Here is a 189,657-nt window from a genome sequence, read left to right as displayed (position 1 = left end):
TTGACTACGGATCTTATCACTCGCAGTCTGACTCCCAGGCTAAAGTATAGCCATTCGCAGTTTGACAAGGTTCAGTAACCAATATGGCCCCTAGCCCTATCAGAGCTCTACCGTCTATACTCATTACCTGAGGCTAGCCCTAAAGCTATTTCGGGGAGAACCAGCTATCTCCGCGTTCGATTGGCATTTCACCCCTATCCACATCTCATCCCAAAGCTTTTCAACGCTCACGGGTTCGGTCCTCCACGCATTTTTACCTGCGCTTCAACCTGGACATGGATAGATCACTGCGGTTTCGGGTCTACAATAACTAACTCTCGCCCTATTTAGACTCGCTTTCGCTTCGGCTCCGTGTTTTCCACTTAACCTCGCTAGTTACTGTAACTCGCCGGTTCATTCTTCAATAGGCACGCCGTCGACCACATAAGGGTCTTCGACTGCTTGTAGACATACGGTTTCAGGTTCTCTTTCACTCCCCTCCCGGGGTGCTTTTCACCTTTCCCTCACGGTACTATGCGCTATCGGTCGCCAAGGAGTATTTTGCCTTGGAGGGTGGTCCCCCCTGCTTCCCACAGGGTTCCTCGTGTCCCGTGGTACTCTGGATTCTGACCATTAGGCTCTGTCTTTCGCTTACAGGGCTTTTACCTTCTGCGGCCTACCTTTCCAGGTAGTTCGACTAGACCTGACCTAACTTCTGTCAGTCCTCAACCCCAAAGAGCAAAGCTCTCTGGTTTGGGCTCTTCCCCGTTCGCTCGCCGCTACTTAGGGAATCTCGTTTGATTACTTTTCCTCCGGGTACTTAGATGTTTCAGTTCCCCGGGTGCCCTCCTCATGCGTAATTGCATGGGTGACGGTGCATTACCACCGCCGGGTTCCCCCATTCGGACATTCATGGATCAATGCCTGCTTGCGGCTTCCCATGACTTTTCGCAGCTTACCGCGTCCTTCTTCGGCTCTTGGCGCCTAGGCATCCGCCGTATGCCCTTACTAACTTGACCTATGCTGCAACTGTCTATTGCGCATCATCTGCGTCGTTGGTACTCAGACGTTTTGCTTGCGTACGCGAGTACGCGGCGCTACAACGTCTTCCGTTCCGCCTAGCATCTGATACACACTAGCCAGTTTCGCGTCGCCATGTTCATAGCTTACGTTTTGCCTCTAAAAATCCTAATTGCGCTTCGTTAAGTTACTTCTACATATTTGCATATGAGAGGTATTACTTTACTTTTGCTTTCTTCTGTGCAGTTTTCAAAGAACATTATAAATTGATGAACACGTATGTGTTCATCAAAACCAGCAACTTCCTAATCTCCCAGGCCGTTTCCAACCAAGTACCTTCGGCGTTTATGGGCTTAACTACTGTGTTCGGTATGGGAACAGGTGGAACCCCACAGCTATCGTCACTGGATATATGGTGGAGATAAGCGGGATCGAACCGCTGACCTCTTGAATGCCATTCAAGCGCTCTCCCAGCTGAGCTATACCCCCACGTTTCAGGAATTATTATGTTATCACATTTACTTATGTATTTCAACAAGTAATTTATGGTAACTTTGCATTCCCTCAAAACTAAACAATGTAAGGTTTGTGCATCTGCCTGATGTACCGACCTGGAAGTAGTTCAAGCGTTAGCTTGAACAGTTCTCCCTAGAAAGGAGGTGATCCAGCCGCACCTTCCGATACGGCTACCTTGTTACGACTTCACCCCAATCATCGGCCCCACCTTAGACGGCTGGCTCCTTGCGGTTACCCCACCGGCTTCGGGTGTTTCCAACTTTCGTGGTGTGACGGGCGGTGTGTACAAGGCCCGGGAACGTATTCACCGCAGTATGCTGACCTGCGATTACTAGCGATTCCGACTTCACGGAGGCGAGTTGCAGCCTCCGATCCGAACTGAGAGCTTGTTTATGCGTTTGGCTTACCTTCGCAGGCTTGCTTCGCTTTGTTTAAGCCCATTGTAGTACGTGTGTAGCCCAGGACATAAGGGGCATGATGACTTGACGTCATCCCCGCCTTCCTCCGCATTGTCTGCGGCAGTCTCCTTTGAGTTCCCACCATTACGTGCTGGCAACAAAGGATAAGGGTTGCGCTCGTTGCGGGACTTAACCCAACATCTCACGACACGAGCTGACGACAGCCATGCACCACCTGTTTTCGTGTCCCCGAAGGGAGGAACTTATCTCTAAGTTTTTCACTCAATGTCAAGCCCTGGTAAGGTTCTTCGCGTTGCGTCGAATTAAACCACATACTCCACCGCTTGTGCGGGCCCCCGTCAATTCCTTTGAGTTTCAACCTTGCGGCCGTACTCCCCAGGCGGGGTACTTATTGCGTTAACTCCGGCACAGGAGGGGTCGATACCTCCTACACCTAGTACCCATCGTTTACGGCTAGGACTACCGGGGTATCTAATCCCGTTCGCTCCCCTAGCTTTCGCGCCTCAGTGTCAGACACAGTCCAGAAAGTCGCCTTCGCCACTGGTGTTCCTCCCAATATCTACGCATTTCACCGCTACACTGGGAATTCCACTTTCCTCTCCTGCACTCAAGATCCCCAGTTTCCTGCGCCCATACGGGGTTGAGCCCCGCACTTAGACACACGACTTAAGAATCCACCTACACGCCCTTTACGCCCAATAATTCCGGACAACGCTTGCCACCTACGTATTACCGCGGCTGCTGGCACGTAGTTAGCCGTGGCTTCCTCCTTTGGTACCGTCATTACTTTAGATTATTTACCCAAAGCACGTTCGTCCCAAACGACAGAGTTTTACGATCCGAAAACCTTCTTCACTCACGCGGCGTTGCTCCGTCAGACTTTCGTCCATTGCGGAAGATTCCCCACTGCTGCCTCCCGTAGGAGTCTGGGCCGTGTCTCAGTCCCAGTGTGGCCGTTCATCCTCTCAGACCGGCTACTGATCGTCGCCTTGGTGAGCCGTTACCTCACCAACTAGCTAATCAGACGCAGACCCATCTCTAAACGATAGCTTACAAGTAGAGGCCATCTTTCTTATCTTTATCATGCGATAAAGATACCACATTCGGTATTAGCACCACTTTCGCGGTGTTGTCCCCATTTTAGAGGCAGGTTATCTACGCGTTACTCACCCGTTCGCCACTAAGTATCCATAAATGAATACTCCGTTCGACTTGCATGTGTTAGGCACGCCGCCAGCGTTCGTCCTGAGCCAGGATCAAACTCTCCATAAAAGTATATTTATGGAGCCTTGATGGCTCATAAAATTCAAAAAAAGAAATTGTTTTTGTGTGCTCAATGAGCACCGCACATCTGGCTTTCCGTACATTGTATTGAGGCGCCATAACACGACGGCTATACAGCCATGTATATTATGAAGCTCATACGATAGTACGCTATGATGCATTACTTACATTGTTCAGTTTTCAGGGAACACTGTGTCGTTTACTGACGACTTATATATATTAACACATTGTTTTTCATTGTGTCAATATATCTTTTATTGGTAATTTTTGTCGTTTATGTCATGCTAACTTTTTTACTGTTGTTTGCCCACAAGCGACTTTTATATATTATCCTAAAGACGAAATACTGTCAAGCTATATTTTGCCCCAGATATCTATCTTATTCTTAAATTGAAGCTAAGTCACCTATAAAAACAGAAGCATGGAACATATTCACCTTATAGATGCCTATGCTCCATGCTTAGTTTTACACTAAAAACTTATCAACTGATTCCTTTAATTGATTGGCCATCGCACTGGTTTCTTCCGCACCGGCTGCTACTGTCTGCATGACCGATGACTGTTCTTCTGCCGATGCAGTGACTTCTTCGCTATGCGCCGCCACTGTTTCGATAACGGTAGAAAGACTGTCAATTAAGTGGACGATTTGGTCTGAGTTGGCAACCTGTTCAGAGGTTAGTTTTCCGATTTCCCGGGTCTCATCTGTCGTCATAGTTACGGCCTGCAGTATTTTATCAAGCGCAAGACCTGCTTCATTGACGGTGGCTACCCCGGCATCTACCTCAGATACATTTTGCGCCATAGCAGCTACAGCCAGTTGCGTCTTCTCGGTAACCTTCTGCACCAAAGTGGTTATTTCTTGTGCTCCGTGGTCTGACTGCTCTGCCAATTTGCGAACCTCTTCCGCTACTACCGCAAATCCTCGCCCGTGTTCACCAGCCCTTGCCGCTTCAATGGCCGCATTGAGAGCCAACAGATTGGTTTGTTTCGCAATGTTGGTAATGGTGTCGATAATGAGCGATATTTGCTGCGAGTAATCACTCAATTCACCGATAATCTGACTGGAACGCTGAGTTTGTTCTGTAATATTGCCCATCTTCGCCACTGATTCGGTAACCTTAGAACGACCGCTTTCGGCAGCTGCCAAGGTCTCCTGTGAATTATCACAGGTATGATCGGCTTTGTTCTTGGCAATTTGAATAAGGCTTGACAATTCTACCAGAGCCTGTGACGCTTCCAGCATGGATTTATTGCCGTTATCTGCTTCGCCGGCTAAGTGCTGCATATTTTCAGAAATCCCTTCACTGGCGGAGGTAACTTCTTCAGTCGATGCCGCCATTTGTTCGGAAGCATCGGCTAACTGCTCAGAAGCTGACCGGATATTGGCAATCATTCTTACAAAGTTGTTGTGCATAATTTTAAGCGATTGGCCCAAATCCCCGATTTCATCTGCGGATTTGATTTCAACAATATTACGCAAGTCGCCTTCGGCATATTGCTTAGCAACTTCGGTGAGGGCAACTATGGGTTTTCTAATCATATTGGTCAAGATAGTTGCCGTTGCTATTCCTAGAACTAATATTACTAAGCTTACTATTATAGAACCCTTAATTACCGAATCGGCCCGGCCTTTGCTTTCGGCAATTAAAGCATCCGCTAAACTATTATTATCTTTCGCAATACCGTCTGCTTTTTCGGAAATTGCCTGTGCAAGCGGTGCAACTTGCCGGGCAGTTTCTTTTAGTTTAGTATCATATTCTTTTGCTAGAACAAGGTTACCTGTATCTAACGCAGCATAATATCCTTTAGCCCGTGGAATGTACTCCTTCAAAATAGTGTCTCTATATTTTGAAGTATCGTTAATCATCTCTTGCACTGATTGTTTTTTATCACCCCGTGCAACGGTTAGCAGATTATTCTCCAGTTTTAATAGTGTGTCAAAACCATTTTCAATTTGGCCGAGATAAACTGCATCACCATAGGCAGTATACCCCCTAATGGCCAGTATTGTATTTTTATATTCCATAGCAATTTGATCAGCTAACGCCATCCTTACATTAGCCTCTTCAATTTTTTCTAACTCGGCTTTAGCATTTTTTAAATTTACAAAAGAACTAACCGTCATAACAATCATCAGCAGTAGAATTACGCCAAAGCTAACAGCAAATTTGAACCCTAATCTTATTCTATTTTTCAAGAAAATCCTCTCCCAAACCTGGTCATTTGGTTATCCTCACGCTAGCGAACGAGTATACCAACACCAGTAGCATCGTCCCCGGCCGCTTTGCTAAGCGGCGATTTTTTACAGAGGTCATACAAACTCCAAAAAGTATGTGTATCTTCAATAGGCTGTGTTATCAATTCAAACAAACCATCTGTCAAAAAGAAAAAACTATCCCCGGATTGGAAAGGCAGCACGCATTGCTCATAGGTCTCATCTTCATTTATACCTAAAAACAAGCCTGGTACCTTTACTACTTTGGCTCCGGCAGTGTCTAGGTGCAAAAAGTGATTAATCCCGGCCGAAGAATATGTTAATGTTTTGCACTTAAAATCAAACTCGAACATTAGCGCCGCTGCAAAATCGCCATCGCTGAAAAACGGGATTACTTCGTTATTAAGCCAGGTTAGCTTGTCATTTATTGCAATAGTCTTTTCGACAACTTGTCGAAAGAGGTAACGTAAAACTCCGCTTTGTCCGGTTGCGGCAACACCGTGCCCCATTACATCGATAATAATCCCAAACAGTATTTGACTGTCTTCGTCAAATTTTACGTCATAAAAATCACCGCTAATAACGTTTAGCGGCTGATAAACTGTACGCATACGAAACAGTGCGGTTTCTATATTTCTTGGCAATAACCGCCGCTGAATCTTGCCGGCCATTTCAAATTCACGCCGTATCTTGCCGTCAACAGTCAAATCCCTTGTTAAAGCAACAATAATCGGTCTACCGTGCATTAACAGATAACGGGCGCTGATTTCAACCTTAAAGATATCGCCGTTCTTCTTGATATGGTTTTCTGTAAAGATATGGCCTTTGCTGCCGCGTTTCATTATTAACTCTCTATTACCACGCCTGGTTTCCAGAGCGTCATGCCCTAATGTTAAGACAGTCAGTCCAGATACTTCATCCTCGTCATAGCCATACATAGCTAATGCTTTTTGGTTCATAAACAGAACCTCATCGCTATCGGCATCGAGCAAAAGAATGGCATCATTGATCATATCCAGCATCTCAAATCGTTGACAGTAATCACACATTCCCTGACGAAAAAGAACTTTCTCCGCAGCCCCCATAACTACACCTTCCTCTTTGACGATTATTCCATAGTAAATACCTTGTCCAAGCGAGTCAGTTCAAATAGTTCTTTTACAAAACCGGTTATTCCGCTAATAACCAAACTGCCATTAGCTTGCCGTGTTCGCTTATGTATCGAAACAAGCACACCAAGACCAGAGCTGTCAATATAATCGACATTAGCCATCTTTATTAGAAAATGCTGTTGGCCTTCTTCCATACACTTTATCAGTTTTTCCCGTAAAAGTTCCGCCCCTTCTACATACATGCTGCCGGCTAGTTCAACAATAACTCGATTATTAACAACATTGGTATTGATATGCATCTGCTACGCGCTCCTTTTTTAAACATAAATTTTCTTCGACTCCTAGTGGTAAAGTCGTTACTTTTTTAATCAATATTATTTCGCTTGGCTGCACATTGAAATAGTAGCAGTCGACGCAAAAACCAATAATCTCCAGACCACGGCCACTTTCCTGCAGAGTTTCGCAAGTACTGCTATTTTGGGCAGAATCCAAACCCCGGCCTTCATCGCGGATTATAGCTTTAATCTCTCCCTGCGAGCTCGTTATTGTAAGATATACTTTTTTGGTACTATCCCCGCTATTTCCATGGAAAATTGCATTATTAACCGCCTCATTAATGGCCACAAACATTGATTCAGCTTCTGATGCCAATAGCAGCTTTAACGCCTGCCGCACTGACTCACGTAACTTAGAGAACTGTTCCAGCGTGGAAAAACAATACATACTTTCACCCCCACTTACGCAGTTAAACGAAATAATAATAGCATGAAGACGCAAAAGAAATTCTTTTGCAGCTTCATGCCACTATTTACGAAAATGATGCTTACTCTGAACATAGTCCAATCTCAAACCTCAATACTAATAGTATAACTTTGCCAGCAAAAAGCGTCAACCGAAATTCCGTTTTTTATAAAATTCTACAATACGGGCTCTCACCTTCGTGCTGTTCTCTCCTAGCATAATCCTCCTCAAAACAGCGGTCTGATGCTGACGGTTAGCTGTTTTTGCCCAATAGAAACTCCTGGCCATTGGCCAGGAGTAATTCAATAATTTTCTTTTACACTAAAAACTTATCAACCGATTCCTTTAATTGATTAGCCATAGCACTGGTTTCTTCCGCACCGGCTGCTACTGTCTGCATGACCGATGACTGTTCTTCTGCCGATGCAGTGACTTCTTCGCTATGCGCCGCCACTGTTTCGATAACGGTAGAAAGACTGTCAATTAAGTGGACGATTTGGTCTGAGTTGGCAACCTGTTCAGAGGTTAGTTTCCCGATTTCCCGGGTCTCATCTGTCGTCATAGTTACGGCCTGCAGTATTTTATCAAGCGCGAGACCTGCTTCATTGACGGTGGCTACCCCGGCATCTACCTCAGATACATTTTGCGCCATAGCGGCTACGGCCAGTTGCGTCTTCTCGGTAACCTTCTGCACCAGAGTGGTTATTTCTTGTGCTCCATGGTCTGACTGCTCTGCCAATTTACGTACCTCTTCCGCTACTACCGCAAAGCCTCGTCCGTGTTCACCAGCCCTTGCCGCTTCAATGGCCGCATTGAGAGCCAACAGATTGGTTTGTTTCGCAATGCTGGTAATGGTGTCGATAATGAGCGATATTTGCTGCGAATAATCACTCAATTCACCGATAATCTGACTGGAACGCTGAGTTTGTTCTGTAATATTTCCCATCTTCGCCACTGATTCGGTAACCTTAGAACGACCGCTTTCGGCAGCTGCCAAGGTCTCCTGTGAATTATTGCAGGTATGATCGGCTTTGCTCTTAGCAATTTGAATAAGGCTTGATAATTCCACCAGGGACTGTGACGCCTCCAGCATGGATTTATTGCCGTTATCTGCTTCGCCGGCTAAGTGCTGCATATTTTCAGAAATCCCTTCACTGGCGGAGGTAACTTCTTCAGTCGATGCCGCCATTTGCTCGGAAGCGTCGGCTAACTGCCCAGAGGCTGACCGGATATCGGTAATCATCCTCACAAAGTTATTGCGCATTATCTTCAGCGATTCGCCCAAATCCCCGATTTCATCTGCGGATTTGATTTCAACTATATTCCGTAAATCACCATCAGCATATTGCTTAGCAGCCTCGGTAAGAGCTACTATAGGTTTTCTAATCATATTGGTTAGGATAGTTGCCGTGGCTACTCCCAGGACTAATATAACTAAACTAACTATTATGGAAACCTTGTTTACCTGATCGGCCCGATCTTTACTTTCATTTATTAAAGTTTCAGCCAGAGTCTTATTATCTTTGGCAAGACCATCCGCTTTTTCCGAAATAGCTTGCGCCAGCGGTGCAACCTGTTTAACCAGATTATTCATGTTTTTTTCAGACTCTTTAGCTAACACAGAATTACCGCTTTTTGTAGCTGCCCAATAATTTTTAGCCTGCGGGAGGTATTCCTTCAAGACAGTCTCTTTATACTTTGAAGTGTTATTAGTCATTTCCTGAAGCGACTGCTTTTTTTCGCCCCGCGCAACGGCCAGCATATTGTTTTCCATTTTCAATAGATTATCAAAACCGCTTTCAATCTGTCCTAAATAAGCGGAATCACCATAAGCAGCATACCCGCGAATCGCTAAGATTGTGTTCTTATACTCCATAGCAAACTGATCGGCCATTGCCATCCTGGCAGTAGCTTTTTCGATTTTTTCTAACTCGCCCTTTGCGTTTTGCAAATTGATAAAAGAATTAACGGTCATGATAATCATCAGCAATATAATCACACCAAAGCTGACAGCGAATTTAATCCTTAAATTCATTCTTTTGTTCAAGCATACCCACTCCCAAACTTTTATTTAATTGTCCTGTGAGAGCTTGCATCTTGGTGATGACGTAGTTCTTGCGAACAAGTATGCCAACACAGGAAGCATCGTTACCGGATTGGAAAGGTAGCACGCCTCGCTCATAGGTTTCGTTTTCAATAATACCTAAAAACAGGCCTGGTGCCTTTACAGTTTTTATCCCTATACTGTCTTGGTTTAAAAGCACTTCTCCTGCACTATAGCCGTACATGACCACTGCCTGCGGTAAAGTACTGTTATTCCATAGTAAATACTTTATCCAGGCGGGTTAGTGTGAATAGTTCTTTAACAAAACCAGTTGCTCCACTAATAACCAAACTGCCATTAGTTTGCCGTGTTCGCTTATGTATCGAAACAAGCACGCCAAGACCTGAGCTATCGATATAATCAACATTCGCCATCTTAATTACAAAATGTTTTTGGCCTTCTTCCATGTACTTTATCAGTTTTTCCCGCAGAAGTTCTGCCCCTTCGACATACATACCACCGGCTAAATCGACGAATACCCGATTGTCGACAAGATTGGATTTGATTTGCATCTATTAAGCACCCCTTTTTAAAAATTATTTTTTTCGGCATCCGCTGGTAAAATAGCAGTCTTTTTAATTAAAACGATTTCACTTGGCTGCTCATTGAAATAATAATCGTCGACGCAGAATCCTATAATTTCCAGGCCACGCCCATGTTCCCTTAGATTGTCCACTGTACTACTTCGGGGAACCAGTTTAAAACCCTGACCGTCATCTCTAATAGTAACTTTGATTTTTCCAGGTAAACTTGTTATTGCCAAACACACCTTTTTGCTGCTATCACTCCCATTTCCGTGAAAAATGGCATTATTAACGGCTTCATTGATTGCTACAAACATTGGTTCGGCTTCCGTATCTAACAACTGCTTCAGTTCCCGCCGCATTGATTCACGCAATTTAGCAAACTGTTCCATTGTGGAAAAGCAATACAAATTCTCACCTCACCGCATTCAATTTGTTAAAATAAACAAAAAGTGAACATGCAAAGAAAGAAGTCTCGGGCAGCTATGCCATAATTCTACATTTGACTTCTTATTTTTTCGTCAAATGTATTCACACTTTGACAATATAAGTATAACTTTGCCAGTAAAAAACTGTCAATCCAAAGATTTGCTATTTGTGAATTATCACATTCCTGTTACTCATTTTTATTCCTAGGTTTATATGGCTATTCTGGTGAGAAGCAGTGCCTGCTGCTGCCTCCGCAGTTTTTGCTCCCAGTCAGACATCGACTCATAGATAAACTCATGTACAAGAAAATCCGGCTGAACGTAATCCACGATTGTTCTTACGGCAGACGTAGTAAACGGCTTATGCTCGTCAATTTTCAGCACATGCTCCATAAGCTCTTGCATGCTGTATTCTGTGTTGCACTGAGTAGAAGCTTGGCTGGAACGCAGATATTTTCCTGACAGGGATTTATGTAAATGAATTCCCCGGACATATTGCCGGAAACTGCCCAAATTCTCCACGGTTTTTATAATATAGTCGGCGGCCTCGCATTCTGTAGTTAAATCCGGATTGGTGTTCATCAAATGCCCGGTATCAAGCATAATCCCCACATTCTGATGAGTAACATTAGCCAGAAGCATAGCAGTAAGGTCTTTGTCGGTTAGTGTTAACCCCGGCCACCATAGATTTTCAAATAGCAACGCCATGTCCTCCGGAATGTCCGGAGCTAACGCGTTAACTACTTCAATCACAGCTTCAATTACCTCTTGGCTGGTGGCACTGAACTGCCAGTTGAACAACTCTGCCGGTCGGGCATGGCTGACATGGAATACAAGATATTTTACCCCCGCGGCTTTGGCTGTCTTAATATTGTCGCGATATATCGCCAACCAAGCTTCCCGGGTTAAGCCTCCATAGCAACCAGCAATTTCTTCCTTGCTGCCAAACTGTTTTATTAACGCCGGTTGATCGCCACGCCAAAAATCCAGCCACCATGGCCAAAAGCGCAAATGGCAGCCATGCAGCCATTCCGGTCTGTGCAGCTTACTATCCCAAGGTGAACAAAACATCATTTCCAAACCATCCAGATTATGCTGCAGTAAAAAAGCCTGCAGACGCTGCGGACTGTAGGCTATTAGTTCATTGTCGGTACTATAGTTAGACAAATTTACGAGTTGTAACATACTTAGCACCTCACTTAGTTACTTGTATATCTTTAATGCTATCAGCATATACATGCCATACCTGCCCTTTACATACTCCTATCTTGTAGCGAAAAGGAGAAGTTCCTATTGATACGAATGGCCCTTTCCTACTGGTTATCAGGTGCGGCGCCAATAGCGTGGCTATTATCGTTCTTTCTAATTGCTTGCACCGTAGTGCTTGTAGTATTAAACATGCAGCTCAACAACTGGCAAGTAGATTTCTATAACCATTTACAGCAACACAGCCGTTCCGGTTTTTATCATTCTTTACTGCAATTTGTTATGATTTGTTCCGTACTTGTCGCTTCCACCGGCTGGCAGACTCATTTTAAGATGTTGCTGCAGATCCGTTGGCGTCAGTGGTTAACCGATAGATATATCTCCTTGTGGCTCCATAATCAGAATTATTATCACATGAATTTTATTACCAACGTTGTAGATAATCCCGACCAACGGATTGAAGAAGACATTCAACTATTCGTTACGCATTCTCTTGAATTGGCGGTTGGCCTTTTACGTCATTTAGCAACCCTTGTTGTGTTTTCAGTTGTTCTCTGGCGCTTGTCGGGAGAGCTAACCGTCTCTCTCATAGGCACTACGATTATAATCCCAGGATATTTAGTGTGGTCTGCCCTTATTTATTCCACTATGGGAACTTTGACAACAATAAAAATAGGCCGTCCGCTTATGCTGCAAAACAATATTCAGCAAAGTAATGAAGCCAATTTTCGGTATAGTTTAGCCAGACTAAGAGAATATGCCGAATGTATTGCGCTATACAAAGGAGAACTTTTGGAAAAAAGCAGTCTGCTTAAGCGGTTTTCAAACATTGTTGCTACCTACCTTGCCATGAGTAAAACAACAAGAGATATAACCTGGGTATCCGCAGCCTATGCGCAGTTGTCTACTGTCTTTGCTTTTTTGATTGCGTCACCCAGATTTTTCAATGACGAATTACAACTTGGCCAATTATTTGAAATATCCGGCGCTTATTGGTACGTTAATTCTGCGCTGTCCTATATTATTGAGAGCTTTGGAAAAATTGCCCAGTGGCAGGCTGTAACAGACAGGTTGCAGCAATTTTACACACAACTGCTGAAATCACAGCAGCAAAAGCTTAAAACTACAGCTCCGTCCTTAGGTAAACCCAATGTGCTAATGACGAAAGACCTCTCGGTTTATTCACCGTCCGGTCATGCTCTGATAGATAAGTTAACCATAGAAATCGCAGCCGGTGATCGTTTACTCATTACCGGTCCTTCCGGCTGCGGAAAAAGTACTTTATTACAAACACTTGCCGGAATTTGGCCCTACTTTGACGGGCGACTGTCCCTTCCGTCCGACGATGACGTGCTATTTCTTCCGCAAAAGCCCTACCTGCCAATAGACTCCTTGCGAAATGCTGTTCTTTACCCGCACAAGCATGGCAAAATAACTGACACAACGCTAAAAGAGGCGCTAACTATATGTAAATTAAATATACTACTTCAACAATTAGACAGGGAAGCCGACTGGTCAAAAATCCTCTCGCTCGGTGAGCTTCAGCGGCTTTCACTGGCCAGAGCCATCATCCATCAGCCAAAGTGGCTGTTTCTGGATGAAACAACCTCCTGTATTGACACTAGTATGGAAGCAGAAGTATACCAAGTGCTTCACGAAAAATTACCAACCTCATCCATAATCAGTATTGGTCATAGAGATACGCTAAAAGCACATCATCGCATAATACTAGAGTTAAATGGCTCCGGCGGCTGGCACTGCATCGAGCCGACACACCAACGAGCTATACCATCTCGACTCCAGCGGGCAAAGTAGCCGCAGCAACAGATTTCTTAAAACTCTATGCCTTTTTGGGCTTTTATTCCTTGTTTAAGAGGATGTTTTATTTCTTTCATTTCTGTTACCAAATCCGCTCTGTCAATAATTTCCTGACGCGCCTCACGCCCGGTAAGTACCAAATGCAAAGACTGCGGTTTAGTTTCCAATAGTTCGACCACTTTGTCCGTAGCAAGCAAACCAAATTTTATCGCATAATTAATTTCATCAAGGATGATCATATCCCAATTACCGGACATCATTTCCTGTTTCGCATCAGCAAGTGCCGACTCGGCCGCATCCTGGTGCTCGGCTATGGCATCCTCTTTGACATTTCTCACAAACCCTTCGCCCAGCTGGCGTATTACAAAATTCTCTCCCATTCTCGCGGCAGACTGTAATTCGCCATACTTCCAATTTCCCTTAATGAATTGCAAAACCAGCACCCTGAGTCCCTGTCCCCAGGCTCTTAAACCTAAACCTAAAGCGGCGGTCGTTTTTCCTTTGCCATTTCCGGTATTTACAATAATAAGACCCTTGCTTTCCGACATATAAACCATCCTTTCCGCAGCAGTTCCACTCATATCCAGCATTTTTTTTGCTAAATGCACCAGCTGCCGTGCTTTAAAACACCCTCCAGAAACTATGAAGCTGTTACCTTAAAAACAACCTTAGCCGATCGAAATCGATTATTAGGTTTCTCTGTTTGTTGGGAATGATTAAAGCCATCCACCGGCCAATTTTTAGGAACATATTGACGTTTGTTGTTTTGGCACATATTGCTTACCCTCCTGCTGATATTGTACAAACTTCGCCTAAAATCCTTCTCTAGCTATCTGTTCTGCAAATTGAACCGAATTCAGCACAACTACCTGCGGCTGTTTTAGTAAGCCACGGTATAATGCAGTTGCTCTACCGCCGGTAAAATCACGTTCTTCAATCGCTGTATCTTCAATAACAATAAGTTTTTTGGCAGCAAAGGCCGCTTCCAGATTATCTAAATTTTGCTGTCCGTAATACAGATTGCTCAATACCGTAACATCGGCAGCAAGAATTTTTTCCCTGTTTTCGCTTCCTTTTGTTTTATCAATAATACAAAATGGCCGGCCAACTATTGCCTGTACACCGAAGGCCAACGCGACATCCGCGTCGGTATCGCCTTGTTGAAATACGCCGCCGCTCAAATTATAGGACTTTTCATGCAGCAACCGCAGAATATATCCGGCGGAACCGCCGCCGCCAATAACATGGACAAGCAGCTTCCCGGTAACCGTACCGGCAGCCTCATAGGTGTGAATATCCAGATTTCCTGTTACCTTATTAATAAAAACGTCAGAATGCAAGCCATAAGCCTTTTGCAGGTGCTGTGCGGTAATAACCTCTGACGGACTGCCATCGGCAAGTATCGTCCCGCCAGCCAGCAGAATAAGCCGTGAACAAAACTTGGCTGCCAATTTGATATCATGTGCAATAATCAGCACCGTCTTTCCCTTTTGGCACATGATCTGACAATACCGGAATATTTCTTCCTGATACACCAAATCTAAACTGGCAGTCGGTTCATCCAGAAAGATAAGCGGTGTTTCCTGCGCTAATACTTTTGCCAGCAAAATACGCTGGCGCTCTCCGCCTGACACTTGCTGCACTGATTTCTCAGCCAAAGCATCGACGCCGGTAAAAGCCATATATTGTTTGGCAATCTCATAGTCTTTATCCTGCTCGTTCTGCCACCATTTCAGATAAGGATAGCGCCCCGATAACACAACTTCCAGCGCGGTAAAGCCAAAACCGACATTAACTTCCTGCTGCATATAAGCAATTATCCGCGCCAGTTCTTTGTCGCCAATGGCACGTACAGATTGCCCAAAGACCTTAATATCGCCGGAAGTAATGGCTCCCATACCGCGCAATCCCCGGAGGAGCGTACTTTTTCCCGCGCCATTGGGCCCGATAATGCCGATAAACTCCCCTGGATTAGCGGTAAAAGAAACATCCCGCAAAATGACTTTGTCACCAATAGTAACACCCACATTAGCGACAGTTAAAGCTGGCTGATTGGCTGTATTCACGAAAGGCCGCCTCCCTTCTGCGTTTTATGGAGCAAATGCAAAAAGTAAGGCGCACCCAGTAAAGCGGTCATAATACCAACCCGAATTTCGGACGGCGGAATTATAAGACGTCCCAATGTATCACAGGCTACCAAAAATAACCCGCCAGCCAAAGCGCAGGCCGGTAACAAAGTACGGTGCTCAGGCCCCAGCAAGAGGCGCATAATATGGGGAACAATGAGACCTACAAAGCCAATTGTGCCGCTGACACATACGGCAGTCGCCGTCGTTACGGTGGAGACAAACAATAATAACAGCCGTAAAACCGCGACCGGAACTCCTACCGAACGCGCTTCCTGCTCGCCAAGAGAGAGGATATTGAGATGTCTGGCCAATAAAATTAAAACAATAATACCGGTTAGCACCGGGCCGACAGCCAGATAAACATGCTCCCAACGGCGGTAATCCAACCCGCCTACCATCCAAAACAAAAATTCCCGCAACCGGTATTCATTCATAAACGTCAATATCCCTGAGGTTAGCGCCCCCATCAGCATGCTAATGGCAATACCGGCTAACAGCAGGATCGTCACCGGAATTTTCCCACCCCTCATCGCTAAGGCAACTGTCAACCCAACCGACAATAACGCACCGGCCAAAGCAAAAACAGGCATGTAAAAAATTCCGTTGGCTGTTACTCCTAACGCGATGGCAATAACCGCACCAAAAGCCGCGCCGCTTGACACACCGATAATTCCCGGTTCTGCCAGCGGATTGCCAAACACCCCTTGCATAACGGCTCCAGATACGGCCAGCGCCGCTCCTACCAAAACACCCACCAGCGTCCTGGGCATGCGGATATGCCAAATAACTGAAGTCTGCTCCGGAGTAATACCAGCCCCGTCTATACCGGGCAAGTGCAATTGCTTGCCAATAACAGCCAGCGCAGTAGGGGCAGGTACACTGATCTGCCCCCAAATAAGAGATAACAGAACAACTAGACATAATAACGCACTCATACCGAAAAAAAACCAAGCTTTATGTTTGATCCTGCCTGTCATAACCTTTTCCGCCCTTTTCATCTTCTGTTAACATCTGCAGGAAGTAAAATTCCTGTGCCGCTGACACCGCGCAACATATTGGTTCCAGAGGCGTTCTACCATATGACAGGAACCGCGCAAACCCATAAACGGCAGATCACTAAGAATGACTTCATCATATACCGGCAACGCGATATTCTGACAAACTACATCCGGCACCGAGCACTGGTGAAGTATGGCTTTCTCATTACTGCTGCCCAATAATAATCCGCCCTCCAAAGCCGCCAACTCTTTTTCCAACAGTTGGCTGTCACCATCCGCCGCCAACAACGTATCAATACTGCTTGCTGCAGGATAAGACGGCAGCCGGTCATAAGCTACTACCGTCAGCAAACCTGTATCCAGCCACTCAGTACGGACAGCCTCAGCCATCGATAATGCAACAGAGGCAGGCGCGGCAATAAGAGTTTTTTCAAACCACAGATCACCCCAAGTACGCTGCATATCCAGTGTTAACGACTGCAGTTTCTGTTCCAGGGCGTTAACCTCCTTGCGGACAACAGTCATTTGGCTGCCGGCCACGGGCATATGCTGATGTATAGTTTCCAGCCAGGCAAGTGAACCCTGCACACCATAAGGCGGCGGCAGCGATACATACGGCATACCATGCTGTTCATAGAGTATTTTAGCCATTTCTTGTCCCAATTCATCATGTACAACAATATTAAGCGCGGCATTGGTCATATTGGCTATTTCGTCGATACGGCTGCCCGCTCCCGGACAAGCCAGCACTTGATAACCTGCCATATGCAGCATACGTTTTAATTCCACTACATCATTCGCGCCATTGTAATAACCGATTGTGCAGCCCAGCAGATTGACAGCACCCGGCTGAACGGCACTTTTCCTATTGAACGGCACCTGCTTCAAATAGCCTTTGGCAGCAGCGCGGTAGCCGGCGCCAAAACTGCCGCTAAGGCCACCGCCATCCACAAAAACCACCGGGCAGTTCAAATCAGCCTGTTTAGCCATCCCCGCAATATCATCGCCAATCAAACTGACTGAACAGCTATTCTCAATCAGAACAACAGACGGACGGGTCTGCCGACGTATTGTATGTAACGTTTCCAGTAAAAATTCTTCGGTTCCATAAACAACGGCATGATTATCAACCTGCGTACAATAATATTGCGAACTGATTGCCGGCCACTGTTTTTCCAGCTGGCGCAGCGCATAAAAATAACACCACAGCGGCCCATTAGCCACTAATACCGCATCAGGAATACCGGCGAAGAAAGCTGCCGCACCGGTAAGAGCACAGGCCTCTACCTGGGTACGCATATCTTTCCATTTAGTGTTACACATACATAATCCCTCCCCGCCGGTTATGCCGTTTAACTAAATGTACCAGCTTGGTCATCAGCGTTATAATGCCGCCAACTCCAGCCAGCGGTAACAGGGGAAGATAAAGCTGCTTTTTCCGGATATCAGCTAATTCATGGGTGGTAATTACAATGTCTGCTGCCTCTAACACTGCCTGACCCTCTGCTTCAGAAAAAACAGCAATCTCTTTTTGTTTATCTAATTCCTGCCGTACAGTTTGCTCTTGCTCCGTCGTGAACATTTCATTCAACACAACAATGCCTGTGACATTTATTCTATATAATTGAAGCAACTCTAACACCCAGGCAGGATCAAAATACAGCAGCGGCCGGCCAACACACAGGACAATTTTTTTATCTTTTAAAACAGTGCTGCATTCGGCAACATGACTGTCTAAGCGCTGTTTTTCCATTTTAATAGCCAATTCGGCTGTATCCTCTTGTTGTATAAACCGGCCAAGATCCTTCAGCCAGCGGGTTGTCGACTGCCAGCCTGACGGATAATCACCATCAAAGAAGGGCACCCCTAGTGTATCATCCAGTTCCAGTCCCAGCTTGCGAATCCAGGGATAGGACAACTTTGTACCACTGAGCGGCACAGACAAAGCCGTAAAGGGTACTCGTCTAATATCCTCCAATGACGCAAAAGCCGGGAAATGACAATATACCTTTAAACCAAAATAGGCAAGCAACCGTTTAATTTCCTGGGCATCAACCCCATTAGGCCCCCCACGGTCACCTAACAAAGTTACTGTGTTGATAAGCTTGGGCTGCGAAACCATAAACCGCTCTGCCAGTAACTTACCCGCCTGGTAAAAACCAGTGTAATAATCGCCGTCCAGATAACCGTAACAAGGCACTGCCATAATGGGTATCCCCAAAGCCTCTTCCGCTTCGCTGGCCACAGCCGCCGTATCGTCACCAATCACGCCGGCGACACAGGAATTGGCAATCATGATATACTCGGGCTGGTATTTTTGGACAACTTTGTCAATACAGTCTCTAAGCAGTCCGGCTCCGCCGAAAATAGAATGCTCTTCCTGCAAACCGCTGATGACCAGCGGTGCAGAATACTGTTCCGGATTAAATTGATGTAAGGCCAGCGAGCGAAAATGCATCCCCAGATCCATTTCCCTGCTAATATGTCCGCATGCTTCCGGACTATGATAAATAACCACAGCCCCCTCATTGTGCGAAACCGCGCGCCAAACTCCCGGCATAGTACAGCTGTAACTTCGTTGGCGGACTTTTGTCGCCCGTTTATTCATCACCATAAGTAAGCACCATTTCCTCTAATTCGGCAAATGTCATGGGGGTCGGCACCGTAAGCGCCGCATTTTCACAAATAAAATTGGCCAACTTACGATAAATAGCCGCCTGCCCGGAATCTGCCGCAAATTCTATTACTGTTTTACGATGTATCTCGGCCTTATTAACAATACGGTCCCGCGGTATGTATGCTACCAGGCTGGTATTTAACCTTTTGGCAAAGGCCTGAAGTAAGTCGTGTTCATTGGCAATGCCCCGGCTGTTGCCAATAATACCGCCAAGCCGTACCGGTCCCCTGGCAGCATACCTTGCTATCCCCTTGGCAATATTATTGGCGGCATACAGAGACATAAGTTCTCCGGATGAGACAATATAGATATCCGTCGCATAGCCTTCCCGGATAGGCACGGCAAACCCGCCGCATACCACATCTCCCAGTACGTCATAAAGAATAACAGCCTCTTCAGGCAAAGCCTGCAGAGCTGTCAACTTCTCCAGCGCCACGATAATGCCGCGTCCGGCACAGCCCACCCCGGGCTCAGGGCCGCCGGCCTCAACACAGTGCACACCGCCAAAGCCAGTATGCACAATTTGTTCGGCCTGTAGCGCATCTCCATATTGCTTAACCATGTCCAGGACAGTCTGGGAACAAACTCTGCCTAGCAGCAGGCGGGTTGAATCATTTTTGGGATCACAGCCAATTTGGCAAACCTGATGCCCAAATTCCGTTAAAGCCGCCGACACATTGGCGGCAGTTGTAGATTTTCCTATACCACCTTTACCGTAAAAGGCAATTTTTTTTTGCATTAAATTAATCCCTCTCCCTTACATTATCAAAAAATGCCGCATAACCGGCCACTGCCGTCAGGACTCCACGCCCAGCGCTTTAAGCATCTTTTTTGCCGCATCAATGGCTTCTTGAGTTTGTTTGTTCGCCGGTACATTAGCCAGTAACCCTTGATAGGCTTTAATCGCTTCTTCTTTGCGGTCCAGCTTCTGGTAACATACCCCCTTGACCAAATAGGCGCCCGCATGCTGCGGCTGCAATACCGTAACCTGCTCTAAATCGCCGATACCAAGCTCATACTGGTCTGTATAGTAATAACATACACCCCGCCGAAAATGCGCTTCCATATCCTGGGGAACCAGTTCGATAGTACTGCTATAATCAGTCAGCGCTTCACCATACCGCTTGGTATCATAATAAATCTGCGCCCGAGCTGAATAGGCTCCTGCATTCTTGGGTTCAAGTTTGATCGCCCATGTATAATCGGCCAGCGCTAATTCAAGCTGATTGATGTTTTGATAAGCTTTTCCTCTGTCTACATAAGCTCCGGCATTATTAGGATTTGCCGTAATCGCTTTGGTGCAGGCGGCTATTACTTTACGGTTTGCCTCAACATCTGTCTTCTTGTCTGCGGCTAGCCCTATGGACATACTTGTCATAATAAAAGCAAAAAGAACCAATATAATTGTTTTTTTCAACACAAACACCTCTTCACTAACTTAGTCATTAGATAAAATTGGCCTTGCTTCCGGCGGGGGTTTATGAGAGTCGCAATCAGAAGGAGGTTTAAAAAATGAGAACTAATAAAGAAAACACGGCTTGCGCCGAGCCTTTGGCGAAAGTGGAAACCGATGTTGCCCTTATCCAGGCGGAAAGTTATACTTTCCTACAGGATAAAAAAGCTCCCGGCCGCAATGGCAATCGGGAGTTTTTCTTCAGTGTAACCAAATAAAAACTCCTGGTCAATGACCAGGAGTAAATTCAGCAAAATAGCACAACTTATCTGAAAAACTCACAATAAGCGATGCAGCTGTAATCTCCTCCCCATCACTCGTGGGTAAAACGGCGATTTTTAAACAGGCAGTTCTCCTGGCTCTGGATCATAGCTTCCCCAAACCTTCCCAAGACGCTCGTCTCAGTGGCATATTCTTGGTTCACTCCCCATTACAGTGGCGGGACCGCGCCGGTGTTACACCGGTCTTCCCTATTAAGCCCATACGGGCACCTGTCCTACTTCTATGAAGTTATGACTTATCTATCTTTAAAGCTATCATTATTTACCTTTTTTGTCAATATGTTCACTCCAAGCAGCTTGTCCTATAACGCGCTCTCCTTGCAGAATATCAAGATATGCCAATAACCGCCTGTTGATTGTCCGGCGGTTATTGAGAAAATCTGTTTAAATTAGTTTTGAAGCATGGCTTGCTGATTGCCTGCTATTGCTATCCTTGCGATTCCGTATGTATCCTGTCCGCTAGAATCTTCACTACCAGGGAAGACCAGGTCTGAACAGCAGGCATCACTTCGGCGGAAGCTATTGCCGGTGGGGAAACATGATATTTACCTGCCGTCAACACAAGCAGTTCATTGCCGGCCTGGGTCAATTCGTCGCCTGTAAGCAATTCCCATTGAAATTGATCCAGTAAGTGAACATACAGGGACGAACCGGTTACCAATGCCGGCTCCTTGTCGAGCTGCCGCAGGGATTTTGAAAACCGCTGTTTGTCAATCATGCCATATTCCTGCAAATATTGCTGGTACAGCGTTTCCTCGGTAACACCGTAACGATTCATGCGCCGCAGCACACTGTGCTGCTTTTGCGGAGATAAACCGGTCTGGCGCAGCAGAGCCTCCTTGACCGCTTGTTTGACAGTGCGGCCGATCAGCTCTCCTAATTTCGAATGTTTGCCTGCGTCTTCCAAGTACAGCGATGAACCCGGATTAGTAATGATCATCGTCTGATCTGTTCCTGAACCGGTTGCCAGCCCACTTGAAAACCGGCTGCCGGCCATCAGTTCCTGCAAGGCGGCGGTTTTGGCTTCCGTGCAGGTCACCAGCGCCCGGGCCATTATCGCCGGGGGAATATCGGCATCAAGCATCAACATGATGTTAATGGTCCCCGGCTTATATAAGGTTCTCTTTTTTCCGGGCAGAAAATATTCCGTCGGATCACCGGCCCGGCCGCCGTTGCCTTCCACGCCGCCAGTAACAATGGCTGTCACTGTGAGCGTCTGGTAGCTTTCCGACTTGATAGCAACATTGTCCATAGATGCCGCCGTACCCATACCGGTTACCCGTTTAGGATTAAGTCCCAAATTTTTCGCAACATTTCCGAGGTAATCCGGGTAGTTTTCGGCCGTTACGCCGGTAGCCTTCTTCATATCATGGTTAAATACTGCTTGCAGATCGTCCCGGTAGCCGCCATTAAACACAGATGTACTTAGCACAGCCCTAGGTTTTTTAAAGGCGACCACTACACTGGTATCTTGCCGGTAAACAGTATCACCGGTTGATAATGTGTATAGATCCACTCGCTCGTTAGCCATACACTGAGCTAAGCTGTAATAGAAAATAGCGGCTAGTAACAGTCCTAGTCGCAAATATGATTTTTTCATAGTTCTCCTCTCCCTATCAGTGGCCAGCATGTCCATGCGGCGGGTGAGTAATCGCCGACCGAAGATGAGCTACGTAGATATCCTGGATTGCCTTGTTTTCACCCAGGCCGCGAAGATATACATCAACCTCAAAGCCGGCCGCTAATAGCTGCGACTTAGCGGAGTCTTCCTCCTCGCCCGCCATGTCGTTGACAGCATGATCACCGGCTACCAGCATAAACGGCATCAAGGTAACTCTTTTCACTTGTTTTTGCTGTAGTTTATCAATTATCCGGTGTAAAGACGGATAGCCTTCTACGGTGTAAATAAAGACATTATCCAGTCCGGCATCTTCCAGCTTAAGTTGGAGTACGCCGTAGGCAGCATTGGACGGATGCATGCCGCCGTGCCCCATGAGTATAACGGCACTTGCCGGATCAGTTTCCGGCAACTGGGTTACCAAGGCTTTTATGGCAATTTCATAGTCATCAGGATGGTTGTCCTGCCCCATTGCATAGAGTAGCGGACGACCTAAGCGGATTTTGGCAAACGGCTTGTCCTGGGCATGGGCATAATGGTTGACAATTCCCTTGATCTTGTCATACTCGGCTCCGGCCACGATGTGCAACGGTTGAACGAATACTTCCTGATAGCCTTCCGCCCGCAGACGTTCTAAGGCTTGGCGTTCATTTTCAATCTGAAGGCCGTCACGTTCCGCTAAGCGTTTGATAACCATGCGGGAAGTAAATGCCCGGCGCACCTCATACTCAGGAAACGCTTTACGGATTAGATTCTCGTTACTTTCAATATTCAGCTTTAAGGTTTCCGGATAGGTAGTACCAAAGCTAACGACTAAGATGGCTTTCTTTGTTGCCTGATCTCGCTCTTGTATCAATGTATTTCCTCCTTTATAAACAACAAATCCTATAAGGTTAGAAACTGTAATTTATACCGGCAACCACATTGCGGCCCGGCATTGCCCACCATTCACCGGCTGCGCCCCAGGCAACATTGGATTGTTCCGCATAAAACTTGTCAAATATATTATTGACTTTCAGAAATGCCTTGGCATTTTTGTCAACCTGGTAATTGATACCTATATCCCATACCCAGTAGGTGGACGAAGGAAATACCGCTGAATATCCGGTATTGCCAACCTTGTCAATAATTCCTCTTCCCATAAGTCCTATATCAAGCCGTCCCTGGGTATAATCAACCCCCACATTCCAGGCTTGTTTGGGAATATAGCCGTTCACATTTTCGGATGTAGAACCCACGGCGTCAACATGGGTATGCGTGTACCCTAACGAACCACGGAACTTATCGGAGAATTTTTTATTAAACTGAACATCCCAGCCTGTTGATTCTTCATTGGCGTCCAGATTATAGTAATGTTTTGTTATGTTATTATAGCTAATTTTCTGATCGACGGTACGTTTGAAAATATGGGCCGATACCGTCGCGGTGTCACTGATTTGGTGCGTGACCCCGAATTCCGCGTTATCCCCGGATTCAGGTTTCAAAGAAGAGTTTCCGTGTTTACCATCCCACAATTGATAGGTGGTAGGGGTATTGAAAAACTCCCCGTATGAAACATAATAATTGGTCTTGTCATTTTGCTTGAACCCTAATGTAACATGTGGTGTAATTTCACTTTTGTATCCTGAGTTGTCATCATAGCGGATGCCGGTGGTCAAGTTCCACTGCCGGTCCATTTTCCACTCGTCCTGGATATATACTGCCTTGTTGGTGATACTCATTCCGTCGGGAGTTTGCGTATTCCAACTGCTGTTGTATCCCTTGACCAGTTTATCCTTCGAATAATCGATCCCCGCAGTCAGCGTATGCTGTTCGTTCAGTTGTTTGGTAAATTGGTCCTGAATAACCAACGTTTTTACTTTTTTAGGACCGTAAGAACCATCTACCGAGTCATACACGCTATGCATCACCGAAAACTGATTCCGGGTTTTATCGTTGATTTGAGTATTGTAGATCAATTTCGTCTTATTGGTTTCTAACGAACCAAACGCCAGATAATCAGGGGTTCTGGCCGGTGGCCAGCCACTCCAGTCATAATTATATTGGGACAAATACATATAATCAGACATTTCCCGGTCATAGCTAAAGGTTATATCCGAATTAGCCTTTAACTTCTGCGTAATTTGAAAGCCGATGGTTTTGTTGTCCAGCGATTGCGGCATCTTCCTGCCGTTGCCATCCTCCATTGTTCCCAATAAATCCTTGGCGGCATACAGGCGATAGCTCATATCGCCTTCGACACCCTCCTGCGTGATGGAATAGCGTTCTTTGCCAAAACTGCCGCCGCTGACTGAGACCGCGGTCCTGTCCTTGTCCACTTTGCGGGTAATGATATTAATGACCCCGCCCTGGGCATCCGCGCCGTACAAAGCGGACGCCGAGCCTTTAAGCACCTCAATGCGTTCAACATTATCCAGATTGTTATACATAGATGCGGGAAATTTAAGATCCGCCTGATTGGCCCGGATACCATCAATCAGCACTACAATTTTGTCTGAGCCGTTGATGCGCAGCCCGTTAGTTTGATCATACCCCGGAGAACCAAAATTGTACACCGTAACTCCCGGTACATCCCGCAGCGCCTGCGACAGATCCGTGTAATGCTGCTGCTCAATTTTCTCCTTGGTGATTACCGTGATGTTAGCATTGACTTCCGATTTTTTCACCGGCGTTTTTGTCGCCGTAACTACCACTTGATCGAGCGTAAATTCCTCCGCCTGAGCCATCCCCGCCATCGTCAGCAGCAACGAACTGCTGAACAGTGCACATACTAAAGTCCGATTTTTCCTGCTTGCTTTTTTCATTTATTAAAATCCTCCCGCTGTTGGTACTTGCATGTTTCCTTCACAAAAAATTAACCCTCCCGGTATACCGGGAGGGTTATAAATTACACGAGTTAGTTTGTCTTCTCCAACTATTAGCAGAAAAAGCCAGCTCTTGCAAAATCCCCTCCTCATCGCTCGTAAGTAAAAACGGTGATTGACAGACAGGCAGTTCTCCTGGCTCTGGATCGTAGCTCACCCAAACCTTCCCAAGACACAGTAGTCTCAGTGGCATACCTTGGGTTAACTCCCCATTACAGTGGCGGGACCGCGCCGGATTTCAACCGGACTTCCCTATTAAGCCCCGTAGGGCACCTGGCTCAAGCAGTATGAAGTTTTTACAAGAAGTTATATTATCATTAATATATAGCTTCTTGGCAGGTTTTGTCAATATTATTTGGTGCCCTCACTTTCCTGCCTGCTTACCAATTAACAAATAGCCGCTCTTCCTGTGGTAATATTCGAGCGTTTCCAAAAATCTTTTTCTATCTTCTTCGTCTTCAAATATATTCTGCTTATTTATTCCCCTTACCATTAGATGATATATTCCACTTCCACTTTTCTCTCTAGCTTGTCTTGGCATTTTATCACCTCAAGACTAGTATAACACTCTTTTACTTCCCGGGACAACGAACCTGTCCGAAACCACTGAAAAATCCCTGTTTTTTCAACCAACACACCTGACCTGCTTCATGCTAATCCTTAATACAAAGTTCGTTTTAAATAATATCCGCTTAAAATATGTACGATAAAAGGATACCAGCGCGGCTATCCTTTTTAAGTTAACTGCCAAAGCTGTTAGCTTGGCTTGCATACTAATGCTTTTTAGACCATACCCTCGGGCACGGTCTAATCCATGAAAGCGCTTCAACTCGCCGTTTTTCCATTCATGGCTTGCACGCTTTTTATATTTTTCTTTAAACTCTTGCGTATTTGCTCGCTGACTATGCTCATAATAGTCAGCCGTATTAATGCCAATATCTAAGCGCTTTACAGATGATGTCTTTCCAGCGCATTCTACTTTATTGGGGCACTCTTTGCATAGGGTCTTATCAAATGTATACTTTAGAATTTGTTGCCCCCAACTGCTTTTTCCTTGTTTTTTATGTACTGTATGATTTCCCATTCTGCAAAACCACTGATCGCTATCTTTGTTATAACTGAATCTACTTTCATCAATTTTGTATACGGAGGCACTTACTGGTATAATAGCCTCCACTTTGTCCAGCTTTAAAGTGTCAAGTATTGGCTTACGGAAATAGGCCTTGTCGCCATAGACTTCTTTTATGTTATTTCCACATTCTTTACTGCGGTTATACAATTCGTCAAACTTACTCCCATCTACGTAAGCACCATCGCACGTTTCTATAGCTGTAATAATACGTTCTTCTGGTATCATTGTAAATTCTATTTTGTAACCATAAAAACTATCAGTTTTTGATTTATACCCTACACGAGCGTCTTTATCTACAAGTGATCGTATGCCCTTTTGTATGATGAATTTTTTGTCACTTAATATTTCTTTAGCTTCAGCTATCGCTTTTTCCGTTTCTGGCATAATTGAGATATCAACTTTATTTTCGACTTCTTTCATCATGCTTTCTAAGTAATTTTTCATGACATGCTTAGCCTCTTTAGAGTCTTCAATTACCTTATAATCAGGTATGTCTGTATTTATTCCGGACGGCATCTCTCCGGATTCCTTCTCCACATTTTTTAATATTCTTTTTGCTAAACGTTTCATGATTCGCTCGGGAACTAATTTTGCTGTATTGGCTTCTGTATGAGTAGCGTCAATACTAAGTCCGGTTCCCTTAATAATGTTTTTTTCCACACATTGGCGAACTACTTCCTTAATGATATCGTCGACACTACTATCCTTAAGTCGTTGTGTTCTGAATTTGGCAAGCAAGCTTGCATCCGGTAAATCCTCATCTGGGTTTATGCCAACAAACCACATGTAAGCGAGATTTAACGAGGTTTCCTCTATTACTTTTGTATCAGATAGATTATATAGGTATTGCAATATCAGAAGCTTTGCCATCATTTCAGGTTCCTTAGCTGGACGGCCAAAATGCTCACTGTATGAGCCCTCTAACAACTTGTTTATAAAACTAAAATCTACCGCTTTATCTATGTTTTTAAGTATATGATCATCGGGTATTTTATCATATAAGATGGAATATAAACTTAATTGTTTTGATTTAGGTTTAAGCATGCCTAATCACCACTTTTTTGATATATTCTATATCTCCATTATACCAAAATCGGGTAATTCTTGATATTTATTGACTTTTTCAGTGGTTTCAACCTGTCCCCTTGTCCCTACTACAGATTGTGGTAGTACGTATTGTGATAACTGCTCTGGTAATGGCTATGGTGGTAATTGTCCGTTTTGTGGCAGTAATGAGTCTAAGTCCTTCTGATTCACCAGATTTGATTTTAAAGAATTATTAATAGGTTATATTATCCAGTTGTTGTTTGATCACCAGACGACACCTGAGAAAAAAAGAGAGGTCAGCGGATTTTCACGTCCACTGACCTTATTTTTCTGTTCAGTTTCTCCTCCGCAAAACGTCAGTAGGGACAGTTGCGTCATTGATACTACCGACGGTATTGCCGCTATGCTGGGAGCCTTCTGGGTGACTGACTGCAGAATTATGATTATGCAGTTAATATTTTGCTACAATTCATGTCTCTTATTAATGATTTTATTTGAAGTATCATTTTTTAGCGTCTCATACTTTATTTTGCAGTTAGCTTAGACAGTATTTTGTAGCTAGATTACATTTTCTTAGAATCAATTTCATTAACATATTTACTTGGAATAAAATCAGCTAGCCATACCTTATCGTTTCCCTGATAGAACTTTATTCCTTCACCCCAAGCTTTTCTTGCATTAATTTCAAAAATAGTTGGTTCGTTATCACGACGTTTCCCCACTTGAGATGCTGTATCAACATCAATTGATAGATGAACATATTGCCTTCCTTTTGGTAATAATCCATCCACTTTTATTGATGCTAAAAACCTTCTCGCTGTTCCATGGTATAGAATTTTAGGTGGTTCCTTTTCCTCTTTTACTATCCTTTGCGGTAAAGAATGACCATATAATGCCCTTATTTTTCCATCAGATATCTCATGGCGTTTCTTATCAGACTTTTCTATCATCAAATGTAAATCCTGCTCACTTAAATCATACCATTCTCTACATTCATTCATAGAGTAAAGCAATTGGTCAATTTCAACCCAGCCTTCCTCACCTAATTCCAATTCATATTCCCAAGGAGCATGTCTCAAAGCATAGGATACTTCCTTACTTAGTTTCATGAAGTCTATCTTACTATTCCTCATTAAGAGCACCCTCTTTAGTTTCAGTCAGACTATATCCAGAAGCTATGAATTCATATAAACCATAACTATCTAGGTATATTGCATAATGCTTAATTTTCCAAAATTCAGCCCACTCTGAACTAATGCTTGAAAGTTCCTTAACCCACTCAGAATCTTCGATTTCTATCAGCTTATCATATGCCTGACTGATAAACTTAGTAAATTTTTCTGAAGAATGCCGATGTGCTACCGCCGCATCAAAAACAATACCACTGTTAAAAATCTTGTCATCATTTTCTTCATCAAAATAATCAAATTTTAGTATTGCTTTTCCTCCAGGAAAGTATAACGATACCCTTTTATTAATACATGTTGAAGGTACAGGAAAAACCCAAAGTTCCTTAATATTCATTACTACTCACATCCATTAGTTTATTATTTTCCACTTTGCACAACATTCGGAACGCCTTCAGATGTTAACTTATTCCTAGCCAATTGGTTTGTTAAATTTGTTTCATATAAATCCTGACCAGTCCTATTTACAGCGTTCCACTGACTTCTTGGTATTCCCAATTCAGTTAACACCTGGGATGACCTCGTATTTAATATCAATGTGTTTCCATCTCTAACAATATAATCAATGGGTACTTGTGATACTTTAACTTCTCCACTTTTTATTAAAGATTTTAACTCCTCCATTGTTTCAACACGTCTTCCTAAAGTCTTTTCCCAGTACTCTATACCACCATCACTAAATTTACCAGCTGCATTAAACTTCTTTTGTGCAAAATTCGCATTGTCAAGTACTCCGCCATTATTAAAAGCTTTACCCGCCCCCCCAATCCTTACAGAACCATTCTCATTATTTAATGCAGCTTTAGCTTCATCAATTATTCCAAACTCATTAAATGATTTAGCTGCTTTGCCTACAGACCGTACCGCCGCAAAAGTAGTTCCGATATCAACCAATAATTCAGCAGTTTTTTTACCTCGTTCCTCTGGGTTGGATATAGTTTGTATTGCATTGTATTGCTTCTTCCAATCTTCTATGGTAATCTTGTACACTTTTCCAGCGACTTTGACGGTGGTGTTTTCTAGACCATCGTTCCATGCGGATTGAAGTTGACCAGGGATACTTTCAATTAAGTCATCAATTTGCTTAGGATCACTCTTCAGCATAAATTCAGGTATTTCATCAACTTTATATTTTAAGCCTTTTCCGAATCCTAATGCAAAGTCTATTCCCTGACCGTATGAATATTTATCCTTGAGATTCACTACTTCTGTTGATAATTTAGGGAATGAAGAGTAGTTGGTTCCATCCATATTAACTCCTAGATTATCCCCCATCTCATTCCATTTATCAATTTGTTCATCGGACACTTTATGCCATTTTGCCTTTATAGCGGCAGTTTCTTCATCACTTTTGCTATTGCTTAACTCGATAACCATTTGCTGGTATTGTTGTTTTTCAAGCGCTATCCGTCCAGATTCATCCTCTATTAATACTGCGTCAATATGGTGCTCTGCTAGCCACTGTTTAGTTTGCTCCTTATCTTTAGCCGCCCAATTGGTCACTACCTTGTTTACAGCTTCATTATACTCTTCTGGGCTAATACTCCCATCTTCTAGTTTTTCTTTCAATTCTTTCAGTTGTTTCTGATATTTAGCATATTGTTCATGAGATAAGAAATTATTCTTCGTCTCACTAGCAGCTACACTAGCTCCTGTTTGAGCATTACCGCCAACTAATTTTGCAGCAGCAGCCCCTACAATCGCACTAGCCCATTGCATAACAGCAGGGTCTTTGATATTTTTCAACTCGTTCATTAGCAGTTGATTAAATCCTGCACCGGCAGCACCTGAAGCAAAGTTTCCTCCGCCCAGTTTGGCCATTAGTCCACCGGCAAAAGCATCTAAAGCAGCTTTTTCTGGGCTACCTTCTTTTAGGTTAAGATCACCAATGGCTTTAAATGCTTCTTCACCAAACACCCTGGCCAGTTCTTGCTGTTCTTGTACTTTAGCTTTATCAAATATTTTACCTAAAGCATTTACTGCACCTGCGGTATCGCGGCTTAGGTTGGAAAGGTCTTGATTTGGATTACTACGCACTTCAATTGTTCCTGGTGAAATGGCAGACTTAGTGGTACTATCTGCGTCGCCTTGGGCTGTTACGCCAAGATTGGGCATTAATCCTTGATCTTTTTTAGCTACATCCTTACCATTAGCATCTTTTCCGGCATTGTAGCCAACTCCAACGCTGCTGGAACTATACTCGGCGTGGTTTTGAATATCCGAGTAAGTCAGGGTGTCTGTAGAAATCTTATTCTTATCCGGTGTAGCATCGCTGGCAATAACCGCACCTTTTAGGTCGGTGTTTTTGCCAACTTTGATAGCAAAGCCATCTTTGCCGGCAAATATACCTGCCTGCTCAGTGACGCTGTCGTAATTGGATTTTGTTTTGCCTGCACCAATTGAACCGTGGGTACCGCTAATATTTCCAGTGCCAAAACCGATTCCCGCACTCTGATTTTTCGCTGTATAGGTGTCGCTGTCCTGCTGGCTGACTAGGTTAAGGTTGTCACCAACATTGACTTCTACTTTGTTACCTTTGACTTGGGAGCCGATGATGTTGGTGTCGTTGCCTGATTTAAGAGTCGCTGTGCCGCTTGCGTTGACTACGCTTTCGGTGTTGGTAGTAGATGACTCGTTTTCTTTGCCTTTACTGGAATTAAAGCTGCCTGTGAATCCATTGAATGCTCCTGTACCCAAACCGAAGGATGCGCCGATGGATGCGGAGGATGAGCTCGTTTTGGTGCTGGACTCCATTTTGTTTTGGGCGGACTCGATGTTGAGATCTTTTACGGCGTCGATTGTGATATTGGCAGCATTGATGTTTGTAGCCTTAAGGTTGACATCACCATCAATTGCTTTAATGGTAACGTTTGCGCCTGCAGTTATGTTTGTCGGATTTATTGTTTTTACGTGGGTGTTCTGCTCCGTAGTCATCTTAGTTGAACCAAGACTGATGTTGACAGATAAGCCGTCTTTCGGATTGCCTTTAAGTTCTCTGCCGAGAGTTTTTAAGTCTTTTGCAGCCTTGTATCCATAGAGGGCTTGGAGGCGTTCATCTTTTACCTGACCCATTCGCTCTGAATCATTGGCCAGACTAAGTCCGGCATCGACAGCGGCACCACCCAAGGATACAGTAAGTCCGCTTTTTTTGTATTCGAATTTGTACTGGCTGTCATAGGTGTTGATTGTGTTGTCAATGGTTACTTCTTTACCGGTGATGTTGGTGTCTTTGCCGCTGACAAAGGTTGTACCTTCGCTCTTTACTTTGTTGCCGGCGGTGACAGTGACATTGCCACTAACAGAACCTACGGTGCTGCCGATTTCGGCTTTTACTTGCTCATTTAAGGTTGTTGTTGTGCTTTCTTTACCAATGCTGAAACCTAAGCCGCCACCACTCAACAAACCGGATTTTTTGACGCGTTTGTAGTGTTCTTCATTACCGGTTTCTTGGGCCGAGGTAAGGGTTACATCGTTGCCGGCTTGAAGAGTAACATCGTTTGTGGCGACAATTGTACCGGCTTTTACTGTTAGGTTGTTGCCTGAATTAATGTCTACTTTGTCACCGGAAATGTTGCTGCCTTTAACTTGGTTAGTGAGGGAATAGTCGAGGGTGTCTGTGGTTTTTGAAGATAAGGTCCCTCTTTTTTTCCTATGGGTCTGCAATTGTGATTCGTGTTTTTCTTTTACCTCTTGAATTGTTACATCTTTATCGGCGTTGATGGCAATTTTACCGTTTTCGCTATAAATGGTGCTACCGCTAATGGTGACGTTGCCACCATTAGCATTATTAGTGCTATTATCTGGTTTAGCAGTAATAGTGACGCTTCCGCCGGCCTGCAGGTTGCTGCCGATCACAGTTTCATCATCGTTATAGATACGTTTCCAATTTTTTGGTGTTCCTACTTCTATATCATGTATCTCTTCGTTCTTAACTACACCAATATTAATGTTGCCAGAAGAGGATTTAAGAATGAAATCATTGCTTGCTTCCATCTGAGCACCATTTAAATTAATATTCTGTTGGCTTATCATGCTTATATTACCGCCGGCTTTTATGCCGCTGGTTAGGTTGGTCGTTGTTTCATTTCGAGCAGTAGTTTTATCCTTTGTAGTTATTGCACCTATTTCTAAGTTACGACCAGCATCAATGGTTAGATTTTTTCCTGCCAATAACTTTCCACCTATGAGTTGTACATCCTGTCCTGCATTAAGGTTTAAATTACCGGTCGCACTAATTTCTGCGGTTTGCCCAGCTATTGTCCTTATATTATATAAGTGATTTTCGGTCTCGGCTACATAAGTGGTAGTTTCGCTTTTAATGTCCCGGCCAGCTATCAAGCTTATATTCTCACCAATTATTTTGCTGTTCTGGTTGAGTATCTCCTGATCAGCCGTAATCTGAACATCTTTGGCAGCAATAATGGACCCTTTAGAATTCAGACTACTAGTATGTCTGGGAGCAAGGTATACTACCGGTACGAGTACTTTCATGCCCTGCACCTCTTGCTCTACCATCCACACTATGTCTGAAGTGAGTTGTGACATTTGCTCAGGGGTTAGGGAAATACCCACCTGCAGGTTGAACTGTTTCGCAAAAGTTGTTCCGTTATCCATGAGCTCTTTATATTCCTCATTGTTGGAAGAATAGTTTCCAAGGAATTGCTTGCCGGTTAACTGGCCAACCTGGTCACGAATCAGTTTTTGTTGGTAGAAAGCATCGCCGACCAGCTTCATGGTTTTCGCCGGGTCTAAGCCAAGGTTTTGCAACATATAGTCACTGGAAATAAAGGTTTGGTAGTTGGCAAACCTTGGGTCTGTTTCTACTAAGTAACGGCTGCCCGGTTCGGTGTGAATGTTATAAAGGCCATTTGAGGGCAGGGTTATGTTCATGCTGTTTTTGTTGACTATATTAGATATACTGCCAGTTGTTCCTGGCTGTCCTATCGGTGTTGTATTGGTGTTTCCTAGAACAGTTTGGATTTCGGATACATTGGATTGTTGTATTGATTTAAAGGCAGAAAAGGTTACCCCGTTAATGCTTGCGGGATTCTTGGTGATGTTAGTTATAGTGGGAGCTTGTATTGTTACTGATTGTCCACCTCCAAAAATGGCTGTGGTGCTTGGAAGTTCCTCATAAATTGTTTCATTCCACCAGCAAGGAAGCGACAAATCACTCTGAGACACTAATCTCTGGGTAGTGACTCTCATCTGAGTTTGTGAAACGTTATTAATTACACCTGTCGCATCAAGTGTATTTCTTGCCATGATTCTACTGTTATCATTATTTATGACATTTGCACGTAAAAACATGTTCCCATTGGCTGCAATTTTTCCCTCTGAGGAAGTTTCAAGTACACCAACTTCTGTCACAGTTTGTCTCACTAGATATATATCAATATCTTCACCTTCGTCAGTTCTATCTGAGCGTACCAAAATTGCCTTAGGATAATCAGTTGAAACTACCCTTTGCCCCGTAACAAACACTCTTCTTTTATTCGTAATGTCCTTAGCATAAATAGCAATATTACCATCAGCCTCAATCTTAGCCGACTGATTAAGCACCGAACCACTTCTATCTATCGGTTGCCCTTGTTCATCCCGTTTGTCACTGCCAGCTATGGTAATATTGCCAATGCTATAGATAGTAGCGCCGTCTTTGTTTTCCAGGGTTGTTTTGGCATTAAGGTTCATTTCGGTAGTCGTGGCCAACATGGCCGCGTCGCCGGTGTTTTTGATGGTATTGGCATTCATGGTTAGGTTCTTGGCCATAATGGTTCCGGTATTGTTGATGTTTTGTGCTTTTACATCTACCAAGTCGCTGTCAAGTTTGCCACCGTTGTTGACATCGTTTGTTGCCGACATTTTTAACTGCTTATTGGCAGATATAACAGCACCTGTGTTGCTATTCACTGTTGTTGCATTCAGCTTAACAGTTTCTACGGCATTAATACTGCCTTTGTTTGTCGCTATACCAGTTACTTGAATATTAACATCACGATTAGCCTGTACCTGACCGGTTTCCTGGGTATAGTCGCCAGTTACAGTGAGGTTGACGTCACGCCCTGCCGTGGTTGTTCCATTTATCAGATTTTGAGCGGTAAGGTTAACATCGTTGGTGGCGATCAGGGTACCACCTGTGCTGTTCATTGTATTTGCCTGTACGTTCAGGTCGCCACCGGCGGTAATTGTACCGCTGGTGTTATTTACTATCGTGTTGTTTTGGTTAAGATTAATATTTTTCTGGGATACCATTTTCCCCTTGGTATTATCCAGTCCCTGACTTGTGGTGACAGCAAGGTCGCCTTGTGCCAGGATTTGTCCCTGTTGGCTGGTTAGGTTGGCGGCGGTTATGGTTACATCCCCATTGCCACCGATTACACCATTTGAGTTTTGGATGGTTTGGCCAACGGCGATGATAGCGCCACTGTTGTCAAGGCTTAGCAGACTGCCTGTCTGGTTATCCAGGTTTTGGGCTTTTACTGTTAGGCCTTTTTGCGCCTGGATTAAGCCTTGTTGGTTGTTGGTGATTGTTTGGGAAGTAATGTGTATAGAATCACCAGCAAGGGTTCCCTGACTATTTACAAGGGAAGGCGCTTTTACTATAAGTTGCTTTTTGGCTACAATGGTACCTTTGGTGTTATTTAGCGCCTGAGTTTGAATAGTTTGCTGGCCGTTGGTAGCAATGCTGCCACTGGTGTTAGTCATGGTATTGGCCGCTTGTATTGTCAGCTCGCCTGCTCCCGCGTGTTGGATTTTTCCGTTGGTATTGGTTAGGATGCCGGTTTCCACGGTGAGGAACTCGGCATTGCTGGCGATGGTGCCATCGGTATTATCGATGGCAGTTGTCGCTGTTATGTTTGTACTCTCTGTGCCTGATTGTTTTATGATACCGCCCTTGTTGCTGATGCTATTAGCTACGGCGGTTACTTTGCCGGCAGTTATCTGGGCGGATTTGCCTTGGCTGTCTTTATCGTTGTTTATGTTGCCAGCCGCGGCTATGGTTAGCGCGCCGTGTGTTTGGATTTCGCCGCCGGTATTGTTGATATCACCGCTGGTGGCGGTTAAGCTGACAGTCCCACCGGCAGAGGTTTTACCGCCGGTGTGGTCGATGGCGGTACCGGTGATGGCGAGGTCGCCGCCGGCTAGTGTTTGTCCGGTGGTGGCAACGGTGGTATTGGCTTTGATGGTAAGGGTACCGGTATTGCCTATGCTGCCGTCGCTGGCAAGGCCGGAACCGATGACACCGCTGGAAGAAATGGTGTTGGCGGATAGGGTGGTGTCTTTGGCAGCGGCAAGCAAGCCGGTGTTGGTTAAGGCACCAGCACTTTCCAGCTTGGTATTGCCCTGGGCGTAGATTGTTCCTTGGTTGGTTAGGGTGCCGCTTGTTACTAGGCTCAAATTGTTGCCGGTGATGATAGTTCCACCGGTTTCGTTGGTCATGTCTTTGGCATTTATGTCAGCATCTTTAACGGCGGTAATGGTTCCTGCGTTCGTAACGGTACCGCCGATGTTCATGGTTAGATTTTGGTTGGCTTTTAACTGGCCATTCTGGTTGTTGGCTAAGTTACCGTTTAGGGATATTTTCAGGTCTTTTCCGGCGTTAATAGTGCCTTGGGTATTGTGAAGATTTTGAGCGTTGAGTGTGGCTTGTCCATTAGTAGCAATCGTGCCGGTAGTGTTTTGTATTCCATCGGTTGTTTGTATTCCCAGTGTTCCTGTTCCCGCGTGCTGGAGTTTTCCCTGGCTGTTGTTGATTGTATTGGATTTTACGGTAAGGTTTGTGCCATTGGTGGCGATGGTTCCACCGGTGTTATCGATGGTACCGGTGGCAGTCAGGGTTGTATCGCCAGAACCCGTTTGTTGGATGGTTCCATCCTGGTTTTGTATGTCTTTCGCTGTAATGGCGATTTGTCCAGCGGTGATTTGTCCCGTTTGGTTGTTTGTATTATTCAGGTTTTTGACTGCACCTGTCGCGTTCAAGGTTAGTTGGCCGTTGACTTGGGTTGTTGCCCCATTGTGGTCAATGTCACCATTGGTTGCAGTGATGTTGGCTGAATTGCCGGCATAGGTGGTAGCACCACTTACGTCGATAGTTGTTCCGGTCAGGTTAAGGTTGCTTCCGGCAATGTTTTTACCTGTGGATGTTATGGTTCCCGTGGCGTTGACGGTTAGGTTGCCTGCGGTACCGACGGTACCGTCGGTTTTTATGCCGGCAGCAATGGTTCCGGCAGAGGCTACGGTTTTGGCCGTAAGGTCTGTATTGTTACCTGCGGCAATGGTACCGGTGTTGGTTAATGTACCATTACTGTTGATGTTGGTGTTTTGCTTGGCAAAGATTGTGCCTTGGGCATTTATGTCATCGGTAGCGCTTATATTGATACTACCGCTGGCGCTGGTTTTGCCGGCGAGGGTGATTTGGCCGTTGTTGGTCAGGATGAGGTTGCCGCTATCGGCGGATAGGGTGCCTTGGCTGTTGACACCGACGCCTTGTTCGGTGCCGACTAGTTTTATTTTGTTGGCATACATGCCGCCTAAGGCACTGACGTCAATCGCCACTTGGGGCTGGGGTTCGACGCTGTCGCCGGCTACGGTTTGGGTGGTTAGGGTGTTGTAGTCTACGGCATTCGGGCCGGTTACTACGTTTAGTTCTTTGGCCCAGATGCCGGCGTTGACGGTGACGGCTCGGCTGATGAGGTCGACGCGGTCGGCGCCGGTGGCGTTGATACCGTCGCCCTGGACGGCGATTTGACCGCCGGTGACGCGGAAGGCTTCGAGGCTGCCGTTGCCGCCAAAGACAGGGGTACCGGTGGTGAGTACGCCCCTATTGGTGTTGATGAAACCAAAGCCGTTGCCGATGATGCCATTGCGGTTGGCAATGATGACGTCGGCTCGTTGGCCGGCGACTTCGAGGTAGCCACGGAGATGGCTGATGTTGTTGCTGGTAACTTCGTTTAAAATGACCCGGGCGGAACCGCCGGCGAGGTTAGGGTTGCCTTGTATGTATCCGGCGAGTTGGGTTTTGGAAAAGCCGAATGAATTATTTAATATAAGTCCTTTGGGGTCGATATTGAATTGTTGGTAGAGGTTGTGAGATACGCCACCAGCGGTGGGCGCTGCGATTTGTACGACCGGGGTGCCGTTTTGGGCACTTTCGACGGTCGGTCGGTTTTGTTTGGCTGCGTTGGGATCGGCTACAGTTTGGGCGGCAACAAAGATTGGCTGCAAGCTAAATAGTACTAGGGTGATCCACGCAGTTAGTTTTTGGGCTTTCTTTTTTAGAGAAAATCCGGACATGTTTTCCCCTCCTTGGGCTGTGATTTCCTATCTATTCTAAAGCTATTGCTAGCTAGCTATATTTGGTAAACCAGCTGGAAGCCATATACGTGGGACGGGACTTGGATTCCGGCCGGGCGTTTCAGGGGTGTGCCGATAAATAGGTCATACTGGGCACCACTGACGCTGCCGCGAAGTCCCAGGGTGGAACCGGCCAGGCTTTTGCCGGTGTCGGGGTTCGCGGATGGTCCGCTGATTCTGCCTAGGTCTAAGCCTATGTATACTTCGGGGCCTGATTGGCTAAGTGGTATGCTTAGTTCGTTTCTAAGGTAGAAGCCGTTTTCGGCGGACAGGGTTTGTTCGCCGTCGAAGCCGCGCACGGTGTAGCGGTTGCCGATGCTGAGGAATTCGTAGGCATAGAGCATGTCTTTGGTGTATTGGCCGTGCAGGGTTAGGTTGTATTGGGCTTTGGTTTTACCGAGGGTAACGGGGGTGGTGATGCTGGTGTCGAAGGTCCAGAGGTTGTATTTGGTCGTCGGCTGACCTGGTTGGTTATCGCCGGGGTTTTGTGTGGCGCCGAGCCAGGGTACGCCGCGTTTGTAGGCTAGGTTGTAGTCAACGACGGTTTGGCCGTTGTATTGTTTGTGGCTGAGGGAGAGTTTGGCGGCGGTAGTGTTGCGCCGCTGCATTTCTAGTTCAGCGTCTTCGATAAAGGATTTGCTTTTGGACTTTATGACGCTAAGGGCCAGATGGGTTTTCTGGGTTTGGTCACGATGAATGAGTTTTTCGGCTTTTAATTCAATGTTTCTGGTGCGGCCGGAGAAAGCTAAGTTGTTTCCGAGGTTTGGGATTGTCTGGTGGTATTTGTAGACTGAACTTGAGAGGGAGTAGGTCCAGTAGCCGTTAGGAACGGAGTAGCTGAAGCTGTTGCCTTTGGTACCGTATTGGTTGTCGTTTTTTTCGGCGTCTTTGTTGAAGGAGATGTTAAATAGGTCGTTGACGCCAAAGAGGTTGTCGAGAGCGAAGGTTTCTGACGCCTGGAGTTTGCCGGTGGCTTTGCTGCCGGAGTCGTCGAGGGAGGTTACGAGTTTCCAGGGTTTGGTCTGTTTGACAGTGATTTCGACGATGGATTCGCCAGGCTTGTCTCCTGGCAGGAGCTGCATGCTGGCGTCCTGGGAGGGAACTCGTTTCATTTGTTCTAAACCTTGTTCGAGATCGCGCAGGTTGAGGATGTGTCTGGGTCGGGTGGGAAAGGCGCTTTTCCAATCGGCCCGGATGGTGGGATCAGCGATCCGGATGTCCTGAATGGTACCGGGCACGAGTTGAAGGGTGAGGATTCCGGTGGAGATGTCTTGTTGAGGGATGAGGACTCTGGTAGTGACATAGCCCCGGTCAATGCAGACGTTGGTGAGGTTCTTAACAATGGCATTTATGCCTTGCCAGCCAATGTTTTGGCCTTGGTAGAGGCTGGCCCGTTCTTGCAGCCAGGGGAAGTTTCCCTGATCATCGCCGGCAATTTTGATGGTGGTGATCAGGAAGCTGGGGGTCTCTTCTGGCAGTTTGAGGTCGTCGGTGCTTTGTTTGCCTTTTTGCAAAAAGACGTCCGGGGTTTGTTCGCGCTGTTGACGGGCTTCTTGTTCTTGCCGGGCTTTGCGGTTTTGGTCTTCGATTTCGGTCCTGGTCGGTGGTGGAGACGCCCAGGTTAGGTTGGTGCTGGTAAGCAGGATGGTTAGGGTGAGTGCACAGGTTTTTCTGAGCTGCGAAAGTAAGTGTTGGTTCATGTGGTTTGGTCTCCTTATGGTTAGAGTTAGAGAGTTACTCTTGTTCACCAGCCGCATTCCGTTCAGCATAGCAATAATGCAACTCCGGTATCGGCTTGCGTCGAACCATTGGCGACTGAAGAAGTCGGTCTTCCCTATTAAATTCTGCCGATTCTGTCTGCCACTGAAAAGTAAACGCTGGCGACAGGAATTAACAAGCACTATTTGTCCTGTAACAGGCAAATAGTGCTTGTTAATTGTTAAACCCCAATTCCCCTCTGTGAGGAGTGTCTGAAGGGCGGGGTGATTCTTATCGCCGAAAAATTCTATTTCCTATTTATTAAAGGTAAGGACTCTCTGTCCATTTACCGTTTTTAGGCCACTCTTGCGTTCTTCGGCAATTTTGCGGGCTTGTTGGGCAAGAACAGAGTGCGAGGCAAAGGACTTGGCCATGCCTGAGCTGAGTTGGGCGCTGAAGGTTGAAGTCTTATCAGGGGCAAGAATAATCGCCGAGTTCAGGTTGCCGCCGGTGTAGCCCAGTTGGGTCGGAGTGAAAGTTTTGGTAGCTTTATCAGAGGTGCTGGCAGGCAGACCGGAATAGATGTCAATCTGATTGCCCTTGACAAACCAGAACCGGTTGCTGTCGGCATAGATGCCCCAAAGATAACCGGCCGAATTCACATCGCTAACCTTAGTCCAAAGCGACGGGGAAGTAAGGTTGGCTACGCTAGTGCGGTACACGCCGCCGACCATATTGGCAAAATTTGTATCATAGTTGCCCAGGAATACATAGGCAGTGTTGGCGTCAACGATGGTAATGTCGCGGAAATCGCCGCCCATGGAAGCCGTCTTGGTAACGGTAGCCTTGGTGAAGTTAGATAGGTCAATGATATTCAGGAGGGTATCGGCATTGGAGCTGCCGGCGTTCTGCATGCCGCCCAGGGCGCAGATGTACAGCTTGTTGTTATAATGGTCGAGGGTAAAAGCGTTCTTGCCGACGGTCATATAGTTTACATAAGACAGAGTTCCATTGGCTAGTATATTGAATTTTACGACAACGCTGTCAGAGTACACTGAATAGCCTCCACTTGGATTAACGGTAAACAGCGCATACAAATTGTTGCCGACTACCGTTAAACCTTCACCATGGACCGAAGCACCAGCAGGTACGACTGATGTGGGAATGCTCGGCCAGGCGGTCGGAAACTGATAGCTGGTTGTTTGCGTATAGCCACTGCTCATATTCACCACTGAAATTTTTCCCAAATCATAGCCGGTGGCATACAGGAAATTGCCTTTGGTGGCTACCGCGTGCAAGTTGCGTACTCCGTCCCATTTCTGTTCAGCAAGAGAAGGTGTCCAGGAAGAAGCAAACGGATCAATGATTTTATTAAATTTTAAATCTGCAGGACTGCTCACATTATACTGGCGCAGCACCAGTCGGCTTTCATTGCCCTGGAAGAAGTTGAACAGCGCTGGGTCGCTATTTAAAGGGGTTACCTTGGTGCTGGATGTAAAGTCGGTCGGGTTACCTGTCCGTTCACCGCTAATAGCGCCAGCCAGACCTTCTGAATAAGCGGAATTAACAACGGTATAGCCGAATAAATTCTCCGGGGCCGCCATTACAACGGTACTGCCAAGCACGGACAATGTCAGAGTTGTTGCGATGACCCGTTTGAGAAAACCGAATTTCATCTTCATGACTCATAACCTCGCTTTTTTAAATTTTTTTCCGGCCTGAAAAATCCGGGGATATTAACTGCCTATTGCCTGCCATCACTTCCTTTCCGCCATACTGGCCTCTTTCCGTGTGGGCATCACCTCCTTTACCGCCGCAGGTTGCTTTTAATACTTGTACTGCAGTGTTACATAATAGGTACGGCCTTGCAGGGGATATTCGAGCAGCATGTTTTGGGCCTGCCAACTTCCGGAGTAATTATTACCACTGTTAAAAGTCATCTCCGGCCCTTTGTCAAAGAGGTCGTTGACGCCAGCGATGATTTGGCAATCTTTGTCGATTTTATACTTGGCCCCCAGGCCGACGGTTGTCAGGGAGGTTTGCCCATAGGGCTTATCATATGCACCTATACCGGTAACCATCTCATCAATATATTTTACTTCGCCGAAAACAGCCAGCCGGTTGTCCGGGCGGTAGGTCAGCCGGGCCGAGCCTTCCCATTCCGGCGTATACAACTGCGGATAGCTGAAATAAATCTCGCCGGTTGAGGAGCTAGGCGCATTATACTTGGTCTGCTGCTTGGTATGCAGATAGGTGCCTGCCAGGCTCATATCCCATTTGTCCCAGTTGAAATCAGCCTGTAATTCCACACCGTTGGCCTGCCCCTTGCGCGCATTGGTGTAAGACCAAAAATTATAGCCGAATCGGTAGAGGTGGAGCATATTCTTGGAATCGCGGCCAAAGTAGGTCAATTGGACCTTGGAGGAATTGGCGCCCAGCAGTCTGCCGTCCCAGATGGCTGCCAAGTCCCATTGGGTCCCTTCCTCGGGTACCGGGAATATGCTTTGACCGGCATACTTGGGATCGTTATAAGCATTAGGCCGGGGCAGAATGCCGGCGCCGTCGCCGGCAATCTCGTACAGGTTGAGCAGCCGGTAGTAGGTGCCGTAGGTAGAGCGCAGGGTCAGATGCTCGTCCACCTGCTTTTTCAGTGCCACTTGCCAGGTGACCTTGTCATTGACCTGGGAATCCTCCTGATCGACCCATTTATTTAAGTCGGATTTTCCCAGCGCCCTGCCCATGACCTTGGAATAATTGTAGCGAATACTGGGAGTCAGCCAGAGATCAGCCGCCTGGTTGAGGGTAATGGTATCCTGCAATTGGAGATTGAACAGCGTATGTTCATAATATGTCCGAAACCGCTCGCGATTGGTAAGACTGGGTTCAAAGTCATATTTGTCCATCCGGCTGCCGTTAACATCCATTTTCTCTTTCGACCAGTTTGCCAGGAACTCAAGCAGATGGTTGTCACCGGCCTTATAGGTGCCATCAATGGCTCCGCCCAGCCGCCGGGAGTCGAAAGCGCTCCATTCTTCAAATACTGCAGGAATTTTGCCAAACTTCTGATAGTCCGGATTGCGGTAGCGCTTATCCTGGTCAAGATAGTTAAGCTGCCAGCCCCATTCCAGATTGCCGCTCATATCCCGCCGGCCTACCATCAGTTCCTTGGTAGTCAGTTCCTGCCGCTTCCGCTCGAATTTGTCTGGCAGATCCACTATTGTGCTTAATGTTGGATCCCCATCTACTCTTCGGGGCATTCCCCGGTCAATTTTCTTCCAGCTGCCCTTGACCAGCCAGTGGTCGTCCTGCCATTTGATAATGGCGTCAGTGTTTTTGTAGTCGTTATTCTTCCGCCAGCGGGTGTTGTCGTTAGAAAGCTCGGACATTAGTTTTCGAGTTCCTGCGCTCTGATTGTGTAAACTAGTTCTTACATCATCCAGTTGGGCTTTGGCCTCCTGGTTATATAGCTGTTCCGCTTCAGCCAGTGTCGAAGCCCGGTTATTTAAGATATAATCGTCAAGCATCTCCTGCTTGCTAGAATGCCAATTAAGCCAATACCAGTTGCCCCGTATAGCGGACAAATACTGATTGTAGACAGCCGGGTTATTGAATGCCGCATCAACTTCCTCCAACGTAGAATAACCGGGATTAATTCCCGTATAAAGATCCAAATTATCATTGACGGTACGAATAAAAAAATTCATATTCGCCTGCAACCCCGGCATATCTCTTGCATAGACTTCTTTAGAGTAAGGATTCTCATATCGAAAATCCCCATCACTCTCATCGCGGTTAATGCCGATCATCAGGCTGCCGCTCCCTAAAGGCTGGGTGATCTCCAGGCCGGCGATGGTGCCGCCCCAGGAGCTTTTGCCGACCTGGGCCGAGATGTTGGCTTTGTCCGGCTTCTTGGTAACGATGTTTATAACCCCACCCATATAGGTGCCGCCAAAGCGGGCCGGAATATAACCTCGGTAGACTTCGATCCGTTCGACATTGTGGATGGGGATTGTCGAGATATCGACAGCCGCATCGCCACCCAGGTTGGAGAGCACGCCATCCACGAATACGCCCACCTGGGCCGCCGTACTGCCCCGGACGCTGACGGTGGTATACTGGCCCTTGCCGGATACATAACGGACATGGACGCCAGGCACATCTTTCAGGAGTTCCGGCAGCGTTTTCTGCTCACCTTTGTAATCATCAGGCCGGATAATGGTTACGGTGCCTGGTGACAGCTTGGATTCCCAGTCCGGGCGCTTGGCTTCGACGGTTACGGACTCCAGAGTATATTCCTGCGCCGGTTTGCTGTCTGCTTTCACAGTTTCCGTTGTTTCCTGTGACTGCTTGCTGTCAGGCTCGGCGGCATAGGCAACGCCGCCGAAATCAGGCGTCAGGCTGAATGCCAAAGAACAGGCGATACTCATTGCCAAGGCATTCTTTGTTAGTTTACGTTGTTTCAATGCTTGCTCTCTCCCCTTTGCTTCTTAGAAACTCCGAATTACTGAAATAGGCTGACTGTTTCAGTCAGAGTGTTCTATTGCCCTCCTCTCATAAGTAAATTCCGAATCTTCTCCCTGTCGCTCGCAGGTTAAGCGAAGATTGTCCGTACAGGCAGTTCTCCTGACTCCAGTTCATCATCAGCCCAGCCTTCCCAGATAAGTTGACACTACTTATCCAGTGACATCTCAGGACTGACTCCGTGTTACAGTGGCGGGACCGTGCCGGTTTTTCACCGGACTTCCCTATTAAGCCCTCTACAGGGCACCTGTACCGAAACAAAAAATGGATTTCCCATATATTCAACCATCCTCGTTGCCAGGTGTTGACTATATGAGAAATCCATTTATCATAGCTATAAAAGCTGATCGAACAGACTGCTCAAATAATCCCCTACCCATCACTCGCAGGTCAATGGTGATTGTTATACAGGCAGTTCTCCTGGCTCTGAATCATTGCTTCTCCAAACCTTCCCAAGACTTTCCATCCCAGTGGCATCACCTGGAGTTGCTCCTCATTACAGTGGCGGGACCGCGCCGGTCTTTCACCGGACTTCCCTATTAAGCCCCGTAGGGCACCTGTACCGCTATATTTTTTTCAGTCTACTTTATGTAAGGATTGATAAGATAGTTGCATTCTCGTATGGGGGTTCCGGATAAATACTGAAATAATTCGCCCGGATTAGTCAGCCAGTTGATGTGATGATAATCCCAAAGCCATGGCGCAGTCACTTTGACGGCATTATAGCTGTCAAAATACCCCCAGCCGGCAAAGACCCGTCCTTGACCGATTTCACGGCGCTGCTCCCATAACTGGGTTAAGGGAATCAGACTATAGCCGATATGGGCTTCCCCCGGCAAAAACCGTTTGCGTTTGCCCACAACCGCAATCTCATGCGTTCCGGCGCTGATTTTGAGTACTGGCCGCCCGCCTTCCAAGCGAACCTTAGCACCATTTTGCTTCTGCCAGTTGTGATTACTGTAGGTTAACAGCATCTCCAGCCGCCCGGCGCCGTCTGGCGTTTTGCCTACAGCAAGCAACACTCCGGTCAGATCATGTTCATGTTGGCTCCTCCCCATATGTCTGGGATAATATTGATAGTAGCCAAGAAAATAATGGGTGTCACTTTCCACCACCGAATAATACACGGCTGGTTTCGGCGGATAAAACATCAAATTGTACCAGTTATTATTCAGCCGCCAGTCGTGATCATAATCGACTGCTGTAAACATATTGGTCTGGGCGGTCAGGCTATCTTTATTATCCATTTTGCGGATAACCGGCGCCCACTGCTCAGCAACCAGCAAATCATCTGCCGCCGAAATTGGCTGTACGCACAATAGCCCTATAAGTAGGAAAGTTATAAGACATATGCTTTTTTTCATGCTATCACCCCGGATAAATAACGAAATCACCTATGTTATTCATCACTATCTACTTTTTGTTATATACTGTTACTTCGTCAATAGAGTAGACCTCCATATTCCACGTACCACCCCGGGGAGGTGACTGAATAATTACTCCCTGTCCGACAAAGGAAATAAGATTTCCTGTTGCCAACCCAGTTTCCAACAGGCTTTGCAGTCTTTGTTCCGACGTTCGGACCACAATCGATTTTCCGGGGGTGTCACGGAGTTCAATTACCGCATAGCAGCTATTGGAATTCGCATAACAATTGATTAATGCGACGTGACCATATAACTGAACCAGCGGCGGCATTAATATAACGCCGGAAACAGGTGGAATCGTCGTTGCAGCAAAACCGATCTGCAGTAAAGGGGTGTTTAAAAATAATACTAACATGGCCAGACCGATTACCCGTAATGTTCTACTCATGATATTTATTCCTCCTAAATAGTATCTAATCTATTATCTTTGGAGTCAGCATAATAACCAGCTCGGTCTCAGTTACTTGCTTAAGGGTTGAGTGAAACATGCCTCCCACTAGCGGCAGGTTTCCAAGCAAGGGAACTTTGAAGGTATCTTTGGTTTCCTGACGCTGAATCAAGCCGCCTAAAACAATGGTCGAGCCACTCTTAACCCGCAGGGTGGCATCAGCCTGGCGGGTCCGGATATTCGGATTGCCATTTTTCGTAGTATTGGTTTGATTACTAACTTCCGGCTGAATGTGGGTGGTTATATAGCCATCTTTGTTTACCGTAGGGGTTACCTCTAGTTTAATGCCAACATCGACATATATTACGGAGATGATGGGTACACTGCCGGTGGTAGGCTGGGAAGTTTCCACAGCCAGCTTGTCCCCGATTAGAATTTTTGCCGTTACCCCGTCTAAGGTCGCGATCCGCGGACTTGCCAGCAAACGGCCTTTCTTGTTTTCAACTAAGCGGTTAATAACGCCTTGAAGATTTACGCCATAATTATTCCCGATACCGATCCTAAACTGCAGTTCGTCGTTAGGAATGGCTTGCGGCAGCTTGGTCGATGCGCCCCAGTCAATGCCAAGATTTGACAAATCATCACGGTTAAGTTCGACGACCTGCACTTCGAACATCACCTGTTGCGGCGGGGTATCAATCTGGGCCAGTAAATACTTAACCTGTTCATAGACATCAGGGCTGCTCATGATCACCAGGATATTCCGCACCGGATCTGCTTTGAGCTTGTCCTCAGGCACCAAAGCACTAAGCAACGGCTTCGCCTGCTCGACCTTTAAATAGTTCAGCCTGATAACCAGGGGACCTGCGTCTAAGAATTCGGGCTGACTGTCTGACACCGGCACCTGAGGGGACGCGCTAGTTGCAGCAGGCGGTGGATTTTCCGGACTTGTCCCGGAAGGTTCGACGCCGGCCGGTGCAGCTAAAGCCAGCCAGGGCAATGAAAACAGCAGTAAAACCAATGCTAGAAAGAAAGCACAATGCCAGCGGCAACAGGTCACTATATTCACCGGCTTTCGCAAGTTATATGTTTTGATAATAATAAAAAGAAGCCTCCTGCGATGTGATTGGATGACACATGCAGAGAGGCTTCTTGATTTATCCCGATAAAATTCTAAGAATAAATAATCAAGATTGTCTTACTAATCCCCTCCCTATCGCTCGCAGGTCAACGGTGATTGTTATACAGGCAGTTCTCCTGGCTCTGAATCATCGCTTCTCCAAACCTTCCCAAGACTTTCTTCTCAGTGGCATAACATGGAGTTGCTCCTCATTACAGTGGCGGGACCGCGCCGGCTTTCAACCGGTCTTCCCTATTAAGCCCTGTAGGGCACCTGTACCAATATTATTAAATTTTTGCTATATTTTACTTTATATTTAAATATTACTACATATGGTTAATTTTGTCGAAGGTTTTTGTCATGAAAATTTCGACAAAATTTGCAGAACATCCAGGATAAAAAAACCTAACAGCTCGGATTACATTAGCTGTTAGGTCTTCTCTCTATGCGTGTTGTTTTTCTTCAAAGGTGATTGCTCAATCCAATCACCTTTGCTACTTCAGTAATTACTGCTTCGGTCAGGTCTTTTTGCTTCGGTTCAAACTTGTCATGATCGGACGTTACATAACCCGCCCTACGCTTTCTATCAGAAACTCCAGCGCATACCCGCGTCAACTCGCCAGTCAGTTTCTATGTCGCCGCCTACGCTCTTTTCCAGATTGGCATAGGCATAGGAGTTTTGGCCGACCTTGGTGCTGCCGCCGAGTTGGAAGACGCCCCAGCTGCCGCCAAGGCTAATCTGGCTGCTTTTGGCTTCCTCGGCTATAAACCGGCTGCTGAAGTCGCCGCGGAATTCATGAGCCAAGAAGGCTTTTGCATAGATGCTGCTCTTGTCCGTTATCCGGCCTACGCCCACACCGATGCGGCCTACCAGGCTGGTAAAGCCATCCTGGCTGATGTTCATGGTCCGGTAGTTGCCGGCGGCATCTTTGACATCGCTGGTGGCCGTATAGTCTTTGCCCTGCAGCCGGCCCCAGCTCAGCTCTATCTGCGGCTCTACGTACAGCCCGTTCCTGTATTCAATCCGCCGGCCATATTCCGCGCTCACCGACAGGCCGTTGGTTTTGTAGTCACCTGCTACTTTATGGCCCATTTCGTTGTAGACGGTGAAATCATTTTTTATCTGCCCGCCTTTTAGGACGATGTCGGTGTAATGCCCTTTGTCTCCCTGCCAGCTGCCGTACAGAGACAAACTGGTGGCCGTATTGTCGCCGCTGCCGCCAAGGATGTAGTCGCTGTCGCCGTCGTTATGGCTTACGGCCACACCAAGGCGCCTGCCGCTATTTACTTCTTTGTCATAACCGATCTGGACGGCTTTATAGCTGGTACTGTAACGGGTGTTGTCCTGATCGTATTTGGATTTTCCACCGTAAATGTTCGCCCAGATCCCGGCCGACAACGGCGACAGCCGCAGTTCTCCCAGCCGTTTTTGCATATCGTTATTTTCTGCCCGCCACAGCATGGCGGAGGACACCATGGCCGATTTGGTGCCGCTCATGATCATGGTTTCGTATTGGCCAAGCTCTATGGGCGGTTTCGGAGTTTCCGGCGTTACCACAGAACCTTCCTGCAAATTGCCTGTTCCTCCATTTTCAGCAAATTTGATTGTGCCGACTCTCCACAATATGCCGGGAGCGGTCAGTCCTTCGCCAATGGCTACTTTACCTGTCAGATTACGTTCGGCTCCATTGGCTGCTGCATAATTGCTGTAGGTCAGTTTGCCGGCCAGGGCGTTCAGTACTTTGTTGACGGTTTCTTTTGCTTCGATATTGATGCCGCTGCTGTCGGTCATCAATGTTATGGCCGAGCCGGCCGCCGCCTTTTTGATACTGATGCCGCCTCCCATGATTTCCGCCGGGTTTTGGCTGTTATGGCCATAGATGACCATGGTTTTGCCGCTGTAGTTGTCTATGGCGATGCCGGTATTGCTCTTTTGCTGGATAATGCCCCGGCCGGCGTCGCTGTCGCCGCCATGGAAGCTGCTTACATGGCTGACACCGTCAAAGGCGCCCGGCAACACTCCTGTATTGGTCTGATTATACGTTTGTCCCTGGGAATCATGAATCCACAGCGCGCCGTTCTTTAGATACAGGTTGAAGGTGCCCAGCTTGTCGGCGCCGGCATTGTCGGCAACGCCCTTCCAGTAGGACTCGCCGGTGGTCAGGGCCAGGTTGATGGTGCCGTCGAACAACTTCGGGAACAACACATGAGGCGCATCCGGATTAAAAATCCAATCTTTTGTGGTAAAGATATTCCCCTCTATCTCTGTTTTCGCCGTACCGGATGTTAAGATGCTGTTTTCGCCCTGTTCCATGCCTACATTAATGGTACCTCTATAAGCAGTAAGCGCATGGTTATTCATTGTCGGATTACTTTGTGCTACGATGCGGCCGCCTTTTACTGTAACTGCCGGTGAATCAGTGTATTGATTGCATCTGACAGCTATGCCCGTGCCGGCCGTTTCAATATCTACCAGGCCATTAATATGAATGCTGCTACCGTCTCCCTCGTCACTTAGAATGGCGGCATTACTTACGTCTAAAGGATTATCCAATACTGTCCCGCTTGTTGTTGTCATCCTGATTTTCACATCACCGTTTATGGTCAAAGATGCTTTCTTTTCCTTGTCCCTATAAAGTGTTTCTCCCTGATAAATGCCGGTGCCGTCTGCTACATTAATTTCCATATCACCGTTTATGGTAAGGGTTGATCCATATCCGTTAAAAATGCCAATTCCGCCTTCCGAGCCGTCCAATTTAAGCCCGCGGTCCGCATTAATGACAACATTCTTAACATCGGTGCTACCATGAGGAAGCGCAGCGATAATTGCAGCTTTTTGCACGGAATAATCATTGGAAATCCATGTTGAGGTTTTTATGGCAGTAGTCTTATCAAAGACATAATTACCTTTCTGAAGAACACCGGCTTTCTTGTATTCGAAATCAGTATTTGCATCCCCTGTCAACACCTGATTAAACAGGGTTGCTGTCTGACCCAAGGGGGCTTTCGTTACGCGACCGGCACCGCTGTTTTCATCAAACAGGATATCTGCCTGCTTTTGAAAGGCGGAAGCGGTCAGTCCTTCCGCGATTTCTGCCGTACCGCTCAGGTTGCGTTCTCCATCAACATATCCGTAATAGAACAGCTTGCCTGCTAAGGTATTTAGAACCGAAGAAACAGTCGCTTCATTTTTCAAATCCAGGCCGCTGCTGTCGGTGCGCATAGTGATATGTGCATTTTTATCTCCGGTTTTAGCGGCATGTTTAATAATGATATCTCCGCCGGAGATTTCTGTAGCATTCTCTTTGTCTCTTGCGAAATAAGCTAAAGTATAACCCGTATAATTATCTAGAATAATATCGCCGGTCTGTTTTTGAACAATAATGCCGCGGCTGGCTTCGCTGCCGCCGCCGTAGAAATGGGTGACACGGCTTACAGCGTCATCGCGGAAGCTGGAATCGGAGCCATAGCGGAAGCCACCGTCACGGTTGGTCCAGATGGCTCCGTTTTGCAGGAACAGGTTGATCGTGCCGCCGGCCGGGTTGTCCGCCAGGCCCGCCAGATAGGATTTGCTATTGACCAGAGCCACATTGATATGGCCGCCGCTGCCGGCACCTGCCCACTGGCCGGTTGCTTTCAGGTTACCTTCAATCATGACATCGTTGCTGCCGGCTGTCAGTGCGTCGCCGCTGCCGCTGGCATTTACATTGACAGTACCGTTGTCGTAGGCATCGAGCGAAGGATAATCCTGGGACACGATCCGGCCGCCGCCGATGTTGATATAACCGTCGCTGCCAATAGCGCTCGCGCACCAGGCACCGTAGGATTCGATATCCACCAGTCCTTTAATGTCGATATGGCCATGATTGAATACTTTCATCCCCGTCCAGTTGATATTAAAAATGCTGCCGGACCCTACGCCGCCCATGCCCATAACACCTCTGATTTTCACGGCATGGTCCCAGCTGTTGTCATTGTTGATCGTCACTTCGCAGGACAGAGTATCCTTGGTGTACCGGTCACCGGCGGCAATCCCGCCGGCGTAGTAGGCGCTGGAAAATGTACTCAGATCAATGGCTCCCGGATTGTTGACAGTTACTGAGGTATCGCTGTTTAGAGCATAAATGACGGCCGATGTCGACTGAGCCATTTCGCCCAGGCCGATATTGTTGCGAATAACAAGGTCATGGCCGTTCATATTCAAAACGATATCCTTTTTGGCATCCGGATAAATGGCAACGGCATATTGCATATTGGTGGGATCAGGCGTGGCGCCTTCAATATTGATAGAATTATTGATAATGGTATCCTGCGTAAAGCTGTAGGTGGAGGTATTGCCGGCCTCGGTTAAAACACCGCGGTCGGCAAAGGCTTTATCCTTGGTACTGTCGCCGGTAATAACGGCATTAAACGGTGTAATTCCGGCATCCGTTACACTGCCGGCGCCGGTGGTTTTGCTGAAGGTAATATTACTGACTTTGTAGGAAAGAGCGCCGGCCGTCAGGCCTTCAGCGATTTCCGCATAACCGGTCAGATTATTTTCGCCGGTTACATACGCGCTGTAGGTCAGCTTTTGCGCCAGGCTGTTCATGACGCTTTTTACGACCGCGTCATTGGCAAGATCAATCCCGGAGCTGTCTGTCCGCAAGGTAATGGCGGCCTCTTTATCCGCTGACTTGATGGTTATCTTGCCGCCCTGGATGCTGGCGGGATTGGCAGCGTCATGGGTATAATACACGGCGGCCATGCCACTGTACTTTTCGATAGCAAGATCGGCAGCGCTGGTAATGCTGCCTTTTAGGCCGTCGACGTTCGGACCGGTAAAGGTTTTGACCGTTGTTGCTTTATCAGCGCTATTAACCCAGTTGGAACGACCCAGTAACGTAAGGTTTCCTGCCTTTTCCATCGTCCCGGTCCAATTGGCGGTGGACTGCAACACAATATTTACCCCTTCTCTTAGAACATTGCCTTCCCAACCGCCTTTACTGATCGATAAAGTGCCATCGCTGTCAAACCGTCCTTGCCAGACTTTCGCCAGTTTGGCCAAATTTACATTCACATGGCCGACAGCGTTGCCGGTCCAGGTCCCGCCAAACACTCCGTCACCCAGCGTAAGGTCAATGCTGCTGCCTTCTCCTTCCGCCACGGCATCCCCATTAATTTCTTTAGCGCCGGCAAACGTGATTTTTCCGCCGTTTTTAGCATACAGTGCCACTTTCCCATTCGTATTGATGATGCCTTTCACATCCGTCTCTGTCCGGTTGCCAATATTGACAATCCCACCGTTTTCCGCAACCACACCATAGCCGCCGTCGGTAACGATATTGATCCCGACGGTGCTGTTGATTATCCCGTTCTTGACTGCTTTGATGCCCGCAAACTCTTTGCCTGTGCCGGTGATATTCAGGTAATTATCATAATTCACATTATCAATCTGCACAGTGCTGGTTCCTTCTCCGTTGGCGTTGCCGGCAAAGATGCCACCCACATAGGTACCGTCCGCAGGACCGAGTTACTCATACCGCCAGGTGCACTTACCCTAACGCCGGCAGCCTGATCATTGTAAATCCCGTAAACTTTGCCGCCATTGTTCTTGATACCCGTCAGATCCAAGGTACATGTTATAGTATCAATATAAAAAGCTTTACCGGCTGCCGGCATAATAGCGGCCAAATTTTTTCCTGCCGCCGTGCTGGTCACATCCGGGTTGATGATAGTGCTGTCTCGTAAGCTATAGATAGTCTTTTTCAAAGGTTCGGCATTAGCAGGATCATTCTGAATGTAATCTTTGTATTCTGTATCTGTTGCCTGGTCACCGGTAAGAACAGTAGTAAACCGGTTAGAAGAATTAAAAGAGCCTGTTTTTCCCTGACCGGTTGCAGCGACAAAAGAAATAGTTCCCTTCCTCATTGTAAAAGACCCCTGTGTCAGTCCTTCGGCAATTTCTGCATAACCGGTCAGATTGCGTTCATTGCCGTTTGCCTTCACATAGTTTTTATACGTCAGTTTTTGCGCCAGTGCATTCAAAACGCCTAGGACAACATCGCTGTCGGTCACGGCAATCCCACTGCTGTCGGTGCGCAGCGTAACAGCAGCCTTCTGGCCGGCTGCATCTTTGCCCGCCGAAACAATGGTTAGATTACCGCCATAAATCGTGGTTGGATTGGCGGTGTCATGCGTGTAAACATACACACCAGAGTCGCCGGTATATTTATCAATAGTGATATCCGTCGAATTTTTATCCATGACAACAAATCCGGGGCTGATACTGCGTTCTGCCGCGACGGTCGCCAAATGGTTTTTGTTCTGGAAATACGGCAGCATAGCGCCGGCCTGTTCTTTGTCGCCATTGACGGAAATTGTAAACTGTTCAGCCGTCTCCACCTGCTCGGCCGCCAGGGCCGGGCCCCAGGGCGCAACACTGCACCCCAGCGTGACGGCCACCAGTAAGGCCAGATTACGTGTTTTGCGGGTACTCTTCTTTCTTTTCACCTGTTTACCACCTTTCCATAGTGCCCTAAGGCATCTCTGACTCTTCCCTGCTGAATAAAGCAGGGGAATGTAACTTTTAAAATTTATCTTACGCCAAACAAAAGAAGTCTCTCTGTGATGATCCCCAGAGAGACTTCTGCGTTCCTATGGCAAAACTGCCTGTGTAAACTACACATCCCCTCCCTGTCTGTCGCAGGTTGAATAACGGTGATTGTATTTTTTACTCTTTATTTTGCTACTTCAGTAATTACTGCTTCAGTCAGGTCTTTGCCGCCAAATATTATCGTGCTGCTGTCTAAAACGGTTCCAACACCTTGTGCTTTGGCAACTTTAACAATTGCTTCGCTGATTTTTTTCTGAATGGGTCCCAGCATTTCTTTTTCCTTGTTGTTAACCTGTTCTGCCAGCTTTTTGTTCAAATCGGCTTTGCCGTTGTCGTCCAGAGATGTACTCTGCTCATTAAATTGTTTTTGTGCATTTTGTCGTTCCAAATCAATTGCCGAAATAGCCGACTTTACATCAGGATAATTATTAAATACTTTTTGCACATTAACATAACCGATCTGTTCGGCAGCCAGAACTTCGTTGGGCGCGGCCATACCACACACGCCAAATAATATTAGTACGAAGAATAGGGAAGTAAATAATTTTCTTATCATAAAGTTTCTCTCCTTATTAAATGACATATTTTAAAGCCACTACGGACCAGGCGAGCGACTAAGACCAGACGTTACTCCACCCAAATCTTACGCATAAAATTAGGATATTCCTGATTCAAATGCTGCAATATCTGATCCAAAATTCCGATAACCAGCTTAGGCTCAAACTTGTCATGATCGGACGCCACACAACAGCTTACATCTAGATTTCCTTCCGCTGTCACCAAATATTTCAGCATCCGGTAAGTCTGATTCAGTTCATTGGCATATACGGCCAGTTCCTGCATAGATTTTTGGCTGCCTGCATCGCCTATTACCTGTACCTGAATCATGGTATAAACACTGTCGTCGATGATGACGGCTACCGGCAGATTTTGCCCCTTCACAGCCAGATTGCTGTGGAAGACTACGCTGTTTAATTGATCGTTTACCACCCTGGTAGTAAATCCTTCGACTTTGTTATCAACAAGATACTGCTCAAAAGCGGCCACTTTTACATTTTCTTTTACGGTTTCCAGGTTTTCGGTCATACATTTTCATCCTCTTCTTTATCATATTTGTGGTGTTATTGCATAAATCTGCAGGTTATAATACCTTGCGGAATCCTCCCTGTACATTCATCAGAAACTCCAGCGCATACCCGCGTCAACTCGCCAGTCGGTATCCACATCCCCGCCTACACTTTTTTCCAGGTTGGCATACGCATAGGAATTTTTGCCGACCTTAGTACTGCCGCCGAGCTGGAAGATACCCCAACTGCCGCCAAGGCTAATCTGGCTGCTTTTGGCTTCTTCGGCGATGAACCGGCTGCTGAAGTCGCCGCGGAATTCATGGGCCAAGAAGGCTTTTGCATAGATGCTGCTCTTATCCGTCATCCGGCCTACGCCCACACCGATGCGGCCTACCAGGCTGGTAAAGCCATCCTGGCTGATATTCATCGTCCGGTAATTGCCGGCTGCGTCTTTGACATCACTGGTGGCCGTATAGTCTTTGCCCTGCAGCCGGCCCCAGCTCAGCTGCACTTGCGGTTCTACGTACAGTCCGTTCCGGTATTCGATCCGCCGGCCGTATTCCGCGCTCACCGACAGGCCGTTGGTTTTGTAGTCGCCTGCTACTTTATGGCCCATTTCGTTGTAAACGGTGAAATCATTTTTTATCTGCCCGCCTTTTAGGACGATATCGGTGTAATGCCCTTTATCTCCCTGCCAGCTGCCATATAGGGACAAACTGGTGGCCGTATTGTCGCCGCTGCCGCCCAGGATGTAGTCGCTGTCACCGTCGTTATGGCTTACGGCCACACCAAGGTGCCAGCCGCTATTTACTTCTTTGTCATAACCAATCTGGACGGCTTTATAGCTGGTGCTGTAACGGGTGTTATCCTGATCGTATTTGGATTTTCCACCGTAGATGTTCGCCCAGATCCCGGCCGACGGCGGCGACAGACGCAGTTCTCCCAGCCGTTTTTGCATATCGTTGTTTTCCGCCCGCCACAGCATGGCTGAGGATACCATCGCGGATTTAGTCCCACTCATGATCATGGTTTCGTATTGGCCATATTCAATGGGGTTATCCGGTGTTATCACCGAGCCTTCCGCCAGACTGCCGGTGCCGTTGTTGTTAAACTTGATATCGCCGACTTTCCATAGGATACCGGGCGCGGTCAGTCCTTCGCCAATGGCTACTTTGCCTGTCAGATTACGTTCCCCACCGTTTGCTGTCGCATAATTGTTGTAGGTCAGTTTGCCGGCCAGGGCGTTCAGTACTTCGTTGACGGTTTCTTTTGCTTCGACATTGATGCCGCTGCTGTCGGTCATCAAGGTTATGGCCGAGCCTGCTGCCGCCTTTTTGATACTGATGTCACCGCCAGTAATTTCTGCCGGTTTTTGGCTGTTATGGCCGTAGATGACCATGGTGTTGCCGCTATAGTTGTCTATGGCAATGCCGGTATTGCTCTTTTGCTGAATGATCCCGCGTTTGGCATCGCTGTCGCCGCCGTGGAAGCTGGTTACATGGCTGACACCGTCAAATTTACCTTTAAGTTCTTCCGTAACCCACTGATTTGCAGAAGTATCATATGTTTTCCCCTGCGAATCATGGATCCATAAAGCACCGCTTTGTACATACAGATTGAAGGTGCCCAGTTTATCGGCTCCGGCATTGTCGGCAACACCTTTCCAGTAGGATTGACCTGTAGTCAAAGCCATATTAATCGTGCCGTCGAGCAGATTGTTGCCGGCAGCCGATGTAGCGGTATTTTTCATAGTCAGAATATTGCCCTCGACTTCAACTTTGGTGCTGCCGGGAGCCAGAGTTGCCGCTGCCATAGTCTTAGCGGCCGTAGTCGGCGCCGGAATCATATTCAAGCTGATGGTCCCGCTGTAGGCTGTCAGCGCATGATTATTGACATCTTGATTTTCATTCGTAGTAATCCGCCCGCCTTTTAAGTTGATCACACCGGCAGCATCGGTGGGGCTGTCGGCCACCACGCCGTTACCATTGATCTTGAGATCCAGCAGGCCATTGATATTGATGACGCTGCCGTTGGACTCTTTATTCAAGATGCCCACAACAGATTCGCTCCGCGGGCTGAATGTCTGAGCCACACTAGTGTCATCAGTAGGTTGGTGCTTGATATCCATAGTAACATCGCCATTAATGGTAAGGCTTGCTTTCGCACCGGCTTGCCCGTTTTGAAAATCCTGAATGATACCAACGGTTGTCCCGTAACTAGGTTTACTAATCAGCTCCATGTCAACATTCCCGTCAATGGTAAGTTCGCTGCCGTTGCCGCTGTAGATGCCGGCATTACTCTTATTGGCATTCATACCATCAATCTTTAGGCCGTTTTTAGCCACAATCGTCATTTTCTTATAAGAACTTGGTTCCTGACCGTACGCAGGCCAGGGCGTATAGGCTTGAATACCGGTAGCATTATAATTATTACCACCGATGACCGAGCTTTCGCCTAAGGCAATGACTGTGGCTTTGGCAAGCACATATTTGCCGTCAATGATGGTGCCGGCTTTGCGGTATTGCTCATCTGCCGCAACGTCACCGGTGATGGAGGTTGTAAATTTCGTGGTAGTCTGTCCCAGGGGATCTGCCGATATCCGGCCAGCGCCGCTGTTTTCGTCAAAAATGATTTTTTCCTGCCGGACTATTTTCGACGAAGTCAGACCTTCGGCGATTTCCGCATAACCGGTCAGATTACGTTCTCCTGTCAAGTAATTGGTGTAGCTGAGTTTCGTTGCCAAATTATCTAAGACTTTGGTTACCAGGTCTTTGTCATTTACATTGACGCCACTATTATCGGTACGCAGGGTAATGACCGCATTGTCATTGCCGTTTTTCACAGCTGACGTAATTTCCAGATCACCGCCAAGAATTTTCGTCGGATCGGCGGCATCATGTTCATAATAGGCTAATGCATGTCCCTGGTAGTTAGCCAATGTGATTTTACCGGTTTGTTTCTGGATGATGATACCACGATTGGCTTCGCTGTCACCGCCGTAGAAATGGGTGACCAGACTCTTGGCATTATCATCGAAAACAGAATTGTTGCCATAGCGGAAGCCGCCGTCCTTGTTGGTCCAGGTGGCCCCGTTTTTAAGGAACAGATTGATCGTGCCGCCGGCCGGATTGTCCGCCAAACCTTTTAGATAGGAATCTTTATTAACAAGTGCCACATTGATATTGCCGCCGCTGCCGGCGCCCACCCACTGGCCGGTTGCTCTCAGGTTGCCTTCGATCATGACATCATGGTCGCCGGCTTGTAAACTATTGCCGCTGCCGCTGACATTGACATTAACGGTACCGTTATTATAAGCGTCAAGAGAAGAATAATCCTTGGACACAATCCGTCCGCCGCCAACATGAATATTGCCGTCGCTGCCAATCGCACTCAGGCCCCAGGCGCCGTAGGATTCGATATCCACCAGTCCTTTAATGTCGATATGACCATGATCAAATACTTTCATCCCCGTCCAGTTGACATTAAAAATACTGTCGGAGCCGACTCCGCCCATGCCCATGACGCCTCTGATTTTTACGGCATGCGCCCAGTTGTTGTCATTGTTGATAATTACTTTGCAGACTTTCGCATCTGTGGCAAATCTGCTGCCGGCGCAAACCCCGCCGGCGTAAAAGGCTTGTGAAAATGTGCTCAGATCAATGGCTCCCGGGTCGTTGATCGTTATCGAAGTACCGCTGTTAAGCGCATAGATAATGGCCGAGGTCGATTGCGCCATTTGGCCCTGGCCGATATTGTTTTTAACAATCAGATCATGACCATTCATATTCAGAACAATATCTTTATTGGCATCGGGATTGATTGCAACGGCATATTTCATATTGTCCGGGTTGGGAGTGGCCCCTTCCACATTGATGGTATTATTAATAATAGTATCCTGTGTAAAGCGGTAGGTGGAGGTATTGCCGTCCACGGTAAGAACGCCGCGATCGGCGAAGGCTTTATCTTTTGTACTGTCACCGGTAATGACGGCATTAAACGGTGTAAGCCCGGCACCCGCCACGCTGCCTGCACCGGTGGTTTTGTCAAAGCGAATGGTGCTGATTTTCTGAGCCAGGGACCCTGCCGTCAGCCCTTCGGCGATTTCCGCATAACCGGCCAGATTGTTTTCACCGGTTACATACGCGCTGTAGGTAAGCTTCTGCGCCATACTGTTCAGCACGTTTTTCACGGCCGTATCATTGGCAAGATCGATGCCGGAATTATCTGTCCTCAAGGTAATGGCAGCTTCTTTATCGGCCGATTTGATAGTTACTTTACCGCCCTGAATGGTAGTGGGATTGGCGGCATCATGGGTAAAATATACGGCCGCCTGACCGCTGTATTTATCGATGGTAAGATCGGCGGCGCTGGTAATGCTGCCTTTTAAGCCGTCGATGTTCGCGCCGGTAAAGGTTTGGAGGGCTGTTGCCTTATTACCGGTATTAACCCAGTTGGAACGGCCCAGTAAGGTAAGATTGCCGGCCTTTTCCATCACCCCTGTCCAATTTGCTTTGTCCAACAATAATACCTTCGCTCCGTCTCTGGCAGCATTTCCTTCCCACTTGGCAGCCGTAATGGACAGGGTGCCATCGCTGTCAAAATTGCCTTTCCAGCCTTCCGACATATTATTGAGATTGACATTAACATGACCGACAGCGTTACCGATCCAGCTGCCACTGCCTACAGCAAGGTCAATGCTGCTGCCTGCCCCTTCCGCCACAGCATCCCCATTGATTGTTTTAGCGCCAAGGAAATTGATTTTACCGCCGTCTTTCGCATACAAAGCAACTTTCCCGTTAGCATTTATGACACTTTGTAGATCCGTTTTGTTAAAATTGACAACTCCACCGTTTTCGGCAACAACGCCATAGCCGCCGTCGGTGGTGATATTTACCCAGGCTCTGCTGTTAATTACTCCGTTCTTAACCGCTTTAATGCCGGCAAAATCCTGGCCTGTGCCTGTTATTTTCAGCGAATTATCGCCATATACTTCATCAATTTCAACAGTGCTGGTACCCGTACCATGGGCATTCCCCGCAAAAACTCCGCCCGCATAGGTACCGTCCGTAGTACCAATGATAGTTAAACCACCATTGCCCTGTACCTTTACGGCGGCAGCCTGATCATTGTAGATGCCGTAAACTTTGCCGCCGTTGGTTTTAATACCGGTCAAATCTAAGGTGAGCGATTGATTGGAAGCACCGCCGCTGGTAACAAAAAACTCTTTGCCGGCAGCCGGCATAATGGCAGCAAAATTACCACCGGAAACCGTACTGTTCACAACAGGAGCGATGGTCGTACTGCCTTTGAAATTATATACAACCTTCTTGAAAGGCTCGGAATTAGACGGATCTTTCTGAATATAATCTTTGTAATCCGTATCTTTTTCTTCGTCACCGGTAAGGACACTGCCAACTTTATTAAAAGAATTAAAATTGTAGACTGTTCCTTGCCCGGTATCATAATCAAAAAAGATATCCCCCTGTTTCTTGACAAAAGATCCCTGTGTCAGACCTTCGGCGATTTCTGCATAACCGCTCAGATTAGATTCACTGGCATGATTACTGTAAGTCAGTTTTTGCGCTAACGCATTCAAAACTCCTAAAACAGCATTCTCATCCTTGGTCAGGTCAATACCGCTGCTGTCGGTGCGCAGCCGGACAAAAGCGTTTTTACCGTTGACATCTTTGTCTGCCGAAACAACGGTAATGTTGCCGCCATAAATCGTGGTAGGATTGGCGGTATCGTGCGTGTACACATACACACCGGAATCACCTGTATATTTATCGATAGTGATGTTGGCAGAATCCTTGTCCATAGTAACAAATCCCGGATTGCTGCTAACCTCCATAACCGTCGCTAAAAAGTTCCGGTTTTGAAAATACGGCAGTGTAGTGTCGGCCTGCTCTTTGGCACCGCTGATGGAAATTGCAAACTGTTCAGCCGTATCCGCTTGTTCGGCAGCCAAGGCCAGGCCCCAGGGTGAAACACTGCAACCAAGCGCTAGCGCCACCCCTAAGGCCAGATTACGTGTTTTGCGTGTAAATCTTTTTCTTTTCACCTGTTTACCACCTTCCCCTTATTGCCCCTGAAGGGCATCTCCGACTCTATCCCGCTGAATAGAGTCAGAGAGTTTTTGTGCCGCCGCGTTAGAACGTCCAGCGTAGACCGGCATTTGCTTTCCATTTGACATCAATGTCACCGCCAACTGTTTTCGTAAGATCGGCATACAAGTATGTATTTTTACTGAGCACCCGGCTGCCGCCGATATTAAATTCCCACCAGGTATCACCAAAGTCCTGGGATATGCTGCTCGTCGGTTCATTCATTGCCGAAAAAGTCGTTGTCATATCGCCGCAGAATTCATGGGCCAATGATACTTTCGCGTGCAGTCCGCCCCGGTCGCTGTTTTTTCCAATACCGATACCCAGACGCCCGATCAGGCTGTTCATGCCGCCTTGCTCGACGCGCATGTCCTTACCGCCGCCAAAATCGCTGTGCGCATTGTAACTGGCGGAATTCAGGCGCGCATAAGTCAGCTGAGCCCGCGGTTCGATATAGAAGCCATTAGTGCGGTTGATTTTTTTGCCGTATTCCACACTGAGTGAGGTGCCCCAATTATCATAATCGCCTGTTAGTTTATGCCGCATATCGTTATAAACGGTGTACTCATTCTTAAGCTTGCTCTCTTTCAGGACTAAGTCGAGATACTGTCCGCCGTCGCCCAGCCAGGTTCCGTACAGCGCCAGACTGTAGTTTTTATTGTCGCCGCTGCCGCCCAGTTCATATTTGCTGTCACCTTCCATGTAACTGAACGCACCGCCGATATGCCAGCCATTATTGCCAACCGGCCGGTCATAACCGACCTGCATGGTTTTGAAGTTGTTACGGTAATTGGTGTTATCCTTGTCGTATTTGGTTTCGCCGCCATAGATCCGGGCCCAGGCTCCATCAGCATCCGCCGTTTTGCGTAAATCGCCGAGGCGTTCGCCCAAATCACTATTTTCAGCACGCCAGGCCAGTATTGAAGAAGTCATGGCGGCTTTGGCACCGCGCATCATCGCCGTTTCCTTGGATCCATAAATAATTTCCGGTGAGGAAGGTTGTGTCGGAGTAATAATTGAACCGTCTTTCAAGCTGCCGTTGCTGCCGCCGTCAAAGATGACTGTGCCGAGTTTGGCAGCCGATGCCGAAGTTAACCCCTCGGCAATTTCTACGGAACCGGCCAGTCTTTGTTCCGTATAGTTTGTATAGTTCAGCTTGTGGGCCAAAGCCGCCAGTACACTTTCAACCTTTTTACTATCGGTGGTATCAATGCCGGTATTGTCAACACGCAAGGTCAGGCTGGCCTCATTGCCATTTGTCCGCTCAGCAGAGCCAATGGAAATATCGCCGCCAATGATCTTAGTGGGATCGCCGGCATCATGCCCATATATGGCAAGTGTATGCCCACTGTATTTGTCAATCGTGAGCGCATGATTATCTTTCTGAATAATAACGCCCCGGTTGCTGTTGCTGTCACCGCCAACCAGTTTATTGATTCTACTGCCGGTCAAAGCGCCGTTTACAGCCTGGTTGGTCCAGGTTGCTCCTTTGTCAAGCAAGAGGTTGATGCTGCCGCTCTGTTGATCAGCCGCGCCCGTCCAGGATGAACTCTGTCCGGACAATCCCAGATTAACCGTACCGGTATCGGTGCCGGTGCCGGCAGCAGCCGCAGCTCTGAGCAGCGCTTTACTCTGCAGCGAAATATCACCTTTGATAACCACTTTGTTGCCTGCCGTCTTCATGCCTTCCCCGGTGCCGGTTATATTGATGTTGACCGAACCGCTGCCGGTTACACGGATGGCAGTACCTTGGGCAGATGATAGCGTACCGCCGCCGATGGAAACAGAACCGGATTCTGCCTTGATCGCTTCATTAGCGGTGATATCTACCAGTCCGGCTACTGTAACGCTGCCGCCGGCAGATGCTTTGATGCCGGTATATTGGTTGTTCTTGGCGCTGCCTGTAATAACAAGTGCGTTGGCTACCGCATTATCGTTATTTATGGCAATACTGCTATTGGCACCGTTTGCATACAAGCCGACTGCTGTACCATCGATGTTCTGTGCATTTACTGTGATTGCGCCGGCATTATTGACAGCAATCCGTTGTCCTCCGGCTGCGCTTATACCGGCAACATCCGTATCTGCCGCTGCAAATTTGTTGTTAATAGCCAGTTTGTTTTTGCCCATATCAATAGTAATAGCATGATCTTTCGCCAATATGGACGCTTCTCCGGCAGATTCCAGGCTAATTGAGGTTTGCTGTTTAGTAAACTTATAAGTACCGTCATTTTGCAGTACGCCGTTTCGTTTATACTCTTTATCTGCTTTGGCGTCACCGGTAATTGCAGTGGTAAAAGTTTCTTTAGACTGCGTGTCCGGATATTGATAGCCTGGCTTCAGTGAATCTTCCTTTAAACTGCCTTTGCCGTTCTGTTCATTGAAGGCAATATCGCCGGTCTGTTTTGCCGCCGATTGTGCCGTTAAACCTTCGGCAATCTGCACGTAGCCGTCCAAATTGCGTTCTCCAAGCGTATAATTCGTATAGGTCAGTTTGCCGGCCAGTGCGTTCAAAACAGCCACTACTGCGTCTTCGTCCGCCGTATTAATCCCTGTATTATCTGTCCGCAATGTCATAACGGCATTGGCGCCGTTTATTTTATCCGCCGCCGTAACGGTAATGCCGCCGCCACTGATGCTGGCAGGATTACCCGCGTCGTGCCGGTAGATCACCAGGGTATTGCCGCTGTATTTGCCGATAGTAACATCACCGGCCGACGTATCTGTCATATCAATGATGCCGTTCTTGCCCCCGGTACTGCCCGATAAACGGCTAAGCGTACTTTCGCCCGTATTCTTCCAGCTCGCCCCGTTTTGCATGTCCAGCGCGAAGTTCGTCCCTGTATTATATCCGGTCCAAGACGCGCCGTCCTTCATGTACACATTAACCTGACCGCCGTTGGTCGTGTAGTTCCCTGTCCACGACGAATCGGCCATACCAAGGCCTACATTGATAAGCCCCTTCGTACCCATGCCGCCGGCCGTACTGAAGTTGCCTTCAATGACCGTCTTATTGGTCCCGGCTCCTGTTATATTCCCGCTGCTGTCCTTGACCACGTTCACCTCCACGGTTCCCGTGTTCTGGCTGACAAATTCCCCGTAGGCGCGGATGGCCCACGCTGCGTCGTTGATCGCGCGGATCGTGCCGCCGCCGATACGAATTGTCGAGGCCACAGCGCTCACCGCTTCATTGGCCCCCTTGCCATCGCTCATATCTCCATCGGCCAGTACATCTACCAGCCCGTCAATGGTGATCTTCGATTCCACGCCGGCGGCACCGTTCATGGATTTGATAACTGCCCCACCGGCCTTTGCGGTCGTATCCGCTCGCAGGGTAAGCACTTTCTTATCGGCGTTGTCCCCGCCATTATGGATGGCAATCTCTCCGCCGCCGTTGACAAAGAGCGCTGCCGACTGTCCGCCCTGGGTGCTTTCGACCCGGACGGTAACCGCTCCGGCATCATTAAGTTCCACCCGGCCGTTTTGGCCGATGGCGCTGATCCCGGTTGTGGAAGTATCTGTTGTAGTCTTGACTGTCAGGGCATGACCGTTAAGATCTATGTGAACAGGATTACTACCACCGGATATAGCCGCACTGATCTGCCCCAGCCACGGGCCGCCGGCAATCAGCTGTTTGCCCGCTGTGATGGTCGTGCTGCCCTTCGTAAAGGCATATCGTCCGTCTCTGAGGACGCCGCCATTGATATACTCTGTATCTGCCGACAGATCGCCGGTAATCGCAGAGGTGAATTCCGTTTTGTTTTGCTGATCAGGAATATCTATAGCCGGAGTAAACGTATACTGCCCCTGACCGTCGTCTTTGTAAGTGATAGTCTCCGTCCGGCTGGCCGACTGAGCCGTGAGCCCTTCGGCAATCTCCACCTTTCCTGTCAGCTGCCCTTCTGTTTGGTGTCCGGTATAGTAAAGTTTGTTCGCCAGGGCATTCAGCGTTTCGCTGACCTTGTTCTTATCCGCCGCTGCCGCCGAACCTGTATTGAGGCCGCCGTTATCTGTCCGCAGCGTAATATTTGATCCGGCCGCCGCACTGGCAATCCGGATATTGCCGCCCTTGATATTAGTCGGATTTGCCGCTTCATGATCATACCAGACGCTGGTATAGCCGCTGTACTTATCGATGGCGATATCACGGCTGTCTTTCTGATAGATATACCCCTGCCCGCCGGCTGAAGAACCGCCGGCCAGGTACGCCAGATGGCTTCCCTGGAAAGTTTTCAACTGATCCGAGGTTCCGGACTGCACTTCATTCGTCCATACGGCGCCATTCTGCAGATACAGATTGAAAGTCCCCGTGTCATGGGCCGTAAATCCGCCTGTGCCGTAATCATTCCGGTCGGCTACATAGGTGGCGGCGCCGGCCCAGAAGGAATCCTTGTCCGTAAGGGCCACAGTAAGGACGCCCTTATTATCGAAGTCTACCAGTTGCCCGCCGCTGTATTCTACCACCTTCTGACCGTATTCACGGGTAACATAGAGATCACCGGTCAATTTGGTGGTCTTCGTACCGGCCTTGTCCCCGTCCATATTGATATTGATAGTCCCCTTATCGGCACGAGCCGCATAGTACTGCTTGCTATGGTCCGCATCCGCCGCTGCCGTAATGATGCCGCCGCCAACGGAAATATTCGTATCGGCACCGATAGTATACAAACCGCTGCCTTTAATGCCGGTAATATCCACCACATCATTGACAGTTACTTTGCCTCCGTCTGCCGTTACTCTGATCCCGGCGGCATTGATGCCATTTCCGCGCCCCCGCTCTGCCGTAACATTTTTGATTGTCAGCGGTCCGTTGATCGTCACTTCGCTGCCCGAACCGCCGCCGGCACTGCCGGCACCCTGAATATTAATCCCGGCAACACTGTCGCCCTTGGTATATATACCGTCAATCTCAACAGGTCCGGCAATGGTCAGATGCGAATTGCCGCTGAGATAGATTCCGTTAGCCCCGCGGGTATCCGTGCTATGCGCAGCATGAATGACCAGCTTTTTATCTGCATGGCTGTTTTTGATCTCCATGTACTGGTTTGTTCCGGTGTAAAGTCCGGCCAGGATCGCCTCGTCGCCCGCAGCATTCAAAGTCAGGTTGTAACCGTTTAAATCTACCAGCATGGGATTGGTTCGGGAAGTATTTTCTTCACTGAACAAGGCACTGACAAGCATGCCGCTGGAGGGACCCTGTACGTTTTTTGCTGTCGCTTCGGCCAGGCGGTCTGCCGTCAGCACGGTACTCTTGGCTATAGCTCCTTTTTCCGGTTCGACAACCGGAGTAAACTCATACTGTCCCTGCCCGCCGTCTTTGTAGGTGATGGTTTCTGTCCGGCTGGCCGACTGAGCCGTAAGCCCTTCGGCAATTTCCACCTTACCTTTGAGCTGGCCCTCGGTTTTGTATCCGGTGTAGTAAAGTTTATTTGCCAGGGCATTGAGCGTTTCGCTGACCTTGTTTTTATCCGCCGCTGCCGTCGAACCTGTGTTCAGCCCGCCGTTATCTGTCCGCAGCGTGATATTTGACCCGGCCGCCGCACTGGTAATCCGGATATTGCCGCCCTTGATGTTGGTCGGATTTGCCGCCTCATGATCGTACCAAACATTGGAGTAACCGCTGTATTGATCAATGGTGATATCCTTGTTGTCATTCTGGTAGATATACCCCGGCCGGGAATCGCCGAGGCCGCCGGCCAGCCGGTTAATATGGCTGCCGTCAAAAGCAGGCATTTGTGAGGTTGCCTTATTGTTCCAGGTTCCGCCATCCCGCAGGTACAGATTGACCGCACCGCCGCTCTTGTTGTCCACAACACCGGTAAACGAAGAACCGGCGCTGCCTACGCCCAGATTTACCGTACCGTTTTCCAGGACAAAGATCTCACCCGTTACGGTCACGTCTTTCCCGTTCACATCCGTACCGCCGTCATTCATGCCCATATTGAAGGTGCCTGCGGCAATACTTAATGCTTTGAAATCCTCTTTCGCGTTTTCCGGGGTGATGATGCTGCCGCCGCTCAGGGTGACCTTGTTGTTTTTGCTGCCGCGCATATCTACGCCGGTTCCCTTGACGGCAATATCGGCCTTGCCGGTAACGAGCAGTTCGGCCCCGGTATTGTCATAAATGCTGATCCCCTTGGCCTGCCAGGTCGGCGTGCCGTATCCGCCCTTACTTGCCGAGATGACGCCGTATGCATCGTCCCCGGTACCGTTTCCTTTCATCGTCAGGTCGCCGTGAATCGTCAGTTTGGAACCGTTATTGTACAGATAAATTCCGGTTGCCGACCCATCACCGGTATGACGGGCCTGGATAGAGACATTGCCGGTAATATCGGCCTGACCGCCATCCTGGAGCAAAATCCCATTGGCCGCCTGGCCGGCAGACGTACTGGCTATGCTTAGATCCTTGGCCGTCAGCTTCAGGTTCTTGTTCGTATAGATACCGATAGCCTGATTGGAAGCCGCCGTATTGACATCTGTAATTCCCAGTGTTTTACCGGCGGCATTGACGGTTACGTCATTGCCGCTGCCAAGGATACCGGCAACCGCTTTGTAATATCCAATATTGCCGGTAGTGGTATCACCATCATCTGCGGCAATGGTACTGTCCTTGGTGAATACATAAGCACCGTCCTTCAGTACGCCGCCCTGTGCATATTCCGTATCCTGGTCTTTCACACCGGTCAATGTCGTGGTAAATTCAGTTGTGGTCTGCCCTTCAGGAGGCTTTCCTCCACCGGAGGTTCCCTGGCCGCTTGCCGGGTCAAAAACAATTGCGCCCGTATATTTCGCCGCCGACTGAGCCGTCAAACCTTCGGCAATCTGGACAAAACCGTCAAGGTTACGTTCCCCGTTTTTATAATTGGTATAGGTCAGCTTACCGGCCAGGGCATTCAGGACATTGTTTACCGTACCGGTATCGGCCGTATTGATGCCGGCACTATCTGTCCGCAGCGTCATAACCGCATTTTGGCCGTTGGTCTTTTCAGCCGAAGTTATCGTCAGGCTGCCGCCTTTGATTTTTGTCGGATCGGCTTGGTCATGTTCATAAATCGCCATTATATTGCCGGTATACTTGTCAATGGTGATGCCTTTGTCATTTTCCGGGAAAATAACGCCGCTGCCGGCACTGCTATTGCCGCCGTACAAGTTAGTAATATGACTGGCACCGTTAGAACCGATATCCTCGTTATCATCCGCATAGCGGGTGTTTTGGGCCTTATCTGTCCAGGTCGCGCCGTTTTGCAGCCATATATTGACAGTGCCGCCGTTGTCCACTATGCCTTTCAGATAAGAGCTTGCGGTAGTCAGGCCAACATTGATTGTTCCGGTTTTGAGCGCAAAAATATCCCCATCCAGGCGCACATCTGCTGTACCCGGAAGGTTGCCGGCGTCACCTGTATTCATATTAATCGTTCCCAGATAGGAGGCCAGCGCGTAATACCCGTAATTTTTGCCGGTCGGCACGGCGATATGCCCGCCGTCAACCGTTATTTTACTGTCCTTGGCAACAGTGGCAATACCGTTGCCGTAAACAGTAAGGTCTACTTTGCCATTCACATCAATTTCACTGTTATTAACGGAAGTATACAACCCGGCCGAGTTAAAACGGGAATACACATTCTGGGAATTTAAGGGTACGCCCCAGCTGCCGTCAGTGCCGGCAATTGTTACATCGCCGTTGATGGTGATCTTCGATTTGGCAGTAGCTTCCGCGCCGGCTTCTCCCCAGCGGTCTTTTTTAGTAACAGCAATACCGTTGCCGCCCTGGCCGCCAGCCATAGTAATATGTACCGGGGCATTGACGGTAATATTGCTGGCCGCATCTTTAGCGGCGTCATTCCAAATCGCATTCGTCACCATTTCGCCGTTAGCGTAAGTGGCGGTATTAATATTTAGCTGTCCCGCATTGATTGTGACATTCTTGCCGTTGCCGGCATAAACGCCGGTAGGATTGCCGGCATTGTTCTCGACATTCAGCGTCAAAGCATGGCTGCCTGCATCAACAGTGATATCCTGACCATAACGGGCAAAGACCGCCGCCAGGATATTGGTTTTGTAATCGCCTGCGGCACTGGCCTTTAAGCCGAGAACGGTATCCTGGTCAAACTTGTAGTTCTTGAAATCCGTGGTAACGCCTTTCGTTTGGTATTCCGTATCGGTGTATTCAACACCGGTACCGTTATTATATTGCTGCGTCCCCATAATACGGGTCGTATAATCTGGTGTACCGCTGATGGCGTTAGTCCCATTGGCGGAACCATCCAGCGCAGGCAAAATGATGGTTTTGGAAATTGTTGCCCCCGGGGAAGTCAAGCCTTCACCAACCTCTAGCTGCAAGGTTTGGGTATTACCGCCGGCTACGGTGTCAGGAGTAATAAAGGCAAAGCCCCAGGAATTAAATTGATTGAGCCCTTCTTTGGTCGCAAATTTGGAAGCGTCAAATTCTAACGGCTTTGTACTGCCGTCCTGATAGATTTGCAGTTTATTTCCGGCCAAAAACCACAGACGGCGCGGATTGGATTCCACTTCGATATCCCAGTTGAACCCGGGCCAGTCATTAATTTCAATCACTTTTTCCCAGGCAGCAGGTTTATCGGCCAGCAGATTGGTTATCGTTGTTTTATACACATTGCCGATAATGCCGCCATAACTCCCATCATAATAGCCGCCAAAAACATACGCCGTACCATCATTGGTAATGGCCATATCCCGGAACTCGCCTTTTACACCTTCAGGGATAGAAATTTTACGGGAGGAATTCAGGTTGCCCCTGTTAACATTTACCGCATGAATGGCAGTCTCTGCGTTGGGGTAACCCAATTGCTGATAACCGCCGGTAGAGCAGGTAAATAGCGTATCGTTGAAGGAATGAACATTAAAAGTATTTTTGCCGATACGCTGCGCATCTATGGCCACCAGGCTGCCATCTTTTTTTATTTCATATTGCATTAAATAACCGTCATCATAATTATCATAACCACCGTTAAGATTTACACTGGTGATAGCATAAAGATATTTGTCCTTAACTACCAGACCTTCTCCATGAAACGTGGTTTTATCAGAAAACTTGCTGCCGGTTACCGTTGAGGCGTCTTCCTTTAAGCTATGATGTTCACTCTCAGCCAAGATCGCTTTGTTTAAATTGGCAACGGCAATATTGCCAAAATCATAGTCTGTAGTATAAAGATAATCCCCCTGAGTTGCCGCGGCATGAATATTAGGTACACTCGGTAACTCACCGGAAATTGCATAATCACTCCACTTCTTGTTGGCAGGGTTAATAATATTCACTGCCGCCAAATTAGTTGTACTATACGTATACTGCCGCAAAAGCACTTGAATTTTCCCATTGTGATTGATCGTAAATACGGAAGGATCCCGGTTGAGTTCATCGATTTTCATCGCAGCCGAAGCAGGATCAATATAAGCAGTGACTCTGGAACCGCTTAATGTCCCGACTTGACTCTTATCAAAGTTTGACGGCACTACGGCTGCCAGATCCGCCCCCAATACCTGGTTACTGCTCAATAAGCAGCCTAACAAAACAGCTGCTGCGAGATTTTTCCTCCTGCTATAACGCTTTTTTTGATGACACAACATTAGATCTTGCCACTCCTTTCAAATCATCCTTATTGATAAAGTAGACTTAGATTAAAATTCATAACGTATCGTTGCATAATAAGTCCTGCCCTGAATAGGAAATTCCGGATTGACATACCCGTCAACCGGCGACAGCTTCGGACTGTAAATTCTCATTTTTGGACCTTTATCGAAGATATCATTACAACCTAAGGTTACTTGCAGGCTTTTTTGCGGTTTCCATTTAAGCCCGGCGCCTACTGTAGTTAACGCGCCCACCGGTCTGCCGGACAGATAGGAATCTTGGCCGCCGCGTTTGTCCTTCGTACTGTCGGTGAAATACTCATCGACATACTTGACTTCACCGAACACCGCCAGTTGCGCGGTGGGATGATAGGTCAGCCGGGCGGAGCCTTCCCATTCCGGCGCATACGTTTGCCAAACCTCCCGCCAGGGTTCAGTCTGACCGTAATCAGCAAAAGTACTGTTACGCCGTTCCATTCGTAGTTTGGTATAAGTAGCCTGCAGGTCCAGGGAAACCTTGCTCCAGTTCAACCCGGTCTGTATCTCCACCCCATGGGCCTTGCCGTGATTGTCATTAAAGTAAGACCAATAATCCACTCCGCGACGCGCTAGTTGCAGCATATTATCGGAATCCCGCCAAAAATAAGTAACTGTCAGGTTGGCATCGGCGTTTAGCATTTTGCCGTTCAGCAGCGCGCTGATATCAAATTGTTTCCCCTCCTCCGGCAGCGGGAAAGCGGTTCCGTTCGCAGCCGCGCCCCGTGGCGGCGGCAGGATGCCGGCTCCGTCGCCGGCTATTTCATACAGGTTCAATAACCGGTAATAGGTGCCGCCGGTCATACGCATGGTAAAATTATCGTCAAACTTCTTCTTCAGAGCCAATTGCCAGGTAGCCTTGCCGTCGGTTTGCTCATCCTCCTTTTTAAACCATTTGTGTGCATCTTCTTTTTGCATCCGGGTACTGCTCCCGAAAATTTTGGATTGATTATAGCGCCCGCTTGCCGTCAGCCATACTGTTTCCTTTCGGTCCATTGTAAAGGTATCTTGGATTTGAACATTGAACAGCTCCTGTTTGTAATAATTGCGGTAACTTGCCATCGCGGTGCCTACATCCCCGATGGCCTCATCTTTGGAATAGTCATCCATTCTGGAACCGTGTACGCGCATTTTTTCACTTGAAAAATTTGTCTGAACCTCAAGCAGTTGGGAGTCTGATAATTTGTAGCTGCCGTCGATCTGAAGATTGTACTTGTTTGATTTATAATTGCTCCATAATCGCATCGGTGTTTGCCAGGGCGGCGCTTTATCATATTCATAAGGCTTTTCCGTATTGTATCTTTTATCTTGATGCAGGTAGTCAATCATCCAGCCCCATTCCAGTTTTCCTACCGTGTCGCGGCGCTGCACCAAAAATTCCCTGGCATCGACTTTCTGCCTGCGGCTTTCGGCGTAGTAGATATCTTTGGCATCCACATAACTGCCGGAACTTACCGCGGTGCTGGCGCTGTCATTTCCCCAAAGGCCATCCGGCAAATGCCGGTCAATTTTCTTCCAGCTGCCTTTGATCATCCAGTTATCATCCTGCCATTTGATCAGCGCATCGGTATTCTTAAAATCGTTGTACTGGCGACGCCGCTCATCGTTTTCCAGCAATTTCATTTTCTCTTTCCATTCGGCTAGCTTTTGACTTTTTCCGGCCATGTCGGGGTTGGTATCCGGGTCGGCTTTACGAACTGCATATTCTGCCTCGGCCCGGGCATAATCCTTATAAATCGCATCCTTGGTTGCCACATCGGCGTTTTCAAAGAAATTTCTAAACTCGGCCGGTTTGGAGAACTTTCCTGTCCATTTCTCTGTGTCTTTGATTGCGCCCCACAGTATATTCGCGCTTTCCCCCGGGGCAGTCGTATAATTTCCCGCATACGCCCGGTTGTAAAAATTATCTGTGCCTGTCGTATTGTCCCGGACAAAGCGCAACCACTCTTCTGTATTTCCTTTGAAGGCTGCTTTTTCCGGTTCAGTGAGACTGACATTATAGCGCTGCTTTGCATTCTCGATCATATCGGTGTTAAAATTCTCAATCTCGGTCTGATAACCGTCGCGCATTTTCATGGCATAGGGAAGATTACGTTCCGCCGCATAGTTTTTGTATTTAAAATCGCCGTCGCTTTGCTCACGGTTCAGCCCCACCATTAAACTGCCGTTACCTAAAGGGGTATCTACCTGCAGGGAGTAGCTTCTACCACCGTAACCAGCCCGTCCTATCTCCGCAGACACATTGGCCTTGTCCGGCCGTTTGGTCACAATATTGATGACACCGCCCATATAGGTACCGCCAAACCGGCTGGGAATATAACCGCGGTACACTTCGATACGCTCGACATTTTTGACCGGTATTGTGGAAATGTCCACAGCGGCATCACCGCCTAGATTGGTAAGTACACCGTCGATAAATACACCGACCTGCGCCGCGGTTGATCCCCGGATGCTGACTGTGGTATATTGTCCTTTGCCGTTCACCTCGCGAACATGAACGCCAGGAACGTTTTTCAATAAATCGGGCAGGGTTTTTTGTTCGCCTTTATAATCGTCCGGTCGGATAACCGTAACCGACCCCGGCGACAATTTACTTTCCCAATCAGGCCGTTTCGCTTCCACGGTAACCCCTTCCAGGGTGAAATCCTGAGTATCCGCATTCGCATTTCCTTCGGCGTGTACCGTTTGAAAACCAATACCCGCGGAGATTGATGCCGCCAACACCAAAGCCAGGCCTGTCCGTGATCCCGTAAGCAAACGATTAGTTGCCAGTGCCTTTTTTTTGTTTTTCATACAATCTCTCCAGCCATAGATTTAAATAATCAAGTCAACCCTTGTAACGAATTGCATACCCAAGTGTTAAAAACCCGGCAGACAATGAAAAACTTTCAATAAAAAAACCCCCTTACCGGGAGTTATGCTCATTACGCCAGCAGCCGGGCTTTACCCGGCCACTTACCGTAATCTCCTCCCCGTCGCTCGCAGGTATAATGGCGATTGTCATGCAGGCAGTTCTCCTGACTTAGGATCATCGCGTCTCCAAACCTTCCCGGAACGCTAGGTTCCAGTGGCATATCTTGAAGCGGCTCCCCATTACAGTGGCGGGACCGTGCCGGCATTACACCGGCTTCCCTATTAAGCCCCGAAGGGCACCTGCACCCATATTTATATTGTTTCAAAATATTTTCAGATATGGATTATATCCCCATGGTAGCGTAAGGTAAGAATATTCGTAAATACCTCAAACGAGTGATTTTTTACTGCATTTGCTAATCATTTTCCATATAATTCAGCAAATTTTTGACGAAACAGTACTGGAATTCGACAGAAATTCCCTGGCAGATCGGGACTGTAAACCAATTGTTATACTCCCCAGACTTTTTGCATCAGTCGAGGATATGTTTCATCAAGATGCCGGACTAATACGTCTACCATCAAATGAATCATATTGCTGTCAAACGTTTCGTCCACAAACGGAATGCAAACATCCATAAGTAAAGTGCCGTCTTCTGCCAAATAATATTTGAAAATCTTAAACTTTTCGTTCATCTCATTGACACAATGCAATAAGTCAGCTCGTTTATCGGCATCAATACCTGTAACAATCTGTGTGCGGATAATGGTAAATATGCTCTCGTCAATAATAATCACTGCCGGCAATTGTTGACCTTTTACTTCAATCCGTGAACGAAAAACTGAGCTTTTCAAAGTATCTTCTATTAACTCGGTACTAAATAAATTTATATTGTTGTCCTCCAAAGATTTTTGAAATTTTTCGGCTTTCGCATTCATTTGCTTTCCCGCTTGTTCTGTAGCGATTTCTTGATTTTGCATTTCTGACAACATCACAATCAACTCCTAATTTATTTTGTCCGGCACTGCCCGCAAGCGGGAATTTCCGGTTTTTTAAAAACACCCTGTGCCCGCAGACCGTAACACGGTCACAGGGTGTTTTTATTACATTAATACTAAAAAGTCCAACGCACGCCGGCGTCAACGCGCCAGTCGGTTTTAATATCCGCTCCGGCTGTTTTTTCAACATTTGCGTAAGCAGATGTATGATTATTTAATTTGGTAGTCCCGCCAAGCTGGAATACCCACCAGGAATCGCCAAAGTCCAGCTTAGTTTCTTTGGTAGGTTCATTGGCAGCAGAGTAAGAGGTACTGAAGTTGCCGCAGAATTCATGCAGCAGAGATACTTTGGCATAAACGCTGCTTTTTGCTGTTTCGTGTCCGATACCGATACCCAAACGGCCAATGAGACTATTCATGCCGTCCTGATCTACCCGCAGGGTGGTACCTCCCAGATAATCGCTGTGCGCATTGTAGCTGTCGCCGCCTAGCCGTGCATACGTCAACTCCACTTGCGGTTCATAGTAAAAGCCGTTATTTTGCCGGATGCGGCGCCCGTATTCGGCACTGACCGAAGTTCCCCATGCCTTATAGTCGCCATTCAGTTTGTAGCCATAGTCATTAAATACCTTATAATCACTCTTGACGCGGCTTTCTTTCATAATTAAATCCAGATAATGTCCTTTTTCACCCAGCCAGGTTCCATACAGGGCCAGACTGGTTGATGAATTATCGCCGTCGCCGCGCTCGTAATTACTTTTGCCGTCGTTATAGCTTACGGCGGCGCCCAGGCGCCAGCCGCTTATGCCAATGGCTTTGTCATAACCCAGTTGGATTGTCCGGTATGAGTTATCATAATAGGTCTGCTCTTTATCGTATTTGGATTTGCCGGCATACATCCGCGCCCATATTCCGTCTTCTTTCCCGGCTCCCAAGCGTAAATCACCCATGCGTTTCAGGAGGTCGTTGTTTTCCGCCCGCCAAGCCATAGCCGCTGAAACCATGGCGGATTTTGCGCCACGCATCATGGCAGTTTGCTCGGAGCCGTAGAAGATTTCCGGTGTGTTATTTGCCGGTTGTCCATTTTCGATATCCGCAACCGTTGTGCAACTGCCATTACCGTCGGTGCCGAAAGTAATATCGCCCACCTTAATCCCGGCACTGGAGGTCAATAAGCCTTCGGCTATTTCCACTTTCCCGCTGAGGTTTTTAGTTTCTTCCGCGCCCTTATAGGTCAGTTTGTTAGACAAAGCATTGAGTACTTTTAAAACTTCCCTACTATCTTTGGTATTGATACCGCTATTATCAGTACTCAGTGTAAATACAGAACCGGTATCTGCGGATTTGATGGTTATGCCGCCGCCCTTGATGTTCGTAGGCGCAGTTGCGTCGTGTTCATAGATAGCAGTGACCTGGCCGCTATATTTGTCAATTGTGATCTCTTTCGCCGAAGCTTGTTTGATAAAGCCTTTAGCACTCTTACTGCTGCCGCCTGCAAGCTCAGTAATGCTGCTTGCCACGTCGCCGGTTACGCCCCACGCACCGCCATTGGCTAAGGTCAGTTTCGTTGTGGCTCCTTCGGCGGTAGTGATGCTGCCGTTCAGTAAAGATCCGTTTTTACTCAAGCCGATATCGATGGTGCCGCTGTCATTAACTACATTCCCGCTGATATTCACAGCTTTGTCACCGGCAATTTTGATCATACCGCCGTTTAAAGTATGAAGAGCGTTTTTGCCTGCGGTGACAATAATATTCGCGCCGCCGTTAAGATTTGCCGTGCCATTGTCGGCCTTGACGGCATCATCACCGCTGGCTGTGATCTTGGTATTACCGGTAACGCTAAGCACTTTACCGCCGCTCATATCAATACCGGCAGCCGCCGTTATATCAAGATCACCATTAATAACGCCGTCATTTGTTACAGTGTCGCTCGCCGTAAGCAACTGAGCTTTAGCGGTAGTTTTTGGTCCGGTCATTTTAATGCCTGTACCATTGGCGGCTGTAATCGTTACTTTGCCGTCAATAACCAAGGTACCGCCTTCGGAAAGAATGCCGACGCCATTCTCCGCAACGATGCCTGTGCCATTATCAGCTTTAAGGCCGACTTCTGCCCCGTTGCCGACGTAAAGGCCCGCATTTTTCCCGCCTTCCGCTTTTATACCAAGTTCTTTTGCGGTTACAGCTGTTTTTGCACCTGTTCCTGCCGCATATAGGCCATAAGTGCTCCTGTCAGTACCTGTGGTAGTTGCGGTTAATCCGAGAACTTGACCGCTCGCGTCTATCGTGAGTGGTTTCGCAGACGCATAGACGGCGGCAACTATACCGCCTTGGGCAGCAGCATCATTGACGGCAACCGTTGTGCCTTTGGTAAAGACCTGCTGGCTAATATTATTACCGCTAAGAGTAGTAGTAGTGGTTTGTTCGGTTGGCGCCCCGGCTTTATAGTAGCCGCCTTGTCCGGTAAATTCACTAAACGTTATGTCTGCCAATTTTTTGGATGCCGAAGAGGTCGTTAAGCCTTCCATTATCTCTACTTTGCCGTCAAGATTGCGCTCGCCGCTGATGTAATTTGTATAGGTCAGCTTGTTGGCCAAAGCATTGAGTACAGCGTCTACTGTCGTTGCATCCGTAATGCCCGTACCTGCCGTCCGCAGAGTAATCACCGCATTGCTGCCATTAGTTTTAGACGCCGAAGCAATCGTGATGGCGCCGCCGGTAATCGTAGTCGGCGTGGCTGCATCGTGCGCATAATCAACGACCGTGTGGCCGCTGTAGTTATCAATTTGGATATTCTTTGCCGTCTGATTAATTAGGCCTCGTGTGTCTTCGCTGCTGCCGCCGTAGAAACTATTCACCCTGCTGGCGGCAAGATCAAGCGGGCGCCCAGATATATTGAGAGTATGCACTAATTGGTTTGTCCAGGTCGCACCGTTTTGCAGCCATAGATTAAAGACACCGTTTAACGGGACTTTGCCATTATATAATGCAGGATTATCAGCCATACCTGTCCACGTGGATTTATTGGTAGTCAAAGCAACATTAATGGTGCCTCCCTGCCCCACGCCGACCCAGGCTCCCTGTGTTTTAATGTCGCCTGTAATGTTTCCGCGGTTAGTTCCGGCGGAAAGCGTTCCGTCCGGATTGGTCCTAACATTGAAATTCACCACACCGCCGGCGTAACTGTCGATGGCTTCATAATTGGTCGTGTCAAGAGTGCCGCCACCGACACTAAGCTGAGCTTTTGCTGTTGCACTAAGCCCCCAGGAGTCGACCGCTGTAACGTTTGCCAGCCCGTTAATGGTAAGCTGGCCGCCATTCATAACCTTAATGCCGGTATTGTTGATGGCCCAGTTGCGATCAGTCACCGGCAGTCCGTCAGGAGCTTTCAAAAAGCTATTGACCGTTACGGCGTGTTCTTCGCTGTTATCATTGTTGATAATGACTTTTCCCTTATCACTGGCATACAGCCCGGCCACATAATAGTAATCGCCCCTTGTCAGGACATTGATCGCACCGGGATTGTTGATCGTGACCGTCGCGTCTTTATCGGCAGTAATGCCGACAGCCTTAGGCGTTGCCGACGACCTGCCGCAGGTAACATCGGTATCAATTGTCAGATCATGTCCTCCCATATCGATAGTAATATTTTGCCCATCGGCGGAAGGCTTGATAGCACTGAAGACAGGTACCCCCTGGGTAACGACGGAGCCGTCAATTTTTGTGGTAATCAACGTATCACCCGCAAAACGGTAGACACCGTCTTGGCCGATAACAGCGGCATAATCTTTATCAGTAGCCGCAGCACCGGTAATAATGCTGTTATATACGTTTGTTCTCCCTTTTGCCGTATTTAAGCTTCCCTGACCGCTGGCTGCATCAAAAGCAATACTGCCTAGTTTCTTAACCGCCGCTGAAGCAGTCAATCCTTCGGCAATTTCTACCTCGCCGCTAAGATTTTTTTCCCCTGTCATGTAATTAGTGTAGTAGAGTTTATTCGCCAAAGCATTGAGCACGTTATTCACTGCTGAGTCATTTGTCAAGTCAATGCCGCTATTATCCGTTCGCAGCGTAATGACAGAGCCGCTTGCCGCCGACTCAACAAAAGTATCGCCGCCAAGGATCGTTGCCGGCACAGCGGCGTCGTGCCCATAGTTAATCAGAGTATTGCCGCTGTAGTTATTAAAGTACAATCCGGTATCCCCGGCTTGATAAATGACGCCGCGCGTCCATTTACTGCTGCCGCCGGTAAATTTCGTCACATAGCTGACATTATCAAAGCCGCTGTCGCCCAAACCGTTGCCGTCGCTAAGCGCAGCACCCCATGGACTGTTGGTCCATTCCGCCCCGTTTTGCAGCCACAGATTAAAATCCCCCACGAGTGGCTGACCAACATTTTGAGCCGCACCTTTCCAGTACGAGTTGGAAGTTGTCAGCGCCAGATTAATCTTGCCATTCTTATAATCAGCTTTTTTCGATGAATCATCATGAATAGTAAAAATATCGCCTTCCAGTTTGACCTGGTTCGTGCCTGGCTTGGTTCCGTCCGTTCCTGTATTCATATTTACTGTTCCGCTATAAGCCGCCAGCGCCAAATAGGTCCTGTCGGTGGCATTCGGCGTTATGATCCTGCCGCCGCCAAGCAAATTCACAACCGCACTCTTGTCAAATGTGTTGTCATAATAGTCGTCGGCGGCAGCACCGGTGCCCTTGACCGCCAAATCCACCGCACCGGTTACCATTATCACACTGCCGTCAGACTGATTGTTGAAAATGCCGGTTGTCTGCCAGCGGGGATTATTGTTATAGCTGTAGCCGTCGGAATAGACTCCCCAGGGATTATTCGCGTCGGTAGCATTACGCATGGTAAGCTTGCCGTTAATCAGCAGCTTTGCCTGCGCTCCCTCACTGGTGCCGGACGGTGTGTAGCGTATGCCATAGGCCCCTCCGAGACCGTGAGCAGTAATATTTACATCCCCATTAATCGTCAGGCTGCTGCCATCCAAGCCGGTAATGCCGTCGGCATACCGGTTGGCATACACACTAGTAGAGCTAATTGTCAGCGGATAATTACTGTTAATAATCATTTTTTTATTGACATCGGCAAAAATTCCGGGATTGCTGTAGGCATTCTGACCGGCATAATTCTGATCATTTACCGTAACCATTACAGGTATGGGAATACCATACGTGTCAGTCCCGTCACTGCCTGTTACACGATTGACATAATCATTCGCGGCATTGGCACCGCCTAACGACTCGTTAATGACTGTCAGGTAGTTTCCCTGGCCGGTTATATTGTTAAACGTAACGCTGCCGGTCCTCAAAGCCGCCGAGGAAGAAGTCATTCCTTCGGCAATTTCCACCTTGCCGTCCAGGTTTCTCTCGCCCGTCGTATAATTCACATAGATCAATTTTTCGGCTAAGGCATTCAGTACCCCGTTTACCATAGCTTTGTCGTTGGCAACATCAATGCCCGAACTGTCCGTCAACAACGTAATCGCGGCGTTCGTGCCCTTGGTCTTGTCTGCCGAAACAATTTTAATTGCGCCGCCCTTTAAAGCCGCAGGCGTCGTTTGGTCATGCGTGTAAGTCACCAGCGTATTCCCGCTGTATTTATCAATCGTTAACGGCGCAACTTCGTCTTTTGCCTGTTGGACAATAACACCGCGGGTTGCCTCACTATCGCCGCCATAGAATGCCGTCAGCTCCTCGGCGTTATAATTGGCTTTGCCCGGATTCGTCCAAACAGCGCCGTTTTGCAGCCACATATTTAGCGTAGAGCCAGTATCAGTGTCACCAAAATTCGACATAGAAGCATAGCCGTTAAGAGAAGATTTATCCGTTACCAGCGCGACATTTATGCTGCTGCCATAGGAGGCGACAATATTGCCGTCAATGACCGTGTCTGCTAAGCCGGCTGCTACCCCGGTATTTGTCGTAACCACATTGACATTGATTTTGCCTTTGTCGTAGGCAAATACCGCATCTCTGCCCTTGATAGTACCGCCGCCCACAGAAATGCTGCCGCCCTGCTCGGCATACAAAGCCCTGATGCGTGCATCGCCCCCGCTGACGTCCAGGTTCAATAGCCCGTTTATCGTGATACTGCCCCCGTGTGCTTCAATACCGGCGCTTTTGTTGCAATTGGCCGGCACCGCAACAACAACTTTATCCGCCGTAACTTTGATATTACCGTTTTCCCCGGCGTAAAGACCAAAACCAGCTACTGACTGATCATCATCATCACCATCATTGTCGCTGTAATCCGTCGCTTTGAGTGTCAGTATTTTCCCCGGCGCATTAATGGTCAGCATCTTATTATCAGCAAAAAGGGCGGCAACGCCTTTCGCCTCGTTTTCTATAAAAACATAAACATCCACTTTGTCATTGTTCTTATCAACCGTAATCGATGTATCGCTATCAAAATTGTACGTCGAATAATCCTTTGTCGCTGCCGCATAAGCGGTATCTTTACTACTGTCGCCGGTAATCGGAGTCGTGTAATCGGCGGCCAAAACTCCCGGCGGATTCAGCAGACAACCCGCAAAAGCCAGTGCAATCGTCTGTTGAAGCAACCGTTTCCTTCTTGCGGAAATTTTCCCCTGTTTTTTCATCACCACTATGCCCTCTCCGGATTATTTTTGTTTTAAACTTGTAATCACGTCTTTTGTCAGGTCTGTGCCGCCATACAGCATCTCTTCGGCTTTGACGACATAACCAATACCTTTGTCCTTTGCAACTTTGGCAATGGCCTGTACTACACTCTCACGAATCGGCTGCATGATTTCCGTTTCTTTTCTTGCCAAACGCTGGTTTAATTCTTTTTCCAAGTCGGCTTTGCCCTTAGCGTCCAAGCTGGGAGCCTTTACATCATATTCCTGCTGTGCTTTTTTCTGTTCTTCCAGAATGATTTTTCCTGCTTCGTTTACATCAGGATGAGCAGCATAAACCGCCAGCAGATTCACATAAGCCGGCTCATAAGAATCCTTCGCCTCCGCAGGCACTGTGCCCACCCCTAGCAGCCCAAACACGCACACTACGTAAAACAAAAAACTCAGCATGCTTTTTTTCATCAGTATCAACTCCTTCAAATACAGGTTTGAGAAGAAACAATCAGAATGATTCCGGTTATTGCGTACATTGCGATTTTATGCACTTACGAATTTCTCTCACCCCCATGTTTTTAAAATAAAATTACTCCACCGCCTATGATTGCATTGGAGCATATATCAAATTTTAATCTTGCGTGCCGCATCCGTTCATCCTTGTTGCCTGCCTGCCCGTTTTGCAGCAATATAGGCAATAAAAAAACCCCCTTGTCAGGAGATGTTTTACGCTAGCGGCCAATAGCATTTTCCGGTCACTTACCGTAATCCCCTCCCTGTCACTCGCAGGTACAATGGCGATTGTCGTACAGGCAGTTCTCCTGACTTAGGATCATCGCGTCTTCAAACCTTCCCGGAACACTACCGTTCCAGTGGCATATCTTGAAGCAGCTCCCCCATCACAGTGGCGGGACCGTGCCGGCATTACACCGGCTTCCCTATTAAGCCCCAAAGGGCACCTGCACCCTATATCGATTTTTAGTACTCCGGCTAATGTTCCATTGACTAAATCATTAAGTAAAAAAATCATTCTCTTCCCGGAATTTTAACTATTTCACAATATTTTCGCGTTCTGGATTATGTTTCCATAGTAGCGAAGATGAGAATATCCGTAAATACCTCAAACGAGGTAGCTTTTAAGGTTTTTCTACACTTTTAAGAACAAAATGCAAGCTGGTAGCATATCCTGGCAAAAAAAAAGAATCCTGTCTTTTATCAGGAGTCTTTGTCTCAAAATGTAAACAAGCTATTTTCCCTTTGTTTTATACCTGGCAGCAAGTCGAAGATATACTTACATAACCAAAACTATATGGCGGCTAATAAAGAATTACATACAAAATTCGAACATCAAGACTGGATCGGTAATATTCTCCAAAACATCTTTAGTACCTATTTCTTATAAACTTCATAATTAAGCATACCACGCATCATTGCCCGAATGGCAACATTTACCGATTAGTTCAGTACGAGAAGTTGTCCCCGTTTTGGCCAGCAGGTTTCTTACATGCGATTTCACGGTTTCAAAGCCAATACTCAGCGTCTCACTGATTTCTTTGTTCGTTTTTCCGGCAGCAATTGCATGAAGAATATCTTTCTCTCTTGAGGTAAATGTTATCCCATTAGCAGAATTAATTTCATCACCAGCTCGATAGTCAAACACTACCATAACAAATGTCTGCTCTTCTGAATAAAACGAAAAACAGTTAAAAGTAATGATATCCAGCTGCTGATTTAGCATACCGCTGTAATTAGACAAAAGCGTTTCTTTTTCTTTAACCATAACCATAAACTGCCGGCAAACCCCTCGCAGTTGTTGATACAATCCAGGAGCAGCTTTTCCAAATACCCGTTTTGCTTTCGCATTTGCATAAATAATTTCACTCTTATAGTTGAGAATGCAAATACCTTGATTAGCTTGATGAAACAAAACCTCCCAATATTTTGATCCGTACATCGCTTACCCTCAGTCTTTATCGTTAGTTTTACTACCGATCAGTCTTGAAATAAAAAATGTTATGCGGACAATTCTTTTATTTATAGAAACAGCAGCTGGTTTAGAATACCTAAAACCCATACAAATCTTTTCGCCGAAATGAAAAAAGCTCCCGACTTCACTAGGAGCACATACATTAAACTGTCAATAGAAAAAAATCACTTACAGTTTTCATAATCTCCTCCCCATCGTTCGTAGGTACATCGGCGATTGTTAGACAGGCAGTTCTCCTGGCTCCGGTTCTTTGCTTCTCCACGTCTTCCCAAAGCTACGCCTCAGTGACATTATGCGAATTCGCTCCCCGTTACAGTGGCGGGACCGCGCCGGCGTTTCACCGGCTTCCCTATTAAGCCCTCCCGATGCACTAACATAATCAGTTGCATACAGACATGTTCAGCATCTCTCGACAGGCACCTATCCCAACAGTATTCTTTTTTTGAGTGAATCATAGAGTTCCATATTCTCTATTTAAGATTAGTCTATACCGGCACAAGCGTAAATCCCTCAAATGAGGTATTTTGTTAAACTTTTTTTATTTAATCAGACTTTTTTTTCTACCCCAAAAGTACCTATCCTTAGCACTATACTTGTTTTTTAGAAAATAACAAGAAGCCTCACGCTATATACATCCTATAGCGGGGGGCTTCTTGTCAGATACAGAAACTGTATCCAAATCCCCTCCCCATCGCTCGCAGGTCAATGGTGATTGTTTTTCAATTTTTTGGAAGAACAGCTTTGCCATTAATTATTTAAATGATAATTTTTGGCGATAATATACATGGATTCGGCAAAGGTCTTTACCGGAACGGGAGCAAATTTTCCCGTTTGCTGGCGATCTTCCAATAGTTTTCCCTCTCTGCTGAATACCTTTGTCCCGATGACTGCATAAGTTTTCTGTTTGATCTGAAAGACCATCTGCATCTCGCTATAGGAGACTTCGTCCTCGGCGGCCAGCTTTTCTTTATACTTTTCATTCAAACTACCAATAATCTTAGGATCGGTAAATATGGTTTTAGTCAGAACATGAACTATGTTTTTATCCGCTTCATCCAGGTGCAACGATTTCTGATCAAAAGCATAAATACCAATGTCATTGGCAAATACACCCGACCACCGGTTCCGCTCTGCCTCCTGTTCGTCCGGTTTGGGCTGGACGCTGATCTCCCAATCCATGGGAGATTTGGCTGATGGTGTTTCTGCCTGTACGGAAATGGCCGAAAGCAGGCAACAACATAAAACTAATAGCATTACTCTTTTTTTCATTGTAAGGAGCTCCTTTCATACCCGCAATTTTGAGATACATAAACCCAGTGCTATGCCCGACCCGCCCCGACAAGATCATTAAAATCTTCGGCTACCGCTTGTGACTTTGTAAAAATATAGCCACTCATCAATACAAATAGGATTACTATGACCAAACATGCGCCTAAAATTTGCCTGCCAACTGCCAATCTCATAACAATTTTTCCTCCCATTTGACTTACTGGTACGGCTTGTGCCGAGCCTTTGGCGACAGCGGAAGTCGATGTTGCACTCCAAGCGAAAGTTATACTTTCTATTAGGACGGTAAAAAAACCATGAAAATATAGAGCCTTTTCAGGCTCTTACCTTCATGGTTTTTATACTATGTTGACAAGATGGTGCTTTTTATTACTGCCTTCCTGGCCGCATTGTCCACTACTACAATAGCTTTTTTAGTTTCAGCAATAAGTTTACAGCACTGCCCAATTACATTTACACACATCTATAATCCCCTCCTCATCGCTCGTGAGTAAAAACGGTGATTGTCAGACAGGCAGTTCTCCTGGCTCCGGATCATAGCTTGCTTAAACCTTCCCAAAACAGTTGTTCCAGTGGCATATCTTAAGCTTACTCCCCGTTACAGTGGCGGGACCGCGCCGGAATTCAACCGGACTTCCCTATTAAGCCCCGTAGGGCACCTGACTCAGCAGTTTTTAGTTGTCATATCATCATTAATGATATAACTTTTTGGTAAGTCCTGTCAATCACGTTTAATACTATAGTGATAAAAAGGTCAATGTAATAACGGCTTGGAGCTTACATTAGGGAGACCGCGCCGGTTTTGCACCGGTCTCCCCTAGTAAGCCCATAAGGCACTTACTCAGCAATATATTGTTTTTTAGAAAGTATAGTTATAGCTCAATACCCAGTTAAAGGGCAGATCCAGATTTTCATATTTGTTTACAGAATTATCGCGATCAAGGATATTGTACAAATTCAAAACGACTGACTGATTACGTTCCGGCTGATATCGAATCGTGGCATTTAATTGTACACGATCCGGAACATCACTGATTTGGCCATTAATTCTGTAATAACTTTCTTCCCGGTCGCCTAAAAACAAGAAATTAAGATTTGTCAGCCATTTGGCCTGATTGTAAGTTATCCCGGCGGTTGTCTGTATTCTGCTGTTACACTGCTCCCAAGGGCCGTTTTCAGTGTTTTTGGGGTTGGAGTAACTAAATCCCAGGTTGTACTTCCAGTTGGCATTAAGAATTTTTTCATATTCCAGTTCCACACCGGTATTCTTGAAGTCGGCATTATCCATATAATCGGTATTATCGGGATTCTTTCTCCAGATAAACTGGTCCTTGATATTCATATGATACACAGCGGCTTTAAACGATTGGTTATTATCAATGACTTTTATGCCTGTCTCATAAGTCCAACCTTGCTGAGGCTTTATTTTATTGAAATCGGTATTTTGTTTTGTAAAATACTGGTTCAGCGCCGGCATCTCAAAGGCCTTGCCAATATTAGTATACCAGGAAGTATGCTCATTTATCTTGTACAATGTCTGGATTTGCGGTAGAAAGACATTTTTTCTGGTGGCATAGTCGTCAATAACATTTTCCCGCAGACCTAAGGTTGTACTGAATTTAGGGGTAACGCTATAGGTATAAGCCCCATAGACAGCAAAACTGTTGCGCAGCGCATTATTATAATTAACTGCGGTACTATTGAGAAGACCATTATAATGCTCCTGGGCCAGGGTAACTCCGGCAATCAATGTATCACGATCATCCCGCAACTGCCAGGTCTTTTGGTTGTCCCAGTTTATACCATACATATCATACCGTTCGCTGATGCCCCAACTTTTATCTTTGTAGGTATATTTATCAGCAAAAGCATGCCGTTTATTAAACGACAGAACCGACTTAAAATTATTGTTTTTATCATCATAGCTAAGATTGAAGTTATTACGTACATCATCATATTTATAGCGTATGTAGTTGGAACCGTCTGCATTATACCGTGGCCGGTTGGATTGCAAATCAGTATATGACCAGTTAAAGTTGAGCTCATCACTTAACTGGGTTGTAAAATAAAAACTGTCCTTAGTACCTTTATCTAAACCATAGGGCTGAACTGCCTTATTATCCTTGGTCTTATCCTTTTTATCATTAGTAGTAATATTATATCTTGAAGTTCTGTCAACATCACCAATATATTCCCGCTTTAAATAGATTGCGCTTTTGCCAAATTCCGAGCTTACCGACCAGTTTCGATTGTAATTGCCGCCAGAGATACCCACTGTGGTTTGCCCGCTATTGCCCGGCTTTTTAGTGATAATATTGACAACTCCGGCTAATGCTTCCGCGCCGTACAGTGTAGAACCCGCACCTTTAATGATCTCAACCTTTTCCACTGCTTCCAGGGGAATACCATTGGAACCGTTATAATTCAACAAATTAATGGGGGAGCCGTTTACTAAAACCAAGACCCCCTTCTCCAAACCACGAATAATAGTTCTGCTGGAAGACATGCCATAATCTGTGCCTGCCGGTCCATACGATATACTATTAAAGCCAACCGTATGTTCCAAAGCGTCGAAAACACTAAGAGCGCCGGTTTCTTTCAGTTCAGCGGCAGAAATGACCGTTACGGAAGCCGGTGTATTCAAATCCCTGGTTTCACTTCTTTGGGCCGTAACCACCACCGAATCTAAAGTAAAGGTTTCCCCTTGGTCTTTGGCTGCCGCCAAAGCACTGCCGCCCGAAAAAAACAGGTAGTTGGCAACTAACAAACTCAAGCACATTTTTTTCCACACAACCGGCTTGACAAGGTATTGTTTCTTCAATGTAAATATCCCCTCTCAAAATATCGTTTACCAGTTATTAATCTGCGCGTTCTTCCAGCTCGCCTTCAATAGAAAGATAAAGGTTTTCCAGCTCTTTTTTGGTTTCCGGCCTAGCGTTCCACATGCCACGGCGTTCCGCTTCCAGCAGTTTTTCGGCCATTCGCTGCAGCGCCCAGGGGTTAACTTCTTGCATCCATTCCTGCAACTGGCCGTCCAGGGCAAATTTTTCGGCCAGACTTTCATACATCCAGTCGCACATCACTTCACTGGTTGCGTCCCAGCCGAAACAATGCCCCACTAATGCCGCCAAATCGGACGCGCCTTTATAGCCATGCTTTTTCATGCCTGCGATAAACTTCGGGTTCAAAGATTCGCCCCGCAGTACCCGCCGGAACTCTTCATCAAGACTTTTCGTCCGGGTGTGGCTTGGATCGGCGCTGTCGCCAATATAGCAGCGCGGCGCCTTGCCGCGGATACTGCGGACAGCCGCGTTCATCCCACCGCAATACGCATTGAAATCATCAGAATTCAGTAAATGCACTTCATGATTGTCAATATTCTTGATGGTAACAGCCAGCCTCCCTAGATTCTGCCGGAACAGCTGCGGCAAAAACTCTCCCTGCTGCCGGGAACCGTAGGCGTGCGCGCTCCAGCGTACATAGACGTCGGCAATATCATGGACATTGTTCCAATTCCTGGCCTCCAGCAGCGCGGCCACACCGGCGCCATAACCGCCGGGTGGACAGCCGAAAATACGGCAGCTTGCCTGTAGCCAGGCCGCCTCCTGGTCCAGCCCCTGTTCAGCAAGGAGTGTGCTATCGGCTTTAATATGCTTTTTTACAAAATTTAGGTTCTCCGGTTCATCCAGCCCGGCCACCAGCGCGGTCGCCTGTTCTATCAACTGCACGGCACGAAACATGGTATCGCGGAACAGTCCGCTTATCCGGGCCATAACGTCAATTCGCGGGCGCTTTAGTTCGGCAAGTTCGATGACTTCCAATCCGGTAACCCTGCGGCTGCCCTTTTGCCAGACAGGTCTTACCCCCATAAGACAGAGCAGCTCGGCAATACATTGCCCGTTTGTTCGCATATTGGAATCAGACCACAGCACTATGCCAATGCTTTCAGGGTACTCCCCCTCCTCGGCAATGTAGCGGGTAATTACCTGGTCGGCCAGGGTCTGTCCAATTTTCCAGGCAGCAGGAGTTGGCAGGTTGTTGGGATCAACACCATAGAAATTACGTCCGGTCGGCAGGATATCCGCCCGGCCATTGCTAGGCGCTCCTCCTGGCCCAGGTTCAACATATTCGCCGTTTAACGCCCTGATTGTATTGGTAATCTCCTGCACCGTCGCCGCCAGTTTCACCGTCAACTCCTGGCAGATATAGGTTAAGACAGTTTTCAAATCCTCAGCCGCTGCCCCGGCAAGCCGAAGGACCCGCACTTCCGGCAGCCGGAAAACAGCCGTCATCCCCGGCTCAGAAAATCCTTTGTCCTGCAAACAGCCAACAATGGCTTGACAGGTTGTCCAGATTTCATCCACGACGCTGGCATAACTGCGACTGCCGTCAGGCAATAACTCGCCGCTCTTTTCAAGCAGCTGGTAATAATCATAGCCGTAGACGGCCCTGGCAATCACCTGCGGCAAAGACGGAACTGCTCCATTCTTCACCCGGGTCAGCGCCAGAATGAATTCCGTAAGATTTTCGTCCTGCGGCGCTTCGCCCAGGATATGCAACCCCGCCCGTATTTGCATATGCTTCAAGGTTTCGAGATAAGCATGCACACGCAAAATATAGTCAGCCAGTGACTGTCCGTCTTGCCGGGGCAAGTCTTCCGTCAAATGCAAAGCGGCTATTTTGCTCTCAATCTGCTCGCAAACCAGTGAGGCAGCCGCCGGCTGCTGTGCTTTGCAATGGGCATATTCATCTAAAAGCAGTTCCAGTTCGGCCAGTTCCTCATAGGTATCGGCCTGACTCATCGGCGGGCAAAGATGTCCGATAAGACAGGCGGCACCGCGCCGTTTGGCCTGAATTCCTTCCCCGACAATGGTAACATAGTAGGGATAAATATTCGGCAAATCCTGCAAGGCCAGTTCAGGATAACAGCAGCGCGATAACCCGGCATTTTTCCCCGGCAGCCACTCCAGCGAACCGTGAGTTCCCATATGAATGACAGCATCCGCCTGCCAGACCTCCCTAATCCAGGAGTAAAAGGCCAGGTAGTGATGCGGCGGCGGACAAACGGGTGAATGAATGATCTTGTCCGGATCTTCGCCAAAGCCCCGCGGCGGCTGCAAAGTAATCAGAATATTGCCGTTCAGCCTTCCAGGAACAAGCAGGCTGTCATCGGCGAAAAACACCTCTCCCGGCGGCAGCCCCCACTCCTTGATTAACTCTTCCCTGACACTCGGTTCCAGGCTGTCGAACCAGGTCTTGTAGTCGTCTTTGCCGACTTTACCAACCGCCTGCCCGATTTGTTCATCGCTGAGGAACCGCCGGTCATTGGTAACGCCGGCCAGCAATTCCTCCAGAAGCTGCCGGCCGGTACCCGGCAGACTGTCAATACGATACCCGTTTACCGCCAAACCTTTCAGCAAAGCGACCACACTTGCCGGGGAATCCAGTCCCTGCGCACTGCCAATACTGGCATTGGTCGGCGGATAATTATGAAAAATAATAGCGACTTTTTTCCGGTCATTACCGGTATGGCGCAGACGGGCCCACTTCTTAGCCTTACCGGCCAAGGCTGCGACCCGCTCCGGCAACGGTAGATAACGGCTTATCCCCAAATCGCCGGTTTCCTTACTGGAAACGACCCCGCCGTGAATTACCCCGTCAAATTCCGGCTGCACCACATTAACCGAAAGCTCTACCGGATTCATACCGCTAACATCTTCCTGCCATGAGGACTGCGGCCGCAGCAAATTATAGGCCTGAATGACAGGTACGTTCAGACGGCGCAAAAAACCTGACCGGTTTTGCCGGCTCAGCGTCAGCCCGACTTTGAAGGTATTGATTACAGCAGCAACAATGACTTGCCCCTGGTGATAAAAGAACTGTTCCACCGCCTGGCTGATGCCGGCCGCCGGCAAAGCCGGGTTATCCTCCCACAGGCCGAATATAGGCAGTGCATCAAGCCCCCGGGCATCCAGTTCCCGGATAAGGGCATCAATATAATCCGTATCCTGCCATATCCAGGACTCACGTGAGAACAGTATCCCCACCCGGGGGCGGTCGTGGGGACAGAGCATCGCCAGATAATCGGCCGTCGCCGGCACAGCCGCCTGCAGGCCGGGATGATAAAGCCCCTGCCAGACAAGTTCCTGCGGTGGCTGACACGCTAACGCCGCCTGACCGGTTTTGGCGGCCAGCCACAAGATAAGATTTTGATAATTACTGCTGCCACTGTATAAAATATAATCGCGAATTTGCTCTACTTCCCCATCAGTAAATCCACTGACCGTATTTGCCGTACCATCCGCTGTGGACATAAAGGCATATACCGCTTTGCCCTGACGCTTGAGGAAAGCCAAGGCCTTATCGGCCACATCACAGGGATAAACCGGACCTTGCCACAGGAATACAACCATGTCGCTGGCCTTCAGCGCGGCAGCCATCTGCGGCGACCAGGCGACTGAGTCATCAAAGAAAAAAAATTGCACCGGCGGCAGATTGCGTTTGCTGTCGGCAAGATGTTTGCCGGCCTGCTGCAGCATTTTGCATTGTCGTTCGACATTAGAAAAAATAGTTATCATCACAAAAACTCCTTTAACACCGGCCTGCGGTTATTGCGGTCTGCTTAATTTCCTTAACAGATACAAAAAGTAAGGAACTCCCAGCAGCGCTGTCATAATGCCTGTACGTATTTCGGACGGACACAGCAGCAGCCGCCCCAGTGTGTCGCAAATCAACAGAAACATGCCGCCGGCCAGAGCACTGCAAGGCAGCAGAATGCGGTGATCCGGGCCGACAAGCAGCCGCGTAATATGTGGTATGACCAGGCCGACAAAGCCGATATGGCCACTGACACACACAGCCGCCGCCGTCATCAGGGAAGCAATAAAGACCAGCAGCAGCCTAAACGGCATAATTTTCATTCCGACGCCTTTGGCCTCGGTTTCTCCCAGTACGAGAACATTAAGATGGCGGGACAGTACGACCAATGCGGCAATCCCCAGGCCAATCGGCCAAAAAGCCAGATATACATGCTCCCAACGCCGGAAATCAAGACCGCCAACCATCCAGAACAGATATTGCTGCATTTTTTGTTCATTCATATAGGTCAGGATACCGGACGTAATCGCTCCCAGAAACACACTTACGGCCACGCCTGCCAACAGAAGCGGCAGCACCGGAATCTTCCCCCGCCGCGTAACCAGAAGAAGTGTGCTGCCCACAGCAATTAGCGCACCGGCAAAGGCGAATAGCGGCATGTAAAACATGTGCTGAAAACCAATCCCGGAAGCAATGGCAGTCACGGCGCCAGCAGCAGCACCACTGGATACGCCAATAATACCAGGATCCGCCAAATCATTGCCAAAAACCCCCTGCATGACAGCGCCGGAAACGGCCAATGCCGCCCCCACCAGCAGGGCAACCAACGTTCGCGGCAGCCGGATATGCCAAAGAATCGCCTGTTGGTCCGGCGTAAAAGCGGCCGCGCTGAAACCCGGCACATGCCACTGGTAACCAAGGACTCCAACCACAGCGGATAAAGAAATGTCAACCTGCCCCAGGGTAAGGGAAAGAAGTATTGCGAGAAAAAAAGATAACAGCAGCACCAGAATTTTACGCTGGCTGCGTCGATATAAATTCGGCATGATAACCTTCTTTTTATAATAGTAAGTTAAAAAAGTTCCGGGTAAGCTGTCCGGGCAAACACTTCGATACTCTCCACAACATGCTGTGAAGTGACATAGCGGTACCGGTCGGATACGAGCTTCACCTGATTGTTGCGCACTGCGGCCACATGCTGGAATGCCGGATCGGTAACAATCTGCCGGCGGTAGGCGTCAACCCCGCTGTGCCCGTCATAATTCCAGGTAGGCAGCATAAATATGTCAGGATTTATCGCCACGATTTGCTCTTTGGAAAGACGGTTTTCGCCCTGGTCGATACTGTCTTCGCGGAGGGCGCCGTTCTTTATATGCGCATAGTTGAATATGTCGGCCAAAAGATTGTTCTTGCTGCCGATGACCCCGATAAAATCAAAGGCCAAACAACATTTTCTTTTATCCGGCGTAACCGGAGCTAATTTTTCTTCCAGCCGCTGCAGGGCTTCCTCCATCCGCTCCAGAAGGTGTTGTCCGTTGTCTTCTTCGCCCACGGCCCGGGCCAAATTTTTAACTTTTTGCTTTACTTCCGCCAAATTTCTGGGATTCTTGGATATGTATACGGGAATGCCAACCTCCCGGAGTGTTTGCAGTGCTTCCGGCCTGAGCGTGGCGGAAGCCGCCACAATCAGGTCTGGTCTGAGCGCGATAAGAGCTTCGGCATAAGGGACGGCCCGGCTTTTCACCTGAGCCGCCTGCCCGGTGGTAATAAACGTGATTTCCGGGTCATCGGCCCACCGGCTGAACGCAAGAATCCTGTCCATCGCCACAAGCTCCACCAGAATCTCATCAGTGCCATAGGACAGCGATGCAATCCGCTTGGGCTTGGCCGGCAGCATCATCGTGTACCCGCTGTCATCGGTTACAGTATAACCGCTCTGTAGGCCGGCCGTTTGGCCGGGGAGCTGCCTGGCCGGACAGCCGGTCAGCAGCAAGCAGGCCAAGAAAAGAGATACCAACCCGATAAATTGCTTACTTTTTATCCTTTTCCATAACTTCATTACGAAATCAAGCCTCTTTCCGCAACAATGCACGGCCCTGGCCGCGGCGTCTTGTTAGTGGTCCGAAATATAAAGAAAACACGGCTTGCGCCGAGCCTTTGGCGAAGGTGGAAGCCGATGTTGCCCTTATCCAGGTGAAAGTTATACTTTCTAGTGTGTGATATAGTGAATATAACAGGAAAAACCCATTGACTTCGTGTAAGATGAAAGTATCTGACGAAGAACTTCATTCTTACTACCTACTACCCCTAGGAGGTTGAAGTCAATGGGTTCTACATCAAATAATATTCAAGGTAAGAAAGGTTGTCAATTCTCTCAACTCCTTCGTGGAGTAAATTTTGAGCAGGTTTTGTTAGTAGCAATTGATGCGGCTAAGTTTCTACCTAAAGCACTTATTTGTAATTACTTTGGTGACATTATTGATCACTCGTTCTTTTTCTCTGTCGACAAACCTGGCTTGAATCTATGTCTCGCTAAATTGGAGAAGGCTAAGGCGACATTTAACATTGAGAGAGTATTTATCGGTATCGAAGCCACCGGGCATTATTATGAAGATATAGTTCGCTTCTTTACTTCCCATGGGTATACCGTAGCTATTATTAATGCTGCTACTACCCATGAAGAACGTTCCAGTGCTCTCAATTGGTGTAAAACAGATGATCGTGATTTAGTTGCTATCGCTTATTCCTTAAAGAATAATAAGGCTACCCAATCACAGCTCCCTACGGGACATTACCGACAATTACTCGCCTTAACCAGAGCTAGAAGACAAGAAATTAGAAAGCGTTCCGTAATTCGCATTGAAATCAGAAATTTGATGGACAAAATCTTCCGTCCCTTTCAAGGTTTAGTGTCCTTGCATCATAACCGTCCCAAAAAGGTCCGTATCTTTAGCGATTTTTTTGGAAAATCATCACTTTGGTTCTTGAAGAACGCCCCCCATTCATCAGATATCCTCCGACTTGGTGAACCAGGCTTGCGGCGCATTTCTAAAGAGCACAATTTAAAACTGCGTCAAACAACTATTCAGAAACTTTTACAAGCGGCACAATGCGCTTATTCACTCTCAAAAGCAGAATTAGAACCAGAACTTCTTTTGCTGCAACTTAAACTAAGTGATTTAACGCGATTAGATGATAATATTGACCGACTTGAAAAGGAAATGGAGATACTCCTTCTTCAGACAGATGGGTATTTGCTATTAACAATTCCGGGAATTGGTGCTGTTACTGCAGCCGAATTATTTAGTGAAATTGGCGATATCTCTAATTTTGATTCAGCAAGTCAACTCATTAAAAAGGCGGGAACCAATCCAATGGTAAGACAATCCGGCGGCCAAAAAGGTTACTATGGGCGTATTACAAAGCAAGGTAACAAGCATTTGCGTTACGTACTTTACCAGGCAGGTCGCAACATATGTCGTCATAATATTGATTTGAAACCGTTCTTTGACCGTTTGAAACAAAAAGGTAAGCATTCCAAAGTAATTTTCATTGCCATGGGTAACAAACTGCTCAAGATCGTATTTGCCATGCTAACAAAAAAACAGCCTTTTCACTCAAAAACAGCAAAAACGATTATCAAAAATGAAGTGTTAAAAAAGCTAAGGCACCAAAAATCCCTCGAACTATTATCTGCGTAAGCACGACAACATAGAGCTTTTTCGCTCTGGGACAGAGCGGAGATCGAATACTTTCTTGAGGCTATGACCTCGTCTGATAGCATTATCCACCTCGTCCTGTAAATGCGAATTGTACGTTAATATGAACTTGTACTTTTGCTAGATTGCATCCCTACAGTGATTGAAACGAGGTATTTTCCCGGTTCAAGTCCGAGAGGGGAAAAGCTCTTTTATTCTGTTCTTCGTCAGTTACTGTATGTTTAATGGTAATTTCTGTTAATCGATTAAGGCAACAGGCGTATTTGCTATGCTCAGATTTCATAAAAAATTATTTGACATAGTACGCTATCAGGAAAATAAGAAACTCCCGGCTGACATAATAACAGCCGGGAGGATTTTTACAGCATAAAGCAAATAAAAGCTCCTGGTCTATGACCAGGAGTGAATTTTCAGCAAATGTGCGCGGCCCTGCTTACAATCATGGCGTGACAGGGAAACGCAAACTGTAATCTCCTCCCCATCACTCGTGGGTAAAACGGCGATTTTAGACAGGCAGTTCTCCTGGCTCTGGATCATAGCTCTCCCAAACCTTCCCAAGACTCTCGTCCCAGTGGCATATCCTTGGGTTCACTCCCCATTACAGTGGCGGGACCGCGCCGGTATCACACCGGTCTTCCCTATTAAGCCCTAAAGGGCACCTGACTCAATATTATTCAATTTTCAATAAACCAAACTATAATATGTTTACTTTATCACTTTCTGTCAAGTATTGTCAAGTATTGTCAAATAATTCCATGCCAAAAAACCGTTGCCCTATGTCTTACTGTCCGGTTTTCCGGACATAACCCGCCATTCCGGCAAACCAGGTCCGCACCGGATAACGCTGAAAAAATAAGAACACAACCGGCAGGACAAGCAAAGTAAATACCGTAGACGACAAGAGACCGCCAATCAGCACCCAGGCCATGCTCACCCTAACCTCGGCACCGGCTCCCAGAGCCAGCGCTGTAGGCATCATGCCCACCACCATGGTCAGGGTAGTCATGAAGATGGGCCTGAGACGGGTTTTGCCTGCTTCCAGCAAGGCATCAGAGGCACTCATCCCCCGCCCCATCAGCGTCAGTGTATAATCAAGCAGCAAAGTGCCGTTTTTGGCAACAAGCCCGTCCATAACCAAAAAGCCGATCAGGGAATAGATGTTGATGGTATTATTAGTAAAGAACAAAAACAACAAACTGCCAATGAGTCCCAGCGGCAGGGATAGCATCCGGATGACCGGCGTAAAGGCCGATTCGTATAAGATTGCCAACAGCATATATACCAACAGGAGGGATAAGAGCAAGGCCTGGATGATTTCCCCATAGCTGCTGCTCATGTTGGCTGCCTGCCCGCCCCAGCGGTAACTCACGCCCTCCGGCAACGTTTCTTGTTTAAGCAACATATCAACCTCTTGCATTACTTCGTTTAACGGGCGGTCGATGATATTGGCCTGCACAATGAGTGAACGTTGTTTATTCAGACGGTTGATGCTGACCGGTCCCACTCCTTCTGTCACCTGCGCCACATTGCCCAAAAATACCGTTTTATCACCGGCCTTAACCGGAATACTTGTCAGGTCAGAGATTTTGAAACTGTCACTGCCCTTTAATCTGACCACAATGTCGGTATCCCTCCCGTTATTGTGGCTGTCATTAGGCAGCACTCCTGCCTTCTTGCCGCTAATCGCCCCGGAAAATGCCGATTTGACATCATCTACCGAGGTATTGAAGAATTTCAGCTTTTCCCGGTCCACTGTCAGCTTGAATTCCGGCACACCAACCCGGTAGTTGGTGCGGATATCTTTGACACCCTTGGTTCTGGCCAATAATTCCTGCAATTGCGCCGAACCCTGAATCAATTCCTCCATATCCGACCCTAATAAATAAATCAAAATCGGGGAGTGAATCTCAGCACCGCCTGACGCAATCCCGGCTACCGATGACTCGGTTTCATAGACACGCACCGCCGCCTGGGGAAGCTGGCGGCGGGAAAAAGTTCTGACATCGTCGGTGATTTGCCACACACTGCGGCTGCGTTCTCCTTTTTCCACCATTTGCACCGTCAACCCGGCCTTGTTGCTGCTGCCATCGCCAATGGTGCTTAAACAATAAGTCACTTCCGGGATGGATAGAACATATTCCTCCAATACGGCTGTTACCGCATCAGTTACCTCCAGGTTTTGCCCTACCGGTAATTCAACAACAACCCGGAAATTGCTTTCATCTGTCCGCGGCATATATTCGGCCCCAATTAACCCCAGGGGAGCCAAAGCAGCGGTGGCAACAAACAACACCAGCACCACGGCAATCACTGACTTGCCATGAGCCAGGCTCCAGCGCAGCAGCTCTTCATATTTGCTGATTGCGGCGGCTTCCAGCCTGTCCATAAATGCCCACAGGTTACCTGCAGGCGGCGCCGTCCCGGCTGTAAACAGGCGTGCGGCCAGCATCGGGGTGAGTGTAAAAGAAATAAATAAGGAAAATAACGTGGCGAAAACGATGGTCAGGCCGAATTGGCGAAAATACTGGCCTGTTCCATCAGTCATAAACGCAATAGGTAAAAACACCACCACATCACACAAGGTAATAGCAATAGCTGCCATGCCAATCTCATTGCGGCCGTCTTCGGCAGCTGCCGCCGGTATCTTACCTAATTGCCGGTGCCTGTGAATATTCTCCAGCACCACAATAGCGTCATCGACCAAAATCCCGATACACAAGGCCATGCCCATTAAAGACATCATGTTAAAAGTAAAACCGGCTGCATACATAACCAAAAAGGTGGAAATCAGCGAGGTAGGAATGGCAACCATAACAGCAACAGTTGACCGCCAGCCCCGTAGGAACAAAAATAGCACCAGTCCGGTGGTAACTATGCCTTCCACCAGCGCCATCAGCGTGTTATGTAAACAATTGTCAATATAGGTGGCATCATTGCTGACAACTATAAACTGATACTCAGGATATTCACGATGCAACAATGCCAATTGTTCTTCTACCGCCTTAACAGTATTGACAATATTGGCCTCACTGTTTTTGTACACCTTTAGGGATATCGCATCATCCCCATTCACCCGGGCATAGCGGCTAACCCGGCTGTCTTGCTCAACTACCTCCGCAATCTCTGTCAAGGGAACAGCCGCACCGGCGGCATTGCTAAGATATACCCGCTTAATCTCATCCGCAGAAGTATAGCGGGCAGCCAGGCGCACATCTCTTTCCGTCGTATCGTTATATACCAAACCGGCAGGCAGCAGCAAATTTTCTCCTTTAATGCAATCGGCAATCTGACCTAATGACAAATTATAGAGTAACAATTTGTCACGTTCCACCAAAACCGCCACTTCGCGGTCACGTCCGCCGCCGACAGCCACATCCGAGACACCGTCGGCCCGCTGCAGCCGTTCTTTGAAAATATGATCAGCCTTGCCATAGATATCGGCAAGCGTATACTTGGCTTTAACCGCAATTTCCATAATCGGCGCCGCATTGGCATCCCGCCTGCTAATCGTCGGTTCACCGGCATCATCCGGCAGTTGTTTCCGCACCCGGTTGATGGCCCGTGCTGCATCAATGGAGGCAATATCGGCATTGGCCATAAAGTCAAACTCCAGGATGAACGTCGCCCGCTCCGGTCTGGCAATCGCCATCAGGCGTTTCAAATGGGCCAGCGAAGTGAGCTCCCGCTCCAGCGGCTTAATGACACTTTCCTCAATTTCTTCGACACTGGCACCGGAATATTCCACCGAAATGGAGAAATACGGATTATTGACAGTTGGTAATAATTCAACCCCAATCCGGAAAAAACTGTATAAGCCAAGCACCACAAACAGCATAACAATCATCATTATGCCCACAGGACGCTGAATGGAGAAGCGGGTAATATTCATAGCTGTTTTCCCTTCCCGTCCACCTCAACTACCATCTCCGGTTTGAGCCGGGCTATATTACTGACAGCCACCCGCTCACCGTCGCTGAGGCCGGTGAGAATCTCCACCGCCTCATCACTACGCTGTCCGGTTGTTACCAGCCGCTGCTCGACCTGATTATTATCATTAATCGTAAACACGTACTGTTTGGCATTTTTTTCTAAAATGGCTGTTTTGGCAACAAACAATGTCTGCTGTTTGAGCAGCCCGGTAATACTGGCATGGGCAAACATACCGCTTTTTATTACAGGTTCGTCCCCGGTAAGCGCCAGCCTGACAGTAAAAGTCTGGGTTTTGGCATCGCTTGCCGGACTGATATAAATAATAGTGCCAGGATACTCCCGTCCCAGCGAGTCTATAGCCACCTGCACCGGCATGCCGGTCCGCAACTGGGCGGCCTGCTGTTCGGCTACCTGGCAGTCAACATAACTGCTGCTATTATCAATAATGGTCAGCAGTTTTGACCTACCTGAACAAAAGTCCCCGCTTCCGCCTGGCGGTACCCGATAATGCCGGCTCGCGGGGCACGCAGAATCCTGTCTTCCCGCTGCTGCTTTAGCGCTTCAAGATTATATTGAGCCTTAACCAGCGCCGCCTGCTTGCTTTCCAGTGCCGCCGGAACACCGCCGGCCATGGTCTGTTCCTGCAGCGCGTCCAGTGCTGCCTTGGCATTGACCATTTGCTGCCTGGCGGTATCAAGTGCCTCCCGGGAAATAGCGCCGGCAAGCTGCAACGATTCATACCGCTGATAATTGGCAAGATTCCGCTCATAATCCGCCTTAGCCTTTTGATAATCGGCAGCAAAAACAGCTTTTGTCTCTGCGGCTTCAGCCCGGGCCTGCCGCAGAGCTGCGCTTGTCTGGGCAATATCTAAGTCGATATCCTGCAAATCCTGTACAACCAACACTTGCCCGGCAGTTACCGTCTGCCCCAGTTCGACGGCAACCTGGGCAATATGTCCTTTGTATTTGGGAGCGATATCCATCTGCGCGACCGCCACCGTTTGCCCGCTCAGCACAATGCGTGACCGCATGTCCTGCCGCCGGACGGTCTCCACCGCCACCAGCGGCTTAATTACACTGGCTTTAGCCGTATTCCCTGATTTCTCATGGGCTTTCCAAAAGAACAGGGCACCGGCAAAAACTACAGCCACCACCACAATTCCCAGTATCTGCCGGTGTTTTTTACTGGCAAGAAATTTCCTCATTATTAAAGTTTGTTCACTCCATTCCTTAAGACTGCAAGCTACCACGATAGTCTGATAAGAATAGACTTCTCAAGATGCGCCAACAACCGCCAATTCATGGCTTGGCGGTTGTTGGCATTTGTTAGTCGTTTTTCCTGTTTATAGTTAATTTAAAATTAAAATTTATGTTTATAGCTTAATAAATAGTTAAATGGGGTTGCGTAATAATCAGTTCCCGTGTGGCTTAAGACATCATTTCTATCCAACAGATTATCTGCCGTTAAAGAAACTTCATTATTCATATCCATTTTGTAGGTGGTGCTCAGGCTAGTCAGTAAATATGGTTTCATTTCCCGCGAGAGCGCAGTGCTTGTTGCGGCGACCCGTTCTGTTAAATAAGTCCCATTCAAGCTTGTACTCCATTTATCTTTTTGATAAGTTACTCCTCCGGTCAATTGCAGGCGTCCATATTTTCTGTCCCAGTATTTTTTCGTTTTCGGGTCATTGCCTTTAGATTTTGTTTTGGGATCGCCATAATTGATCCCCCAGTTATACGACCAGCCATTTTTTCCGGTTATATCACAGGTTAACTCAACGCCGGTGTTCTTAAAATCTTCATTGTTATATTTATATATTCCTGTTGTCGAATCCCATGACGAACTAATATTATCTGTGATATCAATATGATATACCGCAGCCTTCCAGCTATGGCCACCCTCTACTTTCTTCCAGCCTATCTCATAATTAACACCGGTTTGCGGTTTTAATTCCGGTGACGGCAAAAGATTATAGGTGCTGCCGTACATTTGGTTAAAGGTAGGTAAAACAAACGACTGGCCAACACTGGCATATACATTTTCCTTTTCGCCTAACTTATGAATAAATTGTCCGGATGCGCTGAAATTGCTAAAATTTGAATCTTTGTCAGCACCGGCAGTCCAGGTTTCGCGGGCACTTACAATGAAAGAATTCACATCATTGAGCTTTTGTTCCCATTGCCCGTAAACACCATAAACCTTTCTTTCCTGTTCCATCTTAGTCGCAGTAGTGTTTTTAATCTGCTTAAAGTATTCATTTTTATAAGTAAAGCCAAAAATAGTATTGGCCCTGTCATTTATCTGCCAATGCTTCTGGGCGTCAATCCCATAAGTCCTGTCCTTTTGATTGGTCGAATCAAGCGATGGGCTCAGTTTTCCATTATTATCATAATAATTAAACCCTCTTGTAATAGGCTCATTCTGATTATAATACAGACTGGCTTTCATATTTTCATCACTATATTTAAGTTGCGCTATATGATACTTGTTTGTAAAAGTTTTATCATTTTGTAAATCGCCTGCTTGCGCATCCTTCAGTTTTTTCCAATTATCGCCGAACCATGTCTGATATCCATTTTCGTTTTCCATATAGTTATACAAAAACGATAAATTATCATTAAAATGATATTCTAAAAGTACACTCTCTTTATCAGACCCCTTAAAGGTAGCATCTCTATCCCCGGCGGCATCTTTATTGGTTTGAATTTTATCCAATCTACCCCATTTTTCCTTACTATAACCAACATTGAATTTACCCATATTAAAGGTTGTATTATAATTTCGCTGTCCATAATTACCAATACCCGTCGATACCGTATTATCAAATTGCTTTTTCATAATAATATTGATAACGCCGCCCATGGCTTCACTGCCATATAAAACCGCGCCGCCACCTTTTACTATTTCCACACGTTCGACATTTTCCACCGGAATAGAGTCCAAATAGTATTTACCGGACATATTAATCGGGGTTCCATTGATTAAGATCAAGGTGCCGTTGCTTACCCCGCGGATAATAATCGGATTTGACATCGTGGACCAAGGGTTCCCGTTAGGCCCATATGTAGTATAAGAAATGCCGGAGATTTTTTGCAAAGCCATTTGTATATTCTCAGCGCCGGTATTTTTCAAATCTTTATTCGTTAAAATGGTAGTAGAGGCAGGAACATCAACATCAGGTTTTTCATAACGGGTAGCCGTTACTACTATAGAATCAAGGGTAAAATCCTCCGCTTTATCAGCAGCTAAACCTGCTGTGCTCCCCCCACAGCATAAACCTGTAACTATGGCCGCCATCAACATACGCTTTTTCAGAACTGCTTTCTTTTTCATCATCATTCTTCCTTTCAAGATAAAAATTATATAGTAATTATGAATAAATAAATTAAGACCCATTTAATTCCAGAAGAAAGGATACTTTAAAAATGAAAATCCCGACCATGACAGCCGGGAGGATTTCTACGCATCAATCCAAATAAAAACTCCTGGTCTAGGACCAGGAGTAAATTCAGCAAATCTACGCAACCCTACTTAGAATCATTCCAAGGTGAGCAACGCAAACTGTAATCTCCTCCCCATCACTCGTGGGTAAAACGGCGATTTTAGACAGGCAGTTCTCCTGGCTCTGGATCATAGCTCTCCCAAACCTTCCCAAGACTCTTGTCCCAGTGGCATATCCTTGGGTTTGCTCCCCATTACAGTGGCGGGACCGCGCCGGTATTACACCGGACTTCCCTATTAAGCCCTTAAAAGGGCACCTGACTTAGCAATATATTCAATTCATAATAAGGCAAAACCATTTAACTCATTATGCGCCTTCACTTTATCATTTTTTGGCGGATATTGTCAAGTATAGTCGTCTTTTTGAACATATCTGTCAACATTTGTTGCTTACTCTGGCTTATGCCAGGATAAACTATATACCGGTCATACAGTCAAGTCTTTTTTTCCAAAGCCTGACCTGCTTTAAGATCCCGGTTTTTAAGCGGTTACCTGTCGCTTCGTTCCTCCAAGTCACCATCAATAGAAAGATACAATTGCTCCAGTTCCCGCAAAGTCTCTTGCTTGGCATTCCACAAACCACGCTGACTGGCCTCCAACAGGGTTTCGCCTATACGCTGCAGCGCCCAGGGATTGACCGATTTCATCCATTGCTGCAGCTCACTGCCAAGAGCATATTCTTCAGCAAATTTTTCATACATCCAGTCCTCGATAACATCGCTGGTAGCATCCCATTGGTAACTGTGCGCCACATAATTAGCCAGGTCTGCCGCTCCCTTATAGCCGTGCTCCTTCATGCCTTCGATAAATTTCGGATTCATAATCTCACCACGGAATACGCGCTTGACCTCGGCTGCCACACTGCGGATGACCACATGGCTCTTGTCTGTGCTGTCGGCGCAATAAGAACGGGGCGCTTTACCGCTGAAACTGCGTACACAGGCAATCATGCCGCCATGATAGGAGTTGAAATCGTCTGAACTGAGCAAGTTAATTTCCCGGTTATCGACGCCAAGAATGGTAGCATCCAGGGTGCTTAACCGCCGCTTAAACAACTCAGGCAAATACGCTCCGTTTTCATTTTCGCCATACACATGCGCTCCCCAGCGAACATACACCTGTGCCAAATCGTCAATGGTTTCCCAGTTTTTCTCCTCCAGCAGATAGGCAACACCGGCGCCATAGCCCCCGGGCGGACAGCCGAACATGCGGTAGGAAGCCTGTTTCCAGGCCTCCTCCGGGGCAATCCCCTGTTCCTCCAAATACTTGGCATCCTCGATAACATGCTTGCGGACATAGTTCACTTCCACAGGCTCTTCCAGACTTGCGGCCAATTTGGCGGCCTTATCCATCCAGACCACCGTGCAGGGCATACTGTCCCGCAGCATACCCGTCACCCGGCCTGTAACATCAATCCGGGGCCGTTTCAATTCTGCCAGCGGAATAGGTTCGATATCGACTACCCGCCCGCTTCCCTTCTGCCAAACAGGACGGATACCCAATAGGTACATAAACTGGGCAATGCCCTGTCCGTGGGTGCGCATATTGGAACCTAAAACCATGCCGATGGATTCGGGATAGCGACCTTCGTCGGCAATAAATTGATGGATAACGCCATCAGCCGTTTTCTGCGCCGTTTCCCAGGCTACTTTGGTAGGGAGAGTTTGGGGATCTATGCCGTAAAAATTCCTGCCGGTAGGCAAGACATCGGCCCGGCCGTTGGTTGGCGCGCCCGCCACCGTAGGCTCGATAAATTCCCCGTTCAAAGCGCGCAGCGTATTAGTCATTTCCTGTACGGTTTTACCCAGATTGGGGGCAAGGTCGGTACAGATATAACGACAGACACACAGAAAATCCGCTTTGAGCGTATCTTCCATCTTTGCGTAATCCTGCAAATGCAACAGTTCATCGACAACGGCTTCGTTAAAATCGTCTGCCATGAGATACTCGATAATTTCCGTGCTTTCCCTACGAATACGGTCAACCAGCTTGCCATAAGTAATACCAAGCCCGGCCGCTCTCTTGGCGCTGTCCTCCAGCAATTCGTAATAATCATAGCCGTACCGTAATGCCAATACTTTGGCCAAAGAAGGAATATTGCCATTCTCAATTCTGGTCAAAGCCAGCAGGTATTCCCGCAATGCTTCACCCTGCGGCGGCAGTCCCAGCGTATGGAGTCCTACCCGGATTTGCATGTTTTTTATATCGGTAATATAATTATGGATTTTCCCCGCATAAGCGTCAAAATCCCCGGTTTCTTCAATATCCTTGTCAAGATTGGCTTCGGCGGCCTTCTCGCGAATAAGCCGCCTGACGCTGTCCAGCGTATCGCTGTCACTGTCTTTAAAGTCCAAATACTCATCAAGCAGACGCTCCAGCTCTTCCAGCTCATCATAAACGCCCGCCGTACTCATTGGCGGCGTCAAATAATCCACCAGGCAGGCAGCACTGCGCCGTTTGGCCTGTACGCCCTCCCCAATGATCGTAACCAAAAAATGATATACATTCGGCAAATCCCCGATACAAATGTCGGGATAGCAGTCACAGGACAGGCCTGTGGCCTTGCCGGGAAGCCATTCCACCGAACCATGGGTACCCACATGTACCACGGCATCGGCTTTCCATATCTCCCGCAGCCAATAATAAAAGGCCAAATAATGATGCGTAGGTGGTGAAACCGGATCATGATAAATCTTCCCCGAGTCTTCGCCGAAACCGCGCGGCGGCTGAACGGTGATAATCACATTCCCATTCGGCATACCCGGGATTAACAGTTTCCCATCATAATTAAAGGCTTCGCCAATCGGTTCGCCCCAGCTTTCTATCATCTTTCCCTTGACAGTATCTGAAAGCCGGTCAAACAAACCGGCATAATCGCCAGGACTGACTTTTCCCAGCGCATGCTCAATTTGTTCGTCGGTCATAAAATTCCGGTCATTAGTAGCACAGCGGATAACCTCTTCCATAAAAATCTTGCTGTCTTCCGGAATATGGTCAACCCGGTATTCCTGTGCTTTGAGGGCAGCTAATAGCAGGCGGACACTCTCCGGTGAATCCATGCCTAATGCTGTACCAATATTGGAATTTTTCGGCGGATAATTATGAAAAATAATAGCAACTTTTTTATCCTTGTTGGGCTTTCGGCGGAGCTTTGCCCATTTGGCCGCCTTGCGAATTAAGAGTTCAATTCTGTCGGAAATGGGCTCATAGCAAATAACATTATCTTTGTCCCGGTACTTACCCGCTACCGGGGTGCTATGCAAAGCCCCGTCAAATTCGGGCATGGTAATACTAATGGAAGTTTCAATGGCCGTCATGCCCTGAATACTTTCCTGCCATACTTCGGTAGGCGTCATGAGGGCATAGACCTGCAATAAGGGGACATTGAGTTCCTGCAAAACACCAGGCTTTAGCGAGCCTGACGCGGTGAGAGAAAATTTAATGGTATTAATCAACACATCAATAACGGCTTGGCCATTGCGCATAAAATACTTGCGCAGCCCATCTTCGAGGCCTGGTGCCCCCATTTCCGGATTAGGTACACCATGGCTGAATAATGGGATAATATTAACATTCTGCCGTTCACATTCGGCAATAACGGCCTTCTGGTACGCCAGATTATCCAATAGCCACTCGTTACGATAAAATAGAAAACCGACAGTAGGGCGGCCTTCTTTGCAAAAATCCTTCTCGTATTCGGCTAAATCGGTATAAACCTTGCTGGCTTGCGGATGATAAATGCCATTCCAAAGCATCGGCGCCGGCTGTTCATAGCTGCAGCCGGCACTACAAAAGCGGTCAAAGGCCCAACACCACAGATTCTTAAAATTTTCAACACCGCCATATACACTGTACTTGCCAACCATAACATGGTCACCCGGCTCAAAGCCAAAGGAAGCGTTACCTTCCTGCTCCTCCCCGGCATGAATTTTAAAATTTATCCCCTGTTTGCGGAAAAATGCCAAGGCACCCTGTAAAAAAGGTACGTCCAGACTCACCCCCATCCATTCAATCACAACCACATTGCAACCTGAAAGCTTGCTCTCCCACGCTTCATCCCATGCGGTTTCAGCAGGAACCCAGTAAGCTTCCCCCATTCCGGGCAGGCGTTTTTCTTCCTGCAAAGAAGTGACAGATTTTTTCAGCAAAGCATAATAAGTATCCGTATCGGTTATAAATACGATTTTTCCCATGCTACTCTCTCCCGTAAGGTAATGCACCAATAATTAAAAAGGCTCATTAATATTTTAATTATTGTACGGTATATAGTGATCATACAGTCAATCATAACCGGTTTACGCCTGGTTAATGGCTGGTACTTGCCGGCCCCCCCGTTTAGACTTTCATTAAATAACGTTCCCTTGTCTGGGGTTTGCAATGACAGGCTGCCCGCGTAATCCGCTAAGATTTAGACACCGGATAAAAGGGATCTCGCCAGCCAAACGCAAAAAACGTACGCTAAGGAATTTTTTATAGATAAAAAGCCGTTTCTCCGTACGCTAAGAGAAGCGGCTTTGTTTATTCGAGTGATTTTTCAGTACCTAGGGCACTTTACTTTAATAACTTGATTGGTGTTGCCAATAAGAGATTTTGCCGGGTATCGACAACATAAACCACATGTACAATCTCCTTATCGATTAAATATAAGATAACGTGGTGCTTATATACAGGAGCCTTATGGTACCCCAGTTCTGTGAAGTTTGGCAAATTGACTGGAGCACCGTACATAAATGGGTTTTCCTTGATTATCTGAAGCTTTTCATATAGCGCATCGCGAAATTCTTTTGCGGCCGGAGGATACTTCATTGACTCTATATAGAAACCCACAATCTCTTTGATATTTGCAACGGCATTGGGAGTAATATTAACCTGATACTTGACCTGGTCGCTCATTGGTACGCTCCTTTAAATACAAATCGATATCGGCCATGGCTGCATCTATTGATAAGGATTTTCCTTGCCGAATTTCAGCTTCAGAGCGCAGCAAGTTTTCATACATACTGATTTTGGCCAACATCTTTTCATAGTGGCTGCTGCTCATTATCACCATATGATTCGAACCATTTTTTGTTAAATGAACCGGTGTATCTTGTTCAATAGCAAAAGCTTCCACGTCTGCCATTCTCTTAGATAATTCACTAATAGGCCGAATAATTGTTTTTAGCATGGCTTCACCTTCTTTTTCTAGTTTATTTTTATTATACCCGATTAATCGGAAAATATAAAGAAAATCTTCCGAAACAAAAAATCACTTATGCCTTATTAATATCTCTAGTTGCTCAGATTAATACCTGGGCCAAACCGCGGAACAGTTACCTAAAAGAATGTTTATGCGTGGCCATAAATAAAAGCCGTTCTCCCTTAGTGTATGGGAAAACGGCTTTATTCCTGCTGAAACTTCCTTAGCATGCGTTTTGCCGGCGAGACCCCTAAACTGTAATCTCCGCCCCATCACTCGTAAGTAAAGCAGCGATGTTCAGTCAATGCGAATTACTTGGCCCGTTTCAGCAGGGTAATTTCGGCTTCCTGTGTAAGCAAACGGCTGTTTAAGATATCTATTTTAGCTTCAATGCGCGGTAAGGCTTCGATTTTCTCTCCTAGGAGATGAACTATGCCGGTCAGTCCGTCAAAACCACTGTCCACCTTACGCTCCCGGTTGTCCAGCTTGATTTCCAGGCTGCTTACTTTGCTTTCCAGACGATCCATCCGCTGACACAACTCTTCGGTAACGGCATTATTATGCCCTGACATATAAATGAGTTGTTCCAGCATTTTTTCCAGGCTGTTAAACCTCTCCTCGCTCATATCTTCACCTCCGGCACAAATCTATCCCGAGTCTGTTTATCCGCTGCTACCTGTATTATAGTCCATTACTTTCGGTTAGACAACGCAAAATTTGGTGCCGGTTCAGGTTATTTTTCCCTGCGCAATCATGCCTAAAATCCGGCCGCTGAGGACGGCGTCATCTAATTTATCGGCAACCAGCGGCTCAATCTGCTGCCATACTCCATGCGGGTCGATCGCCAGCACTCTGTCGCTCAGCCAGTCGCCGTCTGTGCCGGACAGCCCTTTCAGTTGACCCTGGAGAGAGAGACGCTCTTCATACTCGGCTTTTAGCGCGGCCGCCACTCGGGTTTTATCGACATAGGTCAGATCATCCGATTTGAACACGGCCAGCATGCCGGCCCGGATGACGGCATCCCCCTCGGCTTTGTCGGTCATGCCTTTTTCGATGGCGGTGTAGAGCAAACTGTTATATTCGGTAAAATAGCGGAAATCATCCCGGTACAACGCCGCTTCCACGCTGAATAACATATAATCATAACCGGTAAGCGGCTGAGACGAGGCCAGGTCGTCGCCAAAACAAAGCTGAGAATTTTTGACAAACAGTTTGGCGGGATTGAATTTGCCGGCATCGGCAGCGATAACAGCGAAATAGCCGCTGGTCAGTGATACGCCGCCCAGATTGTCCGAACCGGCGTATTCATTGTGATAAACCAGACGGATGTCTTTGTCGTCACTGTCCAGGAGATCCTGCAGAGCGCCGACCGCGCTGTCGACCACCTTGAGGGTGGCGGACAACTGGCCGATGGTCAGCAGGCCGGCGACATTGTTGGCCAGCGAAAGGAAGGCTGGAAAATAGTCTTTGCTGACATAAGACATTAAAGCGGCGCTGACTGACACCGTGCCGCCGCGGTACGGCACCAGGTTGGTCAAGGAATAGTTCAATTGCACGCCTTTCCCCAGGGAGCTTTCACTCAGATTGAGCGCCAGCGGACCGGCTACGTTGGGCAGCGCTTGGGCGGCAATAGAACCGAACTGCAAGCTGACGAGCGAGGAAACCACCGGCACAACCTTGCGGAAGAGCTTGCGGTCATCTTTTAAAAACATTTCCGCCAGGCGTAGGCGAAAATAATGCTGTCCTTCCTGGAACACGATCTTTTCGACCTCGGACGTTACCGGCGCATACACATAATGCTTGGCTTCTTTCACAAACAAATTGGCAAACCAGTCAATCAGACTCATACTGTCCCCTCCTGTTGCCCAGCGGCAAACTCCTTTCGTTGCCGTCAGCACTGCTATTTTTTCGTATCGATTTTGAAAAAAGCGTTATACTGATCCAACGCCTGATTGGCACTCGCAATGGCGGCGTTGCGCTCCTCAATAACCCGGTTGGCATCATTAGTGGCCGCGTCAATATACTTTTGTGCAGCTTTCAAGTAGACGTCCACGGCGGCGATATACGCGGCGGTGGCTTTAACGTCCGCCTGCGAAGCGGGCGGCACCGGTACCGGCGGCAGCTGGTCTCTGGCGCGGGGATAATCCGCCGCCAAATTAGTGGCGGCCGCAATAGCGGGAGCCGGCGGCTGCTGCTGTTCTTCCGCCGCCCAAACCGCAGTTGCCACACTGAAACAACCCAGGATTACAGTCATACAGATTATTTTCTTCACAGTCTTTCCTCCTTTAGCAAAGGTAAACCCGCTTCGTGTAAGCGGCCGGTCTTTGCCTACATACCGAACTGGTCGGTAGCAATCCAGTCCATGTTTAAGAGCGACCAAAAATCGGCTGCCAGCCGGTTCAGCACATACTCATACGGCAGCCAGCCGTAACCTGAGTCGCCCCAGGCGCTGCCCCAACAGTTGCGGATGAGGAGCGCGCCGGTGGTTTCCCGGTTGTAGCAAGTATTTTTGATCTTGAGGGTGTCGTCATAGCCAAAGGCCGCCACGGCGTGACCCCAACTGGCTTTTTCGTCCGGTCCGGGTCCGGGAATGCCGCCCGGCACATCGGTCTCGGCAAAAGAGGCAAAGCCGTAAAAGCCGAACATGGCGGGCACGCCGGCGACCAGGTATTTTTTCACGCTGCACAGCACAGCGGCCGGCGGCAGGTTCAAGCTGGCCGCGTCATGGCAGAAATACTGCAGGGCTTCGTAGTTATCGGCAATGGCATAGACAAAAGCGGTCGGTTCTTTGTCAAAATCCGGCTCCTGTTCGGTATAGGGCCAGTATTTTTCCGGCGGCACGCCGCAGAGAGCCAGCGCCCCCATGGTATCACGGATATAAGTGCCGGTGTCGCCGGTCACGCCCTGCAGGCTGCGGGCGTTTTTGTAAATGAACAGCCGCGAGGCGGTAAAGTGTTTGCCAAAGGCCCGGTTCTGAAAGTATTCGATAATGGCGGCCGCTGCGTGAGCGGTACAGGACCCCAGCTTACCCTGCTCCGGCACAATCGTGCTGCACCACTGGCGCAAATCAATCTTGTCCGGCAACGGCTGGTCATCGTCGATCCCCAGCCGTTTGATGGTTTCCTGCAGGTTGGGATGGCATTCGGTATAATCGCGCAAATCGGGCAGGGGCGGACGCCAGCCGGTGCCCACCACTCTCCTGTCCGGTAAAAGGACGTGATGGTTCATGAACAAAACCTCCTTGTTTTGGTTAGGTGCAGCCGGTGTAGGAAACCCCCGGATTATCCAGACCGTTATACTTGAGGGATGATGGATGGCGTCCGGCACAGCCAAAAACCGGAGCCCGGACAACTGTCTGGACCCGGGCGGTGCTGCTCTGCCGGACAGCCGCTTAGAAGAAATATTGCAGCGTCATGTAGTACGTCCGGCCCTGCAGCGGGTAACTGATATTGGAGACACCATAGCGCGTTTCAGCGGCACTGGCCGTCTCGTAACAATAAGTCGAAAGCTGATCCGCCCCCTTATTGAAGAGGTCATTAATGCCGGCCGTCAGTTTGACCCTGTCGTCAAAGCCGTATTTCAGGCCGATATTGGTTAAGCCCAGCGAATCGTTCAGTGTTCGGGAATTTTTATAATAAACGCCGACATTATCCAAATAATGATATTCCGCAAAGGCATTGAGTTTGTTGCCGGGGAAACGGTAGCCCAGCCGGACATTGTACTCCCATTCCGGCACCCAGGGGAAAGGCTGGCCCTGCTGCCACTGCGCCGGCGTTACCAGGGAGGCCTTAGCACCGCTATTCGTGACTTGGGAATCGTTCCAGGTGGCGGCTAGCAGGAGGTCCCAGCGCTGCCATTTCATTTTGTTTTCCAGCTCGACGCCCTGGATCTTGCCGGCCGCGAGGTTGGAATAAAAGCCGATGCCGTAGGGATCGAGCGAGTAGGTGCTGAGGTTCTTAGAGTCCCGGTGGAAATAGGTCAGCGTAATGTCGCTGTCGGCGTTAAACGCCCGGCCCTGCCAATTGGCGCTGACGTCCCAGCTGACGCCGCGCTCGACATAGTTGTTCAGCATAAAATCGCTGTAGTTGGTCTTATAGGTCTCCCAGCGGGACTTGACGTTGACGCCGTCGCCGAACAGTTCGTACCAGTTGGGGAGTTTGTAATAGGTGCCGTAGGTGCCGCGGAAGGTCCAGTGCTCGTTCTGCACCTTCTTAAGTCCCAGGCCGTAGGAATAGAGCCAGCGACCGAAATCCTTATCACCCAGGTCGACGTCCATGGTCATTTTCTGGGCCTTGAGCACCGGTGTGAAGAACAGGTTACCGCTGCGGTTGAGTGTCATGGTATCCTGCACCTGGAAGTAATAGTTGTCGGTCCGGTAGTCTTTTTTGAAATACTGCTTATAGAATTGGATAACGCTGGTCACCGAACCCGAAGCCGGCCACATAGCAAAGTCGTGGTTATCGACCTTCATGGTCTCGCGAGAAGCGTTGAACAGGAATTCCACCAAGTGATTTTTGGCCGGCTGCCAGCTGCCGTCCAGGGTGCCGCCATAGAGCCGGCTGCGGAATTCATTGTCGGCAACAACGACGTTGTAGCCGCTCATCGGCGACCACGTCTGAAAACCGGTAGCTTCCTTATCCTGATAGGCGGTATTCAGCTTCCAGCCCCATTCCAACTGAGGCGCCGTCTGGCGCCGGCCTACCGTCAGCTCGGTCTTTTGCGTTTCCTGTCGCCTCCCGCGAATGACATTCTCGATCGCGGCCGGCGTATCGGCCCAGTCATTTATGGCACTGTCGGGGAAACGAGTCTTATTGTCTTTCCAGGTCAGTTTGGCAAACCAGTTGTCGTCCTGATACTTGAGCAGGGCGTCGGTGTTGTAGTAGTCGTTATTCAGGCGGTGCGTGGTCTGGATATAACGACTACCGTCAAGATTTCTATGGGTCGGCCAATAGTGGTCATATCTAAAGTCCCCTTCCGCCTGGTCGCGGTTTACCGCAAACAGGATGCTGCCTTTGCCGGCCGGAGCCGTTATTTCCAGATTGCCCGTATAGCCGCCGAAGGAACGCAGGCCCTGGGTAATGCTGCCCTTGGTCCCGGTTGGCTTTTTGGTGACGATGTTAATGGCGCCGCCTAGGGGTGAACCGGCGAAGCGGGCCGGGACATAGCCGCGGTAGACCTCGATGCGTTCGACGTTTTCCACGGGGATGGTGGACAAATCCACCGCCGCTTCGCTGGCCGAGTTCAGCAGCACGCCGTCGACGTAGATGTTGACCTCGCCGCCGGCGGAACCGCGGACTTTGGCAATGGTGTAGTGGCCGATGCCGCTGATCCGCTGCACATACACGCCGGGCACGGTCTGTAACAGATCAGGCAGATTCTTCATCTCGCCCTTGTACTCGGGCACAGGGATGACGGATACCGTGCCGGGGGAGAGCTTTTTCTCCCAGTCGGGCCGGGCGGCCTCGACGACCAGCGGCGCCAGGATATAGACGCCGCGTTCGCTGCCGTCGGCCATGGTCGCGCCAGGCGCTGACCGGTCTGATTGCGGGTTCCTGCCGGCGTTATTCACAGACTCGGTATGGCTGGCTTGTCCCGTTTGCGCGACCGGAGGGGCGCCTGTTGCCTGGGTTGATTGGTTATCCGACGGTAAGCGGTTGTTACCGTCGGTTTTAACCGAACCGGTCATATCGCCTTGCTTTGCCTGCTCATTGGGCAGCACCTTTTCCTCTTGCGTTACCGTGCCGGCCGGTACAGCCGTAGGCTCCGTGACTTGCCCAGCCGGACGCGTTAGCGAATTTAGGCTACGGTCCAAAGACGTGCCGCGGGCTTGGTCCCGGTCGGAGGATGACGGGCCGTTGAAGCGCCAGGACAGACCGGCGTTCACCTGCCAGTCGGTGTTGACCTTGCCGCCGGTGGTCTTGGTCAGCTCGACAAAGGTGTTTTGGTCTCGACCAGTCTGCAGCGTGGTGCCCAAGGCGAATTCGTACCAGGTGTCCTTGCCGGCCAGCGTATCCATTGGCAGGGTGGCACCTACCTCCCATCCGCCAGGTCCGCCATTCAAATTTTTATTCCATGTCAGGGCTTCGGCATTTGCCTTGCCGCCGTCCTTAAAATCATGGTTGACGGCCGCTTTGGCATAAACCAGGCCGCGCTTGCCGTCGCTGCCGAACTTCCGGCCGGCGGTAACGCCGAGGCGGCCGATAAGCATGTCCATCTCGTCCTGGTTGTAGCACATGTTAGTATCCTGCAGATAGCTGTAGCCCTTCATCCTGCCGTAGGACAGGCCGGCCTGGGGTTCCAGATACCAGCCGCCCGGCAACTCCTTTTGATAGCCGTAGCGCAATCCGGCCCCATAAGCCCATGTACCGTAATCGTTTGCATGCAGGATATCATTCGAATCAAAATAGTTATACTCATTGCTCAGTTTGGAACCCCGGACGGTGAAATCCAGATAGTGTCCCTTATCGCCAATCCAGGTGGTATAGAGACCGAGGCCGCCGCTTTTTAGATCGCCGCTGCCATGGTTATAGGCGACGGTATCGCTGCTGTTTTGGATGCTGTACTGATGGAAATCGGCCTTAGAAGTAAGATTGCTGAGAAACAGGCCGGTATACAGCTTGCCACCAAACAGCTTGCCTTCGCGCTCCTTGTCGTAACCAACCTGGATGCCGTTGTATGTCTGGCCGAAGCTGGAACCGATAGCGCCGCCGAAATCATACTTGCCGCGCCAGACCTGGGCCCAGGCCCCGTCACTGCCCTCGCCTAACCCCAGACGTCCGGCCGACCGCAGCTCTTCGCCCCGTTTCCAGAACAAACCGTCCTCCATGCGCCACAGGTTGCGCATGGCAAGCTGGGCGTTAGCCGCACTGAACAAACCCTGGGAGATGAAATCAGTCCGGGTAGCCGTCCAGTCTAGTTCATAATCTCTTGTAGTAACACCCTTGAAAGTACTTTCAGCGGAAGTTAATGTCGGTACAAATAAATATTTCCTCAAGGAACTATCCATATAATACGTTTCGGCGGAAAAATTCAGATTTTCGCCAACTGTCTTGGTCAGGTTGTTGATTCTAATAAGAGTGGGAATTCTTCCGGAATAAACGTTTGCTGACGCTGAATCCCAGAAATTGACCGCGCTGTCTTGTCCCCCCAGGCCACCGGTATTTTTATTATAGCGAATTTGCAATCGCACGGTCGCTGCCACTTTAGGCACCGCCAACTGAAGGTTGTTAAACACCAATTTATCACTTAAATTATCAAATCCATTGCCTCCGCCCACGTTTAGGCGGATTATAGAGCCGTCATGCAGAACAGTCTTCCCGTAAGTCAAAAAATTGCGGCTTGACGCCAGGTTTGTGCTATCATAGGTTCCCCACGGATTGTTCGGATAGTTTTCTCCGTATTTATACGATAGATCCAGTAAGGCGCCGCTTTTCAGTTCAAACGTCCCATAGACGTTGATAGCTTTGGCGTCCATCGGCCGCCAAATGCCGCCGCTGTTAATCAGAATAATGCCGTTATATTTAACAGAATTGGGGCGCTGCTGGGTGCCTGACCAGGTCGTCACTGTTTCCCCCGGGCCAACGGTCAGGTCCTGATTGATTATATTCGTCCGGTCCGGCGTACCGTCGTTTAATATCGGTGCCGCCTGCGCCGGCAGCGTAACACTGAACAGGGCAACCACTATTGAGGCCGCCAATAAGGAACGTTTGGCCAGCAGGGTCCGCCTGACTCGTTTCTTCTTACATCGCAAATCCATTTTCCCCTCACTACGTAAACTTCAAAAGGTGGAGGGAAAAAGCTTTCCCTCCACAGAAATTCCTGACTATTCCTTGGCTGCCGCCACCTGGTCGAGCAAGCGCTTGCGTTCGATGAGCGCCGCCGCCGTGTTGGAGGCAAAGGCCGGCGCGACATATCCTTTCAAAGGCATCCCGGCGGGTGCCGCTTCAGGGTTGTAGATCGTAATGCCATTGAGATAGGCGTTACTGCTCAGCGTCGTCAGGCTGCCGATAGTCATAGCACTGCCGACCTGACCGCCCGCATTGAAGATGGCCAGTTGATTCCCCTGGGAGAACCAAGTAGTTTTTGTATTTTCCGAATAGAGCAGCGCCCAGAGGTAGCCGGTCAGGTTATCTGCTTTAGTTATATAGGTTATAGCCTCCGAAGCCACCAGCGAACTGACCAAGACATTGCCAGCGCCGAGAATGGTAGCCACATCGGTAGAATACAGCCGCCAACTCATCACGTAGCCTGAACCATACTTGCCGGTCAAAAGATACGCCTGGCTACCATCACTGCTGAAAGTCAGCGCCCGGAAGTCATAGCAATCGTTGGGATAAGACGAACCTTCGGCGGTGGTAGCGGCCCGAAGCAAGTTGGTGACAGTCAAATCGCTAAGAGCGATTTTCTGGATGTGAGAATTGGGGTTCCAGGTGTTGATGTCATAATGCTGCGGCCCGCCGACGGCCACCAGCAGCAGGTTTGTGCCGTAGGGCTGGATGCTGAAAGCATTTTCAGCCGGCCACAGTTCGCCGGACGCCGGCGACGTGGTTGTGCCGTGCGGTCCCTTGTAGACCGGACTGCCGAAGGTCAAGTTGGTTTTGACCACCGTGCTATTGAGATAGGAGGCACTGGACACTAACATCAGATTGGTGCCGCTGATGTACAGCATGTACACGTTGCTGCCGTCAAGCTGCAGATCCACACCGTGGCCTTCCTGGGCGGTCGTGGGTTTGGAGAAGGTGAAATAATTGGTGGTATCTAAATTATAGGTCGAGCCGCTGGCAGCGAGCCGGAAGGCGGTGGCGGCGTCGTAGTCAATGCCGTAGAGGTAGAAGGTGCCACTGATGGTCGCGGCCTGGATTTTATACAGGTTGGCGAGAGAGGTGCCGCCCAGGGACCAGGTCGTCGGGCCGTACACGGGTGTGCCCCAGTTATAGCCGGACGGGATAGTGGCGGGAACGGTGCCGGTGAAAATCAGGTATTTGCAGGTGGGAGACTGACCAACCCACTTGGTGGCTGCAACCAGCACATAATCGGTGCTATCCCGCCGGAAATGGAACACCTTGGTGTCGCCAGGCAATCGTACGATGGTGCCGCCGTCGGTGTACTGAGTGACCACGCCGGTTTTCGTTTCAATCACCGCACCGCTGGTGCCGCCGGCGTAGCGGGCGACGCTCACATCGCCTAACCCGGTGGGAACCGTACTGTAATCATAGGCCGATACTGCCACAATACTGGACATACAAAATCACTCCTTCTTGTTGTTTGTGTTACCTTGCGACCGTCAACAGCCTGCGGGCTGCTGAGGCCGTTTCCTTGCTAACCATGGAAAAATGCCTCACCTCCTTGTCCAAAATTCCTATCACAGCCCGGCCAGGCATCGTCAGCCTGCGCAGCCGGGCGGATTGGCTTAGTCTTACGGTTTTACTCTGGCAATGATGTTGACGGACATGCCGGTGCCAGCGCGGACAACACAGGTTGTACACCGGCAAACCGGGCTGCGGCTGCGGTTATGAACCTTCGTTTCCCGCTGCGTTAAGACACTTTTGTGTCTTAACGCGACATTATCAAGTATAAAAAGTCCGTTTTCCTTGGAAAAGTTTTGCTATTGTATGCTCACAACCGGCACGTTAAATTAAAAAAAGCCTCCTGTGACAACAACACAAGGAGGCTTTTGCTTGTATTCCTACATAATGCCGGCAGAAAAACACGCATCTAATCCCCTCCCCATACCTCGCAGGTCAACGGTGATCGTCATGCAGGCAGTTCTCCTGACTCAGAGTCATCGCGCGGCCAAACCTTCCCAGGATCTATCCCAGTGGTATTGCATGGCTTTGCTCCTCATTACAGTGGCGGGACCGCGCCGGCTTTGAACCGGACTTCCCTATTAAGCCCCGTAGGGCACCTGCACCAAAATATTTATTTTTCCTTTGTTTTACATTATCGTAGCACAAATATTTCCATTTGTCATGCTTTTTTGTTCGTTTTATTTCGACATTTTTTACTGTTTTCCAGACAGAGCTAGCTAACAGGCGGTCAGCTAAGCTCTTTGGCATAATACAACCGGGATATTTTTTGTATATATTTTATAAACTGTTCACACAGCCACGGATCAAACTGCGCCCCGGCCCGGCGTTCAATTTCTGCCAGCGCCTGCTGGCCATCCAGGTTTTCTTGCGGGCCCCGCCGGTTGGTAAGTTCGTCAAACACATCACATATGGCAATCATTCTGCTGAGAAAGGGGATTGCGGCTTCTTTCAGTCCTTGCGGATAGCCTGCCCCGTCATACCGTTCGTGGTGGTAGAGCACGAACGGGCCTATTTCCTTCAAGCCATAGGCTTGAAGGATGGTTTCGCCATATACGGGATGAAGTTCAAACTCGATTTGCTCCGCTCCCGCCAATGCCCCGGCTGTACTTAGTAACTCAGCCGACACGCAGTATTTACCGATATCATGCATCATTCCGGAAGCAAATGCTTTATTCATTTCTGCGGCAGAAAAGTCCATGCAGGCCGACCATTCGAACATATGCATGGCCACACTGTGACAATGCCTGAGCGTACCGGGATGGTGCCTGCCCAACAGCGGCAGCAAGCGATCAATGCCTTCCATATAATACCCCCGTTTCTAGAGACTCGCGGCACCCCCGAAGGCCAAGCGGAGTATTATTTTGCCGTTACAAATAAAAATTCCCGGTATCAACCGGGAGTGTAGTGCAGTATACCAACTTTGTAATGGAAAATATCCAGCAGAGCAGTGTAACTGTAATCCCCTCCCCATGCCTCGTGGGTGAAAACGGCGACTGTCAGCTAGGCAGTTCTCCTGGCTCCGGATCCTGGCTTGCTTAAACCTTCCCAGGACAACTTATCCCAGTGGCATATCTTAAGCTTGCTCCCCGTTACAGTGGCGGGACCGCGCCGGTATTTAACCGGACTTCCCTATTAAGCCCCGAAGGGCACCTAACTCATGGTATGTAATTGTTGCCAATTAAAATATATACTGATTTTAGCCGGAAGTCAATAGACCAGGAGTACGCACCCTTGCTCGCCAGGCAAGATAGTGGCGATGACTTCCGGCATAACTGGAGAACTTGCCGCGGCAAACAACGAAATAATCGAGACTTGCTCCAGTCGTTTGGTACGGGTATTCATTGCCACAATAACTAATAACCTTTAATGAATCTTTCATTTTTCATATTAAATATATCTCCGTAAGCAGCATTGGCAATGCCTTTAATTGCCCAAACGCAATTTTGATTAGAAGCGAAAACATACCTGTCTGGAATATACGTGACACCATTATTCTGAAAAGCTTTCAGATGCCGTAATGCCGGATCATTCAAAAATTCTTTCCGATATTCTTTTGCGTTATCACTCAGCATCTCACGATTTGCTGAAAGAATAAAGAAATCCGGATTTGATTTTACCATCAATTCTTTGCTGACGAGTTGGCCATTGGGGATACCCATTTCAGCGATAGCGTTAATGATGCCGGCATGGGTACAAATATCATCAAACATGCACCCGCTACCACCATAACTATTCATTTGTGAAACAAGAAAGCCTCGCTTCTTTTCTTGTTTCAAATTTGCCAAAGTATTTTCGATTTCCAGCAAATTGGCATCTACCTGTTGTATAACCCGTTCTCCGGCTTCCCTTTCGCCAACAGCTACGGCCAGGGAACGCATGCTTGTTTTCATATCTTCTATACTTAGCGGCAGTTTAGAAATAAATACTTTGATTCCTAAATCCCGATATCCCTGGATTCTTTCTTCACTGGTACCATCACGGGTAATGATTAAATCCGGTTTGAGCATAAGCACTGCTTCCAGCGACGGATTATCCAATTTATACTTAATCTGTCCTGCTTCTTCAACCATATAGGAAATTCCAGGATCAGCCGCAATAGGGGCAATGGCAACCACACGTTCCGGCGGTACGATTCCAAGCAGCATTGTATCCAAATGAAAATGTGTTGTTAATATACGCTGCGGTTTCTCCGGCATCTGAATAATGTTGCCTGCATCATCAACTACTTCATAGGCGGTTGATATATTAACCGGCCCAACCGCAGGCTTTTCCTGCTGGGGCATACAGCCACAGGAAATCATACAAAATATAAGAATGAATACATTGATGATATATTTAATCTTATACGGCATCCAGATTTCTCCTTATCATAACCGACTTCGCCAGATTACCCGTCGCTGCGGTCTTCCAGCTCGCCTTCAATAGAAAGATAAATATTCTGCAGCTCCCTGACCATTTCATCTGTCGTATTCCACATGCCGCGCTGGTGTGCTTCCAGCAGCGATTCGGCAATACGCTGCAGTGCCCACGGATTAACGTCCCGCATCCATTCCTGCATGTTGGGATCGATGGCATATTTTTTGGCATACTGATCATACATCCAGTCTTCCATGACTTCACTGGTCGCATCCCACTGATAGCTATGCGCTACATAGTTCGCCAAATCCGCCGCCCCCTTATAACCATGCTTCTTCATGCCCTCGATAAACTTCGGATTCATGGCTTCCCCGCGAAACAGCCGTTTAATTTCGTCCTGTAAGCTGCGCATGACGACATGGCTTTTATCTGTACTGTCGCCACAATAGGAGCGCGGCGCTTTTCCCCGGAGGCTGCGTACCGAAGCGATCATCCCGCCATGATACGAGTTAAAGTCATCCGAGTTCAATATGCTGATCTCCCGGTTATCCTCATTATGAATGGTCGCATCAATTGTGCTAAGCCGCCGTTTGAACAACTCAGGCAGGTATTGGCCTTTTTCCTTTTGTCCGTAAACATGTGCTCCCCAGCGTACATAGACCTGCGCCAGATCATCAACCGTTTCCCAGTTTTTTTCTTCCAATACGTTGGCAACACCGGCGCCATAACCCCCCGGCGGACAGCCGAATAAACGGTACATTGCCTGCTTTTTAGCCTCCTGGGTGCTAAGACCCTGTTCTTCAAGGTAGAGAGAATCCTCCGCTACATGTTTGCGTACATAATTCATTTCCGGGCTTTCTTCAAGCTCTGCCGCCAGTTGTGCCGCTTTATCCATCCAGGCAACGGCACAGGGCATACTGTCTCTAAGCAGGCCGCTTACCCGCCCCGTAACGTCGATTCTTGGCCGTCGTAGCTCATCCATCGGCATTACCTCCAAGCCAACAACCCTGCCGCTGCCTTTCTGCCAGATGGGGCGGATACCCATCAAGTACAGAAATTGTCCGATACATTCACCATGGGTACGCATGTTGGCACCGGCCCAGAGAATAATCCCGATGGATTCAGGATACCGGCCCTCTGCCGCAATATAATCATTGATCACCGCATCCGCCATTTTTTTGCCAGTTTCCCAGGCAAGCTTAGTCGGCAGCAACCGCGGATCAACCCCGTAAAAATTTCGCCCTGTTGGCAACACATCTGCCCGGCCGCTCGTCGGCGCCCCGCCCGGGGCAGGTTCAATGAACTCACCGCCCAGCGCCCGCAGCGTATTGGTCATTTCCTGTACCGTCCTGCCCAGATTGGGGGCAATATCTGTGCAGATATACCGGCAGACAGTACGCAGATCTTCCTGCAATGCGGGTGGCATTTGTCCGTAATCCTGCAAGTTAACGATCTCTGCAACGGCCTCTTCCGCAAAATCCCGGTCCATCAGCGCTTCAATAATTTCGGCACTTGCCGCGCGGATACCGTCTGCCAGACGGCCATAGGTACTATTTTCGCCTGGCACCAGCTGGGCACTATTTTCCAAGAGCTCGTAATAATCATAGCCGTCTTTTTTTGCCAGCGTCTGGGCCAGTGACGGCACCTGCCCGTTCTCGATCTTGGTCAGCGCCAGCAGATATTCCCTGAGCACCTCGCCCTGCGGCGGATTGCCTAAAATATGCAGGCCAACGCGGATCTGCATATTTTTGATATCAGTCACATAGGCATGAATTCTGCCTACATATGCGCCGAAATCTTCCTCCGCGCCTTGGGCAAGGTCTTCTGCCAAATGCGCTTCCACGATTTTTTCCCGGATGAATGGCACTGCACTTTCGGCTTTATCCGGCTGACTGATTTGGAAATGGCAATACTCATCGACCAGCTTTTCTAATTCCTCCAACTCATCATAGGTACCGGCACTGCTCATGGGCGGCGTCAGATAGTCAATCAGACAGGCGGCACCACGGCGTTTGGCCTGTACGCCCTCACCGACGATGGTGACAATATAGGGATAAATATCCGGCAGGTCGCCAATTGCAATATCCGGGTAGCAATCAGTTGACAGGCCTGTCCCTTTACCTGGCAGCCATTCCAAAGAGCCATGTGTCCCAACATGAACAACGGCATCTGCCTGCCAAATATCGCGCAGCCAATAGTAATAGGCCAAATAATGATGGGTTGGCGGTGAATCAGGCGAATGATAAATTTTGCCCGGCTCCTCGCCAAAACCGCGCGGCGGCTGAACGGTAATCAAAATATTGCCATTTTTCATCCCGGGAACCAGCAACTGATCGTCGAAATTGAATACTTCACCAGGCGGCTCACCCCAGCCATCCGTCATCTGGGTTGTAACCTTAGGCGAAAATGTATCAAACAGCAATTGATATTCTGCCTTGCTTACTCTGCCGATAGCTTGCCGAATCTGTTCATCGGTCATAAAGCGGCGGTCATTTGTCGCACACCGGATAACTTCTTCCATAAAGCTTTTGCTGTCCGCCGGAATATGGTCAATCGCATATCCCTGCTCCTTCATGGCCGCCAGCAAAAGGCGAACACTTTCCGGCGAATCCATGCCGAATGCCGTACCTATATTAGAGTTCTTCGGCGGGTAATTGTGAAAAATAATTGCAATCTTTTTCTCGGCATTGGCTTTATAGCGTAAGGCCGCCCATTTACCCGCCCGGCGCACCAGAAGATTAATCCGGTCGGCAATCGGCTCATAGCTGACCATACCGTCATCATCTTTATGCTTGCCCGCAATAGGTATGCCATGAATGATACCATCGAATTCCGGCAGCGTAATGCTGATAGAGACCTCCATGGCTGACATACCTTCCATGCTTTCCCGCCATTGTTCAACCGGAGTCAGGAGCGTATAGGCCTGGAGCTGCGGAACGTTCAATTCCGCTATGACAGAATAGGCAAGGGCGCCGGAAGCCGTCAGTGAAAATTTCATCGTATTGATCATGACGTCAATATAGGTCTTGCCGTCTTTCATGAAATACTTGCGGATTGCCTCTTTCAATCCCGGCACAGCCAGTTCAGCATTGGCAATACCCTGGCTGAATACGGCAACAATATTAAAGCCCTGTCGCTCAGCTTCCTCAATCACTGCGTTGTGATAAGCAAGATTGTCCATCAGCCATTCATTGCGATAAAACAAGAACCCAAGGGTTGGACGGCCCGGTTGGCAGAAATCTTTCTCATATTGCTCTAAATCGGTATAAACCGTTTGGGCCCGCGGATGATAAATCCCGTGCCAATGCAATGGCTTTGGCAGCGCAAACTTACAAGCAGCCTGATCAAAGCGGCAAAACAGCCAGCACCATAAATTCTTGTGATTTTCTATACCGCCATAAGTTTCATACCGCTGAATCAATTGGTGATCCTCATCGATAAACCCAACAGAATCCTTTTCTTCGGCCTCATCACCGGCAGTAATCTTATACGTCATGTTATGCTGCTGGAAAAAACGGCGGGCACCCCTGAAAAAAGGGGATTCAATCCCCAGTCCCATCCAGTTCATAATAACAACCGTGGCTCCGGTCAGTTTCTGCTCCCATTCCTCATTCCATACGGCCTCTTTCTCCGCAATAAAAACTTTCCCTTCACCGGAGAAACCACCTTCATCCTCAGCCATTATTTTTGCTTTTGTCAATAAAGTATGCCGAATATCTGTATTAACGACAAAAATAATTTTTCCCATCCCATTCACTCCCGCTGATTCATTTAAACCATCTCAAGATGGCTAATACCCGTAGGTAACAGTGATTAACAGTTAGCTTTTCGCTATTGTACTCTATATAGTGGTTATACAGTCAATGGTCAGTCCTATTCTTAACACCCACCAATTCATCACTAATAAAGAAATATAGACAGGTTTACTGCGCTGATACGCATCATAGCCTAGGCGAGTATATCTATAACGCATGAAAAGGCAAACTAAAAACCTATATCAACTAAAATAAAGAGCTACCCTTCAGTTAGGTTTAATCCCTGCTGAAGGGTAGGCTAATATCTGCCGCGCAAATAAAATTAATAATTAGAAGTTATGAGTATAAGAAAGTCTATAATTAAGCGGTGTCGACCAGTATTCATTATAATTAATCGGATTATTTCTGTCTAACAAATTGTAGCCCGCCAGCGTAATTAGGTCATTAGGAGTAGCATTGTATTGAAGAGTAAGATTTAAATTAACATAATTGGGGACTCTATGGTCTACTGGCGTCATTTGGCCTTGTAGATTATAAAACGCCATCTCTCTTTTCGCCGTTACAAAAAAGTCTGTATTTGCAGTGAATTTATTTTTAGTATAGGTGGTTCCAAGAGAATATTGCAATTTAGCACCGGTTTGTTCCCAATTATCGTTTCCATTTTTAGCTTCAGGATTGCTGTAAGATACGCCAAGATTATATTTCCAGTTATCATTGAGCTTCTTGTTATATTCTATTTCGATACCTGTATTGCGGAATTGATCCTGGTTAATTTGTATGCTTGTATTGGGATCGCCACCCGGAAAAATCACAGTATCCTCTTTTACCCATTTGAACTTATTTTTAATTTTCATGTTAAACACTGCCAGTTTCAAAGATTCATCGTTATGAATGAATTTCATTCCTGTTTCATAATTCCAGCCTTCTTGCGGTTTTAATTTGATGGCGGTCGATACTGCCCCTGAACCATAAAAAGGAGAATTACATGCAGGCATTTCAAATGATTTTCCAATATTGGTATACCATGAGGTGTGATCGTTAATTTTATATACGGTTTGCAATTGCGGCAACAAAATATTTTGAGCGGCATCGTATTCATTTGCCTGCACGAAGTGTCCGCGCAAGCCAACTATAGCGGTAAAATCATCTGTCAATTGACGGGAATACGAAGTATACACGGCATAGCTGTCACGGTTAAAATTACCTCTGTGCGCGCCATAATTTTGGGTATAGTGCTCGCTTTGCAATGTGACCCCGCCAACCAGAAAATCTTTTCCATTGCGCAGGTGCCATACTTTTTGGTTATCAAAATTATAACTGCTTAAATCAGTATTCGTTGTTGCGTCTCCGCCTGGTCTGAACCTGTTTTTATTGTAAGCCAGTACGGACTTATAATCTGTCTCTTTATTATTATAAACAAGGCTAACATTTTGCCTATTATCATAATAATAGTAATTTTTATAAAGAGTCGTCCAATCTTTTGTACTCTTATTATAAGTATATTGCCTAAAATGACTGTCAGTATCGGCATAAGCATAATTAAAGGTTAGATCGTCCGTAATATTGTAGCTAAGAAATATAGCGTCCTTGGTTCCTTTTTCTTTGGCAATTTTTTTCGTACTGGTTGTATATAAACGATTATATTGGTCAATCGCACCCCTGTACTCCTTTTTATAAAACAACTCAAATTTATCGCCGTTGACGGCTGCGGAATAATTTTTATCATAATTGCCATAAGTCGTTGTAATACTGCCGCCAGCTTTGCCGTCAGGTTTTTTGGTAATGATATTAATAACGCCGCCCATTGCTTCGGCGCCATATAAAACTGCATTGGACCCTTTAACGATTTCAATCCGTTCTACCGCTTCAACCGGAATGGAGCTCATCATCGAGTTGACGTTCATTAAATTAACCGGAGTTCCGTTAACTAGTACTAATGTCCCTTTATCTAAGCCGCGGACCATAATGCGAGAGTACATTCCGCCGTAATCCTCGCCGCCTGACCCGTAAGAATAGCTATGTACCCCGACTACACGTTCCAAGGCGTCGTAAACACTGATGGCGCCCTTTTCTTTCAAATCTCTCGCTGTAATAACCGTAGTCGTCGCCGGCGTTTCTAAATCCCTGGTTTCTGTGCGCTGAGCCGTAACAATCACGGTATCCAAGTCATAACTTTGAATGCTTTCTCCTGCGGCAAATACGATCCCTTCACACAGTACGGCCCCAATAATTAGCATTGTTATAAGGGGCCTTTTACCCCAATGCTTCTGCTTTTCTTTCTTTTTCATCATTCAACTTCCTTTCATAACGCTTGTCCCAATGGCATAGGTGCCGTCTACGTCATTGCTGTCGATCAGGATAAAGAAACACGGCTTATGCCGAGCCTTGGCGAAAGTCATACTTTCTATACAAAAAAATCCGGCTGCCAAGGCAGCCGGAAAAAAGATACAGTTTTATGCTAAAAAAACTCCTAGTCAGTGACCAGGAGAATATTTCAGCAAAAACACATACTGACGCAGAACAACTTCTAAGCCAAACGTGCTACTATAAATCCCCTTCCCATCGCTCGTGGGTACAACGGTGATTATCAGACAGGCAGTTCTCCTGGCTCTGGATCATGGCTTACTTAAACCTTCCCAAGATCATCGCTCTCAGTGGCATATCTTAAGCTTGCTCCCCGTTACAGTGGCGGGACCGCGCCGGAATTTAACCGGTCTTCCCTATTAAGCCTTTCGGCACCTATCTTCTCATGGATATTCAATTAAACTCAGAATCAATCAGCGTAAACTTTAATCTATATACCAGTCATACAGTCAAGTCTTAACAATTCGCTTACTAACGGATTTTTATTATGAATGGTGACATTTTCCTTCGGTATTTCCCGAGAGAATATTCCTGTAGATTGCATGAGCCTCTTCAGAAGTTTTACCGTTCTCTAACGCCTTTTGGGCATGAATTACTGCGGAGCGGTATTTTTTGTGAGCTTCATCCTGGGGAATGTTTTCGATATTTTTAGGGTCGAAGTTCATTACTTTGTGAAAAATCTCATGGATTTCTTCCGAAGATTTCCCTGCTTCTTTCGCAAATTGAACGTGTTTCATGGCACTCTCATAACGGTGCTTGGCATGTGGGTCATTGGGGATTTGATATTCAGGATGTTTTTTTTCAGTACTCATTATTTTCACCTCTTTAAAAATTATCTTTTATTGTTTACTGTAATCTATATAGTGGTCATACAGTCAAGCATATTTTGCTCCCGCTAACAATTTATCCCGGAACTCTAACTTCTTTATATCCCTAAAAAATCATGACTATCCTTGACATAATCTACTTCATCACCAATAATGAGTATAGATGCACTTGGCTGAACAGGCACGGCTGCCGATCTTTTACAGTTCGCTGTTTTAGCTTTTTCCTACCAGCATCATATCTTAGGAGAATATTACCTATGACGCATGAAAAAGAAAACTACATCACAGCGGGCGAGTTAGCTTCGCTCTATGGTATTCCCAAGCAAACTTTGCTATATTATGATAAAAACGAATTATTAGTCCCGGCATTTGTAAACGAACATGGTTATCGTTACTATTCTGTTTCTCAATATCTCATATTGGAAATTATTCTAAATTTGCGAAAATTAAATATCCCCATTCAAGATATTAAAGATTATCTCCATAATCGCAGTATCAGTAATTTTGAGCAAATTTTACAGAAAAAAGAACAAGAATGTAATAAAATTATAGATGAAACAATAAAAATCAAAAATAGTTTACATATGTCTTTAAAAACAATAGAAAAAATACGCAAAACTCAATTGGACCAAATTCAATTAAATTACCAAGGAAAAAAATTCTTGCTGGTCAGCGAATTTTTAACCACAGATATGACGCCACGGGAACGCTTCAAAATTCTGTCAAAACATAATCAAACTGCTTTTTCCAAGGAACACTTTAAAGAATTTACTACCGGTTGGATTATCGGTAAAGATGATTTTTTTGCAGAAAAATTTAATAAAACACTGCAATTTTTTACGCCTGTTGCCCATACCAATGCCGAAAAATACTGCTTTGTTCGCCCGGAAGGATTGTATCTGACAGTCCGCTTCAAAGGAACTTATTATCAAAAAATGCCTTCCATATATAATAAGATTCTGGACTTTATCCAGCGCAACCGTTTAATAGTTGCCGGTAACGTATATGTTTTCCCCTTAAAGAACCATTGGCTCACAGCAGATACGCAAACCTATATCAACCAAATCTCTTTTCCAGTTGAATATACTTCCTAATAAAGAAACGACCCTTCAGTTGGTTTAACCTACGGAAGGGTCGTCGCTTTGTCCGGGGACTTAGCCGTTTTTTTAAAGATTATCCCTGTATTTCTTCCCCCTAGGGCCTGACTCAACTGTCTAGAGGCGAATTATAAAAATAGTCTTTTCAGAGATGTTCGCCTTTCTGAAAGGCCTGTTTTGAATTTTTGGGGACGATTATTTCTATTATTTTTCTTAGCTTTGGGTTGCTGGACTCTTAGCTTCAAAGGGTTAGCCAAATCGTAGGAAAGCTGGCTTAACATCGAGCCTGCATTAATTTGAGTCAGTGCAACATTGTCAGGCACTATGACCTGGGCTTGGGTAAAGTTAGCAATACCGACAACCCCGGCGGCAATAAGCCGGTCGGTTATAATCTGGGCCTGATCCGGCAACACCGCAACCAAACCTATGCTTACCTTCTTTGTAAATACAATGGATTCTAAATTTCGCAAGGATTCAATTGCTATCCCCAACTGAGGCAGCGGTACTCCGAAATTCTGCTCGTTTATATCTAAAACCGCTGTTACTTGAAAACCGGGTGGCAAGAAATTCTGATAATTCATTGTCAATAACGGTATTCCCGTTCCTACTACTATTGTATTCCAAGTTGTATTATACCCTAGAATCTGACCAATCCATTGCATTAAAAAATCAATCCTGTAACCAACGCCTTTCGTGCCAAACTCACCGAAGCAAGATAAGTCTTTGCGTATTATTGACGAACTTATACCGGTGCGCTGCCCTATTTTGGTTGAAGGGCACGTTGTTTCTCCTTCATCAAGCATTTTTTTCAGGGTATTATAATAGATTGCCATCCTAACTATAGTCAGTTTTGAAATCTCATATCGCATTTTTTGCATTTCCACATCTCCTTGTCATTAATTATTCAATTCTTCAGTTTTACCTTGTTATTTAGATATGGGATTACACTAGCTGCCAATCAAACATACGCAGGACCACACCAGGGCTAATGGTCGATGCAAAACTCTCACACTCCACCGGCTAAAGCCAATAATAAAATACCCCTTCCTGTAACAACCAGAAAGAGGTATTTTATCATATGAAAAATTTGCTTTTACTGAATAAGAATAACCATCAATAAAAACATTGTTTCTCATAATCCCCTCCCCATCGCTCGCAGGTCAAACGGTGATTGTTAGTCAGGCAGTTCTCCTGGCTCTGGATCTTCGCTCGCCCAAACCTTCCCAGGACCAAACGTCCCAGTGGCATAATCTTGGGTTCGCTCCCCATTACAGTGGCGGGACCGCGCCGGTTTTTCACCGGTCTTCCCTATTAAGCCTTTGCAGGCACCTGTCTCATCAAATATGTAATTGTTTGTTTCAAACTGACGACAGCCGTGCCCAAGCCTGCGGTAAAAGCAGGCTGTAACAGGAGCAAACAAAGAAACCCCTTCCTGAGCACCAGGAAGGGGTATGTACAAACAAAGCTCATCCAAAAAGTATCTGGTCTTGATCACCAGAAAAGATGATTCTTTAATCTCCTCCTCATCGCTCGTGAGTAAAACGGTGATTGTTAGTCAGGCAGTTCTCCTGGCTCTGGATCAACACTTACCCAAACCTTCCCAAGACGCTTGGTCTCAGTGGCATAATCTTGGGCTCGCTCCCCATTACAGTGGCGGGACCGCGCCGGTTTTTCACCGGTCTTCCCTATTAAGCCCCGTAGGGCACCTAACTCAACTGTATTATATTGTAAGATCATTATTAATCATATAACTTCTTTTCAAGTATTGTCAAGAAAATATTTTGTAAAGTGCATCCCAACATTAACAATCCTCGTCTTAGCATTAAGATATATCCTACTCTTACTTCGTTTTCTTGTCGCGCTTTAGACTAGACTTCATGTTAAAAACTCTGTTTATATCCTAGTAAGAAATTACAAGGTGCAATATAGTAATCGGTAGAACCCGACGAATACATAATATCATCACGATCCAAAATATTGCTTACACTAAGGAAAATATCACTATTTTTCGTTACACTGTAGTTTACATTTAAATTCGTAAGTAAATACGGTTTCACATCAATTCCGGTAGTGGCTCTTTCACCCAAATAAGTTGCATTAAGGCTGCTGCGCCATTTACCGCTTTTATAGGTTGCGCCACCATTCATTTGCAGGCGCGCATAGTCACGTACCCATCCGCTGGACTTACCATTTTCTATGGTCTTAGTCTGCGGATCGCTGTAACTTACTCCCCAATTATAGGTCCAGCCATTTTTGCCGGAAATATCGCAAGACAATTCAATACCTGTATTTTTCAAATCTTCATTGTTGTAGATGAAGTCTCCTGTCTTATCATTCCATGCTGCTGAAATATTATCTTTAATTGCATAATTAAATAAGGCAACCCGCCAACGATGATCCTCCGTATTCTTCTTCCAGCCTATCTCATAGTGCATTCCGGTTTGTGCTTTTAACGCAGCGCCTTCCTTGGTTTTATAAATCTGATGCAGATACGGCATTTTATAAGATTGGCCAATATTCAAATACAAATTTTCTTCGTTTCCTAATTTATGAATAAATTGTCCTTGCCCACTGAAATTTGTAGTATTCAAATCATTAGGCGCACCTGTTGTCCAGGATTCACGCGCACTCAAAATAAGCGTATTCTGTTTGCTAAGCGGTTTTTCATATTGCGTATAAGCCGAAAAATTGTTTCTCGAATGTTCGCTCTCACCACTTGGAGTATATTCTTCGTCTTGATACGAACCACCAAATAATAATTTTGCATCCCCAATATTCCAGTCCTTCTGTATATCAAATCCCAGATTACGATTTTCTTCTTTATCTATGCTTGTGCTTGTTTTTCCGGACTTATAGGTTAACGCATTTTTCTTTCTGGTTCGATCAACATAATAAATGCTTGCTTTTATGTCATCTTCCGCATAATTTAATTGTACGTTATTGCGTTCAACATCTTGTTTAGTGTCCACCGTTTTCGAAATATAATGATAGCTTGAATCTATTCGATTATAAAATAAACTTAGCTTATCATCAAACCGGTAGTTTAAATTAACATTGTAATTCTCCGGTCCTTTCCACATTTTTCCGTCGCTAGCAGCATTTTCCCTTGTTCCCCATTTGGAGTATTGATAACCTATCCCCATCTTTCCTGCTTGTAAACTTACGCTGTGATCCTGCTGATTAAAATTACCAAACGACGTCTTGATGTAATTTTGTCTTTCTTTTTTCGTAATAATGTTAATAACGCCACCGGTCGCTTCACTGCCATACAGGACAGAACCGCCCCCACGAATTACCTCAACTTTCTCAACACTTTCTACCGGAATGTCACTTAAATCGTATGTCCCCCGTATATTAATCGGCATTCCGTTAACCAGCACAAGTGTTCCATTTCCCACGCCGCGAATTACTAATTTACTGGTCATATTTCCCATGGACCCACCTGCAGATCCATAGCCTTGGACCTCTATACCGGTCATATATTTTAATGCCTCAAACAGATTTACCGCCCCGGTATTTTGTAAATCTTCAGTCGTATATACATCAGCCGTTGCAGCAATATCCACATCCTTTTTTTCGTACCGCTGCGCGGTTACAATCATTTGATCCAAGGTAAAATCAGGGTTCGTCGCCTGAGCAGCAGCTGCATTTCCCACATCGCTAAGCATAGAAGCCGTAATAAGGATAGTTAGAAGAGCACCTTTACGTAAAGTCGTTTGTTTGCCGTTTCTTTTCATACAACTATCGCTCCTTTTTTGAAATCAAATAGTACATAATCGTTCTTTGTTTCAAAATTCTCCGAACTTATCTTTAACCTAATTTGTCCCCTACTCACTGTAAGTCACGCTCCTCGAATCTTTACCGGCATCCTTGTCTATAAGCTATGATTCCAGGACAAGGTCCAGTTAAACGGCAAATCCCAGTAATCATAACCGCCATGGGTAATCACATTATTTTTGTCCAAAATGTTATTGAGGTTTAGGGTTACTGTGTCTTTGGCGCTCATGTTGTAATTGACGACGGCATTTAAGGTAATGGCGCTGGGGATTGTCTCGCCATATCTGTTATCTTGGCGCTTAGTCAGGTAGTTACAGGCTAAGCTTGTCTGCAACTTATCCATTTCATATTGCACCCCGGCGCTTACCTGCATCTTGGGATAGGTCTGTTTCCAGCCGTCCTTATCTTCCATCTCAGGATTACCATAGTTAAAGCCGAGATTAGCCTTCCAGTGATTATTAATAATTTTATTGTATTCGGCCTCAAATCCGGTGTTTCTAAATTTTCCTTTATTAATCAGCACATCCTTGCCCTCATTATCCTTATCGTAGTCAAACTTGTTTTTAAAGTCCATTTTGTATACGGCAAATTTCCAGGAACTATCGCCGTTAATGATTTTATAGCCTGTCTCATAATTCCAGCCTTCCTGGGGTTTCAGATCTCTGCCGCTTGCCAGTTTGTTCTTTTCGAAATATTGGTTTAAGGGCGGCATTTGAAAGGCTTTGCCGACGTTGGTATACCAGGAAGAGGTATCATTGATTTTATAAACTGTTTGTATTTGAGGAATAAATACATTCTGGTTTTTTACCGGATCATCAATCTTCTGGGCACGCGCCCCTACGATTGTGGTAAACTCGGGCGACAGCTGGTAAGAATACTGCGCATATACAGCATAGTTGTGGCGATCGGCTTCCTGTCCCTGCTTGACTGTATTCTGATACTCTTCCCGGCTGGCTAAGATACCTACCAGCAGATTGTCCTTATTGCCGCGGAGTTTCCAGCTTTTTTGTGTGTCTAGCCCTATATTTTTGGCTTTAAAGTTGCTGTCGTTAACTTTAGTGGTATGTGCATAGTCATCTGTTGTTTTCCCGTATAAGTCGCGACTGCCGAAAAAGGCGATGCTTTTAAAGGCATTTTCTTTATCTTCATAGGTAAATGTCAGATTATCCTTAACATCATTATAGCGGTATGTTTTTGCGTTGATTTTGGCACTTTTATTAGTAGGGTCTGTCGTTGGATCCCAATAGGGCGTAGTACCGTATTCATTATTACTTTCCGAACGCAGGTAATTAAAATTCCATTTATCCGATAGGTTAATCGTAAGGTTAATATTTTCTTTATCGCCTTCCCCCCTGTTTTGATAATAATTCTTAAGTTTGTTGCTGCTGATATCATCGGGCAAGGACGACCGGTCCGGGGAAGTTCTGTTTTGGGCACCGAACTCTTGCTTACTATAGAAAAAACCGACATTTTTATCGGTGTAATTGGCAGAATACTTTCGATACCCAATGTTGCCGGCTGCTATACCGACACTGGTCTGTGGCTCTCCGCCTTTTTTCGTAATAATGTTAATCACGCCGCCAAAGGCTTCCGATCCGTATAAAGTTGAGCTGGCACCCTTAACAATTTCAATACGCTCAACGGCTTCCATTGGAATACTGTCCAGGCTGTTTTTGTTTAAGAGGTTAATGGGAGCCCCATTGACTAAAACCAAGGCGCCGCGGTCAAACCCCCGGATAACCACCCGGCTGTCCATAGCACCATAGTCCTGACCGCCCGGGCCATAGGAAAAATTCGTAATGCCCTGAGTAAAAGCCAAAGCATCAAAAACAGTTCTGGCTCCCGAATTTTTCAACTCTTTTGCGTCAAGCACCGTGACTGTTGCCGGCGTAGCCAAATCTCGTGTTTCTGTTCTCTGTGCCGTGACAATGACTGAATCCAACGTAAAATTTGTGTCTGCTTTTTGAGCTGCATTTTGTGCAGCGGCCATACCAATACTGCTGAGCGAGAACAGTACCGTCCAGACCGCTACCTGTGCACGTAGCTTTCTTTTTTTGCTGCATTTATTCATAGAAATATTTCTCCCCTCATTGCTATATATTTTTTCCATTCACTACTTTCTCTTACTCCCGTACCTTTTCCATAGTCCAAACACTAATAGCCAGCAGCACCCCAATGTAAATCAACAGGACCAGCACAGATATTGCCGCCGGCTCGCCACCACTGCTGATAGCCCTAAGCGCATGACTGGCATGGGTTAATGGCAAAAGCTGAAGCAGCCACTGAACGAGGACAGGTAATTTGTCAATGCTAAAAAAGGTAGCACATAAAAACGACATCGGCAGCAGTACATAGGTACTAAAGTTCCCCATATCTTCGTGAGAATTAATCAGCATGGCAGCCACAAAGCCCAAACTGGCAAAGACCAGGCAGTTTAAAACAATAATAAGCCAAAATAGCACGGTCATCTGAAGTCTAGCGCCAAACACATAAGCCAAAACAATAATGATTAAAGACGAAATTAGTCCACGTAACGTGCCTGCCAGTACTTTCCCGATAATAAATGACAGGGAGCTGACAGGAGCCACCAAATATTCTTCCAGGGTTTTATGATATAACCGGCTCATGTTGAGCGGCGATGCTACGGAGTTAAAGCTGATATTCATGGAATTAAGAGCCAGGATGCCTGGTACTATGTAATCCAAATAATTGCCCTGGCTAACCTGTACGCTCCGGCCCACCCCCCAGCCGAAAGCGATCAAATACAAAACCGGGGTAATCATCCGGGAAAAAATAAAGGTTCCCAGCCTTCTCTGGAGGACAATCCAATCCCGCCAAAATACGGTTGCGATATCCTGTAACATTAGCCGGCCACCTTCCTGCCTGTCAACTCAACAAATACATCTTCCAGATTGGAACGCCTGATCGTTGTTGTCATAGTCAGCATACCGGCAAAGGCAGCCGCTTCACTCCGGCTGTGAAAAAATTTGGTTTGCCGGCCTTCATCAACATTCCATTCCACAACGTACACACCTAGCCGTTCACATAATTCTGCCGGGCTGTTTAGCGCAATCAGTTTGCCTTTTTCCAAAATCGCCACCCGACCGCATAAAAATTCCGCTTCTTCGATGTAATGGGTCGTAAGCAGGACTGTCAGCTTATCATTGGCCATACATCTAATCAAATCCCATAGTCGCCGCCGCACCTGGGGATCAAGGCCCACTGTCGGTTCATCAAGAAATAAGACTTTAGGCTCGTGTAAGAGCGCTCTGGCAATCATCAGCCGCCGTTTCATGCCGCCAGAAAGGCTCTGCACTTTGTCATCCGCACGGTCGGCAAGCTCTACATATTCCAGAAGCTCAAGAATACGTCCGGTGCGCTTCTCCCGGGGAATATGCTGCAGCCTGCCGTGTAATTCCAGGTTTTCCTGTACCGTCAAATCGGTATCCAGATTGAAATGCTGCGGCACAATGCCGATCATCTGCTTGAGTTTTTGCTCATCCTGCGGCAATTGCCAGCCATTAATTTTTAGCGTACCGGCGGTAGGGCGGGTCAGCATGGTCAACATCCTAATCGTGGTCGTTTTGCCTGCCCCGTTTGGCCCCAACAGGCCAAAAATTTCTCCTTGCCCAATATTCAGCGAAATTCCGTCAATCGCAGTGCGCTCACCGAATTTTTTGACCAAATTGCTTATTTGAATCATGTTACAAACCTCTTCACCCAATAATAGTTGTTCTGGGTTTCGCACAGCTGGAATCCCCCTTGTTCATCAACCATAAAGAAAAATTCCATCCTGCAAGCATTGTGTTTTCCCGCATGGGATCTATCTTGCGGTCACGAGCTAAGTCGAAAATTTATCGGTACTTTAACTGTACAAGCAATTTTTTGTCCGGTTTCTCTTACCTTAGCCGGCACAAACCGCCAACGCTGAACAGCTGCCACAGCCGCCTCATCCAAAAGGTCTGAGCCGCTTGAACTACTGACACTCACCTCACCGGCACGCCCATTTGCCAAAACTTCAATTCTAACTTCTACCGTACCTTCAATTCTTGCCTGGCGGGCCGCTTCAGGATACGACGGCTTCGGTTGCGAGAGGATGCTAGGACGAATAATGTCCCTACCTGATCCTGAACCTTCACCCGAGCCTGAACCGGAACCTGCGCCGGAGCCTGATCCCGCACCTGAACCTCCACCGGAGCTGGAACCGCTTGACGATGCTTCACCCCCGCCGCTTGCAGCGGCACCTGGAGAAGCAATGGCACTGGTGTCAACAGACTCAAGCGCCATGGCACTGACAGCCACTGCCGCCTCTACTGCCGCGGTTGGCTGCGAAAATGGCTGGGTAACTTGCTGCATAACCTGCCGTGCTGCCGTCTGTTGCAGCTGATTCACTGCCGCACTGCTTGCCGGCCACTGCTCCGGTAATGATGCTCCCCCCGGCGGACTATCCGGCTCATTTGATAATTCCAGTTCAATTAAGGTTTCCGGCGGCTCCACAGGCAGCAAAGCCTTTCCCGCCATCCACCCAATGCTTAGTAGCACAAAACTATGTAGAATAAGCGAAATAATCCAGGCTTTTCGCCACCGTGAGCCTCCTCCCCAATCCATTACTTATCCTTCCTTTCTGTCGCAATAGACACTCGTTGTGCACCTGCCAGCTTTAATTCATCGAGTACGGCTACTACTTTGCCGTATTCAGCCATTTTATCCGAGCGCAGCACAAACACTATATCCCTTTGTTTCGCAAGCTCCAATTGCACCCGCTTTTTAACCAGTTCCAACGGTATCTCTTCCTGCTCAAATAAAATACGGCCTTCTTTCGTAACCGCCACCGCCACACTGAGCGGCTTGTCATTTTGAGCTGAGGCCGCCTGTGGCAAATTAACAGGTATGGTCTGCTGATCAACCATGTAAAGCGTGCTCATGATAAAAAACACCAAGAGAAAAAAAATAATATCAATCATGGGAATGATCATAAGCTTGGGCTGGCGCTCAGTACGCAAGTTACGCATTTTCATGATATTTCTCCTGTTTGATATGCCCCATCACTAAGAGGCAAGTTTGCTCAATATTAGTAATCAGTTGATCTAATCTATGGTTAAAATAGCTGTAGACAAGCATAGCCAAAGTAGCTACACATAAACCGGAGGCAGTGGCAATAAGTGCTTCGCCAACCCCGCCGGTAATCGCATGGGGCTGACCGGATTTGATATTCATAACGCTGAAAGAGCTGATCATGCCGATAACGGTTCCCAAAAGCCCTAATAGCGGCGCAATCGTTACAATGGTATCCAAATGACTTAGATTGGTCCTGAGGCCGGCCACAGCTAAAGCCGCTTCCCCCTCAAGTATAGTTTCCACATTCGCACAGCCACATTGTAAATAGCGAATGCCTTTCGCTGCAACCATAGCGGCGATCCCTTGGGTCTGCCGGCATAATTCCCCGGCCGCCGTCCAGTCGGCGCGTTCCAGTAAAGGGGTAAGCTGTCCAATAAACTTCTGCATGTCGGTGTTCATTTTTTTATAATACAAAAACCGCTCCACACCGATCGTTGCCACAACTAACGAGCAGGCCAAAATCATATACATGACCGGCCCCCCCTTATGAAATACACTAAAACATTCCGCTATAAAGCTCATTTTTTATTCCTCCGTTTTGCGTTTGCCCATTGCTAAGACAAAGTCCTAACAATATGCATAATGTTTTGTTCGGATAGGTCTTGCAGACGGTAATAGGTTGATCCCATCTCCCTGGCCACAACCCGGGCCAGTCCCAGCTTAACAAAATCCCGCTCGGTATCAATAACCACACTATGTACGCCTGCCTTATTTATTTTCCCGGCTACTTTTAAAGCTTCTTCCATCCCGTCACCGCCTGTAGTTGCAGCCGTATTTACCCGGCCATCGGTAACCAAAACCAGTACCGGTTTCATTTCCTGGTCTTTTTGCCGGCGGGAAGCCAGCACTTTCAAAGCGGCTGACAACCCCTCCGCCAAGGGCGTTTTACCACCTGTCGGCAAACGCCGCAGGCATTTTTGGGCCAAATCAACGCTGCGGGTAATGGGCAAAAGCACCTCGGCGGTCTGCCGTCTAAAGGCAATCAAGCCTACTTGATCCCGTTTTTGATAGGCATCCTGCAGCATGGCGCATACGGCTCCTTTGACGGCCCGCATTCGCTCACGCGCCCCCATGGAACCACTGGCATCTACAACAAACAAAATAGTACTGCCAATACGTTTTTCCCGAATTTTTTGCCGCAGATCTTCCTGCTCAATGGCAATGGCACATTTGTCTCTTTTCCGGAACTTCTGATAAGGCGCAGCGGCCCGTAAGGTAGCGTCAAAAGCCAAATCCGTCACCTTGCCGCGCGGAATACCGGAACGCACATAACGCCCCTGTTTGGTATCGGTGCGCGTCAGACTGCGTTTGCCACTGCCGCGGCGTTCCTGACGATCCTGGGGCAAAGATAAATCCATCTTGATAAAAGGAAAGGTAGTGTCTATATCTGCCACTTTCTCCTGATCGCCGCCCTCATTCTGCGGCTGGTCAGCAGGCGGATCGCTCTGCTCCCGGGACTCATCCTGCCGGTCATCAGGCGAATCGGCCGGCGGTGGTGGCTGATTGTCTGATTGGTCTGGCGGATTCTCATCAGGAGGCTGCTGTTCATTTTGCTCTGGTGGTTCCGGCGGCAGCGGCTGCTCTTCCTGTCGCATGCGCTGCGGCAATACATAGCAAGCGGCTTCCTCCAGATCGGCTGGCAGCAGATAGGTTCGTCCGGCAAGCGCCGCAATAGATCTTGCTGCTTCTAACAGGAACAGTTCAGCCCGGTGGCCTGCCGAATTGGCCTTGGCACACATTTGCGCCGAAAGCTGCATCATTGCTTCCGCTATCGCAATTTTAGGCAGCAACCTTTTAGCAGTTGCCACCTGTTGTCTGATTATTTCAGTATCTGCCGCATACCGCTCTACAAATTCTGCAGGGTTTGCTTCATAGTCAAGTATTCGCCGCACAATCTCCGCCCGTACAGCTTCATCCCGCTCCTTACTGACAGCAGCATATAAGCCAAACCGGTCTAAAAATTGCGGCGATAGAGTTCCTTCTTCCGGATTCATAGTACCCATGAGGATACAAGCTGCTTTATGCAAACAGGAAATCCCCTCACGTTCCACCCGGTGCTGCCCGGTGGCCGCCGCATCTAAAAGACTGCCCAAAAAATCGTGGCGCAGTAAATTAACTTCATCAATATAAAGAATCTGGTTATGGGCTCTGGAAAGTATGCCCGGCAAGAAGCGGCGCTCACCCTGTTCCACAGCATACTGCATATCCAGGCCGCCAAACACCATATCCTCCGTGGCATTAAGCGGCAATTCAATAATTCGGGTTTGTCCGGTGATTTCTGTCAGCGAACGAACCAGCGTTGATTTGGCGGTACCCTTTTCTCCTGCTACCACAACCCCGCCTGCTTTCGGATTGACGGCAGCTATGAGTAACGCTCTCTTGACAGCTTCCTGACCGGCAATCGCCGCAAAAGGAAATATCATGCGTTGCATATTATCCTTCCTCTCGCCCGCTATTGTTCGGCAAATATGGCTTCGACTTTATCCCAGTCCAGCGTTCCGTCCTCAAATGGGCGCCGTCGCATCCGGTGAGGCAGCGCCAAGTGGGCGGCTTTTTTTACGTCCTCTTTTTCCACTTGCACCCGTCCGGCGAAAGCTGCCAGCGTCATGGCAGTCTTAATTACGGTAATGTCAGCCCGGTGGCCATCAACATCAAGGGCAATAGCCAGCCTGGCAACAAGCAGGAGCAGTTCATCGCTGATAGTTACCTGGGGCAGTAAGCCGCGTGCCTGCATGATACTCGCTGCCAGTTTTTCCTGTTCTTCCTGATACTGCTGAGCAAAGGTATCTGTATCCTGTTCATAGGCTAACCGCCGTTTGATAACTTCCACCCGCCATTCTGGCTTGTTTTCTCCGGCCACGGCCACCGATAAGCCAAAACGGTCTAAGAGCTGCGGCCGGATATCGCCTTCTTCGGGATTCATCGTGCCGACAAGCACAAAGCGCGCCGGGTGGGAATAGGACACACCCTCGCGTTCGACCGTGTTAACCCCCATGGCGGCGGCATCCAACAGCACGTCAACAACATGGTCATCCAAAAGATTAATTTCATCCACATATAAAATATTGCGGTTGGCCTGAGCCAAAATGCCGGGATCAAATTTCTTTTCCCCGTGCTTGATAGCGTGTTCAATATCCAGTGTGCCAACTACCCGATCCTCGGTAGCACTTACCGGCAGCTCCACCACCCGCATTTTAACTGACTGAGTAGACAGTTGTTCTTCTGCTCCGGCTTTATCCCGGCAGTTGTCACACAGATGGCCAGGGTCCGCCGGATCGCAGTGGAACGGACAGTTTTTACTTACTTCCATGGCAGGCAATAAATCGGCAAGCGCTCTAACCGCGGTTGATTTGGCTGTTCCTTTTTCCCCTTTAATCAGAACTCCACCCAACAGGGGGTTAATTACATTTAATATAAGTGCCTGTTTCATATCTTCTTGTCCGACGATAGCAGTAAACGGATACACTGCAGTATGTTTCAAATCGATTCATCTCCTTATTGACTTCCTATGTGTGAAGTTGACTGCAAAAGAAAAAAGAGACCTTCGTTTACCTAAGTACGGAAGGTCTCTTGACTAAAAAGCATGCAAAAATACATCTTATATATAATCCCCTCCCCATGCCTCGTGAGTAAAACGGTGACTGACAATTAGGCAGTTCTCCTGGCTCTGGATCTTTGCTTACTTAAACCTTCCCGGGATCTTCATCCCAGTGGTGTATCTTAAGCTTGCTCCCCATTACAGTGGCGGGACCGCGCCGGTATTTCACCGGTCTTCCCTATTAAACCCTTACGGGTACCTAACCCTGTTATTCTGTTTTGAAAAAAATTATGCTTTAGCAGGATGAAAAGCTCCCGACTGTCAAAGCAACCGGGAGTTTCCTACAGCAAACTAATAAAAAACTCCTGATATCAACTATCAGGAGTGAATTAGACTAAATCGCACAGTTCTTGAGATTAATCCAAGAATATGCTTAGCTGTAATCCCCTCCCCATAACCGCGTGGGTAAAAAAAACGGCGATTGTCAGCTAGGCAGTTCTCCTGGCTCCGGATCATAGCTTGCTTAAACCTTCCCAAAACAATTGTTCCAGTGGTATATCTTAAGCTTACTCCCCGTTACAGTGGCGGGACCGCGCCGGTATTTCACCGGTCTTCCCTATTAAGCCCATTAGGCACCTAACTCAATAATATTAAAATTTCATTACTTCTCATACTACAGAACATCACATAGTTTGTCAATACTTTGCTGTGATTTTTCGCACAAGCCGTGCCGCAAATAAATACGTTTCTACCAGCATCTTTATCTTTATAGACAATCATTTTGTTACTATTTCATACTGATTATCTCCCTGATCTCAATATCTCAGGTTTGATGGCTACTCACTATATGGGGATGAATTGATGTTTACCGCATTTCTTGCAACCCGGGAGCCATCCTGGACTTTTCAATTAGGTAACCGCCTCTCACGGATTTTTTTTAGTTTACGGGTAAGGGTTGACCTTCCTATCCCCAGATGAGCTGCGGCTTGTTCTAGTGTCTTGTGTTCAGCAACAGCTTTTTGGATCAACTCGTGCTCGAACTCTTTTACTTGAGGGCGAATTTGTGAGATATCGTCTTCAAAAGAAGTAGCCACTGCTCTCAATATGTTTGGTGCCACCAATCGTAGAAAGTCTTTAACATCTTCTTCCGGCTCAAATGAATCCACAAAAAAAGCTAAGCGTTGGATAGTATTCTGCAATTCCCGGATATTGCCAGGCCACGTATACTTTTCAAAGTATGGCAATATCTTAGCGACGATTGGTCTCAGTTGATGCTTATTTTCGGCGGGGAGAAAGTGTTCGCATAAGTGTTTGATATCTTCACGGCGGTCAGCCAGTGTCGGAAGTTCGATCCAAAGTACATTTAGCCGATAGAAAAGATCTTCCCTGATAATATTCTTTTCCAGTAAGTCCTCTGCACTTCTATTAGATGCTGCTATAACACGGATATTTATTGGAATTATTGATTCTCCGCCAATTCGCAATACTTCACGTTCCTGTAGAACACGCAGAAGACGTGTTTGCATTTCGATAGGAAGAGCATCGATTTCGTCTAAAAATATGGTTCCGCCATGTGCCAGTTCAAACAAACCGTGCTTGCCTTTACGGCGGGCCCCCGTGAATGCACCCTCCTCATAACCGAACAACTCGCTTTCCAGAAGCGTGTGGGGTAAAGCTCCGCAATTAATAGCTACAAAAGGATTTTTTGCACGTTCACTTGCGTTGTGAATACTCTGGGCAAAAAGTTCTTTGCCTGTTCCTGATGCTCCATAAAGCATTATAGATAGGTATGACTGAGCGAAATTTTTTGCTATTTTCTTCTTTATTTCCAATGTTTTCGATACTCCGATAATATCTGAAAAAGTTGCTTTAGCTTTAAATTGACTTTGCGCCGTCAATTCTTTCCGGATTTTGTGCTCAGCTTGCACGACTTTTGAAGACTCCATAAAACTAGCAACAGCACCTACAATTTTTGAACCGTATCTTACCGGAACGCGGTTGGTAAGTATGCGAGTATTACCGGTATCTTGGAGTTCACCCTCTTCAGATTGTCCCGTTTGAAGAATATGATCAAGTCTGGAATTCGGTACTATTTCGGCAATGTTTTTGCCAATTACTTCTGTGGCGCGAATATTCAGTGTTTTTTCTGCTGACTTATTAAATATTTCAATTTCGCCATGAGCATCTACGGCAATAATCCCGTCATAGGTTGCATCCAAAATAGCTTCCAGTCGACGTGATTTTCTGGTTTCTTCCCTTCGTAGTGAAGCCAATCGATCTGCTTCAAGAAAGGCTGATTGTAATGTTGCACGATTCGTTTTTAAAAAAACACTTGGTAATCCAACCTTCTGGGCATAGGCAACAGAAGCCCCGCCCCCAACTATGCAGTAGTTTTCGGAAGCAAGTGAAGCAATTCTTCGCTCTAGAGTTTTTAAATCAGTAATTATAACTTCTGTAATAGAAATATCCAAAACTTTTTCCATCAGGGATAATCCAATATACTGATCGCTATATGATGTTATCGCGATTCTTCTGCAATACTGCCGGGCTTCATTTAATGCAGCTAAAATTTCATAAGGCCCAGTATTAACAGGAATAACCGGCATGGAAAATTTCTCAGCCAGAAATTTGGCCGTACCACCACGGCTCATGAGTATATCAATTGGCGGGCCGTTCAAGGTTTCTATAATTTTACTTGCTTGTTCCAGCCACCCCTCATAGAACTCTACCGTTAGTCCTAGTTCTTCTGCAACTGCTTGTGCCATAACAGATAGTTCTTTATTCGTAGAGATGAAAATAATACGATTCATAGGATCCCTCTTTTCGACGATGATTGGTAAAAATTTATGGGTTCCGAAAGTACTTTTTGTTAACGCTATTTATTACTATATATCATTTTAATTAACGGTCAAAGTAGCTTTAAATCTATTCGAAAATTATTCGCAAAGTTCGTTTGCTACATTATTCAGTTCACCCGCTAATACGCTTACCTGCTGTGTAATAGCAGTTAGGTTCATCAGGGCAGTTGCAATGCTGACAATTGCCTCTTCAACTGCACGAACTTCTTCTACTATTTTTGTGCTGTTTGATTGGATGATAGCAACAATATCCCCGACGTTTTTTACAGATAAAGTTCCGCTGGTGGCTAGTTTTCTAATTTCCTCGGCTACTACTTGAAATCCTCGTCCATAAGCGCCGGCTCTTGCAGCTTCGATACCCGCATTTAGACTAAGCAGATTTGTTTGTGAGACAATTCCTTTTAGCAACGATAATACTTGCTCAGTTTCTTTAGCCTGTATTTGGGAGTCTCTTGCAGTTTGAAGCAATATCCGGCTTACGGAAGCAATTTCTTCTGTTTGGCCTGATACTTTTTCGCATATTTGTGCTATTGATTTAGTTTGAGTATTTAATGCATCTGCCAGTTGCCGGGTCATCTCATATTTATCAACAGTTATTGATGTGGCGAATGCTCCTACCACCTCGCCGTCCTGACTTAGAATTGGAGTAGCGCAGCCAATATAGGGTAAACCACGGGCCGATTGGTCAACCTTCATAAACACTTTTCGTTTTTCCTTCATGGCTTTGTCAACAAGACTACCTTTACGAATCGTTTCACCCACAGGAATGTTTAAATTGAGATTTTCTGCTGGCTTGTAAACTAAGTATTTTTCCCTGTTGGTGATTGTTATACCAACATTGTAAGGTAATGATTGCAAAAAAATAGGGTACGCAAGTAGAATAGAGTTAAGAATACCTGGTTCTGGATGCAATTTTTCTTTTCCTCCTTAGCGTGCATGTGATATGCCATAAGATTAAAGCATTTTATATCTCAAGATTATTTCAATGCATTTTTCATGCCAATAATATGGGTAAATCCTTTTTTAGATGACAGGCTAATTTTACTTTATACTAACTGGGAATTTTTAAATTTCTACTCATAGAATTATGCAAAATGATAAGTTGCATCAGGCTCACACATGAGCCTGAATTGTTTAAGAAAAGGCTCGTTTATGAGCCTTTTCTTTTTTCTCGACAAAAAAATATGCCTAAAACCGGTCGTTAGAGAATTGGCATGCTTCTTGCTTAGTTATAGTGTGACTGCAGTCTGAGAATAATGCTCCAAAGGAGGGGTGATAAACGCGAAAGAGGACGTACTGTATGGGACCTAAAACTTATCGTCCAGACTAAATACTAAAATTTATTAAAATGGAGGGGTTCAGAATGAATGATAAGAGAACCGGATACCGCTGGGTCATTATGGCATTGCTTTTCATACTTTATACGGTAGCCAATGCTGATAGGGCAAACATCGGTTTTGCATTACCCTATCTCCGTAAAGAATTTGCGATGAGTAATACTGAGGCAGGTGCTATCATTAGCTTATTTTTTGCAGGGTATGCACTTATGCAGATTCCTTCAGGTTTCTTGGTAAAAAAATTTGGTATGCGGACAATGTTTACTGTTGGCATGTTTTTTACTTCATTATTTACTGGCATGATCGGCATGGCAAACTCTATTCTTGCCCTTAAAGCTCTACGCGTGGGGGTAGGGGTGGTAGAAGCGCCAGTTGCGATTGCCTGTACAACTGCTATCAATAATTGGTTTCCGCCTAAAGAAAAAGGAACAGCATCAGGTATTTTTCTTGCCGGATCCAAAGTTGGTCCTTTGATTGTTCCGCCGCTCTGTGCGTGGATTATCTCAATGTGGGGATGGCGGGAGATTTTCTACTTTTTTATGGTTCCTGGGCTGCTATTATCTATCGCATGGTACTTATTGGTAACTAATAAACCTGCCGATAATAAATTTGTTTCAGCGGCTGAGGCCGAATACATAGCAGATACTACGGTAGCTCAAAAACAAGAAGGAAAAAAACGCGAATACAAGCTCTGGTGGGTAGATAAGATTGTACGTGCAAAAAAGGTTGATCTCCTTGGAAATTCGTCGCAGGTATTTAAATGTTGGGACATCTACGGAGCTGCCATTGGTTATTTCTTTATGGTGGGTATCGTAAGTGTTCTTATGTCTTGGCTGCCAACTTACCTGGTTACAGTAAAGAAATTCGCCATTATGAAAACGGCTTTAGTTTCATCAGCGCCTTTTGCCGGAACCGTTGTAGGTAATTTTGTAGGCGGTTGGGTTTCGGACAACATTTTAAACAAGCGCCGTAAGCCTATGATGATGGTTACCGCTCTATCAACAACTGTCATGATGTATTCGCTGATAAATGCGCCTGCTGATGCAACTCTACTGGCAATATTGCTTTTCGCAACAGGATTCTTGCTTGCTTTGGGATATTCGGCATTCATGGCTTATCCAATGGGCCGTGTAAATAAAGAAAGCTACCCGGTTGCTTTTAGCATTGTCAATACAGGCGGACAATTAGGTGGAGCAGGCGCACCTTTATTTGTAGGTATGATTTTAGATAAGTTTAACTGGGATGCGGTGTTTTTATCTCTGGCAATCGGTTCATTGATATGTCTGGCTGTTGTTTCAAGCATTATTGAACCAGTGCAAGATCCATTAGAGCGACCTAATTTCTAAACATTAAACCGCTATAATAACAAGTTTGGATCTGAGCGGAAGCTTACCCAAAAAGTAAGACTCCCGCTCAAGCTGGACAAGCTTATATATTTTTTTAGGGGGAGGAAAATATGTTAACAAATATGAAGACGGCAGGTGCATTGGAAGGAGTAACAATACTTGATTTGACAAGAGTTTTAGCAGGCCCCTACAGCACAATGCTATTAGCCGATATGGGAGCAAATGTTATCAAGATTGAAGAACCTATCAAAGGTGATGATACCCGCCATTTCGGACCGTTTCGAAATGACGAAAGCATTTATTATATCACCAACAACCGTAATAAAAAGGGGATTACTTTAAACCTAAGGGATCCAAAAGCAAAAGAAATGTTTAAAGAAATGGTCAAGAAGGCTGATATTGTTACGGAAAATTACCGCCCAGGCACTATGGAAAAACTGGGACTCGGCTATGATGTACTGAAAGAAATAAATCCCGGAATCATATATGCTTGTATATCTGGTTTTGGCCATTATGGACGCTATAAAGAGCGCCCGGGCTATGATATTATTGCTCAAGCCATGAGTGGACTAATGAGTACCACAGGTTGGCCAGGCGGACCTCCCACACGAACAGGTACAGCAACCGGCGATGTATTAGGAGGGTTATTTATGGCAATCGGTGTGTTGGGAGCCCTGCATTATCGCCAAAGAACCGGCGTGGGACAAAAGGTTGATGTGGCGCTAGTAGATGCAGGGGTATCTGCAATGGGAAATGTCAATATGCTTTATTTGGCTGACGGCTATATTCCTAAACGTATTGGTAATCGCTATGAATCAACTTATCCTTATGACTCCTTTGAATGCGCTGACGGAAGTTGTGTTATTGGTGCGGCAAACGACAAGTTTTGGCAAATACTCTGCGGAGTCATTGGAAAATCAGAAATTGCAGAACTACCTCAGTTCTTACGCATAAGGAACCGCTTAGAAAACCATGTAGAAGTTAAAGCGCACATTGAAAGCTGGACAAAAACCAAGTCGGTTAATGAGGTTGTAGATGCTTGCTTGACAGCCGGAATACCGGCCGCACCGGTATATGATGTTAGTCAAGTAGTTGAAGACCCGCATATTGCGCTCGATAGAGAGATGATTATTGAGCAAGATCACCCTAAAGCAGGCAAAGTTAAAGTTACAGGAACTCCATTCAAATTATCAGCCACTCCTACAACCGTCAGAACGGTTGCACCGGCTCTCGGTCAAGACAATCTAGAAGTTTACAAGGAATTCTTGCGTTTAAATGATCAGCAGCTAGCTGAGTTAAAAGCAAAGGGTGTAATTTAGAAAATAATTTTGAACAGTACGATTAGATAAAAGATGGATGAAAAGTAAAAGAGGCGATTATTTTGAAACTCCCTAAAGAAATTGAAATCATCGAGGTCTGTCCGCGAGATGGATTTCAAAACATAAAAACACCAATTCTGACTGAGACAAAAATAGAGATTATTGATAAACTGGTAGATTGTGGTTTCAAATGGATTGAGGCAACATCTTTTGTTCATCCTAAAGCGATACCGCAGATGGCGGACGCTGCTCAGGTACTAAAGGTTGTCAAAAAAAAGCATGCGGGCAGAGTAGGTTTTATCGCCCTAGCCCCCAATTTGTTTGGCGCACAACGGGCAATAGAAGCCGGTGCAGATGCAATTACCTTTGTTATTTCGGCTAGTGAGAAACACAACCTTGAAAATACCAGGCAAACCATAGAACAATCAGTAGCCGCATTTACGGAGGTATGCAAAATCAAAAGCGATTGCAAAATGCGCCTGGCTGTAGCTACAGCATTTGATTGTCCCTTTGCCGGCAAGGTAGATTTCATGCATGTTATAAGTTTGGTTGAGGCGGGACTGGCTGCCGGGGCGGATGAGATTATATTGGCTGATACTATTGGTACAGCCACTCCTTTACAAATAGAAGCCTTAATAAATCCGTTAACGCAAAAGTATCCGCAGGTTTCGTTTATCCTGCATATACACGATACACAAGGGATGGGGCTTGCAAATGTTGTCACAGCGCTCAATCTTGGGGTAACACGTTTTGAAACAGCGGCCTTTGGTCTGGGCGGGTGCCCATTTGCGCCGGGAGCCGCTGGTAATATTGCGACTGAAGACTTGACCAATATGATCCACAAGATGGGTATTTCTACTGGGCTTAATTATGAGAAAATCTTGCACGTTGCTCGCCATATTCAAGAAAAATTAGGAGTTGAGCCGATGGGACATCTGTCTAGAATTGCCTCTTGTCAAGGATAAGAGGCTGTCGTCACCTATAAATAAATTTGTTTTTTATTAAGAAAGGAGATAAATATGCCTAGACCTGTATTTAATATTGAAAAGTGTAAAGCCTGCGAAATGTGTATTCAGGCTTGCCCCAAGAAGCTGCTAGAGCTTAGCGGTAGTTTCAACAAAAAAGGATATAGTATCGTACATTGCAATGACGATAATTCTTGTATCGGTTGTACGTTATGTGCCAGGATGTGTCCCGATGCTGTTATTGAAATTTATAAATAGATGTATAGGAGTGAGAATAAATGCGTGAAAAAATCCTTTTGAAGGGTAATGAGGCTATCTGCGAAGCTGCCATTCAAGCCGGTTGCCGGTATTACTTCGGGTATCCGATAACACCGCAAAGTGAGATTCCTGAGGTTATGTCAAAAAAGCTGCCGACAGTTGGCGGAGTATATCTGCAAGCTGAAAGTGAAATTTCGGCAATAAACATGCTTTATGGTGCGGCAGCCACCGGGGTACGGGCTATGACTTCATCCTCGAGCCCGGGTTTTAGTCTAAAACAAGAGGGCATTTCCTACATTGCTGCAGCTAGTCTGCCTTGCTTATTGGTAAATGTTCAACGCGGCGGTCCCGGCCTTGGCACAATACAACCGGGTCAAGCTGACTATTTTCAGGCAACTAAAGGCGGTGGACATGGTGATTATCGCCTGCTGGTTTTAGCGCCTAACAGTGTCCAGGAAATATTTGACCTTACGGTTGAAGGATTCGATCTTGCCGATAAATACCGGATTCCTGTACTTATCCTCGCGGACGGCGCGCTGGGGCAAATGATGGAAGCAGTTTCTGTAAATGTAAAACCCGTGCTTGAAGTGGAAAAAAACTGGGCAATTACCGGCCGCAATTGCAGAAAAGAAACAAATGTTATCAATACACTGTCCTTTGACAAAGATGCGTCAGAACAAACAAACCGGGATCTACAGGCAAAATATGCCGCCGTTAAACAGAATGAAACTCGGTGTGAAAAGTTTTACACCGAAGATGCGAAATTGGTGCTTGTAGCCTACGGTATCACGTCGCGGATTGCCAAGTCCGCTGTAGACAAGGCCCGTGAGCAAGGTTATAAAGTTGGATTATTAAGGCCAATTACTCTTTGGCCATTCCCTTCGTCTGATCTCTTACGGGTAGCGCAAACAACTAATGCTTTTTTAGTTTCCGAGCTCAGCACTGGGCAAATGGTCGAAGATGTGGAACTCGCTATAAGGTGTCAGAAACCGGTACATTTCTATGGTCGGACAGGCGGCAATATGCCGACACCTGATGAACTATATCAAGAAATAGTGAAAATTTTCGCTGAGGGAGGAAAGTAGGATGCAGGAAAAACTGTTTGCAATTACTGAAGGTCTTAAAGATACACCGACTCATTATTGTCCAGGCTGTCATCACGGCATTATTCACAGGCTGATTGCGGAAGTAATTGAAGAACTAAATGTACTTGAAAAGACAATACTGGTTGATCCGGTGGGTTGCTCTGTTCTTGCCCATAACTATTTTAATGTTGACGCCATCCAAGCTGCTCACGGGCGAGCACCGGCCGTGGCTACCGCAGTTAAACGGACAAAGCCTGATTCTGTGGTGTTTACCTATCAGGGGGACGGTGATCTGGCAGCCATTGGCTGCGCAGAAATCGTGCATGCTGCCATGCGTGGCGAAAATTTTACCGCAATATTTATTAATAATGCTATTTATGGAATGACAGGTGGGCAGATGGCACCTACGACACTTGAAGGTCAAGTTACAGCAACTTCACCTTACGGACGAAAAAAAGAGTTAGCTGGCAAGCCTATGAGGGTATCGGAACTGTTGGCCACTCTGGAAGCACCAAAATATATCGCACGGGTTGCGGTAAACACTCCGGCAAACGTTAACAAAGCCAAAGCGGCAATCAAGGAAGCCTTTTCAAGACAAATTCGAGGTGAAGGATTTACATTTGTGGAAGTTTTGTCTACTTGTCCGACTAACTGGGGGCTGAGCCCGGTAAAATCGAATAAATTTGTTGAAGAAAGCATGATGCCGTACTACCCTCTGGGAGTTTATAAGGATTCGGAGGGAAAGCAATAATGACACATGAAATAATTTGTGCTGGCTTCGGTGGTCAGGGAGTATTATTAATTGGACGTCTGGTAACATATGCGGGAATGCTGGCAGATAAGCAGGTATCCTGGATGCCTGCTTATGGTCCTGAAATGCGTGGCGGGACGGCATCATGTTCGGTAATTGTTTCTGACGAAGAAATAGCGTCCCCGGTTGTATCAAAACCAACTGTTTTGGTTGCGATGAATCAGCCTTCGCTTGAAAAATTCGAGCCAACGGTTCAAGCCGGCGGAGTAGTAATAATAAATAAATCTCTTACTGGAGTTTCTACTACACGGGATGATGTAAACGCTTATTACGTTCCTCTAAACGAGCTTGCTCTGGAAGCCGGCAACGCACGGTATGCGAATATGGTTGCACTAGGTGCGTTAATCGGAGCAACTAATATGGTTCCCCTTGAAGAAGTTAGAAACACACTTGCTAAAAACTTTGCAAAAAAACCGGAAGTGGTTGAACCTAATATGCAAGCAGTTATGCGCGGCGTGCAGTTTGTATGTGATAGTAAAAACTCCAGTAACTATTAAATGTTGCAATCTTATTGAGCTGCTGTGAGATAATTTTGTTTTATCGGCAAGGGAAAATATGATTATAGGCTGTTTCCCTGCTATCTCAATGGTTAGATAAGGTGGTGAAGTTGAGTGGAAGATATGAGAGATAAGAGTATCTTTTATAATAGTGGTCCGAAATTAAAAATATTTCTTGGAGAGTATGGAAGTGGGAAGACTGAGCTTGCAATTAATTATGCGATACAAATAAAGAAGCTAGGCTATAATACAGCGCTTGTTGATATGGACATTGTAAAGCCTTACTTCCATAGCCGTGAGCAAAGGAGCTTATTGGAGCAGCGAGGTGTAGATGTTGTAGCCGCGGATCAAAGGTTAACAAATGCCGAACTGCCGGTACTTCCGCATGATTTAAACAGAGTTCTTTATCAGAATGATTATAGAGTGTTAATGGATGTTGGGGGGAGAGATTCTGCCATTGTGCTGGGGCAATTTTTTGAAAAAATTACAACTAACCCGTATCAGGCTATGCTTGTCATAAATGCGTTAAGGCCTTTTACCAGTACGATTTCGGGTGTATTGGAAGTATATCATCGGATTGAAAATGCATGCGGCCTTAAAATATCTAGTCTAATCAGTAACACAAATTTAGGCAGGGACACAACTGAAGAACATATTCAAAAAGGTATCGCTTTGGTAGAAAATGTGTCTAAACATTTAATGCTACCTATTCATTGTATTGTGATCCCCGAGTGGTTAGGACAATCTAAAAAATTAAGTACACAACATAAAATCTTTACTTTACATCCTTATATACAATTTCCATGGCAAAAATAGCCTGTTCCTTTGCGAATATATGTTAAATTTTACATGTTCAGCTAAAATTACACTAAAAGCTGGGTTCTTAGGAACCCAGCTTTTGGATTGTAACACTTAGTTGAACAATTTTTATAGGGCGAATGCCTGAATTTCACTGGCGATAATAATCAATTAAATCATGATATGTCGAAGCACTGACAACAACGGCATAAGGAGTTTGTCCATATAAATATTGCTACATTGTAGCAGCAGCAATATGATTTTTTTCATATTTTATAACATAATTGCTGTCCATTATCACTTGCCGGGTGGCAATGTGCTTCATCAAGGCGTTGCTGTGGGTTACGGCAATAAGGCCGATGCTTCTCTTTTCTACTTCTTTCAGTAGAAAACTCCATATCTGGCTTTGGGTGATAAGATCAAGCATCGTGCTGATTTCGTCGGCGATAAGAAACTTCGTCCGCTTCCCCAACGCCCTGGCAATACAAAACCGCTGCACCTCACCGCCGGATAACTCCCCGGGAAACCGGTTAAACCAATCGCGCTCAATCCCTAATTCATCCATAATCCGGTCCTCAATCTCGTCCCCTTCCGCAATCGTATCCTTCATTCGCAAACGAGGATTTACAGATTTTTCCGGATGCTGCCAAATCATCTGAACAGGACAATAGCCCTTCATTTTATGAATGTCCTGACCGTCTAACAGTACTTGCCCCTGTTTCGGTTGTATATAACCGGATAAAATCTGGCACAGTGTAGTTTTGCCAAAACCACTTGGAGCCACAATACCCACCCGCTCATGATTACCCATAGTAAGCTGGAAATTCTTCAGAATCGTTACCCCTTGTTTATACCCAAATGATATATCTTTTGCCTCTAACATCATCATTACCCGCTCCTCACTCAGCATGAATACAGCGAACAGTGCCACAGCGTATCACCTGTTCCGGGATATCGCCTTCGCATTCCGGTGTAAATTGTAGGCACCTAGGCCCAAAAGAACAACCCTTAGGCATATCTTTCACATAGGGCTGATTCCCGGGAAAGGGCTGAAATCCGTTTTGGGGCAAAGCCCGCCATAATGCCTTTGTATAAGGATGGCGAAGTGTATCCATCGATTGAAAGTCCGCTACCGGTGCTTCTTCAACAGTCGTGCCGGCATAAAAAACAGCAATTCTGTCGGCTACTTCCAACGCCAATTCAATATCATGAGTAATAAGGAGCACGCCGTTGCCTTTATCGGCAAATTCACGAAAATGGCGCATGGCATTTTTAGCGGCTTCCAAATGAAGGCCGGGCGTAGGTTCATCCGCAATGATTAAACGCGGATTCTCCATCATCGCAGTGGAAAGAAGAACCCGCCGCGCCATACCGCCTGACAGTTCAAAGGGATACAGATCGGCGGTGTTTTTCTGCAAGTTATAATAGGAAAAAAGTTCCTCTTGCCTTCTACGCACACTCTCTTCTTTGCACTCTTTCCGTACCTGTTCACCAATTTTCTCCAGCGGATCAAGATAGTTCACACTTTGCGGAACCAAAACGATTTTTTTGCCCCGCAGCTCCTGGATGCGGGCGTTGTCCAGTAATTCATCCTCAAAAAAAATGTTTCCCGAGGCATTGCAATTGGGTGGCAAAATTCCTAAAATAGCGTGGGCTAACAGACTTTTACCCGACCCGCTGGATCCTACCACGGCCACAAGTTCCCCCTCGTGTACCGATACATTCAAATTACGAATGACCTGTAAATCAATTTGCCGCAGGCCCTGCTCATACTGGGTAAAAGAAATTGACAGGTTGTTTATTTGTAAAATGTGTTTATTATTGATGCAAGACACAATTCTGCCTCCTTACTCCTGAGCGCTGTGAGGATCAATTAACTTACGCAGGCTTCCCCCGACCAAATCAAAGAGCTGCACGGTAAACAGCAGCGCCAGCCCGGGAAAAATCGCTAACCACCACATACCCATAGACAAATATTTCATACTTTCCGACAGGATTATGCCAATACCCGGCTGCTCTGGCGGAAGACCAAAGCCTAAAAATGTCAGCGCAGCTTCATGCAGGATTGCATGAGGAAAAAGAAGTACCAAACCAACCAGGAATTGAGGAAAGACATGGGGAAGCATGTGTTTTATTGCAATTTTACATTTACTCTGCCCCAGCTTGCCGGCTATTTTCACATAATTCTCTTCCCTCAATTGGAGAATTTCGCCCCGAATCACCCTGGTCAATACCGGCCAGTGGCTTATGGCAACAGCGACAGTGACACCTAAGGTGCCTCGGCCAAGGGCATAAGAAATAAGAATAAGCAGTAAAAGGTGGGGAATCCCCATGACTAAGTCAACCAGCCAAGTAATGACAGCATCCACTTTTTTCCCCAGTGTGGCGGCCGCCGACCCCAGAATTGCCGCAATTATTGCACTGATAACCGAAGCAAAAAGCCCGATAAAAATACTGATGGACAAACCTTTCAGTGTACGGAAAAGCATATCGCGCCCCAGCCAATCCGTACCAAAAGGATGAGCTGCATTCGGCAGTAAATTTTTTTGAGTAAAATTCGTTGTTATCGCCATCTCACCCACCAGGGTGCCAATAACTGCAATAACCAGTAAAAAACCAATAGAAAAAGTTAAATAAGCAATCGTCTGGCTTCGTTGGTTAAAACGTTTTCGTTGGTGTTTCTGTAAAACGGTAACAGGCATCGTATTATCCATGTACGCTTCCCCGCCTTATTCTAGGATCAATTACTCCATATAAAAGATTGGCAATCAAATTACCGGTAAACACCAGGGCAGCACTAATCACCGCAATACCTAAGAGCAATGGAGCATCTCCACCTAAGCCGGCAGAAACTGCGGCCTTGCCCAATCCCGGATAAGAAAAAACCTGTTCTACCAGAACAGAGCCGCCAAATATTTCGCTGATGGAGGCAAACTGCAAGGTTATGGCCGGAAGCATAATATTGCGAAGAGCATGATGCCTGATAATCGAAAACCTGCTTTTTCCCCGTGCTTTGGCAAATAGAATGTACTCTTCCTCCATGATGTCAATCATCTTTTCCCTGGTATGCAGCGTAATGTTGGCAACCCCGATTACGCTCAAAGTCAACGCAGGCAACAGCAAATGCTTTATACTGTCAAAAATGGATACCTCTGCTGCATTTACGCCGATAGGCACACTCAATCCGATGGGTAAAATTTGCAGCCAGACGGAAAAAATCATTAACAAAACAAGTGCCAGCCAAAAGGTTGGCGTACTGGCAATAAGTAATGAATAGCCCTTGATTACCTTATCGATCCATTGACCACGATATAAACCGGCAGCAATGCCAAATGTAAAGCCCAAAATACCTGAAAAAATCCACGCTGTGGCCATCAGTACCATGGAATTCATAAATTTGACACCAATGACGCTAGCCACAGGCTGCCGGTAAATCAGGGATGATCCCATATTTCCCCGGATAAAATCGGTAAACCAGTTCAAATATCTCTCCAATGGCGGTGTATTCAACCCAAAATAGGCTTCCAGCTTGGCCAAATTTTCCGCACTCATATTGGCCAAACCTACTTCTCCAATGTAGGCCCGAATCGGATCCACCGGCGATAATGAAACCAGAATGAAAGAAAGGATACTCACGGCAATTAACAGTGAAATCATTTTAACTATGCTTTTTCCGATGTATCGATAAATGCCGGAATATTTTCTTATGTTCATAAAGAATACCTCATTTTTAACAGAATAGGCCTATGGTACAGAGAAAATAATTTTCTCTGTACCATATAAAGAAAACACGGCTTGCGCCGAGCCTTTGGCGAAAGCGGAAGCCGATGTTGCCCTTATCCAGGCGAAAGTTATACTTTTCTACAGGAGAACAGTACAGATCTCTGCTATTTATACTGTTACTTCCAAGACCACTGGTGGACATTGTTCACAATTGTCCAGCCATAACCATGAGGATGAATCTTTTTGTCAATAACATTCAGATTTTCTTTAGCAAAATATACGTGTTTGACTTCTACCAGCCAGACCCAGGGTGAATCAGCCTGCGGTGTGACACCGGCAATACCGTCCCATTGCGCTTGTTTCCAATATTGATAAGACCCATCCACCGAGGTGGCGGCCAACGCTTCTTTAATGTGTTTATCCACCGTTTCATTGGAATAAGAAGCATAGTTCTTACCTGTATAATAATGGCTTCGGATGCCCGTAGGCGAGTGGGAACCGGCGCCAAATACATGCGGCGTGGCATAAGCCTGAGTAGCAATTTTATCCCAGCTTGAACCCACCGGATTTACTTTGATCCCGACTTGTTTTAACATTTCTTTTACCGCCATAGCAATACCTGTGCGGGCGGAATTGGAAGAAATATAGAGGAGGTCAAATTCTGCTTTTACCCCTTGCTTTTCATAGATGCCGTCCGCATTTAATTTCCAGCCGTCGGCTTCCATAATTGCTTTTGCTTTTGCCGGATCATATGCTACTTTCATGGCCTCATTTTCCCAAGGCTCATTCACGCAGTCACTATAGGCCACCGAACCATAGCCATTCAGCACATTCTTTACTAACGCTTCCCGGTCAACGGCACAGGCAATTGCCTGGCGAACGGCAAGATTTGCGGTAACATTATTACCGGCAGGATAGGTTTCTCCATTTTTCTTGGCAGGTGTGGTATTACCTGCAGGAATACAGGGGAGATTCAGACCGCGAATATCTTCAGTATTAAAAGAGAGGATATTATATCCTTTGATAGGGTTAACTGTATAAGAGGGCGCTGTGTAGGCCACATCGACCTGACCGCCTTTAGCTGCAGCATAGGAGGCATCCTCCGACATAAACACAACGGTAACTTTCTTAATCTTTGGCTGTTCGCCATAGTAATTGGGGTTAGCTTCCAGTATTACCTGCTGGCCTTTATCCCATTGTTTTAAGATATACCGGCCGGAACCAATCGGGTTTTTACCATAGGTCGCGGCATTATAGGCATGTTCGGGAACAATACCTACAACGGCGGCTGTATAGGCAAAAGCAGAATACGGAGTATTCAAATGAAAAACGGCGGTGGTGTCATCAATAGCTTCTACCGATTTTAACATGGACAAATCTGTCTCGGTCGCCTGCTTCATGGCATTATTATAGGTAAAAGCAACGTCTTTCGCGGTAAGGGGAACACTATCGGTAAATTTCACATCAGGACGAATTTTAAAAGTCCAAGTAAGCCCGTCCGGCGAAATAGTATATTCTTTTGCCAGATCATAGCCGATCGTAATATCATCTTTTGTAACCAACAAGGTGCTTTGGATCAGAGGATCATGGGTGTGCTCGCCGGCAGCCCAGCCCATAATAGGATCAAATCCAGCGGCAGGCTCTGATTCAACATCCATGGTAATAACAACACTGTCTTTGGCCGAAGTGCCCGTAGTAGCGCTTTTTCCACAGCCAACCAAGGTAAATACAAAAGTAACTATCAGGCACAGTGCTAAAAATTTCTTCTTCATGTTCTCCTCCTAAATGTGTTTTTCAATAATTGACATGCAAGAAAACTATTCTACAGAATAAAAAAAGTGGTATAAAACCCGGGACGTTTTTTGTCCCGAATGGTTTCATACCACATTCTTTTATTATATAGTTTTGGGGTTGTTTTACCTATTAATCATAATATGACTTCTTGTCATACCGGCAAATTTTCATAATCTGCCTGTCATAGTAAATTTTAGCAACACAATGTCCTTTTGTAAAGATATTTTTGTTACTTTTTTAACATAGTGCACTTTTCTCCGGTAATTCCCAGTAGTAAGACCTTCCAGGCTTGCAGATAATCCTCCAGACCGGTGCCTATAATTTCCGGTGCTTTAACCCCATATTTAGCGGCGGCAGCGGCAAGCAGCTCATTGCCGGCCTGCTGCACTTCCTTTCCAGACAACAGTTCCCATTGCATTTCATCCAGAAGATGTACATATAACGCCGCATATGTCACCAAAAAATTATCTCTGTCACTCTGATATAACGCATCCATAAATTTCGGCTTTATTACCGCTTTGTCAGTATTGGCGGCATAGGCCTGCCACAGTGTCTCCTCCTTGATTCCATACCGTTTAAAGCGACGAAGCATGCTGTGCTGCTGGTCTGGTGACAGTCCTGTCTGTTTATGTAAAGCCTCCTTGACTGCCGGCAATACCGCCCGGCCAATCAATTCCCCCAGTTTAGAATGCTTGCCCGCACTCTCAAAATACAGCGGTGACGCCGGATTGGCAATAACAATCGTCTGATCGGTGCCGGAACCGGTAGCCAAGCCTGTCGAATAATTGCTGCCGGCCATAAGCTCCTGCAAAGCAGCCGTTTTAGCCTCAGTGCAAGTGACCATAGCCCGGTTCAGAATACCTGGCGGCAAATCAGCATCAATAACCAGAATAATATTGATCGTGCCGGGCTTCTCTATTGAACTTTTATCAATAGGCTGAAAATAATCGGCCGGATCACCGACCCGGCCGCCGTTGACCTCAACCCCACCGGTAACAATAGCCGTAACTGTTAGATTTTCATAAGTTTGCGTATGGATCGCCACATTCTCCATGGAAGCCGCCGTTCCCATCCCGGCAGTTTTCGCCGGATCAAGCCCGATTTCCTCAGTGATAAGCTTCATATGCTCCTGGTAAATCGGAGCACGCATGATGCAGGCCATACCAGCTCCCGGATTGCAATCATTGTTAAATACAGCCGTCAAATCCTCCCGGTAGCCGCCATTGACAACAGCGGTGCTGCTGACTTTGCGCGGCTGCTCAAACGGAATAACAATACTTTTATAATACCGGTAAACAGAATCCCCTGTTGATAAGGTGCATAATTTCAAAGCTTGCTCCCTCCCTTGAATCCAAAGATTCAAAACTACCACCTTCTTTATAATGCCAAGATAGTAAATTCACTTGATACGGTATTCTGCTCTTTAAAATCCCAATCAAAAAGGAGTACGGCAGGCTCCCCTGCATATTCCAGCCGCATTTCCCCGCCGATAACCACCGCACTTTGCGCATGAGTAAAGTCCAGGCGTTCCTGCTTGCCGGTCTGATTACATACCCACAGCGCCCGGCCGCTGGCAGCCGAAGCCCTTTTCCAGGCGTTTTCCGGCGGTCCGCCACAGCCGTTTGGCGGCCAGGCCGCAGGAACAACGATAAGCTCTGCGCCCTTTTGGGCCAAGGCTACGGCGTTTTCTTGATACCAGGAATCGGCACAAATTAATATACCTGCCGTCTTTTCGCCGCATTTTACCGGCTCCAGGTGTTCTCCCTTAGCAGCCCAGCCTTCAGACACACCCGAATGCGCCTGTTTTTTCCGGTGACGGCCAAGGATATTGCCGTCAGGACCAAGCACCAGGCAGCTATTATAATACTTGCCTGTCACCGCGTCCTGCTCGGCACAGCACAGAAATACTGTTACCCGGCAATTGGCTGCCAGTCGTTGAAAAGGTTCAACCGCCGGAGATGGCTGCACCGGTATTACAACCGGTTTGTGCTCACGCTCACAGGCAAAAAAATACCCTTGTACGGCTGTCTCCGGCGTAACAATCCACTTGGCTCCCGCTTCTGCTGCCAGCCTTACGCCGTTGGTTAAAATCGCCAAATTTTTGCTTTCCGGTCCGCCGCTAACATCTACATGCAGTAACGCAACTCTCATACGCTTTTTTTCTCTCCTGTCCCTGATGTTGTTGGTACCATTCTATCGCTACCTGTTTTAACGCACATTCGGCGGCATAACTCTGACCGGGGCAGCCTGCCCCATACCACCGGGCAAAACACGCACCGCCACACAAGGAAAAAGAAGGACACTGCAGGCAGAACTTCATTTTTTCTTTAATCCCTGCCGCCACTTGTGCCTGTCTGGTTTTGTCCAGTCCTGTTTTTACATGTCCCAGATAAAAATCCGGATTGCCGGCCAGCGAAGCGCAGGCGTACAAATGGCCTTGCGCGTCAACGAACGCGGCCTCGCCGTTCATAGCATAACAATGAGAAAAACCCGCCATCTGCTTATTAGCCAGTCTATCCACCCGCTCAACCTGAGAAAACAACATTGGCTTACCGGTCTGCTTCGTCAAGCGTTCGGCCGTCTGAAAAGCCGCTTCTACTCCCTGCCACACAGCCTCTGATGAAGGCGCTGTCATCTCGCTGCCCCGTCCCTGGGCTCGTAACAGGTCAAAGCCAATCCGCCGGACATTTCCCAGGTAATAAGCCATTTCTACCAAGCCGCTCAGTTTACCGGCATTTTCATTGGTAACAACACAGGTTATCCCTGTAGCAATACCCTGCATTGCCAATTGACCCGCACCGTGTAAAATCTGGCGGCAGGTTCCCTGACCATCCGGCAGGCAGCGCTGCCTGTCATTGACATCAGGCCGCCCGTCAAGGCTAATCCCGATTCCTACCTGACCGGCTTTTAAGACGGCCGCCCTCTCTCTGGTCAGAAGTGAGGCGTTGGTCTGCAATTGCATAATTGCCGGCAAACCGGTTTCCCGCACATAGCGAATCACTTCCTGTATTACCGGAAAGTTTAACAGCGGTTCGCCGCCGCTAAACTGCAATACAAAGGCTTGTCCGTCCGTTGCGGCCATATCCACTGCAGCAATTGCAGTGGAAGTATCCATGATCTCTGCCGGATGTTCATGGGCATAACAATACTTACAGGCAAAATTGCACTGTCCGGTTAACCCTAATATCAACATTTTCAACATAACGCTTATTGATCACTCCGTTCTTCCAACTCACCGTCAATATCCAGATAGATTTGCTGCAATTCTTGCTTGGTCTGTTCGTCCGCGTTCCATAAGCCCCGCAGCTCGGCTTCTAAAAGTTTCTCGGCAATCCGCTGCAAAGCCCAGGGATTAACATCCTTCATCCACTCCCGCATATCCTGGTCTATGGCATATTTTTCGGCCAGCCCCTGGTACATCCAGTCTTCCATCACCGCACTGGTGGCATCCCATTCATAGCAATGCGCCACCACACTGGCCAAATCGGACGCGCCTTTGTAACCATGTTGCTTCATGCCTTCGATATATTTGGGATTCATCGTCTCGCCCCGAAACAAACGCTTAAACTCCTCTTCCAAGCTCCGCAGCTTAACCTGCTGCCGGTTAGAACTGTCACCTGAGTACGAACGCGGCGCTTCACCTTTTAGACTGCGTACAGCAGCAATCATGCCGCCATGATAGGAGTTAAAGTCATCCGAATTGAGCATATGTACTTCCCGGTTATCTTCATTTTTAACAGTAACATCCAGGCTTGCCAGCCGGCGGCTAAAGAGTTCCGGCACAAAAGTACCGCTAGTTTTAGCACCATAGGCATGTGCGCCCCAGCGTACATATACCTTGGCTAAGTCGTCAATTGTTTCCCAGTTTTTTTCTTCCAGCAAATGACTCACACCGGCTCCATAACTGCCTGGCGGGCAGCCGAACACCCGGTAGCAGGCCTGTTCCCAGGCAGCCAGTGCCTCTAGGCCCTGCTCTGTTAGCAGCGCCGAATCGGCCAGCACATGCTTATGGATATAATTAACCTCACTGCTTTCTTCCAGATTGGCTACCAGACTGACGGCTCTGTCCATCCATTTTACCGCCATCGGCATGGTGTCGCGGAATAGACCGCCAATACGGGCCGTTACGTCAATCCGCGGCCGCTTGAGTTCTGACAGTGGTATGACTTCGAGGTCAACTACCCGCCGGCTGCCCCGCTGCCATACCGGACGCACACCTAGCAAGTACAGGAATTCAGCAATACATTGGCCATGACTGCGCATATTAGAACCGCTCCAGAAAATCATGCCGATATTCTCCGGATAACGGCCCTCATCGGCAATATAACGCTCAATAACACTATCGCCTAATGTCTTGCCAAGTTCCCAGGCAGCCTCCGTCGGCAGGGTACGCGGGTCAACCCCGTAGAAATTACGGCCGGTCGGCAAAATATCAGCCGTACCGCTGGTCGGTGCGCCTGCCGGGCCAGGTTCAACAAACCTGTCTTCTAATGCGGCCAACAAATTGGTAATTTCCTGTTCCGTCTTAATTAAATTAGGAATAAGGATATTGCAGATGTCTCCTGCTATTCGCTTCAGTTGTGCCTTTATTTCTAAGCCGGCGCCTGCCGCCCATGGCAATTCGGCCATTAAATCAGCCTGTTCCGGCGTAAAATCATGGTCATACAGGAAGACAACGGCTTCCCGGCACTGCCTTCCGATTTCATCAATTAATGCGCCGCGGGTTTTGCTGCCGTCAGGCAGCAGTCTACCACTCTCATTAAGCAGTTCGTAATAATCATAACCATGCATGGCGGCTATTGTTTCTGTGAGGGATGGCGTTTCCCCGTTAGCCAAACGGGTTAAGGCCAGTATGTATTCTACCAGTGTATCGCCTTGCGGCGGACACCCGAGGACATGCAGTCCTACCCTGATTTGCATATTTTTGATATCGGTAATATAGCTGTGCAGGCGCTCAGCATAGTCGCCAAAGCTTTCGGCCTCTGTTTGCCCCATATCTTCCGCAAGATTAGCCTCAATAACCTTTTCTTTGATTAGGCCCACAACAACCTCAATGTTGTCCGACTGATTCTGCGCAAAATGACAATATTCATCAAGTAGTTTTTCCAGCTCGGACAGCTGGTCATAGGTTCCAGACTGGCTCATAGGCGGCGGCAAATGTCCGATCAGGCAGGCAGCTCCACGCCGCTTGGCCTGAATCCCCTCACCAACAATGGTAATAAGAAACGGATAGATATTAGGCAAATCGCCAATGGCCAAATCCGGGTAGCAGGTATTGGCTAAGCCTGCACCTTTACCCGGCAGCCACTCCAGCGTGCCATGGGTGCCAACATGCACAACAGCGTCAGCCTGCCAAATATCCCGAATCCAGTGATAATAGGCCAAATAATGATGGGTAGGGGCACAGTCCGGTGAATGATACAGCTTGCCGGGATCTTCACCAAAACCGCGCGGCGGCTGTACGGTAATAAAAATATTGCCGTTAAGCATGCCGGGAACTAATAAAATTCCGTCATAGTTGAATACATCACCAGGCGGCTCGCCCCAATCCTTAATAAGCTGCGCTTGTGTTCCCGGCTCCAGTAAGTCAAACCACCGCCGGTATTGTTCTCCCGTTACTTTGCCGGGTGCTTTTTCCACTGTTTCCTCTGACAAAAACCGGCGGTCATTCGTAGCTGCAGCCAGCAGACTATCCATAAATGTCCGGCTGTCGGATGGAATATGATCTACCTTGTAGCCCTCTTCAGCCATCCGTTCTAATAGCAGCCTGATACTTTCCGGGGAGTCCATGCCTTGTGCATTGCCAATATGGGAGTTAGTAGGCGGATAATTATGAAAAATAATGGCAATTTTTTTCTCGTTATTGGCTTTGCGACGTAAGGTAACCCACTTGGCAGCTTTCGCGGCCACCCTGTTAATTCGTTCCGGCAGTGTCTGATATTTTGTTGTACCATCCATCTGTTGTTCTTTTCCGGCGATGGGAACAGCGTGAATGACACCGTCAAATTCCGGCATGGAAATACTGCAGGAGATTTCCATAGGCGTTAATCCCTCAATGCTGTCCTGCCAGGCTTGCCGCGACCTGAGCAGCACATAAGCCTGCAATACCGGTACACCCAGATTTTGAAGAAATCCTTTATCAACAGGCTTACCTACCGTTAAAGAAAACTTAAAGGTATTAATTAATACATCGATACCAGGCACACCGTCGGTATAAAAGAAGGCATTCACCGTATCATCAACACCAGGGGCGCTAAGCTCGGCATTACGCGCCCAATGGCTAAAGGCGGCAATAACATTAAGCCCCTTAGCTTCGATAGCCTCAATTAGCTTGCTCTGATAGGTCAAATCTGACCATATCCATTCATCCCGGGGAAAGATAATACCAACCGTACCCTGGTGAGGTTTGCAAAACTGCTGCCGGTACTCTTTACCATCTGTAAAAATTTTGTCAGCCCCAGGATGGAAAATACCATTCCACAAGAGCGGACGCGGCAGCTCATACTCACAAGCCAGCCGGCAATATTGGTTATTGAGCCACAGCCAGAAATTGCGGTAATTGTCCATGCCGCTATATGACAAGTAGTTGCGCATAGTGCTTCTGTCTGCCGGAGTTACCCCGCCCATTGCATCTTCCGGGTGCATTTCCGTTGCCAGCATGACATGGGTAATTTCTTTGTTATGCAAAAATGCCACTACCTCTTTAAGAAAACGCGTATCACGTCCCATTCCCATCCAGGAAATGAGGACAATATCACTATCGGCTAGTTTCTTTTGCCACTCTATATCCCAGGCCAGGCCGTCATTCAAAAAAAAGACACTATCTTTATCAGCCAGTCTCCCCTCGTCAAGTAATTGGTTTCTGGCTTTCTCCATCATGACAAATTGACGGTCAATATTGGACATAAACACGATGCGTCCCATGATGTCACTCCTCTTCCCCAACGCCACTACTTTTTCTGCCTGTCTCTATATAACGCGTAACACTTGGAAAATATAGCTCTCGCTGCATGAGCAAATTAATTCTAAAAATACTGCGGATAGGCCGCCTTGGCTACATCCTGTACCCCTTTTACGATGTACTGGGAAGTGCAGGATAAGTGACTGTCAGGCACTCCAATCAACTTTTTGCTTTTGACGGCTTTTACCTGCTGCAAGGCCGGATCGTTCTGCACATCCTCGCCAAATTTTTTCATATCGGTTTTGCCGGTATAATCCCAGAGCGACAGCAAAATTATATCCGGGTTAATACTAACAATCTGCTCCTTGGTTAAAGCATCATTCCTGCCCAGCCCAGCCAGCGCCGCACCGTCATTTACCCCGGCGTAACGGCAAATATCTTCAAAGGTGCTGCCTTTACCGCCGCTGTCCCCCATTAGCGTATGGCGGATTACCACCTGCCGGTCGCTTTCAGGGATTTGCCGAACCTTCCCGGTAATTTGTGCCAACTCGTTATCCATATCGGCGACAAGACGGTTCCCCGCCTCACCTTCACCAACAACACCGGCAATTACCATAATCGACTGTTTAACTTCCTCAATCGTGCCAGGAGTTTTATAAACATAGACCGGAACACCGGCCTCCCTTACTGTTTGAATAAAAGCAGCCTGCTGCCAATCCGGAATAAGCACCAGATCCGGCTGCAGCGCAATAATACTTTCAACATTGGCCTGTATTTTTTTAGGAATAGTCTTAGCCCGCTCGGTAATATTGGATATGCCGCTGTCCTCTGCCAGATAAGTCAACGCCGCAATACGCTCTGGCGCTACCAAAGCCATAAGAATCTCATCCGTACTCACGGAGAGGGATACAATCTTTTGGGGTTTTTGCGGTAATTTCAGAACATAGCCGGTGCTGTCGACAATTTCATAACTGCCGGAACCACCAGTAAGCCCGCTTTGAGGCGGACTTACACTGTTTTTTCCGGCACAGCCTGTTAATACAAGCAGCAATCCTAAAACCCCACACAGTACACAGTGCCGAAATGATATTTTAGATAGGTTTACTAACGACATAGCTTCATCTCCATTTAATCATATCGAAGGAGCCGGTTATTTCTATTAAAAAGCAAGCGGTAGCCTGAACGACCTTATTTTTTCCGTTTCAAGAAGAATACACGCGCCAATAATCAGATTAACGCCATCTTTAACCCATAAGAAAAACCCCTCCTTGAATTTATTACGAAGGGGTTATTGAAAGCAAATTCAATTAAAAATCCCGGCAAAAATAGCCGGGAAGGAAGATTGCTTAAATAATCCCCTCCCCATCACTCGTGGGTTAAAAGCGGTGATTGTCAGATAGGCAGTTCTCCTGGCTTCAGATCATCACTTATCCAAACCTTCCCAAGATTTTCATCTCAGTGGTATTCCTTGGATTAGCTCCCTGTTACAGTGGCGGGACCGCGTCGGTGTTACACCTGACTTCCCTATTAAGCCCTTACGGGCACCTACCTCAAATTGTATTATGTCATCATTATATGAATATTTGACTTAAATGCTAGCATGTTATGAAAAATTTGTCAATCCGCTATAGTCTTTACTATTACTCACTCACAACCGCGGGATGGAGAAATGTATCAAATCATTCCTTGGATAAATTGCTGTAGATCAGTGAGTAATAGAATTTATCGGCTTGGCCCAGACGGTCACACACGGGAGGGTCTCAATCCTGCTAAACCCGTTCCGTTCTGTGTAATATTGAACAATATCTCTGATTCTTTCGTACTCTTCTCCTGCGGCGATCTGGAAAGGCTGCACGATAATCTCGGTAAAGCCTTCCTCTTTGAGCCGCTCTAACGCCTGTATTTCGTTATCGACCTGAATACCGTCGCATTCCGCCAGTTTTTCAATCAGGGTGCGGGAGGCAAAGGCCCGGCGTACTTCATAATTGGGAAAATCTGACCGGAGCTTATCCCCAACACTATCAGTAAGCAGTTGGCGGGCTTCCTGATAGGCTATTCCTAAACCCACCATTAGAAAGGCTTTTTTTGCTGCTTTCTTCACATTTGTACAACTCCTCTCAAGAGGGTTATATGTTATAAAAGAAATCCACCGAATTAAAAATCCCGGCTTAAATAGCCAGGCAGGGTAGATTGCTCCAATACTCCCCCATAGCTCGTAGATCAAGTATGATATATCATTTTATCAATATGTCTGATTTGAAATGTTTCATGTTATGAAAAAATTTCTTACTCTGCTATTCTTGGTAAGCTACTCACCTTGCCACAAAGTACTACAAAATAAAAATCCCCCTGAGCTAGACAGAGAGGGTTGCATTATTTCAGAAATCTTTCCAGAGTACTCGACGTAAAAAGAGACTTAGCTTCAGGCGGGGTTTTATCCCCTCTGAAGTTTAGCCAGCCTTATCAGGAACTTAGCTTCTCTTAACTCCCGCTTATAGCCTAAACCTGCAGACACAGGTGGAACAGGTAAAGACTTAGAGTCGTAGAGTAGCTTGGTCATCGGATAAATGGTCAGGTAGGTCAGATTGCTTCATAATCCCCTCCCCATCACTTGTGGGGTAGTATATTAAGTTTGAGCAGGATTGCTGACTCTTTTAATCCATTCAAACTAATACTCTTTCGTTATGCGCATTAGATAAATTACTGCATTGTAACCATTTCCAGGACTTTGCGGTTGTTTTTCCCGGTTCTTGGGGACGCGGGCCCTAAAACGGCTGTCTAATAAAAAACTCCCGAGAGTATCGGGAGAAGAATACAAAACCATGCAAAATAAAAACTCCCGACTATCGTCAGGAGCGAATACAGCATAGTATGCGCAACTTTAACAAAAGACATTACTATACAATGTCTCACTATAAGCAACCATACTTTGGTCTGTAATCCCCTCCCCATCTCTCGTAGGTCAAACGGTGATTGTCAAACAGGCAGTTCTCCTGGCTCTGGATCACAGCTTCCCCAAACCTTCCCAGGATAAACCTCCCAGTGGCAATTTCTTGAGCTCGCTCCCCATTACAGTGGCGGGACCGCGTCGGCATTACACCGGACTTCCCTATTAAGCCCTTGCGGGCACCTGTCTCATATTGTATTCAATTTTACTACCAATATTGATAATAGCACGTCAGGCAGAAATTGTCAATCTTGCTACACTAGGAAACTACCAGAAAACAGACCTGCCTGCGCAGCCATAATCATCCTGCTCCGCTTGCCAACATAATAAATAACCCTCCTTGTATTCAACAAAGAGAGTCTTATTTGAGTAGAAAAATAATATTTTTTTACAATAAAAAACCTAAGCTAGACAGGGAGGGTTGCTTTTATCTCAGAAATCTGCCGGGGTAAGACCTGGCAAATATCGCCAGGAAGGGCAGATTGCTTAATAATCCCCACCCTATCGCTTGGGTCAATTATTTTAGTATTCTATCCTGTTTTTAAGGAGATTACAAAGCGTTGTAACCAAGCGCCAGAGCTTTGCGATTGCTTTCCTCGGTTCCTTTGGGAACACGGGCTAACACAGCTTGCTCCAGCGCGTCAAAAGTAACTGCCTGACTTACTTTAACAACCGTTCCGAGCGCAATAATATTAGCGAACAAATCACGTCCGAGTTCTTCCTTAGCTAATTTAGTAATGGGTACGGCTATGACATCTTTGCATACAGCAGGCACTTCCTGGATAAAAGTGCTGTCGATAATCAGATGGCTGTCTTCATTTAGATCAACGCCGTACTTGATCAATGCTTCCTGTGTCATAGCCAGCAAAAAATCCAAACAGGATACTTTCGGATAATGAATCGAAGTTTTACTAATGATGACTTCCGACTTACTGGAACCGCCCCTGGCCTCAGGGCCGTAGGACTGGGACTGGACGGCTTCCTTACCGTCGCGGATAGCCGCTTCCGCCAGGATAATTCCGGCCAGAATCAGGCCTTGCCCGCCTGAACCGCTTAAACGAAACTGCAACATAGTACTGTCACTCTCCCATCGCCTGTCGGATTACCTTCTGATATTCAGCCCCGTATTCCGGGCTTTCGCTCCGGTGCAAAATGCCAATCGCAAATTTACCCGCAAGCTGCTCCGGTTTCATCTTGCTCATAGCCTCCACCGTAACGGCATGATCGCGCTGCCATTTGATCATATTGGCCGGGCTGCCCAGCTTGTTTTGCCGGCCAAAAGATATCGGACAGGCTGTAATAGCTTCCACTACCGCAAAGCCTTCATGCTCTATCGCTTGCGCAATAAGATCGGTTAGCAGCGGAGCATGGTAAGTAGTGGCCCGGGCCACGAAGGTAGCACCGGCGCCTTTAGCCAGTTCGCAAAGATCAAAGGGCCTGTCGACGTTGCCGAAAGGCGCAGTGGTAGCAAAACTGTTATGCGGCGTGAGCGGGGAGTACTGGCCGCCGGTCATACCGTAAATATTATTGTTGAATACAACTATGGTGAGGTTAATATTGCGCCGGGCGGCATGAATAAAGTGATTGCCGCCGATAGCGGTAGCATCACCGTCACCGGTAAGAACGATCACGTTATGAGCCGGCTTGACCAGTTTGACACCGGTGGCAAACGGAATAGCCCGGCCATGGGCAGTGTGCAGGGTATCAAAATTTAAATAGCCAGATGCCCGGGATGAACAGCCGATACCAGATACAATTGCCGTTTGGTCCTGATCCAGCTTGAGCTTGTCGATAGCTCTCACAACACAAGCTGTTACAATACCGTTGCCGCAGCCCGGGCACCAGATATGCGGCAATTTGGGTCGAAAATACTTTTGAATTAATTCTTCCATCATGTTTCCTCCCTTTATCGGGCAGCTTTGATTGCGTCAAGCATTTCATCCGGCGTAATCGGGTCGTTATTCCATTTGGCAAGCGATACAACCTCCGTCTTACCGCCAATAATGCACCGGACTTCATTAATATACTGACCATAGTTCATCTCAGCCACAATGATCCGTTTCACCTTATCTGCTAACGCCACAAGTTGCTTTTCCGGCGCCGGCCATATTGTAATGGGACGGAACAGACCGGCCCTGATACCCTGCTCCCGGGCGCTTGCCACCGCAGCGTAGGCACTGCGGGCAGTGCCGCCGAAAGCGACTATTGCCACCTCAGCATCACTCATATTTATTTCCTCAAATTTTACAATATCATCAGCATGAGTAGTGATTTTAGTATGCAGTCTGTTGATGACTTCCTGCGTCACACTGTTACTGCCTGTCGGAAACCCGGTATAGTCATGGATAAGTCCGGTAGTATGAAAACGGTAGCCATCTCCGAAAGCCGGCATCGCCGGCACCCCATCGGCATCGGGTTTGAACGGCAGAAATTCAGCCGGCGGAACCAGCGGTTTTTTACGATTTTTAACAGTGAGCTCGCTTACGTCTGGGATTGTGATTTTTTCCCGCATATGGCCGATGATTTCGTCAAGCAGCAAAACTACCGGCGTACGATAGGTTTCAGCAAGGTTGAATGCTTCTACTGTTAGATGAAAGCATTCGGGAACGCTGGATGGACTGATGGCAATAACCCCGCGATCACCATGAGAACCCCACCTGGTTTGCATTACATCGCCCTGAGCCGGTGAAGTTGGCTGTCCGGTACTGGGGCCGGTACGCTGGACGTTAACGATAACACAGGGAATCTCAGCCATAGAGGCGTACCCAATAAGTTCTTGTTTAAGTGAAAATCCGGGACCGCTGGTTGCGGTAAGCGATTTGGCTCCGGCCAGCGAGCCGCCGATTACGGCTGCCATGCCGGCAATTTCGTCTTCCATCTGGATGAAAGTACCTCCCACTTGGGGAAGCCTCTTCGCAAGCAGTTCGGCCACTTCGGTCGAAGGGGTGATAGGGTAGCCGGCAAAAAACCGGGCACCCGCAGCTATCGCTCCTTCGGCACAAGCATGGTTACCCTGCATTAACACTGCCTTTGCCATTTATGTTCCTCCTAAATTACAGTTATTGATTCACGAAGATCGCATAGTCGGGACAACGTAGCTCACATTGGCCGCAACGAACGCACTCTTCTTCCTGAGCTATAGTGATTTTGCCCAAGTCGTCCAATTTGAGGACTTGCTTGGGGCAAAAATCCACACATATGCCACAGCCCTTGCAGTAAGCGACATTGGTTTTTAAATTCACAGATCTCACTCCAGATGCAAAATTTTAAACGGCTACTTCCACGTCTTCGTGACTAGCTTACTTTGGGAACCCAGCCCTTAATTTTAGCCGCTTCTGCGATTCGATGAATGGAAACCATGTAAGCCGCCAGCCTCATATCCACGGAATGTGCCTGATACATAGCCCATACCTCTTCAAACGCCCGGACCATCATCTCCTCCAGACGTTCATTCACTTCCCGCTCTGTCCAGTAGAAATTGGAAAGGTTTTGTACCCACTCAAAGTAGGAAACGGTTACACCGCCGGCGTTAGCCAAAATATCGGGAATGAGCAAAATACCACGGGATTTAAGGATTTTATCAGCTTCCGGCGTAGTTGGCCCATTTGCCCCTTCTGCTACGATTTTACAGTGAATCTTATCGGCATTATCCACTGTTATTTGATTTTCCAAAGCGCATGGTACCAGGATATCACAAGACGTCTCCAGCAATTCCGCGTTACTTACAGCGCTGGAGCCAGGGAAGTTGACAACACTGCCGGTGGCTTTTACATGAGCATCAAGATCGGCCAGATTTATGCCTGCCGGATTCGCAATACCACCGTTTACATCACTCACAGCCACCACGCTGCAGCCCATTGCCGCCAGATTTTTGGCCGCATAGCTGCCAACATTACCGTATCCCTGTACTACCACCTTGGCATTCTTCATTTCCAGGCCAATCTTGCAGGCCGCCTCGCGGGTAGCGATTGCGACACCTCTGCCCGTAGCGGCAGTTCGTCCCAGTGAGCCGCCGATACTGACCGGTTTTCCGGTAATCATACCTGGTTCATTATGGCCTTTGATGGCGTTGTATTCATCACTCATCCAGGCAATGATCTGCGGATTGGTATTCACATCCGGCGCCGGAATATCTTTGTCTGCCCCGACGAACTGCGCTATTGCCCGAATATAGCCCCGGCTGAGCCGTTCCAATTCATCTGTCGACAATTCCTGGGGATTACAAATGACGCCGCCTTTGCCGCCACCGTAGGGCAGCCCGACTACTCCGCATTTAAAGGTCATCCAAATGGATAATGCTTTAACTTCTTCTATGGTGACATCCTGATGGAAACGAATCCCCCCTTTGGTGGGACCGGCAGCGTCGCAATGCTGTGAACGGTAGCCTTTGAAAACCTTGATGCTTCCATCATCCATCCGCACCGGAATAGCAACCTCAAGTACACGTTTAGGCTCCTTCAGTATACTGTGAATTCGCGGATCCAGCTTGAGATAGGAAGCGGCTAGATCCAACTGCCGCTGGGCAACTTCGAGTGCGTTTAATTCTTTTGACATAACGGACACCCCTTTTTTTATTAAAATAGCGCTTTGAAAATATCGCGAATTTCATCCCGGGTTAGCGAAACATAATTATTTACCAATAGCCGCTGTTGACCTGTCACTACACTATCAGCAAATGACTCGACTTCTTCCGACTTCATCCCGTACTCGCTGAGCGGCTTTCGCACTAATAATTGATCAAGTACTGCTGCCAGCTCATCATATATATTCGCAGCAGCGTCTATTTCCAGTATGCCGGCTAAAAGTTTATTGACTTCCTTTATCTTTCCGCCGGGGTTCTTGCGATTATATACTTTAAAGACTTCAATAAAAAACTGATAATTTGCCTCACCGTGCGGGACATGATAGTTGCCCCCCAGCGGATATGACAGTGCATGGACGGCCCCGACACCGGTGTTGGCAAACGCGATGCCGGCCCAATTGCTGGCAATTACAAAATCCTCTAATATTTCCGTTCTGTACGCAGGGCCTTTAGCATTAATAGCGCGATAGCCTTTCAGTATTAATTCGATGGCCTTACTGCTAAACAGTTCGGTAAACGCATTGGATTTCGGGGAAACCAAGGATTCCAAAGCATGGATGAGCGCATCAATGGAACTTGTCACAAAAAACTGGTATGGCAAGCCTTCTACTAGCTGCGGTATCAAAACTGCATAGTCGGCGTATAGTTCGTCAGCAGCCAGACCCATCTTTGTATGCCGGGACTTGATCTCGGCAATGGATATATTGGTTACTTCGCTGCCTGTGCCGCAGGTAGTCGGCACGATGATAAGCTCCCGTGCTTTAACCAGTGGTATTCTTCTTTCAAATAAGTCGACAGCATGTTTGGCATTTTCAACAACCAGCAATTTAGCTATGTCGATAACCGTACCGCCACCGACAGCCACAATCCGCCGGTACTCTTTTTCTCCCATGTCTTTTATAATGGCGTCAATCATTTCGTCAGACGGTTCGCCTAAACCGTATTTTTCCTGAAATATAAAATCAGCTCTAAGTTCCAGTTCTTTCATAAACGGAGTATACAAAAACTCATTGGTTAATACCAGATCACCTGGTCCTATCGCAAAAAAATCAGCAAAATCACGGAATTTGTCAAATTTATGGATTTGTGGTTTAACCGCAAGCATTCTCATAATCCAGTCTCCTGTTCAGTTTGTTTACTACCGTAAGGCCCATATCTCTTCATTCGATGGAATATAAGCATTTTTGTTGAAATAGCCGATCCTGGATATATTAATCAAATGTTCATAAGTCAGGTTTTCCGAAATACTGTTATTCCCCCACGAGCCACAACCTAAAGTGGTAGTCGGCATAAACCCGTTATGAAAACTTCCGCCTGCATTGGTTGAAGACGCCTGATTCACAACCAGCCGGCTGATAGGCAGCTTAATCCCTGCCTGACTGATATGCAGATGATTGGAGGAATGAATGGCGGCAGAATGCCCGGCCCCTTCATACAGCAAATTGGTTTTGGCGATATCCAGTGCTTCTTCAAAGGTATCGTAGGGTAACGTAATTAAAACCGGACACATTTTTTCCCGGCACAGCACATCCGCGTCGCCCTTGCCTCTTGCTTTTAAAATAATGACTTTGGTCCCGGGGGCAACGTCCACTCCGGCCAACTTAGCAATAAATTCCACCGATTGTCCAACTATTTTACCGTTAAGTGCGCCATCAACAAACATAACCTGTCTAAATTTATCTACAGTGTCGTCATTGCTAAAGTAGGCCGCACCATTTTCTACAAATTTGTCCATAATTTCAGCATGTTGTTCGCTTGGGGCTATAATGCATTGTTCACCAGAGCAAATAATTCCGTTATCAAACTTTCTGCCGGTAATGATATCCTTTGCGGCTTGATCATAGTCATAGTCCCGGTCAACTATGACCTGGACATTACCCGCGCCAACACCGTAAGCCGGTTTGCCGCTGGAATAGGCAGCCTTTACCATTCCCATACCGCCTGTGGCAATTACCACATCCACAGCTTGCATAAGTTCTTGTGTTAATTCCACGCTCGGCTCTTCAATGATCTGTACCAGATTTGCCGGTGCGCCAAGCTCTTTTAATTGCTGATTTATTAATTGCACGGTATGGGCCGACGTTTTTTTCGACCGGGGATGAGGTGCAACTATGATTGTATTTCTTCCTTTTATCGCAAACATGGCATTACACATCGGCGTAACAACAGGATTGGTGGTAGGAGTTACGGCACCAACCACTCCTTTGGGTTTGGCAACATACAACAGCCCTTTTTCCGGTTCCTCTTTAATGATTCCGACTGATCTTTTGTTTTTGAGGCTATGCCAAATAGCCTTCGCTTTTCCCTGGCATTTAGCTACTTTGTCTTCGTATACACCCATTCTTGTTTCTTCCACCGCTTCTCTTGAAAGCAGTTCCGCGTTTTCATATACGGTTTTACCGATGACTCTGACTAAATTATCGACTTGCTCTTGTTTATAATTTTCCAAAACATGCTGAGCGTTTTTTGCATTTGCTATAAGTTTTTGAATCACTTGTTCATTACTCACATTAAATCATCCTCTCCCATAAAATCATCAGCTACCCTGTCCACACTGGGTCCTGCACCATTGGTTCTGCGCACCTGTCCATTCCAACACTTAGCGTTAAAATTAAAAATTTTCAGACCTTGCATGTTCTAAAGGACAAAGTCAAATAAAAAACTCCCGAGTATATCGGGAGAAGAATACAGAAACACAGCAAATAAAAACTCCTGACTATGTGTCAGGAGTGAATACAGCATACAGTATGCACAGCTTAACCAAGAGACATCCCCGTCTCATCATAAGCAAACATACTTTGGTCTGTAATCCCCTCCCCATCTCTCGTAGGTCAAACGGTGATTGTCAGATAGGCAGTTCTCCTGGCTCTGGATCACAGCTTCCCCAAGCCTTCCCAGGATTCTCATCCCAGTGGCATTTTTTTGGGTTCACTCCCCATTACAGTGGCGGGACCGCGCCGGCATTTCACCGGTCTTCCCTATTAAGCCCCGAAGGGCACCTAACTCTATGTATTGAATTGTCTTTAGGCAAATGCAAAATAAAAAAACTCCTGACTATGTGTCGGAGCGAATACAGTACAGCAGGCGCAATACAGCAGAAAACAGCAATATCTTACTATTCCGCTTACGTTAGCACACTTCGGACTGTAATCACCTCCCCATCTCTCGTAGGTCAAACGGCGATTGTCAGATAGGCAGTTCTCCTGGCTCTGGATCACAGCTTCCCCAAACCTTCCCAGGATTCTCATCCCAGTGGCATTTTTTTGGGTTCACTCCCCATTACAGTGGCGGGACCGCGCCGGTATTTCACCGGTCTTCCCTATTAAGCCCCGTAGGGCACCTAACTCAATGCATTAAATTGTCTTTAGGCTGCATAACCTGATTTAAGGGTAACATAGCCCCAAAGAGATGTCAATCCAAATTTCGCCATTCTACAACATACTACGGAATGTATTGAAATCCGACGGTTTACTTAGTTTCAGCACTGAAGCACAAACATGCAAGCAAAGTTTCTCAGCTTTTCCGCGCCCCCCCCCTCCCAGCGGTCGCCGGAGTGGGAAGGTTGGCATCCGGTTATAAAAGCAGCTTCTCCATATGTACAATTTCAGCAATACCAGCTTCATCAACAGTAATTTTAAATCCCTGTTTTTCCCAAAAGTTAAAACCGCCGGGCAAAAACCTGTGGGTATGAAGATACATGACAAAGTACCCTTGTTCAATACAAAATTCAGTTATTTTTTTTACCAGTTCAGATCCTATCCCCCGCCGTCTTAACCGCTTATCAATATAGCAACGCCCAATTTCAGCCGTAGTACCGGCAGCATAACATCCCTTCAGCAGTGCAATCCTGTCATTGTAAGCACAAACTGCCGCAGTACCGATAACTTCGCCCGCCGGTGTGAATACTCCCCACATATTGCAATTTGGAGGCTCCAAATACGTCTTTTTCAGCCCCCAGACATCGTCGGTTATGGCCGACTGGCCTTCATGAGCAAACAAATCCTTAAGCTGCCGCATTAGAAAATTTTGTACAGCATCAACATCTTCTGCTTTGATTGTACGTATAACCAAATCCTGCATCTAAAGCAATCCTATCCCTTCTTTTATTGGTTCTGGTACCAGAATTATACAAAGACCTTTCTCATCTTTTACTAGAATACCAAGCCACAATACCCACAATCTTGTTAATAAAATTGACTTTATAAGGATAGATTGAATTTCTTCAACCTATCCTTTTCTGATCACAGGCATAATTGCAATTCCACAATTTTTTCAACAGTTTCAAAACTGCTAAATGAAAACAGTCCCCTTTTCAAAGGCTAATTACAAGTTATGAAACAAAATGGCAGGCAACGCTGTGACCTTTAGAAAGCTCTTTAAGCACCGGCTTTTCTTGCCGGCATATCTCCCTGTTTTCCGGGCACCTGGTCTGAAACGGACACCCTGGCGGCAACGCAAGCGGACTTGGTATCTCCCCCGCCAGCGGCCGAACCTCTGCCGCCCCTTTTTTCCGCACCGGGAAAACCGCCTGCAGCAGCGCCTGCGTATAAGGATGCTTCGCCTCATTCAGCGCGCTGCCCGCAAGGACCTCGACGATATTGCCGAGATACATAACAGCGATGCGATGACTGATCTGCGATACCAGAGCCAAATCATGACAGATGAAAATCATAGCCAGATTCTTTTCCTGTTGTACTCTGACCAGAAGTTCCACGATTTTTCTCTGCACGGAAACATCTAACGCACTTGTCGCCTCATCACATACGAGGATTTCCGGTTCAAGCGCCAGCGCACGGGCAATCCCGATGCGCTGACGCTGCCCGCCACTCATATTGCCGGGATAGCGGTCGGCAAATTGTTCCGGCAGTTCAACCAGGCGCAAAAGTTCTTCCGCCTTTTGCCCTGCCTCGCGGTCTTTTACCAGCTTGAAGTTGCGCAGCGGTTCGCAGAGGATGTCTTGTATCTTCATCTTCGGATTGAAAGCCTGCGCCGGGTCCTGAAACACCATCTGGATATGCCGCCGGCTCTGCCGCATACGTTCTCCCTTGAGCCGTGTAAGATCCTCGCCCCGATAGCAGATAGCCCCGCTTGTCGGCGCATAGAGCTGCATGATCAGTTTGACGAGCGTACTTTTGCCGCAGCCGCTTTCACCGACAACACTCAGTGTTTCTCCCGGATAAAGCGACAGCGATACATTATCGCAGGCTGTCAGCATGCGACCGTCGGCTACCGGGAAGCGTTTTACGATATGCTCGATTGTCAGGATTTCTTCTTTCTCAGCCGACATATCTTTTCCCTCCGACCTGCGGTACCGCAGCTAAAAGTTCTTTGGTATACGCCGACTGCGGCCGGGAGATAATCTCGTCCGTTCCGCCGGATTCGACGATTCTTCCTGCTTGCATGACGATCAGTTTATCCGACATATAGGCTGCCACTCCAATATTATGGGTAACAATAATGATTGCCGTTTTATCCTTCCGGCAGATCTCCATCATTTCCTTTACCACTTGCGCCTGCGTCGTCACATCCAGGGCCGAGGTCGGCTCATCCGCCAGCAGCAGGCGCGGTTTGAAAAACATGGCCATGGCCACACCGACACGCTGACGCATGCCGCCGCTCAGTTCAAACGGATAGCTCTTCATAATATTTTCCGGGTTAGGCAAGTGCATCTTCCTGAGCATGTCCTCTGCCGCCCTGGCTGCTTCCTGTTTGGTCAGCGGCGAATGCTCGCGGATATACTCTACGAATTGGCTGCCGATACGCCGGATTGGATCCAGCATATTGCCGCTGTCCTGAAAAACCATGGCCGCCTTTGTTCCACAGAGGCGACACCACTCGTCAGACGTATTTTCCAATACATTCCTGCCTTCAAAAAGTATCCTCCCGCCGCTCACACGCCCCTCATGCGGCAGGCAGCCAAGGATGGCGCGAATAACCGTTGTCTTGCCGCTGCCGCTTTCTCCCACAATTGCCAGGATTTCTCCTTCATCGAGCGATAAATTCACATTCCGGACGATTTCATGTTCCGCGTAGGATACCGAAAGCTCCGATACCTCTATCAACATCTCAGTTCTCCTTCATGCGATCTATTTTTTTGCCGGTCTAATCTTATTGGTCACCCAGTAATAATCGGACGGATACATCTTCGCGCCTGCAATCGAGGTCGAGCTGATGATGTTGGTTTCCGGATAACCCAGGAAAAGAGCCGCGCCATCGTTCATGATGATCTGCTGAATGTCGACGATGAGCTGACGGCGCTTTTGATGGTCGAACTCCGTGGAGAGCTGGGCAAACTTCGCATCCAGCTCCGGGTTACTATAGCCGGAGCCATTCTGGGGGTTATCGCCGTTTTTATTCGTTCGCCAATACCAGTTCAAAAAGATCTCCGGATCACCGGTATTTGCCGTCGTGATATTCGATATTAAAAGTCCATAATCGCCGTTAATCCCCATTTTGTCGATCAAATTATAATCTACTGTCTTGATTTTTACATCAAAGCCAACCTTCTTCGTATCTGACTGCACGGCCTCAGCATAAATCGGCAGTTCCGCGCGGCTGTTGTACACTACAAAATCTACAGTGAGCTTCTTGCCATCCTTTTCGAGTATGCCGTCGCCGTCCGTATCTTGCCAGCCGGCTTGAGCCAAAAGCTGTTTCGCCCGTTCAACATTGTAGCTGTTCGGATCCTTGAGCTGGTCAAAGCCGTAATCCATAGACGGCGGTACAGGCGCCTTGCCTTCAATAAAAGTTCCTTTCAGAATAACCTCATTGTATGCCTTTCTGTCGCAAGCGCTGATGAAAGCCGCACGAACCTTCGGGTCGCCCAGGGCTCCCTGCTGGTTAATACGTGCAAGTACTGTGCGCAGCGAGGAAATTCTGTCGATATGAAACTTTGCAGTATCATTAAAGAGGCCGATGTCGCCTGCCGCAATGTTGACTGCCATGTCTACCTCGCCGGACTGCAGAGCCATCGCCCGTGTGTTCGGATCGTCAATGGACGGGATTTCAATTGTTTCATATGGCACTTCACCGTCCCAGTAGTACGAATTTTTTACCATGACCGCTTTATCCTTGACGAAGGACTGGCACATATAAGGACCGGTGGTAATCGGACCTTCTTTGGCAAAATTACGTCCTGATTCAGCCGATACATCTACAATCAAGAAGAGCGGATCGGCTAAGAATCCCGGCATATTCGGCTCCGGCTTTTCCGTACGGATGGTAAGCGTCTGACCGTCAGCAGTCATGTCCTTATACTTAAAGAAAGTCGTCGCGCGCTTATTCTTGGCAAAGGATCTTTCCAGAGAAGCCTTGACAGCGGCAGCATCCAGCGACTTTCCGTTTGAAAATTTCACCCCGTCTCTAATTTTGAAGGTCCATGTCAAATGATCGGCGCTGATCTGCCAGCTTTCAGCCAGCCACGGCTGTACATTCATTTTTTCATCAAATTTTGCCAGGCTTTCCCCCATGCCATAACGCATGACTACCCAGCCAAAATAATTTTCCGTCGGTTCCAGCGAATCCGCAAAATTTGTTACACCAATTTTCAGTGTCTTTTTGTCGGCTTCCTTTTTGCCGCTGCCGCCGCAGCCTGCCATAAAGACCGCCGACATGCAAATCATCAGCAGCACACAAATAAATCTTCCCAAACCCTTCATAAACCTCACCCTTTCTATGTTCTCACTCAGTTGGCCCGCTGCGGATCCATGATGTCGCGCAGGCTGTCTCCCCAAAGGTTAAAGATTGCTACAACTGCCAGAATCGCAGCCCCCGGATAAATCATCAGCCAGGGAGCCGTCTGGATATGCTGTCTGCCCTCGTTGAGCATAAGCCCCCATTCCGGTGTCGGCGGCTGCGCGCCAAAGCCCAGAAAGGACAACCCGGCAAGTTCCATGATCATCGTACCGATATCCATGGCGGCCGTCACAACAATGGTTGGCAGGATATTCGGCAAAATGTGGCGCCAAAGGATGTGGAGCGGTTTTGTTCCATTGGTTACGGCTGCCGCAATAAAATCACGTTCCCGCAGCTTCAAGGTGAGGCTGCGTCCCAAACGCGCATATTTTGTCCAGCTCACCGCCGCCAGCGCCAGAATTGTATTGAGTATATTCCCGCCCATCATGCCGGCAATGGCAATAGCCAGCACGATGCCCGGAAAAGCCAGCATCATATCCACAATGCGCATAAGCACTGTATCCACCTTGCCGCCCGAGTAGCCGGCGACCACACCAACGAATGTCCCTATCACCGAAATAATGACGACCAGTGACAGCGTCATTAAGAGGGAGGTCCGCGTCCCGTAGAGAATTCGCGATAAGCAGTCACGCCCGAGCTTGTCCGTACCGAACAGATGCTCCGCCGACGGTGCCTGTAGCGACTGCCGCATCACCGCATCATACGGGTCGTAAGGAGCCAGCCATGGCGCCAATACCGCCAGGCCTGCAATCACTAGAACCAAAAATGTAAACAGTCCAAACAGGAATTTATCTTTTGTCCAAAACGACACTCAGTGCCCTCCTTTTTTCAGCCGTGGATCAAGATAGGTATAGGATATATCCACCAGCAGATTAATCCCCATATACAAAACAGCAATCCAGAGGACAAAGCCCTGTACCAGCGGATAATCACGCATCTCTATGGCATGTACAGCCATCTTGCCAAGTCCCGGCCAGGAGAAGACCATCTCAATAACAGCCACGCCGCCCAACAGCCAGCCAATCGACAAGCCCAGGAGCGTAATGAGCGGCAGACAGGCATTCGGCAGCACATGCCGCCAGAGAATTTTCCGCATGGGAAAGCCTCGCGTCCGGGCACCAATGATATAATCCTGCCCCAGTTCCTCCAAAACCGCCGTGCGCACCTGCCGCGTGTATTTAGCCGACATCGCAATAGCCAGTGTGAACGCGGGAAGCACCATCCGGTCCGGCGACACTACACCGCCTGCAATCGGGAAAAGCCTCAGCTTCAGCCCCAGAACATAGAGCAGGATAAGCCCTACCCAAAAGCTCGGCATAGATACGCCTAAAAACGAAATGCCGCGAATCAGATAATCAACGCCACGGTTTCGATATACCGCCGACAGAATCCCGCACGGCACCGAGATCAAAAGCATCATTACCAGAGCCGAGCCTGCCAGTACCAACGTTCCCGGCAGGCACTGCCAGAGCCGCTCAGCAACCGGCATCTTCGCCGAATAGGACATCCCCATATCTCCCTGCAAAACACCGGCAAGCCAGCGGACGTACTGTACATGAAACGGCTGATCCAGCCCCAGCTGTGCCCGCGTCTCGGCAATCGTTTCCTCCGAAACAATGGTATCGCCTACCTCCAACAGCATCTCTACCGGATCCCCCGGCGACAAATACATCAGACAAAACGTCAGGAAGCTGACACCGAGAAGAGTAATAACCATCTGCGCCAAGCGATGCACAAGCTCTTTTCTCTTCAAATCACCATCTCCTCTCTGTCAAAAAATAAAAATCCGTATAGTCGACTAATTTAGCCGCTTCGGCATAAAGCACATTATTCACAAGGAGCTCGTCGAAGAAAGTAATATAAAAAAATAAACTCCCAACCAGTAAGGTCAGAAGTAATAAACAGTAGAAAAATACAAAACTCCTGGTCAAAAAAACCAAGAGTGAATTAAACAGATCAGCAATCGCTGCGCTACTGTAATCCCCTCCCCATACCTCGTGGGTAACAAACGGTGATTGTCAAACAGGCAGTTCTCCTGGCTCCGGATCATAGCTCGCTTAAACCTTCCCAGGAATGACATCCCAGTGGCATATCTTAAGCTTACTCCCCGTTACAGTGGCGGGACCGCGCCGGCTTTTAACCGGCTTCCCTATTAAGCCCTTATGGGCACCTATCTCAATATATGTATTTGTCCTTTGAAGCTATAGCTTTTTGAGAATATCATAAGTTGACAAAGATTGTCAACAATTTTAAATTCACTATTGAATATTTCCTATATACAGAGCAATACCGGCGACTAGCACCACTATTGCAAGATAAATGGCGGTACCTATTACCGAAACAATAACACCCAGTCTAGCGCCAAATATTGATAAATTTGTCGGTAATACACGGGATACAGCATCATATACATTATGAAAAAAGGATGCCACCAAAAGCGTAAAAATTATCTCCTCCGCCGCCAGTGCGCCGCTTTGCAGCAGCGTTCCGGCAACACCTATGGCCGCAAGCATCGTAGGTATACCTGCCAAAATGACCAAAACTCCGGCTGCAGTCAAATTAACTTTATGTAAAACAGGAGCTACAACTGTCAGAATATCGTTAAAAATTCCTGTATGCATAAACAGCGCAAAGCCAAATGTAACCGGCATAAAAACTACGGCTATATCCCAAAATTGCCCAAAAGCCTTTCTGGCCGCCGCTAGCAGATCGGTTTTATCGGCTGCCATGCCGGAAAATGCCTGCAGGTGTTCCGGATGGCCGGCAATAGCTTGCCGGAAAATAATACGATTCCATACTATCCCCAAAATTGTTACCAGCGTACTTATGCCAATATTTATTGCAATAAATACCATGCCCAGTTTCCACCCCAATCCGGCAATCAAAGCCGGACTGAAATTAAAGATAGTAAAATAGATACCGGTAGGCAGAGACCCCATCAGATAAACAGCAATGACGCCTGTTCTACTTACAACAGCGTTACGTCCGAATTCCGCCAGCATAGCATTAGCCGCATACCTGTTCAGTAAACATAAAATAAAAAAAGGTCCTAAAGCTTCCGGCAATTTACCTAGTTCTGTCAGTGGCCGCAACACTTTGCTGAACCAAGCAAAAAAACGGCCGTTTTTAAGAGCCACACCGCAATAACAGCCTAAAAACATGGCCGGTAACGCCGTTTTCCACATTTTCAAAACATCTGATAATGCTAACGAAATATCCATATTGTTATTCCTGTCTTGTTAATAACACTAACTTATATTCTCCAACGACCCGTCCGTCGTCAAGCTGGATCGGTGCTTCAATACCGGCGGCATATTTCCCGTCCGCACTGATATCGGCCGCAATACAAGGCCCGTCAGTAGCCACACGATCCACTAACTGCGCTTCCGGTATTGTTACAATATACAAACCATGCACTGAAAGGTCTTTGGAACGAACATTCCGGCCGACGGCTAACGCTGCCTGCCTGCTGCCTGCCGCTATTTGCTCAATCATACCGCCGAATTTATAGTTATTCATCAAGTTACCCTGTAAGTCAAAAACGAATAAACTGTTTGAGCTTGGACTTTCCACCGGGGTTGGCAGCTGCCAATTGGCCCGGTTATAGGTATTGCCTGTTGTAAACACAACATACTCACCGAACATTTGAACGTAATTACCTGTGGCATTAATATAGACACCGGCAATTTTTTGCGGCTGGCTGATACTGCGCCGCCATAGTTCCTTACCTTGTATTCCATCAAACAGAAAACAGCGGCCATCACTGGCAATAGCGGCTGTATAGCGGCCATTAGCGCTTACTTCCGGGCTTGTGCGCATCGCAACATTTTGATACGGGTGAGCTACATCTACGATATTGCTCCACAACACTGTTTCCAGCCTCCCGTCCAAACAATATATGCTCCGGTCATACTTATATTTCGCAATATCATAGTTAGCCGTGGCAAAATAGGCCCTTTCGCCAGCAGCATCGACACTAATCCAGCTTACCCAGGCATCAAGATTGTGGTCACTGGGAAAAAGCCCTACCTGTTCACCCTCTGGCGTAAATTTATAAATACGGCCAATATACTCGTTACGACCGTCAGGCTGTCTTATATACCGCTGCGCAACCGCATAAATCATTCCGTTGGCATCCGTCTTGACAGCTACCACACCGGGGAAAGTTTTTTCTTTAATGTTCGCCCCCAGCTCATTCACACTGGCCTGCCGCCATAGCTCACGGCCATCTTTGGCAGCAAGACTAAACAAATATCCCTGCGGACTGTTTTCGCCAATAAGTATCGACTGTCCGTCCGGAGAAAACTCTACTGCCGTTATCTTTCCTAACCCCATGTTTTTCCGCCAAACAAGGCTGCCTTTCGTGTTAAATAACAGTACCTCGCCTGTTTCCGATCCAACTGCCAGATAGCGGCTGTCAGGTGAGAAGCGGACAAAGCCTTTATTAAATCCCATTCGCTGGTAGTTATATACTTCTGTCTGCCCCAGCACAGTTTCCGTTGTTTTGACATAAGCTCCGGTCTGAGTACCACTCTGTTTACCGGCCATACTCATTCGACTGTCCAGGCTAAAAATATGCGATCCTAATAGTCCCAATGTAACAATGAATAGCACGGTGATTATTATCGTAAAGAGTTTTTTCTTCATATGCCTTACAGCCACACTTTCATCAAATCATATAACCCCCGCCAGGACGGTACATATAACAAGCCATTAAACTGTAGTGCATCCACTGCTTTGAGAACCATAAGACAGGACACGGCCAATAGCAGGGAGTGGCAAAAAAAGCGCTCATAACGCGACCATTTAGGTAATACAGCCTGCGGTGTTTCCCGGCCAAAGCCACGGCTCTCAACAGAAGCAGCCAAGGTTGCCGCCCGGCGCAGCGTTCGCGCCAGTATAGGAAATAGTGTTTGAAAAGCGGTCTGTATCAGCCGACTGGGTGATAGTGTTCTGAATGGTTTAAACCCTCTAAGGCGTTGCGCTGTCAACACAACCGCGGTCTCTTGAAAGATTACCGGCAAAAACCGCAGACCGGTAATCAACATAAACCCCAATTCATAGGGCAGCCGCCATGACAGCAGACTGCGCAGCAACTGACGGGGATCTGATGTCCAGTTAATTAACAGGCCTAATGTGAGCATAGTACCGGAACGCAGTGCCTGGATAGCACCGTATTCCAACCCTTCCCGGTAAATGAACACCCCGCCGGTCAATGCTCCAAAAGCCGGTGTGGCAGGCGGCAGTAAACACGCAATAATAGTTCGCGGCTCCCGGGAATAAAACAGCGCCTGACTTGTCATCGAACCCCAGATACCTAAGAGGACAAACACCATGAGTACACGCCATCTGGCAGGTGATGAGCGGGCAACAACATGCAGGCCCAGAGCTAAACAAAATAACAAAAATAATGACCGTGGACTGTCTACAAGCAGAATCAGAGCCGCCAGCAAAATCAGTAATACCAGTTTGGTACGGACATCAATTCTATGAAGCAGAGTCTGCCCGGGTGTAGCCTCCCATACATGTCTGTCGTACATACTCTACCACCTCCTCTACCGTAAGCGCAGTGCCACCATATAATGCCTGAGAGAGGCAAAGCGCTGCCGGCGGCTTAAGTCCGGTAGCCTTAAGCATATCCTGGTCCTGAAAAATTGCGGTCGGTATATCGTCGGCCACAATCCTGCCTTGCCGCATAACAACAATTCGGTCAGCAAACCGTGCAGCAACTTCCGTATCATGGGTACAAAAAATAATGCTGCCGCCTTGCCGGGTATATTCTTTGAGCACCAGGACAATATCCTCAATATGTCCTATATCCTGACCGGTTGTCGGCTCATCTAAGAGCAAAACCTGTGGCTGACCGACTAATACAGCGGCAATAGCCACCCTGAGTCTTTGTCCACGGCTTAACGCCAGAGGAAAATCCTCTTCTAAATCATTCAGCCCCAATTTATCTACAAGTTGTTGGCAATACTCTGTCCAGCCAGGAGCATTTCCTTGCTGCTGCCGCAGACTAAAACCAATTTCCTCACGCACAGTGCTGTTAAACAGCATAAAGTCCGGATTTTGTAAAACCATGCCAACAGATGGTGTCACACCGGCAACCTGTTTTCCAAGCACCTTTATGTCACCTGCAATGGGTTTCAGTAACCCGCCAATCAAATGCAGTAAGGTGGACTTACCCGCCCCATTGCTTCCCATTAAGGCAATAAATTGCCCGGGAGGCACAACAAGTTCCACTTCCTTAAGGATTACATGCTCCGGATTGTCATAATAAAAAGTCAAATGCTGAGCGCGAATCGCGGGTAGCTCTGCCGGCTGCTGCCCCCTAAGACCTGCCGCGGCCAGTTCGGTAACCGGCGTGTACTTGGGAACATCGTAACATTTCCTGATCGCAGCTACGGCATCACTGACCTTATCCGAACAAGCCGTAACGCCAAGTTGGTGGCAAATGGCGACAGACTGCGGCAGCCTGAGTCCGTTTGCGGCAAATATTTCCTGACGGCTGTACGCCTTTTCGCGTACCCCCTGCCAAATGAGCTTACCGGCCTCCATGATTGCTACCTTATGACAGAGCGGCAATACTTCATGCAGCCGGTGCTCAACAATGATAATCGTAATTCCCATGTTAACATTAAGGTCTTTCAAAACCGCCAATAATTCAGCCGAACCCTGCGGGTCAAGCTGGCTGATCGGTTCATCAAGCGCTAACACCTGCGGCTTAGCAGCCAGCACGGCGGCTACGGCCAGGCGCTGTTTTTGTCCGCCTGACAAAGCATGTACGCTGGCGCCGGCTCTATCTAGCAAACCTACCAGCCGTAAAGCTTCTTGAACTTGTGGCTCAACTTGTTCCTGCTTCAACCCCATATTCTCTAAAACAAAGGCAACCTCATCGAACACCGTTGTAGAAAAAATCTGGTCATCCGGATTTTGAAATACCATACCCACAGTGCGGCTCATCTCTGCTATACCTAAAGTACGCGTAGAGCGCCCGCCAACCAATATTTCGCCCGCAAGCTTCCCGCCGCTGTCGTGGGGAATAAGGCCGTTGAGCATTTTGAGCAAGGTACTTTTGCCACAGCCGGTGGCTCCGGTTAATAGCAGGAAATCTCCTTGTTCAACCTCCAGACTGACATCTTTAATACTGGGAGCACTTCGATGCTTATAGGTAAAGGAAACATTACAAAATTGTACATTGCCCTTCATCTGATCAGTCACCCCCTATCCTGGCTAACCTGGTGCCTAGAGCAGTGCCACAGGCAGCGCCTATCGCTGTATAAACAAACCCGTTGATGGCCAGCACCATAGCAATATACCAACTTGCATAATACATACGATACAAAAATGCCATACCTTGTAACAATACATAAGTAGAAATAGTATCAGCCACACCACAGCAAACAGCCAAAAGCACTATTTTGCCTGCAGGGATTCTTTCACCCTCCTGTTTTTGCAGCCAGCCGTACATCCCGCTGCCATAAATGAATAGTTCCAGAAGCAAGGCTTGCAAGCAATAGGACAACACACCAATTGGTGAAATTTGTCCAAAAGCCAGCATAGCTAAAAGCATGCGAATAACCGTCATAAGCGCAACTACGCCCGGGCGGGGAATTAAGATAACCAGCGCCACCACCATCATATAGAGAAATACTCCGTTAAACAGACCGGTAACGATAACAGCGAACGGCCCCAATATAATGTGAAAAAAATCATTTAACAAGGTAGACGGTACATTAACTACGGCAAAAGCAGACGCACCAAATAAGGCGATTGTTACCAACCACCGGGTTTTGAGTGCCGCAAGCACCCGCCTGAGACGACTAAACGCTACGATCAGACCTGCCATTACCGCCAATGCAGCTATACTGACTACAACCAGCGCTTTGCTATCTTTTTTCACGATAGTAAGCGGCGACTCATACACTATGTTGGGTGTAATCCCATCACTGATTTCGGCCTGTAACATATAATCGCCGCCTGCTAATGCACGTTCATCGGCATACACCGGCATCAACAGACGTTGCTTTGTGTCACCGTTTAGAGCCACAAAAGACTCTAAATAATCTTTTTGCCTGTCCAACGCGCCACCATTTGTATCTTCATTGGTTGCTCCGGGAGTAAACAAGCCGGCTACCGGCTGATGACTGCCTGCATCCAGCAGGCGGACGGTAACAACTGCCAGCTTTTGTACTCCAGAAGGATTATCAATATCCACCCCCAAATGCGTTACCGGGTGAATAGCCTCAACCTCCTGATTGGATGCCCCTTTGCCAATCAGCAAATTTTTGTAATAATCCCATTGCCGGTCTCTTAACAATAAAACGTTTTGCCCCCTACGATCATCGGTGTTACCGTCTTTATCTAAAGGTAAAATAATACCAACTACCGTAATCGGCAAAACGTCAGCTGTTTGAGACGCCGTCACGGCAACCGGCACCTGCTGCGTCAACGCCCCTGCCGTGATACTGGCTGTATACGAGCCAGGCGGCAATTCCGACGCCACCTGGAGAGGCAGCAAATCGTACCAATGGCTATAGCCGCCTGGCAGCAGCATTTTCCTTGTTAAAACATAATAATCTGTTCTTTTTTTTATCTCCCAATTTTCCTGAGTTCCGACAGGACTAAACCCTGGCGGCAGACTGATGGTAATGACCACCTCTTTATCGGCTGAGTCGCGGTTTTCAATATTAAACAGCGCCGCTGTTTGTGTACCCGAAGTTACAGAATCCTTGACCTTTCCCAAGTAATACGGAAGTTGACAGGAAAAAGTCAAGCCATCTTTGGCCTGACCAATAGGAATTGCGAACAATACATACAGCACTGTTACCAATCCAGCCAGTGCTTTTTTGATGGTCAAACTTTTTCCCCCTTTACACCAAAGACTTCGTTTATCCGATGACTAAGCCGCTCTAAGACTCCCTCTTCTCCAAATGGAAGTCATACCCCTACTGACACAGGCGAGCGTAAGTCTCTGGATAAGGGCGACTAACCTTCAGGTGGGGTCAAAACCCCATCTGAAGCTAAGTCTACTTTATGTAAATTTTATAGACGTTAAAAAAAGAAGGGTCAAAATTGACCCTGCGCTACTGCGCTAAGCAAAGGACTTAGTTTATGTGCTTTATAGAAAACTCCGGACTGTTTCCTGTCAGTCCGGGGTATCTACCAAAATAAATACTCCTGGCACTAGGTACCAGGAGTAAAATCCAGTAATCGCCTTTTAATAACATTTCCTACATAAAAGGATGCGTACTGTAATCCCCTCCCCATACCTCGTGGGTAAAACGGTGACTGTCAGTTAGGCAGTTCTCCTGACTCTGGTTCATTGCGCATCCAAACCTTCCCAAGACTTTTCATCTCAGTGGCATTCTCTTGGATTTGCTCCCCATTACAGTGGCGGGACCGCGCCGGCTTTTAACCGGTCTTCCCTATTAAGCCCCGTAGGGCACCTAGCTCAATAATATTTAGTTTTATTAATATTTTATCCGGTTTTCTATTCAATAGTCGGAATAGTAGGTTTATCTTTGCCGCGTTCTTTATACTTATTATCGACAGCATCTTTAGTGTGCTGTACATAGATATCTTGAATTCCCGGGTTTTCGCCTAAACCATGGATATAAGCATCAACCTGGAATCCGGCTGCAATCAATTGTGATTTATATGATTCCTTATCATCGCCAGCCATATCATTATTAGCATGATCGCCAGCAACCAACATCATCGGCATTAAAGTTACTTTCTTAATTTTGTTTGTTTTTAGTTTCTCAATAAGGTTTTCTATTGTGGGATATCCTTCAACCGTAAATACAAAAACATTTTTGAGACCGGCATCTTGAAGTTTCATCTGCAAGGCAGCATAAGCAGTATTGGATGGATTGACGCCGCCATGTCCCATGAAAGCAACCGCTTCATTTTTCCCTATTTTAGGTAATTGATTTTGTAATGCTTTTATAGCAAGCAAGTAATCATCGGGTTTTTCGCCTTCCTGTCCAGTATAATAAAGAAGCGGTCGACCCACTGATATTTTGTCAAAGGACTTTTCAAACGTTGAAACCACACGCATGAGTTTTTCATATTCATCCCCAGCTTCAATGTGAAGAGGCTGAATAATTACTTCTTTGTACCCTTCTGCTTTCAATTTCTCTAATGCTTGTTTTTCGGTATCAAATTTCAGTCCATCCCTATCAGCAAGTTTTTTGATGATAATTCGGGAGGTAAAAGCATGACGAACTTCATAATCCGGAAAAGCTGACTGAATTTTGTTTTCTACAGCTTCCGTGGTCACTTTTCTGGTATCTGCATAAGTAGTGCCAAAGCTTACAACCAATATAGCCTTTTTACCAGCACCTGCCGGAGCAGCAGACGCCACCGACGGAAGCAGACTGACGCAGCCAAACACGGCAAGCATGCACATTGTGACACATAAAGAATACAGTTTTTTCATAACAAATTCACTCCTCAAAATGTCTTATAATTCCAAGCCAAAGCAGGCGATTACACCGTATGCTGTTCTCTGTTCACAGTCCTCCCTCTAGATAATATATATGTATATCATGCTTATTTGGAAAAATTGAGGGTCATTTGACCCGCGCCAATCGGCGCAAAGTTCGAAAGGAAATCTTTAGAAAAATGGCATAAAAATTTAAACTCCTGACCATTTGCAGTCAGGAGTTTTTTAACAGTATGCTAAATGAAAACTCCTGGCAGTTAACCAGGAGTGAATTAAGCTAGTACGCCATAAAGCGTATACTGTAATCCCCTCCCCATACCTCGTG

The 189,657-nt window shown here is 47.1% G+C and carries 122 protein-coding genes, 1 tRNA gene, 3 rRNA genes and 24 riboswitches (1 of these 150 only partly in view); of the genes, 13 read left to right on the top strand and 113 right to left on the bottom strand.

The window, feature by feature from the left end; genetic code table 11:
• The 13 genes from SRRS_RS05760 to SRRS_RS05700 all read right to left on the bottom strand — a co-directional run.
• Positions 1 to 998: ribosomal RNA gene (locus tag SRRS_RS05760) — 23S ribosomal RNA — on the bottom strand; it reaches 1,922 nt to the left of the window's first position.
• Between the two features lie 293 nt (positions 999 to 1,291).
• Positions 1,292 to 1,408 (bottom strand): 5S ribosomal RNA (gene rrf / locus SRRS_RS05755).
• A gap of 4 nt (positions 1,409 to 1,412) precedes the next feature.
• Positions 1,413 to 1,488, bottom strand: a tRNA-Ala gene (locus tag SRRS_RS05750).
• A 163-nt stretch (positions 1,489 to 1,651) separates the two neighbouring features.
• Positions 1,652 to 3,206 (bottom strand): 16S ribosomal RNA (locus SRRS_RS05745).
• The 16S, 23S and 5S rRNA genes sit together here with 1 tRNA gene alongside, the layout of an rRNA operon.
• Positions 3,207 to 3,684: 478 nt before the next feature.
• Positions 3,685 to 5,415, bottom strand: a complete 1,731-nt coding sequence (locus SRRS_RS05740; RefSeq protein WP_371367037.1) for a methyl-accepting chemotaxis protein — start codon at positions 5,413 to 5,415, stop codon at positions 3,685 to 3,687.
• A 41-nt stretch (positions 5,416 to 5,456) separates the two neighbouring features.
• Positions 5,457 to 6,518, bottom strand: a complete 1,062-nt coding sequence (locus SRRS_RS05735) for a SpoIIE family protein phosphatase (RefSeq protein ID WP_371367035.1) — start codon at positions 6,516 to 6,518, stop codon at positions 5,457 to 5,459.
• Between the two features lie 23 nt (positions 6,519 to 6,541).
• Positions 6,542 to 6,844 carry an STAS domain-containing protein gene (locus SRRS_RS05730; RefSeq protein ID WP_371367033.1) on the bottom strand — a complete coding sequence of 101 codons (303 nt, stop codon included), beginning with the start codon at positions 6,842 to 6,844 and terminating at the stop codon, positions 6,542 to 6,544.
• Entirely contained in the window at positions 6,819 to 7,268 is a 450-nt protein-coding gene (locus SRRS_RS05725) for an ATP-binding protein (protein WP_371367031.1), read from the bottom strand. The genes SRRS_RS05730 and SRRS_RS05725 overlap by 26 nt, the downstream gene beginning before the upstream one ends.
• A gap of 334 nt (positions 7,269 to 7,602) precedes the next feature.
• Entirely contained in the window at positions 7,603 to 9,333 is a 1,731-nt protein-coding gene (locus tag SRRS_RS05720; RefSeq protein ID WP_371367030.1) for a methyl-accepting chemotaxis protein, read from the bottom strand.
• Complete coding sequence (locus tag SRRS_RS05715) at positions 9,305 to 9,574, bottom strand: hypothetical protein (protein ID WP_371367028.1); 270 nt, start codon at positions 9,572 to 9,574, stop codon at positions 9,305 to 9,307. Before SRRS_RS05715 ends, SRRS_RS05720 begins: the two co-directional genes overlap by 29 nt.
• Positions 9,575 to 9,599: 25 nt before the next feature.
• Positions 9,600 to 9,902 carry an STAS domain-containing protein gene (locus tag SRRS_RS05710; RefSeq protein ID WP_371367026.1) on the bottom strand — a complete coding sequence of 101 codons (303 nt, stop codon included), beginning with the start codon at positions 9,900 to 9,902 and terminating at the stop codon, positions 9,600 to 9,602.
• A 17-nt stretch (positions 9,903 to 9,919) separates the two neighbouring features.
• Positions 9,920 to 10,324, bottom strand: coding sequence for an ATP-binding protein (locus SRRS_RS05705; protein ID WP_371367024.1), 405 nt, complete (start codon positions 10,322 to 10,324; stop codon positions 9,920 to 9,922).
• A gap of 228 nt (positions 10,325 to 10,552) precedes the next feature.
• Positions 10,553 to 11,527 (bottom strand): sugar phosphate isomerase/epimerase family protein, encoded by a 975-nt coding sequence (locus tag SRRS_RS05700; protein WP_371367022.1) that lies wholly within the window; start codon positions 11,525 to 11,527, stop codon positions 10,553 to 10,555.
• A gap of 117 nt (positions 11,528 to 11,644) precedes the next feature.
• On the opposite strand from SRRS_RS05700, the gene SRRS_RS05695 reads away from it, so the two are divergent.
• Positions 11,645 to 13,363, top strand: coding sequence for an ABC transporter ATP-binding protein/permease (locus SRRS_RS05695; protein WP_371369733.1), 1,719 nt, complete (start codon positions 11,645 to 11,647; stop codon positions 13,361 to 13,363).
• A 17-nt stretch (positions 13,364 to 13,380) separates the two neighbouring features.
• Here the strand turns inward: SRRS_RS05695 and cobO are convergent, their stop codons facing one another.
• The 7 genes from cobO to SRRS_RS05660 form a co-directional block, all read right to left on the bottom strand.
• On the bottom strand, positions 13,381 to 13,947 hold the full coding sequence (gene cobO / locus SRRS_RS05690; RefSeq protein ID WP_371369731.1) for a cob(I)yrinic acid a,c-diamide adenosyltransferase: 567 nt from the start codon (positions 13,945 to 13,947) through the stop codon (positions 13,381 to 13,383).
• A 231-nt stretch (positions 13,948 to 14,178) separates the two neighbouring features.
• Positions 14,179 to 15,432, bottom strand: a complete 1,254-nt coding sequence (locus SRRS_RS05685; RefSeq protein WP_371367020.1) for an ABC transporter ATP-binding protein — start codon at positions 15,430 to 15,432, stop codon at positions 14,179 to 14,181.
• On the bottom strand, positions 15,429 to 16,472 hold the full coding sequence (locus tag SRRS_RS05680; protein ID WP_371367018.1) for a FecCD family ABC transporter permease: 1,044 nt from the start codon (positions 16,470 to 16,472) through the stop codon (positions 15,429 to 15,431). Before SRRS_RS05680 ends, SRRS_RS05685 begins: the two co-directional genes overlap by 4 nt.
• Before the next feature lie 27 nt (positions 16,473 to 16,499).
• Positions 16,500 to 17,816: a nitrogenase component 1 gene (locus SRRS_RS05675; protein ID WP_371367016.1), complete on the bottom strand. Its 1,317-nt coding sequence runs from the start codon at positions 17,814 to 17,816 to the stop codon at positions 16,500 to 16,502.
• Positions 17,809 to 19,107 carry a nitrogenase component 1 gene (locus tag SRRS_RS05670; protein ID WP_371367014.1) on the bottom strand — a complete coding sequence of 433 codons (1,299 nt, stop codon included), beginning with the start codon at positions 19,105 to 19,107 and terminating at the stop codon, positions 17,809 to 17,811. The genes SRRS_RS05675 and SRRS_RS05670 overlap by 8 nt, the downstream gene beginning before the upstream one ends.
• Positions 19,094 to 19,909 carry an AAA family ATPase gene (locus SRRS_RS05665; protein WP_371367012.1) on the bottom strand — a complete coding sequence of 272 codons (816 nt, stop codon included), beginning with the start codon at positions 19,907 to 19,909 and terminating at the stop codon, positions 19,094 to 19,096. Before SRRS_RS05665 ends, SRRS_RS05670 begins: the two co-directional genes overlap by 14 nt.
• A 57-nt stretch (positions 19,910 to 19,966) precedes the next feature.
• Complete coding sequence (locus SRRS_RS05660) at positions 19,967 to 20,587, bottom strand: tetratricopeptide repeat protein (RefSeq protein WP_371367010.1); 621 nt, start codon at positions 20,585 to 20,587, stop codon at positions 19,967 to 19,969.
• 95 nt (positions 20,588 to 20,682) lie between these two features.
• Here SRRS_RS05660 and SRRS_RS05655 point away from each other — a divergent pair, with 95 nt between their 5' ends.
• On the top strand, positions 20,683 to 20,841 hold the full coding sequence (locus SRRS_RS05655) for a hypothetical protein (protein WP_371367008.1): 159 nt from the start codon (positions 20,683 to 20,685) through the stop codon (positions 20,839 to 20,841).
• Between the two features lie 109 nt (positions 20,842 to 20,950).
• A riboswitch (cobalamin riboswitch) is annotated at positions 20,951 to 21,133 on the bottom strand.
• Positions 21,134 to 21,331: 198 nt separating this feature from the next.
• Here SRRS_RS05655 and SRRS_RS05650 read toward each other — a convergent pair.
• From SRRS_RS05650 to SRRS_RS05500, 31 genes are all read right to left on the bottom strand, one after another.
• Positions 21,332 to 22,504 carry an adenosylcobinamide amidohydrolase gene (locus SRRS_RS05650; protein WP_371367006.1) on the bottom strand — a complete coding sequence of 391 codons (1,173 nt, stop codon included), beginning with the start codon at positions 22,502 to 22,504 and terminating at the stop codon, positions 21,332 to 21,334.
• A 16-nt stretch (positions 22,505 to 22,520) separates the two neighbouring features.
• On the bottom strand, positions 22,521 to 23,378 hold the full coding sequence (locus SRRS_RS05645; protein WP_371367004.1) for a sirohydrochlorin cobaltochelatase: 858 nt from the start codon (positions 23,376 to 23,378) through the stop codon (positions 22,521 to 22,523).
• A gap of 37 nt (positions 23,379 to 23,415) precedes the next feature.
• Complete coding sequence (locus SRRS_RS05640) at positions 23,416 to 25,326, bottom strand: TonB-dependent receptor plug domain-containing protein (protein WP_371367002.1); 1,911 nt, start codon at positions 25,324 to 25,326, stop codon at positions 23,416 to 23,418.
• Positions 25,327 to 25,493: 167 nt separating this feature from the next.
• A riboswitch (cobalamin riboswitch) is annotated at positions 25,494 to 25,678 on the bottom strand.
• 72 nt (positions 25,679 to 25,750) lie between these two features.
• Positions 25,751 to 25,927, bottom strand: a complete 177-nt coding sequence (locus SRRS_RS05635) for a hypothetical protein (protein ID WP_371367001.1) — start codon at positions 25,925 to 25,927, stop codon at positions 25,751 to 25,753.
• Positions 25,928 to 26,011: 84 nt separating this feature from the next.
• Entirely contained in the window at positions 26,012 to 27,562 is a 1,551-nt protein-coding gene (locus SRRS_RS05630; RefSeq protein ID WP_371366999.1) for an IS1182 family transposase, read from the bottom strand.
• Positions 27,563 to 28,128: 566 nt separating this feature from the next.
• Positions 28,129 to 28,698 (bottom strand): RNA 2'-phosphotransferase, encoded by a 570-nt coding sequence (locus SRRS_RS05625; protein ID WP_371366997.1) that lies wholly within the window; start codon positions 28,696 to 28,698, stop codon positions 28,129 to 28,131.
• Complete coding sequence (locus SRRS_RS05620; protein WP_371366995.1) at positions 28,688 to 29,089, bottom strand: hypothetical protein; 402 nt, start codon at positions 29,087 to 29,089, stop codon at positions 28,688 to 28,690. The genes SRRS_RS05625 and SRRS_RS05620 overlap by 11 nt, the downstream gene beginning before the upstream one ends.
• Positions 29,090 to 29,112: 23 nt before the next feature.
• Positions 29,113 to 38,046 (bottom strand): hemagglutinin repeat-containing protein, encoded by an 8,934-nt coding sequence (locus tag SRRS_RS05615; protein ID WP_371366993.1) that lies wholly within the window; start codon positions 38,044 to 38,046, stop codon positions 29,113 to 29,115.
• 56 nt (positions 38,047 to 38,102) lie between these two features.
• Positions 38,103 to 39,806: a ShlB/FhaC/HecB family hemolysin secretion/activation protein gene (locus SRRS_RS05610; protein ID WP_371366992.1), complete on the bottom strand. Its 1,704-nt coding sequence runs from the start codon at positions 39,804 to 39,806 to the stop codon at positions 38,103 to 38,105.
• 312 nt (positions 39,807 to 40,118) lie between these two features.
• Positions 40,119 to 41,486, bottom strand: a complete 1,368-nt coding sequence (locus SRRS_RS05605) for a hypothetical protein (protein ID WP_371366990.1) — start codon at positions 41,484 to 41,486, stop codon at positions 40,119 to 40,121.
• 144 nt (positions 41,487 to 41,630) lie between these two features.
• Positions 41,631 to 44,231 carry a TonB-dependent receptor gene (locus tag SRRS_RS05600; protein WP_371369729.1) on the bottom strand — a complete coding sequence of 867 codons (2,601 nt, stop codon included), beginning with the start codon at positions 44,229 to 44,231 and terminating at the stop codon, positions 41,631 to 41,633.
• Positions 44,232 to 44,399: 168 nt separating this feature from the next.
• A riboswitch (cobalamin riboswitch) is annotated at positions 44,400 to 44,591 on the bottom strand.
• Between the two features lie 126 nt (positions 44,592 to 44,717).
• Positions 44,718 to 44,901, bottom strand: a riboswitch (cobalamin riboswitch).
• A gap of 5 nt (positions 44,902 to 44,906) precedes the next feature.
• A complete protein-coding gene (locus SRRS_RS05595; RefSeq protein WP_371366989.1) occupies positions 44,907 to 45,689 on the bottom strand; it encodes a hypothetical protein in 783 nt (260 codons plus the stop codon).
• 49 nt (positions 45,690 to 45,738) lie between these two features.
• Positions 45,739 to 46,140 carry a hypothetical protein gene (locus tag SRRS_RS05590; protein ID WP_371366987.1) on the bottom strand — a complete coding sequence of 134 codons (402 nt, stop codon included), beginning with the start codon at positions 46,138 to 46,140 and terminating at the stop codon, positions 45,739 to 45,741.
• A 25-nt stretch (positions 46,141 to 46,165) separates the two neighbouring features.
• Positions 46,166 to 47,200 carry a type II secretion system protein GspD gene (locus SRRS_RS05585; RefSeq protein WP_371366985.1) on the bottom strand — a complete coding sequence of 345 codons (1,035 nt, stop codon included), beginning with the start codon at positions 47,198 to 47,200 and terminating at the stop codon, positions 46,166 to 46,168.
• Positions 47,201 to 47,369: 169 nt separating this feature from the next.
• A riboswitch (cobalamin riboswitch) is annotated at positions 47,370 to 47,552 on the bottom strand.
• Between the two features lie 294 nt (positions 47,553 to 47,846).
• The gene (locus SRRS_RS05580; RefSeq protein WP_371366983.1) at positions 47,847 to 52,748 is read right to left on the bottom strand and encodes an autotransporter outer membrane beta-barrel domain-containing protein; all 4,902 of its coding nucleotides are present in this window, start codon (positions 52,746 to 52,748) and stop codon (positions 47,847 to 47,849) included.
• Positions 52,682 to 53,752, bottom strand: a complete 1,071-nt coding sequence (locus SRRS_RS05575) for a hypothetical protein (protein ID WP_371366981.1) — start codon at positions 53,750 to 53,752, stop codon at positions 52,682 to 52,684. Before SRRS_RS05575 ends, SRRS_RS05580 begins: the two co-directional genes overlap by 67 nt.
• A 227-nt stretch (positions 53,753 to 53,979) precedes the next feature.
• A complete protein-coding gene (locus SRRS_RS05570; RefSeq protein WP_371366979.1) occupies positions 53,980 to 54,411 on the bottom strand; it encodes an OmpH family outer membrane protein in 432 nt (143 codons plus the stop codon).
• A 71-nt stretch (positions 54,412 to 54,482) separates the two neighbouring features.
• Complete coding sequence (locus SRRS_RS05565; protein WP_371366978.1) at positions 54,483 to 54,941, bottom strand: hypothetical protein; 459 nt, start codon at positions 54,939 to 54,941, stop codon at positions 54,483 to 54,485.
• A 90-nt stretch (positions 54,942 to 55,031) separates the two neighbouring features.
• A complete protein-coding gene (locus SRRS_RS05560; RefSeq protein WP_371366976.1) occupies positions 55,032 to 60,983 on the bottom strand; it encodes an autotransporter outer membrane beta-barrel domain-containing protein in 5,952 nt (1,983 codons plus the stop codon).
• Between the two features lie 88 nt (positions 60,984 to 61,071).
• Positions 61,072 to 70,629, bottom strand: coding sequence for a hypothetical protein (locus SRRS_RS05555; RefSeq protein ID WP_371366974.1), 9,558 nt, complete (start codon positions 70,627 to 70,629; stop codon positions 61,072 to 61,074).
• A 51-nt stretch (positions 70,630 to 70,680) separates the two neighbouring features.
• A complete protein-coding gene (locus SRRS_RS05550) occupies positions 70,681 to 73,461 on the bottom strand; it encodes a TonB-dependent receptor (protein WP_371366972.1) in 2,781 nt (926 codons plus the stop codon).
• 196 nt (positions 73,462 to 73,657) lie between these two features.
• A riboswitch (cobalamin riboswitch) is annotated at positions 73,658 to 73,840 on the bottom strand.
• Between the two features lie 191 nt (positions 73,841 to 74,031).
• Positions 74,032 to 74,514, bottom strand: a complete 483-nt coding sequence (locus tag SRRS_RS05545; protein WP_371366970.1) for a hypothetical protein — start codon at positions 74,512 to 74,514, stop codon at positions 74,032 to 74,034.
• A 122-nt stretch (positions 74,515 to 74,636) separates the two neighbouring features.
• Positions 74,637 to 81,134, bottom strand: a complete 6,498-nt coding sequence (locus SRRS_RS05540; RefSeq protein ID WP_371369727.1) for an autotransporter domain-containing protein — start codon at positions 81,132 to 81,134, stop codon at positions 74,637 to 74,639.
• A gap of 21 nt (positions 81,135 to 81,155) precedes the next feature.
• Positions 81,156 to 81,593: an OmpH family outer membrane protein gene (locus SRRS_RS05535; RefSeq protein ID WP_371366968.1), complete on the bottom strand. Its 438-nt coding sequence runs from the start codon at positions 81,591 to 81,593 to the stop codon at positions 81,156 to 81,158.
• A 325-nt stretch (positions 81,594 to 81,918) separates the two neighbouring features.
• A riboswitch (cobalamin riboswitch) is annotated at positions 81,919 to 82,103 on the bottom strand.
• A 433-nt stretch (positions 82,104 to 82,536) separates the two neighbouring features.
• Positions 82,537 to 83,052 carry a LuxR C-terminal-related transcriptional regulator gene (locus SRRS_RS05530; RefSeq protein WP_371366967.1) on the bottom strand — a complete coding sequence of 172 codons (516 nt, stop codon included), beginning with the start codon at positions 83,050 to 83,052 and terminating at the stop codon, positions 82,537 to 82,539.
• 268 nt (positions 83,053 to 83,320) lie between these two features.
• Positions 83,321 to 83,502, bottom strand: a riboswitch (cobalamin riboswitch).
• Between the two features lie 357 nt (positions 83,503 to 83,859).
• Entirely contained in the window at positions 83,860 to 84,381 is a 522-nt protein-coding gene (locus SRRS_RS05525; RefSeq protein ID WP_371366965.1) for a hypothetical protein, read from the bottom strand.
• A gap of 50 nt (positions 84,382 to 84,431) precedes the next feature.
• On the bottom strand, positions 84,432 to 84,575 hold the full coding sequence (locus SRRS_RS05520) for a hypothetical protein (RefSeq protein ID WP_371366963.1): 144 nt from the start codon (positions 84,573 to 84,575) through the stop codon (positions 84,432 to 84,434).
• 319 nt (positions 84,576 to 84,894) lie between these two features.
• Positions 84,895 to 85,077, bottom strand: a riboswitch (cobalamin riboswitch).
• 181 nt (positions 85,078 to 85,258) lie between these two features.
• On the bottom strand, positions 85,259 to 87,220 hold the full coding sequence (locus SRRS_RS05515) for a TonB-dependent receptor plug domain-containing protein (RefSeq protein ID WP_371366962.1): 1,962 nt from the start codon (positions 87,218 to 87,220) through the stop codon (positions 85,259 to 85,261).
• A gap of 37 nt (positions 87,221 to 87,257) precedes the next feature.
• Positions 87,258 to 90,977 (bottom strand): cobaltochelatase subunit CobN, encoded by a 3,720-nt coding sequence (gene cobN, locus SRRS_RS05510; protein WP_371366960.1) that lies wholly within the window; start codon positions 90,975 to 90,977, stop codon positions 87,258 to 87,260.
• Between the two features lie 30 nt (positions 90,978 to 91,007).
• Entirely contained in the window at positions 91,008 to 92,042 is a 1,035-nt protein-coding gene (locus tag SRRS_RS05505; RefSeq protein ID WP_371366958.1) for a FecCD family ABC transporter permease, read from the bottom strand.
• A 26-nt stretch (positions 92,043 to 92,068) separates the two neighbouring features.
• Positions 92,069 to 93,055, bottom strand: coding sequence for an ABC transporter substrate-binding protein (locus SRRS_RS05500; RefSeq protein WP_371366956.1), 987 nt, complete (start codon positions 93,053 to 93,055; stop codon positions 92,069 to 92,071).
• A 265-nt stretch (positions 93,056 to 93,320) separates the two neighbouring features.
• Between SRRS_RS05500 and SRRS_RS05495 the strand changes: the two genes are divergently transcribed.
• A complete protein-coding gene (locus tag SRRS_RS05495; RefSeq protein WP_371366954.1) occupies positions 93,321 to 94,697 on the top strand; it encodes an IS110 family transposase in 1,377 nt (458 codons plus the stop codon).
• Between the two features lie 512 nt (positions 94,698 to 95,209).
• A riboswitch (cobalamin riboswitch) is annotated at positions 95,210 to 95,393 on the bottom strand.
• A 103-nt stretch (positions 95,394 to 95,496) separates the two neighbouring features.
• On the opposite strand, the gene SRRS_RS05490 is transcribed toward SRRS_RS05495, so the two are convergent.
• The 18 genes from SRRS_RS05490 to SRRS_RS05405 all read right to left on the bottom strand — a co-directional run bounded on the left by SRRS_RS05490 (position 95,497) and on the right by SRRS_RS05405 (position 125,482).
• Positions 95,497 to 98,604, bottom strand: a complete 3,108-nt coding sequence (locus SRRS_RS05490) for an efflux RND transporter permease subunit (RefSeq protein WP_371366952.1) — start codon at positions 98,602 to 98,604, stop codon at positions 95,497 to 95,499.
• A complete protein-coding gene (locus SRRS_RS05485; RefSeq protein ID WP_371369725.1) occupies positions 98,601 to 99,089 on the bottom strand; it encodes an efflux RND transporter periplasmic adaptor subunit in 489 nt (162 codons plus the stop codon). Before SRRS_RS05485 ends, SRRS_RS05490 begins: the two co-directional genes overlap by 4 nt.
• Positions 99,090 to 99,094: 5 nt before the next feature.
• Complete coding sequence (locus SRRS_RS05480; RefSeq protein WP_371366950.1) at positions 99,095 to 99,850, bottom strand: HlyD family secretion protein; 756 nt, start codon at positions 99,848 to 99,850, stop codon at positions 99,095 to 99,097.
• Positions 99,851 to 100,005: 155 nt separating this feature from the next.
• The gene (locus SRRS_RS05475) at positions 100,006 to 101,979 is read right to left on the bottom strand and encodes a TonB-dependent receptor plug domain-containing protein (protein ID WP_371366948.1); all 1,974 of its coding nucleotides are present in this window, start codon (positions 101,977 to 101,979) and stop codon (positions 100,006 to 100,008) included.
• Between the two features lie 258 nt (positions 101,980 to 102,237).
• A riboswitch (cobalamin riboswitch) is annotated at positions 102,238 to 102,423 on the bottom strand.
• A 212-nt stretch (positions 102,424 to 102,635) separates the two neighbouring features.
• Positions 102,636 to 106,340 carry a cobaltochelatase subunit CobN gene (gene cobN, locus SRRS_RS05470; RefSeq protein WP_371366946.1) on the bottom strand — a complete coding sequence of 1,235 codons (3,705 nt, stop codon included), beginning with the start codon at positions 106,338 to 106,340 and terminating at the stop codon, positions 102,636 to 102,638.
• A 358-nt stretch (positions 106,341 to 106,698) separates the two neighbouring features.
• Complete coding sequence (locus SRRS_RS05465; protein WP_371366944.1) at positions 106,699 to 107,040, bottom strand: type II toxin-antitoxin system RelE/ParE family toxin; 342 nt, start codon at positions 107,038 to 107,040, stop codon at positions 106,699 to 106,701.
• The gene (locus SRRS_RS05460) at positions 107,012 to 107,314 is read right to left on the bottom strand and encodes a type II toxin-antitoxin system Phd/YefM family antitoxin (RefSeq protein WP_371366942.1); all 303 of its coding nucleotides are present in this window, start codon (positions 107,312 to 107,314) and stop codon (positions 107,012 to 107,014) included. Before SRRS_RS05460 ends, SRRS_RS05465 begins: the two co-directional genes overlap by 29 nt.
• Positions 107,315 to 107,637: 323 nt before the next feature.
• Complete coding sequence (locus SRRS_RS05455; RefSeq protein WP_371366941.1) at positions 107,638 to 107,952, bottom strand: hypothetical protein; 315 nt, start codon at positions 107,950 to 107,952, stop codon at positions 107,638 to 107,640.
• 102 nt (positions 107,953 to 108,054) lie between these two features.
• A complete protein-coding gene (locus SRRS_RS05450; RefSeq protein ID WP_371366939.1) occupies positions 108,055 to 109,173 on the bottom strand; it encodes a hypothetical protein in 1,119 nt (372 codons plus the stop codon).
• Between the two features lie 53 nt (positions 109,174 to 109,226).
• Positions 109,227 to 109,598: a hypothetical protein gene (locus SRRS_RS05445; RefSeq protein ID WP_371366937.1), complete on the bottom strand. Its 372-nt coding sequence runs from the start codon at positions 109,596 to 109,598 to the stop codon at positions 109,227 to 109,229.
• A 56-nt stretch (positions 109,599 to 109,654) separates the two neighbouring features.
• A complete protein-coding gene (locus SRRS_RS05440) occupies positions 109,655 to 110,554 on the bottom strand; it encodes a C1 family peptidase (RefSeq protein ID WP_371366935.1) in 900 nt (299 codons plus the stop codon).
• Positions 110,555 to 110,717: 163 nt separating this feature from the next.
• Positions 110,718 to 115,082 (bottom strand): TonB-dependent receptor domain-containing protein, encoded by a 4,365-nt coding sequence (locus SRRS_RS05435; protein WP_371366934.1) that lies wholly within the window; start codon positions 115,080 to 115,082, stop codon positions 110,718 to 110,720.
• A gap of 66 nt (positions 115,083 to 115,148) precedes the next feature.
• Positions 115,149 to 116,567, bottom strand: coding sequence for a hypothetical protein (locus SRRS_RS05430; RefSeq protein WP_371366932.1), 1,419 nt, complete (start codon positions 116,565 to 116,567; stop codon positions 115,149 to 115,151).
• A 501-nt stretch (positions 116,568 to 117,068) separates the two neighbouring features.
• Positions 117,069 to 117,249, bottom strand: a riboswitch (cobalamin riboswitch).
• Positions 117,250 to 117,361: 112 nt separating this feature from the next.
• Positions 117,362 to 117,937 carry an HD-GYP domain-containing protein gene (locus tag SRRS_RS05425; protein ID WP_371366930.1) on the bottom strand — a complete coding sequence of 192 codons (576 nt, stop codon included), beginning with the start codon at positions 117,935 to 117,937 and terminating at the stop codon, positions 117,362 to 117,364.
• A gap of 182 nt (positions 117,938 to 118,119) precedes the next feature.
• Positions 118,120 to 118,303, bottom strand: a riboswitch (cobalamin riboswitch).
• Between the two features lie 38 nt (positions 118,304 to 118,341).
• The gene (locus SRRS_RS05420) at positions 118,342 to 118,482 is read right to left on the bottom strand and encodes a hypothetical protein (protein WP_371366929.1); all 141 of its coding nucleotides are present in this window, start codon (positions 118,480 to 118,482) and stop codon (positions 118,342 to 118,344) included.
• A gap of 5 nt (positions 118,483 to 118,487) precedes the next feature.
• Positions 118,488 to 119,486 carry an ABC transporter substrate-binding protein gene (locus SRRS_RS05415; RefSeq protein WP_371366927.1) on the bottom strand — a complete coding sequence of 333 codons (999 nt, stop codon included), beginning with the start codon at positions 119,484 to 119,486 and terminating at the stop codon, positions 118,488 to 118,490.
• A 35-nt stretch (positions 119,487 to 119,521) separates the two neighbouring features.
• Positions 119,522 to 123,238 carry a cobaltochelatase subunit CobN gene (cobN, locus tag SRRS_RS05410; protein ID WP_371366925.1) on the bottom strand — a complete coding sequence of 1,239 codons (3,717 nt, stop codon included), beginning with the start codon at positions 123,236 to 123,238 and terminating at the stop codon, positions 119,522 to 119,524.
• Positions 123,239 to 123,574: 336 nt separating this feature from the next.
• A complete protein-coding gene (locus SRRS_RS05405; protein WP_371366923.1) occupies positions 123,575 to 125,482 on the bottom strand; it encodes a TonB-dependent receptor plug domain-containing protein in 1,908 nt (635 codons plus the stop codon).
• A 24-nt stretch (positions 125,483 to 125,506) separates the two neighbouring features.
• Here SRRS_RS05405 and SRRS_RS05400 point away from each other — a divergent pair, with 24 nt between their 5' ends.
• On the top strand, positions 125,507 to 125,707 hold the full coding sequence (locus SRRS_RS05400) for a hypothetical protein (protein WP_371366921.1): 201 nt from the start codon (positions 125,507 to 125,509) through the stop codon (positions 125,705 to 125,707).
• Positions 125,708 to 125,821: 114 nt separating this feature from the next.
• A riboswitch (cobalamin riboswitch) is annotated at positions 125,822 to 126,003 on the bottom strand.
• A gap of 91 nt (positions 126,004 to 126,094) precedes the next feature.
• Here the strand turns inward: SRRS_RS05400 and SRRS_RS05395 are convergent.
• Entirely contained in the window at positions 126,095 to 126,421 is a 327-nt protein-coding gene (locus tag SRRS_RS05395; RefSeq protein ID WP_371366919.1) for a hypothetical protein, read from the bottom strand.
• A gap of 272 nt (positions 126,422 to 126,693) precedes the next feature.
• Here SRRS_RS05395 and SRRS_RS05390 point away from each other — a divergent pair, with 272 nt between their 5' ends.
• The gene (locus SRRS_RS05390; RefSeq protein WP_371366918.1) at positions 126,694 to 127,530 is read left to right on the top strand and encodes a MerR family transcriptional regulator; all 837 of its coding nucleotides are present in this window, start codon (positions 126,694 to 126,696) and stop codon (positions 127,528 to 127,530) included.
• Positions 127,531 to 127,661: 131 nt separating this feature from the next.
• Here the strand turns inward: SRRS_RS05390 and SRRS_RS05385 are convergent, their stop codons facing one another.
• The 13 genes from SRRS_RS05385 to SRRS_RS05325 form a co-directional block, all read right to left on the bottom strand.
• Positions 127,662 to 128,411 carry a redox-sensing transcriptional repressor Rex gene (locus tag SRRS_RS05385; protein ID WP_371366916.1) on the bottom strand — a complete coding sequence of 250 codons (750 nt, stop codon included), beginning with the start codon at positions 128,409 to 128,411 and terminating at the stop codon, positions 127,662 to 127,664.
• Positions 128,412 to 128,480: 69 nt separating this feature from the next.
• Positions 128,481 to 128,669, bottom strand: a complete 189-nt coding sequence (locus SRRS_RS05380; RefSeq protein WP_371366914.1) for a hypothetical protein — start codon at positions 128,667 to 128,669, stop codon at positions 128,481 to 128,483.
• 27 nt (positions 128,670 to 128,696) lie between these two features.
• Positions 128,697 to 128,881: riboswitch (cobalamin riboswitch) on the bottom strand.
• Positions 128,882 to 129,073: 192 nt separating this feature from the next.
• Positions 129,074 to 129,258, bottom strand: a riboswitch (cobalamin riboswitch).
• 155 nt (positions 129,259 to 129,413) lie between these two features.
• A complete protein-coding gene (locus SRRS_RS05375) occupies positions 129,414 to 131,270 on the bottom strand; it encodes a TonB-dependent receptor plug domain-containing protein (protein WP_371366912.1) in 1,857 nt (618 codons plus the stop codon).
• 137 nt (positions 131,271 to 131,407) lie between these two features.
• Positions 131,408 to 133,381, bottom strand: coding sequence for a TonB-dependent receptor plug domain-containing protein (locus tag SRRS_RS05370; RefSeq protein WP_371366910.1), 1,974 nt, complete (start codon positions 133,379 to 133,381; stop codon positions 131,408 to 131,410).
• A gap of 52 nt (positions 133,382 to 133,433) precedes the next feature.
• Positions 133,434 to 134,174 (bottom strand): ABC transporter permease, encoded by a 741-nt coding sequence (locus tag SRRS_RS05365; protein WP_371366908.1) that lies wholly within the window; start codon positions 134,172 to 134,174, stop codon positions 133,434 to 133,436.
• The gene (locus SRRS_RS05360) at positions 134,174 to 135,013 is read right to left on the bottom strand and encodes an ABC transporter ATP-binding protein (RefSeq protein ID WP_371369723.1); all 840 of its coding nucleotides are present in this window, start codon (positions 135,011 to 135,013) and stop codon (positions 134,174 to 134,176) included. Before SRRS_RS05360 ends, SRRS_RS05365 begins: the two co-directional genes overlap by 1 nt.
• Positions 135,014 to 135,144: 131 nt before the next feature.
• Positions 135,145 to 135,918, bottom strand: coding sequence for an energy transducer TonB (locus SRRS_RS05355; protein WP_371366906.1), 774 nt, complete (start codon positions 135,916 to 135,918; stop codon positions 135,145 to 135,147).
• Positions 135,918 to 136,328 carry an ExbD/TolR family protein gene (locus SRRS_RS05350; protein ID WP_371366905.1) on the bottom strand — a complete coding sequence of 137 codons (411 nt, stop codon included), beginning with the start codon at positions 136,326 to 136,328 and terminating at the stop codon, positions 135,918 to 135,920. The genes SRRS_RS05355 and SRRS_RS05350 overlap by 1 nt, the downstream gene beginning before the upstream one ends.
• Positions 136,315 to 136,950: a MotA/TolQ/ExbB proton channel family protein gene (locus tag SRRS_RS05345; protein ID WP_371366903.1), complete on the bottom strand. Its 636-nt coding sequence runs from the start codon at positions 136,948 to 136,950 to the stop codon at positions 136,315 to 136,317. The genes SRRS_RS05350 and SRRS_RS05345 overlap by 14 nt, the downstream gene beginning before the upstream one ends.
• 32 nt (positions 136,951 to 136,982) lie before the next feature.
• Positions 136,983 to 138,860 carry a VWA domain-containing protein gene (locus SRRS_RS05340; RefSeq protein WP_371366901.1) on the bottom strand — a complete coding sequence of 626 codons (1,878 nt, stop codon included), beginning with the start codon at positions 138,858 to 138,860 and terminating at the stop codon, positions 136,983 to 136,985.
• Between the two features lie 20 nt (positions 138,861 to 138,880).
• A complete protein-coding gene (locus SRRS_RS05335) occupies positions 138,881 to 139,909 on the bottom strand; it encodes an ATP-binding protein (protein WP_371366900.1) in 1,029 nt (342 codons plus the stop codon).
• Between the two features lie 152 nt (positions 139,910 to 140,061).
• Positions 140,062 to 140,244: riboswitch (cobalamin riboswitch) on the bottom strand.
• Between the two features lie 195 nt (positions 140,245 to 140,439).
• A riboswitch (cobalamin riboswitch) is annotated at positions 140,440 to 140,621 on the bottom strand.
• A 250-nt stretch (positions 140,622 to 140,871) separates the two neighbouring features.
• A complete protein-coding gene (locus SRRS_RS05330; RefSeq protein ID WP_371366898.1) occupies positions 140,872 to 142,776 on the bottom strand; it encodes a sigma 54-interacting transcriptional regulator in 1,905 nt (634 codons plus the stop codon).
• A gap of 126 nt (positions 142,777 to 142,902) precedes the next feature.
• A complete protein-coding gene (locus SRRS_RS05325; protein WP_371366896.1) occupies positions 142,903 to 143,736 on the bottom strand; it encodes a methyl-accepting chemotaxis protein in 834 nt (277 codons plus the stop codon).
• A 451-nt stretch (positions 143,737 to 144,187) separates the two neighbouring features.
• Here SRRS_RS05325 and SRRS_RS05320 point away from each other — a divergent pair, with 451 nt between their 5' ends.
• The 8 genes from SRRS_RS05320 (at position 144,188) to SRRS_RS05285 (ending at position 151,258) form a co-directional block, all read left to right on the top strand.
• Positions 144,188 to 145,507, top strand: a complete 1,320-nt coding sequence (locus SRRS_RS05320) for an MFS transporter (RefSeq protein WP_371366894.1) — start codon at positions 144,188 to 144,190, stop codon at positions 145,505 to 145,507.
• A gap of 110 nt (positions 145,508 to 145,617) precedes the next feature.
• Positions 145,618 to 146,826 (top strand): CaiB/BaiF CoA transferase family protein, encoded by a 1,209-nt coding sequence (locus SRRS_RS05315; protein WP_371366892.1) that lies wholly within the window; start codon positions 145,618 to 145,620, stop codon positions 146,824 to 146,826.
• Positions 146,827 to 146,888: 62 nt separating this feature from the next.
• On the top strand, positions 146,889 to 147,791 hold the full coding sequence (locus SRRS_RS05310; protein ID WP_371366891.1) for a hydroxymethylglutaryl-CoA lyase: 903 nt from the start codon (positions 146,889 to 146,891) through the stop codon (positions 147,789 to 147,791).
• Between the two features lie 54 nt (positions 147,792 to 147,845).
• On the top strand, positions 147,846 to 148,049 hold the full coding sequence (locus tag SRRS_RS05305) for a 4Fe-4S dicluster domain-containing protein (protein WP_371366889.1): 204 nt from the start codon (positions 147,846 to 147,848) through the stop codon (positions 148,047 to 148,049).
• 20 nt (positions 148,050 to 148,069) lie between these two features.
• Positions 148,070 to 149,134, top strand: coding sequence for a 3-methyl-2-oxobutanoate dehydrogenase subunit VorB (locus SRRS_RS05300; RefSeq protein WP_371366887.1), 1,065 nt, complete (start codon positions 148,070 to 148,072; stop codon positions 149,132 to 149,134).
• Position 149,135: 1 nt separating this feature from the next.
• Positions 149,136 to 149,885, top strand: a complete 750-nt coding sequence (locus SRRS_RS05295) for a thiamine pyrophosphate-dependent enzyme (protein ID WP_371366885.1) — start codon at positions 149,136 to 149,138, stop codon at positions 149,883 to 149,885.
• Positions 149,885 to 150,442: a 2-oxoacid:acceptor oxidoreductase family protein gene (locus SRRS_RS05290; RefSeq protein WP_371366883.1), complete on the top strand. Its 558-nt coding sequence runs from the start codon at positions 149,885 to 149,887 to the stop codon at positions 150,440 to 150,442. Before SRRS_RS05295 ends, SRRS_RS05290 begins: the two co-directional genes overlap by 1 nt.
• A 123-nt stretch (positions 150,443 to 150,565) precedes the next feature.
• Positions 150,566 to 151,258 carry a hypothetical protein gene (locus SRRS_RS05285; RefSeq protein ID WP_371369721.1) on the top strand — a complete coding sequence of 231 codons (693 nt, stop codon included), beginning with the start codon at positions 150,566 to 150,568 and terminating at the stop codon, positions 151,256 to 151,258.
• A 217-nt stretch (positions 151,259 to 151,475) separates the two neighbouring features.
• Here the strand turns inward: SRRS_RS05285 and SRRS_RS05280 are convergent, their stop codons facing one another.
• The 30 genes from SRRS_RS05280 to SRRS_RS05135 form a co-directional block, all read right to left on the bottom strand.
• Positions 151,476 to 152,129 (bottom strand): ABC transporter ATP-binding protein, encoded by a 654-nt coding sequence (locus tag SRRS_RS05280; protein WP_371366881.1) that lies wholly within the window; start codon positions 152,127 to 152,129, stop codon positions 151,476 to 151,478.
• Positions 152,130 to 152,139: 10 nt separating this feature from the next.
• Positions 152,140 to 153,075 (bottom strand): ABC transporter ATP-binding protein, encoded by a 936-nt coding sequence (locus tag SRRS_RS05275; RefSeq protein WP_371366879.1) that lies wholly within the window; start codon positions 153,073 to 153,075, stop codon positions 152,140 to 152,142.
• A 12-nt stretch (positions 153,076 to 153,087) separates the two neighbouring features.
• A complete protein-coding gene (locus SRRS_RS05270; RefSeq protein ID WP_371366877.1) occupies positions 153,088 to 153,954 on the bottom strand; it encodes an ABC transporter permease in 867 nt (288 codons plus the stop codon).
• Positions 153,947 to 154,954, bottom strand: a complete 1,008-nt coding sequence (locus SRRS_RS05265; protein ID WP_371366875.1) for an ABC transporter permease — start codon at positions 154,952 to 154,954, stop codon at positions 153,947 to 153,949. Before SRRS_RS05265 ends, SRRS_RS05270 begins: the two co-directional genes overlap by 8 nt.
• A gap of 185 nt (positions 154,955 to 155,139) precedes the next feature.
• Positions 155,140 to 156,735, bottom strand: a complete 1,596-nt coding sequence (locus SRRS_RS05260) for an ABC transporter substrate-binding protein (RefSeq protein WP_371366873.1) — start codon at positions 156,733 to 156,735, stop codon at positions 155,140 to 155,142.
• A 251-nt stretch (positions 156,736 to 156,986) separates the two neighbouring features.
• A complete protein-coding gene (locus SRRS_RS05255; RefSeq protein ID WP_371366872.1) occupies positions 156,987 to 158,087 on the bottom strand; it encodes an adenosylcobinamide amidohydrolase in 1,101 nt (366 codons plus the stop codon).
• Between the two features lie 47 nt (positions 158,088 to 158,134).
• Positions 158,135 to 158,908 carry a carbon-nitrogen hydrolase family protein gene (locus SRRS_RS05250; RefSeq protein ID WP_371366870.1) on the bottom strand — a complete coding sequence of 258 codons (774 nt, stop codon included), beginning with the start codon at positions 158,906 to 158,908 and terminating at the stop codon, positions 158,135 to 158,137.
• Entirely contained in the window at positions 158,877 to 159,959 is a 1,083-nt protein-coding gene (locus SRRS_RS05245) for a radical SAM protein (protein WP_371366868.1), read from the bottom strand. The genes SRRS_RS05250 and SRRS_RS05245 overlap by 32 nt, the downstream gene beginning before the upstream one ends.
• A 5-nt stretch (positions 159,960 to 159,964) precedes the next feature.
• Positions 159,965 to 163,681 (bottom strand): cobaltochelatase subunit CobN, encoded by a 3,717-nt coding sequence (cobN, locus tag SRRS_RS05240; RefSeq protein ID WP_371366866.1) that lies wholly within the window; start codon positions 163,679 to 163,681, stop codon positions 159,965 to 159,967.
• A gap of 101 nt (positions 163,682 to 163,782) precedes the next feature.
• Entirely contained in the window at positions 163,783 to 164,772 is a 990-nt protein-coding gene (locus SRRS_RS05235; protein ID WP_371366865.1) for an ABC transporter substrate-binding protein, read from the bottom strand.
• 267 nt (positions 164,773 to 165,039) lie between these two features.
• Positions 165,040 to 165,222, bottom strand: a riboswitch (cobalamin riboswitch).
• Between the two features lie 141 nt (positions 165,223 to 165,363).
• Complete coding sequence (locus tag SRRS_RS05230) at positions 165,364 to 165,759, bottom strand: sirohydrochlorin cobaltochelatase (RefSeq protein ID WP_371366863.1); 396 nt, start codon at positions 165,757 to 165,759, stop codon at positions 165,364 to 165,366.
• 864 nt (positions 165,760 to 166,623) lie between these two features.
• Positions 166,624 to 166,807: riboswitch (cobalamin riboswitch) on the bottom strand.
• Between the two features lie 348 nt (positions 166,808 to 167,155).
• Entirely contained in the window at positions 167,156 to 167,677 is a 522-nt protein-coding gene (locus SRRS_RS05225) for a 2-oxoacid:acceptor oxidoreductase family protein (protein ID WP_371366861.1), read from the bottom strand.
• A 7-nt stretch (positions 167,678 to 167,684) separates the two neighbouring features.
• A complete protein-coding gene (locus tag SRRS_RS05220) occupies positions 167,685 to 168,497 on the bottom strand; it encodes a 2-oxoacid:ferredoxin oxidoreductase subunit beta (protein WP_371369719.1) in 813 nt (270 codons plus the stop codon).
• Positions 168,498 to 168,511: 14 nt separating this feature from the next.
• On the bottom strand, positions 168,512 to 169,642 hold the full coding sequence (locus tag SRRS_RS05215; RefSeq protein WP_371366860.1) for a 2-oxoacid:acceptor oxidoreductase subunit alpha: 1,131 nt from the start codon (positions 169,640 to 169,642) through the stop codon (positions 168,512 to 168,514).
• 22 nt (positions 169,643 to 169,664) lie between these two features.
• Positions 169,665 to 169,856, bottom strand: a complete 192-nt coding sequence (locus SRRS_RS05210; RefSeq protein WP_371366858.1) for a 4Fe-4S binding protein — start codon at positions 169,854 to 169,856, stop codon at positions 169,665 to 169,667.
• A 43-nt stretch (positions 169,857 to 169,899) separates the two neighbouring features.
• The gene (locus SRRS_RS05205) at positions 169,900 to 171,159 is read right to left on the bottom strand and encodes a Glu/Leu/Phe/Val dehydrogenase (RefSeq protein WP_371366856.1); all 1,260 of its coding nucleotides are present in this window, start codon (positions 171,157 to 171,159) and stop codon (positions 169,900 to 169,902) included.
• A gap of 20 nt (positions 171,160 to 171,179) precedes the next feature.
• Positions 171,180 to 172,298: a 4-hydroxybutyrate dehydrogenase gene (locus SRRS_RS05200; RefSeq protein WP_371366854.1), complete on the bottom strand. Its 1,119-nt coding sequence runs from the start codon at positions 172,296 to 172,298 to the stop codon at positions 171,180 to 171,182.
• A gap of 27 nt (positions 172,299 to 172,325) precedes the next feature.
• Positions 172,326 to 173,696, bottom strand: a complete 1,371-nt coding sequence (locus SRRS_RS05195) for an aldehyde dehydrogenase family protein (RefSeq protein ID WP_371366852.1) — start codon at positions 173,694 to 173,696, stop codon at positions 172,326 to 172,328.
• Between the two features lie 325 nt (positions 173,697 to 174,021).
• A riboswitch (cobalamin riboswitch) is annotated at positions 174,022 to 174,205 on the bottom strand.
• 157 nt (positions 174,206 to 174,362) lie between these two features.
• A riboswitch (cobalamin riboswitch) is annotated at positions 174,363 to 174,546 on the bottom strand.
• 214 nt (positions 174,547 to 174,760) lie between these two features.
• Positions 174,761 to 175,267 (bottom strand): GNAT family N-acetyltransferase, encoded by a 507-nt coding sequence (locus SRRS_RS05190; protein WP_371366850.1) that lies wholly within the window; start codon positions 175,265 to 175,267, stop codon positions 174,761 to 174,763.
• A 250-nt stretch (positions 175,268 to 175,517) separates the two neighbouring features.
• Positions 175,518 to 176,474, bottom strand: a complete 957-nt coding sequence (locus SRRS_RS05185; protein WP_371366848.1) for an ABC transporter ATP-binding protein — start codon at positions 176,472 to 176,474, stop codon at positions 175,518 to 175,520.
• Positions 176,464 to 177,252 carry an ABC transporter ATP-binding protein gene (locus SRRS_RS05180; RefSeq protein ID WP_371366846.1) on the bottom strand — a complete coding sequence of 263 codons (789 nt, stop codon included), beginning with the start codon at positions 177,250 to 177,252 and terminating at the stop codon, positions 176,464 to 176,466. The genes SRRS_RS05185 and SRRS_RS05180 overlap by 11 nt, the downstream gene beginning before the upstream one ends.
• A gap of 21 nt (positions 177,253 to 177,273) precedes the next feature.
• Complete coding sequence (locus tag SRRS_RS05175; RefSeq protein WP_371366845.1) at positions 177,274 to 178,845, bottom strand: ABC transporter substrate-binding protein; 1,572 nt, start codon at positions 178,843 to 178,845, stop codon at positions 177,274 to 177,276.
• Positions 178,846 to 178,871: 26 nt separating this feature from the next.
• Positions 178,872 to 179,693, bottom strand: a complete 822-nt coding sequence (nikC, locus tag SRRS_RS05170; protein WP_371366843.1) for a nickel transporter permease — start codon at positions 179,691 to 179,693, stop codon at positions 178,872 to 178,874.
• The gene (nikB, locus tag SRRS_RS05165; RefSeq protein WP_371366841.1) at positions 179,694 to 180,635 is read right to left on the bottom strand and encodes a nickel ABC transporter permease; all 942 of its coding nucleotides are present in this window, start codon (positions 180,633 to 180,635) and stop codon (positions 179,694 to 179,696) included.
• Between the two features lie 254 nt (positions 180,636 to 180,889).
• A riboswitch (cobalamin riboswitch) is annotated at positions 180,890 to 181,071 on the bottom strand.
• A gap of 69 nt (positions 181,072 to 181,140) precedes the next feature.
• Positions 181,141 to 182,103: a hypothetical protein gene (locus SRRS_RS05160; protein ID WP_371366839.1), complete on the bottom strand. Its 963-nt coding sequence runs from the start codon at positions 182,101 to 182,103 to the stop codon at positions 181,141 to 181,143.
• Positions 182,104 to 182,107: 4 nt separating this feature from the next.
• A complete protein-coding gene (locus tag SRRS_RS05155) occupies positions 182,108 to 183,529 on the bottom strand; it encodes a PQQ-binding-like beta-propeller repeat protein (protein ID WP_371366837.1) in 1,422 nt (473 codons plus the stop codon).
• A gap of 5 nt (positions 183,530 to 183,534) precedes the next feature.
• Positions 183,535 to 184,422 (bottom strand): energy-coupling factor transporter transmembrane protein EcfT, encoded by an 888-nt coding sequence (locus SRRS_RS05150; protein WP_371366835.1) that lies wholly within the window; start codon positions 184,420 to 184,422, stop codon positions 183,535 to 183,537.
• The gene (locus tag SRRS_RS05145; protein ID WP_371366833.1) at positions 184,370 to 186,091 is read right to left on the bottom strand and encodes an ABC transporter ATP-binding protein; all 1,722 of its coding nucleotides are present in this window, start codon (positions 186,089 to 186,091) and stop codon (positions 184,370 to 184,372) included. The genes SRRS_RS05150 and SRRS_RS05145 overlap by 53 nt, the downstream gene beginning before the upstream one ends.
• 4 nt (positions 186,092 to 186,095) lie before the next feature.
• Entirely contained in the window at positions 186,096 to 187,742 is a 1,647-nt protein-coding gene (locus SRRS_RS05140) for a hypothetical protein (protein ID WP_371366831.1), read from the bottom strand.
• Positions 187,743 to 188,165: 423 nt separating this feature from the next.
• A riboswitch (cobalamin riboswitch) is annotated at positions 188,166 to 188,350 on the bottom strand.
• Between the two features lie 25 nt (positions 188,351 to 188,375).
• Positions 188,376 to 189,326, bottom strand: a complete 951-nt coding sequence (locus SRRS_RS05135) for a sirohydrochlorin cobaltochelatase (protein WP_371366829.1) — start codon at positions 189,324 to 189,326, stop codon at positions 188,376 to 188,378.
• Positions 189,327 to 189,657: the final 331 nt, after the last annotated feature.

The sequence above is a fragment of the Sporomusa rhizae genome (genome assembly GCF_041428845.1).
Lineage (GTDB): Bacteria > Bacillota > Negativicutes > Sporomusales > Sporomusaceae > Sporomusa > Sporomusa rhizae.
This window is presented reverse-complemented; position numbering and strand designations above follow the sequence as displayed.

What these genes read in the sequence shown, in the direction of transcription:
- SRRS_RS05385 (WP_371366916.1), bottom strand. Translation starts at nt 128,411, where the DNA reads ATGCAAAAAATGCGATATGAGATTTCAAAACTGACTATAGTTAGGATG.
- SRRS_RS05350 (WP_371366905.1), bottom strand. Translation starts at nt 136,328, where the DNA reads ATGAAAATGCGTAACTTGCGTACTGAGCGCCAGCCCAAGCTTATGATC.
- SRRS_RS05220 (WP_371369719.1), bottom strand. Translation starts at nt 168,497, where the DNA reads ATGGAAGAATTAATTCAAAAGTATTTTCGACCCAAATTGCCGCATATC.
- SRRS_RS05360 (WP_371369723.1), bottom strand. Translation starts at nt 135,013, where the DNA reads ATGATTCAAATAAGCAATTTGGTCAAAAAATTCGGTGAGCGCACTGCG.
- SRRS_RS05670 (WP_371367014.1), bottom strand. Translation starts at nt 19,107, where the DNA reads ATGGTGATGAATAAACGGGCGACAAAAGTCCGCCAACGAAGTTACAGC.
- SRRS_RS05535 (WP_371366968.1), bottom strand. Translation starts at nt 81,593, where the DNA reads ATGAAAAAAAGCATGCTGAGTTTTTTGTTTTACGTAGTGTGCGTGTTT.
- SRRS_RS05640 (WP_371367002.1), bottom strand. Translation starts at nt 25,326, where the DNA reads ATGAAAAAAGCAAGCAGGAAAAATCGGACTTTAGTATGTGCACTGTTC.
- SRRS_RS05345 (WP_371366903.1), bottom strand. Translation starts at nt 136,950, where the DNA reads ATGAGCTTTATAGCGGAATGTTTTAGTGTATTTCATAAGGGGGGGCCG.
- SRRS_RS05225 (WP_371366861.1), bottom strand. Translation starts at nt 167,677, where the DNA reads ATGTTGCAGTTTCGTTTAAGCGGTTCAGGCGGGCAAGGCCTGATTCTG.
- SRRS_RS05695 (WP_371369733.1), top strand. Translation starts at nt 11,645, where the DNA reads ATGGCCCTTTCCTACTGGTTATCAGGTGCGGCGCCAATAGCGTGGCTA.
- SRRS_RS05400 (WP_371366921.1), top strand. Translation starts at nt 125,507, where the DNA reads ATGCTTCTGCTTTTCTTTCTTTTTCATCATTCAACTTCCTTTCATAAC.
- SRRS_RS05715 (WP_371367028.1), bottom strand. Translation starts at nt 9,574, where the DNA reads ATGTACGGCTATAGTGCAGGAGAAGTGCTTTTAAACCAAGACAGTATA.
- SRRS_RS05290 (WP_371366883.1), top strand. Translation starts at nt 149,885, where the DNA reads ATGACACATGAAATAATTTGTGCTGGCTTCGGTGGTCAGGGAGTATTA.
- SRRS_RS05245 (WP_371366868.1), bottom strand. Translation starts at nt 159,959, where the DNA reads ATGTTGAAAATGTTGATATTAGGGTTAACCGGACAGTGCAATTTTGCC.
- SRRS_RS05665 (WP_371367012.1), bottom strand. Translation starts at nt 19,909, where the DNA reads ATGCAAAAAAAAATTGCCTTTTACGGTAAAGGTGGTATAGGAAAATCT.
- SRRS_RS05300 (WP_371366887.1), top strand. Translation starts at nt 148,070, where the DNA reads ATGCGTGAAAAAATCCTTTTGAAGGGTAATGAGGCTATCTGCGAAGCT.
- SRRS_RS05270 (WP_371366877.1), bottom strand. Translation starts at nt 153,954, where the DNA reads ATGGATAATACGATGCCTGTTACCGTTTTACAGAAACACCAACGAAAA.
- SRRS_RS05455 (WP_371366941.1), bottom strand. Translation starts at nt 107,952, where the DNA reads ATGAGCGAGGAGAGGTTTAACAGCCTGGAAAAAATGCTGGAACAACTC.
- cobN (WP_371366925.1), bottom strand. Translation starts at nt 123,238, where the DNA reads ATGGGAAAAATTATTTTTGTCGTTAATACAGATATTCGGCATACTTTA.
- SRRS_RS05490 (WP_371366952.1), bottom strand. Translation starts at nt 98,604, where the DNA reads ATGAATATTACCCGCTTCTCCATTCAGCGTCCTGTGGGCATAATGATG.
- SRRS_RS05465 (WP_371366944.1), bottom strand. Translation starts at nt 107,040, where the DNA reads ATGAGCGACCAGGTCAAGTATCAGGTTAATATTACTCCCAATGCCGTT.
- SRRS_RS05355 (WP_371366906.1), bottom strand. Translation starts at nt 135,918, where the DNA reads ATGGATTGGGGAGGAGGCTCACGGTGGCGAAAAGCCTGGATTATTTCG.
- SRRS_RS05370 (WP_371366910.1), bottom strand. Translation starts at nt 133,381, where the DNA reads ATGAATAAATGCAGCAAAAAAAGAAAGCTACGTGCACAGGTAGCGGTC.
- SRRS_RS05390 (WP_371366918.1), top strand. Translation starts at nt 126,694, where the DNA reads ATGACGCATGAAAAAGAAAACTACATCACAGCGGGCGAGTTAGCTTCG.
- SRRS_RS05590 (WP_371366987.1), bottom strand. Translation starts at nt 46,140, where the DNA reads ATGAGTAGAACATTACGGGTAATCGGTCTGGCCATGTTAGTATTATTT.
- SRRS_RS05680 (WP_371367018.1), bottom strand. Translation starts at nt 16,472, where the DNA reads ATGACAGGCAGGATCAAACATAAAGCTTGGTTTTTTTTCGGTATGAGT.
- cobN (WP_371366960.1), bottom strand. Translation starts at nt 90,977, where the DNA reads ATGATAACTATTTTTTCTAATGTCGAACGACAATGCAAAATGCTGCAG.
- SRRS_RS05545 (WP_371366970.1), bottom strand. Translation starts at nt 74,514, where the DNA reads ATGTTGTCAGAAATGCAAAATCAAGAAATCGCTACAGAACAAGCGGGA.
- SRRS_RS05330 (WP_371366898.1), bottom strand. Translation starts at nt 142,776, where the DNA reads ATGAATCGTATTATTTTCATCTCTACGAATAAAGAACTATCTGTTATG.
- SRRS_RS05365 (WP_371366908.1), bottom strand. Translation starts at nt 134,174, where the DNA reads ATGTTACAGGATATCGCAACCGTATTTTGGCGGGATTGGATTGTCCTC.
- SRRS_RS05135 (WP_371366829.1), bottom strand. Translation starts at nt 189,326, where the DNA reads ATGAAAAAACTGTATTCTTTATGTGTCACAATGTGCATGCTTGCCGTG.
- SRRS_RS05155 (WP_371366837.1), bottom strand. Translation starts at nt 183,529, where the DNA reads ATGAAGAAAAAACTCTTTACGATAATAATCACCGTGCTATTCATTGTT.
- SRRS_RS05295 (WP_371366885.1), top strand. Translation starts at nt 149,136, where the DNA reads ATGCAGGAAAAACTGTTTGCAATTACTGAAGGTCTTAAAGATACACCG.
- SRRS_RS05450 (WP_371366939.1), bottom strand. Translation starts at nt 109,173, where the DNA reads ATGAGTCTGATTGACTGGTTTGCCAATTTGTTTGTGAAAGAAGCCAAG.
- SRRS_RS05520 (WP_371366963.1), bottom strand. Translation starts at nt 84,575, where the DNA reads ATGAGATTGGCAGTTGGCAGGCAAATTTTAGGCGCATGTTTGGTCATA.
- SRRS_RS05655 (WP_371367008.1), top strand. Translation starts at nt 20,683, where the DNA reads ATGAGAACTAATAAAGAAAACACGGCTTGCGCCGAGCCTTTGGCGAAA.
- SRRS_RS05305 (WP_371366889.1), top strand. Translation starts at nt 147,846, where the DNA reads ATGCCTAGACCTGTATTTAATATTGAAAAGTGTAAAGCCTGCGAAATG.
- SRRS_RS05565 (WP_371366978.1), bottom strand. Translation starts at nt 54,941, where the DNA reads ATGACCGAAAACCTGGAAACCGTAAAAGAAAATGTAAAAGTGGCCGCT.
- cobN (WP_371366946.1), bottom strand. Translation starts at nt 106,340, where the DNA reads ATGGGAAAAATCGTATTTATAACCGATACGGATACTTATTATGCTTTG.
- SRRS_RS05625 (WP_371366997.1), bottom strand. Translation starts at nt 28,698, where the DNA reads ATGAGGAATAGTAAGATAGACTTCATGAAACTAAGTAAGGAAGTATCC.
- SRRS_RS05725 (WP_371367031.1), bottom strand. Translation starts at nt 7,268, where the DNA reads ATGTATTGTTTTTCCACGCTGGAACAGTTCTCTAAGTTACGTGAGTCA.
- SRRS_RS05145 (WP_371366833.1), bottom strand. Translation starts at nt 186,091, where the DNA reads ATGAAGGGCAATGTACAATTTTGTAATGTTTCCTTTACCTATAAGCAT.
- SRRS_RS05425 (WP_371366930.1), bottom strand. Translation starts at nt 117,937, where the DNA reads ATGGAAGGCATTGATCGCTTGCTGCCGCTGTTGGGCAGGCACCATCCC.
- SRRS_RS05635 (WP_371367001.1), bottom strand. Translation starts at nt 25,927, where the DNA reads ATGCCAAGACAAGCTAGAGAGAAAAGTGGAAGTGGAATATATCATCTA.
- SRRS_RS05395 (WP_371366919.1), bottom strand. Translation starts at nt 126,421, where the DNA reads ATGAGTACTGAAAAAAAACATCCTGAATATCAAATCCCCAATGACCCA.
- SRRS_RS05550 (WP_371366972.1), bottom strand. Translation starts at nt 73,461, where the DNA reads ATGAAAAACAAAAAAAAGGCACTGGCAACTAATCGTTTGCTTACGGGA.
- SRRS_RS05460 (WP_371366942.1), bottom strand. Translation starts at nt 107,314, where the DNA reads ATGCTAAAAACAATTATTCGGCCTATTAGTGAATTATCTAAGAGAATG.
- SRRS_RS05235 (WP_371366865.1), bottom strand. Translation starts at nt 164,772, where the DNA reads ATGTCGTTAGTAAACCTATCTAAAATATCATTTCGGCACTGTGTACTG.
- SRRS_RS05605 (WP_371366990.1), bottom strand. Translation starts at nt 41,486, where the DNA reads ATGAAGATGAAATTCGGTTTTCTCAAACGGGTCATCGCAACAACTCTG.
- SRRS_RS05500 (WP_371366956.1), bottom strand. Translation starts at nt 93,055, where the DNA reads ATGAAGTTATGGAAAAGGATAAAAAGTAAGCAATTTATCGGGTTGGTA.
- SRRS_RS05610 (WP_371366992.1), bottom strand. Translation starts at nt 39,806, where the DNA reads ATGAACCAACACTTACTTTCGCAGCTCAGAAAAACCTGTGCACTCACC.
- SRRS_RS05630 (WP_371366999.1), bottom strand. Translation starts at nt 27,562, where the DNA reads ATGCTTAAACCTAAATCAAAACAATTAAGTTTATATTCCATCTTATAT.
- SRRS_RS05475 (WP_371366948.1), bottom strand. Translation starts at nt 101,979, where the DNA reads ATGAAAAAGAAAGCAGTTCTGAAAAAGCGTATGTTGATGGCGGCCATA.
- SRRS_RS05285 (WP_371369721.1), top strand. Translation starts at nt 150,566, where the DNA reads ATGAGAGATAAGAGTATCTTTTATAATAGTGGTCCGAAATTAAAAATA.
- SRRS_RS05375 (WP_371366912.1), bottom strand. Translation starts at nt 131,270, where the DNA reads ATGAAAAGAAACGGCAAACAAACGACTTTACGTAAAGGTGCTCTTCTA.
- SRRS_RS05615 (WP_371366993.1), bottom strand. Translation starts at nt 38,046, where the DNA reads ATGTCCGGATTTTCTCTAAAAAAGAAAGCCCAAAAACTAACTGCGTGG.
- SRRS_RS05700 (WP_371367022.1), bottom strand. Translation starts at nt 11,527, where the DNA reads ATGTTACAACTCGTAAATTTGTCTAACTATAGTACCGACAATGAACTA.
- SRRS_RS05175 (WP_371366845.1), bottom strand. Translation starts at nt 178,845, where the DNA reads ATGAAGGGTTTGGGAAGATTTATTTGTGTGCTGCTGATGATTTGCATG.
- SRRS_RS05380 (WP_371366914.1), bottom strand. Translation starts at nt 128,669, where the DNA reads ATGAGAAACAATGTTTTTATTGATGGTTATTCTTATTCAGTAAAAGCA.
- cobN (WP_371366866.1), bottom strand. Translation starts at nt 163,681, where the DNA reads ATGGGACGCATCGTGTTTATGTCCAATATTGACCGTCAATTTGTCATG.
- SRRS_RS05190 (WP_371366850.1), bottom strand. Translation starts at nt 175,267, where the DNA reads ATGCAGGATTTGGTTATACGTACAATCAAAGCAGAAGATGTTGATGCT.
- SRRS_RS05440 (WP_371366935.1), bottom strand. Translation starts at nt 110,554, where the DNA reads ATGAACCATCACGTCCTTTTACCGGACAGGAGAGTGGTGGGCACCGGC.
- SRRS_RS05495 (WP_371366954.1), top strand. Translation starts at nt 93,321, where the DNA reads ATGGGTTCTACATCAAATAATATTCAAGGTAAGAAAGGTTGTCAATTC.
- SRRS_RS05265 (WP_371366875.1), bottom strand. Translation starts at nt 154,954, where the DNA reads ATGAACATAAGAAAATATTCCGGCATTTATCGATACATCGGAAAAAGC.
- SRRS_RS05600 (WP_371369729.1), bottom strand. Translation starts at nt 44,231, where the DNA reads ATGAGTATCGCCTGTTCTTTGGCATTCAGCCTGACGCCTGATTTCGGC.
- SRRS_RS05480 (WP_371366950.1), bottom strand. Translation starts at nt 99,850, where the DNA reads ATGAGGAAATTTCTTGCCAGTAAAAAACACCGGCAGATACTGGGAATT.
- SRRS_RS05280 (WP_371366881.1), bottom strand. Translation starts at nt 152,129, where the DNA reads ATGATGATGTTAGAGGCAAAAGATATATCATTTGGGTATAAACAAGGG.
- SRRS_RS05160 (WP_371366839.1), bottom strand. Translation starts at nt 182,103, where the DNA reads ATGGATATTTCGTTAGCATTATCAGATGTTTTGAAAATGTGGAAAACG.
- SRRS_RS05205 (WP_371366856.1), bottom strand. Translation starts at nt 171,159, where the DNA reads ATGTCAAAAGAATTAAACGCACTCGAAGTTGCCCAGCGGCAGTTGGAT.
- SRRS_RS05250 (WP_371366870.1), bottom strand. Translation starts at nt 158,908, where the DNA reads ATGAGAGTTGCGTTACTGCATGTAGATGTTAGCGGCGGACCGGAAAGC.
- SRRS_RS05675 (WP_371367016.1), bottom strand. Translation starts at nt 17,816, where the DNA reads ATGTGTAACACTAAATGGAAAGATATGCGTACCCAGGTAGAGGCCTGT.
- SRRS_RS05525 (WP_371366965.1), bottom strand. Translation starts at nt 84,381, where the DNA reads ATGAAAAAAAGAGTAATGCTATTAGTTTTATGTTGTTGCCTGCTTTCG.
- SRRS_RS05340 (WP_371366901.1), bottom strand. Translation starts at nt 138,860, where the DNA reads ATGCAACGCATGATATTTCCTTTTGCGGCGATTGCCGGTCAGGAAGCT.
- SRRS_RS05315 (WP_371366892.1), top strand. Translation starts at nt 145,618, where the DNA reads ATGTTAACAAATATGAAGACGGCAGGTGCATTGGAAGGAGTAACAATA.
- SRRS_RS05505 (WP_371366958.1), bottom strand. Translation starts at nt 92,042, where the DNA reads ATGCCGAATTTATATCGACGCAGCCAGCGTAAAATTCTGGTGCTGCTG.
- SRRS_RS05260 (WP_371366873.1), bottom strand. Translation starts at nt 156,735, where the DNA reads ATGAAGAAGAAATTTTTAGCACTGTGCCTGATAGTTACTTTTGTATTT.
- SRRS_RS05555 (WP_371366974.1), bottom strand. Translation starts at nt 70,629, where the DNA reads ATGTTGTGTCATCAAAAAAAGCGTTATAGCAGGAGGAAAAATCTCGCA.
- SRRS_RS05540 (WP_371369727.1), bottom strand. Translation starts at nt 81,134, where the DNA reads ATGAAAAAACAGGGGAAAATTTCCGCAAGAAGGAAACGGTTGCTTCAA.
- SRRS_RS05570 (WP_371366979.1), bottom strand. Translation starts at nt 54,411, where the DNA reads ATGATAAGAAAATTATTTACTTCCCTATTCTTCGTACTAATATTATTT.
- cobO (WP_371369731.1), bottom strand. Translation starts at nt 13,947, where the DNA reads ATGAGTGGAACTGCTGCGGAAAGGATGGTTTATATGTCGGAAAGCAAG.
- SRRS_RS05735 (WP_371367035.1), bottom strand. Translation starts at nt 6,518, where the DNA reads ATGGGGGCTGCGGAGAAAGTTCTTTTTCGTCAGGGAATGTGTGATTAC.
- SRRS_RS05200 (WP_371366854.1), bottom strand. Translation starts at nt 172,298, where the DNA reads ATGAGAATGCTTGCGGTTAAACCACAAATCCATAAATTTGACAAATTC.
- SRRS_RS05415 (WP_371366927.1), bottom strand. Translation starts at nt 119,486, where the DNA reads ATGCCGTATAAGATTAAATATATCATCAATGTATTCATTCTTATATTT.
- SRRS_RS05405 (WP_371366923.1), bottom strand. Translation starts at nt 125,482, where the DNA reads ATGCTAATTATTGGGGCCGTACTGTGTGAAGGGATCGTATTTGCCGCA.
- SRRS_RS05150 (WP_371366835.1), bottom strand. Translation starts at nt 184,422, where the DNA reads ATGTACGACAGACATGTATGGGAGGCTACACCCGGGCAGACTCTGCTT.
- SRRS_RS05180 (WP_371366846.1), bottom strand. Translation starts at nt 177,252, where the DNA reads ATGTTGATAGAGGTATCGGAGCTTTCGGTATCCTACGCGGAACATGAA.
- SRRS_RS05430 (WP_371366932.1), bottom strand. Translation starts at nt 116,567, where the DNA reads ATGTCCAGTATTGTGGCAGTATCGGCCTATGATTACAGTACGGTTCCC.
- SRRS_RS05435 (WP_371366934.1), bottom strand. Translation starts at nt 115,082, where the DNA reads ATGGATTTGCGATGTAAGAAGAAACGAGTCAGGCGGACCCTGCTGGCC.
- SRRS_RS05710 (WP_371367026.1), bottom strand. Translation starts at nt 9,902, where the DNA reads ATGCAAATCAAATCCAATCTTGTCGACAATCGGGTATTCGTCGATTTA.
- SRRS_RS05595 (WP_371366989.1), bottom strand. Translation starts at nt 45,689, where the DNA reads ATGAAAAAAAGCATATGTCTTATAACTTTCCTACTTATAGGGCTATTG.
- SRRS_RS05730 (WP_371367033.1), bottom strand. Translation starts at nt 6,844, where the DNA reads ATGCATATCAATACCAATGTTGTTAATAATCGAGTTATTGTTGAACTA.
- SRRS_RS05620 (WP_371366995.1), bottom strand. Translation starts at nt 29,089, where the DNA reads ATGAATATTAAGGAACTTTGGGTTTTTCCTGTACCTTCAACATGTATT.
- SRRS_RS05650 (WP_371367006.1), bottom strand. Translation starts at nt 22,504, where the DNA reads ATGAAAAAATCATATTTGCGACTAGGACTGTTACTAGCCGCTATTTTC.
- SRRS_RS05185 (WP_371366848.1), bottom strand. Translation starts at nt 176,474, where the DNA reads ATGTCGGCTGAGAAAGAAGAAATCCTGACAATCGAGCATATCGTAAAA.
- SRRS_RS05215 (WP_371366860.1), bottom strand. Translation starts at nt 169,642, where the DNA reads ATGGCAAAGGCAGTGTTAATGCAGGGTAACCATGCTTGTGCCGAAGGA.
- SRRS_RS05320 (WP_371366894.1), top strand. Translation starts at nt 144,188, where the DNA reads ATGAATGATAAGAGAACCGGATACCGCTGGGTCATTATGGCATTGCTT.